We start from the raw sequence: 228,421 nt of genomic DNA on the forward strand, positions 1-228,421 counted from the left end.
GCCGTGACGCTGGACACCAACACGATCACCCGGCCGGAGTGCGCGGCCGGCACCACGGGTGGCACGACGACGGCCGGAACCACCGGCACCACGACGGCCGGCACCACGGGTGCTACGACCGCCGGCACCACGGGCACCACCACCACGGGCACCACCACCACGGGCACCACCACCACGGGCACCACCGGCGCCACGACGACCGCCGGCACCACCGGCGCCACCACCACGGGCACCACCGGCGCCACCACCACGGGCACCACCGGCGCCACCACCACGGGCACCACCGGCGCCACGACGACCGCCGGCACCACCGGCGCCACCACCACGGGCACCACCGGCGCCACCACCACGGGCACCACCGGCGCCACCACCACGGGCACCACCGGCGCCACCACCACGGGCACCACCGGCGCCACCACCACGGGCACCACCGGCGCCACCACCACGGGCACCACCGGCGCCACCACCACGGGCACCACCGGTGGAACCTCCGGCGGGAACGGCCATGGCTGCAAGCCCGGCCACGACGAGTACGGCGACGAGTACGGCGACGGGCATGGACAGGACGACAGCTACGGCTGTGATCCTGCCTAGCACGCGCAACCCACTCCGACGAGGTGAGTGCCCGGAGGCAACCCCTCTCGTGCGCGAGTAGAACGGGCGGCGTGCGGCGCGGATCGTCATCGATTCCGCCGCACGCCGCAGGCGGAAGCTCAGGAGAACCAGGTGAGAAAAGTCGGGACGGACGGACCGGATGGGGCCGTACGGGGTGGCATCGCGTCAGCAGATGCCGACGGATCGGACCGGGCGGGTGCCAGGTCGGCCGTACTGAGCGAGGGCGGGAGACCGACCGCGTTCCAAGCGTCTTCGGAGCCGCCCGTCGCTCTGAAGGCCGGAGTGCATGTCGCCGTGATCCTGTGTCTGGCAGCGGCCCTGGTACATGTGCTCCTGGTGTTCCTGCAGGTGGCACCACCCAATCCCGTTTCCCGGCAGTACAGCCGGCAGATCAACGCCTGGGTCTTCCCGTTGTTCGAGCAGAACTGGCGGCTCTTCGCCCCCGACCCGGAGTCCGTCAACCGGCAGATTTCGGCAAGGACCATGCACACCGCCCCTGACGGCACCACCCGGGTCAGCGGCTGGTTCGACCTGACCGCCGTCGACACAGCCGCAGTGGAACACGATCCCTTCCCGAGCCACACGGCACAGAACATGCTGCGCCGGGCCTGGACTTCCTACGTCGAAACACACGGCGGCGACGACCATCCGCGCTCACAACGCGCTCTGATGATCCAGCGATACCTGCGCAACATCGCAGCGGAGCGCCTCGCCGCCCATCGCCACAGCACCTTCGAGTCCATCCAGCTGCGGGTGATCACCCTGCCTGTCGCCGCCCCGCCCGCAGCGGGCGGTCCCGGTCCCGGCACGGCCGCACCGCGGCCCGCCGACACCCGTTACCTGCCTTGGTGGAAGGTGGCCCGGCATGCAGAAGGCTGAGCAGACAACGGCGGCCCCGGCAACGCCGCCGGGGCGCCCCGGACACGACACCGAGCGGACGAGCGCACACACCCAGCAGCGAATGCCGGCCCGTATCGCTACGCTCCTCACCCTCCTGCTGGAGCAGCCGATCTCCCTTTACGCCGCCGCGGTTCTGCGCATCGGGTACGGGTTCCTCTACTTCGCTTTCTTGCTGCGCGAGTTTCCTCACCGCGACGAGATCTGGGGTCCCGGTTCACCGTGGACGCCGACCCTGGCCAAGCAGCTCTTCGACCAGACCGGGTGGGCCAGCGTCCTCACCCTGTCCGACAGCCGGACTTACTTCGAGATCTGCTACGCGGCAGCCGTCGTCACCTCCACACTGTTCATGCTGGGCTGGCGGACCAGAGCGGTGTCGGTGCTCTTCGCGGTCGTAGTGACGTCGTTCCACGCCAGGGCGATCTTCATGACGGACGGAGGGGACAACCTCATCCTCCTCATGGCCCTCTACCTCGTCGTCACCTCATGCGGCCGACGCTGGTCCCTCGACGCGCGCCGGGCCCGGCTCCGCGCATCCGACGGCAAGGCAGTCCGGCTTCCGCTGGACCAGGCATCCGGCGAGCTGCGACGCCACCTCCGTGACGCGCGCCTGACCGTGATCACCGTGCTGCACAACTGCGGCATGCTCGTCATCGCCGCCCAGGTCTGCTTCCTCTACGGATCCGCGGGCCTGTACAAGGTGCAGGGCGCCTCGTGGGGCAACGGCACCGCCCTCCATTACGCCCTGAGTCTCGACCTGTTCCAGCCCTGGCCCGAGCTCTCCGCCATGGCGGACGAACACGACGTACTGATCGCCCTCACCTGCTACCTGACGGTGCTGTTGCAGGTGGCCTTCCCGTTCGTCCTGTTCGGCAGGCTCAAGTACCCCGTCCTGACGATGCTGCTGGGCATGCACGTGGGTATCGCGGTGTTCCTGGGCCTGCCGCTCTTCTCGGGCGCGATGATCGTCGCGGACGCCGTGTTCCTTCCGGACCGCTTCTACCGCTACCTGGGACAGCTGTCGCGGCGTGCTGTCCTGGGGGCTGGCATCAGGAGGGCGCGGACTCGGACCCCCGCAGATGCTGCACTGGTACCTCCGCAGTCGGGACCGGCCGTCTGATCTGATGAGGGGGGCCTGCGGCCTGCAACATCGTCCCGAGGTGGCTCCTGGGGACCTTTGTGTCCACCCCACTTGACCGCGGACCTCGAAGGTTCTCCGACCGGTCTCTCTCCACCCGGCAAGCCAACAGCGGGCACTGACAAAGGTCTGGCAGCAGCGGAGTTGCAGTACAGCAGCGGTGTACAGCAACCACCGCGCCCGCGACCGGCGGAGCTTCCCAGAGTGATCGGCAGCGCTCCTCTGTGCGCCCCTCTGGCGCCTCACGCCTTCCCCTAGCACTCCAGCTGGAGATCGCGATCTCCGTAGTGCGCGGTCGGGCGGGCCGTCTCTCGTTCCGGGTTGGTCCGACTGGTCGGATCTTCCGGTGGGTCACGCCGGGACGCTCCGGGCGGCGGCAGAGCCGCGGTTAAGAATGCGTCACCGGACCATCCACGAGCATCGACCCTCAGGAGCCACACGATGCGCCCCATCAGAGCAGCCCGCCTCGGCACGGCCACTGCGCTGGTCGCCCTTCTCGCCTGCGCCCCTGTCGCGTCCGCCGCGACGGACACCGATTCCGCCCACGCCAAGGGCGGAGACCGGGTCATCACACTCATCGGCCACCTCGTGCAGCAGACTCGCTTCCCCGTCAACTCCGACGGCAGCCCCGCCCAGGGCGACCGGACCGTCTTCCGCTCGCTCCTCTTCGACAAGGACGACAGAAACCAGGTCGGCGAAACGGACGGCACCTGCACCACCACCACGGTCGAGAACGGTGGAGCGGAGGAGTGCGTCGTGACCTACAACCTCCCGGGCGGCCAGATCTCCGTACAGGGGATGGTCTTCGGCATCCTCACCAATGGCCGCCCGACGCTCCCTCCCCCGTCGTTCGACAACGGCATCACCGGCGGCACCGGGGAATTCGACCAGGCTCGCGGCCAGGTCCACGCCGACACGATCGGTACGGGCAAGAGGCGCTTCACGATCGACCTCGACCGCTGACTGCTCTGCCCCCGCCCGACGAGAAGGCTGGGCCGTCCACCGCACGGCCCACCAGCTCGATCGGTCCCACCGGCGACGCCGCAACCACCTCAAGGATCTGAGCAGAACACGGCCACGACGCACAAGGACGAAGGAGCCGTCGACTCACCAGGCCAATGAGGGGTTCGCGAAGGTTGTCGCGGCGCGCGGCTCCTTCCATGACCCGGCGCTCGTACCTCGCCGACGAACTCGCACCGAGTGGTGCCTGGAGCTGTCCGACGCCCTTCACGGGCGGGGTGTACGACGCCGGGTACGCACGGGAGATGCCGGCGCGGCCGATCCCGTAAAGTCGCGCCCGCTCCCTGAGAAAGTCCTGTGCGGCCGTGAACTCTTCGCCAGGCAGCGGGGAACAACGGGTGACACGCTCGACCCCACCCGCTGACGGAGGACCCGTGACCGGACCACCGGCGCTCGACCCCGGCGATGAGCGCGACGACCATGTCATCGCGCAGTCCCTGGAACATCCGGAGCTGTTCGCCCGGCTCTCCGGTACGCACCCGACATCCACCGGTACGCGGCCCGGCGCCTCGGCGACCACGCGGCGGACGACGTCACGGCCGACACGTTCCTGACCGCGTTCCGGGTGCGTGCCCGCTACGACGCCTCGCGGGCCAGTGCCCGGCCCTGGCTGTACGGGATCGCCGCGCACCTCATCGGCAAGCAGCGCCGGAAGGAAGTACGCGGTCTGCGGGCGCTGGCCAGGACCGGCCAGGACCCCGTCGCGGCCGGCTGGGTCGAGGACACCGCGGACCTGGTCGCCGACCGCGCCCCGCTCGCGGACGCGCTCGCCGCGCTGTCCGCCGCCGACCGGCATGTGCTGCTGCTCGTGGCCTGGGCCGACCTGACCTACCAGGAGGTCGCCGAGGCGCTCGGCATACCCGTCGGGACCGTACGGTCCCGGCTCAACCGGGCCCGCCGCAAGGTACGGGCCGCGCTGGGTGCCGCCCCGGCGTTTCTGGGCGAAGTGGCGGAGGTGGTCCAGCCGTGAGCGTGGACGAGATGAAGGACGTACGCGCGTTCCGGGCCGGGGCGCCGAAGCCCGACCGGGCACAGCTCGCCGAGGGGCGGGACCGGCTGAGCAGCGCCGCGAGGCGCGGCCGGGGGCGCAGGCTGCGGGCCGACTGGCGGCTTGCAGCGGTCGGTGCCGCCGCCGCGCTCACCGCGGTGGCCGTGCTGGCCTCCGGCCTAGGAGGGGGCGGTCACAGTGGTGCGGAGCGCACGTTGCCGGCTGCGCCGCGGACGGTGCCGGGTTCGGTGAAGGAGGTGCTGGAGCAGGCCGCATCCACGGTGGAGCGGGCTGATCCGCCGCCCACGCCGCACGCGGGCCAGTGGGTCTACGAGAAGAAGCTCTCGGCCAGTCCCGGAGTCTGGCCCAAGAGTGCCGCCGCCCAGCCCGAGCCGGAGCCGGAGCCCCAGGAGCACTGGGCGCGGTACGCGGACCCGCGCTTCGAGAACGGCAAGGAGGGCGACGACCGCTCCATGCGCGAACGGCTCCGCTTCCTCGCCGAGCTGCCGGACGACCCGGCCGCCGTGCTGAAGAAGGTCCGCGCCTACTACCCGTCCGGGAAGGGCGACCCCGAGTCCGAGGGGGAGCACGACATGCGTGCGCTGAGTGTGCTGTTCGAGTCCCAGCCCATCCCGCCGCGGTGCAGCACGCCAGGCCCTCTGTCATGCCCCGGAGGCCGAAGCGGGAGAGTCGGTGGACCTGCGCCTGCCCTTGCCGGGGCGGCGCGGGGTCGTCCTCAGCTCGCGTCCCCCCACACGGCTTGCAGGTCCTCGCACTGGACGGTGACCGTCGCGTCGGTGAGCGCGATCTCGTGCCGGCAGCCGCCGTTCTCGGTGGGAAGGATCTCGTCGAGGAGCACGGTGTCGACGCTCATCCAGTCGATCGAGTGTTCGTAGTCGATGGAAAAGTGCGTCACGCCCGAGTAGCTGATGCGCAGACCGGCATCGTGCTTGAACCGGTTGGGCGCGAAGTCCAGGACCAGCCCGCCGCTCTTGTCGGTGGCGAGATGGACTCCGGCCAGCTCCAGGTCCTTCACGCAGCGGCCGGCGCCCGCGAGGTCGTAGTGGCCGGGGTCGGTGGCGAAGGACGCGGCGCCCGGAGGCAGGTCGGCGCGCAGACGCGGCAGCTCGGCCAGATAGGCACTCGGGTCCACGTCGAACCCGCCGTCGTCCCAGACCGCCGTGACGTACTTCATTTGCAACCTTCCGCGGCGAGAGGCGGGCGCCTCCATTTTTCCCCTGTGATGTCCTCGGTCCCCTTGGGTTGGATGCGGCCGACCTTGCGCAGCTCGTAGATCATCCGGCCCTTGATCGCGTTCTCCACGCCTGGCGGCACCGAGACTTCCGAGGCTTTGATGCCGTGCTTATTGAACCAGCCCTGGCTGTTGTACAGCCCGACCTCACGCCCGGCCTTGTCGTAGACGTGGATCTCCACGTCCCTTCCCTTGTTGCCCACGGGGAAGATGTCGCGCCGGCCCGTGTAACCCTGGCCGAAGTCCAGGGGGTTCTTCGGTCCCGAGGGCCCCTTTCCGGCGAGACCGAGCGGATCGCTCCAGCTCAGCGGGTTCGGAACGTAGGCGTGGTGGTCGGGAGCGGGGACGAGACCCAGTGGATCGGCGCTGATGTACCGCGAGGTCTCCGGGTCGTAGTACCGGTGCAGGTTGTAGTGCAGGCCCGACTCCGGGTCGGCGTACTGGCCCGGAAAACGCAGCGGACAGTCCACCGGCGACGAGGTTCCCTCCGGCGCGGGGAAGCCGGTGCCCCACAGGCTGGTACGGCGCTGCCAGACCAGTTCTCCCGTCGTGGTGACCAGTTCCGTGGGCGTGCCCACCGCGTCGGTGACGATTGCGTGGAACCGGGCCTCTCGCTCCGGGTCCGACTCCTCCGCCAACTGCGCCAGGAACGACGTATGGGCGGCGGCCGTGGACGCTCTGTGGCTCGTCTGGGCGACCGGACGGGCACCGTCCGGCGCGTAGTCCCAGGTGGTGACCCAGCCGTCGGACGTGGTCCGCTCGGCCAGGCTCAGGTCGTCCCAGGCGTAGTCCGTACGGCCGGTCACCGTGCCGTCGTCGGCCACGCGCTGCTTGGAGAGCCGTCGGCCGAGCGGATCGTACGTGTATCGCCAGTGGTCGCCGTCCGGGGCGATCACATCCGTGAGACGGTCCTCGGCGTTCCACGCGTAACTCCACACGCGCGTCTGGCCGTTCAGGAGCTTGCGGGTCCTGCGGGTCAGGCGGCCTTCCGCGTCGTACTCGTACGAGGTGCGGCCCGCCGTGCGGACGAGCGTGCCGTCGAACCGGCGTGCACCGCCCGCCTCATGGTTCGGCGAGGTGGCGTGCACGAGGTTGCCCGCCGGATCGTACGCGTAGGTCTCGCTCCAGCCGTGGGCGCGGACGCCGGTGACCCGGCCCATGCCGTCCAGGTCGAAGCGGCGGGTGCCGGACGTCAGCTCCCGGATCTCGGTCACCTGACCGTCGGCCCGGTGGGCGTACGTCCGGTGCTGCAGGAGCCTGTCCTGGGTGGCTGTCAGGCTCTGCCCGGTCAGCAGCCCCGTCGCGCTCCAGCGCTGTGCCAGTGACACCTCCGCACCGAGGCTTCGTCGGGTCTCGCGACCGGCCGCGTCGTGGGCGAAGTCCAGCGCACCCGCGGACGACCGCAGGGCCAGCGGGCGGCCTGCCGGATCGTAGGTCCACTCCGAGGCCCACCCGGACGGGGTCACCCGTCGGATGCGGCGGCCGGCGGCATCGTGGGCATAGGTGGTCCTGCGGCCGTTGACGGTCTCCGACAGGACCCTGCCGAGCGCGTCCCGCTCGTAGACGACTTCGGCGTCCGCGTTCGCCGCACGGCACAGTTCGCCGTCGGCGCCGTAGGCGAACATCGTCACGGCGCCCGCCGCCGAGCGCTGCTCCACGACCCGCCCGAGCTGGTCCCTGGTGAAGCGCAGCGCTTCCCCGGCACCGTTGGTGCGGCCGGCCAGTCGCCCCTCGGCGTCGTGCGTGTAGGCGAGCGTGCGGCCGTTGAAGTCCGTCTCGGTGGTCGGCCGGCCTGCTTCGTCGTAGGTGTACGACCAGGTCAGGCCCTGCGGGTTCGTGACGGCCGTCAGACGCAACTCGGTGTCGTGGACGAACTCGTACCGCGCTCCGTCCGGGTCCGTGCGGGTGACCGGCACGCCGAAGTGGCCCGTCGTGTGGTGGGTGGTGTTGCCTGCGGGATCCGTGTGGGTGAGCAGGCCGCCCTCGGGATCCCAGGTCCAGGACTCCCGGCTGCCGTCGGGGTGTTCGCGCCAGGCGGGCTTGCCCTCCGTCGTCCACCCCAGCCGGGTGGTGTGGCCGAGGGGGTCGGTCACCTCGACGACCCGGCCGAAGGCGTCGCGGCGGACCGTGGTCGTGTGCCCCAGTTCGTCCGTCAGGGAGAGGGGCAGACCCGTCGCGTCGTACGTCGCCGTGCGGGTGTGGCCGAGGGCGTCGGTGATCGTCGTGGGCCTGCCGGCGTCGTCGTACGCGTAGCGGTTCTCGGCGCCGAGCGGGTCGACGGTCGTCAGCAGGTTGCCTCGCTCGTCGTACGTGTGCCGCCAGAGAGCGCCGCCCGGTTCGACGACCTCGGTCGGCAGGCCGAGAGCGTTGTACGCCGCCCGTGCCTCCGACCCGTCCGGCAGGACGAGTTCGGTGACATTGCCGGTGTCGTCGTAGGCGTACCGGGTGGTGTGGCCCGTCGGACCGGTGATCGCCACGGGCTGGAAGCCGTACTCGTCCCACTCGGTGAGGGTGACGTGACCGAGCGGGTCCGACTCCTCCACCACCAGGCCCTCGGCGTTGTACCGGTGGACCGAGGTGCGGCCCTGGGAGTCGGTGTACGTCGTCGTACGTGCCGCCTCGTCGTACGTGAGCGTCCCGGAGAGGATGCCGTCGACGCCTTCGGTGCGGACGACCCGGCCGCTGTCGTCGTAGACGTAGGAGAACCAGGTGCCGTTGCGGTCCGTCCAGCGGGTGACGCGGCCCTCCGTGTCGTAGGCGAAGCGCAGCGGCTCGCCGCTGGAGTTGATGACCTCGGTGAGGTTGCCGGAAGCGTCGTAGCCGTAGCGCATCACGACGGTACCCTCGTCGGGCTCGGCGTCCGGACGGTAGCGGGAGGGCGGCTCGTCCAGGAGGCGCAGGGCCGTGACGCGCGGGCCCCGGGTGTCGACGGCGACGTAGTACCCGCCGGAGTGGCGGAGGCCGAACGGGACTCCGTCGTCGTCGCGTTCGATGTCGATGCGGTTGCCGTTGCGGTCGGTCCAGGCGTCGAGGGCCAGGTGGAACACGCCGAAGGTGGGGGACGGGACCGGGGCGGCGAAGGTGCGGACCACCCCCGTCGCCGGATCCGTGACCGTCATCGCGCTGTCCGGCTTGCCGTCCCATTCCAACGGCCACCGGGCGCCCTTCACCGGCATCGCGGGTACGCCCGGCTCCGGCACCGGGTACACCAGGCGCATGCCGTCCGCCGCGGCGAAGACGACGCCCTCCCCGTCGATCTGGAGGCACTCGTCCAGAGGAGATGTCCAGGTCGGGCCGAAGCACACGCCCCCGCGGTACGAGGAGAGGTGGGTGCGGGTGAATTCCAGGGGCAGGCTGCCCGGCAGGGACAGGTCCGTCTGGGTCATCAGCATCGCACCGGTAGCCACGTCGATCGGCTCGCCCACGCAAGGGGTGCGTTCGGCGTTGCGCGCTGCCGGGCCCAGCTCGACCAGGTCGGGGCGGAGCGTCGGCGGACGCAGCAGCAACGGGGTGGTGTTGCTGAGCCCACCCTCCATGCTCGCCTTCAGCAGGCCGCCGCCCGCTCCGAGCGCGCCGCCGAAGATCATGCCGTCCTTGGCGGCCTGGTTGACCTCGTCCAGGCTGAAGCCGTGCTGCAGGCCGGTCGCCATCTTCAGCGGCTGGGCCACGGCGAGGTCGACAGCGACCGATTCGACCCCGCCGAACGCGGCGGCGACGAGGGTGCCCGCGGCGATCTCGGCCACCGTCGTGGTGACGGCGACGCCCATGGTGGCGCCGAACTCGATCACCGCGTCCGCCGCTGCCACGGCGGCCCCGGAGGCGAGGCCCGCGGTGAAGAAGGCCAGGGTCACCCCACCGGCGATCACCGCGGCGTCGATGCCGATCTGCGTCCAGAGTCTGTTGATGGCGTCGTCGATGGCGTCGGCGAACTTGTCGAGCGCGTTGGCCATCTCCCGTGAGGACTTGGCGAGGTCGCTCAGCCAGCCGCCGTCCTGGTCCTTGGCGTAGCGGCCCCAGAACTTGTCGAACGCCTCGATCGCCTCACCGGTGTTGTGGTGGATGATCGAGGAGGCGCTGCGGTGCACGGGGGAACGGACGTCGTCCACCGAATCGGCGAAGGCGTTCCAGGCCTTCGCCGCCGCGCGCAGTTTGCCGGAGTCGGCCTCGGGCCACCACATGCCCAGCTTCAAGAGAATGTGGCGGGCTGTGTCCTCAATGCTCACCGGTACCGTCGCTCTGCTTGTCGATCTTCACTTCGGTGAACATGCCGGCGATGAGCTGGTCGTTGTCCACGGTTCCGTCCGCCATGTCGACCATGGCCTCGTGAATGCTCGTCAGCCCGAGCACCAGGATGCCCGCCGCACTCTCGATCTTCTTCTGCTGCGGTTTGTAGGCGTTGCCGAACTTGTCGCCCTGCTCGTCATGGCCCCAGGGCTCACCCAGGCCGTCCAGAGTCTGGATGAGCGTGGTCAGCGCCTTGCTCAGATCGATGGCTCCCTGATGGAAGGCCGGTGCCGCCGCCTTGATGTCCGCGGTCTTGATGTCCAGCACCTTGCCGGGGACCTTGCCGTCACCCATCGCTGTCGTCTCCCCCGTTCGCAACTGCGGCTTCCGACCCTAGGGGAGACGGATCAAGGAAAGGTCATGACGAAGACATGCGCAGGTAATGCGCCGACGCGGAGGGGGGCGCATCGATGCCGGCGCGGACCAGTGTGCCGCACAACCCTCCATGGCCTCCGGATGTCACACAGGTGAACTCGTCGGCTTGGACATCTCGAACACCTTGGAGCCCCCGTGCGCAGACGGATACGGACGTACGCCACAGCTGCCGGCGTCGTCGCCGTGGTCATCGGGGGGACGGCCCTCCCGGCCTCGGCCGCCGTTCCCGCGCCGACCGCCGGGGACTTCAACGGTGACGGGTACGCGGACCTCGCCGTCGGGGTGCCCGACGGTGCCGTCGGCGGCAGGGCGAAGGCCGGTTACGTCAACATCGTCTGGGGCGGGCCGAAGGGGATCGGCGCCCACGGCAGCATCCGTGTCAGCCAGTCCACCCCCGAGGTGCCCGGCACCCCGGAGGCGGGCGACCGCTTCGGCGCGTCCGTCGCCCTGGTGGACCTGAACGGCAACGGCAGCGCGGAGCTCCTGGTCGGCGTCCCGGGTGAGGACATCACCGGCCGCGGCAAGGACGTGGGCATGGTCCTCGCGGTGGGCGGTGGCAGGAACGCCCCGGGCTCGGGGTCCGTCGTCCTCGACGGTCCGTCGGCGTCGGCGGCGTACGGGCTGTCGGTCACCGCGGCCGATCTCACCGGTGACGGCAACAAGGAGATCGTGATCGGCGGCAAGGACAAGGTCGTCGCCCGGGTCGCCCAGGGCGAGGACAGCATGGTCACCACCGTCGTCGCCGCCCCCATGGGCGGTCACGCCCCCATACTCGCCACCGGCGACTTCACCGGGGACGGCGCAGCGGACCTCGCGGTCGGGTACTGGACGAAGACCCCGTTCACCCAGTCGCACGTACGCCTGTGGGCCTGGGACGCGGCCGAGCAGGCCATGGCGAACACCTGGAACACCGACAACGCCGGCGTCTCCGCCCTCGCCGCGGGCAACTTCGACGGCGACGGTCATGACGACCTGGCCCTCGGCGAGTGCCGGGAGATCGCCGACGAGAACATCGACGACCCGTGCGGCCCGGAGGAACTGGCCAAGGGCGGCGGCGTCCACGTCCACTACGGCGACGCCGTGCCCGGCAACTTCGGACACCGCCGGCAGACCCTCAACCAGGACACGACCGGCGTGGCGGGCATCGCCGAGACCGGTGACCACTTCGGTGCCGCCCTCGCCGTCGCCGACGTCGACCACGACGGCCGCGACGACCTGATCGCCGGCGCGCCCGGCGAGGCGATCCGCACCCGTGCGGGCGCGGGCGCCGCGACCCTCCTGTTCGGCGGCCCGACCGGCCTCCTCGACGCCTCGGGCGGGGCACGCTCCGTCGGTCTCCAGCAGGACACTCCGCACGTGCCGGGGATCGCGGAGGCCGGCGACGCCTTCGGTACGGCCCTCGCCACCGGCGACTACGACCACGACGGCAGGCCGGACCTGGCGGTCGGCTCCCCCGGTGAGAACGCCGGTTCCGGCGGCGTGTGGCTGCTGCCCCGGGCGAGCGCCGACAGCGCCTCCGCCTTCACGCCCGCCAAGCTGCGCCTGCCCTCCCCGAAGAGCGCGCTCGCGTACGGCAGACACCTCGGCGGCCGGTAACCGCCACACCGCTCGAAGGGCCCGGTGCGCACGTCGCACCGGGCCCTTCGCCGTGTCCGCGCAGGCCGGACGCCGGAACGGACTAGTCCGTTCCGGCGCGCGGGCCGCTGTTACTCACTTTCAGGTGACGCCTGCCGGAGAGGCGGAGCGGCCGACGGGTGCCGCACGCCACGCGGGCCAGTGACGGCGCGGAAACTTTCCTGACAAAAGTTCATTTTCTCTTGTTGCACTCATACATGGACGTTGCAGCGGAGAGTCACAGAAATATGTTGAACCCGTAATGGCACGCACATCTCCCCCACAAGCCGGGCGCCCGCCTTGCAGAGTGTGAGTGCGCGGCCAGCCGGCCGCCGATCGCACCACGCACCACCGCCGACCTGCGGCGTTTCTACGCCCGTGGGTTGGCAAGGGGGGTGCCATGGACTCCTGTAGGGGGATCCTCGTGACCGTTTCCGCATCCGTGCGTCGTATGACCGCTGTCGCAGCCGTGGCGGCCGCGGCCGTCGGGGCCGTGGCCCTGCCGGCATCGGCCGCCGACCACCACCCGGGCCGCCCGCACCACAGCGAGGTCTACATCAGCGGCGTGCAGTACGACGCGCCGGGACGCGACGCCCGCTTCAACCGCAACCTGAACAAGGAGTGGGTGGACATCAGCAACGGCTCGCGCCGCGCGGTCAACCTCGACGGCTGGACCCTGGCGGACGAGGACGGGCACACCTACACCTTCCACCACTACCGGCTGGCCGGCCGCTCCACCGTCCGCGTCCACACCGGCTTCGGTCGCGACAGCCGCACCGACGTGTTCCAGGACCGGCGCAAGTCCGTCTGGGACCGCTCCGACACGGCGACCCTGCGCAACGACCACGGCCGCTTCGTCGACGACGCCTCCTGGGGCCGCCACCACCGGGGTCACCACTGACCGTCCCTGTCCCCGCACCGGTGAACGCTGAGACGCGTTCCCGGTGACCGGCGGGGCGTGGCACTCTCCCGGGCGAGTGCCACGCCCCGCCGCACGCGTGTGCCGGGAGCCGCCCTCGGGGAGAGAGGCGTGCACCATGTCGGCGCATTCGGATGACGTGGGGCATGAAACGGCGAAGGACCTTGCGCCTGCAGGAATCGGACTGGCTGTGCGGAAACCGTCCCGCACCGTCCGAGGGAGCACACGACGCAGCGTCGCGTCCTGATGTACGTCTCCCCCGCCATATCCGTCGTCGTCGCCGGCACCGTGCTGGCCACCGCGTCGCCCGCCTCCGCGCAGACCACGGTGCCGTGCAGTACCACGGCCCTGGTCGCCGCCGTCGCCAATCCCGGCGCCGGTCCCGTCCTGGAGCTGACACCGGGGTGCCGGTACGTCCTGACCTCGTCGCTCCAGGTCAACCGGCCTCTGACCATCCACGGCAACACGCCCGCCAACTGCGCCCCGACGGTGGTAGCCGGCTGCCGCAACTGACTGCCTGCGCGCGTCCGTCCCACGCCGCTCCGGGCGACACGGGCCCACGGCATCCGAACCGGTCGGAACCGTGGGCCCGTTCGTCCCGGTCGCCGCGTCTCAGACGGTGGCCTCCGGCCGGGCCCCGTTCAGGTAGTGCACGGTGGTCCGGCCGGCGTGCGGGGCGAGGAGGCTCTGGAGTTCGTCCGCCGCGACCTCGAGGAGGTCGCCGTCCCGGCCGGCGTGGAGGGTTTCGAGTACGAAGGTGACGTGCGCGGAGTCCTCCGTGACGCGGGTGCGGTGGGCGTCGCGGTGGTTCCAGTGGCGGGTGAGGACGCCGGTGGTGTCGGCGTAGACGACCTCGCCGGGCTTGGGGGTCTCCACGGTGCCGGGCTCGCCGAGCGGGGTGAAGGACTCGGTCCCGTCCGCGTACCGGATCTCGACGTCACCGGTGACCCGGTCGAGGTCGAAGGCGCCGGCGGGCAGGCCGTGGCGTACGGAGACGGTGTTGTAGGAGTCGACGGCCGGGTTGATGCGCGGCATGGCGCCCTTCTTGGCGAGGCGGCGGCCGAGCGCGTCCACGCTGGGGCGGACGCGTCGGGGGTTGGTGCCGAAGGAGCGGTAGGCGGTGTGCCAGGCCTCGATGCGCGGGTCGGTCTCGTCGGCAGGCTGCCAGGAGCCGTCGGCGAGCCGCTGCTCCAGTTCGTCCAGGGCGGTGGCGGTGTGCGGCCAGGGTTCGTGTCCGCGCAGGCCGGTGGCCGTGACGAGGGCGATGAGAGCGTCGGGGAAGGCCGCCGCGACGGCGGGGGCGATGCGGAAGGCGGGCATGGGCGGGATTCCGTTTCCTGCGTCGGTACGGACGGGCGGGCGGCCGTGAAGGGGCGAGCCCAGCGCGAGTCGAGGGTCAGGGCTGCCACGGGCCCATGCGGTCCAGGCGGTTGCGCTGGTGGCGGGCCGTGGCCGGGTCCAGGCCCTCGGCCCGGGCGGTGAGCCGGTCGGCGACCGCCGTGCGGTGTTCCACGGGCTTGTGGTCGTCGTACTTGAACTTGGCCCGTACCTCGGCGACTTCCAGGCGCAGGCCGCGGATGCCGGACAGCATGCGGCCGTACGGCGGCCGGTCCACGGCGACGGGGGCGTGGCCGCCGTCCGGCTGGAAGTGGGCGAGCTGGCGGCGCAGCAACTCGGCCTTGGCCTCGGGGGCGTCGACGATGCCGGCGCGGCAGACGAACTGGACGGCCGTGTAGTAGCTGGTGGGGACGCCGTCGTGGGGCGGCGTGCCGGCCGGGGCGCGCCAGGGGCCGGGGATGAAGGCGTAGTCACCCGTCACGGTGAGGACGACGTTCGGGTCGTGCTCGATCGCGTGCCAGACGGGGTTGGGCCGGGCGAGGTGGACCAGGAGGTCGCGTCCGTCGCGCGCGAAGTGGGTGGGGACGGCGGCGGGCGGCTGTCCGGGCAGGCCGTTGACGACGAGCAGTCCGAAGTCGTGGCCTTCGGCGATCCAGCTCTGCCACTCGGCGTCGTCGAGGGCGGCATCCCAGGGGTGGATCAGCATGCCGTGCTCCTTCGTGGTGGTCAGGTCAGGGCGAGCAGGCCGACGGCGACGGCGGCGGTGCCGAGTCCGGCGAGCTGGCCGCGGTGGATGCGCTCGGCGAGCACGCCGCGGGCGAGGAGGACCGTGCCCGCCGGGTACAGGGCGGTGATCACGGCGACGACGGTGAGGTCCCCGCTGCGGGCGGCGAACAGGAACAGCAGGTTGGCGACGGAGTCCAGGACGCCGGCCGCCGCCGACATCGCGTGGGCGGGCCGCTCCGGGCCCAGCCGGCGGCGCATGAGCCCCGCCGCGGCCAGGGTGACGGCCGAGGAGACCGCCCGGCCCACGATCAGGGGCTCTGCCGGGGCCGCCGGAGCGCACGGCCTCCCTCGTGTCATGTCCCGGCTAGATCAGGACGACCAGCCGTTTACCTCTCCTTTGTCAACACATGGTGATCTGACGGACGTTGAACGCCGCATCCGCACGTCGGACGCCTCAAGGAGACGTATCCATGCCCAGACCCACCCGCCGTCACCTCACGGTCGCCACCGCCCTCGTCGCCGCGACCACGGCCGCCGTGGCCGTCACGTCCGCCGCCGGTGCGTTCGACAACGCACAGCAGGCCAAGGCCGCGATCAAGGACGGCAAGGCGAAGAACGTCATCCTGCTCATCGGTGACGGCATGGGCGACTCGGAGATCACCCTCGCCCGCGACTACACGGTCGGCGCCAACGGCCGCCTGAACATGGACAAGTTCCCGCTCACCGGCGCCTACACCACCTACGCGGTGCACGCCGACGGCACCCCGGACTACGTCACCGACTCCGCCGCCAGCGGCACCGGCTGGGCCACCGGCGTGAAGACGGTCAACGGCCGCATCTCCAAGACGCCCGGCACCGACAAGGCCGTCCCGACCCTGCTGGAGCTGGCCCAGAAGAAGGGCTACGCCACCGGCAGCGTCACCACCGCCGAACTCACCGACGCCACCCCGGCCGTGCTCGCCTCCCACGCCACCGACCGCTCCTGCCAGGGCCCGGCCGACATGGCCAAATGCCCCACCGACACGATCGCGGCCGGCGGCCCCGGCTCCATCGCCGAGCAGTCCGTCAAGCACAAGGTCGACGTCCTCATCGGCGGCGGCAAGCAGCGCTTCGACCAGAAGGTCACCGACGGCAAGTACAAGGGCCTCACGGTCACCGAGCAGGCGAAGAAGCTCGGCTACCAGGTCGTCACCGACAAGGCGGGCCTGAAGGGCGTGAAGAACGGCAAGCCGGTGCTCGGCCTGCTCGCCTCCGGCAACGTCCCGGTGGAGTGGACCGGCAAGGCCGCGGCCGTCGGCGGCACGGACCCGCAGCGGTGCGTGACCTCCAACCCGAACCGCCCCTCGACGACCCCGAGCCTCGCGGACTCCGCCACCAAGGCGATCCAGCTGCTGGAGGCCAAGCAGCAGCGGACCCACTCCAAGCAGGGCTTCTTCCTGCAGATCGAGGGTGCCTCGATCGACAAGCAGGACCACGCCGCCGACCCCTGCGGCCAGATCGGCGAGACCGCGGCCTTCGACCGCGCGGTGAAGGTCGCCCGCGCCTACGCGGCCAAGCACCCCGACACCCTGGTCGTCACCACCGCCGACCACGCCCACACCAGCCAGATCGTCCCGCTGGAGGCCACCCCGCCCGGCCTGTCCTCCACGCTCGTCACCGACGAGGGTCAGCAGCTGAAGGTCAACTACTCGACCAACACCCCGGGTCAGTCCCAGGAGCACACCGGAACCCAGGTCCGCATCGCCGCCCAGGGCCCGCAGGCGTACCGCGTCCTCGGTGTCACCAACCAGACCGACCTCTTCGCCACGATCCGCGAGGCGCTGCGCCTGCGCTGATCCCGCGAGCGGGCGGCGGGACGGCCGCCACCGTTCCCCACCCGCTCCCCTCGCACATCGCACGTCGCACGTCGCACATCGCGAAAGAGCGTGTCGCCCGGCGGCGGCACGCTCTTTCGCGCGCCCGTCCCGCCGGCGCTCTCACGGCCTGCCGCCCCTACCGCGGCCGGCCGCCCCGACCAGGGCGCAGACGACCGCGGTCGCGGCGAGACTGCCCAGCATGACCAGTCCCACGCCGATCACGTAGAGGCCGCTGGAGTCGTCCGACCAGTCGTAGTACGCGGCGCCGGTCAGTCCGGCCGTGGTGCCGAGCACGGCGCCCGCGGCGCCGTGCCGGGAAGCCGCCCAGTACACGGCCGGCAGCAGGGTCAGCAGCAGCCCGATCACCTGCCACGCCGCGTACGGGCCGCTCTCCGTGCCGTCGGGCCGTACATCGCGGTGCTGGTCCCAGCCCAGCCAGGCCGCCCACATCGCGAGCGCGGCGACGGCCGGCACGAGGAACGACAGCAGGGGGAACAGGGGGTTGCGGAGTCCTTGGGTCATGGCACCAGGCTCCCGGCGGAAGCGGTCGGCGGGCAGAGTGCGCGTACTCAGCTCGACCCGAGTACCCGCACTACGCCGGCGGTGGGGCCGTCGGGGACACCGGGCGTTCGAAGAAGGTGTCCAGGACCACGGTCGCCCGGGTCGCGCCGACACCGTCGATGGCGTAGACGCGGCGCAGGACGTCCTGGAGGTGGCCGGTGCTGGCCGCCCGCACCTTGAGCAGCACGGCCGCGCTGCCCGCGACGACGTGCGCCTCCAGGATCTCGGGGAGCGCGGCGAAGCTCTCACCGGAGTCACCCAGCCAGGCCGTCGAGTCGACCGTGACGTAGGCCAGGACCCCGGCCCCGACCGCCGCCGGGTCCACCTCGGCCGCCGTACGCCGGATCGCTCCGCGCTCCCGCAGTTTGCGCACCCGGTCGTGGGCGGCGCCGGCGGAGAGGCCGACGGCCTGTCCCAGGGCCGCGTAGGACTGGGTGGCGTCCTGCTGGAGGCGGGCCAGCAGAGCGCGGTCGATGTGATCCATCGCACCCCATTCGGCAGAATCCTGCGATAACCGTACCCAGTCTAGGGATCTAGGCTTTCACCTGTAGGTGATTCGATTCGCCTGCGCGGTTTGTGGAGTCGCTGAGTCATGGTGGAGTCATGAGCGAAGTCCCGTTGAACTTCTGGTCGATCTATCAGCACGGCTTCGCGCGCGTCGCCGCGTGCACGGGCCACACCGTCATCGCCGACCCGCACGCCAACGCCGAGGCGGTCCTGCGCCAGGCGCGCGAGTGCGCGCAGGACGGCGTCGCGGTCGCCGTCTTCCCCGAGCTGGGGCTGTGCGGCTACTCCATCGAGGACCTGCTGCTCCAGGACGCGCTGCTGGACGAGGTCGAGCAGGCGGTCCAAGCCGTGGTCGAGGGGTCGGCGGAGCTGCTGCCGGTCCTGGTCGTCGGCGCCCCGCTGCGTCACCGCAACCGGATCTACAACTGCGCGCTCGTCGTGCACCGCGGCCGGGTCCTCGGCGTCGTACCGAAGTCCTACCCGCCCAACTATCGCGAGTTCTACGAGCGTCGGCAGATCGCCGGGGGCGACGACGAGCGCGGCGGGACGATCCGGATCGCCGGCGAGGCCGTCCCGTTCGGCGTGGACCTGCTCTTCGAGGCCGCGGACGTCCCCGGTCTGGTGCTGCACGCCGAGGTCTGCGAGGACATGTGGGTCCCGGTGCCGCCGAGCGCCGAGGCCGCCCTGGCGGGGGCGACCGTCCTCGCCAACCTCTCCGGCAGCCCGATCACCGTCGGCCGGGCCGAGGACCGCAAGCTGCTGTGCCGTTCGGCGTCCTCGCGCTGCCTGGCCGCCTACGTGTACGCGGCGGCCGGGCTGGGCGAGTCGACCACCGACCTGTCGTGGGACGGGCAGACCCTGATCTACGAGAACGGGATGCTGCTGGCCGAGTCGGACCGCTTCGCGGTCGGCGACCAGTACGCGGTGGCCGACGTGGACCTCGACCTGCTGCGGCAGGAGCGGATGCGGATGGGCACCTTCGACGACAACCGCCGTACCCACGGCGCGCGGACCGGGGACTTCCGCCGGGTGTCGTTCGAACTCGCCCCGCCCTCCACCGATCTGGGCCTGCGCCGCCGCGTCGAGCGGTTCCCGTTCGTGCCCGCCGACCCCGACCGGCTCGCCCTGGACTGCTACGAGGCGTACAACATCCAGGTCGCCGGGCTCCAGCAGCGGCTGGCCGCGATCGGCGGCCCGAAGGTGGTCATCGGGGTGTCCGGCGGCCTCGACTCCACGCACGCGCTGATCGTCGCCGCCCGGGCGATGGACCGCGCGGGCCGCCCCCGCAGCGACATCCTCGCCTTCACCCTGCCCGGCTTCGCCACCAGCGACCACACCAAGGACAACGCGCACCGGCTGATGCGGGCGCTCGGTGTCACCGCGGCCGAACTGGACATCACGCCGACCGCACGGCTGATGCTGGAGGAGATGGGCCACCCGTTCGCCTCCGGCGAGCCGGTGTACGACGTCACGTTCGAGAACGTGCAGGCCGGCCTGCGCACCGACTACCTGTTCCGGCTGGCCAACCAGCGCGGCGGCATCGTGCTCGGCACCGGCGACCTGTCGGAGCTGGCGCTCGGCTGGTCGACGTACGGCGTCGGCGACCAGATGAGCCACTACAACGTCAACTCCGGTGTGCCGAAGACGCTCATCCAGCACCTGATCCGCTGGGTCATCAGCAGCGGCCAGTTCGACGAGGAGACCGGCGCGGTCCTCGCCGCGATCCTGGACACGGAGATCAGCCCCGAGCTGGTGCCCGGCGAGGAGATGCAGTCCACCGAGTCGAAGATCGGCCCCTACGCGCTGCACGACTTCACCCTCTTCCAGGTGCTCCGCTACGGCTTCCGGCCCTCGAAGATCGCCTTCCTGGCCTGGCACGCCTGGCACGACCCGGCGAGCGGCGCCTGGCCGCCCGGCTTCCCCGAGGCCAAGCGCGTCGCGTACGACCTGGCGGACATCCGGCACTGGCTGGAGGTCTTCTGCCGCCGCTTCTTCGCGTTCGCCCAGTTCAAGCGCTCGGCCATGCCGAACGGGCCGAAGGTCTCGGCGGGCGGTTCCCTCTCGCCGCGCGGCGACTGGCGGGCCCCGTCCGACGGCAACGCCCGGGCCTGGCTGCGCGAACTCGAACGCTTCGACTTCGAGAGCGCGGCAGCGGGACGCTAGCCGGGTGGCCGGGCCCGCGCACTCCGGGCGGGCCCGGCCACCCGAAGCGCGGCCGTCGCGGGCTCAGTTGTTCCAGGTCTCGTCGTACGGGTCGGGCGGCACCGGGACCGGTTTCGCCGACGTGACCTTCAGATACGGGACGGGACCGTTGTTGACGGGGTCCCGGGCCAGCCGGGGGGTGTAGGTGCCCGTGACCTCCAGCCAGGCGTCCGGGCGGAGCACCGGTGGCAGGGCGCCGGTCAGGGCGATCTTCACCGGCTGGGCGTCCGCCGCACAGCAGTTCAGGGCCATGCGGACCAGATAGGGCGCGCCCGAGTGGTCCAGGGCGAGGAAGCCGGTGACCCGGACCGGACGGCCGTGCAGGGAACGGCCGTGGTCGTAGGCCGCCCGGGAGGCGTAGTCGACCACGGAGAGCGGGGCCGGGTCGGCGGCGGGCAGCCGGCCGTAGGCGTACGGCTTCTGCAGCGCCGTACCGGAGCGCAGGGCGCTGTAGGAGCCGAGGGCCGGCGGGGCGACCAGGATCAGCGCGAGCAGGGGCAGCAACAGCAGCCAGGAGACACGCGGTTCGGGGTGGGCGTGCGCGGCGGACGGCCGCGCACCGGCCGGCCTGCCGCGTCTGCGCTCGTACAGGGCCGTCGCCAGCGCCGCCGCGATCAGGACGGCGCCCGAGGCCAGCAGCATCGGGCGCAGACCGGCCTTCACGTAGCGCAGGTACAGGTCGGTGGTGCCGGCGTGCAGCAGCGCGGCGCCGAGCAGGAACAGTACGGCCGCCTGGGACTGACGGTTCACAGCAGCACCGCCCCGGTCACCACGGCACCCACGACGGCCAGCGCGAACGTGGCGGGGGCGAAGCGCAGCGCGAAACCCCGGCCGAAGGTGCCGGCCTGCATCGCGAACAGCTTCAGGTCGATCATCGGGCCCACCACCAGGAACACCAGCTTGGCCGTCGGGGAGAACTGGGTGAGGGAGGCGGCGACGAACGCGTCCGCCTCCGAGCAGATGGAGAGCAGTACGGCCAGGACGGCCAGGGCCAGTACGGAGACCAGTGGATCGCCGGCCGCCGTCCGCAGCCAGGTCGCCGGGACCACCGCCTTCAGCGTGGCGGCGGCCATCGCGCCCAGCACCAGGAATCCGCCGGCGTGCATGATGTCGTGCCGGACCGAGTTCCAGAACGTCTCCCCCCTGGTCGCGCCCTCGTGCGCGCCGTGGGCCGGCGTACGCAGCCAGTCCGTGCGGCCCAGCCGTTGCCACAACCAGCCCATCGCGCACGCCACCAGCAGGCTCGCCAGGAACCGTGCGAGCACCATCTCCGGGTTCCGGGGGAAGGCGACGGCCGTGGCGGTCAGCACGATCGGGTTGATCGCGGGCGCCGAGAGCAGGAAGGCGAGGGCGGCGGCGGGGGTCACGCCCCGGCGCACCAGGGCGCCCGCCACCGGCACGGACGCGCACTCGCAGCCCGGCAGCACCGCCCCGGCGACCCCGGCCACCGGGACCGCCAGGGCGGGCCGGCGCGGGAGGGCACGCGCGAAGAAGGACGGGGGGACGAACACCGCGATCGCCGCCGAGAGCAGGACGCCGAGGACCAGGAAGGGCAGCGCCTGGACGGTGACCGCCACGAACACCGTCATCCAGCTCTGCATCAGCGGAGTGCCGAGGAAGCCGCGGATCGGGGACTGCGCGAGCACCGCGAGGACCAGCGTCAGGGTCAGCACCAACGGCGAGTTGAGCCGCCGCCCCTCGGCCGGCCGGTCGCCGGAAGGGTGCGCCGGGTGCCGTGTGTCGGCGCCGGGCGGGGCGTCTTCGGTGATGGCCATGGGCAAAAACCTCCGGCTGGTGCTCTCCCTCCCCCTCGGTACGCGGGCTCCGCCACGGGTGTTCAGACCGTTGCTGGAACCACGCTTCTCCTTGGGGCACTCTTTTCCGTTGTGGCGAGCGTTCCGTATCAAGGGGGGCCGGGGGCCCCGCCGGCGCACATGGTGGTGTGCGGCGACGACGGGCTCGCGCACCGGCTGGCGGCCGAGTTGCGCGGAGTCTACGGCGAGCAGGTCACCCTCGTGGTCCCACCGAACGAGCGGACGGTCAGACCCCCCGTCGTCGGCCGGGCCCGGGCCGCTTCCGCGACGCTGCTCGACCGGATGGTCAGCGCGGCGGTCGGCTCCGTCGGCCGCGGCGGCATCGGGAACACCGCGGCCGCGGGCGGCCCTTCGGGCGGGCGCCCGGACGGCGACCGGGTCCTGGAGGCGTTCGAGGCCGACGAGGCGGTGCTCGCCGAGGCCGGAGTGGAACGCGCGGCCGCCCTGGCCCTCGTGTACGACGACGACGAGACCAACATCCGGGCGGCGCTGACCGCCCGCCGGCTCAATCCCCGGCTCCGGCTGGTCCTGCGGCTGTACAACCGGCGGCTCGGCCAGCACATCGAGGAACTCCTCGACCAGGCCGCCACGTTGGCCTGCGACGGCGACCCGGAGGCGAGCGCGGACGCCGCCACGACCGTGCTGTCCGACGCCGACACCGCCGCGCCCGCGCTGGCCGCCACCGCCCTCGTCGGCACCAGCAAGGTCGTGCAGACCGAGGGGCTGCTGCTGCGGGCCGTGGAACGGCCGCCGCCCGACGGCGCGACGGTCGCCGGTGCCGGGCTGTGCACCCTCGCGCTGCTCTCCACGCCCGGCACGGACCCGGCCGCGGACGGCTCCGCGGGCAGCGGCCCCCGGGGGAACGGCGAACAGGAGCCGAGGCTGCTGCCCGACGACGAGGAGGTACGGCGGGCCGCCGGGCGGGCCGCCGTGGTGCTGGAGCAACTGTCCTCCGCGGGTGGACAGGAGGCGGCCGCACCCGGCCGCGGTGCGGGCGGCGTACTCCCGCTCGCCTCGTTGTTCTCCCGCCGGCTGCGCTGGTCACTGGCCGGGATGGTGGCGTGCGTGGTGGCGCTCGCCGTCGGCCTCTCCCTGGTGACGGGGATCCACCCGCTGCGGGCGTTCTACCTGACGCTGCTCGACATGTTCGCGATCGACGACCCGGCCATCGGGCAGTCCCTCGGTCGGCAGATCCTCCAACTCCTCTCCGGACTGGTCGGTTTGCTGATGCTGCCGGTGCTGCTGGCGGCCGTCCTGGAGGCGCTGGGCACCTTCCGCACCGCCTCCGCGCTGCGTCGCCCTCCCCGCGGCCTGGGCGGGCACGTGGTGCTGCTCGGGCTGGGGAAGATCGGCACCCGGGTGCTGACCCGGCTGCGCGAACTCGGCGTCCCCGTGGTCTGCGTGGAGGCCGACCCAGACGCGCGCGGCCTCGCCACCGCCCGCCGGCTGCGGGTGCCGGTGGTCCTCGGGGACGTCACCCAGGAGGGGGTCCTGGAGGCCGCGAAGATCCACCGGGCGCACGCCCTGCTCGCGGTGACCAGCGCCGACACCACCAACCTGGAGGCCGTCCTCGCCGCCCGGACCGTCCGGCCCGACCTGCGGGTGGTGCTGCGGCTGTACGACGACGACTTCGCCACCGCCGTGTACCGGACCCTGCGCGCCGCCTATCCGCAGGCGCTGACCCGGAGCCGGAGCGTCACCCATCTCGCCGCGCCCGCGTTCGCCGGTGCGATGCTCGGGCGGCAGGTGCTGGGGGCGATCCCCGTCGAGCGGCGGGTGCTGCTGTTCGCCGCCGTCGACGTGGACGGGCACCCACGGCTGGAGGGGCGTACCGTGCGGGACGCCTTCCACGCCGGGTCCTGGCGGGTGCTCGCCCTGTCGGGCCGCACCGACACGGCGCCCGATCACGTGCTGGTGAAGGGCGACCGGGTGGTCGTCGCCGCCACGCGCCGCGGGCTGGCGGAACTGCGGTGACCGTCCGGGGGGCGCCCCCGGACCACCGGCCCCCGCCCGCCCCGCAGCCCCGCGGCCGACGGCCGGAAAGGCGCTCTACGCCGGCAGGTGTCTCGCCGCGTACTCCATCTCCAGTCTCACCTGCTTGATCCGTTCCTCCACCACCAGCGAGCCGTGCCCCGCGTCGTAGCGGTACACCTCGTGCGGGGCGCCGCGCGACTCCAGGCGCTTGACGTAGTTGTCGATCTGGCGGATCGGGCAGCGGGGGTCGTTGACCCCGGCCGAGATGTAGACCGGAGCCTTGACCTGGTCGACGTAGGTCAGCGGGGACGAGGCCGCGAACCGCCCGGGGACCTCCTCCGGAGTACCGCCCAGCAGGGTGCGGTCCATGGCCTTCAGGGACTCCATCTCGTCGTGGTACGCCGTGACGTAGTCCGCGACCGGAACGACCGCGATGCCCACCGACCACGCCTCCGGCTGGGTGCCGAGGCCGAGCAGGGTGAGGTAGCCGCCCCAGGAGGCGCCGGTGAGGACGAGGCGCTCGGGATCGGCGAGTCCGGAGGAGACCGCCCACTCGCGCACCGCGGCCACGTCCTCCAGCTCGATCAGGCCCACCCGGTGCTTGAGGGCGTCCGTCCAGGCGCGGCCGTAGCCCGTGGAACCGCGGTAGTTGATGCGGACCACCGCGTAGCCCTGGTCGACCCAGGCGGCCGGGCCCGCGGCGAAGGAGTCGCTGTCGTGCCAGGTGGGGCCGCCGTGCAGGTCGAACACCGTGGGCAGCGGGCCGGTGGCACCGGCCGGCTTCTGCACCAGGGCGTGGATACGGCCGCCCGGACCCTCCACCCACGCGTCCTCCACCGGCACCGACGGCGGGCAGGTCATGCCGGGCGGGTCCAGCACGACACGGCCGGTCGTCGAGCGCACCGCCGGCGGCTCGGCTGCCGACGACCACAGGTACTCCACGCTGCCGTCGGGGCGGGCCGTCGCACCGGAGACCGTGCCGGGCGGGGTGGGGACACGGGTGAGCTCTCCGGCCGCGAGGTCGTACCGGAACAGCTCGCTGCGCGCCTCGAAGCTGTGCGCGATGAGAAGGGCGGAGCCGTCCGGGAACCATTCGGCGCTCACGTCACCGGGCAGGTCCAGAGCGAGGTCCGTCTCCAGACCGGTCGCCACGTCCCACACCAGCGGCTCCCAGCGGCCCCGGCGCTGATGGCCGATGAGCAGCCGGGTGTCGCCGTCCACGGGGGCGAAGCCCAGCACCTCCAGGCCCAGCTCCTCGGTGCCGCCCTCGGTGTCGTCGAGCTCGGCGACCGCCGAGCCGTCCGGGCGCAGTACGCGCAGCGCCGCGTGCATGGCGTCGCCGTGCTCGGTGTGCTCGATGGCGATCAGGGAGCCGTCGTGGGAGAGGTCGCCGACGCCCGCGGACTCCCGGTGCCGGTAGATCTCGACCGTGTCCTCGCCCTCCCGGGCGAGGTGGACGGTCGTCCCCTCCTCGTCCGTGGAGCGGCCGACGACCGCCGTGCGGCCGTCGCGGGCCAGGGCCAGACCGGCCGGGTAGGAGGCGTCGAGGCCGGGGACGCCGGGCTCGTCCGGGCCGCCGGCGAAGGGCTGGCGGCGCCAGACACCGAACTCGTCGCCGTCCTTGTCGTCGAACCACCAGATCCAGGCGCCGTCCGGGGAGAGCACGCCGTCCGTCGTGCCGTTCGGCCGGTCCGTCGCCTGCCGTTGCTCGCCCGTGGCGCGGTCCCAGGCGTACAGCTCGTACGTCCCCGTCGCGTTCGACACGAACAGGGAGCGGTCGGGCGCGTCCTCCGCCCAGTCGGGCAGCGAGACCCGCGGCGCGCGGAAGCGCCTCTCCCAGTCCGGCATGCCCGGTGCGTCCGGCGTCCTGCTCTCACTCATGGCCCCAGTCATGCGCCCATAGTGCCTGGTTGCGCCGACAATTGGGTGGTGGGTGTGCGCAGCCTGTGGATAACTTTCCGACCATGAGCGCACAGACCGCCTCCGCGTCCCTCCCCGAGGGCTGGCGCGAGGACAACCGGGCCATGTGGGACGAGCGGGTGCCCGTCCACGTCGCCGGGAAGTACTACGACCTCGCCGGCTTCCGGGCCCGCCCGGACGTGCTGCGGGACTTCGAGACCGCCGAGGTCGGGGACGTCACCGGAAAGACCCTCCTGCACCTGCAGTGCCACATCGGCACCGACACCCTCTCCTGGGCGCACCGCGGCGCCGCCCGCGTCGTCGGCCTCGACTTCTCCGTCCCGGCCGTCGAGGCGGCCCGCGCCCTCGCCGCCGGCCTCGGCCACGGCCCGGAGCGCGCCGCCTTCGTCACCGGCGACGTGTACGAGGCCGCCGCCGCGGTCCCCGAGCCGTCGTACGACATCGTCTACACGGGGCTCGGCGCGCTGTGCTGGCTGCCCGACCTGAGGCGCTGGGCCGAGACCGCGGCCGCGCTCGTGGCACCCGGCGGCTTCCTCTACCTCGCCGAGTTCCACCCGGTCACCGAGATGCTGGACGACACGACCGGCACCCGGATCGTGCGCGACTACTTCTCCCGGGACGCCCAGGTGTACGACCTGCCCGGCACCTACGCCGACCCGGACGCCGTCACCGTCCACAACCGCAGCGTCGAGTGGCAGCACACCCTCGGCGACGTCGTCTCCGCGCTCGCCGCGACCGGCCTGCGCATCGAGTTCCTCCACGAGCACGACGTCTCGCTCTTCCCGCGCTTCGAGAACTTCGAGATCCGCGACGGCTACCACCGCTTCCCGGCGGACCACCCGCGCGTCCCGCTCATCTATTCGCTGAAGGCCACCAAGGGCTGACCCGCGGGCGGGGCACCGGCGCGGGCGCCGTACCGTGGAGGGCGTGTACCGGTTTCTGCTGACACCCCGCTGGTGGGGCATCAACGTCTTCGTGCTGCTCGCCATCCCGTTCTGCGTGTTCATGGGGTCCTGGCAGCTGAGCCGGTTCGAGGGGCGGGTGCAGGACCACCGCACGGCGACCGAGCAGGCCACCGCCGGCCGGCACACGGCCGCACGGCCGCTGACGCGGCTGCTGCCCGTCGACCAGAGCACCTCGGGGCAGCGGGTCACCGCGAGCGGCCGGTACGGCAAGCAGCTCCTCGTGCCCGGACGGGAGCTGGACGGCAAGCGCGGCTTCTACGTCCTCACCCTGCTGCGCACCGACTCGGGCAAGGCGCTGCCGGTGGTGCGGGGCTGGCTGCCCGGCACGGCGGACGCGGCGAAGGCCCCCGCCCCGCCCACGGGCGAGGTCACGGTCACCGGGTCGCTGCAGGCCTCCGAGACCCCGGGGGACAACGGGGTCAGCGCCGAGGGCGGGCTGCCCGCCGGGCAGACGGCGGCGATCAGCTCCGCGTCACTGGTGAACCTGGTGCCCTACCGGCTGTACGACGCCTGGGTCACGCTGGAGCGGGGCGACTCGGGGATGAAGGCCGTGCCCGCGAGCGCGCCCGCCGGGACCGGGCTGGACCTGAAGGCGTTCCAGAACCTCGGTTACACCGGGGAGTGGTTCGTCTTCGCCGGCTTCGTGGTGTTCATGTGGTTCCGGCTGCTGCGGCGGGAGATCGAGTTCCAGCGGGACGCCGCGCTGGGCCTGGTACCGGAGGAGCCGGAGCGGGCGGCCGTCGTCGGCGGCTGAGCGGTGCCCGCCCGCGGCCGGGGATCCACCGCCGTCCCGGCGGAGCCCTACGCCCCTGCCAGCACCCCCGTGTAGATCACCGTGCCGGCACACGCGTTGGGGATGACCGTGGAGGCCGCGGGGGAGCCGCCCTGGGCCGTGTGCGTGAGCAGGATGCTGCCGTCGGCCGTGCCGCCGTCCTCGGTGAACAGCTGGGTGGTCGTACCGGACGACGTGCTGCCGGTGTCCGTGCCGCCGGAGGCGCTCGTCTCGCCGGTGGGCGTCGGGTCGGGCGAGGGGCCGCCGCTGTCCGAGCCGCCGGTGCTGCCGCCGGTGGTGGGGCAGGTCTCCGACGGCACGAAGGCGAACTTCTCCTCGTACGCCGAACCCGGCTGGAGCACCAGTGCCGGGACCTCCAGCGAGGGGTCGGGCAGGCTGGTCGCCGCGTCCCCGGCCACATGCCGGGCCGCGCTGATCTTGGCCGGGTCCGCGGCGTTCTGGGCCGACGGGGTGATGCTGCCCGCGCCGCCGACGGTGCAGGCCGTGGCGGAGACGTTGGTGACCCGGAAGGTGCCGTAGACGATGCCCGCGGAGTCCGGCGCGTCGGCCGTCCCGGTGGCGGAGCCCAGCTGGGACGCCGTGCACAGCGGCGTGCCCGTGGCGAGGGTCGCGGAGGGGTTGACGTCGCCGGTGGAACCGCCGGGAGCGCCGCCCTTGTCGTCCTTCCTGCCGGGCTTGCCGCTCGCCTCGGGCTTGACGCTGGCGCTGCCCTCGTCGTGCTTCCCGGGCGTGTGACCGCCCTTGGTCCTGCCCTGCCCGGTGCCGCCCTGGGCCTGGGAGCTCTGCCCGGCCATGGCCGTGTTGGGGTCGGAGCCACCGGAGTGGGAGACGTGCACGAGCGCGGGGATCGCGGTGCCGAAGAACAGGGCGGCCGCGGCCATGCCGACGGCGGCCTGCCGCTTGCGGGCACGCCGCGCCGGCACCGCCCGGCGCAGATGCTCCAGGGTGCCGTTGCCCGGCTCGATGTCACCGACCGCGGAGTGCAGCATCCGGCGCAGGGCCAACTCGTCCTGATCGAGCCCGTCGAGATCCGGGTCGAGCCCGTCGAGGTCCGGTCCGGGCCCCTCGGGGCCCTTCGCGTCGGGGCCGTGGTTCACAGTTCCGTTCCCAGCGTGCGATTGCTTGTGCCCGTACCCATGCTGTTCCGCCGGCTCGTGCCGGGCGCGGGGCTCATGACGTTCGTGCGGGTGATGGGCCTCGGCATCGCCCCGTGGGCGCCCCCGCTCATGCCGGTGTCTCCATGGCCACCCGCAGCGCGGCGATGCCCCGCGACCCGTACGCCTTCACCGACCCCAGCGAGATGCCGAGGCTCTCGGCGACCTGGGCCTCGGTCATGTCCGCGAAGTAGCGCAGCACGAGGACCTCGCGCTGGCGGCGCTGGAGCCCCTTCATCGCCTTGATGAGGTCCCGCCGCTCCAGCTGGTCGTAGGCCCCCTCCTCGGCGCTCGCCATGTCGGGCATCGGCTTGGAGAGGAGCTTGAGGCCGAGTATGCGGCGGCGCAGCGTCGACCGGGAGAGGTTGACGACCGTCTGCCGCAGGTAGGCGAGGGTCTTCTCGGGGTCACGGACGCGCTTGCGCGCCGAGTGCACCCGGATGAAGGCCTCCTGGACGACGTCCTCGCAGGAGGCGGTGTCGTCGAGGAGGAGCGCGGCGAGGCCCAGCAGCGAGCGGTAGTGGGCCCGGTACGTCTCCGTGAGATGGTCGACGGTCGTGCCGGCGGCCTCGGCCGCCTCGGTCGCCGGGGAGTCCTCGACGCCGTCACGCTGACTGGGTATGCGGGCGGGCCGCGCTGCGGGCATGGGCGCGATCACCGGCATGCCGCCGGGCGTACGGGGCCGGAGCGCCGCACGGGGCGGCCGCAGTGCCGTGCCGCGGGCCGCTGGAAGTTCGAGTACCTCTGCCACGCCAGTTGGACACGTTTCCCCCCGCAAGGGTTGTACGTGCCGGACGTCACATGTGCGACAACCGGCGATGCCTCAAGTGCCGTCATGCGTCCCGCTCTCCCGCTGTGTCCATGTTGAACGGGCGTCCCCACGCCCCGATCGCAGCGTCCCCACGCCTGGATCGTCACCGTCCTCAGGTCCCGCAAGGGTGACCGGAAAGACGCTCCCCGCCCTGCACGCGGTTGCGTGGGGCGGGGAGGAAATCCTCTGTCGTCGCACGGCCCGGTTCAAGTGGTCCGGACCATACTCCTCAACACACCTCTTACGGAGATCCTATAAATGGACCCGCTCCCAGCCGACTTCTTTACGGCCCCGGGCGCGTTCTGCGGGCACCACGGCGTTCTCAGGAGAGCTCCGACGCCACCAGCTCCGCGATCTGCGCGGTGTTCAGGGCGGCGCCCTTGCGCAGGTTGTCGCCGCACACGAAGAGTTCGAGCGCGGTCGGGTCGTCGAGCGCCCGCCGCACCCGTCCCACCCAGGTGGGGTCGGTGCCCACCACGTCGGCGGGCGTGGGGAACTCGCCGGCGGCGGGGTCGTCGCACAGCACCACCCCGGGCGCCGTGGCGATGATCTCGCGGGCGCCGTCGACCGTGACCTCGCCCTGGAAGCGGGCGTGCACGGTCAGGGAGTGCGTGGTGATCACCGGCACCCGTACACAGGTCACCGCGACCGGCAGCTTCGGCAGCCCGAGGATCTTGCGGGTCTCGTCCCGCACCTTCATCTCCTCCGACGACCAGCCGTCCTCCCTCAGCGACCCGGCCCACGGGACGACGTTCAGCACGACCGGCTCCGGGAACGGCCCGGTGTCGTCCCCGACGGCCCGCCGCACGTCCCCGGGCTTGGTGCCCAGCTCGGTGCCGGCCACCAGGGACAGCTGGGACCTGAGCGTCTCCACGCCGGCCCGCCCGGCCCCGCTCACCGCCTGGTACGACGACACCACCAGCTCGCGCAGCCCGAACTCGGCGTGCAGCGCGCCCAGGGCGACGATCATCGTCAGGGTCGTGCAGTTGGGGTTCGCGACGATCCCGCGGGGGCGGGTCCGCACCGCGTGCGGGTTGACCTCGGGCACCACCAGGGGCACGTCGGGGTCCATCCGGAACGCGGCCGAGTTGTCGACCACGACCGCACCGCGCGCGGCGGCGACCGGCGCCCACTCGGCGGCGACCTCGTCGGGGACGTCGAACAGGGCGATGTCGACCCCGGCGAAGGCGTCCTCCGTGAGGGCCACCACCTCGACCTCCTCGCCGCGCACGGCCAGCTTGCGGCCGGCCGAGCGCGGGGAGGCGATCAGACGGATCTCGCCCCAGATGTCCGCCCGCTGGGACAGGATCTGGAGCATGACCGCGCCGACCGCCCCGGTCGCTCCCACGACCGCGAGCGTCGGCTTCCCGGTCGGCGCCATCAGCGGCCCGTGCCTCCGTAGACGACGGCCTCGTCGGTGTCGGAGTCGAGACCGAAGGCGCTGTGCACGGCGCGCACGGCCTCCGGCACGTCGTCGGCACGCGTGACGACCGAGATGCGGATCTCGGAGGTGGAGATCAGCTCGATGTTGACCCCGGCGTCGCTGAGCGCCTCGAAGAACGCGGCCGTGACGCCCGGGTTGGTCTTCATACCGGCGCCGACCAGCGAGATCTTGCCGATCTGGTCGTCGTAGCGCAGCGAGTCGAAGCCGATGCCGGACCGGTTCTTCTCCAGCGCGTCGATGGCCTTGCGGCCCTCGGTCTTGGGCAGCGTGAAGGAGATGTCCGTCAGACCGGTGGACGCGGCCGACACGTTCTGCACGACCATGTCGATGTTGATCTCGGCATCGGCGATGGTGCGGAAGATCGCGGCCGCCTCACCCGGCTTGTCCGGCACGCCGACGACCGTGATCTTGGCCTCGGAGGTGTCGTGCGCGACACCGGAGATGATGGCCTGCTCCACCTTCTGGTCCCCAATCGGCTCACTGCTGACCCACGTGCCCTGAAGTCCGCTGAAGCTGGACCGGACGTGGATCGGGATGTTGTAGCGGCGGGCGTACTCCACACAGCGGTGGAGCAGCACCTTGGAGCCGGAGGCCGCGAGCTCCAGCATGTCCTCGAAGGAGATCCAGTCGATCTTCTTCGCCTTCTTCACCACACGCGGGTCGGCGGTGAACACGCCGTCGACGTCGGTGTAGATCTCGCAGACCTCGGCGTCGAGGGCGGCGGCGAGCGCCACGGCCGTGGTGTCGGAACCACCGCGCCCCAGCGTGGTGATGTCCTTCTTGTCCTGGCTGACGCCCTGGAACCCGGCGACGATCGCGATGTTGCCCCGGTCCAGGGACTCGCGGATCCGGCCCGGCGTGACGTCGATGATCCGGGCCTTGTTGTGGACCGAGTCGGTGATGACGCCGGCCTGGCTGCCGGTGAAGGACTGGGCCTCGTGGCCCAGGTTTTTGATCGCCATGGCCAGCAGGGCCATGGAGATACGCTCTCCGGCGGTCAGCAGCATGTCGAATTCACGCCCGGCAGGCATCGGAGAAACCTGCTCGGCGAGATCGATCAACTCGTCCGTCGTGTCGCCCATCGCGGAAACGACGACGACAACCTGGTTGCCGTTCTTCTTCGCTTCCACGATCCGCTTGGCGACGCGCTTGATGCCCTCGGCATCGGCTACGGAGGAGCCTCCGTACTTCTGCACGACAAGGCCCACGTGCGCTCCTCGCTCGGTTCGTTTGTGTCGGCTCAGTCTATCGAGCGTCCGAATTCCACCACCCTGCTCCCGCATGGTGAGACATCGGTGAAGCGCCGCGTTGTGCGACGCCCGCTCGATTGCGGAACCTGCCCAGCCCGGGCCGCTCCACGCGGAACGTGCCCCGGCTCACAGTGACCGGTGCGGGCGCTACTTCCCGGGCCGGATCCCCAGGGGGGCGCCGATCTCCTCCGCCATGACCCGGCCCGCCTCGAACTCCAGGGTCTCGTCGCCGAGGCTCGCCTGGTCGGTGTCGAGGCCGTCGAGCTCTTCCAGCGGCTGGTTGAGGCGGACGTGGATGAGGACCGACTGCAGGGCGCGCAGCATCGCGGAGGCCGTGGGACCCCAGTTGGAGAAGTAGGAGAACTGCCACCACCACAGGGCCTCCGTGGTGCGGCCCGCACGGTAGTGGGCCATGCCGTGGCGGAGGTCGGTGATGATGTCGGCGAGGTCGTCGGAGAGCCGGGCCGGCACCGGCGCCTTGCGGGGCTCGTAGGGGTCGAAGACCTCGGAGTAGACGTCGATCGGGTCCAGCAGGCGCGCGAAGTTCTCGCGGAGTTCGTCGACGTCGGGCTCCGGGCCCATGTCGGGCTCGTAGCGCTCGTCCGGGACGATGTCCTCGTGCGCGCCGAGGCGGCCGCCGGCCAGCAGGAGCTGGGAGACCTCCAGGAGCAGGAAGGGGACGGCCGATTCGGGCTCGTCGCCCTTCGACACCTCCCTGACGGCCACCAGGAAGCTCTCCACCTGGTCCGCGATCTGGACCACGAAGTCGTCCGGGTTCTGCGTCGTGTCGTGCAGCGTGGCGTCAGACATCTAGGAGTCGTCTCCCCTCGAAGGCGCGGCCGAGGGTGACCTCGTCCGCGTATTCCAGGTCGCCACCCACCGGGAGGCCGCTGGCCAGGCGGGTGACCTTCAGGCCCATGGGCTTGATCATGCGGGCGAGGTACGTCGCCGTCGCCTCGCCCTCGAGGTTGGGGTCCGTGGCCAGGATCAGCTCCGTGACCGTCCCGTCGGCCAGCCTCGCGAGGAGTTCCCTTATCCGCAGGTCGTCGGGGCCGACGCCCTCGATCGGGCTGATCGCGCCCCCGAGGACGTGGTAGCGGCCGCGGAACTCGCGGGTGCGCTCGATGGCGACGACGTCCTTGGGCTCCTCGACCACGCAGATGACCGAGTGGTCGCGCCGGGCGTCACGGCAGATGTTGCACAGCTCCTCCTGTGCCACGTTGCCGCAGGTCGCGCAGAAGCGGACCTTCGCCTTCACCTCCAGGAGGGCCTGCGCGAGCCGCTTCACGTCCGTCGGCTCGGCCTGCAGGATGTGGAAGGCGATCCGCTGCGCGCTCTTGGGACCGACGCCGGGCAGCCGCCCCAGCTCGTCGATGAGGTCCTGAACCACGCCTTCGTACAACGGACTGCCCTTCCTGAAGACCTTTCGGTACGTACGGTAGTTGGCTGCCGCCTGTCCTTGGAAGGCGGTGGGGGTGTCGCACCGGTGGCGAACACCAGAACGATCGACGCGTCGGGACTCAGAAGGGCAGGCCGGGGATGCCGCTGCCGCCGCCGAGGCCCTGGGCGAGCGGGCCCAGCTTCTGCTGCTGGAGGGCCTGCGCGTTCTCGTTGGCCGCCTGGACGGCCGCCACGACCAGGTCGGCGAGGGTCTCGGTGTCCTCCGGGTCCACCGCCTTCGGGTCGATCGCCAGCGCGCGCAGCTCACCGGCGCCGGTCACGGTGGCCCTCACCAGGCCGCCGCCCGCCTGACCCTCGACCTCCGTGTTCGCCAGTTCCTCCTGCGCCCGCTGCAGGTCCTCCTGCATCTTCTGGGCCTGCTGGAGCAATTGCTGCATGTTGGGCTGGCCGCCACCGGGGATCACGATCGGCTCCTCGCTGTCTTCGCTGTCTCACCGTTGCTTCTCCGCTTTCCACGAGCCTACGTGGTCCACGCGACCATCGCCCCGCCACTCTTTCGAGTGAGAAAGTCGGGCGCCCTATACCTGATCAAGGCCCTCTTCCGAGCGGAAAAGCCGGGAAAGCTCCCTCTTCGCCACCCATTGGGCGGTAGGAAGGGTGCCGCGCGTCGTCATGAAATGTCACGCAAAGTGACTGGTCGGGATCAATAGGGAGTGCCGGGTGGGTCAGCCGGAGATGCAGCCCGAGGGACCGCCTCAGGACGGGCGGGGCGAGGGCGCGGCCGAGCTGCGGCCGGGCGACCTGACCGGGCGGGCCTTCCCGCTCGGGGACTGGGGGGAGCCCGCCGAACGGCTGGACGAGCTGTACCGGTGGGTGGAGCGCGGGGCACTGCGGACGACGGACTGGTATCTGCGGGACCGGGTGTGGAAGCGGCGCGGCGCGCGAGTGCTGCGGGCCGGTGCCGCGGCGGGCGCGGTGGCGGGCGCGGCGCTGCCTCTGCTGAACCTCACGGGCGTGGCCGGCGGAGTGGCCCCCTGGGGCTGTCTGGCGCTGCTGCTCGGGGTCGCCTGTGTCGGCATCGACCGGTTCTTCGGCGTCACGTCCGGGTGGATGCGGGACGTGGCCACCGCGCAGGCGGTGCAGCGCAGGCTCCAGGCGCTGCAGTTCGACTGGGCCTCGGAGAGCGTGCGGGAGGTGCTGGGCCCGGCGGAGGGCACGGCGAGCGAGGCGGCCGAGCGGTGCCTGGGCGTCCTGCGGCGGTTCTCGGAGGACGTCACAGAGCTGGTGCGCACCGAGACGACCGACTGGATGGTGGAGTTCCGGACCGGGTCGGCGCCGCTGGGCATCCAGACGGCGGTGGCGTCCGTGCCCCGGCAGGACCACGGGGTGCCCGGGGGCCGGTTCCCGCTGCCCCCGGCGAACGGCTCCCGCCCGAACATGCCCCGGCAGCGGCCGCCGGAGCCGCGCTAGCCGCCGGGGCGCGGCCGCTCCCGCTCACTGCCGGGTGTAGGTCAGGCTCTCCCCGCCGCTCCGCTTCGTCCGCTTCAGTTTTCCGTCCGGCAGCAGGGTGACCTCGGTGGCCTCGCCCGGGGAGCAGGAGGAGGCCGGTTCGCCGGTGGTGACGGTGGACGGCCCGATCTCCAACGGCCCGCCGCTGCCGGGCGCTTCGGACAGCGAGGCCTCGAAGACGCAGTGGTAGGTGCCGCCGCCCTCGGAAGGGCCGTCCGCGACCAGCGTCAGCACGGTGTCGCCGACCTCGCCCTGCCGGATGGTCAGCTCGCGGGTGTTGGTGCCGTTGGCGTTGTCGATCGTGGTCTCCCAGCTGCCCAGGTACCCGGCCGGGATCGTGCCGTCGGCGGACGCGGAGTCGGAGGGCGTAGGGCCGGTCGGACCGGGGGTCCCGGAGCTCCCGCCGGTCGTCGCCGGCGCGGAGCTGCCGGTCGGCGCGGGGCTGACCGTGTCGCCGCCCTTGTCGTCGGTGCCGTTGCCGCTGCGCATCAGCGCGTACACCGTGCCGCCCGCGCCGAGCGCCACGACCAGGGCGATCACGACGAGCAGGGCGGTGGAGCGCCGGCCCGGCCGCTCCGGCTCCTGCGTCGGTCCCACGGGCGGCGGGCCGTACGGCGGGGTGGCACCGAGCCCGCCGGCGTAGGGGTTGTACTGCGGCTGCGCGCCGCCCCAGGCCCCGGGACCGGGCTGCTGCTGCGGGTAGCCGTAGGGCGTGGCGGGCTGCGGGTGCTGCTGCGGATAGCCGTAGGCCCCGGGCGCCGCCCCGAACCCGGGTGCCGCCGGCGGCGCGACGGGCGGCGGGGTCTGCCGGGCGACGACGGTCGGAAGGTGGTTCACGGCGCCGGCGGGCGGGGCGGGCGGCACGGCACCCCCGTCGGAGACGGCGGCGTGCTCGCCCCCTCCCGCGGCCGCGGGCGAAGCCCCGGAGGCCCCACCGGCACCGGCTGCGCCGGAAGGAGCGGCCCCCGGAGCGCCGCTCCCCGCTCCCGCGGACGCCGGCGGCGCCTGCCCCTCACCGGGACCCGGCCGCACGGGCGGTACGGCCGGTACGGGCGGGAGCGCGGACCCGGCCGCACCCGGCGGCGCGCCCGCGACGGCGCCGGCACCGGCCTCCTCGCCCGGCCCGGTCCCGTCCCCCTCGGGGTCCTCGGCCTCCAGCAGCCGCACCGCGTGCCGTCCCAGCTGGGCCACCAGCGACCCCGGCAGCCAGGGGTCACGGGACCGACCGCCGGCGACCGTGTCCTCCGCGCCCGTCCTCTCCAGGATCGCGTCCAGCGTGGGCCGGGCCCCGGGGTCCTTGCGCAGGCAGTCCCGCACCAGGTCGGCGATCCCCTCCGGCACACCGTCGAGGTCCGGCTCCTCCTGGGCGATCCGGAACATCAGCGCGTGCACACTGCTGTTGGCGGCTCCGAAGGGCAGCGTCCCGGTCGCCGCGTAGGCGAGCACGGATCCGAGGCAGAACACGTCGCACGCCGGGGTGATCCGCTCCCCCCGCACCTGCTCGGGCGCCATGAACCCGGGCGACCCGACCAGGGAGCCGGTCCGGGTCAGTCCTTCCCCGCCGACCGTGGTCGTCTCCAGCGCCCGCGCGATGCCGAAGTCGATCACGCGCGGTCCGTCGATGGTGACCAGCACGTTGGACGGCTTGAGGTCGCGGTGCACGATCCCCGCCGCGTGGATGTCCTTGAGCGCGTGCGCGAGTCCGGCGGCGAGGATCCGTACCGACCGCTCGGGCAGCGCCCCGTGGTCGTGCCCCACCACCTGCTGCAGGCTGGGCCCGGCGACGTAGCCCGTCGCCACCCACGGCACGGCCGCCTCGGTGTCCGCGTCCAGCACGGGGGCGGTCCAGTACCCGCCGACCCGCCGGGCGGCCTGCACCTCCTGCCGGAACCGCGCGCGGAACTCCTCCTGCTCGGCCAGCTCCTGCCGGACCAGCTTCACCGCGACGGTGCGTCCCCGGTCCGAGCGGGCCAGGTACACGTTCCCCATGCCGCCCGCGCCCAGCCGCGCCAGCAGCCGGTAGGCCCCGATGCGCTGCGGATCCCCCGGTCCGAGCTTCTCCATGGCTGCCCCGCCTTCCCCCCGTGCACACGGCCCCTGCGTGTGCAACAGACCGAGGATAGTGCGGTCGCCCAGGGCGGGGCGCGGGCCTGCGTCTACGGTTCCGTAACAGCGCGCGCGTCGACAACCTGTCGCGGAAATCGCCCGCGCAGGGAACAGGACGCCGATGTCGCTTCCGCATCGCGGACATTTACGCTCGCGGGCATGACCCCTCAGCCCAACCCCTCCGCCGGCGCCGCAGTGAAGGCCGCGGACCGCGCGCACGTCTTCCACTCCTGGTCCGCCCAGGACCTCATCGACCCGCTCGCCGTCGCAGGCGCCGAGGGGTCCTACTTCTGGGACTACGACGGCAAGCGGTACCTGGACTTCACCAGCGGGCTCGTCTACACCAACATCGGCTACCAGCACCCCAAGGTCGTCGCGGCCATCCAGGAGCAGGCCGCGAAGATGACGACCTTCGCACCCGCCTTCGCCGTCGAGGCCCGCTCGGAGGCGGCCCGGCTGATCGCCGAGCGGACCCCCGGCGACCTGGACAAGATCTTCTTCACCAACGGCGGCGCGGACGCCGTCGAGCACGCGGTGCGCATGGCCCGGCTGCACACGGGCCGCCCGAAGGTGCTCTCGGCGTACCGCTCGTACCACGGCGGCACCCAGCAGGCCGTGAACCTCACCGGCGACCCGCGCCGCTGGGCCTCCGACAGCGGCAGCGCCGGTGTCGTCCACTTCTGGGCGCCGTTCCTCTACCGCTCGCGCTTCTACGCCGAGACCGAGGAGCAGGAGACCGCGCGGGCGCTGGAGCACCTGGAGACGACGATCGCCTTCGAGGGCCCGGGGACGATAGCCGCGATCATCCTGGAGACCATCCCCGGCACCGCCGGGATCATGGTCCCGCCGCCCGGCTACCTGGCCGGGGTGCGCGAGCTGTGCGACCGGCACGGCATCGTCTTCGTCCTGGACGAGGTCATGGCCGGGTTCGGCCGGACCGGCGAGTGGTTCGCGGCCGACCTGTCCGGCGTGGTGCCCGACCTGATGACCTTCGCCAAGGGCGTGAACTCCGGCTACGTGCCCCTCGGCGGTGTCGCCATCTCGCAGGAGATCGCGGAGACCTTCGGCAAGCGCCCGTACCCCGGCGGTCTCACCTACTCCGGTCACCCGCTGGCCTGCGCCGCCGCCGTCGCCACGATCGAGGTGATGGCGCAGGAGGGTGTGGTCGAGAACGCCAAGCGGCTCGGCGACACGGTCGTCGGACCCGCCCTCGCCGAACTGGCCGAGCGGCACCCGAGCGTCGGCGAGGTGCGTGGCGTCGGCATGTTCTGGGCGCTGGACCTGGTGAAGGACCGCGAGACCCGCGAGCCGCTGGTGCCGTACAACGCGGCCGGCGAGGCGAACGCGCCGATGGCCGCCTTCGCCGCCGCCGCCAAGCAGCACGGTCTGTGGCCCTTCGTGAACATGAACCGCACGCACGTCGTCCCGCCGTGCAACGTCTCCGAGGCCGAGCTGAAGGAGGGTCTGGCCGCGCTCGACGCCGCACTGACCGTGGCCGACGAGTACACGGTGTAACCACCGGGACACGGTCGCACGAGTCGCCGGCCGTGACCGGGCCGGGGCTGCCGCCGGGCCGATCCGAACGCGTAAGGTGACGTGCTCGTAAGAACCGGATGAGTACGTCACCCACGCGTGAGGAGAGGCCCGGACCATGCCCGGCAACGGCGCCGTGACGCGCAGCACCCTGCGCCAGCAGATCGCGGACGCGCTGCGTGACGAGGTGCTGGCCGGGCGGCTGCGACCGGGCCGGGCGTTCACCGTCAAGGAGATCGCCGACCAGTACGGCGTCTCGGCCACCCCCGTCCGCGAGGCGCTGGTCGACCTGTCCGCGCAGGGCATCCTGGAGGCCGACCAGCATCGCGGTTTCCGCGTGCCCGAGTACTCCCTGACCGACTACCGGAACATGATCGAGGCCCGCAGCCTGGTCACCGACGGCATGTTCCAGGCCCTCGTCTCGGGGCACCCCGCCTTCCGGACCCCGCCGGACGATCCGCGCACGGCCGCCGCGCTGGCCACCGTGCGCCGCCGCGGCGAGGAGGCGCAGCGCGCCGCCGCGGCCGGCGACCTGACCATCCTCATCGGCTACGACCTGCGCTTCTGGCGCGAGTTGAGCACCCTTTTCGGCAATCCCTATCTGGCCGACTTCCTGGACAGGCTGCGCGTGCAGTCCTGGGTCTGCGCCGTGCAGCACCTGCTGCGGCTGCCCGATCTGCGGGGCCGCCTGTGGTCCGGGCACACGGAACTGGTCGACGCGCTGGCCCGCCGCGAGGCCGACGCCGCCCGGGCGGTCGTCGCCGCCGCGAACGCGCACTCGCTGGCGCTGCTGGAACACCTGGCCAACGGGTAAGTGACCGGTACGGCCCGCACGGGGGAGCCGCTCCGTGGCCGCAGCGACTACCCTTCCCTGACCAAGTGGCGCCGTGCGGGACCGGGCGCCTGCCGATGCGAGGAGCCCTCTTTGGCCTGTGACCTGTGGCTGGTACCGCTCGTCGACGTGTTGTGCCACACCCCGGACAACCCGTTCGCCGAGGAACTCGCGCAATACAACAAGGCGTTGGCCGAGGCCGGGCTGCCGGCGGTGCCGGTGTACCAGTACATGCCGGGCCTGTCGGGTGACGTGGCCCCGGTGGCCGGCTTCGACTACGACGCCCTGCACTTCCTGCGCCGGGCCTATCTGCTCCAGGTCTGCGGTCTGCCGGTGACCCCGGTCGACGAACTGGGCGGCGACTACGAGCAGTTGCTGGAGATGTTCGAGTCCACGGCCCAGCAGTCCCACCTGGTCTGGCATTACGACCACGCGGGCGCGTACGTCCCCGTCGAGTTCCCGCATCCGCTGTCGAACGAGGAACTCCTCGCGGGCGGCGGCCCCTTGGGATCCGCCCAGACCCTCCTGCGGGAACTGCAGTACGTCGCCCCGACGATCGGCATCGACCCGGCCAACCCCCCATCCGCGCCCGAGCCCCCCGCCGCCCCGACGGAGCTGGAGGAACCGGCCGTCCCGGCGCCGTACGACCCCAGCCCCTTCGCCCGCGAACGCCACGTGTGGCTGGGCCTGCACGCGGCGGCCACCCGCTCCCTGGCCCAGGGCTCCATGATCGTCTTCAGCTGACCGCGTGGCCGCGGCCCGCGGGCTTTTTGGACCCTAGGGACGCAGGCCCGGTGCGCGGGCGATGAGGTGGATCTGCGGGGGCCAGAGGATGCCGGAGGCCAGCAGGAGGGACGGCCCCAGGTGCACCGGGCAGACCGGCAGGGGCGGGCGGTTGTGCCGGGCGACCTCGAAGACGGCGGGGTCGGAGCAGTCCGTGCCGTCCGCCTGGTGGCCCTCACCGCCGTACGGTCCCCGGCATCGTGCGCTCCGGTGGACGCCCATACCCCGATTGTGCAGCGCACACGGAACGGGAGCACCCGCCGGGCCGCCCGGGGGCGGAACGGCGGGTGCTCCCGCGAGGTGCCTACAGGAACGAGTTGATCTCGATCGTCTCGTCCCGGCCCGGGCCCACGCCGATCGCGGAGATCGGGGCGCCGGACATCTCCTCCAGCGCCTTGACGTAGTTCTGGGCGTTCTTCGGCAGGTCGGAGAAGGACTTCGCCTTGGTGATGTCCTCCGACCAGCCCGGCAGCGTCTCGTAGACCGGCTTCGCGTGGTGGAAGTCCGTCTGCGAGTACGGCAGCTCCTCGACCCGCTTGCCGTCGATCTCGTACGCCACGCAGACCGGGATCTCCTCCCAGCCGGTCAGCACGTCCAGCTTGGTGAGGAAGAAGTCGGTCAGGCCGTTCACGCGGGTCGCGTACCGGGCGATGACCGCGTCGAACCAGCCGCAGCGGCGGTCGCGGCCGGTGGTCACGCCCCGCTCGCCGCCGATCCGCCGCAGCGCCTCGCCGTCCGCGTCGAACAGCTCCGTCGGGAACGGGCCGGCGCCGACACGGGTCGTGTAGGCCTTGAGGATGCCGATGACGCGGCTGATCTTCGTCGGGCCCACGCCGGCGCCGGTGCAGGCACCGCCGGCGGTCGGGTTCGAGGAGGTGACGAAGGGATACGTGCCGTGGTCGATGTCGAGCAGGGTGCCCTGCCCGCCCTCGAACAGGACGACCTTGTCGTTCTCCAGGGCCTGGTTGAGGATCAGCACGGTGTCGGCGACGTACGGCTTGATCTGCTCGGCGTAGCCCAGCAGCTCCTCGACCACCTGGTCGGCGGTGATGGCCCGCCGGTTGTAGAGCTTGGTGAGGACCTGGTTCTTGACGTCGAGGGCCGCCTCCACCTTCTGGTGCAGGATCGACTCGTCGTACAGGTCCTGGACCCGGATGCCGACGCGGTTGATCTTGTCCGCGTAGGTCGGGCCGATGCCGCGGCCGGTCGTACCGATCTTGCGCTTGCCGAGGAAGCGTTCCGTCACCTTGTCGACGGTCACGTTGTACGGCGTGATGATGTGCGCGTTACCGCTGATCAGGAGCTTGGACGTGTCGACGCCACGCTCGTTCAGACCGCTCAGCTCGGAGAGCAGGACCGACGGGTCGACGACGACTCCGTTGCCGATGACCGGCGTACAACCGGGCGAGAGGATTCCGGAAGGGAGCAGGTGGAGTGCATACTTCTGGTCGCCCACGACGACCGTGTGGCCGGCGTTGTTGCCGCCCTGGTATCGCACTACATAGTCCACCGAGCCACCGAGCAGGTCGGTCGCCTTTCCCTTGCCTTCGTCACCCCACTGAGCACCGAGCAGCACAAGTGCGGGCACGCGCGTACACCCCTTCCGGGCGGGGCATGTCCAAGGTCGGGGGCGTGGGCGTAAGGTTCACCGCCGCGTGCCACAGCGACCGCCGTTGGTCGCACAACCGTCGGACCGGATGCCCCGGAATAGACGAAGCCCCTGGCGCAATAGCGCAAGGGGCTCTTGCACAAAGATGCTACCCGAGGAAGCGAGGCAGGACCGAGGTGGCGACCTTCGCGACGTCCGATCAGCTGCTGGTGATCATCGATCCGGCGGCACGGCAGGCGGACGGGGAGTCCGTACGGATCGCGAAAGACGTGCTCAGCGCGGGTGCGACGGCCAAGGTGTGCCTGCCGGAGGGGCCCGAGGAATTCGCCCGCGCACTCGGCCGCAGGGGGGCCCGGCGGCCGGTCGTGGTGGGCGACGACCGCGCCCTGGTGCGTGCGGTGACCCTGTTGCACCGCCGGCGGGAGCTGGCCGGATGCGCGCTGGCGATGGTCCCGGTGGGTGACACCACCCTCGCGGAGTCCCTCGGGGTGCCCGGCGGGACCGTGGCGGCGGCGCGGGCCGTGCTGGACGGGTCCGAGCGGCGCCTGGACCTGCTGGTCGACGACAGCGACGGGGTGGTGCTGGGCGCGCTGGGCATTCCGCCCACGCCGGTGCGGGGGGCCGCCGCCGAGCCGATGGCCGTCCCCGTGGGCCGCCCCTGGCTGCGGACGACGTACCGCTCCCTGGTCCGCACCCTGGCCCCCCGCCCCACCCGGCTGTCGGCCGTGCCCTCGCCCGGGCCGGCCCGGCTGCGGGTCGAGGTCGACGGTGAGACGGTCGTGGACCTGGACCAGCCGGTCGAGGCGGTGTCGGTGACGCCGCGCACGGGCGGGGTGGCCTCGGTGGAGGTACGCCCCCTGTCGCTGGGCGCGGCGGCGCCCCCCCTACTGGCCTCCGGGCGCACGGTGACGGTCGTGGGCGCCGACTTCCGCTACCGGGCGGACGCGGCGGTCTCCGGCCCCGTACGACGCCGGACCTGGACCGTACGGGAGGCCGCCTGGTCGCTCACCCTGCCCGCCGGCCGCTGAGCAGCCGAGGGGGCAGTCAGCCCACCTCCACGTGCAGTCCCTCCAGCCCCCGGATCACGAAGTTCGGCTTGCGTCGGGGCTCCGCGGCCAGGGTCAGGGTCGGGGCCCGCTCCAGGAGGGCCGTCATCGACGCGGCCAGTTCGATGCGGGCCAGGGGGGCGCCGATGCAGTAGTGGATGCCCGCGCTGAAGGAGATGTGCGGGTTGTCCGCGCGGGCGAGGTCCAGGCGGCCGGGGTCGGCGAAGACGGCCGGGTCGTGGTTGGCGGAGCCGAAGAGCATGGCGATCTCCGTGCCGCGGGGGATCACCGTGCCGTCGATCTCGATGTCGTCCAGCACCCAGCGCTCGAAGAGCTGGAGCGGGGTGTCGTAGCGCATCAGCTCCTCGATCGCGGACGGGACCAGGGAGTGGTCGGCGCGCAGGGCCGCGAGCTGGCCGGGGTTGCGGAACAGCGCCCACCAGCCGTTCACCGTGGCGTTGACCGTCGCCTCGTGGCCGGCGTTCAGGAGCAGCACCGCCGTGGAGATCATTTCCTGCTCGGTGAGGCGGTCGCCGTCGTCGTGCGCCGCGATCAGGCCCGAGATCAGGTCCTCCCCCGGCTCCTCGCGCCGGGCCGCGATCAGCTCCCGCAGGTAGTCCGAGAACTCCACCGACGCCCGCACCGCCCGCGCCGCGGTGTCCTCCGGCGGGTTCAGCTCGTACATCCCGCAGATGGCCGCCGACCAGGGGCGCAGCTGCGCCCGGTCCGCCTCCGGGATCCCCAGCATCTCGGCGATCACGGCCACCGGCAGCGGCTCCGCCACGTCCGTCAGCAGGTCACCGCCGCCGTCCTCGACGAGGGCGGCGACCAGGTCGTGCGCCAGCCCGTGCACGTAGGGCCGCAGCCGCTCCACCGTGCGCGGGGTGAACGCCTTCGACACCAGGCGCCGGATCCGGGTGTGGTCCGGCGGCTCCAGGTCGAGCATCCCGTGGTCGTTGAGGGTGTGGAACGGCTCGTGCGCCGGCGGGGGCGCGGTCCGGCCGAAGTCCTCGTGCGAGAAGCGGTGCTGGTACGTCCGCCCGAGCCGGCGGTCCCGCAACAGGGCCGAGACGTCCGCGTGGTGCGGGACCAGCCACTGGTCCGTCGGCTCGTAGCGGACCACCCGGCCGTGCGCCCGCAGCTCGGCGTAGGCCGGGTACGGGTCGGCGAGGAACGCGGGGTCCCAGGGGTCGAAAGCGAGGTCGAGGGGGCCTGCCATGCGGGGACGCTAACGCGTGCACCCGCGTCTGACCAGGGGTGCCCTCGGCCGCCTTCGGTCCGCACACGGCGGGACCGGCCGCGGCGGTGCCGTCAGCCCGGTGTCACCAGGCGGGCCTCGTAGGCGAAGACCGCCGCCTGGGTGCGGTCGCGGAGGCCGAGCTTGACCAGGATGCGGCTGACATGGGTCTTGATCGTCGACTCCGCCACCACCAGCCGCTCGGCGATCTCCGCGTTGGACAGGCCCTGGGCGATCAGCACCAGCACCTCCGTCTCGCGATCGGTCAGTTCGCCGTAGGCCGCCTGCGCCCCCGCCGGAAGCAGGCGCGGCGCCTCGGACAGCCGCGAGAACTCGGAGATCAGCCGTTTGGTGACCGAGGGCGCGAGGAGGGCCTCCCCCGACGCCACCACCCGCACCCCGTCGGCGAGCTGCCGGGCGGAGGCGTCCTTCAGCAGGAAGCCGGAGGCGCCCGCCCGCAGCGCCTGGTACACGTACTCGTCCAGGTCGAACGTGGTCAGCACGAGCACCTTCGCCGCCGCGTCCGCCGCGACGATCTCCCGGGTCGCCTCGATGCCGTTCAGCTCGGGCATGCGGATGTCCATCAGGACCACGTCCGGGGCCAGTTCACGGACCCGGTCCACCGCCTCCCGGCCGTTGACGGCCTCGCCGACGACCTCGATGTCCGGCATCGCGTTCAGCAGGACCGAGAATCCCTCGCGGACCATCATCTGGTCGTCCGCGATCAGTACACGGATCGTCATGCCTCGTCCTCGATCGCGGTGGCCGCCACCGGCAGGAACACCGTCACCTCGTAGCCTCCGTCGGCGGTCGGACCCGCCGTCATCTCCCCGTTCAGCATCGTCACACGCTCCCGCATGCCCGTGATGCCGTGCCCGGCCCCCGGCGAGGGCTTGAGCAGGGCCGACGCGGGCGGCGGACCGTTGACCACCCGCAGCCCCAGACCGCCGAGCACGTATCCGATCTCCACCCGGGCGCCCGCGCCGGGAGCGTGGCGCAGGGTGTTGCTCAGCGCCTCCTGCACGATCCGGTACGCCGACAGCTCCACGCCCTGCGGCAGCTCGCGCACCGCGCCGGTCACCGCCTTCTCCGCCGCCAGCCCGGCCTCCCGCACGTTGGCGATCAGTCCGTCGAGGTCGGCCAGGGTGGGCTGGGGTGCGTCCGGGGCCTCGTAGTCCTCCGCACGGACGACTCCGAGGACCCGCCGCAGCTCGGCGAGGGCCGCCACCGCGTTCTCCCGGATGGTCGCGAACGCCTTCTCCAGCTCCGGCGGCGGGTTCTCCACCCGGTAGGGCGCGGCCTCCGCCTGGATGGCGACCACCGACATGTGGTGGGCGACGACGTCGTGCAGCTCGCGGGCGATCGTGGTGCGCTCCTCCAGCAGCGTGCGGCGCGAACGCTCCGCCGCGGTCACCGTCTGCTGCGCGCTGACCTCCTGCTGGGCCTCCCGGCGGATGTGCCGGACGGTGACGGCCAGCAGGATCATCGCGGAGAGGATCAGCATCGGGCCGACGTCGGTGTCGAAGTGGCCCCAGCCGAAGCCGGTCTCGGCGACGAAGCCGTAGACCGCGGTCAGCACCCACATCCAGGCCGCCGTGCGCGGCCGGGTGCGTATCGCCACGACCGTCAGGACCACCAGGTGCGAGACGAAGCTGCCCGGCGACCACGGCCAGTCGAAGCCGGTCGCCCCGCTCATGACGGAGGTGACCATGGTCGCGGCCAGCGAGAACCAGAACGCGCCCACGGGACGCGCCAGGGTCAGCAGCACCGGGCCCAGCGCCAGCAGCCCGCACAGCAGGGACGGCAGCCCGGAGTCGCTCACGGCCGCCAGCGCCACCAGCATCGCCAGCGCGCCGAGACCGGTCACGAGCACGTGCGGTGTCCAGGCCGCGTACTCCCGGACGCGGCCGGAACGGCGGGCGAGTCCGCCGCGGGCCTGGACCCGGGGCAGCGGGCGGTAGGCGAACGCGTCGTGGAACAGGTCCTGCCGCAGGCCGCGCAGGGCGTCCGCGGCGAGCCGGAACTCGGGGCTGCGCGGTCGCTCGGCCCCGCCCGCCGGTGTCGTCTGCGTGTGCGTCGTGTCGGTCACGGAGGAAACGGTAGGCCGAGCGCGGGCCGCGGTCGTCACCTCGCAGACGGGTCCTCGGGCGTCCCCCTCAAGTACTACGGGCGGGTACCGAGGCCGGGTGCCGGGGTCCGGGACGGCACTCCCGCGCCTGCGGACGTCAGTATCCGGACGGCCGCACCAGCCCCGACTCGTACGCGAAGACCGCCGCCTGGGTACGGTCCCGCAGCCCGAGTTTCACCAGGATCCGGCCCACGTGCGTCTTCACGGTCTGCTCGGCGACGACCAGCCGTCCGGCTATCTCCGCGTTCGACAGGCCCTGCGCGATCAGCGCCAGCACCTCCGTCTCGCGTTCCGTCAGGTCACCGACGCGCTGCTTGAGCGGGGCGCGCGGGGTGCCGTCCAGCCGGGAGAACTCGGCGATGAGCCGGCGGGTGATGCCGGGGGCGAGGAGCGCGTCGCCGGCCGCCACGACCCGGACCGCCTCGGCGAGCTGGTCGGCGGAGGCGTCCTTCAGCAGGAACCCGGCGGCTCCGGCCCGCAGTGCCTCGTAGACGTACTCGTCGAGGTCGAAGGTGGTCAGCACCAGCACCCGGACGCCCGGGTGGTCGAGGGTGATGCGGCGGGTCGCCTCGATGCCGCCCAGCTCGGGCATCCGGATGTCCATCAGCACCACGTCCGGAACCAGTTCGCCGACCTTGGTGATCGCGTCCCGGCCGTCCACGGCCTGGCCGATCACGTCGATGTCCGGCTTGGTGTTGAGCAGCACGGTGAAGCCCTGCCGGACCATCTGCTGGTCGTCGGCGATGAGTACGCGGATGGTGCCGCTCGTCATGGGGTCGGTTCTCCTGTCGGGGCCGGGTCGGGCGGGAGCGCGGGCGGGGTGCCGTCGCGGGGGAGGAAGGCCGAGACGGTGAAGCCGCCGGCCGGGGTACGGGCCGCGGTGACGGTGCCGCCGAGCATCGCCGCGCGTTCCCGCATGCCGAGCAGGCCGTGTCCGGCGCCCGCGGACGGCGGGACGGGGCGGTCGGGGCGGGAGTTGGTGACCGCCAGGCGGAGCCCGGCCGGCAGGTGTGCGACCTCGACGCGCACCTCGGAACCCGGCGCGTGCCGCAGCGCGTTGCTCAGCGCCTCCTGCACGATCCGGTACGCCGACAGTTCCACGCCCGGCGGGTAGGGGCGCGCCCGGCCCTTGACGCCGGCGGTCACGTCCAGGCCCGCCGCCCGGGTGTTCTCGATCAGCGCGTCCAGCCGGTCGAGGGTGGGCTGCGGGGCGTCCGGTGCCGCTCCGGTGCCGGGGTTCCCGAGGCCGTAGGGGTCCTCGGGGTTCTCCGAGCGCAGCACGCCGAGGACCCGGCGCAGCTCGGTCAGCGCCTCCAGCGCGTTGTGCCGGATGCCCTCCAGGTTCTCGACCAGCTCCGGCGACGGCCGCTCGACGAGGTGCGGGGCCACCTGGGCCTGGATGGAGATGACCGACATGTGGTGCGCGACGACGTCGTGCAGTTCCCGGGCGATACGGCTGCGCTCCTCCAGCAGGGTGCGGCGGGCCCGCTCCTCGGCCGTCAGGGTGGTCTGCTCGACGAGCTCGGCGCGGGCCTCCCGGCGGCCGCGCAGCGCGGTGCCGAGGACCACGACGACCGTGGAGAGGATGACCGTGAGCACCCCGGTGGGCGTGTAGTCCCACGCGCCCCACAGCCCCTGGACGGCGTAGGTGAGCAGCGCGGTCAGGGCCAGGGCCTCGGCGGACACCCGGGTGCGCACCCGCAGGGCGAGCAGCAGCAGTACGGCCAGGAGACCGACGATCCCGGCCGACGACCAGGGCCAGGTGAAGGCGTGGGCGCCGCCCGCCAGCAGCTGGCGCCGTACCTCCACGGCCCCCACCAGCATGGCCGCCATGGACAGCCACCACGCCGGGACCGGCCGCCACAGCGCGAGCAGCACGGCACCGCCCTGCGCGAGTCCGATCAGCAGGGAGAGCTGTGCGCCCACGCCGCCGTCGGAGCCGAGCTGCGCGACCGCGCCGAAGGACACCCCGAACGCCACCAGGCACAGCAGGCCGTGCGGGAACCAGCGCAGCCACAGCGAGGGGGGCAGGGGGTCCGCGCGGAGGGTCCACAGGTCCGCGCGCAGCACCCGCAGCCAGCGCCGGACCAGGTACGCGATCGGCGCGAACACCCGGCGGCCCCCCGTTTCCGTCACACGGACCACCCTAGACAACACGGCGGACCCCCTGCCCGGCCTCCGGGCCCGCGGTGTGGTGCACCCGGACCACCCGGGACCGTCCCCCGCCGGAGCCGGGGTCGCGGCGACGCGTCCCCTGTTCGCGGAGGCGGAACGCCGTCCAGCACACGGCGAGGACCAGGGCGAACACCGGGAGCCAGACGAGCCGGGCCGCGACCCAGCCGAGGCCGTCGGGAAGCGTGTGCAGACCGGGGAGCCGGCCGGCCGGGAGGGCGGCGGCCGTCGTCACCATCAGCGCCGTCTGGTGCCACAGGAAGATCGTCATCGCGGAGAGGTTGACCAGTACCACGGCCGCCCAGGCGAGGGGGCGGCGCATCGCCGCGCGCAGCCGGTCGCGCAGCAGGAGGGCCAGACCGCACTGGGCCAGGCCGAAGGTCACCGCCGCCAGGGTCGGCGGGTTGAGGTTGGAGATCGCGGCGCCCGGGACGCCGACCATGGAGGCGGGGTAGCCCGCCCACAGCACGAGCACGACCGTGGACGCCGTCCCGCCGTAGAAGAGCGTCCGTGCCGCGCGGCGGGTGTGGAGCTCTCCGCGGGCCCAGGCCGCGCCCAGGGTGTACGGCACCAGCCAGCCGGCCGGCAGGTTCACCCAGCCCAGCCAGTCGGGGCCGGTGTGCAGGCCCAAGCGGAGGACGTCCACGTGCAGGACGACGGCCAGCGGCCAGAGCGGGTTGAGGCGGGCGACGAGCGGGGTGGCCGCCGTCAGCGCGGCGAAGACCAGCAGGAACCACAGCGGGGACAGGGCCAGTTTCAGCAGCGTGTGCAGGGTGTCCAGGGGTGTGCCGGTCAGCAGCAGGGCCGTCGCCGCCACCGTCCACAGGGCGAGGAGGGCGCCGACCGGGCGGAGCAGCCGGTCCAGCCGGCCGCGCAGCCACGCGCGGTACGGCACCCCGCGCGCCACGGCCGAGGCGTGACCGCGGGCCGCCACCTGGCCGCCGACCAGGAAGAACACGGCGAGGGTCTGCAAGACCCAGGAGATCGGGGCGAGCCACGGCAGATGCTGCAAGGGGCTCGCCGTGCGCAGCGTGCCGTCCGCCGCCACCAGGGCGGTGACCAGCCAGTGGCCGAGGACGACCCCGAGGATGGCGAGGGCGCGCAGGGCGTCGACGGCCCGGTCCCGGGACGCGGGGGTGAGGGTGTCCAGGTGCCGGGCGCGCCGGCGCAGGGCGGTCTCGGTCCGCTCAGACACGGGTGACCTCCGAGGTCGCGCCGAGGGTGATCCGGGCCAGGTTGGCGAGCGAGGCCGAGCCCGGGGTGAAGTAGCCGCTGTGCCCGGCGCGGGCCGCGTCGAAGACCCGGGCGCCGAAGGCGCCGGAGACCGGGTCGGTGCCGAAGCCGACGGTGGTGCCGAAGAGTTGGGCACGGACGTGCGGGACGTTCCCGACCCAGTCCTCGCTGCCGCGGGCCGCCCAGATCCGGGCGCGGGCGTGCAGGTCCGCGGCCGAGTCGGCGCCGGTGCCGGGGCTGCCGACCAGGGCGATGTCGGCCACGTCGAGGCCGGGGGCGGCCCGGCCGCAGACGACCGAACCGTAGGAGTGGCAGAGGAGCGAGATCCACGCCCCGGCCGAGGTGAGAGCGTGCAACTGCCGCACGAGGGCGCGCAGTCGGGGGGCCGCGTGACCGGCGCGGGCCGGGGTGGCCACGGTGGCGCTGACCGTCGCCGGGGTCGCGTAGCCGAGCCAGGCGACCACGGCGACGTGGTGGCCGGCGGGGGCGCGGCGCAGGAGCTCCGCGTGCAGGGCGGCCGCGGCCCGGTGGAAGCGGGCGTAGGTGTCCAGCGTGGTGTCGGAGCCGGGGACGAGCACCGCCACGTGGTCGGCACGGGGCAGGTCGCCGAGGACCTCGGTGGCCAGGCCGGTGCCTCGGCCGTCGAAGGAGAGGAGGTGCCGGGCGGGGGCGGCCAGAGCGCGGTCCGCGGCGGCGCGGTGTGCGTCGCCGTGGCCGGCGGCCATGCGGGCCGCCTCGGCGGCGTCGGCCCGGTTGGCGCCGTAGGCGGTGCGCAGGGCCGCGGGGGTGAGGGGGGCGGCCAGGGCGGCGGGGGGCGGCGCGGGGATGCCGGGGCGGGCGGCGCCCGCGAGGGGGGCGACGATGGCGGCGGTGAGGAGGGCGGCGAGCACCGCCCGGAGCCAGGAGGTCCGTCGTCCCCACCGCGTCACCGGCCCGGCTTCCGGCGCCGGCGGGCGGCGCTCGGCGAGCGGCTCCGCCGTCGGCGGGCGGGGGTTCCTGGCGGGCGGTGCGGCGTACCCCATGGTGCGCTTCCCTTCGGAGTGCCCGGCCATCGGGCTTGTCCACCAGGGAAGTTAGGGATCGGCACCGGTCGTCGGCGTCCCGCCGGAGAGCTGTCCCGCGGGGTAGCTCTCAGGTACTACGGGTATCACCGGGGTCCGGGACCGCAGGCGCGGCCGGGCTCCGGTTTGTCCGGAATCCGGTTGTCACCAGGCCAGTTGAGCGATCTCCTCCGCCGCGACCGCGCACGCGTCCGCGGCCGGGTCGATCAGCGGGAAGTGGCCCACGCCCTCCAGTAGGGTCAGGCCCACCATCTCGCCGGCCTTCGCCGCGGCGTCCGCGTAGGCCTCGGCCACCGCCTGCGGTACGTCCAGGTCGGCACGGCCCTGCACCACGGTCGTCGCGATGCCCGTCGGCAGGAGGAGGGCGGGGTCCGCGTACGGCCGCCGCTCCTCGAAGTGGTCCGGCCCGCCGAGGAGTTGGAGGGACGCGTTGCCGCAGACGTCCAGCTTCCCGGCCACCTCGAAGTCCGCGATCGGGGCGAGGGCGACGACACCGCGGAGAAGGGCGGGGCGCTCGGTGCGCCACGGGGCGTCCGGGGGCAGCACATGGCGGGCCGCCGCCCACAGCGCCAGGTGGCCGCCCGCCGAGTGCCCGGTGAGGACCGTGCGGCGGGCGTCGGCCTGCGGAAGCGACGCGCGGACCAGCGCGGGCAGCGCGTCCAGGGCGGCCGCGACGTCGTCGAAGGTGTCGGGCCAGCGGCCGGCGAGGGGGGCCGCGGAACCGGTCCCGGCGTTCTGCGCGGGGATCTGGGGCTCACCGCCCCGTCGGTACTCGACGTTGGCCACGGCGAAGCCCCTGCGGGCCAGGAAGCCGGCGAAGGGGGTGATGTGGCGGCGGTCGTAGGGGGCGCGCCAGGCGCCGCCGTGCAGGACGACGACCAGCGGGGCGAAGGAGGCGCCGGCGTCGGCCCGGGGGGCGTAGAAGTCGATCACCTGGTCGGGGTGGTCGCCGTAGGCGGCGGTCGCGTCGGGGTCGACCGGGGGGTGCGAGAAGGCCGACTCCTCCTCGGCGGCGGCGCGGGCTGCTGCGGAGTCGTCCGGCATGCTCCAACCTCTCGGCGAGGGAACGGGTGCGTGATGTGACGGACCAGGTGGGGATCGTTCGCCGGCCGTTGGACGGGGACGGTATCAGGCGGGTGACGTGCGGGGACACGGGGATGTGACGCAGGGTGAGGGGCGGAACGGTTCCGAGGGGGCGGAGCCGCCGGACGCGGGACTCCGCCCCCGGCGGACTACGCCAGAACCTCCCCCAGCACCCGGGCCGCCCGCTCCACGTCGCCGAAGCTCACGTACAGCGGGGTGAAGCCGAAGCGCAGGACGTCGGGATGCCGGAAGTCGCCCACCACGCCCCGGGCGATCAGCCTCTTCATCACCTCACCGGCGTCCGGACACCGCAGGGCGATCTGGCTGCCCCGCTCCTCGTGCCGCTCCGGCGTCACCGGTTCGACCCGGCCCGGCTCGGTGTAGGCGGCGACGCACTTCAGGAAGAAGTCCGTCAGGGCCAGGGACTTGGCGCGGACCGCGGTGACCGATACGTCGTCCCAGACCTCCAGGGCCGCCTCCAGCGCCAGCATGGAGAGGATGTCCGGCGTGCCCACCCGGCCCCGCAGGGCGCCCGGCGCCGGGGCGTAGGACGGGCTCATGCCGAACGGGTCGGCGTGCGAGTTCCAGCCGGGCAGCGGGGAGTCGAAGCGGGGCTGCAGCTCCCGGCGGACGTACAGGTACGCCGGGGAACCCGGGCCGCCGTTCAGGTACTTGTAGGTGCAGCCGACCGCCAGGTCGACCCCGTGCTCGTCCAGGCCGACCGGCAGCGCGCCCGCGCTGTGGCACAGGTCCCAGACCGCGAGGGCGCCGGCCGCGTGGACCGCCGCCGTCAGCGCGGGCAGGTCGTGCAGGCGGCCGGTGCGGTAGTCGACGTGGTTGAGGAGGACCGCGGCGGTACGGCCGGACAGTGCCGAGGGCACCTCCCCCGGGGTCACCGCGCGCAGGGTGCGGCCGGTCAGGCGGGCGGCCGACTCGGCGATGTACCCGTCCGTGGGGAACGTGCTCGCGTCCACCAGGACCTCGTCACGCCCCTCACCGGCCATGCGGACCGCCGCCACCAGCGCCTTGAAGACGTTGACGCTCGTGGAGTCGCCCACGACGATCTGGCCCGGCGCCGCGCCGACCAGCGGGGCGATGCGGTCGCCGATCCGCTCGGGCGCGGTCCACCAGCCGCTCTCCTCCCAGGAGCGGATGCGCAGCTCGCCCCACTGGCGGCGGACCACGTCCGCCATCCGGTCGGGGACGACGGCCGCCAGCGCGCCGAGGGAGTTTCCGTCCAGGTACACGACGTCGTCCAGGACGAACCGGGAGCGCACCGGTGCCAGTTCGTCCGCCGCGTCGGCCTTCTCCGCCAGCAGTGCGAGCTCAGACATGGGACCTCGCCGTCCACAGCTCGGGGAAAACGTTCTTGCGGGCGCGCTTCTCCAGCCAGGCCACACCGGCGGAGCCGCCCGTACCGGCCTTCGCGCCCATCGCGCGGCGGGTGGCGACCAGGTGGTCGTTGCGCCAGCGCCACACCAGTTCGGCGACGTCGGTCAGCGCCTCGCCGAGTCGGGCGAGCTCGGCGTCCTGGTCACCGGAGTAGATCGCCGCCCAGGCCCGCTCGACCTCGTCGGAGGGCTCGTAGCGCCGGGAGACGTCCCGCTGGAGGACCGCCTCGGGGATCGCGTGGCCGCGGCGGGCCAGCAGCCGCAGCACCTCGTCGTACACGCTCGGCTCGTGCAGCGCCTTCTCCAGTTCCGCGTGGGCGCGGGGGGCGCCGCGGTGCGGTACGAGCATGGACGCGGACTTCTCGCCGAGCAGGAACTCCAGGCGCCGGTACATCGCCGACTGGAAACCGGAGCCCTCGCCGAGGGCGCTGCGGTAGGAGTTGAACTGCGCCGGGGTCAGCTGGCCGAGCGGCGTCCAGGAGGCGTTCAGCGCCTCCAGCTCGCGCACCGAGCGCTTCAGCGCGGCGACGGCGGTCGGGACGTCGTCCGAGCGGAGCGCCCGCGCGGCGGTCTCCCACTCGTGCACGATCACCGTGAACCACAGCTCCATGACCTGGGTGGTCACCAGGAAGACCATCTCGCCGGGGTCGTCGGAAAGGGTGTGCTGGAGGTGGGTGAGCACGTCCGCCTTGACGTAGTCCTCGTACGGCGTCGTGCCCGCGAAGTCGAGATGCGGGGTCTCGGGCTCAGCGGCCTCGGAAGGGGGGTGAGCCTTTTGGGACATCGCTGTCTCCTGTTGTCGATCCGGGTAGCGGTCCGCCCCTGCCGATGCCGGCACGGGGGCCCCGGTCCCCAAGCGGAATCCTCCGCAATCCCCCCGGATACGGCAAGGCCCGTCCGCTGCCAGACGGGCCACACCGGTATCTCCCGTCCAGGTCAGCCCAGGGTCTGGGCCGCCGTCGCGGAGGAGTCCTTCAGGAACTGCGAGCAGCGCTCGTACTCCTCCTGCTCGCCGATGGACTGGGCGGCGCGGGCCAGCCCGTGCAGGGCGCGCAGGAAGCCGCGGTTCGGCTCGTGCTCCCACGGGACGGGGCCGTGGCCCTTCCAGCCGTTGCGGCGCAGGGCGTCCAGGCCGCGGTGGTAGCCCGTACGGGCGTAGGCGTACGACTCCACGACCGAGCCGCGCTCGAACGCCTCGTCGGCCAGCTGGGCCCAGGCGAGGGAGGAGGTCGGGTACTTGGCGGCGACGTCCGCGGGGGCGGTGCCCTGGGCGAGGAGCTCACGGGGCTCCGGGTCGTCGGGGAGGTGGGTCGGGGGCGGGCCGCCGAGGAGGTTCTCGTGAATCGTCATGGGTCCAGTTTCCCGCACCCGGGGCCGCGGGGCGCGAGTGCCCGGGGCAACCGGTGAACCGGCGGCGGCCAGAAGCGGCGCGGCACGGGAAATCGCGCGACGGACCGCGACACACCCGCACACGAGAACGCCCCCCTGGCCCACCCGCGCGTACCGCCCCCGGGGCCTGCGGCCGGCTCACCAGCGGCGCACGCCGCACCCGCACCTGCCCGGCCGGCGACGAAGCCGCCACCCCGCCCCGCGTACCGCACCGGGCCGCCAACGGCCCCAAGCGACGCCGGGCCACGACACACCCCCACACCCGTCCCCAACCGGCCGGCCCCTCCCCCTCCCGCGACGAAGCCGCCACCCCGCCCCGCGTACCGCACCGGGCCGCCAACGGCCCCAAGCGACGCCGGGCCACGACACACCCCCACGCACGTCCCTAGCCGGGTGGCCGCTCCCCCTCCAGCGGTGGCGCGGTCAGGTTGCCGTGTGTACGGCACTCGGGCCGGCGGCAGCCCGGGGCGGGCCGGCGCACCAGGGTGAAGGCCAGTGCCGCACCGGCGACGAGAACGGCGGAGCAGATCGGCATCGCCCGGTCGAACGCCGCGTCGAACGCCGGGGCCGACCGGTAGGCCTCCGGTCCCATCCCGGCGAGCAGCGGCAGCGCGGCCACCGCCAGCAGGCCCGCCGCCCGGGCCGCCGCGTTGTTGATGCCGCTGGCCAGACCCGCCCGGGAGGTGTCGACGGAGGCGAGTACGGTGGCCGTCAGCGGGGCGACCAGGGTGACCATGCCGGCGCCCATCACCAGGACAGCGGGCAGGACGTCGGTGAGGTAGTCCGCGTGTTCGCCCACCCGCAGCATCAGCAGCATCGCCACCGCGCACAGCAGCGGGCCGACGGTGAGCGGCAGCCGGGGTCCCGTGCGGTCCGCCAGCGCGCCCGAACGGGACGAGAACAGCAGCATCAGGACGGTGGTCGGCAGCAGGGCCGTACCGGCCGCGAGCGGCGAGTAGCCCGCCACCACCTGCAACTGCAGGGCGGTCAGGAAGAAGAACCCGCCGAAGGCCGCGTACACGCACAGGGTGACCAGGTTGACCGCCGTGAACTGGCGGGAGGCGAAGATGCCCGGCGGGAGCATCGGCTCGGGGCGGTGCCTCTCGACGTACACGAAGGCCACCGCCGCCACGACGCCCAGCACCGCGGTGGCCGCCACCGCCACCGAGCCGCCCCGCGCCTCGATCAGCGCGTAGGTCAGGAGGGCGAGGGCCAGGGCGCCCAGCACCGCGCCGAGGACGTCGAAGCGGCCGTGGGCCTTCTCGTCGGACGACTCGGGAACGTGGCGCAGGGCGACGGGGACGCACAGCAGCGCCAGCGGCACGTTGAGCAGGAACACCCAGCGCCAGCCGGGCCCGGTCACCAGCCAGCCGCCCAGGAACGGGCCGATCGCGGCACCGATCCCGCCGAAGCCGGACCACACACCGACCGCCCGGCTGCGGTCGTCGGGGTGGAAGGACGCCTGGATGAGGGCGAGCGAGCCCGGGGTGAGCAGGGCGCCGCCGACGCCCTGCAGCGCCCGCGCGGCGATCAGCACGACCGGGCTCGGGGCGAAGCCGCACAGCAGGGAGGCGGCGGCGAACCACACCACCCCCACCACGAACACCTTCCGGCGGCCGTAGCGGTCGCCCAGCGAACCGCCGAGCAGGATCAGGCCCGCCAGCGTCACCATGTACGCGTTGACCGTCCACTGCAGGGCGGCGAGGCTCGCGTCCAGGTCACGGCCGATGCTCGGCAGCGCCACGTTGACGACGGTGGAGTCCAGCATGGCCATGCTGGAGCCGAGGACCGTGGTCAGCAGGATCCACTTGCCCTGGGGGGAGGCCAGCCGGACATCGGGCATGCCCCCAGGTATACAGCGGGCCCGGCGGCACAGACAGCCGCCGGGCCCACCGAGGAGCACCGCTTACTTGATCTTGTTGCCCGCCGAGCGCAGGTTCTGCGTGGCCTCGACGACACGCGCGGCCATGGACTTCTCGGCCAGCTTGCCCCAGGTGCGCGGGTCGTAGGTCTTCTTGTCGCCGACCTCGCCGTCGACCTTCAGGACGCCGTCGTAGTTCTTGAACATGTGGTCGGCGACCGGCCGGGTGAAGGCGTACTGGGTGTCCGTGTCGAGGTTCATCTTCACGACACCGTTCTCCAGCGCGGTCAGGATCTCCTGCTCGGTGGAGCCGGAGCCGCCGTGGAAGACGAAGTCGAACGGGGCGGCCTTGCCGAACTTGGCGGAGACGCCGTCGGCCAGCTCCTTCAGCAGGTCGGGGCGGAGCACGACGTTGCCCGGCTTGTACACGCCGTGCACGTTGCCGAAGGAGGCGGCCAGCAGGTAGCGGCCCTTCTCACCGAGACCCAGGGCCTCGGCGGTGCGGATCGCGTCCTCGACCGTGGTGTAGAGGGAGTCGTTGATCTCGTGCGAGACACCGTCCTCCTCGCCGCCGGTCGGGGTGATCTCGACCTCGAGGATGATCTTCGCGGCGCGGGCCTGCTCCAGCAGCTCCTGCGCGATCTCCAGGTTGTCGGCGAGGGTCTCGGCGGAGCCGTCCCACATGTGGGACTGGAACAGCGGGTTGAGACCGGCCTCGACGCGCTTCTTGGAGAGCGCGAGCAGCGGACGCACGTACCCGTCGAGCTTGTCCTTCGGGCAGTGGTCGGTGTGCAGCGCGATGTTGACCGGGTACTTCTCGGCGACGATGTGCGCGAACTCGGCGAGTGCGACCGCGCCGGTCACCATGTCCTTGCTGTACTGGCCGCCGAGGAACTCGGCGCCACCGGTCGAGATCTGGACGATGCCGTCGCTCTCCGCCTCCGCGAAACCGCGCAGGGCCGCGTTCAGGGTCTGGCTCGAGGTGACGTTGATGGCCGGGTAGGCGAACTTGCCTGCCTTCGCCCGGTCGAGCATCTCGTTGTAGACCTCGGGGGTTGCGATGGGCATGTGTCCGCTCCTTGAGTGTGCGGGTTGACGTGCTGCGTTACGGCCCTGACCTAGACCTTGGGGGTGACGTCATCGTCGCCCCCATCTTTCCAGACACGGGGCGCTGGTCCATGCCCCCGCCAAGTCCAGGTCAAAGGGGCGTGTCAGTCCAGACCCAGTTCATCCTTCGAGAAGGCGAACACGTACGGCACTCCGGCCTGCTCGGCGATCGCCTCGGCCGCGCCCGTGTTCCGGTCCACGATCGTGGCGACGGCGACTACGTCGGCGCCGGCCTCGCGCAGCGCCTCCACGGCCGTCAGCACGGATCCGCCGGTGGTGGAGGTGTCCTCGACCGCCAGCACCCGGCGGCCCTTGACCTCGGCGCCCTCGATCCGGCGCTGCAGGCCGTGCGCCTTGCCTGCCTTGCGCACCACGAAGGCGTCCAGCGTCTTCCCGCGCGCGTGGGAGGCGTGCAGCATGGCCGTGGCCACCGGGTCGGCACCGAGAGTGAGGCCACCGACGGCCTCGAAGTCCAGCTCGGCGGTGAGGTCGAGCATGACCTCACCCACCAGCGGCGCGGCCTCGCCGTCCAGCGTGATCCGACGAAGGTCGATGTAGTAGTCGGCTTCCTTGCCCGACGACAGGGTCACCTTGCCGTGCACCACGGCCTTGTCCTTGATCTGCTGCAGCAGAGCGCCACGTACGTCCGTCATGCCGAACAGCTTAGAGCCGACGCCAGCTCCAGGTCGTCGTCGCCTCCAGCGGCTCCAGGGGTGTGACCAGCCGCGGGTGGGTGTTGAGGCCGTTGGGCGGTCCGGTCTGCGGTTCGACGCACACGGCCTCGGCCTGCTCGTCGTAGACCACCACCCATTCCTCCCGGCTGGTCACCTTCAGCTCCAGCTGCCCGGGCCAGGTGAGGGTGACGTCGACGCCGCCGGGCATGCCGAAGCAGTCGTCCCAGGGGCCGGGCTCGACGTCGATGCGGTTGCCGGTGGGCAGGTGGTCGGCGCCGCGCTCCTCCTGCCAGGCGGGCGCGAAGTCCAGCCGGACGTCGTCGCCGCCGAGGCTGCGGTGGAACCACGGGTGCCAGCCGATCTGGGCCGGGAAGGAGTCGTCGTACGTCTCCACGGACATCGTCAGCGTCAGGCTGTCCTCGGCGAGCGCGACGATCTGGGTGACGCGGCCGGGGTGCGGCCAGGGGTCGACCAGCTCGTACGTGATCACCGCCTCGTCCTGCGACACGCGCGCGGTGCGCCAGGCACCGTCACGGGCGGTGCCGTGGATGGCGTGCGGCGGGGAGTTGAGCGGCAGCTGGCGGACGGTGGCGCCGTCCAGGAAGCGGCCCTCGCGGATCCGGCCGCACCACGGCACCATCGGGAAGCAACCGAAGCGCTCGCCCTGCCGCAGCAGTTCCGTGCCGCCGATCCGCAGCCCACCGATGCGGCCGCCGTTTCCCGGCAGCACGCTCACCTCCGCGTCGCCCGCGGTCAGCGTGATGTCGTCGTTGCTCACGTCCCGACCCTACTGGGGAGATCAAGAGGACGTCCGCCGGACGCGGGCGGCGCGCGAGCGGCAGGGTGGGGGCATGAAGTATCTGGTGCTGATGTACGCCGACCCCGGTGCCACGGCGGCGATGACCGCCGAGCAGCGTGCCGAGGTGTTCCGCCGGCACGACGCCCTCCACGCCGAACTGGCAGGCACCGGCGAGATGCTGAACGGCGCGGGACTCGGCTACCCGGCCGACACGGCCACCCTGCGGTGGCAGCCGGACGGGCCGGTCGCGGTGGCCGACGGGCCGCTCGTCCCCGCGGAACTGCACCTCACCGCCTACTACGTCGTCGAGTGCGCGAGCGGGGAGCGGGCCCGCGAGATCGCCGAACGTGTCCTGGACTTCCATGTCGTGGCCGTCGAGGTGCGGCCGGTGCACGACTCGTTCGGGATGGGTTAGGCCCTACCGACGCCGGCGCAGGGCGCGTCCGACGACGATCGCCGAGGCCAGTGCCACGGCGGCGGCCGGTGCCGCCCAGCGCAGCACCGTGCTCCCGCCGACGGTCTGGGGGGCCGGCACGGGGGCGTAGCGCCCGCGCGGCGGCGCGTGGTCGACCTCCTCGGCGCTGCGGCCGATCATCGTCCGGCGCGCGTGCGCGGCCTCGGCGGGCGGCTCGCCCGTGTCGGCGAAGTCCTCGGCGAGACGGTCGGCCGCGTCCTCGCCCTCCGTGGCTTCGGGATCGAGGGAGGGCGGGGGCACTTCGATGTCGAAGACGGACGGGGCGGGCGGCTCCTGCGCGGACGGCGACCGAGGTTCCGGCTCCGCCTCCCCCTCCGGGGCCTGCGGCAGGTCCGCGTCGGCGAGGGCTTCGACGAAGCGGTTCAGCAGCCGGGTCACCGCCGAACCCACCGCGTCCGCGGGCAGTTCGGCGATGCGCCCGTCGGCGTCGGCCGTGCCCTCGACGGTGACGGTGGTGCCGCCGTCGGTGTCCGCGAGGCGCAGGGTGAGGGCGAGTTTCACGGTGCCGGCACCGCGGGCCTCGGTGGCCTCGCCCTCGGCGGCGTACGTGCCGTCCGCGCGGCGGCTGACGCGCACCGCGCCGCGGTAGGTGACGGAGTGTCCGCCGACCCGCACCTTCAGTCGTCCGGCGACGGGTTCGGCCCCGGCGTCCTGCTGGAGCCCGGGAACCGCCCGTGCCACCCGCACGGGGTCGGCGAGGGCCGCTCTGAGCCGGTCGGCCGGTACCGGGACGAAGACCTGGTGCTCCATGTCGGCTGAGCCTACCCAGGTGTGGCCGGAACGTACCCTCCCGCGTACCGGGCGCACCGTCCTCATCGCGGTGCGCCGATCGGCGGCAGCCGGGGGCCGACGGGTCCGGGCGGCACACGGCGGGGGCATGCATGGGGTCGGAGGTGGTGCGGCCATGCTCAGCGACGACATGCTCATGCGCCTTGACGAGGGCGGGCGGGTGCTCGAGTGGCGGCGCGCGGCCGAGGAGATGTTCGGCTGGTCGGCCGAGGAGACCGTCGGCCAGTCCGTCGCGGCGCTGGTGCGGGGGGCCGCGACGGGCGGACCGGTGGGCCGCAGCCGGCTCGACGAGACGCACGCCGTGCTGGTCAGGCCACTGTTCACGGACGAGCGGCTGGTGTGGGACGTGCGCAGGGCGGCGGACGCCGCCTCCGGCGAGGACGTGGCGATCCTGCGGGCGATGTTCACCCAGTCCCCGGTGGGCCTGCACGTGCTCGACGAACACCTGCGCATCGTCCGCATGAACACGGCCACGCGCGCACTGCGCGGCACCGCCGTGGGCCGGCTGCGGGGCAGGCTCTTCACCGAGGCGTACGGCATCACCGCCCCCGAGGCCGAGGAGGCGGCGGCGCGCCGGGTGCTCGACAGCGGACGGCCCGAGCTGAACCGGCTCGTACGGGGGACGCGCGCGACGCCGGGCCGGGGACGCGGCATCTACTCCGTCTCCTACGTGCGCCTGGAGAACGTCCGCGGGGACACCCTCGGCCTGGTCGTCACCGCGGTGGACGTGACCGAGCGCGAACGCGCGCTGCAGCGGCTGTCGGTGCTGGGCGAGGTCCGCCGCCGGGTGGGCGAGCGGCTGGACGTGATCGCCGCCTGCCAGGAGTTCGTGGACGCCGTGGTGCCCGCGTTCGCGGGCATCGCCGTGGTGGAGGTGGTCGACGCCGTGGTGCGCGGTGAGGCCCCGCCCCTGGTCCCGGTCGATCGCGACGTGCCGCTCCGGCGGGCCGCGTTCAGCGGGCGGATGCCGGCCTATCCGCTGGGAGACGTGCGCCACCTGCCCTACGGCACGCCCTTCTCGCGCGTGCTGAGCGACCTGCGGCCGCGGCTGGTGTCGGTGGAGGAGGACAGCCTGTGGCTCACGGCCGATCCGGCACGGGCGGACGCCATCAAGCACTCCGCCGCCCACTCGCTGATCGTCGCCCCGCTGGAGCTGCGCGGCGAGGCGTTCGGCGTGGTCAGCTTCTACCGGCACGGGGACGAGGACCCCTTCGAGCAGGACGACGTCGCCCTCGCCGCCGACCTGTGCGGGCACGCCGCCCTGTGCATCGACAACGCCCGGCGCTACGCCCGGGAGCGGACCATCGCCGCGACCGTGCAGCGCAGGCTGCTGCCCCAGCGGCCGGCCGTGCCGTCCACGGTCGAGCTGGCGCACCTGCATCTGCCCGCCCCCGAGGGCGGCGGCGTGTGGTTCGACGTGATCGGCCTGGCGGGCGCCCGGTCCGCGCTGATCGTCGGCGAGGTGGCGGGCCGGGGCATGGCCGCCGCCACCACGATGGGGCAGCTGCGGACCGTCATCCACTCGCTGGCCGCGCTGGACGTGGCGCCGGACGAGCTGATGGCCCGGCTGAACGACACGGCCACCCGGCTCGCCGACGAACGTGCCGCGCTGCCCACGGGCGACCCGCTGCACCGGGAGCCGCTGACCGCGAGCTGCCTGATCGCCGTGTACGACCCGATCGACCTCACCTGCACCTTCGTACGGGCGGGCCTGTCGGACCCGCTGGTCGTACCGCCCGACGGCGACCCGGCCACCGTGCCCGTCCCGGCGGGCCCGCTGCTCGCCGGGCCCGGCAACGCCCCGTTCCCGGCGACCACGGTCCCCCTGCCCGCCGGCAGCACCCTCGCGATCGGCACCAGCCTGCTGGCGCGGGAGGCCCTCGCGCCGTCCGCGTCGCTGCGCCCGCTGTTCGACGGCAGTGCCGGCCGGCCGCTGAGCGAACTGTGCGACGGCCTGGCCTACGCCGTCGACCACAGCCGCCGGGCCGGGGACGCGCTGCTGCTGTTCGCCCGCACGACGGCGTTCCCCGCCGAGCAGGTCTTCACCTGCCCGCTGCCGGCGGGTGCCGAGGCCGCTCCCTTCGCCCGCGCGGCGGCGCGCCGCCGGCTGCGGGAGTGGGGCATCGACCGGGAGACCTCCTCCGTCACGGAGCTGATCGTCAGCGAACTGGTGGGCAACGCGGTGCGCTACGGCGCTCCGCCCTTTCGACTGCGGCTGATCCTGAACGGCGTGCTGACCTGCGAGGTCACCGACGTCGCCTCGGCCGCTCCGCACATCAGGCACGCCCGTGCCAGCGACGAGACCGGGCGCGGGCTGTTCATCGTCGCCACGCTGGCCGATGCCTGGGGCACGCGGTACCTGCCGGTCGGCAAGACCGTCTGGGCGCAGCAGTCCCTCGGGGACGGCACCGGGAGGACGGGGGCCGCGGCCGCTCAGTAGCGCGGATGCACCAGGGTGGAAGGCGGCAGTCCGCCGGTCCGGGTGCGGGCCGCGGCGCGCGCGTCGGCCGTCAGCCCGTCCTGGGTCAGGGTCCACGGCCGCGGGCCGCGCGGGTCGAGGCGCAGCGCGGGTGCCGAGCCGCCGGGCGCCGCGAGCAGGAAGCCCCAGTCGTGGGGGACCCGGGACGCCCCCGAGGAGCGGTCGGGGCCGGCCGCGAATCCGCGGTCCTGGCCGAGGACCCGGTAGGGGCTGGTGGTGAAGCCGGCCGCGCGGAGGGTCGCGGCGACCGTCCAGAAGACCCGGGGGCGGGCGGTGACGGGCCCGGCGTGCACCACCAGGCGGCCCCGCGGGGCGAGCACACGGCGGGCCAGGCCGTAGAACTCCTGGGAGTACAGCTTGGTGCTGGCGGTGATGCCGGGATCGGGCAGATCGGCGATCACGACGTCGTACGCCCGGCCGTGGGTGCCGCGCAGCCAGCCGAGGGCGTCCGCGCCGGTCACATGGACGCGGGGGTCGGCGTAGGCGTGGCCGTTGGCGGCGGACAGACCGGGGTCGCTGCGGGCCAGCCGGATCAGGCCGGGGTCGAGTTCGACGATGTCGAGGCGGCGCACCCCGCGGTGGCGCAGCACCTCCCGGGCGGCCAGTCCGTCGCCGCCGCCGAGGACGAGTACGCGCGTCTCGGGGCCGGCGGAGAGGGCCGGGTGGACCAGGGCCTCGTGGTAGCGGCGTTCGTCGCGGCCGCCGACGCGGAGGCGGCCGTCGAGGTACAGGTCGAGGGGCCTGCCGTGGGTGCCGCCGGCCAGGACGACCTCTTGCACGCCGGTCTGGACGGCCACCCGGACGTCGTTCCCGTAGACGGCGTGCCGGGCGGCCCGTTCGAAGTCGTCGGCGAGAGCGGCGGCGGAGCCGAGGACACCGAGGACGCCGAGGCCGACGAGGAACAGGGCCCAGCGGGCCCGCCGGGTCAGGTCGCGGCGGAAGAGGCCGAGGACGAGGGCGCCACCCGCGACGACGTTGACGGCGCCGGTAAGCAGGGCGCCGGTCAGCTGGCCGAGGAAGGGCAGCAGGAGGAAGGGGAAGGCGAGGCCGCCGACGAGGGCGCCGACGTAGTCGGCGGCGAACAGGTCGGCCACCGCACCGCCCGCGTCCTGGCGGCGGATCCGCTGGATCAGCTCCATCAGCAGCGGGACCTCGGCGCCGATGAGCAGGCCGATGGCGAGGGAGAAAGCGACCAGGAGACAGCGCGGGCCCTGCGCCCACACCCCGCCCCAGCCGCCGGTCCAGGCGAACACGGCGTACAGCGCCATGGCGCTGCAACCGCCGACGAGCGCCAGGGCCGACTCGACCGCGCCGAATCCGGCGGCGGCGTGCCAGCGCAGCCGTTTGGCGCCGAGGGAGCCGATGCCCATCGCGAACACCATGACGGACAGCACGACGGACGCCTGGGTGACCGAGTCGCCCATCAAGTACGAGGCGAACGCGACGAGTTCGAGTTCGTACACCAGTCCGCAGGCCGCGCAGACGAAGACGCACACGAGGACCAGGAACCGCCCGGTGCCGGGCCGGACGGGCAGCCGTGCGGGGCCGGTCCAGGACGGCGGGGCTCCCGGGGGCGCGGGGGCGTGCGGTTCGATCACTCTGCGACGTTACGTCACACGCTCGGCACGCTTCGTCACCCACACGTGTGGAAGTGGGGGCGGTTGACGTATTCCGTGTTTATGTCGGCCGGGCACGCCCTGCGGGGCTTCGTCCGGATCAGCCCTGCTGCGGCACGGCGACCCGCGCCCCGACCCGGGTCCGCGTCGCCACCAACTGCCCGTCCTGCGGGTAGGCGTGCCAGGTGCGCCAGTGCACCTGGCCGTCGTGCCGCTGGGCCAGCATCGCCGTGAACGCGTGCGGGCTGCCGGGGAAGACGCCGGCGAGGCCGTGCGGGTGGTCGGAGACGAGGGCCAGCAACTCCTGGGCGCGGCCCGCGAACGAGCCGGGTGTGAGCACCTCGACGCGCGCGGCGAACTCGTACTCCCAGTCGCCGACCCGTTTGGCGACGCCCAGCGGGAGGGGGGTGCTGGAGCCGGGGATGCAGGCGACCGTCTCCGAGCAGGTGCCGCGCTCCTCCTCGAGGAGCACCTGGTGGGACGCGCCCAGCAGCCGCAACTGCATCTTCGCGCCCGTGAGTTCGAGGTCGAGGGTGGCCAGCGCAGGCAGCGGCTCGCGTCCCAGTGCCCAGGCGAGGTCGGCGGCACGCGTATCGGTGTAGGAGGTGTTCAGGGTCGTGAGCATGGATCGGCTCCGCTAACACGCGATGAGGGGGAGATCGGCCATGTCAGCCCAGCCGGTCCGGCCGGGAGGGGAGTCTGATGGGACGTCCGAGGGGCTGCGTTGGCGATTTAGAGGGAATCATGAAGACAGGCGACGCCACAGCGTTTTTACCCAACTTCGTGGGGTTTCCATCCCTCAGAGGGCTCCACAGCTCAACTGTTCAACAACGGCGTGCGCCGGGCGCGCCACCCGAACGGGTGAGCGCCCGCCGGACGTCCTCCTCCGGCGGGCGCTCGGTGAGCTCAGCTGCCCCGTGTCAGCTGCCTCCCCCGCATCCGCCCCCGCCGCACGACGAACCGCCGCCGCAGGACGAACCGCCCCCGCACGAGTGGCCGCCTCCGCAGGAGTGGTGACCACCGCCGTGCCCCCCGTGACCGCCGTGACTCCCCGACGACGACCCGGTGCCGGACGCGCCGCCCCAGGCCCACCAGCTGTTCCCGCTGTCGTACGACGACGATGACGACGACGAGCGGTTCCGCCTGCCCCGGCCGCTCTTGCCGAGCGAGACCCCGGCGTGCCCCTTCCGGCGGGACCGGCCCGCCACCGCCGCGACGACCAGCACCGCGACCACTGCCAGGATGATGCCGAACTCCATGGCGCCACCCTCCTTCCGTTCCCCCGAAGCGGCCCCCCGTGGGCGCCTCGCCCGCTGCCGTGTCCGCCGCGGTGACCGGGGGATGCCCGGCCGGCCGAGGGCTCAAAGCAGAGTTGAGGAACTCCAGAGCTTGGGCGGAGGATGGCCGGCATGACCTCCACCGCGCGTCCCTTCCTGAACCGCCGTCTCGCCGAGTTCGGGACGACGATCTTCGCCGAGATGTCGGCCCTCGCCGTGGCCACCGGGTCGATCAACCTGGGACAGGGCTTCCCGGACACCGACGGGCCCGAGGAGGTCCGGGAGGCCGCCGTGCGGGCGCTGCGCGACGGGCGCGGCAACCAGTACCCGCCGGGTCCCGGCATCCCCGAGCTGCGCTCCGCGATCGCCGCGCACCAGCTGCGCCGCTACGGGCTGGCGTACGACCCCGACACCGAGGTGCTGGTCACGGCGGGCGCCACGGAGGCGATCGCGGCCTCGCTGCTGGCGCTGCTCGAACCGGGCGACGAGGTCGTGGCACTGGAGCCGTACTACGACTCCTACGCGGCGAGCATCGCGATGGCGGGCGGCACGCGGGTGCCGGTCACCCTGCGGCCGCACGACGGCGGTTTCCGCCTGGACCTGGACGAGCTGCGCGCGGCGGTCACCGGCCGCACCCGGCTGCTGCTGATCAACACCCCGCACAACCCGACCGGTACGGTCCTCACCCGCGAGGAGCTGGCCGCGATCGCCGAGCTGGCGGTGGAGCGCGACCTGCTCGTGGTGACCGACGAGGTGTACGAGCACCTGGTCTTCGACGACGCCGGGCACCTGCCGCTCGCCACGTTCCCCGGGATGCGCGAGCGCACCGTGAGCATCGGCTCGGCCGGCAAGACCTTCTCCTTCACCGGCTGGAAGGTCGGCTGGGTGACGGCGGCTCCGGAGCTGGTCACGGCGGTCCGCTCGGCGAAGCAGTTCCTGACCTACGTCTCCTCGGGACCCTTCCAGTACGCGGTCGCCGAGGCCCTGGCGCTGCCCGACTCCTACTTCGAGGACTTCCGCCGGTCCATGCGGGAACGCCGGGACATCCTCGCCGAGGGGCTGACGGCGGCGGGCTTCGAGGTCTTCAGGCCGGCCGGCACCTACTTCGTCACCACCGACATCCGCCCCCTCGGCGAGAAGGACGGCTTCGCCTTCTGCCGTGCCCTGCCCGAGCGCGCCGGCGTGGTCGCGATCCCCAACGCCGTCTTCTACGACGACCGGGAGGCGGGGGCGCCGTTCGTGCGGTTCGCCTTCTGCAAGCGGGAGGAAGTGCTGCGGGAGGCGGCACGGCGACTGCGGGCCATGTGAGCGGGTCCTGTACGCGACACAGGTGAACCGGTGACGCACTCGGCCGCCCGGTGTTCGCATCCGCGGCCGGGCCCTTGCAAGGTGCGGTGGTGTGACGCACGCCAGCACCGTCCTCGCCCCGCCCGCCGCTCAGCCCGTCGTCGCACCCGCGCCTCCGCCCCCGAGGCGCGGCGGGCCGTCCTTCCGCAGGGCGGCCGCCGTCGCGGTGGGCCTGTTCCTCGGGGTGCGGCTCGTCGGCACCCTGGTGCTCGCGCTCGTCGGGCAGGCGGGCGGCAGACACCCCCTGACGCTGCTCGGCCGGTCCTGGGACTCGGTCTGGTACCTGGGGATCGCCGTGCACGGCTACGGCCGCCTGCTGCACCTGCGCGCCACGGTCGTCAGCGACCTGGCGTTCTTCCCGCTGTACCCGGCGCTGGTGCGGGCGGTGACCGCGCTGACCCCGCTCGGCGGGATCGGCGCGGGACTGCTGGTGTCGTGGACGGCGGCCGCGGTGGCCGCCGCCGGGATCTACGCCGTCGGCGCCCGGCTGTACGGCCGGGCCGTCGGCACCGTGCTGGTGCTGCTGTGGGGACTGCTGCCGCACTCGGTGGTGCTGTCGATGGCGTACACCGAGCCGGTGCTGACCGCGTTCGCGGCCTGGTCGCTGTACGCGGTGCTGGCCGGGAACTGGGTCTGGGCGGGCACGCTGGCGGCCTGCGCGGGCCTCGCCCGGCCGAACGGGTTCGCTGTCGCCGCCGCCGTGCTGGCCGCGGCCGGCGCCGCGGCGTGGCGGCGCCGCGGCCGGGTTTCCCACAGGCTGTGGACAGGCGCGGCGCTCGCCCCGCTGGGCTGGACGGCGTACGTCCTCTGGGTCGGCGGGCGCACCGGGGACCCGCTGGGCGGCTATTTCGAGGTGCAGCGGCGCTGGGGGTCGAGGTTCGACCTCGGTGAGGGCTGGCTGGACATGGTGCGCCGCTCGCTGCTGCACGCCACCAAGTTCGCCTTCCCGGTGACGCTGGTCCTCGTGGCCGTCGCGGTGGTGCTGTACGCGCTCGTGCTGCTGGAGCGGGTGCCGCTGCCCCTGTCGGTGTACAGCGGGGTGCTGCTGCTCGTCGTGATCGGCGGCTCGGGGTTCTTCGAGTCCAAGCCGCGGTTCCTGCTGCCGGCGTTCCCGCTGCTGCTGCCGCTCGCCCGGGCGCTGGTACGGACGGCGAGAGCCCGGCCCTGGCACGCGACCGTGGTGGTCGCGGCCCTGGCCGGGCTCGGCTACGTCTACGGCGCGTACCTGGTCGTGTTCGGGCGCGCGCCCCTGTGACGTCCGGCGGAGCTACTCTCCGTCGTCCTGCTGCTCTTCTGCCTCGTCGACCTCCTGCTCGATGCCGAGCTGCTCGACGAGCCACTTGTCGAACTCGATAGCGGCCCGCACCCAGCTGACCGTGGACGAGACGAAGTGGTTGATGTCGACGCCCGTGCCGATCAGCATCTGGGCCTCGCCGATCAGCCGGACCGTGCCGTCGTCGTGGGTGTGGGTGTAGACCTTGGGCCACAGGGTGCGGCGGTTCCAGTCGTCGACGGACTCCAGCAGCTGGGGCTTCTCGTCGATCTTGTGGGGGCGGTCGTAGAAGGTCCGCACCGAGAAGACCGCCTGCTCGGCCTCTCCACGGAACATGAAGTACGTGCGGAACTGCTCCCACGGAGCCGCGAGGTCACCCTCCTCGTCCACGACGTACTTCAGCTCCATCTGGTCGAGGAGCTGCTTCACGAGGTCCTGATCCGGGACGACGGGGCCCGCCGGCCCTTGGGGCTGCGGCTCTGGCTGGCCCCCGAAGTTCGGAATCGAGGACGGGTCGATGCTCACCGTGTTTTTCCCTTCATGCGGATTCCGTCATCCTCCCCCATGCGGGGAGGGGGGTGGCAAGCCCCGGCCGTCCCGTGTCAGCCCAGGGCTTACACGGGACGCACGCGCACCGGGGCGCCCCGCCTCCGCGTACCCCCGGCTACAGGGTCTTCCCGGTGTCCGGGCCGACCAGCAGGCCGCCGCCGAAGCGGTCCACGCGGACCGTGTCGCCGTCCTTGATCTCGCCGGAGAGGATCTCCTTGGCGAGCCGGTCGCCGATGGCGGTCTGGACGAGGCGGCGCAGCGGCCGGGCGCCGTACGCCGGGTCCAGGCCCTCCTCCGCGAGCCAGGCCAGCGCCTCGGGGGTGATGTCCAGGGTGAGCCGGCGCTCGGCCAGCCGCCGGCCGAGCCGGTCGAGCTGGAGGGCGGCGATGCGCTCCAGCTCGGGCTTGGTCAGCGCCGAGAAGACCACCAGGTCGTCGAGCCGGTTGAGGAACTCCGGCTTGAAGGAGGTCCGGACCACCTCCAGCACCTGCTCCTTCTTCTCGGCCTCACCGGTGAGCGGGTCGACCAGGAACTGGCTGCCCAGGTTGGAGGTGAGCACCAGGATGGTGTTCCGGAAGTCGACCGTACGGCCCTGACCGTCCGTCAGGCGGCCGTCGTCCAGCACCTGGAGCAGGACGTCGAAGACCTCGGGGTGGGCCTTCTCCACCTCGTCCAGCAGCACCACGCTGTACGGGCGGCGGCGGACGGCCTCGGTGAGCTGGCCGCCCTCCTCGTAGCCGACGTACCCGGGGGGCGCGCCGACGAGCCGGGCCACGCTGTGCTTCTCGCCGTACTCCGACATGTCGATGCGGACCATGGCCCGCTCGTCGTCGAAGAGGAAGTCCGCGAGCGCCTTGGCGAGTTCGGTCTTGCCGACACCGGTCGGGCCGAGGAAGAGGAAGGAGCCGGTGGGCCGGTCGGGGTCGGCGATGCCGGCCCGGGAGCGCCGTACGGCGTCGCTGACGGCGCGCACGGCCTCGATCTGGCCGATGAGCCGCTTGCCCAGCTCGTCCTCCATGCGCAGCAGCTTCTGCGTCTCGCCCTCCAGCAGGCGGCCGGCCGGGATGCCGGTCCAGGCGGCGACGACGTCGGCGATGTCGTCGGAGCCGACCTCGTCCTTGACCATGGTGTCCTTGGCGACCTCCTCCTCGGCCTCCGAGGCGGCCTCCAGCTCCTTCTCCAGCTCCGGGATCTCGCCGTAGAGCAGCTTGGCCGCGGTGTCGAAGTCGCCGTCGCGCTGGGCGCGTTCGGCCTGGCCGCGCAGGTCGTCCAGCCTCTCCTTCAGCTCACCGACCCGGTTGAGGGACTGCTTCTCCTTCTCCCAGCGGGCGGTCAGGCCGCGCAGCTCCTCCTCCTTGTCGGCGAGGTCGCGGCGCAGCTTCTCCAGGCGTTCGCGGGAGGCCGGGTCGGTCTCCTTGCCGATCGCCAGCTCCTCCATCTTCAACCGGTCGACGCCGCGCTGGAGTTCGTCGATCTCGACAGGGGACGAGTCGATCTCCATGCGCAGCCGGGAGGCGGACTCGTCCACCAGGTCGATCGCCTTGTCCGGCAGGAAGCGGGAGGTGATGTAGCGGTCCGAGAGGGTGGCCGCTGCGACCAGCGCGCTGTCCGCGATCTGCACCTTGTGGTGGGCCTCGTACCGGCCCTTGAGGCCGCGCAGGATCGCGATGGTGTCCTCGACGGTCGGCTCGGCGACCAGCACCTGCTGGAAGCGGCGCTCCAGCGCCGGGTCCTTCTCGATCCGCTCCCGGTACTCGTCCAGCGTGGTCGCGCCGACCATGCGCAGCTCACCGCGGGCCAGCATGGGCTTGAGCATGTTGCCCGCGTCCATGGCCGAGTCCCCGCCGGCGCCGGCGCCGACCACCGTGTGCAGCTCGTCGATGAAGGTGATGATCTGGCCGTCGGAGCCCTTGATCTCGGCGAGGACGGCCTTCAGCCGCTCCTCGAACTCGCCGCGGTACTTGGCGCCGGCCACCATCGCGCCGAGGTCCAGCGCCACCAGCCGCTTGTCCTTCAGCGACTCGGGCACGTCACCCTTCACGATCCGCTGGGCGAGCCCCTCGACGACGGCGGTCTTGCCGACACCCGGCTCACCGATGAGCACGGGGTTGTTCTTCGTGCGGCGGCTCAGCACCTGCACCACCCGGCGGATCTCCTGGTCCCGGCCGATGACCGGATCCAGCCGGCCCTCGCGCGCGGCGGCGGTGAAGTCGGTGCCGAACTTCTCCAGGGCCTTGTACTGGCCCTCGGGATCGGCGGTGGTCACGCGGCGTCCTCCCCTGGCCTTCCGGAAGGCCTCCAGCAGCTTCTTCGCATCTGCGCCCTGCCCTTCGAGCATCTCGCCGGCCGCGCCGCCCTTCGCGGCGATGCCGATCAGCAGGTGTTCCGTGGACAGGTAGTCGTCACCGAGGTCCTTCGCGCGCTCGCCGGCGTCGGCGATCACGGCCAGCAGGTCGCGGTTGGGCTGCGGCGGCGCGACCGTGGAACCGGTGACGCTGGGCAGCCCGGCCAGGATCCGCTCCGTGCCGGAGCGTACGGCGGCCTGGTCGGCGTCGACGGCGGCCAGCAGGTCGGTGATGTTCTCGTTGTCCTGCCCCTGGAGCAGAGCCAGCAGCAGGTGGGCGGGGGTGAGGTCCGGGTGTCCATCGGCCACGGCGCGGTTGCTCGCGGCGTTGATCGCGTCCCGGCTCCTGTTGGTCAGCTCGGCGTCCACGTGTCCGTACTCCTCCTCGGCCTCTCTCCACTGCTGACTACATCAGCGTACACAAAGTTGAGTCGATTCCACTCAAGGTGCGGTGGGGTTAGCTTTCGGGCATGACGACCCACTCCGTAGATCCGACTGCCCCGGACGAGCCGTACCTCGCCTTCTGGCGCGAACGGCACCTGTGCACGCTCACCACGCTCCGGCGCGACGGCAGCCCGCACGTGGTGCCGGTCGGGGTGACCTACGACCCGGGGGCGGGGGTGGCCCGGGTGATCGCCAACGGGTCGAGCGCCAAGGTCGCGCACGTGCTGGCGGCCGGGGCGGAGGGTGCCCGGGTGGCGGTGTGCCAGGTGGACGGCCGGCGCTGGGCGACGCTGGAGGGACGCGCCCACGTGCACACCGAGCGGGAGCGGGTGGCGGAGGCGGAGCGGCGGTACGCCGAACGGTACGAGCGGGTGCCGTCGCCGAACCCGGCGCGGGTCGTGATCGAGATCGCGGTGGAGAGGGCACTGGGGCACGGGTGACGGGAGTGCACGCACGTCCGGCCGCGGCAGGGCCGGCCCCAGCCGTCGTACGGCTGATTTCAGCCAGGGTGGAGACCCGCCGATAGCGTGAAATGTCCCCGCAAAACTGCAGCGGCGTCACCGTGTTCAGGTCACGGTGACGCCGCTGCGGGGGGAAGCGCCTGAGCGATCTTTTACGACGGGGGAATCGCGTCAGGCACTGCGGGGGGTGGCCGAGATGGTCCTCAGGTCGGAGTCCTCCGGCTCGGTCAGCCGGTGGTCCCGCTGGTCCAGGTTCACAAAGATCATTCCGTACCGGATCGCGCAGCGCACCGGCTGGGGCGCACCGCGCGGCTTGCGCAGGCACCGGAACGCCCGCACGTCGCCGTCCTCGTCGCGCGTGACGACGACCGGCTCACCGAAGACGGGCACCATCAGCGAGTCACCACTGTGGGGGATGGCGGTGACCAGGTCGATGAAGTGCCAGCCGGATCGGTAGGCGGTGGCCATTTCACGCCGGAAGGAGCGGTCGTCGGGTGGAGTAGTCATAGTCAGTCCCAGACGCTGTCATCCGTGCTGACCGGAGTCTCGACGCCGACAGCGACCGTCCCCGTTGTCCGAGCACCACTCGCCCCGTGACCGTCCCCCTGCACGCCGGAGAGGCCGGCCAACGTTCCGAAGGCCGCAACGGCGGAGAAGGCGGCGACAAGCACCGAGCGAAGCATTCTCTTACGCATAGTCGGCTTCGTCCTCACTTGAAGGTCCCCTCTTCCCCCGTCGAGTAAGACGATGGCTCATTCGGGCACGTCATGACCACACGATCGGTGCATCATGTTCCTGCATGTTCAGGACCCTGGGGGGTGGAGATTTGGCAACAAATGGGACTAAGGCGACACATCCCCACGCGGTTACCGACTTGTGTGAGGAAGGGAACCGCCTCTATGCGACGGCGCTGCGCACCGGACGTATCGCCCGAGCCGATGTCGAGACCGCCCCTTGCCTGATGGAGTTCGCCCTCCTTCACCCCGATCCGGACGACGCCGACTGGCTGCGCCCGGTTCCCCCGACCCTGGTCCTCGCACAGCGCCTCCACCCCCTGGAGCAGGAGATCACCGAACGGCGGCGGCTGTCCGTCGCCCTCGCCGAAGTCTTCGAGCCATTCATGGCCCTCAGCACCACCCAGGAGAGCACGCCCACCCACTCCATCACGGTCCTGGAGGGACTCGACCGGATCAACGCGGCGCTCGACCTGGCCACGGCCCACTGCCGGACCGAGATGCTCACCGTGCAGCCCAGCGGCCGGCGCCGCCCCGAACAGCGGCTCATCGAGGGGCTCGAACGCGACAAACCGCTGATCGAGCGCGGGGTGCGGATCCGGACGCTCTACCAGCACACGGCCCGGTACAGCCCCGACCGGCTGGCCTACGTCGACCACTTCGCCAACGGCAAGGTGGAGTACCGCACCATCGACGAACTCGTGGACCGGCTCATCGTCTGCGACGAGACCGTCGCGTTCATCCCCATCCAGGACGACCGCCAGGTGGCCCTCGAACTGCGCCACCCCGGCCTGGTCCGCTACCTGATCAAGGTGTTCGAGTTCATGTGGGACCGGGCGGTGCCGCTCAGCGCCGGAGCGCCCTACGAGACGGCGCCCGACGGCATCACCGACATCCAGCACTCCATCGCCAAGCTCCTCGTCGAGGGCCACGTCGACGAGGCCATCGCCCGCCGTCTCGGCATGAACGTGCGCACCTGCCGGGCCCACATCGCCAAGCTCGCCCAGGCCCTCGGCAGCGGCAGCCGCGCCCAACTCGGCTATCTCATCGCCCAGTCCGGCATGCTCGACCGGGACCACTGACGCGATGGCCGGGCCGGGGGCGAGAGGCACGGAGACGCACCACACCGAGCACGACGCCGACGACCTGTGCGCGGCGGGCACCGCGGTCTACGAACGCGCCCTGCGCGAGGGGCACGTGGGCACCGCGGAGGCCGGGCGCGCGCCCTGTCTGCTCGGCCTCGGGCTGCTGCGGCCCACGGCGGAGGATGCCCGGCGTCTGGAGCCCGTCCCGCCGGCCGTGGTGCTGCACCGGCTGCTGCGCGCGTCGGCCGACCGGATCGCCGACGAGCGCCGACGCGAGGTCCTGCTGGCCGAGGCGTTCGAACCGCTCATGCGCATCGACGGCCGGCGGACCGAGGACGCCGCGGACACCCCGACGCTCCGGGTGCTCAGCGGCACGGCCCGGATCAACGAGGCCATCACGGAGGCCATGGGCGCGGCCCACCGGGAAGTGCTGTGCGTCCAGCCCCACCACGAGCTGAACACCGCGCGCGGCCACGCCTCCCGGCGCACCGCCGTCCCGCGCGACCAGGCCCTGCTGGACCGCGGCGGCCGGATGCGCACGCTCTACCAGCACACCCTGCGCCATCTGCCGGCCGTCGCCTCCTACTACGAGCAGCTCACGGGGGACACCGAGGCGCGCAGCCTGGACGAGGTCACCGAGCGGCTGATCGTCATCGACCGCGCGGTCGCCTTCCTCCCGGCGAGCGCCGACGGCACCCTCGCCCTGGAGGCCCGGCACCCCGCGCTGATCACGTACTTCGTGACGATCTTCGACCGGCTGTGGCGGCTGGCCACCCCCATGTACCCGCAGGCCGTCCGGCGGCCGTCCGTGGGCGGTGTCACCGCTCGCCAGCGGTCCATCGCCGCGCTCCTCGTCGAGGGCCACACGGACACGGTCATCGCGGAACGGCTGGGGATGAACGTCCGTACCGCCCGCGTCCACATCGCCCGGCTCGCCGCCACCCTCGGCAGCGAGAGCCGCGCCCAGCTCGGCTACCTCATCGGACGGTCCGGGATGCTCGACCGGCAGGAGGAGACGGCCCGGTGAACCACCGCGAGCACGGCATCGAGGAGCTGTGCGCCGCCGGCGAGAAGCTCTACGAGCGTGCCCTGCGGGACGGGTACCTGCCCGCCACCGAGGCCGCCGAGGCGCCCTGCCTGACCGGCCTCGGCCTGCTGCACCCGGCCGTCGACGACCTCGCCCGGCTGGAACCCGTCGCCCCCGCCGCCGTACTGAACCGTTTCCTGCGCACCTCCCGCGCCCGGATCGCCGAGGAACGGGGCCGCGAGAACCGGCTGCTGAAGCTCTTCGAACCCCTCCTGCACACCGGCGGGCGGGGCGCGCCCGCCGACACGCCCACCCTGCGCCTGCTCAGCGGCACCGAGGCCATCAACCGCGCGATCGGCGACGCCATGGCGGAGGCCACCAGCGAGGTGTGCTGCGTGCAGCCCAACACCCACTACCACGACGAGCGCGGGCGGATCGCCCAGTCCCGGTCCCTTGAACGGGACCAGGCGCTGCTCGACCGGGGCGGCCGACTGCGCACCCTCTACCAGCACACGCAGCGCCATCTGCCGCTCATCCGCGCCCGCTACGAGTCGCTGCGCGGGCGGGCCGAGGCGCGCACGCTCGACGAGCTGCCGGACCGGCAGATCATCATCGACCGCGCGGTGGCGTTCCTGCCGGCCGACGAGGACCAGCGGCTCGCCCTGGAGGTGCGCCACCCGGCCCTGCTGGGCTTCTTCGGCACCGCCTTCGACCGGCTGTGGCACCTGGCCACCCCGATGTACCCGCAGGCCGTCCAGCCGCCCTCCCTGGGCGGCGTCACGCCCCGGCAGCGGGCCATCGCCGCACTCCTCGTGGAGGGCCACACCGACGCGGTCGTCGCGGAGCGGCTCGGCATGAACGTCCGCACCGCGCGGCTGCACATCGCCAAGCTCGCCGCCGCCCTCGGCAGCGAGAGCCGCGCCCAGCTCGGCTACCTCATCGGACGGTCGGGGATTCTCGATCAGGAGCGGTAAAGGCGCCCGCCGCCCGCCCGGGACGGTGCCCGTCCAGGCCCACCTGGGCGATCCGGACGCCGAGTTGGGTACGGCTGGCCGCGCCGAGCGTCTCCGACAGACGGGCGATGTGGGCCCGGCAGGTGCGCACGCTGATGCCGAGCCGCTCGGCGATCACCGCGTCCTGGTGCCCCTCGGCGAGCAGCGCGGCGATGGACTGCTCGCGGTGCGAGATGCCCTCGATGCCGGTGTCCGGCAGCGCCGCGGTGAGCGGGATCGCGAGGCGCCACAGCCGCTCGAAGACCGTCACCAGGTATTCCACGAGGGCGGGATGACGCAGTTCCAGGGCCATCGTGCGGTCGGTGTTGGCCGGGATGAAGGCCACGGTCCGGTCGAAGAGGATCAGCCGGTCGATGACCTCGTCCAGGGTGCGCGCCTCGACCGTGTCACCCATCAGCTCCAGGTAGTTGAGCAGTCCCTGGCCGTGCCGGGCCACATGGGTGTACAGGTCGCGCATCCGCACGCCCCGGCCGCGCAGGGCCAGCGCCCGGTGCAGCCCCTCGGTCAGCTCGGCCTCCCGCCGGATGCCGCCGGGCTGCACGGTGAGCACCTCGGTCGTGCACGCCTCGGTCGCCTCGTCCATCGCGGCCTGGATGCGGGAGAGCCCGTCCAGCACCCGGATGGCACTGCCCTCGGCCGGCGCCGCCAGCGCGTTCAGCTGCCGTCCCAGGCCCGCGTACCACTCGAAGGCGGCCACCGCCGAGCCCACCCGCCGCTGGCTGGCGCTGACCTCGTCGTAGACACCGCGCAGCAGCCTGGTCATGACCTCCTGCGGGGAGGTGGGCACCAGCCAGTCCATGTCGTCGGGATCCGGGTGCAGCAGGGCCAGTTCCAGCAGGCAGGGCACCTGTTCGGCGTCCGTGCGCCGCACCCGTCCCCGGCGTACGGCGCGCGAGTACACCCGGTCCCCGGCCCCGCACAGCCGGTCGGCACCGTGAGGATGCTCCTCCGCCCCGCGCCCGGCCATCGCCCATTCCACCCCCGGTCGCTGCCACTTCCGCAGCGCAACTATGCGCGGCGTCGACCGGGTCCGCAACACGGCTCCCCCCACGAGGGCCGCCGTAAACCGACGTTATGCCCATGTTTCGTCCAGGCTCCGCACCTCGCATTGCAACAAGATGATGGTGGTGGTCCGGCCATCACCGGTGCATCGTTGTTCCCGCTTCCCCCGGGTGCCACGGGCATCCGGAGCGGCCCCGGCCCGGGCACCCCCCGCCCCGCCGGGGCCGCCGCATCGCTCCCACGGGGGTGGTGCGATGCGGGGAGGGCCGCAGGGGCCGGTGCCCGCCCCACGGCTTCGAGCCGTACGACACGGGGTCGTACGGCTCGAGGTCGGGCGGCCGCCGGGCGGCCGGGCGTTACTTCAGGCCGATCGCCGAGCAGGCCGCCTTGTACTTGGCGGTGCAGATGTCGCCGACGCTGTAGATGCCGTCCGCGATGACGGTGTCCTTGATGTTGTCCTGGGTCAGCGCGCTCACCTGGACCAGCTTGGACGGGATGTCCTTGGCGGTGGGGCTGTCGACCTTGTCCTGGGTGAGGGCGTCGAACTGGATGTCCTTGCCCTGGACCTTGGTGACGGCCATCTGCGCGGCGGCCTCGGCCTCGTCCGGGTAGGACTTGTAGACGCTCATGTACTGCTCGCCGGCCACCACCCGCTGCACCGCGTCGAGTTCCGCGTCCTGGCCGGTGATCGGGGGCAGGTCGGTGACGCCGGCGTTCTTGAGGGCCTTGATGACACCGCCCGCCATGCCGTCGTTGGCGGCGTAGACGGCGGCGATGTTGTTCTTGCCGATCTTGGCGATCGCCTCGGCCATGCGGGCCTCGGCGATCTCCGGCTTCCACTCCTTCGTGTCGAAGGAGTCCGCGATCGTCACCTTGCCGCTCAGCTCCGACAGCGCGCCCTGCTTGAACTGCTTGGCGTTCGGGTCGGTGGGCGAGCCGTTCACCATGACGATCTTGTCGGAGGTGTCGACGCCCGACCCCAGGGCCCCCAGCAGGGTACGGGCCTGCACCTCGCCGACGAGCTCGTTGTCGAAGGAGATGTAGGCGTCGATCGGGCCCTCGGCGAGACGGTCGTAGGCGATGACCGGGATGCCCGCGTCCTTGGCCTTCTTCACACCGTCGACGACCGCGTGCGAGTCGACGGCGTCGAGCAGGATGACGTCGACCTTGTCGTCGATCATCTGCTGGAGCTGGTCGGCCTGGCGGGTGGCGCTGGCGTCGGCGTTGGCGTACTCCACCTTGCCGTGCTTCTTGGTGAGTTCGGCCACCTTGTTCTTGATGATGGGGTAGTCGAACTTGTCGTAGCGGGTGTTGGCCTTCTCCGGCAGGAGCAGACCCACGGTCACGTCGTCGCCCTTCGTGGGGCTCGCGCTGGCGCCGTCCCCCGTCGCGTCGAGTACGCCGCAGCCGGCGACCGAGAGGATCAACGTGGACGAAGCCACGGATATGGCGATACGACGCATTCGAGGGCTCACTTCAGGTGTGTTCCGGACGTGGGCGCTGCTATACGACCCAGGTGTCTGAAAAGACAACTTGGAGCCGCCCACCGACGTCAAGCGGAATCACTTAACGAGTCCGCAACACCACACTCCGCTTCTCCTGTGAAGGGTCAGCGGAATCGCCTCCAAACTCTCTTTACGGACCCTCCATCCAAGCGGAGTTCACGGGAGGGTAAAGATCCGGACAACCGGGGCCGTACGCCCGGGGCCGCGATCCGGGGCCGCGCGTACCGCTTCTCCCGATTCGAGCAGAGGACCGAACGAACTCGGCCACAGCCGCGACCACCGCCCGGCACGACGAGAGGGGCCCGGACGTCCGGGCCCCTCTCGTCGATGCGTGTCGTGCCGTGCGCGTCAGTCCGGCTGCTGCTGTCTCTTGGGCCGCCACACCACCAGCGCGCTGGTCTGCTGGACCTCCTGGTACGGGACCAGGTCGCGGCGGTAGGAGGCGTGGACGGCGGCCTCGCGCTGCCGCATCGCGGCCGCCGCGCCGTCCAGGGCCGCCTCCATCTCCGCGACGCGGGACTGGAGCGCGGCGACCTGGTTCTCCAGCTCGATGATCCGCTTGATGCCGGCCAGGTTGATGCCCTCGTCCTGCGACAACTGCTGCACCTGACGGAGCAGTTCGATGTCGCGGGCCGAGTAGCGGCGGCCCCGGCCCGCGGTGCGGTCCGGGGAGACCAGCCCCAGGCGGTCGTACTGGCGCAGCGTCTGCGGGTGGAGTCCGGAGAGCTGGGCCGCCACCGAGATGACGTAGACCGGGGTCTCCTCGGTCAGTTCATACGGATTACGCCGACGGCCGTCCATCACTCTCAAGCTCCCTTCGCGGCCTCGAACAGCTCCGCCCGCGGGTCCTCGCCCGCGGTCGCCTCGCGATACGCCTCCAGTGCGTCACGAGCCTTCCCCGACAGGTCCGGGGGAACACTCACCTCGACGGTGACCAGCAGGTCGCCGCGGGTGCCGTCCTTGCGGACCGCGCCCTTGCCCCGCGCCCGCATCGTGCGGCCGTTCGGAGTGCCGGGCGGCAGCTTCAGGGTGACGGCGGGGCCGCCGAGGGTGGGAACCCGCACCTCGCCGCCGAGAGCCGCCTCGGCGAACGTGACCGGCACGGTGACGGTGAGGTTGTCGTCCTTGCGCCCGAACACCGGGTGCTCGCCGACGTGCACGGTGACGTACAGGTCGCCCGCCGGGCCGCCCCGCTCGCCGGGCGCTCCCTTGCCGCGCAGCCGGATGCGCTGCCCGTCGGTGACGCCCGCCGGGATGCGGACCTGCATCGTGCGCGACGACTTGGCGCGCCCGCTGCCCTTGCACTCCAGGCAGGGGTGCTCGGCGATCAGGCCGCGGCCCTTGCAGTCGGGGCAGGGGTCGGTGAGCGAGAAACCACCGCCCGAGCCCCGGGCGACCTGCCCGGTGCCGACACAGGTCGGGCACACCCGCGGGGTGCCGTTCTTGTCGCCGGTGCCGGAGCAGGCCTTGCAGGGCTGCTGGGACGTCATCCGCAGCGGGACCGTCGCGCCCTCGATCGCCTCGGTGAAGCTGAGGGTGACCTCGGTGTCGATGTCCTGGCCGCGCCGCGGCTGGGTACGGGTCGTGCCCGTGCCGCCCCGGTTGAACAGGCCCCCGAAGACGTCTCCGATGCCGCCGCCGAAGCCTCCGCCGCTCTGGGCGTTGCCTCCGAAGAGGTCACCCAGGTCGAAGTTGAAGGAGCCGCCGCCGGCACCCGGCCCGGGGCGGAAGCCGCCGTTGCCGAACAGGGTGCGCGCCTCGTCGTACTCCTTGCGCTTCTTGGGGTCGCCGAGCACGTCGTTCGCCTCGGAGATCTCCTTGAAGCGCTCCTCGGCCTTGGCGTTGCCCTTGTTGGCGTCCGGGTGGAACTCGCGGGCGAGCTTCCGGTACGCCTTCTTGATCTCAGCCTCGGTGGCGTCCTTGGGGACGCCGAGGACCTTGTAGTAGTCCTTCTCGATGAAGTCCTTGGTGCTCATCCTCGACGTCCCTCCTCTCCTGCGTCGTCGGTGATTACGTCAGCCCTCCTCCGGGCCACCGTTCTCCTTGTCGTCGCCGCTCGGCGCGGTGTTCTCCTCGGCGCCCTCGGCCTTGACGGTCTGCGCGCCGGGCTGCGGTTCGGCGACGGCCACCCGCGCGGGGCGGATGGTGCGCTCGCCGATGCGGTACCCGGGCTGCAGGATCGCCACGCAGGTCGTCTCGGTGACGTCCGGCGCGTACGAGTGCATCAGGGCCTCGTGGATCGTCGGGTCGAAGGGCTCGCCCTCCTTGCCGAACTGCTGCAGCCCCAACTTCGCCGCGACGGTCTCCGTCGACTCGGCGACGGACTTGAAGCCGCCCACCAGTTCGCCGTGTTCCCGCGCGCGGCCGATGTCGTCGAGCACGGGCAGGAGCTCGGTCAGGAGGTTCGCGATGGCGATCTCCTTGACCGCGATCCGGTCGCGCTCGACCCGGCGGCGGTAGTTCTGGTACTCGGCCTGGAGGCGCTGGAGGTCCGTCGTGCGCTCGTTCAGCGCCGTGCGGACCTGGTCCAGCTGGGCGACCAGACCGGCGTCTGCGGTCGCGTCCCCGGCCGGGGCCGCCCCCTCCTCGGGGGCGGCCTTCGGCTCGGCGTCGTCAGAGGTGGCGCCGGAGGGGACGTCGGGCTTCTCCTCGAAGCCCGGGGTCTCCTCCGTCACGCGGCACCGTCCTTGCGCTCGTCGTCGACGATCTCGGCGTCGACGACGTCGTCGTCGGCCTTGGCCTCGTCGGCACCGGCGGACGCGCCGCCCGCGGCCTGCGCGCCCTGGGCGTCGGCGTACATGGCCTGGCCCAGCTTCTGGGAGACGGCGGCGACCTTCTCGGTGGCGGTGCGGATCTCGGCGGTGTCCTCGCCCTTGAGGGCTTCCTTCAGCTCGCCGACCGCGGCCTCGACCTCGGTCTTGATCTCACCGGGGACCTTGTCCTCGTTGTCCTTGAGGAACTTCTCGGTCTGGTAGACCAGCTGCTCGCCCTGGTTGCGGGTCTCGGCGGCCTCGCGGCGGGCGTGGTCCTCCTCCGCGTACTTCTCGGCCTCCTGGCGCATCCGGTCGACCTCGTCCTTCGGCAGCGAGGAGCCGCCGGTGACGGTCATCTTCTGCTCCTTGCCCGTGCCCAGGTCCTTGGCGGTCACGTGCATGATCCCGTTGGCGTCGATGTCGAAGGCGACCTCGATCTGCGGGACGCCACGCGGCGCCGGCGGCAGACCGGTCAGCTCGAACATGCCGAGCTTCTTGTTGTACGCCGCGATCTCGCGCTCGCCCTGGTAGACCTGGATCTGCACGGACGGCTGGTTGTCCTCGGCCGTCGTGAAGATCTCGGACCGCTTGGTCGGGATCGTGGTGTTGCGCTCGATCAGCTTGGTCATGATGCCGCCCTTGGTCTCGATACCGAGGGACAGCGGGGTGACGTCGAGGAGCAGGACGTCCTTGACCTCGCCCTTGAGGACACCGGCCTGGAGGGCGGCGCCGATGGCGACGACCTCGTCCGGGTTCACACCCTTGTTGGCCTCGTTGCCGCCGGTCAGCTCCTTGACGAGCTCGGCGACGGCGGGCATACGGGTGGAGCCACCCACGAGAACGACGTGGTCGATCTCGGAGAGGTTGATGCCGGCGTCCTTGATGACGTTGTGGAACGGCGTCTTGCAGCGCTCCAGCAGGTCGGCCGTCAGCTGCTGGAACTGGGCCCGGGTGAGCTTCTCGTCCAGGTGCAGCGGGCCCTCGGCGGACGCCGTGATGTAGGGCAGGTTGATCGAGGTCTCGGTGGACGAGGACAGCTCGATCTTGGCCTTCTCGGCAGCCTCGCGCAGACGCTGCAGGGCCATCTTGTCCTTGGACAGGTCCACGCCGTGGCCGGACTGGAACTGCTTGACCAGGTAGTCGACGACGCGCTGGTCCCAGTCGTCACCACCGAGGTGGTTGTCACCGTTGGTGGCCTTCACCTCGACGACGCCGTCGCCGATCTCCAGCAGCGAGACGTCGAAGGTGCCGCCGCCGAGGTCGAAGACGAGGATCGTCTGGTCGTCCTTGTCGAGGCCGTAGGCCAGGGCGGCCGCGGTGGGCTCGTTGACGATGCGCAGGACGTTCAGACCGGCGATCTCGCCGGCCTCCTTGGTTGCCTGACGCTCGGAGTCGTTGAAGTACGCCGGGACGGTGATGACCGCGTCGGTCACCTTCTCGCCCAGGTAGGACTCGGCGTCCCGCTTCAGCTTCTGCAGGATGAACGCGGAGATCTGCTGCGGGTTGAAGTCCTTGCCGTCGAGCTGGATCTTCCAGTCGGTGCCCATGTGGCGCTTCACCGAGCGGATGGTCCGGTCCACGTTCGTGACCGCCTGGCGCTTGGCGACCTCGCCGACGAGCACCTCACCGTTCTTCGCGAAGGCGACGACGGACGGCGTGGTCCTGGCACCCTCGGCGTTGGTGATGACGGTGGGCTCGCCGCCCTCCAGAACGCTGACGACGGAGTTAGTCGTGCCCAGGTCGATGCCGACCGCACGTGCCATGGTTGATTCCTCCAGCTGACTTGAGTGGAACAGGCTCAAGTGTGCACGAGAGGATTCTCTGGGTCAACAGACCTGAGCCGTACGGACTCAAGTCTTATCCGTTCCTTACACGCAACGGGCCTGTGACCTGCGTCGACGGCGCTCGCCTGGGTGGTCGGACAGGGATCCGAAGGAGTACCAGGACCGCCAGCAGCGCCCCTCCCGCCACCCACAGCGCGGCCCCGTCGCCGGTCCACCCGGTGTGCACGAGCACCCCGACGAGCACCGCCGAGAAGGAGCAGGCGCCCAGCAGCACGACACTCCCCTGCGGGGTGAGCCCGAGCCGCCGCAGCCGGTGCGCGAGGTGGTCCGGGCGCTGCCGCAGCAGCGGACGCCGGGCCACCGCCCGGGTGAGGACCACGAGCACGGCGTCCGCGGCGGCGACCGCGCCGAGGCAGCAGACCACGGCGGCGCTCGGCCCGATCGCGTACCCCGCGCGCGTGAAGACAACCGAGGACGACAGCAGGAATCCGGTGAACAGCGACCCGCAGGCCCCCATACCGACCCGCGCGGGATGCCAGTTGTGCATCAGGAATCCGGTGAGGGCGGCGGCGAACACGCTGAGCAGCACGGCGAGTCCGTCCATCACCTCGGCGGCGGCACAGGCCCCCGCGCCGAAGGCCGTGACCACCCCGACCGTCCCGGCCAGCCCGTCGGCGTGGTCGAGCCCCCGGAAGGCGAGGGAGGCGACCACGATCCAGACGACGGCCAGCATCCCGCCCGGCACCCCGGTCTCGTCGTACGGGACCACGCAGACCGCTGCCACGGCCGTACCGGCGACGAGCACCCGCGCGCGCAGCCGCCAGACGTCGGCCACCAGACCCAGCGCGGCGACCCCGGCGGCGGCGAACAACAGCCGTCCCACGCCGTCTCCGAGCGGGGCGACGCGGGTCCACTCCCCCGTCCAGGCGACGAGACAGGTGACGATCACGACGGCGAGCCCGCCGAGCACCGGAAGGGGCCGCTGCCGGCGGCGGTCGCGGACGCCCAGCCGCAGCGCGGGCGCCCGCAGCAGCGCCGCGAGCACGGCGGCGAGGAGCAGGGCGGCGGTTGCGGCGGCGATCCCGTAGAGCACGGCTCTAAGGTAGGGGCGAACGTATCAATTCGGGATGAATAACACGATCGGATTGCCTGCAGAAGGAGCAGGCAGGTCACCCTCAGCGACTCAGATCACCCCGCGCTCTGCTGCATCCCGGCGGAAGATGGGGGTAGTCTCAGACGGACTGCATAAGTTACCGCTTAGTAATGTCGCTCGGTTAAATTCGAGGCCGCTTCAGGAGCCCCCAATGCAACTCGCCGCGATCATCGTGTCGCTGGTCCTGATCGTGGTCGGCGTGGCACTGTTCGGCCGCGCCCTCCTGCAGATCTACAACTTCATGCGGCTGGGCCAGCCGGTGCCGGCAGGCACGAGGACCAACGATCCCACACAGCGCACCATCACCGTGGTCAAGGAGTTCCTCGGCCACACCCGGATGAACCGCTGGGGCATCGTCGGCGTGGCGCACTGGTTCGTGGCGGTCGGCTTCTTCACCCTGCTGCTGACGATCGTCAACGCGATCGGGCAGCTGTTCGAGGCGGACTGGATCCTGCCGATCATCGGCGAGTGGGCGCCGTACAACGTCTACGTCGAGTTCATCGGCACCATGACGATCGTCGGCATCCTCGTCCTGATCGCGATCCGCCAGCTGAGCCACCCGCGCAACCCGGGCCGCAAGTCCCGCTTCGCCGGCTCCAACTTCGGCCAGGCGTACTTCGTCGAGGCCGTCATCCTCATCGTCGGCGTCTGCATCTTCATGCTGCACGCCCTCGAAGGCGCGCAGCACCACGTGGACGGCTACGAGAGCTCGTTCTTCATCTCGTACCCGGTGGTGAACTGGCTCGAGGGCATGGACGTCTCCACGCTCCAGAACCTCACCTACTTCTTCGCCGGCCTGAAGATCGCGACCTCGTTCATCTGGATGATCACGGTCGCCCTGAAGACCGACATGGGTGTGGCCTGGCACCGCTTCCTGGCCTTCCCCAACATCTGGTTCAAGCGCAACGCCACCGGTGAGACCTCCCTGGGCGCCCTGCTGCCGATGACCTCCGGCGGCAAGCCGATCGACTTCACCGACCCCGGTGACGACGACGTCTTCGGTGTCTCCCAGGTCGAGCAGTTCTCCTGGAAGGGCCTGCTGGACTTCTCCACCTGCACCGAGTGCGGCCGCTGTCAGTCGCAGTGCCCCGCCTGGAACACCGGCAAGCCGCTGTCGCCGAAGCTGCTGATCATGTCGCTGCGCGACAACGCCCACGCCAAGGCGCCCTACCTGCTCGCGGGCGGCGGCAAGACCGTGGAGGGCGAGGAGAAGGCGTCCGAGGAGCAGCTGGCCGGCGTTCCGGCCGCCGCCCTCGCCGAGGCCGAGCGCCCGCTGATCGGCACCGCCGAGGAGAACGGCGTCATCGACCCGGACGTCCTGTGGTCCTGCACCACCTGCGGCGCCTGCGTCGAGCAGTGCCCGGTGGACATCGAGCACGTCGACCACATCGTCGACATGCGCCGCTACCAGGTGATGATCGAGTCCGCGTTCCCGTCCGAGGCGGGCACGATGCTCAAGAACCTGGAGAAGAAGGGCAACCCCTGGGGCCTGGCGAAGAAGCAGCGCCTGGAGTGGACCAAGGAGGTCGACTTCGAGGTCCCGGTCGTCGGCAAGGACATCGAGGACCTCACCGAGGTCGAGTACCTCTACTGGGTCGGCTGCGCCGGCGCCCTGGAGGACCGCGCCAAGAAGACCACCAAGGCCTTCGCCGAGCTGCTGCACATCGCGGGCGTCAAGTTCGCGATCATGGGCGGCGACGAGAAGTGCACCGGTGACTCCGCCCGCCGTCTGGGCAACGAGCCCCTGTTCCAGGAGCTCGGCATGGAGAACGTCGCCGCGCTGAACATGGCCTTCGGTGAGGACGACGAGGACGAGTCGACCAAGAAGCCGAAGGCGGCGAAGAAGATCGTCGCCACCTGCCCGCACTGCCTCAACACCCTCGGCAACGAGTATCCGCAGCTCGGCGGCGACTACGAGGTCATCCACCACACCCAGCTGCTCCAGCACCTGGTGGACGAGGGCAAGCTGATCCCGGTCACCCCGGTCGAGGGCATCATCACCTACCACGACCCGTGCTACCTGGGCCGTCACAACAAGATCTACACGCCTCCGCGCGAGATCATCGGCAAGGTCCCGGGCCTGCGCAACGAGGAGATGCACCGCCACAAGGAGCGCGGCTTCTGCTGCGGCGCCGGCGGCGCCCGGATGTGGATGGAAGAGCGCATCGGCAAGCGCATCAACAACGAGCGCGTCGACGAGGCCCTCGCCCTCAACCCGGACATCGTCTCCACCGCCTGCCCGTTCTGCCTCGTCATGCTGACCGACTCGGTCAACGGCAAGAAGAACGACGGCAAGGCCAAGGAGTCCATCCAGGTCGTGGACGTGGCCCAGCTCCTGCTGGACTCCGTCAGGACCCCGGTCACCGACGACGAGCCCCCGGCGGGCACGGCCGACTCGGAGACCGCCCCGGAACCGGAGCCGGTCAAGTAACCGCCCCCGAGACCCGACAGCGCCCCCTGACCCGCACAGGCAGGGGGCGCTGTCGTGTGCGCGAGGCGCCGGCGCGCTACGCGCCCTTCGGGCCCGCCTGCTGGACCACGTCGAAGGACCACAGCGTGGAGCCGGACGCGGCCGGCCGGGGCCGCTCGGCACCCTCGCCGCCGCCCTGGTGCGCGGTCTTCATCGGTCCCTCCATCCACGCCTGGAACGACTCCTCGTCCCGCCAGCGCGTGTACACGAGGTACTGGTCGGTGCCCTCCACGGGCCGCAGCAGCTCGAACCACTCGAAGCCGTCGGAGTTCTCCACGGCGTGGGCCCGCGAGGCGAACCGCTTCTCCAGCACCTCCCGCTGCTCGGCGGGAACGGTCAGCACGTTGATTTTTACAACACTAGGCACATGACACCTCTCTCTAAGCGGGGCCCCGGCTGGACCCCTAACCTGGACCACGTGCGCGCAGTGTCCTACATCCGACAGTCCAAGCGGCGGGAAGACGATTCCGCGTCGTCCCCCGAAGCCCAGCGAACCAAGTGCGAGGCACTGATCACCGCAAAGGGCTGGGACAACGCCGGACACTTCGCCGACGTGGGCAAGTCAGGATGGGACCCGAAAGTCGTCCGGCCCGAATTCGAGGAAATGATGGCCGCCGTTCGCGCCGGTCACGTGGACGCAGTGGTCGTGTTCTCCCTGTCTCGCCTCACCCGTCAAGGCGCCCTCGAAGCAATGCTCATCAACGAGGAACTCGCCAAACACGGCGTGCTACTCGTCAGCGTCGAAGAACCGTACCTGGACACGTCCACCCCCATGGGAGTGGCGATCTTCGGGCTCATCGCTGCTCTGGCTCAGCAGGAAAGCGACATGAAGTCGGCGTACATCACCGCAACGAAAGAAACGCTCCGCGCCGCTGGCTCGCATGTCTCGGGCATGGCCCCCTACGGCTTCCAATCGACCCGTGAGCCGCGCGGGGAACTGGTTGTAGTGAAGCTGGTTCCGGACCCGGCGGAAGCACCCCACGTACGTCAGATGGTCGAGTGGGCCTTGGCAGGGATGGCCGCCTCCGCTATCGCTCGCAAACTCAACACAGACGGGGTGCCCACCAAAGCGGCAGACATGACAGCCCGCGTAAATGCCCGACGGGCCAGGGGCATAAGCAAGCCGCTAGAGCGAACCGCCTGGGGCTCTTCAACCGTGCTGCGCATCCTGCGTGACCCCCGTCTCGCTGGCTACGCCGCTGAACGCCAGGGAACTAAGCGCGTCATCCTGCGCGACGCTTCCGGCGCCCCGCTGCTGGCACATGAGGGCATCGTCCCTGCCGAGGATTGGTGGCGTCTCCAGGACGTCCTGGGCGGCCGAGCGCCCCAGGTCGTAAAGCAGGGTGGCCGTTCGGTCCCCTCGCTGCTCGGTGGGGCAGGAATGCTGTTCTGCGGGGTCTGCGGCTCATCTATGGTCACCGACAAGCGGAACGGTACGCAGCTCTACCGGTGCAACCGTGCCCAGTCCGGCGCCGTGGCTGGACATGGCGGCCTCGCCATCAACATGGCAGCGGCTGACGACGTCGTGGCCCGCACCGTCTGGTCCCGTCTGACTGCGCTGGACCCTAGAGACCCTGAAGACCTCGAATGGCTTGCGGAGGCAGCGCGCCGCTTTGCCGCACAGGCTGACACGGGTGAGCGACAGGCCGAACTGACTGCCGCGCGAGCCGAATTGGAACACGTACGGGAAGCGCTGCGCACTTTGTATGCCGACCGGCAGGCAGGGCTCTACGCGGGGGCGACCGGAACGGCCATGTTCGCTGAATCCGTCGACCGGCTGACTGCGCATGAGGCTCGCGTGAGTGGGCGAGTATCCGAACTGGAACGGGATGAGAGCGGCGCCATTGCCATTCCCTCGGAGTGGACGGAACCGGAGGGCGACCCCATCGGACCGGACTCCACATGGGGCAGTTGGGACCTGGAGGAACGACGTAGATTCCTGGCGTTCTTCGCCGATCGCATCACCGTCGCTAAGTCCATTGGCCGTGGACGGAACGCGAACACAGAGGATCGAGTGACTGTGCATTGGGCGGGGGCACCGGCCAGCTAGGCGCCCGAGCGCCCCTCACGGCCCCGTTCCGGCATCCCTGGTGGGATTGCTGGGCGGGGCCGCTTGCTGCCCCCAGACGGGCACACAGCCAAAGATAACGCATTGATAACGCACCTAACCGTTGGCGCCACTTGGGGCGCCCATCCCCGTACGTGACGGCTCGTCAGATTTGCTATCTCGCTGGCCCCAGGTAACCGGGCCGCTAGTCCCACTGTGAACCGAGACAAGTCCACTGAGGAGAGAGGCAGACACCATGGCAGCGGAAGAGATGTTGAAGGTGATCATGTCCTGGGCATCGGAGAACTCTCACCGTGGCCGCCTCGTGCGTGCATTCCAGTCGGACATGGGCAGCGACCCCGTCCTACAGGCAAAGCGACTGGCAATGCTCGGCCTGCACGCTGAGCGCCAGGCTAAGCGAAAGGCTGGCCTAGTGCCGGCTTAACCCCAATCCCGCAAATGAGCCGTCCGGCAATGCGCTGGGCGGCCTCTTTATGCGCTCGTTTAGTGACTTTCGGATGCGGACGTTGACCCCGAAACCACTTTAGAGACTCCGCGAACGTCCTTGAAACAGGATTAGGGACAACTGGCCATGTCCCCGAATGGAACGAAACCCGATGACTAAGAGTGAACTAATCGCCCTGCTGCGCGAAGCCCAGACCGCCCTGGAGGGTGCCCTCTATGGAGAGACCGGCAATGCGCCCAGGATCCTGGACCACATAGCCGCCGCACTACGCAGCGAGACAGCCCTAGGGACCGACGGGGCTTGCGCTGTCTGCGGAGAGGCCGTTACGCAGCCTGCCACTGGGCGCCCGCGCATGTACTGCTGCGGGGCCTGCAAGAAGCGCGCGCAGCGAGCGAGGCAACGCGGTTGAGGACAGCGGAGAGGGCCACCCAACCAGCCACCCTCAGTAGCTGTTCTTTATCTATATCTGTGGTTACTAAAAATCAGATTCCTAATAGAAACCCAAAGGGATACCAAAAACTGGTAACCCCTGATCGAGATACGGAACGCCCCCAAGATGCTCGGTTTCAGTGACTCCCCCACGTGCGAGGAATGCGACACGTGGCTATCCGGCCGCCAGGCCCGCTACTGCTCGGCGCGCTGCAAGATGCGTGCCAGACGGCGCACCGGTCCGAAGCCTGCCGAGAGGCATTGCCGACTCTGTGGCGCCACGTTCCGCCCGCTGAGAGGCAAGCAGTCCTACTGCGACTTCACGAATGACGCCGACCAGACATGCGCTGAGCTACAAAACGAACTAGCCCGCGAGATGACCCGTAAGGAAAATCAGCGCTGGGACGCCGAGTGTGCGCGCGAGGGTTGCGACAGCTCGACCGGTTGGGAGGGTGCAGGCCGACCCCGCCGCTTCTGTTCCGACCGTTGCCGAGTCGCCCACTACCGCGCTGAGCGACGCGCCCAGACGGCTACCTGAACCCCGTACAGCCTCGCCCTGGGGCTTGTGCCAGGGCGTCGCCCCTCGGCCGTCAGACGGCCCTACAGCCACTCCCTGGAAGGGACTTCAGCATGCGTTCACTCACTGCCCGACTAGCCGAGCGCGACGCGCGTCTAGCCAGACTCGCGAAGCGCAACCCCAAGACTCACGACGACTACCGCAACGCGCTGGCCAAGGTGCGGTATCTGCGTGGGGAGGCCAGCGAACATGCCTGCGCCCTTTGCGCTGCCCCTGCCGCCGAATGGCAACTCACCTTTCTAGACCAGCGTGAGGGCCCGCAGTTCTTCCTGTGGAGCGATGACGTGCACGACTACTGGCCCTACTGCCCGCCGTGCTCGCTGGACGCTGAGACGCTGCGCAGAAAGGCACTCGACCGCATCTGGTATCCGAACCGCTAGTAATCTTGTGAGGCCCTTACGGCCTCCTGTGCGGATTACGTAGCACCGCGAACGGCGCCTAGCGCTGGCTACTTCCGCTCTCGAATCTGGGCCCCCTGGGTACCGGTAGAGACTCTCGTGTTTCGCGGCACTGAGTCTCCCGGTCCTAGGGGGCCTTCTTCCATTTCCGGGGCCCGAGCCGGCTGCGACCTATCCCATGGTCAGCGCGCCGCCCGCCATTCCCGCCTTTCTTTCCCTAGGAACCACCGTGACCGACATACCCACACCTGCCGACCTGGCCCCGCCGCACGTCAATCGTCCGGCCCGCGAACGGCACCTAATCTCAGATCTGTTCGAGAGGGTGGGGCGCCATCTGCTCGACGCTGAAGACCAGCCAAGCAACGACGCTGTCGGCGTTTTCGCCGACCTGGTCCAGGCGCACGCTGATCTACTCGCGGCCCGTACCGGTTCGCTGGCCAATTACTACGCGAGCCGTGGCTGATGCTGGGCGCACTCTCGCCATACCGGATGCAGGTTTTTGCAGCGCATGACGCGCCGGGCGACGCTGGCCCGTTCATCTGTACCGCGTGCCTGACACCTGTCACGCTGCGTGTCAGCGGCAATAAGCGAACGCATTTCATGCACGGCCGGAATTCGGATTATTGCCGGATGCGCCGCGATGCGGGCTCTAGCAAGGAATATCGGGCGCGTGTAGCTCTGGAAGTCAACGCCTATGCGCCTGAGGGCGCCAACTAGCACCTACCAATTTTGGTACGTGGGCCACAACACCATTAATCCCAGGAAAGGGAAACAGATTCATGCCTGAGATCACCCCTACAAGCAACTCCATGGCGCCCGTTGGCAGCGAGGAAAACCCCATTCCGGTCAACGTCAAGCCCGAAGCGCCGGACCCCGTAGTCACCGCTATTGCCGCCCTACCTGGGGCCGTTTCTCGGCACACTGCCGCCTTCAGAAACTCGGCTGATTATAGCGCTAACCTTCCCGCTGACATCCGGCAGGCTCTCAGCGCTGCGTCAAGCGCCATTGAGTCCACTATCACGACCGCCGAGCAGGCCCGCGAGCGCGCCGACGGTTTCCGCAACGACATTCGCCTTTACCCTGAGGGGCGCGAGGTGCTGGCCAGCGAGGCCATGAAGACAGCTCAGGAAGCCGCTGGCGAGTCCCTAGCAGACGCGGACGCGCGCATTACGGTGGCTGACGCTCTGCTATATGAGGCGGCCCGCCCAACACTGTCGGCTGCGGACGGTATGACTGCTCGCGCCGATCTACAGATGCTCACTCAGCGCCATGTCGGAAACTCCGGTGCACTGGCCGACGTCCTAAAGCGCGCAGCGCAACGCAACGATGCTGTAGGCGCTCTGGTGGCAAACTCGACGTACCTGACAGACTTCTTGGCCGCCAACGGCGTTGATTCGGTCACCAGTAGTGCAATCCTGACCCTGGTGCGCGCCGAAGTCACCAGGGCTGCCGCCAATTCCGGTGATCCGAAGCGTGCTGCCGCTGGCCGTACCTCGCTGGCCGTTACCGAGTTGAAGCGCGCTCGCGCTGCCGCCACCAACTACAAGCGCCACATGCTGGGAGAAAAGTAGTTCGAACCCCTGATTGGGCCGCTCACCTACCAATTTTGGTACGTGATCGGTCCCAATAAGGAGGCAAAATACGACTCTGCACGTTCGATTGGGCTATTTTTTGGCCGTAAGGGGCATCGATTTCCGAAGGGCTGCCATCAATGCACGTTGAAATGGCACCCTCGGGGTCCCCAGCGAGGCGTCTAAGTTCCGTTCATAGCCCCATAGAGGGTCGTTTGCACCATGCCCACAAGGACAACCCAATGCCCTTGAGAGCCTGCCCCAGAGCCAAGCCGCGTACGTGCCTTGCACACGTTTCTCAGATGCTGGCTGGCATACCACATTGTCGCGCTAGGTCTCCAGGGCCACACGCATTCAGCGCTGATGGCTAGCGAACGATCCGTCATCGTTGCCATTCATGCTAGCCACCACGCGAGGTATTTGCTCGCTATCTCACGCTACGTGACTCCGGGGGGTGGGGGGTGCCCCCTTGACCCCCTGGGGGAGATGAACGCGGGGGAGGGCGCCGGCCAGTGCGCCCAGTTTAAAGACTGGTTCTACACCACCAATCAGCTATACATTAACTGAAAGTGACTCGATGGAAGACTACGCAACCTACGCACAGTATTGGGATAACCTGCCTTACTGGTGCTCTCGCTGCCAGCAGGAAAAAGCAGCCAGCGAGTTCGCCTATGAGGCTCGACGTGGTGTTCAGCCCTGGTGTCGAGCATGCAAGGCAGAATACGCCCGTAAGCGTCGGAGATGCCAAACAAGGGGAAGCGCCTAGTTCGCGCTGCCGTCATCATCCAAGGCTGCCTGCGCAAGATATACGAAATCATCTAGCGAATTTTCAAACAGTACAGCGTGATCGGCGATTACTTTGCTCAGCCTCCACCGCCATCTATTGACCTGCCGCTCATCACTCATGTCGGTTCCTAGCTGCACGAACCCAATCTGACCGACTAGTTCAACGCTCATTCGGGCAATTTTCAATGCCGCCTCAGTCACCTCCTTTGGGCCAGCCAACGCTACAGCCACGGAGTTTCGCTCAACTGAGGTTGCCAACTGATGCAGTTGACTGTACGACTCGTTACTCATTTCTTCAGGGACCATTTCTGCATCACCTTGAAAGATTGATGTCTGGGCGTGCAAACTCAGCATTGAAGAAATGAACTTCTCGTAAGCACCGTGCCGTGGTTCCCTCATTTCCCGTCTGTGCTGTGAGCGGGCAACGATGCGCGCCCCTTCCCGCTGCGCCCACCCCGCCGCCATCGCTGCGCCAATCGTCGCGACCGAACCTGCAAGTGCCCCTAGCACGGCGGCTGTTCCTGCATCCATGGCGCCATGTTCGGGGCGGGCAGAGCGCGGGTCAAGGGCGTCGCCACATCCCAAAAGTTGGTAGGTGATGGGTCCCCCGGCATGCGATGGGTGACGCCCCCCGGAAGGAGCCATAGGAAAGACCGAATCAGCGTCAGACACAGCAGCGCAACCCGGTGCCTGGGCGACATCCAGCGCATGTCCGGGAGGACGTCAACAGCGAGATAGTCGGCAACGCGCTGCACCCGTAAGGAAGTACACGCGAATGGAGCCCGGCTAACCCCTGGTGTGACCGGCCACACGCTGACGAGTGCCCGTAGGCGACCACCGGCCAACCCACTGCGCGACCCTGTCACCCGAAGCCCTGAGCCCCTATCGGGCGCTCCATTCGAATGTGAAGCGTCCCAGGAAGAGTTGCAAATTCAACATTTGCAAGGCAAGGCATTTCCCGTTCAACCTAATTGGACCCTATGGCCCATACTTATAGTCGGAAGACCCATGGTGCTCGACTGGAAACTGACTAGCGTTACGTACGGCACCTAGTCAGAGCTTCAGATCCGAAATCGTTGGCTGCCTTCAGTACCAGAACAAGTTGGCGTTGCCATTACATCCTAGAGGCCATCATGAGCAGCATCTCACGTCGTAAGATTCCTCGACTTATCGGCGCTTCCTTCCTGGCTGCAACGTTCGCCGTCTCAACGGGCACGATCGTCGCTACGGCCGCGCCCCAGACATCTAGCCAGGTATCTTCTGTGATCCAGGATGACGCAGGCGGTAGCGGCGATCAGGGCGGATCAGACAACAGCAGCACACCGGACCAGTCGAGCAGTACACAGGACCAATCCGGTAATCACCTGAGCAACACACGGGACCAATCGGGTAGTTACCAGAGCAACAGTCAGTCAGACAATCAGGTTCAGGCCAACAGCACTGGCAACCAATCCGGAGGCATTTTCGATCAGGCTGGCCCTTGCGCCCTACATAAACTCTCTGAACATCCAGATAAGGCCAGCCTCGCATGTCCTGCTGAGGGACAGAAGAAGCAGCCGCACAAGAGGTGGCAAGATAAGCGCAAAGAGCACCGGAAGAGCCACCACCGTGGGCTGGTGAATCACTTGAAGGACGTGTCGAGTTAAGTGGCGCACCGATTCTCAGCTAAGTTGGTGCCCTTCTAGGCTGGTGGATGCTCAACTAGTAGTGCGGCAACCTCCGGAACGTCGGCATAGCACTGCAGCCGGCTTAGGACGACACGCACCCGTTCCGACGTCCGCTCTGACGGTATGTCAGATGATAGAGTAATAACCCGTTCCGCCACGGCTGCCGCTTCCTCAGGCTCGTTTGCATCGACCAGCGCCACGGCCAGCCAAGAGAGGTACAGGGCCATTTCGCGGGTATGAGTTGCGTCGTACTCGCTGAGCACTTGCTGAAGCAAGGGAACAGCCCGCAGAGGCCGGTGCAGCTCGGTGTAAACCCTGGACTCCATGACTCGCAGTTCGCCAGCGTCGACCCAGTACATGTAGGCCGGTGACTCGATTCCCTCGCTGTCCTCGCTGAGCGCCTGCCCCGCTTCCCCCAGGGCGCGCATTGCGGCTTGCCCATTCTCGATTCAGCCCGCTTTGGTGTAGGCCCATGCCACGCGATCGAGATACAGGGCGCGTGCCTTTGGCGGGGCCTCGCTGCCAGCCTCATGCAGCGCCGCCTGCGCCAGCGTCAGCCCCTCGGTTTCCCGCCCTGTGTTGCTCATTTGGTAGGCCAGCGATCCGGTGATATTGCCCGCTAGCGTGTGGTCTTCCGCCTGCCTCGCTGCACTTATCCCCAACCTGTAGATGCGCTCTGCCTCGCTGCGCTGACCAGCGTCGCTAGCGATCCATCCGGCGATTTGCGCCAACTCACCTATCTGACGCAGCAGTTGACGGCCAACTTCGCTTGTGTGGGTTCCCTGGCGGTACAGCCTTACGGCGGAACGCAGTTCGCGGAGCGCGGGCCGGATTAGATCGCCCCCGGCTAGGACGTCGTCGGCGAGCCGTAGACCGTGCACGCGCTGCTGTAGGTCATCTACCTGGCCCATGCCGATACGGCGCCCTGTGGCTGCGCTGAGAGGTGCTAGCGGGTCTCCCTCGGGTAGGAAGTCCGCCAGGGTCGGCAAAGGCGGCTCAGCGGGCGCCTGTGGCTCTTTCAGAGCGTCCAGGGGCAAGCCCAGGGCAGCCGCGAGGAACGGCAGCCATTCGCGAGGCGTGCGTTTCCCTGTCTCCCACCGGCTGACTTCCTGCCGTCCTACCGGATCACCGATTACCCCTGCCGCCCGGCAGACCTCACGCGCTAGTCGTGCCTGGCTCCACCCGCGCTGTTCCCGCTCTCGCCGGATGTTGGCCCCGATGCTGCTCCCCATGCCCCAATTCTGGCCGACAGCCGGCCTACACGGGGCCGCTATTCGCTGAATCAACACCCGAGAGAGCCTGAGGGTCTTGGCCGAACGCGAGGGGATGACATGGCAGCGAGTGCAGCGCCCGAAGCGGACTACGTCACGTACGCGCCTGAGGGGTCGACGTGCGCTGAGTGCGACCAGCGGATTGAACGGCTTGAGCCAGTCCGGCGCTCCACCATCGAAAGGCAGTCCGGATCACCGGTCGCTGTTTACCGGCATTTCCGGTGCCCGCGATGACGTCCCCTGCAAAGCGCGCCAGCGCCCGCGTGAGCGCCTTACCCGACCCGAAACTAGTCAGCCTCATGGATGGGCCGTACGCGGACTCTCCCGAAGGCTGGTGGACCCAGTACGGCGGGGCCCTGGACGTGCGGTCCGGAGTGATCCGCATTCCGCGCGGGAGACAACTTCCGGCATGCCGGTTTCCCTGCGCCACGTGTGAGCGGAGCGCGGATAGTGCCTAGCTTGATTCTCGATCTTCGGACGCCTCGCCCCGGCAGGGTGGACCCAGATTCCTGCGATGTGTGCGCGGCGCTGCGGGACAGCGTGAGGGAGGCCATTTCAACCGGCGCCCGGCAGGCTGCTGTGACAGTGGTCCGGGCCATGCACACGCACATGGTCCATGGGCATCCCGACGACCCCCGGAACGTGCGCTCCGCCCCCCCTAGCCCCGGCTCGCTGAGGACGGCCCTGGAAAGGCTCAGCGGGTCGGTGCGGCCCCGCCTGTGCGTCTGCCCCCGTGGCACATGGGCGGGGTCAACACGTCGTCACCGCTGGTGGGGGCTCTGCTGGACATTTGCGCAGGTCAAGCCCATGTGCCTGCCTTGACAGCCTCATTGATCTTCACTACGCTCATGCCTCCATCCTGGCCCACCCGGCCGCCGTTCTCAGAAGAGCGTCGCCGCCCACCCGCCCCTGGGGGGCAGGGGTGTCGCCCGTTCTCGAACACGTGCATCATTGCGGGGTCGTGACGGCGGGGCGGGTGAGGTGGACGGTGCGGATGCGGAGCGGCAGAGCGGGTGCGGCGGTCGCCGTCGGCTGTGTGATCGCGCTCGGCGCGTGCGGTCCGGGCGACGACAGCGGGACCGCCCGGCCCGCGGGGACGAGGATCGCCGACGCCCCCGCCCGGCTGCCCGTCCCGCACGGCAGGGGCAGCAAGGTCCGGGACGACTTCAACGGCGACGGTCACCGCGACCTCGTCCTCGACGACCTGGTCAAGGCGCAGAGCCACGCCGACGACCCCGGCATCGGGATCGTCTACGGCGGCCCGCACGGACTCGCCCCTGGGGCACGGCAGTTGCTGAGCCCCGGCAAGTACGCCGCCCCCACCGAGGGCCGGCTGCCCGCCGCCTTCGACGCCGAGGAGACCTGCGACCTCGACGGCGACGGCTTCACCGACCTCATCGTGTCGACCGACCCGCCGTACGACGGCCAGGGGCAGCCGCCGGTGCCGCTGCAGATCCTGTTCGGCTCCCCGTCCGGGCTCACCGGGCGCGGGGTGAAGCTCGCCGTCCCGGCCCGCGCCCGCTTCGGCAACGACTGGCCCGACCAGCCGGTGTGCGGCGACTTCGACGGCGACGGCGGCATGGACCTGGTGCTGCACGCTTCCGCGGGACGGCTGTCGTACCTGCGCGGGCCCTTCAGCCGCGAGGGCGCCCCGCACGCGGCCGGCGCACCCCTGCCCGCCCCCGGCGAGGTGCCGGCCGGACCCGCCGTCGACGTGGACCGGGACGGGTACGACGACCTCGTCGTCCGCACCTCGGAGGGCCCCGGCACCGCCGCCGTGGTCCTCGGCGGCCCCACCGGGCCGGCCCGCACCGGCACCGTCCTGCCCTCGGGCGTCGACGTCGCCCTCGGCCGCTTCGGACACGGCAGAGCGCTGGACGCGGCGGTCGGCGGCATGGCGGAAACGTCCCTGCGCTACGACCTCCCGCTCCCCGCCGCCCGCGCCTCGCTCCCCTCCCCGGGCTCGGTGCTCGACGCCGCCGACTTCGACGGCGACGGCCGCGACGAGCTCCTCACCAGCGGCTCCCGGCTGCGCGTCCTGCGCGCCGGTGCGGCGGGCCTGTCGGCACGGGACGCGGTCACCGTCCGGCCGGCCGCGGCCGGGACGACGCGTGTGCTCGCGGCCGGCGACTTCGACGGCGACGGGAAGGCCGACCTGGCGGTGCGGACGTACCAGGGCGAGACGAAGGACACGGTCGCCGTGTACCGGGGGTCGGCGAAGGGACTGCTCGAGACCCGGCCCGCGGTGCGCTTCTCGACCTCGGAGTTCCTCGCGCGGTAGCGGCTCGCCGCCTCCCGCCGTGGCGATCCGGAACTTCCTCGAACTCGCGTACAACCCTGACGCCCCGGCGCGGGTCTCTTGATCGCCGAACGCTCCGTGAACCGTGGGACAACCCACGACGAACCGGGAGCGTCCGCACCCCATCGACTGTGGATGCCCGCCAGGCATCCCCGCATGCCGCAGGAGACAACCCGCATGCACAAGCCTCTGCGACTCGCCCTCGCGACGGCCACCGCCGCCGCTCTGACGGGCGGTCTGCTCACTTTCTCCGCCGTCACCGCCACCGCCGCCGACTCCTTCGATGTCGCCAAGGCCGACTTCAACGGCGACGGCGTCGGCGACGTCGCCACCTCGGCGCCGACCGCCTACGTCAGCGGACTCAAGAGCGCCGGCCAGGTCGTCGTCATGTACGGCACGTCCACCGGCCTCACCGGCGCCGCGCACACCACCCTCAGCCAGAACTCCGCGGGCGTCCCCGGCACCGCCGAGGCCGGCGACGTGTTCGGCGGCGACCTGGCGTACGCCGACTTCAACGGGGACGGCTACGACGACCTCGCGGTCGGCAGCCCCGGCGAGAAGGTCGGCACCGACACCAACGGCGGCACCCTGGCCATCCTCTGGGGCTCCAAGGAGGGCCTGACCGGCAAGGGCGTCACCGTGTCCGACCCGGCCACGTCCTCCCACGACTTCTGGGGCCAGACCCTGGCCGCCGGCGACTTCGACGGCGACGGGAAGGCCGACCTGGCCGTCGGCAGCTCCAGCAGCACCCTCTACCTGTACAAGGGCGGCTTCACCACCGCCGGCGGCTACGGCAGCCGGACCACCGTCAAGCCGCCGATCGACTCGGGCAACAACGACTACCCGTACGGCCCGCTGAACCTCACCGCCGGTGACGTCAACGGCGACGGCCGCACCGACCTCGTGGTCGACGGCTACGAGACGAAGACCCAGTACGGCTGGAACACCAACTACTGGCTGCCGGGCACCTCCAGCGGCCTGAGCGGCGCCTCCGCCAAGACGCTCAGGCCCGGCATCATCACCGCCATCGGCGACGTCAACGGCGACGGCTTCGGCGACATCGTCAGCGGCGCCGACTGGGACGCGAAGACCAGCGACGGCACCTCCATCCCGTACGCCTCCGACGGCGGCAAGGTGAACGTCACCTACGGCTCCGCGTCCGGCCCGGCCGCCACCACCGCCATCACCCAGAACACCGGCGGCGTGCCCGGCACCTCCGAGAAGGGCGACGCCTTCGGCTACGAGCTGGACCTCGGCGACGTCAACGGCGACGGCTACCAGGACCTCGTCGTCAGCAGCCCCCAGGAGAACGTCGGCACCGTGGTCGACGCCGGCAGCGTCACCGTCCTGTACGGTTCCGCCTCCGGCGTGAACACCGCCTCCGGCATGCAGTCCTTCGGCCAGAGCACCGCGGGCGTCCCCGGCACCGACGAGAAGTCCGACCGGTTCGGCTCCGAGGTCAAGCTCGACGACATCACCGGCGACGGCAAGGCCGACCTGGTGATCGGCTCGTACGAGAACAGCGGCGACGGCTCGCTCACCTACCTGCCCTCCACCGGACAGAAGATCACCACGACGGGCGCGCGCTCCATCGGCCCGTCCGCCCTGGGCGTCTCGACCACCGGCACCCCGCAGTTCGGCGTCGTCATGGCGGACTGAGCCCCCACCGCCGTCCCGCGTCGACGCGGGCGGCACCCGGGAACCCCTCCCGGAAAACCCCGACGAACCCCGAGGGACCTGCGGCCGTACCGCTGACGATCCCTTAGGGGATGTCACAGGTCGGCCGCAAAGCCGGGCCCGGACACCCGGGTCCGGCACGTCGGTCTCCGGGACCAGGTACGTTCGAAGACGTGGCTGGATTCAGGATCGGACGCGGGGGCCGGGACAACCGCACCCCCCAAGGACAGCAGGCGCCGCAGGGACCGTCGTACGGACAGGGGCGGCCCGGCGGCCCGTCGCGCGGGCGGCAGGGGCCGTCGTACGGGCAGCCCGCGGGCCCCTCGTACGGCTACCCGGCGGCACCGCAGCCGCCGTACCCGCAGCAGGGGCAGTCGTACGGCTACCCGGGGCCGGCCGACGACGGCCCGGAGTACTTCGGCGACGGCGGCCACCCGGGCACGGGACCCGGCGGGCACGACCCGTACGCGGCGAACCATCCGGGCCACACCCAGGCGTTCTCGGTCGACGAGGCCGCCGGCTACACGCAGGGCTCGACCTACCACGCGGGCTCCGCCGCCCCCGCGGCACCGCTGGGCCCGCCGCTGCACTGGAAGGAACTGCTGAAGGGGATCGTCTTCTCCCCCGGCCCGACCTTCCTGCGCATGCGGGACTACACGATGTGGGCCCCCGCCCTCATCGTCACCTTCCTGTACGGCCTGCTCGCCGTCTTCGGCTTCGACGGCGCCCGCAAGGACGCGATCGACGCGACGCTGTCCAACGCGGTGCCGATCGTCCTCGTGACCGCGGTCGTGATGGTGCTGGGCCTGTTCGTCCTCGGCGTGGTCACCCACACCCTGGCCCGCCAGCTCGGCGGTGACGGCGCCTGGCAGCCGACCGTGGGCCTGTCCATGCTGATCACGGCGCTCACGGACGCGCCCCGCCTGGTCATCGCCATGTTCTTCGGCGGCGACGCGGGCTTCGTCCAGCTGCTCGGCTGGGCCACCTGGATCGGGGCGGGTGCCCTGCTGACCCTGATGGTCTCCCGCTCCCACGACCTGCCCTGGCCCAAGGCGCTGGGCGCGTCCGCGATCCAGTTGATCGCCCTGCTGTCGATCGTGAAGCTCGGCACGTTCTAGGGCGGCTCGGCGGTGGCGGTTCGGGACGAGGAGTACCGGCCGAAGAGAGCGTGACAAGGCCCCCGGCACTGCAGCCGGGGGCCTTTGCCGTGGGCCGGGCGGGATCCGGATCGGGCGTACGGGGCCCTTGTCAGATGGGCGTACGGCCCGTGTCCGCGCGGGCGGGAGATCCGCGGCGGCGCGGGCGGGGCGAGTCCGCGTCCACCGGGGCGAGGGCCGATCGGCCGACGGAACGGAGGCCGGGGCCGGACTACGTTCGGATCAGTGCACCGCCCGCCCCACCGACCGTTCCCGCCCCCGAGCCCGCCAGGAAGACCCCATGCCGTCTGCGCTCTCCCCCTACCGGCGAATCTTCGACGCCCCCGGGAGCCTGGCCTTCTCCACCGCCGGGTTCATCGCGCGCCTGCCGAAGTCCATGCAGAGCGTCGGCGTCGTCGCCATGCTGGCCGCGGCCCACGGCCACTACGCCCTCGCCGGCGCGGTGGCGGCCACCATCGCGCTGTCGACCTCGGTCATCGGACCGCAGGTGAGCCGGCTCGTGGACCGGTTCGGACAGCGCCGGGTGATGCTGACGGCGTCCGGCGTCACCGTCGTCGCGATGAGCACGCTGGTGCTCTGCGTCTACCTGGACGCCCCGGCCTGGACCCTGTTCCCGAGCGCCGCCGTCGCCGGGTGCATGCCCAGCATGAGCTCGCTGGTCCGCGCCCGCTGGGCCCACATCTACGGGGGCTCACCGATGCTGCACCCCGCCTACTCGTTCGAGTCGGTGCTGACCCAGATCAGCTTCATCGTCGGGCCGCCGCTCGCCGCGGCCCTGTCCACGACCCTCTTCCCCGAGGCCGGGCCGGCCCTGACCACGCTGCTCCTCGCCGTCGGGACCGTACTGCTCGCGGCCCAGCGCCGTACCGAGCCGCCGCTGCGCGCGCCCCGGCAGCGCAAGGAAGCCCTGGGTTCCGTGCTGCGCTGCCGCGGACTGGGGATCCTGGTCCTCACCTATGTGGGCGTGGGCGCGATCCTCGGCTCGCTCGAGGTGGTCACCGTCGCCTTCGCCGACCATCTGCACCACAAGGCGCTGTCCGGCGTGGTGCTGGGCGTGTACGCGCTCGGTTCGTGCATCGCCGGACTCGTCTTCGGCACGCTGACCCTGCGCGGCCCCCTGTCCCGGCGCTACCTCGCCGGGGTGGTGGTCATGGCGCTGAGCATGCTGCCGCTGCTGTTCGTGACGAACCTCGTGTTCCTGGCAGCGGCCCTGTTCGTCGCCGGGATGCTGCTCTCGCCGACCATGATCACCACGACGCTGCTGGTGCAGCGCATCGTCCCCGCCGCGCGGCTGACGGAGGGGATGACCTGGACCGTCACCGGACTCGCCGTCGGCGCGGCCTGCGGCTCCGCGATCGCCAGCGCGGTGGTGGAACGCTCCGGCGCCGCGGCCGGATACGGGGTGACCGTCATCGCGGCACTGCTCGCCGCGGCCACCGCCCTGAGCGGGGCCCGCAGGCTCCACCGGGCGCTCACGCAGGCGCGGACGGCACCCGCGGGCCCGGCTCAGCCGGCACCCCCGGTGCTCCGGCCGCAGGCGAACCGCGCCATGACGCCGGCGCAGTCACGTGGGTGAGCGTCGCGTGGGCCCACCCGGCCCACGGCGGATCAGGCGTCGAGCACCTGTCCGGCGCGCTTCACCACGGGAGGCAGGACACTCCACGGGAAGTTGATCCACTCATCGGTGCGCTTCCAGACGTACTCGCACTTCACGAGGGAGTGGGACTTCTCGTAGATCACCGCGGAGCGGACCTCGGCGACGGTGTCGAGGCAGAAGTCGCGCACGAGCTTGAGCGTCCTGCCGGTGTCGGCGACGTCGTCGGTGATCAGCACCTTCTTGTCGGAGAAGTCGATCACGTTGGGGACGGGCGCCAGCATGACCGGCATCTCCAGCGTGGTGCCCACACCGGTGTAGAACTCGACGTTCACGAGGTGGATGTTCTTGCAGTCCAGGGCGTACGCGAGCCCGCCCGCGACGAACACCCCGCCACGGGCGATGCTGAGCACGATGTCCGGCTCGTACCCGTCGTCGGCGATGGTCTGCGCCAGCTCGCGCACGGCGGTGCCGAACCGCTCGTACGTCAGGTTCTCCCGTACGTCACTCATGTAGTCGTCGCCCTCACACCTGGGTCCGATGGAAGTTCATGAAGGACCGCGAGGCGGTCGGCCCGCGCTGCCCCTGGTACCGCGAGCCGTACCGCTCGCTGCCGTACGGGAACTCGGCGGGCGAGGTCAGCCGGAACAGGCACAGCTGCCCGATCTTCATCCCCGGCCACAGCTTGATGGGGAGGGTGGCGAGGTTGGACAGCTCCAGCGTCACGTGCCCGCTGAAGCCCGGGTCGATGAACCCGGCGGTGGAGTGCGTGACGAGTCCCAGCCGGCCGAGCGAGCTCTTGCCCTCGAGACGCGAGGCGAGATCGTCGGGAAGCGTGATCACTTCGTACGTGGAGGCGAGCACGAACTCACCGGGGTGCAGGATGAACGGCTCGTCGCCCTCGGGCTCGACGAGCCGGGTGAGGTCCGCCTGCTCGACCGCGGGGTCGATGTGCGGGTACCGGTGGTTCTCGAACACCCGGAAGAAACGGTCCAGCCGTACATCGACGCTCGACGGCTGCACCATGGATTCGTCAAAGGGATCGATCCGCACCCGCCCGGCGTCGATCTCGGCCCGGATGTCCTTGTCTGAGAGAAGCACGTAGCGAGGATACGCAAGGCGCGCGGGGCCCCGACAATCGTGAGGACCCGCGCGCCAGGCGTTATTGCACGGTGTTGCCGCGCCACTACGGTCCGTGCGGTTACCGCTTCTCCAGGGTGACCGGCACGACGCTGCGCAGCCGGGCACACCGTGGACACCTCAGCAGCCGGCCGGGGCCGAGCCGCTCGGCCTGCTGCATCGGGAACGAAGCGGTGCTGAAGACGTGCCCGTCCGCGCAGCGGACGACGGTGCGTTCCATCAAGTCCCTTATGTCCCTTCCCCAAGACCCTCGTCGGACTTGCTCAACTGTCCGACGGCAAAAGCCACATTACGGGATCAAAGAGACGACTCTCCAGGCGGCACTCCGACCGCACCCGGACCCTCTCCCACCCGTCCACGGTACGCCCCAACTCCGGGCGCCCGCAGCCGGTTACCCCTCCCGCGGCGACTCACTCCCGCGGGGACCGGGCACCGCGGGTCCGTGATGATGTACAGTGAGCGAGCGTCCGGACATCGGGTCCCTCGGGACATGTCCGACTTACGCGGGTGTAGTTTAATGGTAGAACATCAGCTTCCCAAGCTGAGAGCGCGAGTTCGATTCTCGTCACCCGCTCCACGAAGAAGGCCCAGGTCGGAGACCGGGGCCTTTTTGCTGTGCGGGGTGGTCAGTGGCGGCGCACCGTATGTGCACACGAACGCACTGCCGTTCCGGGCAGGCCGGTGACGACGTGGCGATGTTCACCGGCTGGCCGGCGGCCGGGCACGCAGCCGGGGTTCCAGGAGATCAAGGGCCTCCTCCCGGCGGGGTACACCATGGCCGTGTCTTCGACGCCATACGGGCCCGTTGATCGCGTCCGGTTGGTGGCGTGGCTCCGCCGGGGGGCGGCGACGCCCGGCTTCGATCGCGCTCCTGCCGCATGGGGGTTCGGGATCGGCCGCTGCAGCCGCGCCTCGGCCCCGGCTGTCATCGATCACGGTCCCTGGTTTGCCCGGTATGCGCTAAGCCTTCGCACGCATGTACCACCAACATGAGCAGGCGCCTCAGTGCGAAGTTGAGACAACTCGCTCATGGCAAAGAAGCCGAACGATCACGGGACATGGGCATCATGCTGCCGGACATCGTCGACCAGGCACTCGGCCTCGTGGGCGTCGACTGGCCGAACGTGGACGAGGACGCATGCTGCCGCTCGTCGGCGTCACGGCCGTTTGACCAGAAGGGGATGAGAATCGTGCGCGTATTGAAATCGCCCGAGGCGGTGGATGTCTGGCTGTCGAATGCCGGATGGTATCCGGGACGCCGATGTGACGACCTTGCCGCTTCCGAGGTGGCGAGTGTTCTGAAGGATTTCCGTGACGACGGCGGCAGTCTCGATGTCATCACGCCCGCTCTCGCGTTCCTGCGCGAGCACATCGGTCTCGTGGCACCCCGGCACGCCTCCACCGAAGACCGGGTGGAGTTCTATCCGCGGCTCATGTACCGGGGCGCAGCAGAAGATGTTCAAGAGCTTGCCGACGGCCTGGGGAAGAAGGTCTTTCCCGTCGCGCACGACACGTACGACGGCGGGACGGTCCTCATGGACGAGGACGGGCGGTTCTTCTATCTGCACCACAGCGGTGAGTACTTCCTCGGAAATGACAAATACTCGGCGTTGATGAGTTATTCGCGGGGGTATCCGCTCGAACAGGCGGAGGACTACTATGCCTGAGAATGTTCCGATGACGGCGGCATCACGGTATCTACAGCGCCAGGAGTGTCTGCCTGACTCTGACCAGCCTGCGCGGGAGTGGGGTCGAAATCTGCCGGCGGTCGATCGGCATAGCGAAGAGTTCCCTGGATGAGGCGCTGTCGCCGATCGTTCGCGAGGTCGAAGAGGTCCTTGCGGCCAATGCCGGTGGCGCGGGCTGTGAGGTGAAGCTGACCGCAGACGTGCCCGGCGTGCATGCGGAAACCCCGGCCGGTCTGGTCAGGTTCTCAGCCCGGTTCGGGCATGTGGCCATGCAGGCCCATGAACTCGAGGTCAGCCTCCGCGTCGGAGCGGGCGCGCAGACCGGCAGCGTCCACCGACGAGTCACCGGCGCTCTGCGCGGCCTGCGGCAGATGTCCTGAGGCCTGCCGAAGCTGCGCCCGATGGCCGGGCGGGCCGGGGCAGGGTGAGGGGCCCGTCAGTCGTCCGTGCGGACCGGCATCAGGAGCGAGAAGGTGTTCTCATCGTCGGGGCGGCGGATCGTGATCGGCGTCGTGGGGGTGTCGATCTCGAGGATCAGTCGGTCCCGGGCCCCGGCGGCCAGCGCGTCCAGCAGGAACTCCCGGTTGACGGCGACACGGTTCGGGTCCGCGTCATCGTCCGTGCAAAGGGTCGCCGTACCGCCGTCCTCCACCCTGAGCACACTGAGGTCGGGCGCTCCGGCCCCTTCGGAACGGACGGGGCCGGTCTCCAGGGCCTTCCGGAAGGCCGCCACCTCGACGACGGCGCGGCGCCCCGCGACCCGGGGAAGGAGACGGCGGTAGTCGGGGAAGTCGTGGTCGAGGCACGGACCGGCCGCCTGCCTGTCCCCGCCTCCAGCGTCACGCGATCACCGTCGACGGACAGCCGCACGGGCCCCTCGCCGTCCAGCAGCGCCCGCATCGCGTCGACGAGCGGGGTGGGCACGACGACCTGCACGCGGCTCCCTTCGTGCCCGGCGATTCCGGCCCGCGCGACAGCCATGCGGTGCCGGTCGGTCGCCACGACGTGGAGTCCGTCGCCCTCGATGTCGAACAGGACCCCGGCGAGCATCGGCAGTTCGGGGGCGGTACTCGCCGCGAAACGGACCGCGTCCAGCGCGGCTGCCAGCTCGGGTGCGGCGCCGGACAGCCGGACGGTGTCGATGGGAGCGACGTCATGGCATTCTCCCGGTGATCGAGTAGAGCTCGGAGCGCGGAGAACTCGCTGCGGGCATCGGACAGTCCCTGTTCGAGACGGCACAGGTGCGCCTGGAGCAGCTTTCGGACCAGATCGGTGTCCGCGCCGGACCAGCCGGCCAGCACCAGCCTGATGTCCGGCAGCGGCATTCCGGCACGGCGCAAGCGGGCGAGCACGCGGGCCTCCTCGAGCTGCTCGGGTGCGTACCAGCGGTAGCCGCTCACGGGATCCACCCAGGCCGGGACCAGCACACCGGCACGGTCGTAGAAGCGCAGGGCGCTCACACCCAGACCGCTGTCGCGGGCCGTCTCGCCGATGCCGTGCATGTCGTTCTCCACACCCGGAACTCTGGGCCCTGTACAAGGTCGAGGGTCAACCCGGCCCGGCAGCAGGGCTCGTTGCGGCGGAGAACCCCACGCCCCATGGGATACCCCCGGGTCGGGGACCCGGGGGTGTGAGCGCCGTGCGGGCTACCGCACGTCCACGAAGTCCCCCGTCGCCTTGGCGGCCGGGGTGGTGGAGGTGCCCGCGAAGTTCCAGCGCCAGTAGCCGTCCTCGGACGCGGGGAGCGTGGTCGTCAGGGTGCCGGTGCTGGAGGGGAAGAGGGGGAACCCGCCGAGCGCGAGCGGCGGGGTGTGACTTGGGCACAGCCGTCACACAGGCCGCCCCCACACCCAGCGCACCTGTGTGCTCAGACGTCACACACGACGGCAGCCGGAAGCCGGCCGAAGGTGGCGAACGGCTGTCGTGCTGTGAAATCCGGTGGCCCGGCGTCGCCGTCCGCAACTAGCGTGCTCCGGACCGACGTTGTCCAGGCGAGGACGTGCCGTTGTACACCCTGTGAGAACCCCCGAGCGCTGATCTGTCGCGCGTCGCACCTGTGCGCCGCGCTGCTTCCTGCTGCGGACTTCTCACTGGAAACGGTGTACTTCTGTGCTCAATACCTGGGTGGTCACGCCCACCTGCCTGCCGTTCGTCCTCCGCCGCTGCCACACGTGCGCGTCGGACCGCTTCCGGGCGGACGGCAAGTTCCGTGTCAACGCGCACCACAGACTCGTCGACGTCTGGCTCCTCGTGCTCTGCTCCCTGTGCGGGGAGACCGCGAAGCTCACGGTGCTGGAGCGTACGAACGTGCGCTCCGTACGGCCCGAGCTGCTCGACCGGTTCCATGCCAACGACCCCGCCCTGGCGGCCGAACTGCTCCAGGACCCGGTGGTGCGGCGCCGCAATCGTGTCGCCCTCGACTGGGACGGCGCCTGGCGCCTCGACACCGGCGGATCGGAGCACCTGGACCGCGAGGTGATCGAGGTCTCGGTCCGCTTCGCGGCGCGGATCCCCGTCCGGCCGGTACGGCTGATCGCCGAAGGGTGCGGTCTGGCGCGGTCGGAGGTGGCGAGGCTGGCCGAGGAAGGGAAACTCGTCTCGGCCGCGCGGCTGAGCGGGCGGACCTCCGGCGACTTCGACTTCACGCTGAAGCGCTGATCCGCCTCCCACCCGACGGCGGGGCCGCGGCGTTCGATCAGGACGACGGGAGGAACGCCTGCCGGAGTGCTCATCGCCGTGGCCCGGCGTCCTCCGGGTCGCCCGGACCACCGTCGCCCGGGAGCCACTTGACCACCGCGTCGCCGCTGCCCGCCGTCCGGGTGTAGAAGGCCCTCAGTTCCTGGTGCGCGGAGGCGAAGGCACCCCATGTCTCGGACTCCGCGCTCACGCCGCCGTAGCGCGGGAGGAGTTCTCCGCGGGCGAAGTCCCACAGCGCGTCGAAGTCGGCCGTCGTCAGGAACTCGGCGACCCGGCGGGCCTGGGCCGCCGTCAGCACCCGGAGGGGAGAGCTGTGGCGGCCGGGCCGGAACACGGGGCGGCCGCCGAGCACCACCTGGGTCTGGGGCCGGTTCTCGGCGCGGTACGGGGGAGCGCCCGCGTAGATGCGCTCCTGGTCCAGGTAGCGCCGGCCCGGTGTCTCCCCGCGCGGACGGCAGGCTCGGTACCGGACCGTTCCCGCGTCTGTCTCGAAAAGCCGTTCCAGCCAGGTCGCGCTGTTGCGCAGGGCCGGAGGCGGCACCGCTCGCAGACGGAGGTACGCACTCATGCCCGTTGCAGCGCGCGGGGGCACCGAAGTATCACCCGGGCGCCGGCGGGTCAGGCCGTCGCCTCCGCCGACGCCTCCGCCGTGGTGACCGTCTCCAGCGGCTGCCGTACGACACGGCGGCGGCGGGCCGGGAGCGGGTTGGCCACGGCCCAGGCCGCGCCCTTGCAGACCAGTTCCTTGTAGAGGGCGGCCGTCCGGCCCGTGAGGGCCGCCCGGACGGCGCGGTCGTCGGCGGTGACGTACTGGATCAGGCCCTCCTTGCGGCCCAGTGAGATGCACTGGTTGAAGTAGCGCAGCGGCACGTTCGGGAGCTTTCCGCCGGTGAGGCGGGCCGCGATGGCGTCGGCGGCCTGCCATGCCATGGGCGTGCCGGACGCGCAGGACATGCGCAGCGGCTTGTCCCCGGGGCCCATCGCCAGGGCGGCGTCGCCGACGGCGTACACGTCGGGGTGCGAGACCGAGCGCATGGTCCCGTCGACCACGATCTGCCCGGCGTCGGTGACTTCCAGGGTGGTGGCCCGGGCGATCGGGTGGACGGCGAAGCCGGTGGTCCACACGGTGACCGCGGCCGGGATCGCCCCGCCCTCCGCGGTGGTGACGCGGTCCGCCTCGACGGCGGTGACGGCGGCGTGCTCGTGCGCGGTGACGCCGAGCCTGCCGAAGACCTTCCGCAGGTGCCGGCGGCCCTTGGGCGAGAGCCAGTCGCCGAGGGCGCCACGGGCGGCGAGCGCGACGTCGAGGTCCGGACGGGCCTCGGCGATCTCGGTCGCGGCCTCCAGGCCGGTGAGCCCGCCGCCGACCACGACCACGGGCTGCCCGGCGGCCAGGCCGGCCAGGCGCTCGCGCAGCCGGAGCGCTCCGGGGCGGCCGGCGATCTCGTGGGCGTGCTCGGCGGTTCCGGGGACGCCCTGGTCGTGCCAGCCGCTGCCGAGGGCGTAGACGAGGGTGTCGTACGCCAACTCCGTCCCGGCGCCGGTGCCGTGGGTGTCGTGGAGGGTGACGGTCCTGCGGTCGGCGTCGACGGCGGTCACCTTCGCGAGCCGCAGTTCGACGCCGGTGCCGGCGAACATCTCGCTCAACGGCCGGGGCCGGAGCTCCTGGCCGGTCGCGAGCTGGTGCATCCGGACGCGCTCGACGAAGTCGGGTTCGGCGTTGACGAGCGTGATGGCGACGTCCTCGCGGTGCAGCCGCTTGGCGAGGCGCCCGGCGGCGATGGCTCCGGCGTATCCGGCTCCGAGGACGACGATGCGGTGCTGCATGTCCCTGCTCCTGTCTTCAGCGGATTCCCCCCTTGAACCGGGCGGCCCGCCGATTCCTGACAGGTGCGGGGTGTGAAGCAGGTCACATGACGGTCAGAAGGCCTTGAACAGGGGCTCTCCGTGGTCGGTGGCCGCCCAGCGGCGCGTCGCGCGGGCGAGCTTGTCGGGGTTGACCTGGTTGCGGAACGCGGCGATGCCGTCGGAGGTGATCTCCAGGCACATGACGCCGACGACGCGGCCGTCGAGGACCGCCACGACGGCGGGTTCGCCGTTGGCGGTCGTGACGTGGACGTCGGGCGAGCCGCCGGTCAGGGCGCGCTTGGCCGCGCCGGGCTTGAACAGGCCCCGCATGAACTTCGCCACCGCGAGGGCGCCCTCGAACGCCTTGGTGCGGGCCGGGATCTTGCCGCCGCCGTCGCCGATCGCGACGGCGTCCTGTGTGAGCAGCCGTACGAGCGGCTCGGTCCTGCCGCTGGTGGCGGCCGCGAGGAACTCGTCGATGATCCGCCGGGCGGCGGCCTCGTCGATCTCGGTGCGGGCCTTGCCGCCCGCCACGTGCTTCTTGGCGCGGTGGAAGATCTGCTGGCTGGCCGCCTCGGTGATGTCCAGGATCTCGGCGATCTCCCGGTGCGGGTAGTCGAAGGCCTCCCGCAGCACGTACACCGCCCGCTCGTTGGGGGACAGCCGCTCCAGTACGGCCATGACGGCGTACGACACCGATTCACGCTGTTCGGCGGTGTCGGCCGGGCCGAGCATCGGGTCCCCGGCGAGCAGCGGCTCGGGGAGCCACTGGCCCACGTAGGTCTCGCGCCGCGCACGGGCCGAAGTGAGCTGGTTGAGACAGAGGTTGGTGAGCACCTTGGTCAGCCAGGCCTCGGGGACCTCGATGCGGTCGGTGTCGGCGGCCTGCCAGCGCAGGAACGTCTCCTGCGCCGCGTCCTCGGCCTCGCTCGCGGAGCCGAGGAGGCGGTAGGCGATGGCCTCCAGGCGGGGCCTGGCGGTCTCGAACCGGTCCACGTCCTTCACGGTCAGCGCCATGGCCCGGATCCTAGCCCCCGTGGCACGCGGCGGCCTCGGCCGGCGGGGGCCCGGCGGGGGAGGCGCGGGGCGCGGGGGCGGCTATCTGCCGGGCAGGTGCGGATGGCGGCCGCGGTGGGCGGTGGATGCGCGGCACAGGGCGATGACCGCCGCGTCGTCGTCCAGACGGCCGCCGACGTGGGCGAGGAGATCCCGCCGGACGCAGTGCAGCAGCTTCTCGGGACCGCTGGCGGCCCACTGGACGATGCGTTCCGCGAGCGGATAGAAGGCGCCGGCGGCGTTCCGGGCCTCGATGACGCCGTCGGTGTAGAGCAGCAGGGTGTCCCCGGGCTGGAAGGAGAACACGTCGACGGCGAACTCCGCGGGCCCTGGTCCCCTGACGCCGAGCGGCAGCGCGGGGTGCACGGGGACCGTGACGGCGCTGCCGTGGCTGAGCAGCAGCGGCGGCGGGTGCCCGCAGCTGATGACCCGCGTGACGTGGCCCGCCTCGGGGACCTCGACCAGCAGCGCGGTGGCGAACCGTTCCCCGGCTTCCTCCTCGGGCTCCAGGCCGGCGAGGTTCCGGGTCATGCTCTGTTCCAGGGCCATGGCGAGTTTCTGCAGGTCCTCGTGCTGGTGGGCGGCCTCTCGGAATGCTCCGATCAGCAGGGCGGCCTCCCCGATGGCGGTCAGGCCCTTGCCCCGCACGTCACCGATCAGGACGCGCACGCCGTTGTCGGTGGAGGTGGCGGCGTAGAGGTCGCCGCCGATCTGCGCCTCGTCCTCGGCCGCCAGGTACAGGCAGGCGATCCTCAGGGGGCCGATCTGCTCCGGCAGCGGCCACAGCAGGACGTGCTGGGTGGCCTCGGCGACGGAGCGCACACGGGCCAGCTGGTGACGGTGACGCTCGCGGATCACGCAGAAGAACACGATGAGGGCCGACAGCACCGCCAGGGCGAGGATCTGCACCAGCACGTTGCGCGTGAACAGCACGTCGAAGTGCCAGCCGATGTACGCCTGCGCCCCCACCGCCAGGAAGCCGACCAGCCCGGTCAGCCAGGGCCCGGCGAAGGAGGCGGTGATGGCGGGGGCGATCACCAGCAGCGGACCCAGGTGGATGTCCGCCGGGACGAGCTGGTCCACCACGGTGATCACGACGATGAGCACGATCGGGATCACCAGCAGCGCGTGTCTCCGCTGCCACTGCGGCTCCATACGGTCCCGTATTCGCCGAATGTCCACGTATCCCACCCTGCACCGTCTTGGACGCTGTCTCTACCGGTGCCCGGCGTACGCACCCGCCCGGCGGACACGCACGGTGGCCGACGTGATCAAGGTCATGTCCGTGTGCTGTGCATCCAGGACAACCATTTTCGGACTTCACCCGTCACCTGTGCGTACCGAATCCCCACGCCCTCCCCCGCTCGCAAGGACCCCGATGCGTCTCTCCTCCCCCGCCCTCAAGGTGCTCGCCGTCGCCACGCTCCCGCTGGCCCTGGCCGCCTGCTCCTCCGGTTCCGGCACGTCCTCCTCCGACAGCGCCCCGTCCGCGGGTCCGTCCGCGAAATCGGCCGCGCCCAAGTCCCCGGCCGCCGAGCTGCCGACGGGTACCGAACTGAAGAAGGCCCTGGCGCCCGCGTCGTACTTCCCGTCCGGTTTCGCCGTGGACGCCGGTTTCAGCCGGGACACCGGGGACGACTTCCAGCCGCAGACCACCAAGAGCGCCGCCAAGCCGCGCTGCGCCGACCTCGGCGCCACCGGCTGGATCGGGCTGACCGGCATCGACGGCGTGTCGTTCGCGCAGAACTCGTACATCAACGACGCCCGGACCACCGAACTCGACCAGGAGATCGACGCCTACCGCGACTCGGCCGCCGCGGACGTGATGAAGGGCCTGGCGAAGGTCGTCACCGCCTGCCCCGGCTACCCGGACTCCGACACCGGCGGCAAGGTGAAGGTCACCGGCGCCCCGACGGGCGGCCTCGGCGACGAGGCGTACACCATCACGCTCACCAATCCGGCCTGGGAGAACGGCACCACGCTGGTCGCCGCCCGCGTGGGCACCGCCGTCGTGAGCGTGCTCTCCACGGAGGGCGACGACAACGGCGCCGCGAGCGGGAAGAAGCTGACCGCCCACATCGTGGCGTCCCTCGAGAAGCAGGGCACGCAGCAGGGCTGACGGAACGCCGGCGGCGCGGCGGGGCCGGCGGGGCTCAGGCCGCCTGGCGCGGATCCGGCCTGAGCACGGCGAACACCGCCCCGGCCGGATCGGTCAGCCAGGCGATGCGGCCGACGTCCGGGACGGTCGCCGCCGGCATCAGCACCGTCCCGCCGTTGCCCTCCACGGCGGCCACGAGGGCGTCCACGTCGGCGACGGCGAAGTACGGCACCCAGCGCGCGTCCTCCTGGCCGGCCTGGAGCGGGGCCACGCCCCCGAAGGCGCTCTCCTGCCGGTCGCCCTCCTTGATGCTGAGCACCTGGTACGTCATCCCGGGCGCCCGCATCTCCTCGGCCCGCCAGCCGAACAGGCCGCGGTAGAAGGCGATCGCCGCCGCCGGGTCGCCCACGTGCAGCTCGACCCAGACCAGCGTGTCGTCCTCGGAGGCCTTCTCCAGGCCCTGCCGGGAGTGCAGTACGGCGAACTGCGCGCCCTGCGGGTCGGTGAACTGGGCCATGGACGCCTCGCCCATGTTCACCGGTTCGGCACGGACCGTGCCGCCGCCGGACGCCACGTCACGCGCGGTCGCCGCGGCGTCCTCGGTGCTGAAGTACGTCATCCACGCGGACCGGGCGCCCTCCTCGGTCAGCGGTCCGAGGCCGGCCACGGTCGCGCCGTCCTTCTGGAAGAAGCCGTAACCGCCGCCCTCCGGGCCGGCCGAGGCGAACCGCCAGCCGAAGACGGCGCCGTAGAAGGCGGCGGCCTCGTCCGGGTCCGGACTGCCCAGGTCGATCCAGATGGGCGAGCCGGTGCGGAATTCTGTGCCGAGCATGCGTTTCCTCCTGCCGGTCCGGTGCGGAGCCGCCCGCCACTATGCCGACCGGCGGGGCGCGGTGCGGTGCGTCGGCCCGTACGACCCGGCGGGTTCACCCGGCCGGGGAAGGCCGTGCGGGCACGGCTGACCGGACACGGGAGCCCGGAGAATCTGCGCAGGAGTGCCACACGGGCTGCACACAGACTTTCGAAAGGATCGTTAGCGTGACTGGTCGCTCGATCTCCTGACGAGCGTGACCAGGCCGTGGCCCCGGGCGGGGCCGACGGCGCAGTCCACCCAGGAAGACCGCGCATGGACTACTGCTCCTCGTGCCGCCGGCACCTCAACGGCGCCCTGGTGTGTCCCGGATGCGGCGCGTACGCCCCCGACATCGCACCGCCCCTCGCCGGTCCGGCCCGGCACACCGGCGGCTTCGAGGCCCGGTACGCCGGCCCGCCGGCCGAGGACACGGCACACCGGGACGCCTTCGGCGCAACGGTCTTCGAGCCGTCGCCGGACACCGGCGCGGCACCGGTGGCCGGTCTCGCGTCCGACGCCGGTGTCGCGGCCGAGTACGAGGCCGATGTCGAGGACGCGCCCACCGCGCCGGCCACGCCGAACGGACGGGCGGCCCGGCGCCGGCAGTTGGCCCGCTGGAAGAAAAGCAAGCGCCGGGCGGCGGTCGCGACGGCGTTCGCGATCGTCGGCGGCGGTCTGACCCTCGCCACGATGGACCGGAACTCCGGCGACCGGGCGCAGGCCGCCACCGCGCCGGACCACCGGAGCATGGGCGTGGCCGACGAACAGTCGGTCGAGCCCACCCGCCCGGCGTCCACGCCCCCCGCCCCGCACCGGCCGGACCGCGCCGCCACCCCCACCGCGCACCCGCCGGCCACCAACGCGCCGCGCGAGCAGACCCTGTCCGCCGCGCCCCGCACCGCTGTGCGGGACAGCCGGCCGCAGGCCGCCGAGGCGCCGCGGGCGGTCGTGCACGCCGCCCCGCAGCCGCGGTCCGACGCCGGTGCGGCCTCCGACGGCACGACCGCGGCACCGGCGCCGGCATCGACCCCCGCCACCTCCACCGGCGGCTCCACCGGCGGCTCCCCCGGCGGCTCCACCGGCGGCACGGACTCCGGGACGCCCGCGACGGCCCCGGCCCCGGCCTCGACCTCGCCCACGCAGCTCTGCCTCGTCCTGCTCTGCATCGGCTGACCGGCCGCGGCACCCGGCCGGGTGCCGCCGCTAGGAGGTCCGGGTCAGCGTCTTCGGCGATCCCTCGGCCTGCGCGCCCTCGGCGTCCAGGGTGAGGGTGCCGGACCCGCTCATGCCGAGGCTGTAGACGTTTCCGCGGCCGCACAGCACGCCGGACGACGGATCCGTGGGTTTGCCCGTGGCGGCCTCGAACACCATGGAGTCACGGTGGACCTCGCGCAGGAGCAGTGTCTCGGTGCAGCCGACCTCCCGGCCGGTGCCGGCCTCGCTGATCCTGCTGACCTGCCGCCCGACCAGCTCGCCCCGCTTCGCCGCGTGCAGGGTCAGGGTGACGGAGACACCGCTGGTCGGTGCGTGCAGGACGCCGTCGGCCGCGCCGCTGCCCGGCCCCCTGCCCTTCCAGGTGCCGTACCAGGAGGCGGGCAGGGCGGCGACGGAAGCGGAGACGCCGGGGCTGGATGAGGGCCGGTGCCCGCCGTTCCCGCCGGAGCCGCCGCCCGTGTGCGTGACGACGGCGGCGACGACGGCCACGACCGCTACCGCGACGACGCCGGCCACGGCGGCACGCGGCCGCGCGCGGTGGACGGGAGCGGCGCCGGGGTACGGGTGCCCGGCCGGAGCCGGCACCGGGACGGGCGGCCCGAAGCCGGCCGGCGCCGAGGGCATCCCGCCCATGGCCGCCGGCGCCCCTCCCGGGACCGGGGGACGCACGGGTGGACGCTCGAGAGTCTCCCGCAACTCCGCTTCCCGGCGCTCCAGTTCGGGCTCCAGGCCGGCCGGCGGGGCGTCCGCCCAGCGGGTGCCGCCGAGCCGGTCGAGGAGTTCCCCGGCGGTGGGCCGTTCGGCGGGCGACTTGTGCAGACAGGCGGTCAGCAGCCCGGCCAGGGCGGGCGGTACGGCGGACAGGTCGGGGCGTTCGTGCACGACCCGGTACAGCAGCCCGGCCGCCGAGGGGTCCTCACCGGGGTGCAGGAAGGGCCCCGCGCCGGTCGCCGCGTACACCAGGACCCCGCCGAGCGCGAAGACGTCACCGGGCTCGGCCGAGACGCCGCCGGTGATCTGCTCCGGCGCGAGGTAACCGGGTGAGCCGATGACTCCGCCCGTGCGGGTGTGCCGTGTGTCGTCGACCGCGCGGGCGATGCCGAAGTCGATGAGCCGCGGGTGGTGCCGGGCGAGCAGCACGTTGGACGGCTTGACGTCCCGGTGGACGAGGCCGGCCCGGTGCACCGCCCGCAACGCGTCGGCGAGTTCGGCACCGAGCGCCCGCAGCGCGGGCTCGGGCAGCGGTCCGTGGCGCCGCACCCACTCCGCGAGGGAGGGAGCAGCGACGTACTCCGTGGCCAGCCACTGGGGCCGCTGCCCGGGCGGGCTGAAGTCCACGACGGAGACGGTCCACGGCGAGCGCACGCGGTCGCTGCTGGCGATCTCCCGGGCGAAGCGCTGCTCGAAGCCCGGGTCGTCGCCGAACTCGGCACGCACCGTCTTGAGCGCCAGCGCCCGGCCGGACGGGGTGCGGGAGAGGAAGACCTGCCCCATGCCACCGGCCCCGAGCCGCGCGAGCAGCGGATACCCCCCGACAGCCGGCGGATCGCCGGGATCCGGGCTTCTCATCGTCGTCTCCGAACGGCCCCCGCTGCCGACGTTCGCATGGGCTCACCCTACCCATGGCCCCTGCACCCCGGTCGGCCCGCGGGGAGCGGGGGCGGCCGGTGCCGGGCTGATCCGTCCGTCCCGCTCGTCACCGGCCCCGCCCCGGTACCGCACCGTCGTGCCAGGGCGGGCCCGTGTCCGCTCGTCCGTGTCCGTGTCCGTGTCCGTCGCCCGGGACCGCCCGGGGGCCGGACGGGATCAGAACTCCTCGTCCTCGTCGACCGACTTCACCGGGCGGGACCGGCCCGGCTCGGGGAGGCGGGCCATCTCGTCGCGGACGACCAGCACGTCACCGATGAACAGGTCATAGACCAGGATGCCGATGACACCGCCGATCAACGGCCCGACGATCGGGATCCACCAGTAGGCGCTGAACGCGCCGGAGACACTCCCTGGGAACGCCAGGCTGTCCCAGCCCGCCGCGTAGGTGAACAGGCGCGGCCCCAAGTCACGGGCGGGATTGATGGCGTAGCCCGCGTTCGCGCCGTACGACATGCCGATCGCGGCGACGATGAAGCCCACGATGAGCGGCGCGAGGTTGGCCTTGACGGCCTGGTTACGGATGTCGAGGACGGCGGCGATCCCCATCAGCAGGAAGGCCGTACCGGCGATCTGGTCGATCAGGGGCCCCCAGACGCCGCCGTGGAAGTACGGGGCCGGGAAGGTCGCGAAGATGGAGAACGTAGCGTTCGTGTGCCCGTTCACCTTCGGTCCCTGGACGGTGGCGTCGAAGGCGTCGATCGCGTTGTGGTAGACGAGGTAGACCAGTGCCGCGCCGGTGAACGCGCCGATGACCTGCGAGAGGATGAACGGCAGGACCTTGGCCCAGGAAAAGCCGCGGCGCACGGCCATGGCGAGGGTCACCGCCGGATTGAGATGGGCGCCGCTGACGCCGCCGGCGACGTACACGCCGAGCATGACGGCCATGGCCCAGCCCCAGGTGATCAGCAGCCAGTCACCGGCCGCCAGGAAGATCGTGGTCGTGGTCGCGGCACGGCCGGAGCCGGGCAGCGCGGCGACCGCCATGGCGACCACGCCACAGCCGAAGGAGATGAGGACGAAGGTCCCGAGGAACTCCGCCAGGCACTCGCCCAGCAGCCCTCCCCGGCTTCTGAGCCGGGACGGCTTGATGAGCGAAGGGATTTCGACAGCCATTGAGGCCCCCTTGAAGAGAGCAATGCGGCCAATATGGACCATATTGGCCCACAAACTCACTCCACGCAGGATGACAGGGCTGCGTCAGCTGTCGAGGTCGTCCGCGTAGTGCCGGAACCCGTGCCGGTCCTGGTGCATGCCCCACAGGGTCTCCGCGAGCACCACGGGGTCCTTGCGGGTGTGTCCGGCCACGATCGCGCCGGGGATCACCAGCTGGGCGACGTGGATGCCCTCGCCCGCCAGCCGGTCGTGGAGCAGATGCCCGTAGGCGCTCTCCGCGGCGAAGGCGATCGAGGTGCCGGCCCGCTCGGGGTGCGGCACGGCGGCGCTGCCCCCGTTGACGAACAGGATGGTCCCGCGCCCGAGCCGGCGCATTCCGGGCAGCACCTGCTGCACGGCGGCGACGGGTCCGTACACGGAGAACTCGATCGGCCCCACGAGGTCCCGGTGTCCCGTGTCCAGCACGGGCCGCATGAAGTCGCGGTGCGGGACGGGGCTGTACTGCAGCACCTCGACGGTGCCGAGCGCGCGGTCGGCGGCGTCCAGGGCCGCGACCAGTTCCTCCGGCCTGCGCACGTCGGCCGGGAACCCGTGCGCGGTGACGCCCTCGTCCGCGAGGCCGCCGACGAGCTCGTCCAGCCGCCGCCGGTCACGGGCGACGAGGGCGACGTCGTACCCCTCCCGCCCGAACCGGCGTGCGACGGCGGCCCCCAGTCCGGGCCCGGCCCCGACGATCGCGATGCTGCTCATGTCCAGCATCCGTACCGCGCCGGACCCGGTCGCACACCCGATCGGGCCGGCGCCGCGGCAGCTAGGCCGGGGCCCGGGTGCCGACGGCCGCGGCGGACGGGACCGCCCGGGCGGCTCGGATGCGGGCCTCCTGGGAGCGGCTGACGGCGAGGACCGCGAACACGCCGGCGACGGCGGCGCCGATCACGGCCACGTCACTCGCGAGCAGCGGCCAGACCTCGGTGTAGGCGCGGGCGATGAGCTCGTCGGTGGTGTCGCGGGCCACGATGCCGACGCCGCTGACCATGCCGATCAGCCACAGCCCCCACCACACCTCGACGGAGACGGGCACCTTCCGGCCGGGCTCGCCGGCCCGGAACGCGTCGACGACGATGCCCCGCGGGAACCAGAAGCTGACGAGCGGGAAGAACCATCCGAGGACCACCCAGATCCCGAGGTAGCGGGGCGGCTGCCCCGACAGGGCGCGCGCGTTGTCCCGCAGCAGCCACAGCCAGGACACGAAGAGCAGCCCGCAGACGACGACGGCACCACCGGCGAGCGAGCTGACGGCGTGGTACGAGTTCTCCAGCGCGTTGAGCGGCCGGTGCACGCCCTCGCCCTGGTCCGGCGGTCCGGAGGCCGGCTCCCCGGCCAGGGAGAGCCGGAACTCCCACACGGCCCGCATCGCCCAGGCGGCCCCGGCGAGCAGCAGTCCCCCGACCGCCAGCCGCGCCGACGGCCGGACCGGCCGGAAGGCGGGGAGCTGAGCAGCCTGCTTGTTCACATGTTCGGTCACCGGGTCATCCTCGCCCACCCGCGGCCGGGGCCACCAGGGTGAACCTCACCACCGCCCGCCTCAGCGCAGGGCGGTCCGGCCCATGTCGACGGCACGCAGGGCGCGCTCCACCGTCTCGTCGTTCTCGCCGACGGGGGCCACGTAGTCCAGGACGTCCCGCGCGGCGTCCGTCCCGAGCGTCCGGTCGATCACCCAGGCGGCGAGGTGCTGCGACGCCAGGCAGCCGCCCGCGGTGGCGATGTTCCCCTCCGAGTGGAACGGCGCGTCCAGCACGGTGACGCCCCGGGCCTCGACGAAGGGCCGGCTCGTCCGGTCCGTGCAGGCGGGCATGCCGTTCAGCAGCCCCAGCCGGGCGAGGACGAGCGCGCCGGAGCACTGGGCGCCGATCAGCTGGCGCGACGGGTCGAGCGGCAGCCGGGAGATCAGCCGGTCGTCGGCGACGACGTCCCGGGTCCGCACCCCGCTGCCGATCAGCACCACGTCGGCCTCGGTGACGAACTCCAGCGGGCGCTGCCCGGTCACCTCGACGCCGTTCATGGAGGTGACCACCGGCGTCGGTGTGGTGACGAAGGTCTCCAGGCCGTCCCTGCGGCACCGGTTGATCAGCGCCGAGGCGATGAAGCTGTCGAGCTCTTTGGACCCGTCAGGCGCGGCCCGGGTCAGGCCATCCAGAAGAAGACCGCCGTCATGCGCTTCTCCTCCAGCGTCCGGCCGAAGTAGCCGGTCGCGCTGTGCACGAGGTTGGCGTTGTAGAGGAGCAGGCGGTTGTACCGGTGCGGGACGCGGACGTCCTCCTCGAAGGCGTCCGGGGTGACGAAGCGGGTGCCGAGCGCCTCGACGAGGTTGGTGTGGGGGGCTTGGACGACGTTGCCGCCGAGCCGTCCGCCGGGCAGATGCTGGCGGTAGAAGCTGGTGCCGCAGTCCTTGGGCACGTCCGGGTTGAGATAGAGCACGGCCGCGTACCGGCACAGCGCCCGCGAGTCGGTGTGCGGGCGGGGCTCGCTCTCGCCCTCGCCGACCACCTGCACGCAGTTGTGGTTGAGGGTCCCGCCGCCGGGCGCCCGCTGCACCCACAGCTCTTCGGCGCCGGTGGCCGACTTCACCAGCCTTTCCACCCGGGCGAGTTCGCCCGGCTCCAGGCCCGGCATGGCTCGCAGGCCCGGCCAGGTCTCGGAGGTGTACGGGTGGCCCTTCACCCAGTCGTCCTTGGCCAGGCACCGCTCCCGTACGGCGTCGACGCCGGGCAGGACGTCGTCCAGCACCCAGTAGTCGCGTCCCTTGGTGGGCTTGCGGTAGGGCAGCACGGGCAGCGCTGCCGGCATCCGGGGAGGTGGCTGCGGGGGCATGCGGCGAATCTAGGCCCGGGTCCGGCCCGGCTCTCCCGGGCAGAGGTCAACATTTCCTCAACCGTCTGCCATCTACACCAACAACTGGCAAGCCCGTTCCGCCGCGGCGGACTTCAGCAGTTTTTACCTGCGCAACAGAGAAGAATCGCGTCGGCGTCCGTACTGCTGTGTGTCCCACCCGCCCACGCCGCTGCCGTGGGCCGGATCCACGACCGGGCAGGAGGCACGGTGCGCTTTTCGCGGAATGCGACGGGAACTCTCTTCGTGGGCGGTGCGATGGCCCTCACCCTCGCGGCACTCGCCTACCCGAGCATGCTCGGTCTGAGCACGACGGCCACCGCCCAGGACCGCATCATCGCCAACACCCAGTGGGGACCGCTCACCGAGCAGGACCGGGACTTCGTGGTGAAGGTGCGGGCGGCCGGGCTGTGGGAGTACCCGCTCGGGCAGATCGGCCTGCAGAAGGGCGCCTCCAAGGGGGTCAAGACGGCCAGCGAGCACCTGGTCGACGGGCACGCGGCACTCGACGCCTCCTGCCGCAAGATCGCGCCCATGCTGAACATCACGCTGCCCAATGTGGCGAGTCCGCAGCAGGAGGGCTTCGTCACCCAGCTGAAGGGCGAGACGGGCAAGCAGTTCGACACCGACTTCGCCAACATCCTGCGCATGACGCACGGTTCGATCTTCAACGCCATCGCGAAGATCCGCTCCACGACCAAGAACTCGCTGGTCCGTGCGCTCGCCGACCAGGCGAACGACACGGTGCTGGACCACATGACGGTGATGGAGAAGACCGGTCTGGTCGACTTCGACCAGACCCTCTTCAACCAGACCACCCCGCCGAAGCTGCCCTCCTCCGACCTCACTCCGCCGGCGCCGCCCGCGGGCCAGCCGGAGATCGTGCTCACGCCGCCGCCGACCGCCACGTCCACCCCGCTGGACCTGAGCGGCGCCATCGGCGGCGGCGCGAACCCCGGCACCACCCCGGCACCCAACCCCAGCCCGACCGTGGGCTAGGGCCCCTAGGCGAGCCAGACCGTGGCGTCCGGCGGCAGGATCCCGCCTCCGGGCAGCTGCGTGCTGCTCAGCAGGACCTCGCCCGCCGGCAGCGGCACCGGGGCGGGGGTCGTATTGGTGACACAGCGCCAGGCCTCGGTGCGGGTGAAGTCCAGGACCCCGTCGGGGGCGTCGGCCGTCCAGGTCAGCGTCTCCCCCTCCAGCAGCTTGCGGCGCATGCGCAGGGCGGTGCGGTACAGCTCCAGGGTGGAGCCCTCCGTGCCGTCCTGCGCGTCGACGGCGTACGACGCGAAGGACGGCGGCTGCGGCAGCCAGGCGCCGCCGGTCCCGAAGCCGTACGACGGTCCGTCCGTCGTCCACGGCAGCGGCACCCGGCAGCCGTCGCGGCCCTTGCGGACATGGCCGGTCTGCTCCCAGATCGGGTCCCGCAGGACCTCGGTGGGCAGGTCGGCCACCTCGGGCAGGCCCAGCTCCTCACCCTGGTAGAGGTACGACGATCCGGGCAGCGCCAGCATCAGCAGCGTCGCGGCCCGGGCCCGGCGCAGACCGGACTCCGTGTCGATCGCGGGCGCGTTGCCGCCCGACAGCAGCCAGGCTCCCGGGTCGGTGCCGGGCGGCAGCATCAGCCGGGAGGCGTGGCGGACGACGTCGTGGTTGGAGAGCACCCAGGTCGCGGAGGCGCCGACGGCACGGGCCGCGGCCAGCGACTCCGTGATGACCTGCCGCAACTCCCCGGCGTCCCAGCCGGTCTCCAGGTACTCGAAGTTGAAGGCCTGGTCGAGTTCGCCGGGGCGGGCGTACAGGGCGCGGCGGCCGCCCGGTACCCAGGCCTCGGCGACGGCGGTGCGCGGCGGGCTGTACGCGTCGAGGACCGTGCGCCAGTCGCGGTAGATCTCGTGCACCTCGTCGCGGTCCCAGTACGGGTGGCTGCCCGGAGCGACGCGCAGCAGGGCCTCCTCGCCGGTGGCGCCGATGCCGCCGATGTCCCGCAGCGGTTCGGCGAGGTCCTTGGCCAGGCCGTGGGCGACGTCGACGCGGAAGCCGTCGACGCCCCGCTCGGACCAGAAGCGCAGGGTGGCCCGGAAGTCGGCGCGGACCTCCTCGTTGCCCCAGTCGAGGTCGGGCTGCTCGGGGGCGAAGAGGTGCAGGTACCACTCGCCGTCCGGGGTGCGCCGCCAGGCGCTGCCCCCGAAGACGGACTGCCAGTCGGTGGGCGGGAGCTCGCCGTGCGGGCCGCGGCCGGGACGGAAGACGTAGCGGGCCCGGGCCGGGGAGCCGGGGGCGGACCGCAGGGCCTCCTGGAACCAGGGGTGCAGATGGGAGGTGTGGTTGGGGACGAGGTCGACGACGACCTTCAGGCCGAGCCGGTGGGCCTCGCCGACCAGCGCGTCGAAGTCGTCCAGGGTGCCTAGGCGCGGGTCGACGTCCCGGTGGTCGGCGACGTCGTAGCCGCCGTCGGCCAGTTCGGAGGGGTAGAAGGGGCTCAGCCACAGCGCGTCGACGCCGAGCGTGGCGAGGTGGTTCAGGCGCCGGGCGACACCCCGGAGGTCGCCGAGGCCGTCGCCGTCGGCGTCGGCGAAGCTGCGCGGATAGACCTGGTAGACGACGGCCTGGCGCCACCAGTCGGGGTTCCTGGACGAGAGGTCTGCCATACGGGATCCCTTCGGGAAGGACGACACCAGGGAATCTGTCCTCATTGCCCGGAAAGGGAACATTGGGGTTCGGTCCGCCGGAACGGCACGCGCGGCGAACCGCGCCGGCCGGAAGCGCTAAGGGCGTTCCACCGTCTCCAGGTACAGCTTCACCCAGCGCTCCACGTCCACCTCCAACGCCACGTCCACCAGAGCCTGTTCACGGCGGCCCTCGTGGATCTCGGACTCTCCGGGGCGCGGCCGGCGGTCCACGATCGTCTGGCCGCGGGACGGGCCCGGGGCGAGGGAGACCTCGACCGGGAGCAGGCGCGTGGTGAGGCCCTGTGGGTCGGCCACCGCGCACACCGCGCCCGCGTCGCCGAGGCCGCCCGCCTCCTCCGCCTCCGGCTCCTCGCCCTGGGTGGTGGGCCGGTGCGCGAGCAGGTCGCCGGCCAGTCGGGTGCCGGGCTCGGTGCTCGCGCGCAGCCGGTGCACCTCGCCGGCGGGGACGACGACCCGCATGAAGACGTCCAGGCCGTACATCGTGATCGGTACCCCGGCGGTGAGCAGGACCGCCGCTGCCTCCGGGTCGTGCCAGACGTTGAACTCGGCGACCGGTGTGGCGTTGCCGGTGGCCACCGCACCGCCCATGAACACGATCCGCTCGATGTTGCGGGTCACCTCGGGGTGGGTGCGCAGCAGCAGGGCGATGTTGGTCAGGGGCGCGGTCGGGATCAGGGTGACGGGGCGCGGGGAGGCGAGGATCTCGCGGCGCAGCAGGGTCACGGCGTCCTCGGCGGCCGGCGCCCTGGTGGGTGCGGGCAGGCCGAGGTCGCCCATGCCGTCGCTGCCGTGCACATGGCGGGCGGAGCGGGCCGGTTCGAGCAGCGGGCGTTCGGCGCCGCGGCCCACCGGGATGTCGGGCGCGCCCGCCCGCTCCAGCACGGTCAGGGTGTTGCGGACCACCCCGTCGACGTCCGTGTTCCCGGCCACGCAGGTCACCGCCCGGAGGTCCAGGCCCGGGTGGCGTACGGCGAACAGCAGGGCCAGGGCGTCGTCGACGCCGGTGTCGCAGTCGATGATCACGGGGATGGGCTGACCGGTCACGGCGGACTCCTTCCGTCGTGCCGACCTTAAGGCAGGCCGGCGCGCCGTGACCGGTACCGCTCGGCCACCGGACGGCCGTCACTCCCACAGGGCGGTGCCGCGGGCGGCGACCCGGCCGGCGATCCGGCCGAGCAGGTCCGCCACGGGCAGCGCGCCGACGCGGCGGCCGTCCCGCAGACGCAGGGCGGCCAGGCCGCTCCCGGCCTCCCGGGAGCCGATCACCGCCTGGTACGGCACCAGGCGGGCCGCGCGGACGCGGGCGGCCAGGGTGCCGTGTCCGGGGCCGGCGAGTTCGGCGCGCAGGCCCCGCGCGACGGCCTGCCGGACCAGGGCCGCCGCCTGCTCCGCCTGCTCCTCCGCGACCGGCAGCACGACCAGCTGGACGGGCGCCAGCCAGGCCGGGAAGGCGCCGCCGTGCGCCTCGATCAGATGGGCCACCGCCCGCTCGACGCTGCCGATGACGCTGCGGTGGACCATCACCGGGCGGTGCCTGGCGCCGTCGGCGCCGGTGTAGCGCAGGTCGAAGCGGGCCGGCTGGTGGAAGTCGATCTGCACGGTGGACAGGGTGGACTCGCGGCCCGCCGGGTCCGCGATCTGCACGTCGATCTTGGGGCCGTAGAAGGCGGCCTCGCCCTCCGCCTCCTCGTACGCCACCCCGGCCTCGGCGAGGACCTCCCTCAGCAGCGCGGTCGCCCGGCTCCACAGCCCGGGGTCGGCGACGTACTTGCCGTCCCGGCCGGGCAGCGAGAGGCGGTGGCGCACGGCCTCGATGCCCAGGTCGGCGTAGGCGCGGGCGATCAGCTCCAGGGCGGCGCGGGCCTCGTCGACGACCTGGTCGGGGGTGCAGAAGACGTGCGCGTCGTTGAGCTGGATCGCGCGGACCCGGGTGAGGCCGCCCAGGACGCCGGACAGCTCGGCGCGGTACATGGTGCCCAGCTCGGCGATGCGCAGCGGCAGTTCGTGGTGGCTGTGCGGGCGGGAGCGGTAGATCAGGGCGTGGTGGGGGCAGAGGCTCGGGCGCAGGACGGCCTCCTCCGCGCCGAGCCTCATCGGCGGGAACATGTCGTCGCTGTAGTGCTCCCAGTGCCCCGAGAGTTCGTACAGCTCCCGTTTGCCGAGCGCGGGCGAGTACACGTGGCGGTAGCCGGCGGCGCGTTCCTCCTCCCGGACGTACTCCTCCAGGGTGTGCCGGACGACCGCCCCGTCGGGCAGCCAGTAGGGCAGGCCGGCGCCCATCAGCGGGTCGGTGCCGAAGAGGCCGAGTTCGCGTCCGAGGCGGCGGTGGTCGGGCAGCGGGTCGTTCATGGCGGGGCTCCTCGTCGGACGGGGGCGAGGGACCGGGCGGCGGACACGCCGAAGCCCCGGGGCGCTCGCCCCGGGGCTTCGATGCTGGTCAGGTGTCAGCGCGCCGGGACGGTCTCCGGCGTCGTCGTGCTCGACGGGCACTGCGGGGCGCGCTGCATACGGCGGACGGTAGCAGCGGCCCCGGGGCGGGGCGACGGGTTTTCTGCCGGGTGCGCCTCGGGCGCCGCGTCCGCGTGGGTCCGGCCGCCGCGGCGGCTCACCCGTACGGCCCCGGAGCGCTGGTGGGGCGGTCGGGGCGGTGGTGCCGTGAGAGCAGGCACCCCCCACCGGCATCCCGTCGGCCCCGACCGGCACCCAGCCCAGGAGACACCCGATGACCGCCGAGATACGCCCCCGTGGCCTCCTCCTCGCCCTGACCGCCGCCGGACTGCTCGCGGTCGGCGGCTGCGCGGCCCTCGGCCTGCGGCACCCGGCGGCCGCGCCGCACCCCTTCCCGACGATCGACGCGCCGGTCCAGGCGCCCAAGGCGTCCACCAAGGCCGGGGGTTCCACGCTCAGCGACCAGCAGGCGCAGGCCGCGCTCATCACCCAGTCGGACCTCGGCGCCCTCTGGACCCCGACCCGCGGCGCGGCCACCTGGCGGGACGGTCTGCTGAAGGCGACCACCAGCGCCGGCGAGTGCCAGCGGCTGCTGGACGCCCTGTACAGCGACGAACTCCTCGGCGCCCCCGCCCGCCTGGCCGTGGGCCTGGACGACGCCGACACCGACGCCCAGCTGCGCTACCAGATCGGCGCGCGCCGGCCGGCGGACGTCGACGCCACGCTCGCCTGGCTGCGGACGATGCCCGCCAAGTGTGCTGACTTCATGGCCACCTCCGAGACCGGGCTCACGGAGGAGGTGCAGGTCATGGAGGCCCCGCTGCCCGAGGTCGGGGACGCCCGCCAGGGCCTGCGCATCCTCGTCGGCGCCACGTCCCAGGACGAGGAGGAGCGGTACGTGCTCACCATCGACCTGGCCGCCGTCCGGGTCGGCGAGGACTCCTTCGCGCTCACCAACGCGGGCCTCGGCGACGTACCGAACGACGCCACCCAGGCCGCCGTCCAGATGGGTGCGCTGCGCCTGGCGGACGTCCACCGGCAGGGCCGCGTCCAGATCTGAGGCGGGTGCCCGCCGGCGCCACCGGGCGGCCCGTCCGTCTCACAGCGGTGGCTGGGCAGGTGCCGGTCCGAGGGTGGTGGTGCCGGGCGCCGTGCGGTGGCCGAGGCCGGTGCGGTAGGCGTCCAGCGCCGCCTCGACACGGCCCGTGCGGCGCAGCAGGTCGCCCAGCAGGCGGCACAGGTCGGCCAGGTCACCCGCGGCACCCGCGCGTTCGAGGAGGCTGAGGGCGCGCACGTAGTGCTCCTCGGCCGCCTCGGTGTCCCGGGTGTCCTCGGCGATGATGCCGAGGAGGCGGTGCGCGCCGGCGGCGTGCACGGCGCCGCGTTCGGAGGAGAAGTCGCCGAGGACGCCCTCCAGCAGTCCGGCGGCCTCGGCGGACTTGCCGCGGCGGTGCAGCACGTCGGCCAGTTCGACCGCGGCCTGGCTGCGGTACAGGGCCGCCCGGGTCTCCGAGAGCATGGCGAGCGCCTGGCGCAGCTCGTCCTCCGCCCGTTCCAGCTCGCCGTCCTGGGCGTAGACGTACCCGCGCATCCAGTGGCAGTTGGCCAGCTCGGTGCGCAGCTGGAGCTGGCGGTAGAGCTCGGCAGCCTTGGCGAGGGAGGCGTCGGCCTCGGCGACCCGGCCCTCGGCGAGCAGGGTGCGGGCGACCGAGCGGTGCATCCGGGCGATCAGCGCCGGGTCGGCGGCCTGCGGGGCGAGCGCGAGGGCGAACTCGGCGGCCTGGGCGGCGCGGGCGTGGGCGCCCATGTCCATGTAGGGGCCGATGACGCTGGCGTAGAGCAGGAGGAGGGCGTCGGGGTCGTGCAGCCCGCCCCGGTTCAGTTCGTCCAGGGTGGACTCCAGCAGGTAGACGGCGTACCGGAGTTCGCCCGCGAGGTAGTGGGAGACGGCCCGGCCGCGCACCGCGGGGACCCGCACCGGCAGCGATTCCCCGGCCAGACGTTCCTCGGCCCGCTCGAAGCACTCGCGGGCGCTGCCCAGCTCGCCCGTCTCCAGCGCGCACTCGCCGAGGCCGAGCAGCGCGGTGGCCTGTTCGCAGGCGAGGCCGTGCGACTCGGCCTCCGCGAGCAGGGCCGCGTACTGCGCGGCCGCGTCCTCCGCCCGGCCGTCGGCGAGCAGGCGCTGCGCCTCGGTGAGCCGCAGCCGCAGGTCGGTGGCGAGGTGGGCGGGGCGGCCCACGGACAGCTCCTCGAAGGCCACGCCGAGCCGGCCGGCGATGTGCCGCAGCGCCTCGTCGGAGGCCCGGACCCGGCCCGCCTCCAGGGTGGAGATGTAGGCCGGTGTGTACGCCGGCTCCGCCAGCTGCCGCTGTGTCAGGCCCCGTTGGGCGCGCAAGTGCTGCACGCGCCGCCCGATGACCTGCGGATCGTCCCGTTCGCGCATCCCCCGACTCCCAACTGACCTGGTCCCTCTTGCCGTTCGGCTCTCGAAGCCCCTAGGTTAAACGGCGGATTAAGCCTGCTTAATACATCGCTGTCGTGTTGCGAGGTCGCCGTGCCCGGACGTACATCCGCACCCTACGGACGCCCCACCCCCGAACTCACCCCCGCACGGCTGCGGATGAACGGCGGCACTCCCGCCGCCCGGGCGGTCGCGGCGGCCGTGATCGCCGCGGCGGCCCTCATTCTCGCGGCGAACGCCGGGCCCGCCCGCGCGACGGACACCGCCCCCGCACCGGCGCCCGCGGCCGTCCAGCACGTCCACCCCTGAGCACTCCCCGCGGCGGGCCGGCCGCCCCTAGGCTGCTGCCGTGACCACGACCGCGGCCCGCGCCGCCCTCGACCTGACGGCCGGCCTCCCGGTGGCGGACCTGGAGGGCCTCTACCGCGATCTGCACCGTCACCCCGAGCTGTCCCTGCACGAGCACCGCACCGCCGGGAAGCTGGCCGGACGGCTGCGCGGCGCCGGGTTCGAGACCGCGGAGGGCGTCGGCGGCACCGGGGTCGTGGGCCGGCTGCGCAACGGGGACGGGCCGACGGTGCTGCTACGGGCCGACATGGACGCGCTGCCGGTGCAGGAGGCCACCGGGCTGCCGTACGCCTCCACCGCGGCCGGGGTGATGCACGCCTGCGGGCACGATCTGCACGTCACCTGGCTCACCGGGGCCGCCGAGGCGCTGGCCGCCGGGCGGGACGCCTGGAACGGCACCCTGCTGGTCGTCGGCCAGCCCGCGGAGGAGACCGGGCAGGGCGCGGCCCGGATGGTCGCCGACGGGCTGTACGAGCGGTTCGGCCGCCCGGACACGCTGCTCGGCCAGCACGCGGCGCCGGGACCGGCGGGCCTGTACCCGCACGTGCCGGGGCTGATCATGTCGGCGTCCACGGACGTGGACATCGTGGTGCACGGCCGTGGCGGCCACGGCTCCCGGCCGGAGGCGACCGTGGACCCGGTGGTGACCGCCGCGCACCTGGTCACCCGGCTCCAGACGGTGGTCTCCCGGGAGATCGCCGCGGGCGAGTCCGCCGTGCTGACCGTGGGCCGCATCGAGGCGGGCAGCCGGCACAACATCATTCCCGCCGAGGCGCGCATCGCGCTGAACCTGCGCACCCAGTCCGAGCCGGTCCGGCAGCGGATGCTGGCCGCCGTCCGGCGCATCGCGCTCGGCGAGTGCCTGGCGTCGGGCTGCCCCCGCGAGCCCGAGGTGACCGTCGGCAGCACCTTCCCGATGACCGTCAACGACGCCGGCGCCGACGCCGCGGTGGCCGCCGTGCACGGCGAGGTGTTCGGCGCGGGCACGGTGTTCGACCCGGGCCCGGCGATGGGCAGTGAGGACTTCCCGCAGCTGGCGCTCGGCGCGATCCCGTACGCGTACTGGTTCGTGACGACCACCCCGGCCGAGGTGTGGGAGCAGGCGCCCGGCGAGACACTGCCGGAGAAGCTGGCGGCGGTGCCGAGCAACCACAGCCCGCACTTCGCACCCGATCTGTCCACGGTCGCCCCCGGTGTCCGGACCCTGGTGTCGGGGGCGCTCGCTTTTTTGTCAGTGGCATGACCTAGAGTTCGCGGCCTAGTCTTCACCCATCCGCCACACGGCTCACCGGGGACTCGCACAAAAGCCGTGCTCAGGCGCCCTTTCACCATTCGTTCCGGGGGGTTCGAATCAGCGTGCGTATGCGCACCCTCACCGCCGCCACCACCCTGGCGGTCCTCTTCAGCTCGGCGGCCCTGACCGCCACTCCGGCCTTCGCCGACACCAGCAGGATCCTGCCGGTCAAGTCGACCGGCGACGTCGTGGCCGACGGGACCCACAAGAAGGTCTTCGTCAGCGACCCGGACAACGGCAAGATCGTCGTCACCGACTGGACCGGCACGGTCGTCCAGCAGCTGACCTCGCTGCCGGGGGTCACCGACCTCGAACTGTCGGCCGACTCGAACACCGTGTACGCGGCCGTGCCCAAGAGCGGCGCGATCGTCGCCTTCGACACGGCCACCGGGGCCGAGACCGCCCGCTGGTCCGTGGGCCCCAACCCCGTCTCCCTGACGCTGACGGACGACAAGCTGTGGTTCGGCTACGGCACCGCCGAGTCGGGCGGCAACATCGGCTCGATCGATCTCGCCGACCCCGAGCACAAGGTGTCCCTGGCGCTGGACGCGCAGAGCCCGTGGTTCTCCGCACCGATGGTGGACGGTGCCCAGGGCGTGCTCGTCGCGGGCATGGCCGTGCAGAGCCCGGCCGAACTGGCCGTGTACGACACCTCGTCCGGCACCCTCACCCGCACCGCCCACACCGACGTGGAGGGCGGCAACATGCGGGAGCTGGCCGTCACGCCCGACGGCAAGGACGTCGTGGTGGCCAGCGGCTCGCCCTACTACCAGGCCGTCTACCGGACCTCGGACCTGACGGCCGACGGCCAGTACCCGACCAACGCCTACCCGAACGCGGTGGACATCGCCCCGGACGGCTCGGTCGCGGCGGGCATCGACGGCGCGTACGAGCCCGACGTGTACGTCTTCAAGCCGGGCTCGCACACCTCGGTGCGCGAGTACGACTTCCCGTCCACCACCACGGGCGGCAACGCCGACCTGCTCGCCGACGGCTCCCTCGCCTGGGCGCCCGACGGCTCCCGCCTGTTCGCGGTGTCGCACAACTACGAGGGCGTCCACCGCCTGCGCGTCCTCGACGCGCCCACCAAGGCGGCCACGACCGTCAAGGTCGACGCCCCCACCAGCGCCACCCGCGCCAAGAAGCTCACCGTCAAGGGCAAGGTGACCGCCAGGGCCGCCTTCCCGGCCGGGACGAAGCTGACCGTCACCCGTACCGACCTGGACTCCCCGAAGGGCAAGACGCTTCCCTCGGTCACCGCCAAGGCGGACGGCACCTTCTCCTTCACCGACACCCCGCCGGCCGGCGGCAAGGTGAAGTACACGGTGGCCTACGCGGGCGACGCCGACCACGCGGCGGGCTCCGGCTCCGACTCCGTGGACGTCTCGCGCGCCAGGACGACCCTCACGGTGAACAACGACGGCAAGGTCTACTCGTACGGCAAGGACGTCAAGTTCACGGCCCACCTCGGGAAGACCTACAAGAACCGCACGGTGGAGATCTGGGCCGACCCGTTCGGCGGCGACAAGCCGAACAAGCGGGTGAAGTCCGGCAAGGTCGACTCGCACGGCAACCTGTCGGTCACCCTGGACCTGAAGCGGGACACCAAGGTCACCGCGAAGTTCGCCGGCGACTCCCGGTACAGGTCCGCCTCGGCGACCGGCACGGTCGGCGCCAAGGTGAGCGTGTCCACCTCGGTGAGCAACCACTACAAGGCGAAGTACACGTGGAACCACACGTACTACTTCTTCCACAAGTCCAAGAACCCGCTGATCACGACGAAGATGTCGTACTACAAGGGCCGCAAGCAGAAGTTCGAGTTCGAGGTGTACTACCAGGGCAAGTGGTACCCGGGCGAGCCGGACTACTTCGCGGTGCGCGCCGACGGGGTCTCCCGGGTGCAGATCACCGGAAACCACGGCCAGGACGTCGGCTGGCGCTTCCGGGTCCGCTCGTCGTACATCAACGGCTCCTCCGGTGACACCGTGAACTCCACGACGCACGGCGCCTGGAAGTACTTCACCTTCACCGGCTGAGGCCTACTGGGCCTGGAGCTGCCGCAGCTGCCGCTGGACGTTCTCCAGCGCGCCGCTGCGGCGCCCCGGCACCCGCCGCCTCAACTCCGCGAGCGCGGGCCCGAGTTCACGGGCCCGCGCCGTTTCCCCGATACGGGTCCACTGGTGGTGCGCGCGATCGACGGCCGCCTCCACCGCGCCGCCGTCCGCGGCCTGCCCGGCGGCCAGCCGCACCTCGGCGACCCCCAGCCAGGCCCGGCAGCTGCGCGCCGCGTCCCCGGCGAACATCGCGAGGTCCGCCCGCACCTCCATCCAGTGCAGGGCGTCCTCGGAGGCCGCCCCCCGCGCCCGTACGGCCGCCTGCTCGTGGTGCGCGGCGAGCGCGTCGGCCTCGGTGTGCCGCCCGGCCTGAACAGCGGCGCTGATGGCGGCGTGCGGATCCACCGCCTGTTGGGAGGGGACACCACCGGGCACGGGAGGACGGGGGCGCTCGGGCCGGTACGGGGGTCCGGCGGCCGGCCCCCCGGAGCTCGCCAGGACCAGGTCCCGGCCCGGGCTCGACTCGGCGATCCGCGCCATCGCCCGCTCGTGCAGCTCGGGCAGCGGCGGCCGGTGCCCGCTGCGCAGCAGCGTCGCCACCGCCTTCATGTACGCCGGCTCGGCCGGACCCCGGCGGCCGGACGCCCGCGCCGGGGCGATGCGACCGTGAACGGTGGTGGTCGGACCCGAGTCCAGCCCGCGCTCGGCGACGAACCGCCAGGCCTCGGCGTCCGCGTGCAGATCGAGGACGAGCGCGGTCTGCGCCGCCGAACGCAACCGCAGCTCCTCACGGATCCAGTGCCAGGGCAGCGCGGTGTAGCGGACGGTGGCCGGGGTGGTGCGGGCGAGCGCCAGGTGCGGCAGACGCTGCCGCTTGTCCAGCTGGAGCTGGCCGGTGAGGTACACGGTGAGCGGGCCGGGGGCGGCCGCGGCGGCCCGCAGCCGGGTGAGCACGGCCTGCGGCTCCAGCGGGTCGGCGAGTTCCACCACGTTGGCGGTGTCGGTGCCGGACAGCACGGACGGGACGACGGCGGCCAGCACCGGCAGCACGGCGGCCGCGTCCACCAGTCGGCCCCGGCCCAGTGGCGAGGCCGCGAGCAGCAGCACGGTTCCGGGCATCGGCCCTCCCCCTGTAGACCTGTGATCCGCGGACCCCGTGGTTCCTCGGATGCGCTCTCCAGCCAGCACCGTAGCCGCTGCTGCTGCAAACGTGCGCCTCAGGTCGGTGAACGTCCCCGTTCGGGGGCTTCCCCCACCGGTTCCGGCAGCCGCCGCACCGCGAACACCGTGGTGTCGTCCGCCAGTCGGCCGCGGCTGTGCCGCAGCACCCCGTCGCGGACCTTGCGGACCAGGCGCCCGGGTTCGGCGCGGCGCGGGTCGGCGGTCACCGCGCGGTCGACCTCGCGGGCCAGCGGATAGAAGAGGCCGGGTTCGTCGCGGGCCTCGGTCACCCCGTCGGTGACCAGCAGCAGGGTCTCGTCGGCGGCGAGCGGCACCCGGTGCAGCGGCGGCAGACGGCCCGTGAGGTCGCCGAGGCCGAGCGGGACCCCGTCACCGCTGGGCAGCTCCCGGACCCCGCGCGGGCCGACGGCGAGCGGGGGTTCGTGGCCGAAGTTGACGACCTCGACCGCGTCCCGGACGTCGTCGTGGAAGCCGATCAGCACGGCCGTGGCGAAGCGGTCGCGGTCGCCGCGGCCGAGCGCGGCGGTGTGGGAGCGGTGCCGGACCATCCGGTTCTCCAGCCGGGCGGCGACGGCGGTGAGGTCCTGCTCGTAGTAGCCGGCCTCGCGGAAGGTGCCGAGCAGCGCGGCGGCGGTCTCCACCGCGCCGAGGCCCTTGCCCTGCACGTCACCGACGAGGACCCGGGTGCCGTGCGGGCCGGGCTGGATGTCGTAGAAGTCGCCGCCGACGCGCGCGTCGACGTCGGCGGCCAGGTAGACGCCCGCGTGCTCCAGGCCGGCCCAGCGTGACGGCAGCGGGCGCAGCACGGTGCGGCGGGTGGTCTCGGCGATGTCCTGGATGTGCAGGATCTGCTTCTCGCGGCGCACCCGCACCGCGCTGGCGAGGGTGGCCAGCAGGCCGCCGAGGGCGACCAGCAGGAAGTCGGCGAGACCGGCCTTGTACTGGTCGGGCCAGGCGTCGTCGACGCCGACGTACGTCACGACCGACACCAGGCTGAAGGCGGCCGTCGTCCACACCCCGCAGATCGCGGCGGCGATGCCGGGAACCAGGACGATCCAGGAGATGATCCGGAACTGTTCGACCGTGTTGAAGTCGAGAAGCACGATGCCGATGAGCAGCAGCAGCGGCACCACCCAGGCGATGCTCCGGCCGCGTACCCGCAGCAGCTGGCGCCGCCGCCGTCCGTACTCCATCCGCGTCACGGCGGGCAGCTCTCCATGTCCTTCAGACAAACACGGGAGACATCCGGTCGCATCCGGGCACCCGTCACCCGCCTGGCCGACTTGCCAGGCCGTGCCCCCAGGTGTGCATTGGAGACCGGGGGCGAGGAGAGAGAGGAGCGCTCTCATGGCTCATGCGGCACCCGCGCCCGGCGGGCAGGTCCCGGCCATCAGGTACCGGCCACCCGATGTGTTCAGCGAGCGGACGCACGCGATGGCGAGGTGGCTGCTGCCCGCGGTGCTCGGCCTGATCTACGGCTACTGGGCCGCGGCCAACGTCCGCTACGGCGGCCCCATCACCGGCATGAACGTGCTGTTCGGCCTCGTGACCGGCTTCGTGTTCTTCGCCGTCTTCCGGGCCCTGGAGACGTTCGCGGCGCGCATGCGGCGCGAGGTGCACGCGTTCCTGTGGGCGGCCTTCACGGGCATCGCGGTCGGCTTCCTGTACAGCCTGAGCAACCACGGCCACTCCATCCTGGGGTCCGCGGGTCTCGGCCTCGCGTTCGCCGTGCCCACGTTCGTGGTGATGTTCTACCGCTACTACACGCGCGAGGACGCGGCGGGCAACCGCATCCGCTGAACCCGACGCACGCGCGTGGGCCCCGGCCGGATTCCGGCCGGGGCCCACGCACTCCCCTGTTTCACCACCCGTCCCACCAGCACCAGGAAACACCCGTTCGGGGGAACCCTCCACCGGAGAGCGGAAGCCCCCGGGCCGGTCGCCGTACGGAACCCCGGGCGAAACCCGATGACACCCGTCCGCCGCCGAGGTCCGCCCGAATGCAGTCCTCCCGCTCGCGGGCGGACCTCCCGGGCCTTTGCCTGGACGTGTGCCCCCACGCCTCCGGAGCGCCCTGTCGACCGTACTGATCACCCTGTCCTGCCTCCTCGTGCCGTTCGGCGCGCTGGCGGCATGGGCGTCGTACGCGCTCGCCGACACGGGCCGGTACGTCACCGCGATGGCCCCGCTCGCCGCCGACCCGGACGTGCGGGAGGCAGTCGCGGACACGGTCGGGGACGGCATCCTGCGCGCGGTGGACGAGCACCTGGACGTCCGCCCGGTGCGCGGCTCGGTCCGCCCGTTCGTACGCGACGCGGTGCGCTCCTTCACCCAGACGCAGGCGTTCCGGCTCGCCTGGGACACCGGCAACCGGGTCACCCACGACGCGGTGCTGCGCGCCCTGCGCGAGGGGGACGAACGCGATGTCACCGTCGACCTCGCACCCGTCACCGCCCAGGTGAAGCAACAGCTCACCCATGACCACGTACCGCTCGCCCAGCGCATCCCGGTGGAGCACACCGCGGTCGCCGTGCTGCCCGCGGGCGAACTGTCCGCACTGCGGAAGGGGTTCCACGTGCTCGAAGTCGCCGGTTTCTGGCTGCCGGTGGCGGCCGTGGCGTTCGCCGTGTGCGGCATCGGCCTGGCCGTCCACCGCCGCCGGGCCGTCACCGCGACCGCGCTGGGCACGGCCCTGGGCGGTGGCCTGCTCGCCGCGGCCCTCGCCGTCGGCCGCAGCCTGACCCTCGCGGACCTGCCGCCCGACGTGCCGCACCCGGCCGCCGGCGCGGTCTACGACGCCCTCACCGGCACCCTGCGCACGGTCGCCTGGCTGCTGCTCGGCCTCGGCCTGGCGGCGGCCCTCACCGCCTGGCTCACCCGGTACCTCCCTCCGGCCCGCGCCGCGCGACGCCGGCCAGAGTCGCCAGCGCCCGCGTCAGCTCCGGCTCGGACGCCGACGCGAGCCCGAGTCTGACCGCGTCCGGCGTACGGCCGGGGTCGACCGAGAACGCCGTACCGGGCGTGACGGCGATCCCGTGGGCCAGCGCGGCGGCCGTGAACGTGTCCGCCCGCCACGGGGCGGGCAGCTCCCACCAGGCGAAATAGGCCGCCGGATCGGACCGGACGGCGAACCCGGCCAGCTCCCGGGCGACCAGTCGCTGCCGGCGCCGGGCGTCCTGTCGCCTGGCCGCCACCAGTCGGTCCACGGTCCCGTCCGCGATCCACCGCACGGCCGCCTCCAGCGCGAACCCGCCCGCGCTCCACCCGCCGGACCGCACGGCACGCGCCACCGCCCCGGCGCGCCCCTCGGGTACGACGACGAAGCCGACGGTCAGCCCCGGTGCGACCCGCTTGGACAGCCCGTCGACGAGATGGACGAGATCCGGCGCGAGCGAGGCGAGCGGGGTCGCGCCGCCCGGATGCAGGAAGGACCAGATCCGGTCCTCGACCACCGGTATCCCCAACCTGTGGACGGTGTCGGCCAGTTGGGCGAGCCGTCCGGGGCTCGTGGTCAGCGAGGTCGGGTTGTGCAGGGTCGGCTGGAGGTAGAGCGCGGACAGCGGGGCGCCGCGGTGGGCCGTCGCGACGGACTCGGGCAGCGGTCCCTCCGCGTCCGTGGCGAGCGGCACGAGAGTGATGCCCAGCCGCCCCGCGATGTCCTTGACCAGCGGATACGTCAGCGCCTCCACCCCCACCCGACCGCCCGGCCGCACCAGCGAGGCGAGGGTCGCGGCGATCGCCTGCCGGGCGTTGCCGGTGAACAGGATCCGCGCGGCCGCCGACCGCAGACCCGCCTGGGCGAGCAGGGAGGCCACCGCCTCGCGGGCCGCCGGGGTGCCCGCGGCGGCGGCCGGCCGCAGCGCCTGCTCCAGCGCGTCCGGCCGCAGCAGCGGCGCGAGGGCCGCGGCCAGCAGCTCCGTCCGGCCCTCGGCGCCCGGGTAGTTGAGCTCCAGGTTCACGGGCGCGGCACCGGCCGCCTCGGCCAGAGCACGTCCCGGCTGGCCGTCCGGCTCAGTGGCCCGCACGAACGTGCCGCGGCCCACCTCGCCCACCACCAGTCCCCGGCGCACGAGTTCGGCGTACACCCGCCCCGCCGTGGAGGGCGCCATCCCGTGCCGCCGGGCGAACGCGCGCTGCGGCGGCAGCCGTTGGCCGGGCCGCAGCCGTCCACCGGCGATCTCCTCGGCGATCCGGTCGGCGATGCGCCGGTAGTCGTCCACACGTCCCCCTGTCCGTACCGGTGCCGGCGATTGCACCGAGAGCAAAGATCTTATTGCACCGAGCAGTTGAGGCACCTAGGGTCGATCACATGCCTCCCTTCCTCGCGTACGAGGACAAAGACCCCGGCGTGACGAACCGGGTACCCCTCGTCCTCGTCCACGGCCACCCCTTCGACCGCACGATGTGGCACCCGCAACTCGCGGAGTTCGCCACCGGCCGCCGGGTGATCGCCCCCGACCTGCGCGGCTACGGCGCCTCCCCGGTGACCCCCGGCACGGTCCCGCTCTCCCGCCACGCCCAGGACCTCGCCGACCTCCTGGACCTGCTGCGCGTGGACACCTTCGTCCTCGCCGGGCTGTCCATGGGCGGCCAGATCGCCATGGAGTGCCACGCCCGCTTCGGCGACCGGATCCGCGGCCTGGTCCTCGCCGACACCTTCCCCGACGCGGAGACCCCCGAGGGCAGGCGGAACCGCGCGGCGACGGCCGAGCGGCTGCTGGCCGAAGGCATGCGCGGCTACGCCGACGAGGTCCTGGAGAAGATGGTCGCGCCCTACGCGCACCCCGACGTCAAGGCCCATGTGCACCGCATGATGGCGGCCACCCCGCCCGAGGGTGCGGCGGCCGCCCTGCGCGGCCGCGCCGCACGCCCGGACTACCGGGACCTGCTGACCGGGGTGCGCGTGCCCGCGCTGGTCGTGGTCGGCGCCGACGACACCTACACCCCCGTCTCCGACGCCGAGGCCATGCACGCCGCCCTGCCCGACTCCGTCCTGCACGTCGTCGAGGGCGCCGCCCACCTGCCCAATCTGGAGCGGCCCGAGGAGTTCAACCGGGTCCTCGGGGACTTCCTGGCGCGCCTGGACGGGTGATCGTAGGCTCACCGTCGTGACCCGACGCCCCGGACGCAGGCCCGGCGCCTGGTGCGCCGGACTGCTGCTGGCCGGCGTGAGCGCGGTCGTCGGCTGCCGCGTGGCCGACACGGACGGCGTCACGCCCGTGCCCCAGCTCCTCGCCTTCCTGCCCTGGCTGCTGCTGCCCACCGGCTTCGCCCTGCTCTGCGCGCTGCTCGCGCGCTGGTGGACGGGCCTGGTCTGGGGGATCGCCGTCCTCGGCCTGTTCGCCTGGTACCTGGAGCCGTACGGCCGCACCGCCGAACCCGCCGGACCGCCCCTCGCCGCGTTCCGCGTGCTCACCTCGAACGTCGAGTTCGGGCGCGGCACCCCCGCGCTCGTCCCGGTCATCCGCGACCGGCGGCCGGACGTGGTGTTCGTGCAGGAGTGCGCGTACCGGTGCCAGGCCACGCTGGAGGCCGCATTCGCGGACACCTACCCGCACCGGCGGGCGGTGCGCGCGGCCGGCTCCCACGGCTCGCTGATCCTCAGCCGCTTCCCGCTCACCCCGGCCGCCGGCGTCGAGGGCACCATGGGCATGCCCGGCGCCGTCGCCGACGTGCGCGGTCACGCCGTACGCCTCCAGCTCGCCCACCCCATGCCCCCGCTGCCGCGGCAGCTCGGCCGGTGGCGCGGCGAACTCGGCGGGCTCCGCGCCTTCGCGGCCACCGGCAAGGACATCCCCACCGTCCTCGCCGGCGACTTCAACGCCTCCCAGGACCACGCGGCCTTCCGCCGCATCCTGGACACCGGCCTGGGCGACGCGGCCCGCCTCGACGGCCACGACCGCACACCCAGCTGGCCCTCGCGCACCGCCTCCGTCATCGGCGCCCAGATCGACCACGTCCTGGTCTCCCGGGACTTCGCCGCGACCGGCGCCCGCTTCCTGCGCGTCACCGGCACCGACCACCGCGCCCTCGTCGTCGATCTCACGCTCCACCAGGGCCGATGAGCCGCGGCGCCCCGCCCACCGGGACGCGGTCGCCATAATGTGCGCATGTCCCGAGAGTTCCCGATCGGCCTCACCCCTCCCGACTGGCTGGTCCGGAACCTCCAACCCCAGCAGGCCCCCGTCAACCGCGCCGCCGTCGCCCGCGCCGCACTCGCCATGGCCCTCCCCCTGGCGGCCGGCCTCGCCGCCGGCCGCCCGGAGTACGGCGCCCTCGCCTCCATGGGCGCCCTGTCCGGCGTGATCGGCGACACCGCCGACGCCTACCGCATGCGCATCCTCAACATCGCCGTACCGCAGCTCTTCGGCGCGGTGGGCGTCACCCTGGGCACGCTGGTGTACGGGCACGGCTGGTACGCGGTGGCCGTCGTCACCGCGGTCGCCCTGGTGTCCGGCATGATCTCGACGATCGGCGCGGTCGCCTCGGTCTCCGGCCTGCTGCTCCTGCTGAACTGCGTGGTGGGCGCCGGCCTCCCGCTGCCCTCCCCCTGGTGGCTGGCCCCGGTCCTGATGACCGGCGGCGGCCTCCTGGTCCTGCTGCTCGCCCTGCTGGCCTGGCCATTGCGCTCGGGCGTGCCCGAACGGGCGGCGGTCGCCGACACCTACCGCACGACGGCGGCCCTCCTCGCCGCCTCCGGCACGGACCGCACCGAGGAGTACGACGAGGCCCGCCGCGCCGTCACCCAGTCCCTCAACCAGTCCTACGACCTGATCCTGGCCCGGCGCGCCCGCCATCACGGCCGCAGCCCCGAACTGACCCGGATGCTGGCCCAGTTGAACGCGATCACCCCGGTGATCGAGGCGGCTCCCGCGGCCCACCTGGCGGGCCGGCCCCTCCCGCCGGAGACCGCGCGGGCGCTGCACCACCTGGCCCACGCCGTCGAGACGGGCCACACCGGCCCGACAGCCCTCGCCCTCCCGGTCCCGACCACCGAGACCGGTCGGGCGGTGGACCACGCCCTGCGCCACGCGGCCGACGTCGTGGCCGTGCCCGACGTCGACCCCCGCGGCATCGACGACCGCCTCGGCCGCCCCGCTGCCCTAGGCATCCGCGCGGCCCGCGCCGCCCGCAACGTCGTCCTGTCGGCGAACTCCTGGCGCTACGGCCTGCGCCTCGCGCTGTGCATCGGCATCGCGCAGTCCCTCGTCTCCCTGGTCCCCGTCGCCCGCTCCTACTGGGTCGCCCTCACCATCACCTTCGTCCTCAAGCCGGACTTCGGCTCGGTCTTCTCCCGCGCCCTGCTGCGCGCCGTCGGCACGGTGGCCGGCCTGGTCGTCGCGGCGGTCGTCCTGGCGGCGGTGCCCGAGGGCTGGGGGGACGTCGCGGTCATGCTCGTCCTGGCGCCGCTGATCCCGGCGCTGACCCCGCGCGGTTACGGCTACCAGACGGCCGCCATCACCCCGGCGATCCTGCTGCTCTCCGACATCCTCAACCACCAGGGGACGGCCCTGCTGCTCCCTAGGCTCGCCGACTCGCTCCTCGGCTGCGCCATCGCGCTCGTCGCCGGCTACCTCCTGTGGCCGGAGAGCTGGCACACCCGCGTCGGCGACCGACTCGCGGACGCGGTCGCGGACACGGCGGCCTACGTGGAGGGGGCGTTCGGCACGGACACCGAGCCGGCCGCCCGGGCCCGGATGCGCCGCCGCCTCTACCGTGACCTGTCCGTCGTCCGCACCGAGTTCCAGCGGGCCCTGACCGAGCCCCCGCCGACCGGGCGGCGCGCCGCCGCGTGGTGGCCCCTGGTCGTCGCCGTCGAACGGATCGTGGACGCGACGACGGCGGCCCGCGTCCGCGTCCGGCACGGGGCCGCGGCGCCGTCCACGACCGAGATCGCCCAGGTCACCCTGCAACTGCGGGAGCTTTCGAAGGGCGTTCGGAACGCGGAGACACTGGTCGCCGTCCGCACGGATCTCACCGGCCCCGCCGGCAGTGTCCTGGAGCCTCTGCGGCAGGAAATCGCGGCGGCACGGTCGATCGCGTCCCCCCACTGAGCGCTTCGCTAACCTTACGTGTCCGTCCTGGCCAGCGATCGACGGTTCAACTCACGCGAAGGGTTGCGAACATGGGCATTCTCACTCTCCTGCGGAACGCATTCGGCCGCTCACGCAAGGCACGAGCCACCGAGGCGGAGGGTGCGGAGCGACTTCCCACGCAGCCCCCGGCCACGGAGAGCCCGGCCGCGGAGCACACCGAGTCCGCCGCACCCGAGGCCGAGGCGACGGCCCCGGCACCGACCCCCGGGCCCGCCGCGGCCCCCTCGGAGACCCCCGAGATCCCCGAGCCCCGCCAGGCGGCCGACGCCACGCAGCACGACCTGGTGGCAGCGGCCTTCAACAACGTCCGGGTCCCCCGCCCCGCCGACCCCACGGACCAAGCCCCGCCCCACCCGGAGAACCCGCAGCCCGATCCGAAGGCGGAAGCCACGACGCCCGCCGAGGCGAAGCCCGAGGCAGAGACGTCGGCCGCGGCGCCGACCGAGGCGGAGACCAAGGCGGAGCCCGAGGCGAAGCCCGACACCGAGACGTCGGCCGCGGCGCCGACCGAGGCGGAGACCAAGGCGGAGCCCGAGGCGAAGCCCGACACCGAGACGTCGGCCGCGGCGCCGACCGAGGCGGAGCCCGAGGCAGAGGCCACGGCCGAGCCCGAGACGGAGGCCCCGGCCGAGGCCGAGGCGAAGGTCGAGGCGGAGCTCGCCGCTGCGGCTGAGGAAACGGCTCCGAGCGACGAAGAGCCTGAGACCAAGGCCGAGGCCGCGGCGGAGCCGACGGCGGCCACCCCGGCGGCAGCCGAGACCGAGGTCGAGGCCGCGACCGAGCCGACGGCGGAAGCAGAGGCTGCGACAGAGGCAAAGGCGGAGGCTGCGGAAGCTGCCGAGGCCGAGGCGGCAGCCGAACCGAAGAGCAAGCCCGAGACCAAGGCGAAGCGCACGGTCAAGGCGAAGCCCGCGGCCACGGCGCAGGCGGCCACCCCGGCGGAGGCGAAGCCCACGGTCGAGGAAGCTGCCGAGGCCAAGGCGGTAGCCGAGCCGAAGGCGAAGCCGAAGGCGAAGCCGAAGCCCGCCGCCGAGGCGGAGCCCGAGGTCGAGGTCGCGGAGCCGGCGGCCGCCGACGGCGAGATCGCCCCACAGGAGGCACCCGCGGCCGACGACGAGAGCCGCACGGGTGGTGCGGGTGGGAACACGGACGCCGAAGGCGAAGCCGAGGCGACCCCGGCACCGGCATCAGCTCCCGCACCGCAGGTGACCGCCACCCCCCTCGCCAAGGTCAGGTCCACCGCCCCCGCCCTGGCCACCGCCTACAAGGCCGCCACCACCACCCTCAAGAAGACCGACCTCACCGGCACCCGAGCGAAGCTCTACCTCGTGCTGGACCGCTCGGCGAGCATGCGCCCGTACTACAAGGACGGCTCGGCCCAGGCCCTCGCCGACCAGACCCTCGCCCTCGCCGCCCACCTGGACCCCGCGTCCACGGTCCACGTCGTCTTCTTCTCCACGGAGGTGGACGGCACCACCGACCTCACCCTCACCCCCGGGCACGAGACGAAGATCGACGACACCCACGCCGGCCTCGGCCGCATGGGCCGTACCAGCTACCACGCCGCCGTCGAGGCCGTACTCACCCACTACGAGAAGAACGAGACCCCCGGCACCCCCGCCCTCGTCGTGTTCCAGACCGACGGCGCCCCGGACGCCAAGACCCCGGCCACCCAGTCCCTCACCGAGGCCGCGGAGAAGCACCCCACCGTGTTCTTCTCCTTCGTCGCCTTCGGTGAGCACGACAACAAGGCCTTCGACTACCTCCGCAGGCTGAAGACCGGCAACACGTCCTTCTTCCACGCCGGCCCCACCCCCCGCGAGCTCACCGACGGGGAGCTCTACGAGGGCGTACTCGCCGACTGGCGTCCGTGACGCACGGCCGCACCGGCTGACGGTCACCGGGCCGCCCCTTCCCACCCTGCAAAACGGGAAGCGGGCGGCCCACCCGTCTCGGCTACCATTTCAAGGTTCGTAAAACAACCCGACCTGGGAGCAGCCCGCGATGGCTCGACACCTCATCACCAGCGCCCTTCCGTACATCAACGGGATCAAGCACCTGGGCAACATGGTGGGGTCCATGCTCCCGGCGGACGTGTACTCCCGCTATCTGCGCCAGCGCGGCCACGACGTGCTGTACATCTGCGCCACCGACGAGCACGGCACCCCGGCCGAGCTGGCCGCCAAGGAGCGGGGCCTGCCGGTGGACGAGTTCTGCGCCCAGGCGCACGACGCGCAGAAGGCGGTCTACGACGGCTTCGCGCTGGCCTTCGACTACTTCGGCCGCAGCTCCTCCGCGGAGAACCGGGACATCACCCAGCACTTCGCCCGCCGCCTCAACGAGAACGGCTTCATCGAGGAGCGGGCGATCCGCCAGGTGTACAGCCCGGCCGACGGCCGCTTCCTGCCGGACCGCTACGTCGAGGGCACCTGCCCGCACTGCGGCTACGACAAGGCCCGTGGCGACCAGTGCGAGAACTGCACCCGCGTCCTGGACCCGACCGACCTGATCAACCCGCGCTCGGCGATCTCCGGCTCCACGGACCTGGAGGTCCGCGAGACCAAGCACCTCTTCCTGCTCCAGTCGAAGCTGCAGCACGAGGTCGAGGAGTGGGTGGCCCGGCACGAGGACGACTGGCCGCAGCTCGCCTCCTCCATCGCCCGCAAGTGGCTGAACGAGGGCCTGCACGACCGGGCGATCACCCGTGACCTGGACTGGGGCGTACCGGTCCCCGCGGACACCTGGCCGGAGCTGGCGGCCGAGGGCAAGGTCTTCTACGTCTGGTTCGACGCCCCGATCGAGTACATCGGCGCGACGAAGGAGTGGGCGGACCAGGACCCGGAGAACCGCGACTGGAAGTCGTGGTGGTACGACGTCGACACCGACGTCCGCTACACGGAGTTCATGGCCAAGGACAACGTCCCCTTCCACACCGTGATGTTCCCGGCCACCGAGCTGGGCGTGCGCGAGCCGTGGAAGAAGGTCGACTACGTCAAGGCCTTCAACTGGCTGACGTACTACGGCGGCAAGTTCTCCACCTCGCAGAAGCGGGGCGTCTTCACCGACCAGGCCCTGGACATCCTGCCCGCGGACTACTGGCGGTACTTCCTGATCGCCAACGCCCCGGAGTCGGACGACTCGTCCTTCACCTGGGAGCACTTCACCGCCACGGTGAACAAGGACCTGGCCGACACCCTCGGCAACTTCGTCAACCGGGTGCTGTCCTTCTCCCGCAAGCGCTTCGGCGACGACGTCCCGGCGGGCGGCGCACCGGGCGAGGCGGAGGCGAAGCTGGGTGAGGAGATCGCGAAGCTCCTCGCCGAGTACGAGTCGCACATGGAGTCCCTCCAGTTCCGCAAGGCCGCCGCCGCCCTGCGTGCCCTGTGGTCGGCCGGCAACTCCTACCTGGAGGAGAAGGCCCCCTGGCTGGAGATCAAGACCGACAAGGACGGCGCGGCCCTCACCCTGCGCACCGCCATGAACCTGATCCATCTCTACGCGGTGGTCTCCGAGCCGTTCATCCCGGCCACCTCGGCGGCGATGCGCGGCGCCTTCGCGCTGACGGACGACACCGCGACCTGGGTCAGCGCCGACGAGGCGAAGTCCCTGGCCGCGGTCCCGGCCGGCACCCCGTTCACGGTCCCGCCGGTGCTGTTCGCCAAGCTCACCGAGGAGGACCTGGCGACGTACAAGGAGCGCTTCGGCGGCGAGGAAGGCTGACCCCCGACGACGTGACGTGCTCGCCCGCCGGCCGACGCCGGCGCGGCGAGCACGCGCGTTCCGCGGCCGGCCCGTTCAGGCCGCGTGCCCGAGCACGAGCGCCCCGACCACCGGTGCGGCGTAGACGAGCGGGAACGGGATGTGCGCGTACCACCGCGCCCGCGCCACGGTGATCGCCGCCCCGGCGAAGTAGGCCACCAGGCAGATCCCGGCCAGGACTCCGACGACCGGGACGAACAGCCCGGCCACCAGCCCCACGGCGCCGGCGGCCTTGGCCAGCCCCAGCCAGGTCCACCACGACTTCGGCACCCGGTAGTCCTCGAGCGCCTTCACGATCCACTGGGCCCGCATCAGCAGCACGGTCCCGGAGAAACCCGCCATGAGGGCGGCTACCAGGGTCACGACGACGGCGGCGACATGCATGAGAGGCTCCTGCGGGGGTGGGGTTCCGATGTGCGAACACCCCTCTGACACCGCCGGCGGGCCCGGTGTGACAGCGAGCGGAGATTTTTTTCCGCGGCCCTCCTGCGCGGTCCGGCACGCGCGACACCGGGCGGACACCGGGCGGGATGACCTCGCGCGCCGCGCCGCGTCTGGCAGAGTACGCATGCCGTGAACCTCTCCGAACCTCATCGTCGGCTCCTCGCGGACGTCGTCACGGCGGGCGGCCCCTACGGGCTGGTGCTCGCCGGTGGCCACGCCCTCCAGGCGCACGGTCTGCTGCATCGCCCGCACGCCAACCTCGACTTCGCCACGGAGAGCTCCGAGGCCCTGGACCGGATCGCCGGTGCCGTCGGCGCGGCGCTGGAGGCCAGGGGCCGGCAGGTGCGTCCCGGTCCGGCGGGCGTGCGCACCGCCCAGCTGACCGTCACCGACCCGCCCACCGGCGAACCCTGTGCCCTCGCGCTGCACAAGGAGGCCTTCTGGCAGCCGCCGGAGCTCACCGGCTACGGCCCGGCCCTCTCCGTCGAGGACGCCGTGGGCACGAAGATCCGCGCGCTGTACGACCGGGGCGCCGCCGTCGACCTCATCGACGCCCGTGCCGCCGCCGCCCGCTTCTCCCTGCCCGGCCTGGAGGAACTGGGCCGTCGGCACGCCCACGACCCCTTCGACCTGCCCACCCTGCAGTCCCGGCTGACCGGTACGGACTTCTACGCGGACCGGGAGTTCCTGCGGTACGGCCTGGCGGAACCGGACATCGCGGACCTGCGTGCCTGGGCCCAGCACTGGTCGGACGACATCGCCGAGCGGCTGCTGGAGGACGGTGCCAGTCCGGACGAGGAGCCCGAGCCCGGCACCGACGACTGAGAGCCCGCACCCGCGTCCCTCCCGGGCTCCCCTGCTGGACCAAGAGCTGCAAAGGACTGGTAAAGTCCGCTCACTTGGCGAGGGCGGGGGCCCTCGCGGGGAGGGAATCGCACGTGGGCAGACACGCCCCGAGACGGCGCGGCATAGCCGCGGCCGTCTCCTCGTTCGCGGTCGCCGTGGCGGCCGTATCCGTCGCCGTTCTTCCGGAGAGCGGCGCCTCGGCCGATCCGGCCGCCCCGGCGGCCGGCACCACCGAGATCACGCTGACCGACCCCGCCTCCACGCAGCCGCGCAGCGACCAGCCACTGGTCGCCGGGCCGAGCGGCTTCCTGCACCGGCAGAGCGGAATCTCCGGGTTCCTGTGGACGGACTACACCGACGGCACCACCGTGACCGTCCGCACCGCCGACGGCGTGTACACACCCGCGCCCGGCGGCAGCTGCGCGACCCTGGGCTCGACCCTCTGCCCGACGGCCTGGTACGGCACCGACGGCGACCTGGTCGCCCTGCCGTCGGCCGGGTCCGTGGCCCTGTGGGACCCGGCGACCCGGACCACGTCGGAGTTCACCTCCGACCAGCCCTACCGGGGGCTCGCCGGGCGGACCGTGATCACCGAGAAGGCTCTGTACGACCGCGTGGACGGCGCCTGGCGGTCCCGGGCCGTCACCCCGGCCGGCACACGGGTCACCTCGGGCATGATCACCGCGGCGGACGCGCACGGCGTGCTGTTCCGGGTCGCCACGGACCTGTACTACCTCGATCTCGACACGGCCGTCGCCACCAAGGCGTTCTCCGGTTCGGGCTCCCGTCCGGTCACCGTGCTGGGCGACGACCGGTTCGGCTGGTACGAGCCCGGCTCCGGCGACCTGCACCTCAAGCCGCGCACCGACCCGGGCGCGGACGAGCAGGTGATCGACCTGCCGTCGCCCGGTGCCGTGCTCGACGGTGCCCCGGTCCTCGTCGGCGACCGGCTGCTGCTGCCGCGGCACACCGGCACCGGCACCAGTGAACTGACCGCCGTCTCCCTGCGCGACGGCACCTCGCAGACCCTGCTGGCCGAGGCGGGCAAGTACCTGGTCCGCGCCTCCGGCGGCTCCGCCCTCGTCACCGGCGGCACCGAGGCCGGCGACTGGTGGGTCCGGCGGGCCGCCCAGGCCGCCGACGGCACGGTCGCCCTGGAGAAGCTGACGCAGGTCCCGGCCGTGGAGAACGCCAAGACGGGTCTCGCGCTCAGCCGGGGCGGTCTGCGCATCGCCGAGGACGACCCGAAGAGCACCATGGACACCACCTCGCTGCGCACGGTCGCCACGAACGGCGGTACGCAGCTGACCGCCTCCGCGCCGCAGGCCGGGGACCGGATCGCTCCGGTCTGCCCGTACGCGGGCGCCGACTGCTCGGCGCTCTGGGGCAACACCGGCGACGGGCCGCGCGACGTCTTCCTCACCACGTTCTACGATGGCGACGACGGCGGCACCGGGCTCGGCGACGCGGACCGGCTGGTCGCGATGAACGACGGCTCGTCCGACAGCACCCTGGAGTTCCGCACCGAGGGCGGCACGATCGTCGACGTCTCCGACAACTACGCGGTCTACAACTCCGGCGGCGCCTCCCCGGCGCAGTACGTCGGCGAGTTCGGGCAGGGGCAGCAGCTGAAGCGGTCGGTGCGCGCCGCCGCGCTGAACGGCTCGACCCTGTGGAGCGCCGCCACCACCGGCAAGCTCTCCTCGTACAGCCTGACCGGGAACCGCGCCCTGGCCACGGTCACCGTGCCCGGTCTCGGCTGTGTGCCGAGCGAGCTGCAGGCGGCGGGCCGCTGGGTGTACTGGGCGTGCGGCGACGGCTCCGCCGGTGTGTACGACACCAGGGCCGCCACCTCTCGCGCCGTGACCGGCGGTGACGTGCTGCTCGGCGACGGCTTCACGGTCCGCCACGACCACGACGCCGGCACCCTGGTGCTGACGGACGCGGCCACCGGCGCCGTCCGGGTGCTCGCCGGCGAGGTCGCCGACACCGGTCTCGCCGCGGACCGCCGCTTCAAGTGGACCGTGGACGAGTACACGGGCCTGGTCGCCTGGACCGACCCGTACGAGCGGACGCACCTCGCCACCACCGGCGTCGCGCCGTCGGCCGTGACGTCCTTCGAGACCGAGACGGACAGCTACGTGCAGCCGGGTTCGACGCCGTACTGGACGCAGGTGCTGCTGTCCCGCCCGGTCACGTCCTGGTCCCTGACGTTCACCTCGGTGCAGAGCGGCCCGGCCGGCAAGGCCACCCGCACCTTCACCGGCGGGGCGACCCGGGCCCAGGTGTCGGTGAGCTGGAACGGCAAGGCGGCGGACGGCACCCCGTTCCCGAACGGCGCGTACACCTGGTCCCTCAAGGCGACCGGAATCGGCACGAGCGGACCGGCGACGGCCGCCTCGGGCACGGGCTTCCTCGGCAGCGGGTCGGCCGTGCGCCACGACTTCGGCAGCCTGGACGGTCCGGACGGCCGGGGCGATCTGCTCACCCTGAACTCCTCGGGCGGCCTCACCTTCCAGTTCGGCACCGGCACCGGGAAGTTCAGCAGCAAGATCAGCGGCAGCGGATGGGCCACGAGCGTCCGGGCGGTCCCCTTCGGCGACCTCAGCGGCGACCGCTGCAACGACGTCCTCGTCCGGCTGAGCAGCGGCGCCCTGCGCCTGTACAAGCCGGGCTGCGGCAAGGCGGTCACCCCGAAGACGTCGTACACCACCCTCGCGAGCAGCGGCTGGACCCAGTACGACCTGCTGACCTCACCCGGTGACGTGAGCGGCGACGGGCGCCCGGACCTGGTCACCCGCACCGCCTCCACCGGCACCGTCTACCTCCACAAGGGCACGAGCACCGGCAAGCTCGCGGCCCGCGTGAAGCTGTACGACGACTGGAAGGGCTACAAGAAGGTCATCGGCGCCGGCGACCTGAACGGCGACGGCATCGGCGACCTCCTCGCCCAGGACAAGGCGAACACCCTCTACCGGTACGACGGCAGGGGCAACGGCACCTTCGCGGCACGCGTGAAGCTGTTCACCGCCTGGGGCGGCTCGTACGACGCGGTCGTCGGCGTCGGCGACATCACCGACGACGGGAGGGCGGACCTGGTCTCCCGCGACACCGGCGGGAACCTGTACCGCAACAACGGCGACGGCAAGGGCTCCTTCGGCGCCCGCACGAAGATCGCGACGGGCTGGGGCGGCTACAAGTCCCTGTCCTGAGCCCGGATGCGACGGGAAGGGCCCGGAACCGATCCCGGTTCCGGGCCCTTCCCGTTCTGCTCGCCGTCCGCCGGCCCGCCGCCTACTTCGGCTGCGGCTTGCGGATGCTCAGGTGCAGCTCGCGCAGGCGGGCCTCGTCCAGCTCGGTGGGGGCACCCATCATCAGGTCCTGGGCGTTGCCGTTGAGCGGGAAGGAGATCGTCTCGCGGATGTTGGGCTCGTCCGCGAGGAGCATGACGATGCGGTCCACGCCCGGGGCGATGCCGCCGTGCGGCGGGGCGCCGAAGCGGAAGGCGCGGAGCATGCCCGCGAACTTCTCCTCGACGGTCTCGCGGTCGTAGCCCGCGATCTCGAAGGCCTTCAGCATGATGTCCGGCTCGTGGTTCCGGATCGCGCCGGAGGACAGCTCGACACCGTTGCAGACGATGTCGTACTGCCAGCCGAGGATGTCCAGCGGGTCCTGGGTCTCCAGGGCCTCCAGGCCGCCCTGCGGCATCGAGAACGGGTTGTGGGAGAAGTCGATCCCGCCGGTCTCCTCGTCCTTCTCGTACATGGGGAAGTCGACGATCCAGCAGAAGCGGAAGACGCCCTCCTCGAAGTGGCCGGCGCGCTTGGCGGCCTCCACCCGGACGGCACCCATGATCTTGGAGACCTCGTCGTACTCGCCCGCGCCGAAGAAGACGGCGTGGCCGGGGGCCAGGGAGAGGCGCTTGGTCAGCTCGGCGACGTTCGCCTCGGTGAGGAACTTCGCGATCGGGCCGGAGAGCGTGCCGTCCTCGGCCACACGCACCCAGGCCAGGCCCTTGGCGCCCTGCTCGACGGCGAACTCACCGAGCTGGTCGAAGAACTTGCGGGGCTGCGCGGAGACGTCCGGCACCGGCAGGGCGCGCACGTGCTTGCCCGCGAACGCCTTGAACTCCGAGCCCTCGAAGACATCGGTGATGTCCACCAGCTCCAGCTTGGCGCGCAGGTCCGGCTTGTCGGAGCCGTACTTCGCCATCGCCTCGCGGAACGGGATGCGCGGGAAGGGAGAGGTGACGTGGCGGCCGCCGCCGAACTCCTCGAAGAGCTCCGTCATGAGCTTCTCGATGGGCTGGAAGACGTCCTCCTGCTCGACGAAGGACATCTCCACGTCGAGCTGGTAGAACTCGCCCGGCGAGCGGTCGGCGCGGGCGTCCTCGTCGCGGAAGCAGGGCGCGATCTGGAAGTAGCGGTCGAAGCCGGAGATCATCAGCAGCTGCTTGAACTGCTGCGGGGCCTGCGGCAGCGCGTAGAACTTGCCCGGGTGCACACGGGAGGGGACCACGTAGTCGCGGGCGCCCTCGGGCGAGGTGGCGGACAGGATCGGCGTCGCCATCTCGTTGAAGCCCATGGCGACCATCTTGTGGCGGATCGCGGAGATCACGGCCGTGCGCAGCATGATGTTGCGGTGCATGCGCTCGCGGCGCAGGTCCAGGAAGCGGTACTCCAGGCGCCGCTCCTCGTTGACCCCGTCCTCGGCGTTGATCGTGAAGGGCAGCGGGGCGGCCGCGCCGAGCAGCTCGACCTCGGCGACCTCGACCTCGATCTCACCCGTGGGCAGGTCGGAGTTCACGTTCTCGGTTCCACGTGAAACAACCTGGCCGTCGACGCGGACCGTGGACTCCTTGGACATCTTGTCCAGGGCCTCGTACGCCGGGGTGCCGGGGCGGGCGACCAGCTGGGTGATGCCGTAGTGGTCGCGCAGATCGATGAAGAGGATGCCGCCCAGGTCGCGCCGATTGTGCAGCCAGCCACTCAGCCGGACGTCGGTACCGACGTCAGAGGCGCGGAGCTGGCCGCAGGTGTGGGACCTGTACCGATGCATCGTCGTTCATCGTCCTTCGTGGTGGGGTTCTCTCCTGCCGGCCTCGCGGACCGGCGGGAACGGGCACGGGGCCCGGACCCATCAAGGGTACCGGGCACCCCAAGATCGGCTCCCCACCATTACGGCCCACGGGTCCGCGGTACCGGGGCCGGTGGCGGCCCCCGGCGGCGGGCATCGGCGGCGGGCATCGGCGGCCCACGGTGGCAGCTATCGATCGGATCTTCTTAAAGTGGGTCAATGCGCACTGGCGAGCCCCTGCCGTCCGTGGGCGACGTCCTCGCCGCCCTCGCGACCGGTCTGTGGCACTGGGACACCGCCACCGGCCTGGTCAGCGTGGACGCGGAGGCGGCGCGGCTGCTCGGCCTGCCCCCCGAGTCCGCCACCCTCACCGAGGCCCAGACCCGGGCCCGGCTGCACCCGGTCGACTGGAACGAGATCACCGGCGTGGTCCAGCTCGCGGCGGCCGAGGGCACCCTCGCCGAGGTGCGCATCCGGATCATGGACCCGCGGGGGAACGTCCTGCGGGTCGTCCGCAGCCGCTCCAAGCCGTCCTTCGACCCCGAACGGCGGGCGTACGAGCTCATCGGCACCCTCCAGGAGGTGACCGAGCCGACCCCCGGCACGGCGGCGGGGCGCAGCGCGGTCACCGGGGACTGGCGGCGCTCGCGGGAGGCGTTCCTGCTGGACGCCGGCCGGGCGCTGGCGGAGGCGCGCTCCACGGCGGAGGTGCTGCGGGTGGCGGGCGCCCTGTCGATGCCGGGGTTCTCCCCGGACGGGCTCGTGGTGTTCGGGGTGGAGGGCGACCGGCTGACGATCATCGGTCACCACGGGCATCAGCCGGGCGACATCCGGCCCTTCTCCGACATGCCGCTCGCCGCGGACTACCCGGCGGCGGAGGTGGTGCGCTCCGGACGCGCGGTGTACGTGGCCTCGCCGGAGCAGTACGAGAGCCGCTACCCGGCGATCTGGCCCTACGTCGAGCGCTTCGGCCGCCACTCCTGGGCGTTCCTGCCGCTGACGGTGGCCGGACGCACGATGGGCGCCTGGATGGCGGCGTTCACCTATCCGGTGGCCTTCACCCCGGACGAGCGCGCCGTACTGACGACGGTGGCGCGGATGCTCGCGCAGGCGCTGTCCCGGGCCGGCGCCGCGGAGTCCGAGCGGGAGCTGACCGAGGGCCTGCAGCGCTCCATGCTGCCGTCGCTGGGCCCGGAGATCCCGGGGATGCGAGTGGCCGCCCGCTACATCCCGACCGGCGGCGGACTGCAGGTCGGCGGCGACTGGTACGACATGATCCCGCTGCCCTCGGGCCGTTTCGCGCTGGTCATCGGGGATGTGCAGGGGCACGACGTACGGGCGGCGGGGCTGATGGGCCAGCTGCGGATCGCCCTGCGCGCGTACGCCTCGGAGGGGCACCGTCCGGACGCCGTCCTCTCCCGCGCCTCCCGTTTCCTGCACGGCATCACGCACGACTCCCGGGACGAGAACCTGGCCGACCTCCGCTTCGCGACCTGCGTGTACGTGGAGGCCGACCCGGCGACCGGAATGCTGGAGATCGCCCGCGCCGGGCACCCGGACCCGGCGATCCGGATGGCCGACGGCACGGTGATGATGCGGCCGACGGCGGGCGGGCTGCCGCTGGGCATCGATCCGGACGCGGACTACCCGACGACCCGTTTCGCGCTGGAACCCGGCGAGACGATGATGCTCTGCACCGACGGCCTGATCGAGACCGGCGGCCACGACATGGCGAGCGGCTGGCGGCGGCTCCGAGCGGTCCTGGAGGACCACGACGGCGACGCGGAGACGCTGGCCGACGCACTCGTGCAGGCGGTGCACGGGCCGTCGTCGCACCACACCACCGGGCCGCTGGCGGACCGCCGCGAGGACGACATCGCCCTGGTGCTGCTGTGCCGGGCCGGGGAGGGTCACGACTGCGTCGACACCGGGACGGCGCGGCCCGCGGTGCGGCGCACGCTGCTGTCGGTGGCGCAGGACGAACCCGAACGGATCGCCGAGGCCCGCCAGCACCTGCGGGAGCTGCTGCACGACTGGGCCTCGGCGGAGCAGGTCGACTCGGCGGTCCTGCTGGTCTCCGAGATGGTCACGAACGTCCTCGTCCACACCGACGCCGACGCGCTGCTGCTCGCCGAGGTGGCCGGTGCGGACGGCCGGCGGCTGCGGGTGGAGGTCACCGACGCGGGGGACGACCTCCCCCACCGGCGCCGCCCCGGCGAACTGGCCTCCTCGGGCCGCGGCCTGATGCTGATCGAGCTTCTCGCCGACACCTGGGGAGTCGCCCCCCGGGGCCGGGGCAAGAGCATCTGGTTCGAGCTCTACGAATCGGCCGGGACGGGGGACGAGGGCTCCGCCGCACCGGTCGTTCCGGTCGAATCCGCGGCCCCCGCCCGGGCGGACGAGTAGGACGACGAAGCCCCGTAGGGGCCTGGCCTTGGGAACCGGCTGGACAGGCCGGGTCCGGCTAGGCTCTCGCGCCCCGCGGGAGGCGGGGTCCGACCGGTCGGACGGGCCACGCCGGTCACCGAGGTCGCGCGGGCCGGCCGCGCGGGTGGGACGACGGCGATTCCGGCCGGGCGGAAGGAGCCCGGGCGGGCCGGCCCGGAGCGGGCCGGTGCCGGAGCCGGCCACCGGGGGGCCGCCCGGGGCCGGTGGATCTAGGAGGCCGGCCGGTCCGGCGGGGTGCTCGGGGACGGACCGGTGGGCGGGGCCGACGGGGTGCCGGAGGGTTCGGCCGGACGGTCCTCGCCGGAGGCAGCCGTGCCCTGCGGGCCCCGGCCGCCGTAGCGGTCCCTCAGCTCCTGGGCGACCGAGAAGGCCGCGGCGGTCAGCGGGACCGAGAGCAGCATGCCGAGGATGCCCGCGACGGAGGCACCGGCGGTGATGGCCAGCAGCACCACCGCCGGGTGCATCTGCACGGTCCGGCTCTGGATGACCGGCTGGAGCACGTGCCCCTCCAGCGCCTGCACCGCCACCACCACCCCGAGCGCCCACAGCGCGATGACGAATCCCCGGTCGGCCAGGGCGACCAGCACGGCCACCGCGCCGGAGATGAAGGCGCCGAGGTAGGGGATGTAGGCGCCGACGAAGACGAGCGCGCCGAGCCCCACCGCGCCGGGCACCTGGAGGATCAGCAGGCCCACGGTGATGCAGACAGCGTCGATGAGGGCGATGAGCGTGGTCCCGCGCATGAACCCCTCGACCGCGCGGAAGGCCCGCCGGGCCATGGCCTCGACGGTGCCGGAGGCGCCGCCGGGCACCACGGAGCGCAGGGCGTTCAGAGCCCGGTCGGCGTCACGCAGGAAGAAGAAGACGAGCAGCAGCGCGAGCACCGCCGTGGCCATGCTCTCGCCGACCACGCTGACCCCGCTGATGACGCCGGAAGCGGCCGTCCCGCCGAACTTGCCCAGCAGCTCGCGCGAATTGGCGGCGAGATCGTCGAGCCCGGTGCCGGCGGCGCCGAAGTGCCGGGCGACCGACTTGGCGGCGAGCCGGAGCGAGACGAGGATCTGGTCGCCGCTGTCGATGAGCGCGGCGACGACGATGTACACGGCACCGCCGACGACGGCGACGACCGCGACGCACGTGAGCCCGGCCGCCAGCGACCGCTGCACCCCGGTCCGCACGAGCCGCCGGTACAGCGGCCTCAGCAGCGCGGTGCCGAGCAGCGCGAGCAGCACCGGCGTGACGGCCGTACGGAACTCGCCGCACAGCCGTACCCCCACCCAGCCCACCCCGGCGGCGAGCAGCAGCACGGCGCACCAGGCGGCGAACCGGCGAACGGGGTCGGGCAGCAGCGACACACCCCCAGCGGATCATGGTCGCCGGTGGCTGTCCTGCCGCGCGGGGCCGGGCGGGTGAGCGCTCGCGGCGCCGCACGTGCGGGTGGCCGCGCGGGTTTCCGTCAAACCCGCGCGGCCACCGTCCCCCGGGCCCGAGGGCCGCTCAGTGCCGGGCCCGGGGGGGGTGCTTCCGTCAGGCCTGCGGGCCGCTCTCCGTCATGCCGTGCACGGCGGGGACCGTGCCCAGACGGCCCTTCTGGAAGTCCTCGAAGGCTTGCATCAGCTCGTCCTTGGTGTTCATGACGAACGGGCCGTAGTGGGCCATCGGCTCGCGGATCGGCTGTCCGCCCAGCAGCACGACCTCCAGGTCCGGCGTGTGGGAGTCCTGCTTCTCGTCCGCGCGGACGGTCAGCGAGGAGCCCGCGCCGAAGACGGCGGTCTGGCCCAGGTGGATCGGCCGGCGCTCGGCGCCGACGCTGCCGCGGCCCGCCATGACGTACGCCAGGCCGTTGAAGTCCTCGCGCCAGGGCAGGGTGATCTCGGCACCCGGCGCCAGGGTCGCGTGGATCATCGTGATCGGCGTGTGCGTGACGCCCGGGCCCTCGTGGCCGTCCAGCTCGCCGGCGATGACGCGGAGCAGCGCGCCACCGTCGGGCGAGGTGAGCAGCTGGACGTTGCGGCCGCGGATGTCCTGGTAGCGCGGGGCCATCATCTTGTCCTTGGCCGGGAGGTTCACCCACAGCTGGAGGCCGTGGAAGAGGCCGCCGGACACGACGAGGGCCTCCGGCGGGGCCTCGATGTGCAGCAGGCCCGAGCCGGCGGTCATCCACTGGGTGTCGCCGTTGGTGATGGTGCCGCCACCACCCTGCGAGTCCTGGTGGTCGAAGATGCCGTCGATGATGTAGGTGACGGTCTCGAAGCCGCGGTGCGGGTGCCAGGGGGTGCCCTTGGGCTCGCCCGGCGCGTACTCCACCTCGCCCATCTGGTCCATCATGATGAACGGGTCGAGGTGGCGGTAGTTGATCCCGGCGAACGCGCGGCGCACCGGGAAGCCCTCACCCTCGAAACCGCTCGGAGCGGTCGTGACGGTGAGCACGGGGCGTGCCACGGCGTCGGCGGGAGCGGTCACGCGGGGCAGCGTCAACGGGTTCTCGACGGTCACTGCAGGCATGGTGGGTACCTCCTTGGTACGCCCACTTTAGTTGAGCGTTGAACTTCTTGTCACCCCCAACAGAACGGGCCCGGAGGGAATTCCCTCCGGGCCCGCCATGGGGGTCTTCTCGGTTCAGACACCGCCGTACATGCGGCGCATGGCGAATTCGACCATCTGCTCGACCGCCTTGGCGTCGAACACCATCCGGTGCTCGCCCTCCATGTCCAGAACGAACCCGTAGCCGGTGGGCAGCAGATCGATCACCTCGGCGCCGGTGATGACGAAGTACTTGGACTCCTTGCCCGCGTATCGCCGCAGCTCCTTGAGGGAGGTGAACATCGGGATCACCGGCTGCTGGGTGTTGTGCAGGGCCAGGAAGCCGGGGGTGTCACCGCGGGGGCAGTACACCTTCGACGTGGCGAAGATCTGCTGGAAGTCCTCGGCGGCCATCGAGCCCGTGGTGAAGGCGCGCACCGCGTCCGCGAGCGAGGGCGGGGACGGCTCGGGATAGAGCGGCGGCTGCTGGCCGTACCCCCCGACACCGCCCGGCATCTGCTGCTGCGGCGGCACGTACCCCTGCTGCGCGGCGCCACCGTCCATGGGCTGGCCGTATCCGTACATGCGCGCAAGAGTACCGAGCGCGGGCTGCGCCGGCCGCCCCCTTCCCCCCACCGAAGAAAACCGGCCGGTCACCCGCCTTCCGCCGGGATACCGGAGCGGCCGGAAGGGCTGCACATGAGGAGGGTGGAGTAGACCCTTCTCACACTTGGCAGGGCAGGGGTTGCTTCTTATTACCGACGGGTAGCATCATCGTAGCTACTTGTTGGTACGTGAACCAGATGCGAGGAGTCAGTGCCTCGCCGATCCCTCAACGGAGCAGTCGCCATGGGGCACTACAAGTCGAATCTCCGCGACATCGAGTTCAACCTCTTCGAAGTACTGGGGCGCGACAAGGTGTACGGCACCGGCCCGTTCGAGGAGATGGACGTCGAGACCGCAAAGAGCGTCCTGGAGGAGCTGACCCGCCTCTCCGAGAACGAGCTGGCCGAGTCCTTCGCCGACGCCGACCGCAACCCGCCGGTCTTCGACCCGGAGACCAACACCGCGCCGGTCCCGGCGTCCTTCAAGAAGAGCTACAAGGCCTTCATGGACTCGGAGTACTGGCGGCTCGGCCTGCCCGAGGAGATCGGCGGCACCACCTCGCCCCGCTCACTGATCTGGGCCTACGCCGAGCTGATCCTGGGCGCCAACCCGGCCGTCTGGATGTACTCCTCGGGCCCCGCGTTCGCCGGCATCCTCTTCGAGGAGGGCAACGAGGTCCAGAAGCACATCGCCAAGGTCGCCGTGGACAAGCAGTGGGGCTCCACGATGGTGCTCACCGAGCCCGACGCGGGCTCCGACGTGGGCGCCGGCCGCACCAAGGCGATCCAGCAGGAGGACGGCTCCTGGCACATCGAGGGCGTGAAGCGCTTCATCACCTCCGGTGAGCACGACATGGAGGAGAACATCCTCCACTACGTCCTCGCCCGCCCCGAGGGCGCCGGCCCCGGCACCAAGGGCCTGTCCCTCTTCCTCGTCCCGAAGTACCTCTTCGACTTCGAGACCGGCGAGCTGGGCGAGCGCAACGGCGTCTACGCCACCAACGTCGAGCACAAGATGGGCCTCAAGGCCTCCAACACGTGCGAGATGACCTTCGGCGACAAGCACCCCGCCAAGGGCTGGCTGATCGGCGACAAGCACGACGGCATCCGCCAGATGTTCCGCATCATCGAGTTCGCCCGCATGATGGTCGGCACGAAGGCGATCTCCACGCTCTCCACCGGCTACCTCAACGCGCTGGAGTACGCCAAGGAGCGCGTCCAGGGCCCGGACCTGGCCAACTTCATGGACAAGACGGCGCCCAAGGTCACCATCACGCACCACCCCGACGTGCGCCGCTCGCTGATGACGCAGAAGGCGTACGCGGAGGGCATGCGCGCCCTCGTGCTCCACACCGCCTCCGTCCAGGACGCCATCCAGCTCAAGGAGGCGAACGGCGAGGACGCCTCGGCCGAGGAGGCGCTGAACGACCTGCTCCTGCCCATCGTCAAGGGCTACGGCTCCGAGAAGGGCTACGAGCAGCTCGCCCAGTCGCTGCAGACCTTCGGCGGCTCCGGCTTCCTCCAGGAGTACCCGATCGAGCAGTACATCCGGGACTCCAAGATCGACACCCTGTACGAGGGCACCACGGCGATCCAGGGCCAGGACTTCTTCTTCCGGAAGATCGTCCGCAACCAGGGCGCCGCGCTGAACTCCCTCGCCGAGGACATCAAGAAGTTCCTGGCGCTCGGCACCGGCGGCGAGGACCTGTCCGGCGCCCGCGAGCACCTCGCCAAGGCGGCCGTGGAGCTGGAGGCGATCGTCGGCCTCATGCTGACCGACCTCGCCGCCACCGAGCAGGACACCAAGAACATCTACAAGGTGGGCCTGAACACCACCCGCCTGCTCATGGCCTCCGGTGACGTCGTCGTCGGCTACCTGCTGCTCAAGGGCGCCGCGATCGCCGCCGAGAAGCTCGCCACCGCCTCGGCGAAGGACAAGGCGTTCTACACCGGCAAGATCGCCGCGGCGAAGTTCTTCGCGGCGAACGTCCTGCCGGGCGTCACCCTCGCCCGCAAGATCGCCGCCGGTGTCGAGCTGGACCTCATGGAGCTGGACGAGGCCGCGTTCTAGACCCGGCGAGGCCGCGTCCACCGGCCGGCGAGGCCGCCTTCCGGACCGGTCGGGACCCGCTCCCGACCGGCCGGGACCGCGTTACCGACGTTCCGGACGACCCCGTCGATACCCCGCACGGGCCCGCTCCCCATTCCCGGGAGCGGGCCCGTGCACGTCGTTAAGGTGAACCCATGAGCGCACCAGCCCGCTTCGACCGCGGCCACACCGACGACCTGATGTCCTTCCTGGCGGCAAGCCCCTCGCCGTACCACGCCGTGGCGAACACCGCCGAGCGGCTGGAGAAGGCGGGCTTCCGTCAGGTCGCCGAGACGGACGCCTGGGACGGGACGAGCGGCGGCAAGTACCTGCTGCGCGGCGGCGCGATCGTGGCCTGGTTCGTGCCCGAGGGCGCCGCACCGCACACCCCCTTCCACATCATCGGCGCGCACACCGACTCCCCGAACCTGCGGATCAAGCCGCGCCCGGACAGCGGGGCGCACGGCTGGCGTCAGGTGGCCGTGGAGATCTACGGCGGCCCGCTGCTGAACTCATGGCTGGACCGGGACCTCGGCCTGGCCGGCCGGCTCACCCTGCGCGACGGCTCCACCGTCCTGGTCGACGTCGACCGGCCGCTCCTGCGGGTCCCCCAGCTCGCCATCCACCTGGACCGCACGGTCGGCACCGACGGGCTCAAGCTCGACAAGCAGCGGCATCTCCAGCCGGTCTGGGGCCTCGGCGGCGACGTCCTGGACGGCGACCTGATCGCCTTCCTGGAGCAGGAGGCCGGGCTGGAGGCGGGCTCGGTGACCGGCTGGGACCTGATGACGTACCCGGTGGAGCCGCCCGCCTACCTGGGCCGCGACCGGGAGCTGGTGGCCGGCCCGCGCATGGACAACCTGCTGTCCGTGCACGCCGGCGTCGCCGCCCTGGTGGCCGCCGCGACCTCCGGGGCCGAGCTCACCCGCATCCCCGTGCTGGCCGCCTTCGACCACGAGGAGAACGGCTCCCAGTCCGACACCGGCGCGGACGGCCCGCTGCTGGGCACGGCCCTGGAGCGCTCGGTGTTCGCGCGCGGCGGGTCGTACGAGGACCGGGCGCGCGCCTTCGCCGGCACGGTCTGCCTGTCCTCCGACACGGGGCACGCCGTCCACCCCAACTACGCCGAGCGGCACGACCCGACGCACCACCCGCGGGTCAACGGCGGCCCCATCCTCAAGGTCAACGTCAACAACCGCTATGCCACGGACGGTTCGGGCCGCGCGGTGTTCGCCGCCGCCTGCGAACGGGCCGACGTCCCGTTCCAGTCCTTCGTCTCCAACAACTCCATGCCGTGCGGCACCACCATCGGACCCATCACCGCGGCCCGGCACGGGATCCGCACGGTCGACATCGGTGTGGCGATCCTCTCCATGCACAGTGTCCGCGAACTCTGCGGCGCCGACGACCCGTTCCTCCTGGCGAACGCCCTGACCGCGTTCCTGGAGGGCTGACCGCCGGCCCGCGCCTCCGGGCCCCCTCGTACGCCTGAGTTCTCGTCACCGTCCGTCGTGGGCATGCCCCAAGCCGCGCCGGGTACCCGGTTGCCACCGGAGATTCCGGAACCGAAAAGGGGAGGCGACTTCTCATGGGGCTCGGAGGATGCATCATCCTCATCGCCGTGGGGGCCATCCTCACGTTCGCGACCGACTGGCAGATGCACGGCGTCAACCTCACCATCGTCGGAGTGATCCTGATGGCCGTCGGCCTGATCGGCGTCGCCACGTTCAGCGGAATCGCCCGGCGCCGCAGGGTGGTCGTGCCCCCGACGACGCCGGTGGTGGAGGAGGAACCCCTGCACCACCGCCGCGCCGACGGGTACACCGAGGGCTACCGCGACGGGTACGGCGTATGACTCCCGCCGCCGTCCACCCGCGGGTGACATCCCACCCGCGGGTGAGAGGCACGGTCAGGGACAACTGACACGGGTGTCACCGGAGTCGGTGGTGCAGGAGTCGAAACCCGTACCGCCGTCCGCCGTGTCGTTGCGGGCCACCCCGTCCGTGGTGATCAGACGGTCGTTGCCGGACGAGCCGGTCAGGGTGTCGTTGCCCGGACCGCCGTACAGCGTGTCGTCGCCGAGGCCGCCGTCGGCGTAGTCGTCGCCGAAGTCGCCGTGGACGGTGTCCCGGCCGCCGCCCGCGCGGACGACGTCGTTACCGCCCAGGGCACAGATCACGTCGTTGCCACCCGTGCCGGTGAGGGTGTCGGACCCGCTGGTGCCGACGATCGTGCAGCCACGGGCGTTGCCCACGCCCGTGGTCGCCGCGGCCGTGTTGTCCGCCGGTGCCGGGTCGGTCTGCGTGGCGGTCACCGTGGCGGCGTTCCTGAGCGTGCCGGTCGTCCGCGGCTCGGCGACCACCGTCACCGTGGCACTCGCGCCCGGGGCGAGCGAACCCAGCGAGCAGGTGGCACCGGTGGCCGAGGTGAGGGTGCAACCGCCCTGGCCGGTGGTGGCCGACACCACGGTCGCCTGCACTCCCGACAGCGCGTCGCCGAGTGTGACGCCGGAAGCGGACCCCGGGGACGCGGCGGAGTTGGTCACGCGCACGGTGTACGTGGCCCGGTCCCCCAGATCGACCGAGGACGGGCCCGTCGTGGTGACGGAGAGGTTCGCGCCGGCCGGAGGCGGCGGGGTGCCGGCCCCGCCCAGGAAGCGGGCCAGGGCGAAGTCGGTGTTCTGGCCGCCCTGTCCGGCGGCCACGATCCTGCCGTCGGACTGGAGCGCCACCCCGTGCGCCACGTCGCTCCCGCCGAAGCCCGTGGTCGCCCGGCCTCCGGACCCGAAGCCGCCGTCCAGGCTGCCGTCGGGGTTGTACCGCAGCACGGCGAACCCTCCGCCGGACCGGCCGCCCGCGGTGACGATCCTCCCGTCGCCCGGCTGCACGACCACGTCCTCGGCGAAGGCGCCGGTCGTGAGGACCCTGCCGTCCCCGTCGAATCCCGTGTCCAGGGTGCCGTTCGTGTTGTACCGGGCCATCGCCAGCCTGTCGTCGCTGTGGCCCGCCGCGACGATCCTGCCGTCGGGCTGGACCGCCAGACCCTCCACGGACTCGTAGGCACCGAAGTCGGTGCGTTCGATGCCGTCGCCGCCGAAACCGGTGTCGAGACTGCCGTCGGCGTTGTACCGGATCACGACGAAGTCGAAGCGGGTCGTCCCCACCTCGCCCCCGACGACGATCTTTCCGTCCGGTTGCAGTGCCAGGGCCCGTAGGTCGCCGCCCTCCTCCAGGGAGGGTGACAGAGCGGTGGTCGCCATGCCGTCGCCGTCGAAGCTCCTGTCCAGGCTGCCGTCCGGGTTGTACCGCGCCACGGCGGCACGGCCACCGACATAGCCCGCGGCGACGATCCTGCCGTCGGGCCGCACCGCGACGTCCATGGCCTCCTCGGGGCGGCCGAAATCGGTGAACACGAAGCCGTCGCCGTCGAAGCTCCTGTCCGGACTGCCGTCCGGGTTGTAGCGGGCCACCACGAACCAGCAGCAGTCCTCGTAGTCCCGCCAGGCGCTCCCGACCACGACGATCTTGCCGTCGGGTTGCACGGCCACGCCGCGCGCCTGGTCGTCCAGCCCTTCGGGACCCAGCGGGGTGGTCACCGTCCCGTCGCCGCCGAAACCGGTGTCCGGCGTGCCGTCGGGAAGGTGCCGCGTCAGCGCGAAGTCGCCGTCGTGCGAACCGACGGAGACGATCCTGCCGTCGGACTGCAACGCCACGTCGTTGGCCTGGTCGAGGCCGCCGAGATCGGTGAGGACCCTGCCGTCACCGCTGAACGAGGGGTCCAGGTCCCCCGGCGCCGCGACCGCGGTACCGGGCAGGGTGAGCAGGAGTGCCAGCACGCTGCCGGCCACGGTCGCGGACCGCGCGGTGAGAGACCGGCGGCGCTTCTCGCGGAACCGGCGCCACGCCGATCGCACATGAGGGGTGAGCATGCGAAACAGCGTTCCGGCACTCGCACACGGGTCCGGCCGCCACGAGCCGGGTTGCGCCCATCGGACGCGGAGATCCATCCCGGCGGGTGAGCCGGCCCTCGCACGGCCGGCTCCCGGACCGGGCCGCCGGGACCTGTCGTCCGGTCGCAGGGCGCTCGGGTCGGCCGACGAGGCACCGTGAGCCAGGCCGGCCTGAAACAAGCGACAGGCCGGCCCTAGCCCGCGTCCATCCCCGCCAGCACCAGGGGCAGCCGGTGCGCCGCACCCTCGGCGAGGCGGATCGGGACGCCCCAGTCCTGCTGGTGGACGTGGCACGCGGGGTGTGCGGCGGCGGAGTCGTCGTCGCAGCTCGCCGCCATGGCCGAGACGTGCAGGACGCCCTCCGCGACGGCCGGGTTCAGCTCCAGCTCGCGGGAGAGGTCCGTGTCCGCCCCCTCGCCCTTGAGCAGCAGCTCGGGCGGGGTCGAGGAGACCAGCAGCCGGGTCGAGGGACCGTGGCGGGTGTCCAGCCTCTGGCCCGCGGGCGCCTCGAAGATCACGTCGAGGCGGAGCGCGCCCGGGGCGACCTCGGTCGCGGCACGCCGCGTGCGGTGGGCGACCGCGTCGACCCCGACCGCCTCCTCGGGCAGCCGCAGCCGGGTGAGCCGGTGCCGGGCCGACTCGACCACCACGATGTCCGTGCCGACGAGGACGGCGTCGCTGGGCTCGCGCAGATCGGTGGCGAGCGTGGTGACCTCACCGGTGGCCGGGTCGTAGCGGCGCAGGGCGTGGTTGTAGGTGTCGGCGACGGCGACCGAGCCGTCCGGCAGGGCGGTGACGCCCAGCGGATGCTGCAGCAGCGCCTCGCCCGCCGGGCCGTCCCGGTGCCCGAAGTCGAACAGGCCGGTGCCGACCGCCGTACGCACGTGCCCGTCCCGGTCCACCCAGCGCAGCGCGGAGGTCTCGGAGTCGGCGACCCACAGCCGGTCGGCGGTGGCCGCGAGACCGGAGGGCTGCGCGAACCAGGCCTCGGCGCCCGGTCCGTCGACCAGGCCCTCGTTGGTGGTGCCGGCCGCCACGGCGACCGTCCCGGCCTCCGGGTCGTACGTCCACAGCTGGTGCACGCCCGCCATGGCGATCCACACCTTGCCGCCGAACACGGCCACGTCCCACGGCGACGACAGGTCCGTCCCGCGGGCCGGGCCGGAGGTCGCCGCACCCCGCCACCACTGCCGGCCGGTGCCGGCCAGGGTGGTCACGGCACCCGTGGCGAGGTCGAGCCGGCGCAGGGCGTGGTTGACGGTGTCGGCGACGACGACCGCGCCGTCGTCGAGGAGCGCGAGGCCCTGCGGCTCGTTGAAGGAGGCCTCGCCCGGACCGCCGTCGGCGAAGCCGCGCGCACCGGAGCCGATGCGCCGCACGACGGTCTCGGCGTCCTCCGCCAGCTCCACCAACTGGTGCCGTGTGCTGTCGCTGACGAGGAGGTGCCCGGACGGCAGGAGTAGCGCCTTGCCCGGGAAGCGCAGGGCCGTCGGCCCCGGCTCCGGCGGCACGTACGGGCCGTCACCGCGGCGCAGGGTGCCCTTCGCCTCGTACTCGGCCTCCAGCTCCTCGACCAGCCGCTCGATGGCGTGCACGTGCCCCTCGCCCGCGTGCTGGGCGACGACGTACCCCTCGGGATCGATCACGACGAGCGTCGGCCAGGCCCGGACCGCGTACTGCTTCCACGTGGCGAGCTCGGGATCGTCCAGCACCGGGTGCTCCACGCCGTAGCGCTCGACGGCGTCCACGACCGCCTGGTGCTCGGCCTCGTGCACGAACTTCGGCGAGTGCACCCCGACGACCACCACCGTGTCCCGGTGCCTCTCCTCCAACTCCCTGAGCTCGTCGAGGACGTGCAGGCAGTTGATGCAGCAGAAGGTCCAGAAGTCCAGGATCAATACGCGCCCCCGGAAGTCGGCGAGCCTCAAATCCTTCCCACCGGTGTTGATCCAGCCGCCCTTACCGGTCGGCTCGGGGGCACGGACACGTACGCGCTTCGCCATGCTTCACCCAACCACGGCACCGACCTGCGCTATTTCCGCCCGGCGGGTGGCCGCTCCCGGATATCTCCCCCCACTTCTTCCGGGCCCGTGACGATCACGCGCCGTCGGGGAACGGTTACCGCATGAGATTTCTCGTACGCGACCGCATCCTCGGCATCGGCGACGACTGGTGGATCGAGGACGAGCACGGCCGGAAGGTGTTCCTCGTCGACGGCAAGGCGATGCGGCTGCGGGACACCTTCGAGCTGAAGGACACCCAGGGGCGGGTCCTGATCGACATCCACCAGAAGATGTTCGCCCTGCGCGACACCATGGTGATCGAACGGGACGGCGAAGGGCTGGCCAGGATCAAGCGCAAGCGGCTGTCGCTGCTGCGCAACCACTACCGGGTCTCCCTGGTGGACGGCACCGAGCTGGACGTCAGCGGCAAGATCCTGGACCGCGAGTTCGCCGTCGAGTACGAGGGCGAACTCCTCGCGGTGATCTCCCGGCGCTGGCTCTCCCTCCGGGACACCTACGGCGTGGACGTGGTACGGGAGGACGCCGACCCGGCTCTGCTCATCGCCGTGGCGGTGTGCGTGATCCACCTGGCGGAGAAGGAGGGCGAGGAACAGGACTGAACACGACCGGGCGGGGCTGGGGACTACCCGTGGGCCCGGCCCGGGAGCCGCCCACCGGCCACGGAACGCGAGAGCGGCGCTTCTGGGCGGGCAGGGGCTGCCGTGGGCTCTGCGTCGGGAGTGGCGTGGGCTCTGCGTCGGGAGTGGCGTGGGGCCTGGAGCGCGGAAGGCCCTGAGCAGCGCAGGCCCGGCGAGCGGCACACACCGCTGCCCGCCGGAGGAGGCGGCCGGGAGAGGCCGACCCCCGCCGGAGAAGGCGGCCGGGAGAGGCCGACGCCCGGCGACGGAGGCGGCTTCGGACGCCGGTCCAAGCCGACGATCGCGGCGCGGTCAGCCCGGCGCCCGCTGACGGGGCGGCTTCGGAAACCGGTCCCCGTCGCCGGAAGCCGCAACGCACGACCGGCCCCGCCGACGAAAGCGAGGGCAATGCGGGAAGCCCGGCCCCCGCTGGCCGAGGTGACTCGGAAGGCCGACGCCCCCACTGGCCGAGGTGACTCGGAAGGCCGACGCCCGACAGGGCCGCTCGGGAAGGCCGACGCCCGCCGACGGAGGCGGCTGCGAAAGGCAGACTCCCGCCACCGCAAGCCGCTCTGCACGACCGGCCCCCACCACCGACGAGGGCGACGCGGGGAGCCAGGTCCCCGCCGACAGAAGCGGTCCGGAAAGCCGGCGTGCCCCGGCGAGGGTCACTCGGGAGAGCCGACCCCACCAGCGGAGGCGACGTCGAAAGACCGGTCCCCCGCGGCGGGGCCGGCCCCGCCGGCCTCGGCCGCTCGGGACGCCCGGTGCACGGAGTCGCGTCGGCCCGGGCCAAGGGCGGCCGCGCGGCCGTGGCTAGCCTCGGTGGTGGGGCGGTGCCAGGCCGAGGACCCGGTCCTTCAGGGCCGGAAACTGCTCACGGGTGGCCGCCACCTTCGCCGGGTCGAACTCCACCGTGAGGACCTCCTCGCCCGGTCCCGCCTCCGCGAGCACCTCGCCCCAGGGATCCACCACGATCGAGTGACCCGCCTGCGGAACTCCCGCATGCGTCCCGGCCGTTCCACAGGCGAGCACGAACGCCTGGTTCTCCACCGCCCGCGCCTGAGCCAGCAGCGTCCAGTGCGCGCGCCGCCGCTCGGGCCAGCCCGCCGGGATCACCAGCACCTCGGCGCCGGCGTCGGCCAGTCCGCGGAAGAGTTCGGGGAAACGGAGGTCGTAGCAGGTGGCCACGCCGAGCGTGGTCCCGGGCAGCCGGACCGTCACCAGGTCCCGCCCCGCACCCATCAGCACGGCCTCGCCCTTGTCGAAGCCGAAGCGGTGGATCTTGCGGTAGGCCGCGGCCAGTTCACCGGCGGGAGAGAAGACGAGGGACGTGTTGTAGAGGGGGCCCTCGGGATCCCGCTCGGGAATGGACCCGGCGTGCAGCCACACGCCCGCGTCGCTCGCCGCCTTGGCCATGACGTCGTACGTCGGTCCCTCGAGCGGCTCGGCCTCCCGGCCGAACTCCTCGTAGGCGAAGGCGCCGGTGGTCCACAGTTCGGGCAGAACCACGAGGTCGGCACCGGCCTGCTCGCGCACGAGCGCGGCGGCACGCTGCCGCCGGGCCTCGGCCGATTCGTCCTCGTCCACGGCGATCTGGATCAGCGAGGCGCGCACACTACCACCGTCCTGGCATTGGAGTCGTCCAACAGGCCTACGATCGTCACACGAAAGCACTGCCGGGGTGCCTCACAGCAGCGTAACTTGGGGTCCCCTCGGGTTCGAGCACGGCCGAGAACCCGGGGGAGTCCCAGAACACCGCCGCGAGCAGCCACCGCCCACTGGCAACGCCGCCACAACCTGCCCGTGTACCAAACGCCGAGGGGTCCCGTTTCCGTGAGCCTGCATCCCACCCTCCAGCCCTACGCCGACGCCTGGACCCACTCCATCGACGCGATATCCGAGATGGTGCAGTCGCTCCCGGACGGAGAGTGGAACCGGCGCACCCCCTGCCCCGGCTGGTCGGTGCGGGACATCGTGTCCCATGTGATCGGCATGGACTGCGAGATGCTCGGCGACCCCCGCCCCATCCACTCCCTGCCCCGTGACCTCTTCCACGTCACGACCGAGCACCAGCGCTACACGGAGATACAGGTCGACGTCCGCCGCCATCACACGGCGCCGGAGATGACGGCCGAGCTGGAGTACACGGTCATCCGCCGCAACCGCCAGCTGCGCAACGAGTCCCGGGACCCCGGCACCACGGTGCGCGGCCCGCTGGGCACGGAGGTCACCCTCGAACAGGCCTACCGCATGCGGGCCTTCGACGTGTGGGTGCACGAGCAGGACCTGCGCGCCGCCCTCGGCCGGCCCGGCGGCCTCGACTCGCCGGGCGCCCACGTCGCACGGGACATGCTGCTGGAAGCGCTGCCCAAGGTGGTCGCCAGGAACGCCGAGGCACCCCGCAGTTCGGCCGTCGTGATCGACGTGCACGGCCCGGTGGAGTTCCTGCGCACCGTCCGCGTCGACATCCAGGGCCGCGGCACCCTGGAGACCGCCCCGGCGCTCGGCCCCGCGGTCACCCTCACCCTCGACTGGGAGACGTACGTCCGCCTCGCCTGCGGCCGGATCTCCCCGGAGTCGGCCGCGGACCGGGTGAAGACGGAGGGCGACCCGGACCTGGCGGCGGCGATCCTGCGCCACTTCGCGGTGACGCCGTAGGCAGGGCGGGCGCCCGCGCCGGAACGGCGGAGCGCCGTGGTGGTTCCCGCGGTCGCACGGCGCAGCTGGCCGCAGGCGGCGGGCCCCATCGGGCTGCTCCCGCCTCCCGGCCGGCCGGAAACCGGTGGTGCGCAGTTACGAAGATCGTCTAGCGTCCCGGCATGACCGACACGCCGCCCCGTCTGGGCCGCCTCACCTTCCACAGCCCGCTGTCCGAGGCCCGCGCGGCCGGAATCGTCCAGCGGCTCGCGGCGAACCGGCCCCGGACCGTACTGGACATCGGCTGCGGCTGGGCGGAGCTGCTGCTCCGTGTGCTGGACGCCGTACCGGACGCGAAGGGCACCGGTGTCGACATCAACGGCGCCGACCTGGAGCGGGCGCGGCGGAACGCCGAGGCGCGCGGGCTCGCGGACCGGGCGGAGTTCGTCGAGGAATCCGCGCTGGGCACCCGTCGCGGGCCCGCCGACGTGGTGCTGTGCGTCGGCTCGGGCCAGGCGTTGAGCACGGCCGAGCCGGGCACGGCGGAGGCGCTGCGCGAGCTGCGCCGGCTGGTGACCGACGGCGGGCGCGTGCTGCTCGGCGAGGGGTTCTGGCAGCGCCCGCCCACCGCGACCGAGCTGTCCGGCATGTGGCCGGGAGCGCGCGCCGACGACCACCACGACCTCGCGGCCGTCCTCGACCTGGCCGTCGAGGCCGGTTTCCGGCCGGAGTGGACCGAGACGGCCGGGACCGAGGAGTGGGAGGAGTTCGAGTCGGCGTACCAGGCGGACACGGAGGTCTGGCTCGCCGCCCACCCGGACCATCCGCTGGCCGCCGAGACCCGGGAGCGCCTGGACCGCCACCGCGGACAGTGGATGCACTACCGCGGTGTCCTCGGCCTCGCCTACCTCACCCTCGTCCCGGTCGTGCGCTGACGCCCGCGCGGGGGCGTCCGGTTCAGGCGGCGGGGACGTGCACCGTCTCGATCCGGCTCGCCACCAGCCGCTCCCGTTCCCGGCGGGCCGCCCGGCCCCGCAGCCGGAGGATCTGGGTCATGCCCAGTGCCTGCAGCACGAAGACCGCGGAGAAGGCCACGGTGTAGTCGTCGCCGGTGGCGTCCAGCAGGACGCCGATCGCGAACAGCGTCGTCATGGAGGCGACGAAGCCACCCATGTTGGTGATGCCGGACGCGGTGCCCTGTCGCTCGGGAGGGTTGGCGGGCCGGGCGAAGTCGAAGCCCAGCATCGAGGCGGGCCCGCAGGCGCCGAGCACCGTGCAGAGGACCAGCAGCAGCCACATCGGCGCGTGGTCGCCGGGGTACGCCAGCGTCGCCGCCCACACCAGCGCGGTCGCCCCCACCGTGCAGAGCGCGAGCGGCAGCCGCGCCGCGTGGTGCCGGGCGACGATCTGGCCGTAGACCAGGCCGATCACCATGTTGGACAGGACGACCAGGGTGAGCAGTTCACCGGCCGTGGCCCGGCTGAGGCCCTGCGCCTGCACGAGGAACGGCAGGCCCCACAGCAGCAGGAACACCATCGCCGGGAACTGCGTGGTGAAGTGCACCCACAGACCGAGCCGGGTGCCGGGCTCGCGCCAGGACGCGGCGATCTGCCGGCGGACGTAGGCGGCGCCCTGGTGCGGGAAGGGCTCGGGCTCGTGCCCCTCCGGGTGGTCCCTGAGGAAGAGCAGGGTCAGGACCAGGACGATCACCCCGGCGAGCGCGCTGCCCGCGAACGCCGGGGTCCAGCCGATGCCGTGCAGCAGCCGGGCGAGGACCAGGGTGGAGACCAGGTTGCCCGCCATGCCGACCAGGCCGGCGAGCTGTGCGACCAGGGGCCCGCGGCGGGCCGGGAACCAGCGGGTGCCGAGCCGCAGCACGCTGATGAAGGTCATCGCGTCACCACAGCCCAGCAGCGCGCGGGAGGCGAGCGCGGTGCCGTAGGACGGGGAGAAGGCGAAGCCCAGCTGCCCGGCCGTGAACAGCACGGCGCCGATGCTCAGCACCCGCTTGGTGCCGAGGCGGTCGACCAGCAGGCCCACGGGTATCTGCATGCCGGCGTAGACCATCAGCTGGAGGATGGAGAAGGTCGACAGCGCGGAGGCGTTGACGTGGAAGCGGTCGGCGGCGTCCAGTCCCGCCACGCCCAGCGAGGTGCGGAAGATGACGGCCACGAAGTAGACGGCCACGCCTATGGACCACACGGCGACCGCCCGGCGGCCGCCCGGCGGATCACCCGGAAGGGTGGCGTTCGTCATCGGACCTCACCTCGTGCGAGGTGCGAGAACCAGCCCACGTGCCGGTGCACGACGCCGACGGCCGCCTCCGCGTCCCCGGCGCGCAGCGCCTCGAGGATCTCCTCGTGCTCGGCGAGCGTCTTGGCGATCCGGTCGGGATGCGAGTGCATGACGGCGACGCCCATCCGCAGCTGGCGGTCGCGAAGCTGGTCGTACAGCCGGGAGAGGATCTCGTTGCCACCGCTGCGCACGATCTCGGCGTGGAAGCAGCGGTCGGTGACAGCAGCGGCGGCGAAGTCACCGGCGGCCGCCTGCGTCTTCTGCTGCTCCAGCAGCTCCGTCAGTCGCTCCAGCAGGACCGGCGGGGCGGGTACGGCCTTGCGGGCCGCGTGCTCCTCCACCAGCAGCCGGGTCTCCACCACGTCGGCGATCTCCTGCGCGGAGACGGGCAGCACCAGGGCGCCCTTCTTCGGGTAGAGCCGGATCAGGCCCTCCACCTCCAGGCGCAGCAGGGCTTCCCGGACGGGGGTGCGCGAGACGCCGACGGCCTCGGCGAGCTCGCCCTCGGTGAGGAGGGTGCCGCCTTCGTAACGGCGGTCGAGGACGCCCTGCTTGACGTGGGTGTAGACGCGGTCGGCGGCGGGTGGCTGTTTGAGGGACTGGGGGGCGGTCTGTTGGACGGCCGTGTTCATGCCGACAGGATAGATACAACACGCACGCATGCGGGTGTGGCGTCCATCATGCGGACGTGCCGAAAATCCCCCGCAGCAACCGCACAACCTTCTGTGCTACTTACATGTCACACACGTGCGGCACCACTCTCGCTGCCTTCTCAACTCGGCCGCACTACAGGGGCATTCAAGACAATCGGGGTATTTCGCTTTGATTACCGGCATTAAGGGCACCCGCATCCGCAAAGCCGCTGCCGTCGCCGTCTCCTCCGGCGCGCTGCTCGCCACCGGCGCCCTCACGGCGGCACCCGCGCAGGCCGTCACCGTTCCGTCGATCGTGGCCAAGGGCGGCTACGCGATGAACAACTCGAACGGCGCGTCGCTGTACACCAAGGCGGCCGACACGCGGCTGTCCACCGGTTCCACCACCAAGATCATGACCGCCAAGGTCGTGCTCGCCCAGTCGAACCTCAACCTCGACGCCAAGGTGACGATCCAGAAGGCGTACAGCGACTACGTCGTCAAGAACAACGCCTCCCAGGCGCACCTGATCGTCGGCGACAAGGTCACCGTCCGCCAGCTGCTGTACGGCCTGATGCTGCCGTCCGGCTGCGACGCCGCCTACGCGCTCGCCGACAAGTACGGCTCCGGCTCCACCCGTACCGCGCGCGTGACCAACTTCATCGGCAAGATGAACACCGCCGCCAAGAACCTGGGTCTGAAGAACACGCACTTCGACTCCTTCGACGGCATCGGCAACGGCAACAACTACTCGACGCCGCGTGACCTGACGAAGATCGCCAGCAGCGCGATGAAGAGCTCCACGTTCCGCACGGTCGTCAAAACGAAGCACTACACCGCCAAGACGATCACCAAGACCGGTAGCACCCGCACCATGAAGACGTGGGACAACACCAACGGTCTGCTCAGCAGCTACAGCGGCACCATCGGTGTGAAGACGGGCTCCGGCCCCGAGGCCAAGTACTGCCTGGTCTTCGCCGCCACCCGCAACGGCAAGACGGTCATCGGCACGGTCCTCGCCTCCTCCTCCATCCCGCAGCGCGAGGCGGACGCGAAGAAGCTCCTCACCTACGGCTTCGCCAAGCTGGGCTGATCCCGCTCTCGGCACACGGGCCCGTCGCGCAATGCGGCGGGCCCTTCCGCTGCACGCGCCTCCGCAGGGCCCGCTCAGGGCCTCGCCGCCAGCCGGTCGTAGGTCCGGAAGGTGTAGGAGGCGTCGTAGGACATCAGGTTCCCCTCGGCCGCCGGCAGGCCGAGGCGTCGGTTCAGGGCACCGGTCAGCGGTCCGCAGTGCTCGGCCGCGGGGGCGGAGAAGGTGTCGTCGTACGCCGAGAACTCGATCACCGGCGGGTCCTGGGAGACCCACTTGGAGGGGCCCGAGCGTTTCAGCCGGAAGTCGACCGGCTCGCCCGCCCCCACGGTGCAGCTCTTCGCCAAGAGCGGACTCAGGAGCCTGAGACGCAGGCTGAACTCCCCCGTGTAGAAGTCGGACCGGCCTCCGTACTCCGGACGTATCGCCAGGCCCCGGACACCCGGTACCGCGGTCGGCGCGCCGTGCATCGCGCCCCACACCTGCCCGTTGCCGCCGTCCGGCAGGGGGCCCTCGGCGTGGGTCATGGTGATCGGCGCGAGCGTCACCGTGACCTTGCCCATCGTCAGGCGGGGCGCGGCGGTGTGTACTTCGCACTTCCAGCGGGCCGGGTCGACACCGTCGGGCAGCGCCGGACAGTCGCTGAAGTCGGTCGCGGGCGTCGCGGCGGCAGCGGGCGCGGAGTGGGCGACGCCCGTCGTGCCCACCGTTACGGCCGCCAAGGCGGCGACGCCGGCGGCGGTGGCGGCGGCGCGTCGCAGGAGCGGGGAACCGGGGCGAGTCGCAGTGGTCTTCGGCATGTGCCCAGAGTGCCGCGAGCGGCATGCCGGTCACCATCGGTGATCACCCTGGTACGCCCCCCACTCGACCCTGATGGCACGTCAGGGATACGTATTCGCAGCTCTGTTGGTGTGGAAAGATCGCAAACTTCACCCTGAATCGTGAATGTCGCGCTTGCGACTGGCATATTCCCGTTTCTCCGCTCTACGTTCCGCGGCGGAGGTGGTTCACATGCACGAACCCAGCAAGCGATCCCGTCCCGCCGATCGGCACGAGGCGATCGACATCAGTGACTTCGTGTACGCGGCGACCGGAGCCCGTGTCCGCCGGCTGACCATGCCGGACGGAAGGCACTGGTTCCCGGCGGTGGATGTCTGCAAGAGACTCGGACACAGCAACACGCAGAAGGCGCTCTCCGACCATGTGCCCGACGGCCATCGAGAGACGCTCGAGACCCTAACCAGAGGTTACGGTCTCAGCATTCCCGCAGGTAGGGAGTGGCGCCGAGACCTGAACATCATCTCTCTGCAAGGTCTCGTCCTGCTCGTCAACGCCTGCACCAAGGCCGCCTGCGCCCCGTTCAAGCAGTGGGTCGCCGAGGTGATCGAGACCGTTCAGCGGGAGGGCTCGTACACCCTGGAGGAGGCCGAGGTGCAGCCCACCGAGCCGGGTGCCCCCATCGCCTACGCCATGCCGGAACAGGTCGCCGAGGCCATCGTCCGGCTCGAGTCCCACAACCTCCAGGTGGACGAGGAGCTTGCGATCGCACAGCGCGAAGCCCTCGCCGTGCAGAAGGAGATGCTCGCCGCCCAACACGCGGCGCTGGCCGCCCAGCAGGCCGCGCTCGCCGTTCAGGAGGCCATGGCCCGGGCGATGGAGCGGATCGCCGACCGGCTCGACACCCTGGTTCCCGGCGGTCTGCCGGGCGACCGTCCCGGGACCCACCCCACCACGGAGTCCGTGCTGGCCGACTGGCGGCAGCGGCTGTCCGTGACGGAGGACGTGTGGACGGTCGCCGTGGTGATCGCGCCGGTGCTCGTCGAGAAGGGGGAGCTCCGGGAGCCCCTGGAGTCCATCGCGGCCCGTACGGGCCTTTCGGTAGGGCGCGTGAACGAGTGCCTGCGCCTGCTGCGCCGGCACGCCTGCATCCGCTCGCAGGGCGCGGCGGAGAACGGAGCGCCGGTGTACGTGCTGGACCGGCGCTGACAGGTGTCCGGCACAGACGAAGGGGGCGGCCGCAAGACAAAGTTGCGGCCGCCCCCTTCGGGGTCGGACTCTACCCGGCCAGTGCCGTCACGCCCAGGTGATCAGCCGCTTCGGCTGCTCCAGGATCGCCGCCACGTCCGCCAGGACCTTCGAACCCAGCTCGCCGTCGACCAGGCGGTGGTCGAAGCTCAGGGCCAGGGTGGTGACCTGACGGGGCTTGACCTTGCCCTTGTGGACCCACGGCTGCAGCTTGATCGCGCCGATCGCGAGGATCGCCGATTCGCCGGGGTTGAGGATCGGTGTGCCGGTGTCGACGCCGAAGACGCCGACGTTGGTGATGGTCACCGTGCCGCCCTGCATCGCGGCCGGGGACGTCTTGCCCTCGCGGGCGGTCGACACCAGCTCGCCCAGCGCCTCTGCGAGCTGCGGGAGGGTCTTGTCGTGGGCGTCCTTGATGTTCGGCACGATCAGACCGCGCGGGGTGGCCGCGGCGATGCCCAGGTTGACGTAGTGCTTGAGCACGATCTCCTGGTTCGCCTCGTCCCAGGACGCGTTGACGTCCGGGTTGCGCTTGATGGCGACCAGCAGGGCCTTGGCGATCAGGAGCAGCGGGTTGACCCGCAGGCCCTGCATCTCCTTGTCCTGCTTGAGCTCCTCGACCAGTTTCATGGTCCGGGTCACGTCCACCGTCACGAACTCGGTGACGTGCGGCGCGGTGAACGCGGAGCCGACCATAGCCGCCGCCGTCGCCTTGCGGACGCCCTTGACCGGCACACGCGTCTCGCGCGCGCCGTCGTAGGCCGCCACGGGGGCGGGAGCCGGGCGGGCGGCCGCGGGGGCCTGCGCCACCGTCTCGGGGGCGGCCACGGCCGTGGCCGCCGCGTGGACGTCCTCGCGCGTGATGACCCCGTCCGGCCCGGACGGGGTGATCGCGGCGAGGTCGACGCCGAGGTCCTTGGCCAGCTTGCGCACCGGCGGCTTGGCCAGCGGGCGGGGCCGGTCCACGGCCGGGGCGTGGCCGTTCAGCTCCGCCTGGATCGCCTGGGCCGGCGCCGGGACGGCGACCTCGGGCCCCTTGCGGGGACGGCGCTTGGTGGAGGAGGTGGACACGCCGTAGCCGACGAGAACCGGCTGACGGCCCTCCGGCTTCGGCTCCTCGGCCGGCTCGGCGGGAGCCTGCGTCTGCGGCTGCGCGGCGGGTGCCTGGGGTTGCTCGGCGGGCGCCTGGGCGCCGCCCCCCACCTCCACCGCGATGATGGACGTGCCCACGTCCACCGTGGTGCCCTCGGGGAACCGCAGCTCGCGGACCACCCCGTCGTAGGGGATGGGCAGTTCGACGGCCGCCTTCGCGGTCTCGACCTCGCACACCACCTGTCCGTCGGTGACCGTGTCACCGGGCTGCACGTACCACTTGAGGATCTCGGCCTCGGTGAGTCCCTCGCCGACGTCCGGCATCTTGAACTCGCGTACGGACGCTTCCGTCATCGTCGTCACGACCCTCTCCTCAGTACGCCAGCGAGCGGTCGACGGCGTCGAGCACGCGGTCCAGGTCCGGGAGGTACTCCTCCTCCAGACGGGCCGGCGGGTACGGCGCGTGGTAACCGCCGACGCGGAGCACCGGGGCTTCCAGGTGGTAGAAGCAGCGCTCGGAGATCCGGGCGGCGATCTCCGCGCCGGAGCCGAAGAACACCGGCGCCTCGTGGACCACGACCAGACGGCGGGTCTTCTCCACCGAGGCCTGGACGGCGTCGAAGTCGAGGGGGCTGACCGAGCGCAGGTCGAGGACCTCCAGGGACTTGCCCTCCTCGGCCGCGGCGGCCGCCGCCTCCTGGCAGAGCTTCACCATCGGGCCGTAGGCGGCCAGGGTGAGGTCGGCGCCCTCGCGGACGACCTGGGCCTTGTGCAGCGGGGCGGGGATGGCCTCGAAGTCGACCTCGCCCTTGTCCCAGTAGCGCCGCTTGGGCTCGAAGTAGATCACCGGGTCGTCGCTCTGGATGGCCTGCTGCATCATCCAGTACGCGTCGGAGGAGTTGGACGGGCTGACCACCTTCAGGCCCGCCACGTGCGCGAACAGCGCCTCGGGGGACTCGGAGTGGTGCTCGACCGCGCCGATGCCGCCGCCGTAGGGAATGCGGATCACGACCGGCATCTTCACCTTGCCCAGCGAGCGGGCGTGCATCTTCGCCAGCTGGGTGACGATCTGGTCGTAGGCGGGGAAGACGAAGCCGTCGAACTGGATCTCCACCACCGGTCGGTAGCCGCGCAGGGCCAGGCCGATGGCGGTGCCGACGATGCCGGACTCCGCGAGGGGGGTGTCGATGACCCGGCTCTCGCCGAAGTCCTTCTGCAGACCGTCCGTCACACGGAAGACACCGCCGAGCTTGCCGACGTCCTCACCCATGACGAGGACCTTGGGGTCGGCGTCCAGGGCACGGCGCAGCGACTCGTTGATGGCCTTGGCCATCGCCATCTTCTCGGCCATGTCAGTGACCCCCTTCATCCGCGAACGACGCCTGGTAGGCGGCGAACTGGGCTCGCTCCTCGTCGACGAGCGCGTGCCCGTCCGCGTACGCGTTCTCGAAGATGGCGAACCGGTCCGGGTCGGGCATGGCGCGGACCGCTTCGCGCACCCGCTTGCCCAACGTCTCGGACTCCGTCTCGAGTTCCGCGAAGAACGTGTCGTCCGCGTGCCCGGCGGTCTCCAGGAACCGGCGCAGGCGCAGGATCGGGTCCTTCGCCTCCCAGGCGAGCCGCTCCTCGTCGCCCCGGTAGCGGGTGGGGTCGTCGGAGGTGGTGTGGGCGCCCATGCGGTAGGTGAACGCCTCGATCAGGGTCGGGCCCTCACCGCTGCGGGCGCGCTCCAGCGCCCACTTGGTGACCGCGAGGCAGGCCAGCACGTCGTTGCCGTCGACGCGGACGCCCGGGAAGCCGAAGCCCTGGGCGCGCTGGTAGAGCGGCACGCGGCTCTGCTTCTCGGTCGGCTCGGAGATCGCCCACTGGTTGTTCTGGCAGAAGAACACCACGGGGGCGTTGTAGACCGCGGAGAAGGTGAACGCCTCGGCCACGTCGCCCTGGCTGGAGGCGCCGTCGCCGAAGTAGGCGATGACCGCCGAGTCCGCGCCGTCCTTGGCGATGCCCATGGCGTAGCCGGTGGCGTGCAGCGTCTGGGAGCCGATGACGATCGTGTAGAGGTGGAAGTTGTTGCTGTTCGGGTCCCAGCCGCCGTTGTTCACGCCGCGGAACATCCCGAGCAGGTTGGTCGGGTCGACCCCGCGGCACCAGGCGACGCCGTGCTCGCGGTAGGTCGGGAAGACGTAGTCGTCCTCACGGGTGGCCCGGCCGGAGCCGATCTGGGCGGCCTCCTGGCCCAGCAGCGAGGCCCACAGGCCCAGCTCGCCCTGGCGCTGCAGGGCGGTGGCCTCGGCGTCGAAGCGGCGGGTGAGCACCATGTCGCGGTACAGGCCGCGGAGCTCGTCCGGGGTGATGCCGGCGACGTAGGCGTCGTACTCGGCGTTCTTGACCCGCTTGCCCTCCGGAGTCAGAAGCTGCACGAGCTCGGGCTCGGCGCTCTTCTTCGCGGTGCTGCGGGTGGTGCGCTTGGTGCCGGTGGCTCCGGTCGCGTCACCGGCCGTGCCGGTCCCGCTGCCGGTGGTGCCGGCCTTGCCTGCGGCGCTGCGTCGCGGCTTGCGCGCGGCACTGCTCTCCACGCTCACGTGTGCTCCTCCGTCGTTCCGGCCCCCGGGGTTGCCGGTAGGCCAGTGCGGCTCACCTGTTTCGACCACCGGGGCACGGGGTGGGTGCCACTCGGCCGGGAACAGGCGTGACAGGTGCCCCGGCGAGCGCCCTGCAACCATCACGTTACCCAGTGCTTCACATTTCTGGGAAACCTCACCTGACCTGCGATTTTGCTTGGATTTCCAAGTAAATCGAGGTGGTGCGAAAGCATGCTGGTCACAGCCTTGCCTCAGGCCGGAGCTACCGCACGTTATCCCGCCCACCCAGGTCACGGGAAGACTTGCATGTGAGACCGGACTCGTGCATGAAGCCGCAAAAGTCAGAGTATTTCCACGCGCCGATCACGGAAGTGTGGGCAGGGATCACGGAAGGCGTTCGGACTTCCGTGAATTCTTCGCGGCCCCCGAATTCGCCGCGTCGCCGAATCGGCCGAATGGATCATGGAGCGGCACTCCGGGGTCCGGCCCGGTGCAGCCTGTGACCGAAAGCGATCGACGGCGACTGTCTGTGACAAGCCCCAGCTCACGGCCGCTTTTCGTGCCCTAGCATCTGGCGCGTGTCGTGCTCTTGTGTACCACCCCCAGTGCCCCAAGCGCCCCCTCTGGGCACCTTGTTACGCCTCTACGCCGCCGGTAGCGCCCTCACGTGCGAGCCGGTCGACCAGGGCCTGCTCAACCGCGGCTACCGCGTGCGCACGACACGGGGGCGCTACTTCCTCAAGCACCACTTCGACCCGGACACGGCGGACCCGGCCGCGATCGAACGCCGGCACCGGGCCACCCAGCGTCTCGCCGACCTCGGCGTCCCGGTCGCCCAGCCGCTCGCGCACCGCGAGGGCCGCACGGTCGCCGTCGTCGGCGGCCACGCGTACGCCCTGCACCCCTGGATCGACGGCAGGCACCGCCACGGCGGTCAGCTCACCCGCGGCGAGAGCGCCCGCCTGGGGGCGCTCCTGGGGGCCGTACACGCCTGTCTGGAGCGGGTGATGCCCCCCAAGGCCCGCACCCGCCCGGCGACCAGCCCTCATCCCGTGGAGAGCGCCGACCCCGTCGACACCTTCGCGCTGATCGACGATCTGCTCGCCCACGTCCGCCGGCACCGCCCCGCCGACGCCTTCGACGAACTGGCCCGGCACCGGCTCCTGGAACGCCGTGCGCTCCTTGAGCAGCACGCCGGGCGGCGCCCCCCGCCCGGCGGTCCGGTGGGCTGGGTGCACGGCGACTTCCACCCGTTCAACCTGCTCTACAAGGGCGACGCCCCGGCGGCCATCGTCGACTGGGACCGGCTCGGTGTGCAGCCCCGCGCCGAGGAGGCGGTCCGGGCGGCGGCGATCTTCTTCGTACGGCCCGTGGGGGCGCTGGACCTGCCGAAGGTGAGGGCGTACGCGCGCGCGTACCGGCGGGCGGCCGGGGCGACGCCCTCGGAGCTCGCGGCGGCCGTGCACCGGGTGTGGTGGGAGCGGCTGAACGACTTCTGGATGCTGCGCTGGCACTACGAGCGTGGCGACACGCGCGCGGACTGCCAGTTCCCGGCCGCCTCGGCGCTCGCGGTGTGGTGGACGCGCGAGTACGAGGCGGTGTGCGACGCGTTCGTGCGCTGAGACGGCACGCGCCGTCGCCGGCGGCGCGGGATCAGGGCGTCAGGGGGACGCCGTCCCGGCCGCCGGGGGTGTGCTTCAACCGCCGGTGACGCCCGTGCCGCCGTCCGCCGTGGTGCCGGCGGTGGCGCCCGCGTCGGTGCCGCCCGCGTCCGTGCCGCCGTCCGCGGTACCGGCGTCGGTGCCGCCGTCCGCGGTGCCCGCGTCCGTGCCGCCGTCCGCTGGGTCCGAGGGCTGCGACTGCGAGGTCTGCGGCTCGGACGGCTCGTCGCTGGGTTCGGTGGGGGCCGACTTCGAGGGCGTGTACGACGGCGTGTACGACGGCGGCCAGTCGGAGCCGGTGCCGCCGGTGCCGGTACCGGTGTCGGTGGAGGGGGCCGAGGGCTGGTCGGTGTTGTCGTCGGACGGGGTCGCGGAGTCCCGGTCGTCCTTCGTGCTCTTGGAGTGCGTCTTCGTCGGCTTCAGGTCCGTGCCGCCTCCGCCGCCGCCACCGGCGCCCTTCAGCGCCAGCGCGACGCCCGCCGTGATCGCGATGACCGCGAGGACGGCGAGGATCCACAGCTTGCCGCGGCCGCTGCCCTTGTTGCCGTGCCCCTCGAAGCCGCCGTCGTCACCGTTGCCGTAGCCGCCCGGCAGGATCGGCTGCGGGATCTGCGCGGTGCCCGCGCCGAAGTCGCCGGGGTGCTGCATGGCGGTCGTGCCCGCGAAGCCGCCCGCCGGGGTGTGCCGGCCGTCGTGCGCCGCCACCGGGCCGGTGTTCCAGGTACCGGTGTGGCCGCCGGCCTCGTACAGCATCTGCAGGCCGTACTGGACCAGGCCGCGCATCTCCTCGGCGGTCTGGAACCGGTCGTCGGGCTCCTTGGCGAGGGACCGCATGACCAGGCCGTCCAGCTCCGGCGGGCAGCCGTCGGAGGTCTCCGAGGGCGGGACCGGGATGTCCTGGACGTGCTGGTAGACCACCGACAGCGGGGTCTCGCCGGTGAACGGCGGACGCAGCGCGAGGAGTTCGTAGAGCAGGCAGCCGACCGCGTACAGGTCGGAGCGGTGGTCGACGGCCTTGCCGAGCGCCTGCTCCGGCGAGAGGTACTGCGGGGTGCCCATGACCATGCCGGTCTGCGTCATCGTGGTGGACGCGCCGTGCAGGGCCCGGGCGATGCCGAAGTCCATCACCTTGACCGCGCCGGTGTGGGTGATGATGACGTTCGCCGGCTTGATGTCGCGGTGCACGATGCCGTGCTGGTGCGAGTAGGCGAGCGCCTCCAGGACCCCGGAGACGATGATCAGGGCCTGCTCGGGACCGGGCGCCTCGGCGTTCAGCAGCAGGTCGCGGATGGTGCGGCCCTCGACCAGCTCCATGACGATGTACGGCACGGACTGACCGCCGACGAAGTCCTCGCCGGAGTCGTACACGGCGACGATCGCGTGGTGGTTCAGACCGGCGACCGACTGGGCCTCGCGGGTGAAGCGGGCCTTCGAGGTCGGGTCCTCGGCCAGGTCGGCGCGGAGCAGCTTGACGGCGACCGTACGGCCGAGACGCACGTCCTCGGCCGCGAACACCTCGGCCATGCCGCCGCGGCCGAGCCGGTGCGTGAGCCGGTACCGGCCGTCGCCGACGAGCCCTCCGTTGCCCCACATCTCCGGCGTCTCTGACATGCCGCCGCCAGACGCCTCGGGGTCGGACGGGCCCTGGGCGCTGTGCGTCTGTGCCATCGGTCCTCGCCGTCGTTTCTGCCCGCGGTGCGCGCGGTGTTGTCACGGTCTCCGTCGGCCACGCTACAGCCTTCGTGGTGGCCGCCGGTTCGGATCCGGTACCGGGACCGGCCCCGAGACGGACCGGTCATGAAACCTCTAGCACGCGCTCTCGTGCAAATTGTGTGTACCGCCCGTACGCCCGGCGTAACGCTTCCGCGACGCTTCTTTCGCGTACGGTCACGGAACGGGCACCGAGCTTGACGTGTCGGTGCCCTGGGGCAGACTTGGCCGGGAATGACACATTCGATCAAGGCCTGTTCGCCGGGCGACGGCGCCGGACGGCCACTGGGGGACGCGGAGAGATGAGCCAGGACGGCGGCGCACACGGCCGGTACGCGGGGCAGGCGCTCGCCGGAGGCCGCTACCAGCTGCGCGACTTGCTCGGCGAGGGCGGCATGGCCTCGGTGCATCTGGCGTACGACGCCGTACTCGACCGCCAGGTCGCAATCAAGACGCTCCACAGCGAGCTGGGCCGGGAGCAGGCCTTCCGCGAGCGCTTCCGCCGCGAGGCCCAGGCCGTGGCCAAGCTCACGCACACCAACATCGTCTCCGTCTTCGACACGGGCGAGGACGACCTCGCCGGCATGGCGACGCCCTACATCGTCATGGAGTACGTCGAGGGCCGTCCGCTCGGCTCGGTCCTGGACGAGGACATCCGCCAGTACGGCGCGATGCCCGCCGACAAGGCGCTGAAGATCACCGCGGACGTGCTGGCGGCGCTGGAGATCAGCCACGAGATGGGGCTGGTCCACCGCGACATCAAGCCGGGCAACGTGATGATGACCAAGCGCGCCGTCGTGAAGGTCATGGACTTCGGCATCGCCCGCGCCATGCAGTCCGGTGTCACCTCGATGACCCAGACCGGCATGGTCGTCGGCACCCCGCAGTACCTCTCGCCCGAGCAGGCCCTCGGCCGGGGCGTGGACGCCCGGTCCGATCTGTACTCGGTCGGGATCATGCTGTTCCAGCTGGTCACCGGGCGGCTGCCGTTCGACGCCGACTCCCCGCTGGCGATCGCCTACGCGCATGTGCAGGAGGAGCCGGTGGCCCCCTCCTCCATCAACCGCACGCTGCCGCCCGCGGTGGACGCGCTGATCGCCCGCGCGCTGAAGAAGAACCCGAACGAGCGTTTCCCGACCGCGGAGGCCATGCGCACCGAGTGCCTGCGCGTCGCCGCCTCCCTCCAGCCGGCCGCGCCCAGCATCGTGCCGGGCGCCGGGCCGGCGCAGAGCGGCGCGGGCGTCGGCTCCGCGGTGTTCCCGCCGGTCGGACCGGCGACCCCGGCGCCCACCGGCCCGGTGCAGACGCCGTACCAGCCGAACCCGTACGGCGGCCCGGCTACGCCCGCGCCCACCCCGGGCCCGACGCCGGCGTACGGCTACCCGCAGCAGGGCGGCTACCAGACTCCACCGGTGGGCTACGGCCTGCAGGGCGCCTCGACCCCGCCGCCGTACACGATCGCACCGCAGGGGAGCGGGCAGCCCGGGCGCGGCGGCAAGGGCAACAAGTCGGTGGTCATCGGCTCGGTCGCGGTGGCGGTCGTCGTGCTCGTCGGGCTGATCGTGGCGGTGACGCTGCACAACGGCAACAGTGACGACGAGGGCGGCAAGGATCGGACGACCACCTCGGCGCCGGCCCGTCAGGAAGCGGGCTACCGCGGCCCCGACCGCACCCGGCGGATCGAGAAGGAGAAGTGCACGGAGCCGGAGGAGTCGTACGACGACCCGGACAAGATCCAGCTGCCGGACTTCCGCTACAAGGACATCAACTCCGTCAAGCAGTGCCTCCAGGCCGCGGGCTGGGACTGGACGATCAAGCACGTGGACGAGAACACCTGGGGCAAGGACACCGTCATCGACCAGTTCCCCTCCGAGGGCACGGACGTGGTGTCCAAGGAGCTCGGCAAGAACGAGAAGATCGAGCTGAGCGTCTCCACGGGCAATCCGCAGTAGCGTCCGCCGATTCCACGAGCAAGGGCCCGGCGGTCGTCCGCCGGGCCCTTGCTCGGGTAGTGGTTCAGTCGGGTCGATGGCTCACGGGCGCTGTTCCGCTCAGAGGTACGGGCCGCCCGAGCGGCCGCCGGTACGCGGGTCGTCGCCGCCCTCGTGTCCGCCCACGCCCGGCGGGAGCGCGCGCCGCATCTGCTCCAACTGGGCCCGCGCGGCCATCTGCTGGGCGAACAGCGTGGTCTGGATCCCGTGGAAGAGACCTTCCAGCCAGCCCACCAACTGAGCCTGGGCGATCCGCAGTTCCGCGTCGCTCGGCGTCGCCTCGTCGGTGAACGGCAGGGACAGCCGCTCCAGCTCCTCGACCAGCTCCGGGGCGAGGCCGTCCTCCAGCTCCTTCACCGAGCTGGCGTGGATCTCCTTCAGCCGTACCCGGCTGGCCTCGTCGAGGGGAGCGACCCGCACCTCCTCCAGGAGCTGCTTGATCATGCTGCCGATCCGCATGACCTTGGCCGGCTGCTCCACCTGCTCCGTCACCGGAATCTCGCGGGAGTCATCGTCGCCACCGCCGAGTGCCATCCCGTCCTGACCCACGACGAGGATCTGGGGATTCTCCGGCGACCGTTCGTTCCTCGGCATCTCCATGCAGCCATTCTCTCGCACCCGTACTTCACATCACCGTGGTGCCCCCTCGTGAGGTTGATCCACCGTTTAGACCCGATGGCCTAACCCGAAATGCTCTTGTAAGCGACGAATGTGAGGCTTGTCTGCGTCGGTTATCCATCGGTCACGGCACCTGGGTTCCGGGAGGTCACCGACGTGACTCCATGGTTGCGCCTCATGCTTCGCCGCGTACGGCTGCTGCTCGTCATAACGGCCGCCCTGCCGCTCTTCGGCACGGCCACCGCCTACGCGGCCGCGCTCGCGCAGACAACGGGAACCGCTCCCGCCCACGGACGCCCGGACGACTCAGACCGGGACGGCGCGTACGGCCCGGGCCGCGGCGGCCTGGACCACCCCGGCCACCCGCAGCCGGACGGTGCGGGTCACGGCCTGCCCGCGCGCGGCTCCCCTGCCGCCGGCCCGTGGGCACCGGCCACCCCCTCCGGCCCGGACTCCTCCTCCGCTCCGGACGCCGCCCCGGTCTCCCGCTTCTCTCCGTCGTCCCGCGCCGCCGAGCCCTCGCGGGCCGGAAGCCGGGCCGGCGAGGGACGGATGCGGCCGGGCCGGCCGGACGGGCCCGCGGCCGAGGTGGAGGGCGACGACACCGTGCCCTCCCGGGCCGCGGAGACCGCCGACCAGCCCGAGGAGCCGGAGACCGCCGATGTGCCGGGCGTGACACCCGGTGCCTCCCCGCCTCCTGAGGAGGCCGGTCTCCAGCCCGCACAGCCTCCGCAGCAGCCCGCCGGCCGGCAGGCCGCCTCGGAGGGCGAGGGCACGACCGAACCGGTCCTGCAGATCCTTCCGCTGGGCAGCGGACTGGTCCTCATCGGCCTGGGGCTGGGCCTGGCGCTCCTGGGACTCAGGCTCCGCAGGCCCTGACCGCGCCACGCAGCCGCTACTGCGTGACCAGCAGCACCTTGCCGATGTGGCCGCTCGCCTCCAGCACCCGGTGCGCCTCGGCCGCCTGCGCCATCGGCAGTTCGCGGTCCACCACCGGACGGACGTGCCCGGCGGCCAGCAGCGGCCAGACGTGCTCGCGTACGGCCGCCACGATGGCCGCTTTCTCTTCCAGCGGCCGGGCCCGCAGGGAGGTGGCGGTGATCGCGGCCCGCTTGCTGAGCAGCGTGCCGATGTTCAACTCGCCCTTGATGCCGCCCTGCATACCGATGATCGCCAGTCGTCCGTTGACCGCGAGGGCCCGGACGTTGCGGTCGAGGTATTTCGCGCCCATGTTGTCGAGGATGACGTCGGCGCCCTTGCCGTCGGTGGCTCCCAGGATCTCGGCGACGAAGTCCTGCTCGCGGTAGTTGATCAGCACGTCCGCACCCAGCTCGGCGCACTGGTCGAGCTTCTCCTTGGTCCCGGCCGTCACCGCGACCTTGGCGCCGACGGCCTTGGCCAGCTGGATCGCCATCGTGCCGATGCCGCTGGAGCCGCCGTGCGCCAGCAGCGTCTCGCCCGGCCGCAGGTGGGCGATCATGAACACGTTGGACCAGACGGTGCTCACCACCTCGGGGAGCGCGGCCGCCCGCTTCAGGTCGACGCCCTCGGGCACGGGCAGCAGCTGTCCGGCCGGTACGGCGACCTTCTCGGCGTAACCGCCGCCCGAGAGCAGCGCGCACACCTCGTCGCCCACGGCCCAGCCGGAGACTCCCGGGCCGAGCGCGGCGATCCTGCCGGAGCACTCCAGGCCCGGGTAGGGGGAGGCGCCGGGCGGCGGGTTGTAGAAGCCCTGCCGCTGCAGGACGTCGGCGCGGTTGACGGCGCTGGCCACCACCTCGACCAGCACCTCGCCCTCGCCGGGCACCGGGTCGGGGGCCTCCGCCCAGACCAGCGCCTCGGGACCACCAGGTTCGGGAATCGTGATCGCATGCATGACCGCGACGCTACTCCCCGGAGGTGGCGTCACCAGGGCAGCCCCGCCCGCTCCCTGATGTCGCGGCCGGTCCCGTCAGTCGCGGGGCATGCGCCAGGTGCCCGGGGCGACGTGGGCACCGGGGGAGACGCGGGCGATGGTGATCAGCCGGTCCGTCAGCTGGAGGGTGCCGACGGACGGGTCGTCGTAGCCGAGCACCCGGTGTCCGCGCAGGACGCTGACGACGAGATCGTCCGTCTCGCGGGGCTTCTTGCCCACCTCGGCGCGCACGACCGGGCGTTCGACGATGTCCAGACCGCTGCCCTGCTGGATCAGGTCCTCCATGACCATGCCCGCGGCCGGGCTGAGGACGGAGAGACCGAGGAGCCGGCCGGCCGCGCCGGAGCTGGTGATCACGGCGTCGGCGCCGGACTGCTTGAGCAGCGGGGCGTTCTCCTCCTCCCGCACGGCGGCCACGATCTTCGCCGCCCGGTTGAGCTGCCGGGCGGTCAGGGTGACGAGGACGGCGGTGTCGTCGCGCTGCGGGGCGACGATGATCTGCCGGGCCTTGTGCACCTCGGCCCGCTTGAGCACCTCGCTGCGGGTGGCGTCGCCTATGACGCCCGCGAAGCCCTCGGCGGTCGCCGCGTCGACCACCTTGGAGCTGGGGTCCACGACGACCACCTGCTCCTTCTTCAGCCCGGTCGCGCAGACGGTCTGGATGGCCGACCGTCCCTTGGTGCCGAAGCCGATGACGACGGTGTGGTCGCGCAAGGTGGCCCTCCAGCGGTTCAGGCGCCATTCCTCCCGGGTGCGTTCGGTGAGGACCTCCAGCGTGGTGCCGACCAGGATGATCAGGAACAGCACGCGCAGGGGGGTGATGACGAAGATGTTCATGAGCCGGGCACTGTCGCTGACCGGGGTGATGTCGCCGTATCCGGTCGTGGAGAGCGTGACGGTCGCGTAGTAGAACGCGTCGAGGAAGTCGACCGACCCGTCGGAGTTGTCGTTGTAGCCGTCGCGGTCGGCGTAGACGATCAGTGCGGTGGCGACCAGCACGCCGAGGGCCATCAACAGCCGTTTGGAGACCTGGCGGATCGGGCGCTCCACCAATTTTCTCGGGAGTTTCACCCGATGGGTCACCAGATGCTCGTCCGCCTGGCGGGCGATGGCGTCGTGGCCCGGAAGTTTCACGTGAAACACACCCCGATTCCCGCGGCCGCCCAGGGCAGGTCCAGCAGCTCCGTCTCCTCGCCCTGTCCGGCGCCGCCCGGCGGTACGACGGCCAGCGCGTCGGCGGCGGCGATGCCGCGGAGCATGGCCGGACCGTTGTAGTGCAGCGGGACGGCGCGGTCCCCGCGCAGCACGACGGGGATGAGCCGGGTGTCGTGCGGGTGGCCCTGCACCGCGTCCCTGAGCGGCAGCGTGTACGGCTCCGGCGCGGGACGGGCGGCGAGGGTCCGCAGCAGGGGCTCGGCGAGCGTGAGCAGGCCGGAGACGGCCGCGAGCGGGTTGCCGGGCAGACCGACGAGGTGCCGGCCCTCGTCCAGGCGGGCGAGCAGCATGGGGTGGCCGGGGCGGACCTTGACGCCGTCGACGAGGAGCTCCGCGCCGATGCGCTCCAGGGTGGGGTGGACATGATCGACGGGTCCGGCCGCGGTGCCGCCCGTGGTGACGACCAGGTCGGCGGTGGAGCCTGTGACGGCCCTGCGCAGGGCGCGGGCGTCGTCGCCGATCCGGCGTACCGCGACCACGTCGGCGCCCAGTGCGCGCAGCCAGGGCGGCAGCATGGGGCCGAGCGCGTCCCGGATCAGTCCGTCGTGCGGAAGACCCTCGCCGAGCAACTCGTCGCCGAGTACCAGCACTTCGATGCGAGGCCGGGGCACGGCGGTGACGGTGTCGTATCCGGCCGCCGCGGCGAGCCCCAGGACGGCGGGCGTCACCAGGGTGCCGACGGGCAGCAACTGGTCGCCGCTGCGGCACTCCTGGCCGCGCGGCCGGATGTCCTGGCCGTGCGCGACCTCCCGCGTGGCGTGGAGCCGGCCCTGGGCGTCCGTACGGCCGTGCTCACTGCGCAGGACGGCGGTGGTGTCGGCGGGGATGCGGGCACCGGTGGCGATGCGGACCGCTTCGCCGTCGGTGAGCGGATCGGGCTGGGCGTGCCCGGCGAGCACTCCGGCGTCGCGCACCTCCCAGGGTCCGGGTCCGGCGACCGCCCAGCCGTCCATCGCCGAGGTGTCGAAGGAGGGCAGGTCGGTGAGCGCGTCCAGGGGAGCGGCCAGCACAAGGCCGAGCGCGTCGCCGAGCGGCACCGAGACGGTGTCGCGGCGTGCGCCGGACCGCGCGGTGCGGGCGGCGATCTCACGGGCCCTCCCCCAGGGGGTCGCCCGGTGCCGTTCATGCCTGCCGGTGTCCGCCGCGCCCGCCGGTGGTTCGCGGCGGGGATCGGGGGCGGAACTGTCGTCCTTGGGCTCCCTCACCAGGGCCAGAGCCTCCTCGACATCGAGGTCGTCGGTGTCCTCGGCGGGCGCCGGCGCTCCGACTCGGGTTCCGGGGGCGGTCACCCGGCGTCCGGGGCGCTCGTGCCCCCGCCCTTTCCCTGGTCCCCGGCGGACCCCTCGGCACCCTTGTGCTCCGCCGCCCACCGCAGGGCCAGTGCGGCGGCCTTCCGGGAGGCCTCGGCGACGGCCTCGGGGCCGCCCTTGCCCAGGGCCGCGGCGTAGCCGACGAGGAAGGTGGTCAGCGGGGCGGCGGGCCGGGCCACGCCGTGTGCGGCGTCCCTGGCCAGGTCGAGGAGGACGCCGGTGTCGACGTCCAGGTCAATGCCCAGCTCGTCCTTGACTGCGGAGATCCATTCATCCAACACGTGCCCATGCTCCCTGATGCGTGCTCTGGCGTCGGCGATGTCGTCCCAGGTGTCGCAGTCGAAGGACGCGAGCGGGTCCGGCACACGGGTGAGGTGAAGTGCACCGGTCAGCCGGCGCAGGGGCAGCCCGGTCAGGCCGCCGTGCTCGGCAGCGAGGGCGGCCAGCTCCCGGCGCAGCGGGGCGGTGCGGTAGGCGGCCACGAGGGGCTGGTCACGGCCCTCCGCGTCGGTGAGCAGCGCACCGTCGGCGCCGGTGTCGCGCAGGGCGGCCAACAGGCGCCGCACCGCGCTCTGTTCGAGGAAGGGGAGGTCGGCGGAGAGGACGACGGCGAACTCGGCCGTCGTGAGCCGCAGTCCCGCCTCCAGAGCGGCGACCGGCCCGCCACCGAAGGGCTCCTCGCGCGCCCAGCGCACCGGCCGGGCGGTGGGCCGGGGCGCGGCGACCACGATCGTCGTCCGGGCGCCCGCGCAGGCCGCGAGCACCCGGTCCAGCAGCGCGCGGCCGCCGACCCGGACGCCGGGCTTGTCGGCGCCGCCCAGCCGTCGCGCGGCACCGCCGGCCAGCACGACGGCGTCGTACGGCGCGGCGGTCCCGGTGGTCGCAGTGGTCACGGGGGCGTTGTCGCTCACCCCCCGAGTATGTCCTGCCGCTCCCTTCTCGCGGCTCCTTGTCCTACAGCGTGCGCAGGAGCACCGCCGGCTGTTCCACGCAGTCGGCCACATACCTGAGGAAACCGCCCGCCGTGCCGCCGTCGCAGACCCGGTGGTCGAAGGTGAGCGAGAGCTGGACGACCTGGCGGACCGCCAGTTCACCCTCGTGCACCCACGGTTTGGCGATGATGCGGCCGACGCCGAGCATGGCGGCCTCGGGGTGGTTGATGATCGGGGTCGAGCCGTCGACGCCGAAGACGCCGTAGTTGTTCAACGTGAAGGTGCCGCCGGTGAGTTCGCCGGGAGTGAGCGTCCCCGTGCGGGCGGCCTCGGTGAGCCGGGCGAACTCGCCGGTCAGCGACTCGGCGTCGCGTGCGTGGGCGTCCCGGACGACCGGCACGACCAGTCCGCGCTCGGTCTGCGCCGCGAACCCGAGGTGGACGTGGCCGAGCCGGACGACCTCGCGGGCCTCGGTGTCGACGTAGGAGTTCAGCTCGGGGAACCGGGCGAGGGCGGCCGTGCAGACGCGGGCCAGCAGCGCGAGGAGGGAGATCTTGGATCCCCCGGCCGCGTTCATGGCGGCCCGCGCGCGCATCAGTTCGGTAGCGTCGGCGTCGACCCAGCAGGTCGCGTCCGGGATCTCCCGCCGGCTGCGGGAGAGCTTGTCGGCGACGGCACCGCGAATGCCCTTGAGGGGGATGCGGACCTCGCCGGCCGCGGCGGCTGTGGCGGCGGGGGGCCGTCCGAGGGGTTCCGCGACCGGGGCGGTCCGCTCGACCGGTTCCGCGGTGGAGGCGGCCCGCGCGGAGTCGGCCCGCAGCACGTCCTCGACGTCGGCCCGCAGGATGAGGCCCTCGGGTCCGGAGCCGGCGAGCTGCCGCAGGTCCACGCCGTTGTCGCGGGCGAGCCTGCGCACCAGCGGGGAGATCACGGGAACGGGGCCGTCGGTGACGGCGGGTGCCGGGGCGGCCACCCGCGTGCGGGGCGCCGAGGCGTCTTCGGGCCGGGCCGTTCCGTTGCGGGCCGCCGTGGCCGGAGCCCCGGCGCGCACCCGGCGCCGGCGGGCCGCCGGGGCCTGCGTGCCGTATCCGACCAGGACGTTGCCGGAGCCCTCCGGCTCCTGCGCCGACGGTTCGCCCACCGCCACCGTCAGCAGGGGGGCGCCGACGGGCAGTTCGGCGCCCTCCTCGCCGAAGCGGGCGGTGACCACTCCGCCGTAGGGGCAGGGCACCTCGACCATCGCCTTGGCCGTCTCGACCTCGACGACCGGCTGGTCGATGGTGACGACATCGCCGACCTGCACCAGCCAGCGCACGATCTCCGCCTCGGTGAGTCCTTCGCCGAGGTCGGGGAGCTTGAACTCCAGCACCTGTGCCATCAGTCCTCGGCCTCCCACTGCAGCCGCGCCACGGCGTCCAGGATCCGGTCGACGCCCGGCAGGTGGTGCCGCTCCAGCATGGGCGGCGGGTAGGGGAGGTCGAAGCCGGCCACGCGCAGCACCGGGGCCTCCAGGTGGTGGAAGCACCGCTCGGTGACGCGGGCGGCGATCTCGCCGCCGGGGCCGCCGAATCCGGTGGACTCGTGCACGACAATGGCTCGTCCGGTGCGCCGGACGGCCGCGCAGACCGTCTCGTCGTCGAACGGCACCAGGGAGCGCAGGTCGACGACCTCCAGGTCCCAGCCCTCCGCCTGCGCGGCCTCGGCGGCCTCCAGACAGACCGGCAGGGACGGGCCGTAGGTGATGAGCGTGGCGCTGCGGCCGGGGCGCCGGACGACGGCGCGGCCGATCGGCTCGACCTCGGTCGGCTGCTCCGGGTTCCAGGAGTCCTTCGACCAGTACAGGCGCTTGGGCTCGAGGAAGACGACCGGGTCGTCGGAGGCGATGGACCGGCGCAGCAGCCCGTAGGCGTCCTCGACGGTCGCCGGGGTGACGACGTGCAGGCCCGGGGTGGCCATGTAGTAGGCCTCGGAGGAGTCGCTGTGGTGCTCCACTCCGCCGATGCCGCCGCCGTAGGGGATGCGGACGGTGATCGGCAGCGGCATCCTGCCGCGCGTCCGGTTGCGCATCCGGGAGACATGGCTGATCAGCTGCTCGAACGCCGGGTACGCGAAGGCGTCGAACTGCATCTCCACCACCGGGCGCAGGCCGTACATGGCCATGCCGACGGCGGTGCCGAGGATGCCGGCCTCGGCGAGCGGGGTGTCCGTGCAGCGGTCCTCGCCGAACTCCTTGGCGAGACCGTCGGTGACCCGGAAGACACCGCCGAGGGTGCCTACGTCCTCGCCCAGGACGTGCACGGTGGGGTCGGCGGCCATCGCGTCGCGCATCGCGCGCGTGAGGGCCTGCGCCATGGTGGCGGGCTTGACGGCGACGGTGGTCATCGGGCGCCGCCTTCCTGCTCACCGTGCTGCTCCTGCTCGGCCTCCAGCTCGGCGCGCAGCAGGGCGCGCTGCTCGCGCAGCTGGGAGGTGCTCTCGGCGTACACGTGGTCGAAGAGGTCCATGGGGTTCAGTTCGGGATCCCGGTTCATGCGTTCCCGCAGGTCCGCGGCCATCACCTCGGCGTCCTGACGGACGGTCTCGATGCCGGCCTCGTCGATCAGTCCGCGCGTTGTGAGCTCCTGCTCCAGCAGCCGGACCGGGTCGTGCGCGCGCCAGGCCTCGACCTCGGCGTCGCCCCGGTAGCGGGTGGCGTCGTCGGCGTTGGTGTGGGCGTCGATGCGGTAGGTCACCGCCTCGATCAGGGTGGGGCCGCCGCCCGAGCGCGCGTGCCGTACGGCGTCGCTGAGCACCTCGTGCATGGCCGCCGCGTCGTTGCCGTCGACCAGCCGGCCCGGCATGCCGTACCCGACGGCCTTGTGGGCCAGGGAGGGCGCGGCGGTCTGCTTGGCGAGCGGGACGGAGATGGCGAAGCCGTTGTTCTGCACGAGGAAGACGACCGGGGCCTGCCAGACGGCGGCGAAGTTCATGGCCTCGTGGAAGTCGCCCTCGCTGGTGCCGCCGTCGCCGATCATGGCGAGCGCGACCACGTCGTCGCCCTTGAGGCGGGCAGCGTGGGCGAGTCCGACGGCGTGCGGGAGCTGCGTGGCCAGCGGGGTGCTGAGGGGGGCCACGCGGTGGTCGTAGGGGTCGTAGCCGGTGTGCCAGTCGCCACGCAGCAGGGTGAGGGCCTCGACAGGGTCGACGCCCCGGGCGACCACGGCGAGGGTGTCGCGGTAGCTGGGGAAGAGCCAGTCGCGCTCTTCGAGGGCCAGCGCGGCGGCGACCTCGCAGGCCTCCTGGCCGGTGCTGGAGGGGTAGACGGCGAGACGGCCCTGCTTGGTGAGCGCGGTGGCCTGCGTGTTGTAGCGGCGGCCGCGCACCAGCTGGGCGTAGAGCCGGCGCAGCAGGTCGGGGTCGGCCTTGGCGGCCGCCTCGGTGCCGAGGACGCGGTACGGCTCGGCGTCGGGCAGCAGCGGCGCGGGGTCCATACGGGGCTGCCAGGCGGGCGGCGGCGAAGGCCGGTACGCGCCCCGCTGCTCCAGAACCGTCATGACGGCACCTCCTCGTGGGAGCGGCTACGGGAGACGTGTCGGCTGTGACCCGCCTCACCTACCGATTGTTCGGTCGTCGGCACATTTTGGCTACAGCCCCCTCCAGGCTGTGGACAAACGGTTCTGCGCGACCTGGAATGAATGCAGGACGTCCACGGAGACAGAGCGGGGGGACATGGCAGCTGAACAAATGGCCGACGGACCGCAGGCCGGCACAGCTTCGCCGCCGCGTCCGCTGGACGCCATCGATCAGGACATCCTCAAGATCCTCCAGGCCGACGGCCGTGCCTCGATACGCTCCGTGGCCGAGCGGGTGCACGTCTCGCGCGCCAACGCCTACGCCCGCATCAACCGGCTCGTCGAGGACGGGGTGATCCGCGGGTTCAGCGCACGCGTGGACCACGAGCGTGCGGGGCACGGCACCTCGGCGTACATCACGCTGAAGATCGTGCAGAACACCTGGCGCACCGTCCGCGAGCATCTGCGCCGGCTGCCCGGCGCCTCCCACATCGCGCTCGTCGGCGGTGACTTCGACGTGCTGCTGCTGGTCCACACCCCGGACAACCGGGCACTGCGCGAACTGGTGCTGACCCGGCTTCAGGCGATCCCCGAGGTGCTCAGCACCCGCACGCTGCTCGTCTTCGAGGAGGAGGACGTGGAGCCCGACAGCTGAGGCCCGCCGAAGGGGCGCAGCACCCCGGGGCCCGAAGGGGGTTCAGGCCTCGCGGAGCCCGGCGAAGACCAGCCTGGCCACCGCGTCGGCCACTTCGGGGCCACTGGCGCCGCGCGTCTCCGGCCGGTACCACTCCACGATGGAGTTGATCATCCCGAAGACCAGCCTGGTGGCCAGCCGGACCTCCACGTCCCCGCGCACGTCCCCGTCGGCCGCGGCGGCCTTCAGCAGTTCGGCGACCCGGTGGTCGAAGTCGCGGCGCCGCTCCAGCGCCCACCGCTCGGTGGCGGTGTTGCCGCGCACCCGCAGCAGCAGCGTCACGTACGGCAGCTCGGCTATGAGCACCTCGACCATGCGCCGCACGACGTGTTCCAGCCGGTCCACGGCCCGCCCCGCGCACGCGCCCTCCTCGTCCAGGATGGCGAACAGGCCGTCCAGGGCGCGGCTGACGGCCCGCCGCAGCAGCTCCTCCTTGCCACTGACGTGGTGGTAGATCGACGACTTGGAGATACCGGCCGCCTTGGACAGGTGCTCCATGGAGGTGCCGTCGTAACCGCGGTCGTTGAAGACCTGCACGGCCACGGAGAGCAGCGTCTCCGGGGTGTACGTGTCGCGCTTGGCGGTGGTCATGCGGTGCCCTCCCGCTGGTCGGTGGCGAACGAGTGCCGGTAGAGCGCGAGGGAGGGCGCGTACCGGCCGGAGGGGTCCCGGTCGTGCAGTTCCTCCAGCAGGTCGTAGGCCCAGCCGCGGGGGAGCCTGCGGCACCACTCGAAGGGACCGAGCGGGTAGTTGACCCCGAGGCGCATCGCGGTGTCGATGTCCTCCTCGGTGGCCACGCCCTTGGCCACGGCGTCGTGGGCGAGGTCGATGATCCGGGCGACCGTCCGCGCGACGATCATGCCGGGGACGTCGCCGATGACGCTGACGTCCTTGCCGAGCGCCTGGAAGAGGCCGACGGCCTCGGCGAGGGTCCGCGGCGCGGTGTCCTTCGACGCCGACACGGCGACGCGGGTGGCCTTCCGGTAGTCGAGGGCCAGGTCGAAGTAGACGACGTCGCTGAACTCCACCGAGGTCTGGCCGTCGGCCAGGGCCAGCTGGCCGCCGCTGGGCAGTACCAGGCGCGTGCCCTCGTTCTCGTCCTCCGCGCGGACCTCGATGCCCGCCTCGCGGATCAGGGTGAGCAGCTCGGCGGCGGGTCCCAGATCGCCCTCGACGACGACATGGGCGGGCGGCCGCTCCTGGTCGGCGGTGTGCGGCTCGGGGCGCTCGGCGTCGTCGGCGTGGTCGTACCAGCCGCGCCCCGTCTTGCGGCCCAGCCGCCCGGACTCGACCAGCCGCCGCTGGGCGAGGGAGGGCGTGAACCGCACGTCCTGGAAGAAGGACTGCCACACCGAGTGGGTGACGGACTCGTTGACGTCCTGGCCGATCAGGTCGGTCAGTTCGAAGGCGCCCATCCTGAAGCCGCCCGACTCCCGCAGCACCGCGTCGACGGTGGCCGGTTCGGCGGCCTGCGCCTCGTACACGGCGAACGCCTCGGCGTAGAAGGGCCGGGCGATGCGGTTGACGATGAAGCCGGGGGTGTCCGCGCAGGCCACGGGCGTCTTGCCCCAGGCTCGGGCGGTCTCGTACGCGCGCGTGGCCGACGTGAAGTCGGTGGCGAACCCGGAGACGACCTCGACCAGCGGCAGCAGCGGGGCCGGATTGAAGAAATGCAGGCCCACGAAGCGGCCGGGGTGGCGCAGGGCGCCGCCGATGGCCGTCACCGACAGCGAGGAGGTGTTGGTGGCGAGCAGGCAGTCCTCGGCGACGATCTCCTCCAGCTCGCCGAAGAGCTGCTGCTTGACGTCCAGCCGCTCCAGGACGGCCTCGACGACCAGCCCGCAGTCGGCGAGAGCGGCGAGACTGTCGGCGGGCGTGAGCCGGGCCCGGGCCGCGTCCCGGTCGGCGGCGCCGAGCCGGCCCTTGGTCACCAGCCGGTCCAGGCGGCCGCCGATCGCCGCGGCCGCCTCCTGGGCACGCCCGGGTACGGCGTCGTACAGCCGCACCGGGTGGCCGGCGACCAGCGCGACCTGGGCGATGCCCTGGCCCATGGTGCCGGTGCCGACGACGGCGACGGGGCTGCTGAGGTCGAGTCCTGTCATGTGCGCGATCCTCCCGCACGGGGTTTTCCACAGATGCGGCAGGCCCCCTTGTCCCGACCGATCGTTCGGTTACTCTAGCTCTGTCCGTCTGTTCCTGCCTCTGTTTCCGCCCAGGTCATGAACTCGGCCGACGAGTTCTTGAGACGAGGAGTTGGTCCCGCATGGCCGCCGAACTGACCACGCACGACCTGATCGCCAGGCACCGGCCCACGCTCGACCAGGCCCTGGAAGCGATCCGCACGCGTGCGTACTGGTCCCCGCACCCCGAGCACCCCAAGGCCTACGGCGAGCACGGCAGCCTGGACGCGGCGGCGGGCAAGGCCGCCTTCGACGCCCTGCTGGGCACCCGCCTCGACCTCGGCCAGCCCGGCACCGACGGCTGGGTCGACGGCGAGGTCTCGCCGTACGGCATCGAGCTGGGCGTGAGCTACCCGCACGCGGACGTCGACGTGCTGCTGCCGGCGATGAAGGCGGGCCAGCGGGCCTGGCGCGACGCGGGCGCCGAGACCCGTGCCGTGGTCTGCCTGGAGATCCTCAAGCGGATCAGCGACCGGACGCACGAGTTCGCCCACGCGGTCATGCACACCAGTGGCCAGGCCTTCATGATGGCGCTCCAGGCCGGCGGCCCGCACGCGCAGGACCGCGGCCTGGAGGCGGTGGCCTACGCGTACGTGGAGCAGGTCCGCACGCCCGACACGGCGGAGTGGACCAAGCCGCAGGGCAAGCGGGACCCCCTCGCCCTCACCAAGCAGTTCACGCCGGTCCCCCGCGGCATCGGCCTGGTCATCGGCTGCAACACCTTCCCGACGTGGAACGGCTACCCGGGCCTGTTCGCCTCCCTGGCCACCGGCAACGCGGTCCTGGTCAAGCCGCACCCGCGCGCCGTGCTGCCGCTCGCGCTGACCGTGCGGATCGCCAGGGACGTGCTCGCCGAGGCGGGCTACGACCCGAACCTGGTCGCGCTGGCCGCCGAGCGCCCCGGCGAGGGCGTCGCCAAGACCCTCGCCACCCGCCCGGAGATCCGCATCATCGACTACACCGGGTCGACGTCCTTCGGCGACTGGCTCGAGGCCAACGCCCGCCAGGCGCAGGTGTACACCGAGAAGGCCGGCGTCAACACGGTGATCGTGGAGTCGACCGACGACTACAAGGGCATGCTGTCCAACCTGGCGTTCTCGCTGTCCCTGTACAGCGGCCAGATGTGCACCACGCCGCAGAACCTGCTCATCCCCCGCGAGGGCATCCGCACCGACGAGGGCCCCAAGACCTTCGACGAGGTCACCGCCGACCTCGCCCGCGCGGTCGACGGCCTCCTCGGCGACGACGCGCGCGCGAACGCCCTGCTCGGCGCCATCGTCAACCCGGACGTGAAGGCCCGCCTGGAGGCCGCCGCCGGACTCGGCGAAGTCGCCCTCGCCTCCCGTGAGATCAGCAACCCGGAGTTCCCGGGCGCGGTCGTGCGCACCCCCGTCATGGTCAAGCTGGACGGTGCCAAGCCGGACGACGAGGCTGCCTACATGAGCGAGTGCTTCGGCCCCGTCTCCTTCGCCGTCGCGGTCGACTCCGTGGCCGACGCGCTGGAGCTCCTGCGCCGCACGGTCCGCGAGAAGGGCGCGATGACGGTCGGCGCCTACACCTCCGACGCCGAGGTGGAGCGGGCCGTCGAGGAGGTCTGCCTGGAGGAGGCGGCCCAGCTGTCGCTCAACCTGACCGGCGGGGTGTACGTGAACCAGACGGCCGCCTTCTCCGACTTCCACGGCTCCGGCGGCAACCCGGCGGCGAACGCCGCCCTGACCGACGGCGCGTTCGTCGCCAACCGCTTCCGCGTGGTGGAGGTGCGCCGGCAGGCGTGACGTTCGGCCGGCAGGCACCCGTCGGGGTAGCGCCCCCGCCTCACCGGGCGGGAGGCGCTCCCTGACCCGCGCTCCAGTGGTAGAGGGTCATCGCCACGCTGGTGGCGAGGTTGTAGCTGGAGACCTGGGGGCGCATCGGCAGCCTCAGCAGGTGGTCGGCTCGTGCGCGCAGCCCGGGCGACAGCCCGGTGCGCTCCGAGCCGAAGGCGAGGACGGCGTCGTCGGGCAGCTTCGTGCCCCGGATGTCCTCGCCCTCCGGGTCGAGGGCGAACAGCGGGCCGGCGGGCAGCTCGTCGACGCCGAGGCGCTCCACGGCCGTCGCGAAGTGCAGTCCGGCGCCGCCGCGCACCACCGTCGGATGCCAGGGGTCGAGCGTCCCCGTGGTGACCACCCCGGCCACCCCGAAGCCCGCGGCCAGCCGGATCACGGCCCCGGCATTGCCCAGGTTCCGCGGGTTGTCGAGGACCACGACCGGAGCGGTGCGAGGGGTGCCGCCCAGTGCCCGCAGGTTGGCCTCGCGGGACGGCCGTACGGCGAGCGCGGCCACCCCCGTCGGGTGGGGCCGCGGGACGAGCGAGGCGTACACCGCCCCCGGCACCTCCGTCAGCAGGGCGTCCAGCACGTCCCGTACATCACCGGCCAGCTCCTCGGCGAGGGCGAGCGCGGCCCGCCGGTCGGTGGTGACCGCCACCGGCACCTCGGCACCGAACCGCAGCGCGTGCTTGAGGGCGTGGAAGCCGTCGAGCAGGACGGCGGCACCGGCGAGATCGCGCCAGCGGGTCAGCGGGTCGGTCATGCGGTGCACCCTACGCGGCCCCCACCCGGCCCGGAGTGCTCTCCTCCGCCGCGCGCGGAGCGGGCACCGCGGGGCCCTCGCGCCGGACGAACCGTCCCCGCGCACGAGCCGCCGCACCGCCCACCCGCCGCAGGAAGGAGGTCGGCAGGAACACCGCGTCCGCGGCGATCATCGCCAGCGAGAAGAACGGCAGGCCGAGGACGACCGCGATCACCGCGTGCTCGGTCATCATCAGCACCAGCAGGACGTTCTTGACCCGCCTGTTGAACAGGGTGAACGGGAAGGCGACCTGCACCATGACCGTCCCGTACGTCACGAGCATCATGATCGTGCCGCTGGCGGACAGCAGATCCCCGAGTCCGGGCCAGGGCGAGAAGTACTGCAGGTGCAGCGGGTAGTAGACGGCGGTACCGTCCTGCCAGCGCGAGCCCTGGATCTTGTACCAGCCGGCCGTCGCGTAGATCAGGCACGCCTCCGCCATGATCACGAACAGGGCGCCGTTGTGCAGGACGTTGGCGACCACGTCCAGCAGGACCCGCGGCTCGGACGCGGCCGCCCGGCGCTCGACCAGCCCCCACAGGCCGAGTACCGTCCACACCGTCCACAGCAGCGCGGGGATCAGCCAGCCGTTGTCGAAGCGGCCGGTCAGCGTCACCGTGGCGAGGCCGAGACCGAGGACCGCCCACAGCACCGGGCCCACCCGGTCGGCCGGGACCAGCTCCCCCCGCGCGCGCGCCGCCTCGTTCCGCGCCGCCCGCCGCGCGTCGAGGGACCACACCTGACCGCAGCGCGTGAACAGCAGGTAGAAGGACATCAGGTGCAGGACGTTGTCGCCGCCGTCTCCCATGAAGACGCTGCGGTTCTGCAGCGACAGCACACCCACCATGAACAGCACGGACGCGGTGCGGGTGCGCCAGCCGGCCAGCAGTGCCGCGCCGGCCAGCATCGCCAGCACGTAGAAGCCCTCGAACCAGGCACGCCCGTCCGACCACAGCAGCGCGCTGAAGGCGTGGTTGTCGGCGGTCAGCTGCTTGGCGAGCTGCCAGCCCCAGGGGCCCGAGGGGCCGTACAGCTCCCGGCGGTGGGGGTACTCACGGAGCAGGAAGAGCAGCCAGGTCGCGGCGAAACCGATACGGATCACGGCGCTCTGGTACGGGCCGAGTGCCGCACCGGTGACGCGGGCGATGCCGCGCGAGAGGGTCAGCGAGAGCGGGTTCACCGGACGCCTCCAGCGGCCTCGTCGGCAGTCACGGACCACCAGGGGAGCTGGCGGTACACGGGTTTGTCGGACACCCGCTCACGGCTCCACTCGGGTGGCTGCACATTGGTGGTGGCCGAGCGGACCTGCACGCGCTGGATGACGCCCCCTTCGGCGGCCGGGGTGTCCCGGTACAGCCGCATCACGACGATCCGGCGCAGATACTGCTCGGACAGGGCGCCGCGCAGCGCCACGGGACGGTTGTCACCGGTGTGCGTGGCGACGAAGAAGTCCCAGGCCCGGCGCAGCTCGTTCTGCTGGGTGTGGCTGGGCACCGGATTGCCCTTGATGGCGGCGCCGTCCTGGGCGGACAGGTCGGTCCAGCCGGTGGTGCGCACCCCGCCGTCGTTCGTCCGCAGTTCGGCGCGCACCTGGACGCCGACGTTCTGCTGGAGCGGGTTCGGGGCGAACAGCTTCCAGTTCTGCTCGAACTCGGGGTACACCCAGTCCTCGACCGCCTTGCCGTGCTGCTTCGTCACGGTGTTCGCCGGCGCGAGGCTGAGGAACACCATCAGCAGGTGCACACAGGCGGCGACGGCGACCACGGCGAGCGCCACGGCGGCGCCCACCTGGTAGCGGGGAGAGAGGGCGGCGACGCCGACACGGGGGGCGGCGAGCGCTCCGCCGCCGTCGGACGCGTCGGCCTCGTCCGGCCCGTCCGTCGCGCCGGGTTCGGGCAGCACGTGCGCCCCGCTCGACCCGGCCCGCTCCGGAGCGTACGGCCGCTCGCCCGGCCGGGACTGCTCGGACGCCCCGGGCTGCCGGGGCAACTGGGGCGGCTCGGGCAGCCGGGGCTTCTCGGACGGCCGGGAATGCTCGGGCGGCCGGGGCTGCTCAGGGGGCTTCGAGGGCTCGAAGGCACCCGTGCCCCGCCGGGCCCCCGAGTCCTCGTCGTTCACGTCCATTGCGCCCCGTCCCCCGTTTCGGCTCATTCGTTCCGCTGGTCGCCGCGGCTGAGTGCGTCAGCCCGATGCGCGGCCACCGCCACAGGCGCCGCGCGGATTCACGAGCGCCACAGCGGCGCCCGCACGGAACGGTACTCAGCCGGAGCCACCGGGCGCAGCCCCGGGTGCGGGCCCATGACCGTGGTCCTCGCCACGTGCCGGGCCCGCCACCGGTGAGGCAGGGGGCGAACCGGACACCGACCGCCACGCACCGTTCCCTTCTTCTAGAACCTGTTCTATCTTGACGGCCCGTCAGGCGAGCTGTCGGACCAACCGTCATGGAAACCCATCCGCCGGGAGGACAGGCCGTGGACTTCACCTTCACCGAGGAGCAGCTGGCGGCGGCCGAGGCGGCGCGCGGAGTGTTCTCCGGCGTCGCACCGGACGCGGTCCCCAGCCCGGCGCTGACCACCGGAGCCGTGGCCGAGGGCCTCGACCGGGAGCTGTGGTCCCGGCTCGCCGCCGCCGACCTGCTGAGCCTGCTCCTCGACGAGGCGCACGGCGGGGCCGGCCTCGACGCGATCGCGCTGTGCCTGGTGCTCCGCGAGTCCGCCGGCGTGCTCGCGCGGGTTCCGCTGCTGGAGCACAGCGCCGCCGCCGCGGCCGTGCAGACCCATGGCGGTACGGAGCTCGCCGGGCGCCTGCTCGGGCGGGCGGGCCGCGGCGAACTGGTACTGACCGTGGCGGCGAACGGACGTACCGGCCACGACCCGGCCGAGTCGGCCGTCACCGCCCGGCGGGAGGGCCCGGTGTGGGTGCTGGACGGGGTGCAGACGGCGGTGCCGTGGGCGTACGACGCGGACCTCGTCGTCGTGCCGGCGCACGTGGAGGGCACGGCCGCCGACCGGACGGTGCTCGCGCTCGTACCGCGTGACCGGGACGGCGTGGACCTGGCCGAGCAGGTGTCGACCAGCGGGGAGCGGCTGGCGGAGCTGCGGCTGGCGTCCGCACGGATCGACGCCGTGGACGTCATCGAGGCAGAGGGGGCGTGGGAGTGGCTGCACGCACTGCTCACGACCGGCGTCTGCGCGCTCGCGCTGGGACTCGGCGAGCGGGTGCTGCGGATGACCAGCGAGTACACCGGCAAGCGCGAGCAGTTCGGGTATCCGATCGCGACCTTCCAGGCGGTGGCCGTGCAGACCGCCGACCGCTACATCGACCTGCGTGCCATGGAGGCCACCCTGTGGCAGGCCGCGTGGCGGATCTCCTCGGGGGCGCCGGGGGCGCTGCCTCTGGCCGGGGACGTCGCGGTGGCGAAGATCTGGGCGGCGGAGGGGGTGCGCCGGGTGGTGCAGACGGCGCAGCATCTGCACGGCGGCTTCGGTGCCGACACCGACTACTCACTGCACCGGTACCACGCCTGGGCCAAGCACCTGGAGCTGGCGCTCGGCCCGGCGGCGGCGTACGAGGAGCGGCTCGGGGACCTGCTGGCGGCCCATCCGCTGGGCTGACCGCCCCCGCGTTCGCGCCGCCCCGCCCCCGGGCGCGGGGAACTACAGAACGAAGCCCGGCTTGCCGTCGTCCGTGATCACCGGCCGGCCCGCGGCCTGCCAGACCTGCATGCCGCCGTCGACGTTCACGGCGTCGATGCCCTGCTGGGCCAGGTACATGGTGACCTGGGCCGAGCGGCCGCCGGAGCGGCAGATGACGTGGACGCGGCCGTCCTGCGGGGCGGCCTCGGTCAGCTCGCCGTAGCGGGCCACGAACTCGCTGATGGGGATGTGCAGTGCTCCCGCGGCGTGGCCCGCCTGCCACTCGTCGTCCTCGCGGACGTCCAGCAGGAAGTCGCCGTCCTTGAGGTCCGAGACCTCGACCGTGGGCACACCAGCTCCGAAATTCATGTCCCCGACGCTACCCGAAGCGGACCGGGCTCAGTCCTGCTCCCGCAGGCCCGCCAGCTCCGTCTCCCGCTCGGCGATGTCGGCGCGCAGCCGTGCGCCGATCTCGTCGAGCAGGCCGTCGGGGTCGTCCGGCGCGAGGCGGAGCATGCCGGCGATGGCGCCGTCCTCCAGCTCGCGGGCGACGAGCGTGAGCAGCTCCTTGCGCTGGGAGAGCCATTCGAGGCGGGCGTACAGCTCCTCGGCGGGGCTCGGCAGGCGCTCGGGCGGTACCGGGCCCGCCGCCCACTCCTCGGCGAGCTCCTTCAGCAGCGTCTCGTCGCCACGGGCGTAGGCGGCGTTCACGCGGGTGATGAACTCCTCACGCCGCTGCCGTTCCTCTTCCTCCTGGGCCAGGTCGGGGTGGGCCTTGCGGGCCAGCTCGCGATAGAGCTTGCGGGCCTCCTCGCCGGGCCGGACGCGCTGCGGGGGCCGCACCGCCTGGTCGGTGAGCATGGCGGCGGCCTCCGGGAACAGCCCGCCGCCGTCCATCCAGCCGTGCATCAGTTCTTCGACGCCCGGGATCGGCAGCACCCGGCCGCGGGCCTCCTCGGCCAGACGGATGTCCTCGGGATCGCCGGTGCGGGCGGCCTTCGCCTCGGCGATCTCGGCGTCCAGTTCCTCGATGCGGAGGTAGAGCGGGCCGAGGCGCTGCTCGTGCAGCCGGGAGAAGTTCTCCACCTCGACGCGGAAGGTCTCCACCGCGATCTCGTACTCGATCAAGGCCTGCTCGGCGGCCCGGACGGCCCGCTCGAGCCGTTCCTCGGGACGTGGTGCCTGGGGCTCATCGGCTTCCGGGGTCGTCACCCGCCCAGCGTAGCGCTGCGCCCGTCCGGGACCGGGATCCACGGTTCCGGTCGGCTTGGGGCCGGCACCCGGCGCACCGTCCCCGCGACCGCTCACGGCGGACCTGGCTCCTGCCGCGGTGCCCCTCCGGACCGGCCGCACAAGTCCTCGCGCCCCCGGCGCACCGCACGGCACCCACCCTCCGCACCCCGGTCCGGCCACGGTCCGCCCCGCCCGGACGCGCCCGGCACGACCACCCTCGGTTGCCCGGTGCCGCGACCACCGGCGGAGCCCCGTCACACCCCCAGCTCGGCCTCGATCCGTCCCGCCCGCACGCCCTCGACCAGCTGGGCGTGGTCCGCCTCGGTGCGGTCGGCGTAGGCGACCGCGAAGTCGGCCACCGCCTCGTCCAGCTCCTCGTTCTTGCCGCAGTACCCGGCGATCAGCCGCGGGTCGGCGCTGTGGGAGTGGGCGCGGGCCAGGAGCGCGCCGGTCATACGGCCGTAGTCGTCGAACTGGTCGGCGGCGAGCGCGGCGGGGTCGACGCTGCCCTTGCGGTTGCGGAACTGGCGCACCTGGTAGGGGCGCCCCTCGACGGTGGTCCAGCCCAGGAGGATGTCGCTGACCACCTGCATCCGCTTCTGCCCGAGGACGACTCGCCGGCCCTCGTGGCCGGCCTGCGGTGCGTCGAAGCCGGCGGTGACCAGATGCGGCAGGAGTGCGGAGGGCCGCGCCTCCTTCACCTGGAGGACCAGCGGCTGCTCACGGTGGTCGAGGAGCAGCACGACGTAGGAACGGGTGCCGACGCTGCCGGTGCCGACGACCCGGAAGGCCACGTCGTGCACCGCGTGCCGGGCGAGCAGCGGGTGCCGGTCCTCGCTGAGGGTGTCCACGTACGACTCCAGGGACGCGGCGACCGCGGCGGCGTCCGCGTCCGGTATCCGGCGCAGCACCGGCGGTGCGTCCACGAAGCGGCGGCCGCCGTCCTCCGCCGTCTCGGTCGACTTGGCCGCGAACCGGCCGCTGGTGTTGGCCCGGGCCTTCTCCGAGACGCGCTGGAGGGTGCCGAGCAGGTCGTGGGCGTCCGCGTGGGAGACCAGTTCCTCGTCGGCGATCGCGTTCCAGGCGTCCAGGACGGGCAGCTTGGCCAGCAGCCGCATGGTGCGGCGGTAGGCACCGGCCGCGTCCTGGGCGGCAGCCCGGCAGGTGTCCTCGTCGGCGCCGGCCTCCCGCCCGGCGAGCACCAGCGAGGCCGCCAGCCGCTTGAGGTCCCACTCCCAGGGGCCGTGCACGGTCTCGTCGAAGTCGTTGAGGTCGATGACCAGGTCACCGCGGGCGTCGCCGTACAGCCCGAAGTTGGCCGCGTGCGCGTCGCCGCAGATCTGCGTGCCGATCCTGGTCGTCGGGGTGCGGGCCAGGTCGTACGCCATGAGCCCGGCGGAGCCGCGCAGGAAGGCGAAGGGGGTGGCCGCCATCCGGCCCACCCGTATCGGCGTCAGTTCGGGGATGCGGCCGGCGTTGGACTGCGCGACCGCGCTCACCGCGTCGGGGCGGCCGGCGTCCAGGTCGAGGAGGCGGTGCGCACCGCGCGGCACGCTCTGCCTGAGTGCCTTGCCCTCCTGCTTGGGGGTGCCCCTCGGGGGCCAGGCGGCGAAGCCGCGCATCCGGGGCAGCCGGGGCGGGGCCGCCGGCTCCGTCCCGTCCGCTTCCACTCCCACAACGGCTCCGGTCATCGCGACCGCCTCCCCCGACACGTGCTTCTCCGCAGATCAGCTCAGCCATCAGCTCGGACATCAACTCGTGCAGACCGTACCGCCGGTGGCCGAAACGCGTCAGACCCCTGTGGACAACTCGGCGCCTGTGGACGGCTGATGGCGCGAAGTGCCGTCATCCCTACGGCGTTCCGGCGCCGAGCGCGAGCCGTGAGATAGCTCACCGGCGGCGACGGGCCGGCCCGGGTGAGTGGCTGTGCGATCCCTCACAGGCGTCGCCACAACGCGAAACGGGCCCCTGCCGGTGACTTCCGTCACCGGCAGAGACCCGTTCCGTCTCTGTGCGCGAGGGGGGAGTTGAACCCCCACGCCCTTGCGGGCACTGGAACCTGAATCCAGCGCGTCTGCCTATTCCGCCACCCGCGCATTGGGTGTGTCTTCCGGCTTCGCCCCTTTCGGGCCGGCCCCTTCCGACACCCAGAACATTAGCACGTCGTACGGGGTGGGTTCACATCCCTTGGGGCCCGCCCCGGGCCCCCGACGAGCCCGGCCGCCCCCGCGTATCAGGGAGAGCCTGTTCACGTATCAACCTCGTACCGGTCCCCGTCATCTGTACAGGAGACGGACCGGACGCACAGCCGGGTGCGGGACACTGGTCTTCGACCCCCTCTACGATCCATGCCGGAAGACAGGTCCCAGCAGGAGTCCCGGAACGAGTTCCGGGGAGGAGTTGAAGGGGAGCCGCTGGGGGAACCGGCTGATTGCCGGGCGCGTAGATACGATCAGTGAGCAGTACCCGGCAAAGCAGCGTCAGACAGCAGGGCAAGGCAACGGCAGGGACGGAGGAGGTGCCCCATGGGAGTCCTGAAGAAGTTCGAGCAGCGTCTCGAAGGTCTGGTGAACGGCACCTTCGCCAAGGTTTTCAAGTCCGAGGTCCAGCCCGTGGAGATCGCCGGCGCGCTCCAGCGGGAGTGCGACAACAACGCGACCATCTGGAACCGTGACCGCACGGTCGTACCCAACGACTTCATCGTGGAGCTGAGCGCACCGGACTTCGAGCGCCTGAGCCCCTACTCCGGGCAGCTCGGCGACGAGCTGGCCGGCATGGTGCGCGACTACGCCAAGCAGCAGCGCTACACCTTCATGGGCCCGATCAAGGTCAACCTGGAGAAGGCCGAGGACCTCGACACCGGGCTGTACCGGGTGCGCTCGCGCACCCTGGCCTCGTCCAGCAGCCAGCAGGCACCGCAGGCCCCCGCGGGCCCGTCCGCCGGCCGCCCCGGACAGAACGCCCCCGGCGGCTACGGCTACCCGCCGGCCGCCCCGGCGGGCGCGCCCCCGATGCCGTCCGCGCCGCCACCCGGCACCCGGCCCGGCGGCTACGGCTACCCGCAGCCCGCCACCCAGCGCCCCGCCGCCGCCCCGATGAGCGGCGGGCGCACCCGCTACTGGATCGAGATCAACGGCACCCGTCACCAGATCTCCCGCGCGACGCTCGTGCTGGGCCGCAGCACCGAGGCCGACGTACGGATCGACGACCCCGGCGTCTCCCGCCGGCACTGCGAGATCCGGACCGGTACGCCCTCGACGATCCAGGATCTCGGCTCCACCAACGGCATCGTGGTGGACGGGCAGCACACCACCCGCGCTACGCTCCGCGACGGCTCGCGGATCGTCGTGGGCAGCACAACCATCATTTACCGGCAAGCCGAAGGGTGAAGCGGGGGCAATGTCAGAGCTGACCCTCACGGTCATGCGGCTGGGTTTCCTGGCCGTACTGTGGCTGTTCGTGATCGTGGCCGTGCAGGTCATCCGGAGCGACCTGTTCGGTACGCGCGTCACCCAGCGCGGATCGCGTAGGGAGGCCGGGCGCCAGCAGCAGCCGGGCAGGCAGCAGGCGCCGCGGCAGCAGGCCGCGCCCCCGCAGCAGCGGGGCCAGCAGGGCGGCCGCCAGCGGCGCAACGCCCCCTCCAAACTCGTGGTGACCGAAGGCACACTGACCGGCACGACGGTCGCGCTCCAGGGCCAGACGGTCACGCTGGGCCGGGCGCACGACTCCACGATCGTGCTGGACGACGACTACGCCTCCAGCCGCCATGCCAGGATCTATCCCGACCGCGACGGCCAGTGGATCGTCGAGGATCTCGGCTCCACCAACGGCACGTACCTGGACCGGTCCCGGCTGACGACTCCGACGCCGATCCCGCTGGGCGCGCCGATCCGCATCGGCAAGACCGTCATCGAGCTGCGGAAGTAGTACGACAATGAGCGAGCGGAGCGAGCACGCAGCGGCAGGCCGCCACCCGGTCTCCGGCGCGCTCCCGACCGGAGGGTGGGCAGTGTGGCTCGACACGACCGGCTGTACCCGGAGCCGACGGGCGAGGTGCGCATGAGTCTGTCACTGCGCTTTGCCGCCGGATCGCACAAGGGCATGATCCGCGAGGGCAACGAGGACTCCGGTTACGCCGGTCCCCGTCTGCTCGCGATCGCCGACGGCATGGGCGGCCAGGCGGCCGGCGAGGTCGCCTCCTCCGAGGTGATCTCCACCCTGGTCACGCTCGACGACGACGTGCCCGGCTCCGACATCCTCACCTCGCTCGGCGCCGCCGTGCAGCGCGCCAACGACCAGCTCCGCTCGATGGTCGACGAGGACCCCCAGCTCGAGGGCATGGGCACGACGCTCACCGCCCTGCTGTGGACCGGGCAGCGGCTCGGGCTCGTGCACGTCGGCGACTCGCGCGCCTACCTGCTCCGTGACGGCGTCCTCACGCAGATCACCCAGGACCACACCTGGGTGCAGCGGCTCGTCGACGAGGGCCGGATCACCGAGGAAGAGGCCACCACCCACCCGCAGCGCTCCCTGCTGATGCGCGCCCTCGGCAGCGGCGACCACGTCGAGCCCGACCTCTCCATCCGCGAGGTCCGCGCCGGCGACCGCTATCTGATCTGCTCCGACGGACTGTCCGGCGTCGTCTCCCACCAGACCATGGAGGAGACGCTCGCCAGCTACCAGGGCCCGCAGGAGACCGTGCAGGAGCTGATCCAGCTCGCGCTGCGCGGTGGCGGCCCGGACAACATCACCGTCATCGTCGCCGACGTCCTCGACCTGGACACCGGTGACACCCTCGCCGGCCAGCTGTCGGACCAGCCGGTGGTGGTCGGCGCCGTCGCCGAGAACCAGCACCACCTGCACGACAACGGCATCATGCAGACCCCGGCCGGCCGCGCCTCCCACCTGGGCCGCCAGGGCCACGGGGGCGGCGAGTTCGGCCCGCCCGGCTCCGGCGACACCACCGGCTACGTCCCGGCCGCCGGCAGCTTCGGCGACTACACCGACGAGGACTTCGCCAAGCCGCGCAAGCGGCGGTGGGTGAAGAGATCCCTGTACGGCGCCCTCGCCCTCGCCGTCATCGGCGGCGGTCTGTACGGCGGCTACCGCTGGACGCAGACCCAGTACTACGTCGGCGCCAAGGGCGAGCACGTGGCGCTGTACCGCGGGATCAGCCAGGACCTGGCGTGGGTCTCGCTGTCGAAGGTGGAGAAGGACCACCCCGAGATCGAACTCAAGTACCTGCCGCCCTATCAGCAGAAGCAGATCAAGAACACGATCGCGGCGGGTGGTCTCCAGCAGGCCGAGACGAAGATCGAGGCACTGACCGTGCAGGCCTCCGCGTGCCGCAAGCAGGCGGAGCGCACGGCCGCCGAGAGCGAGAAGAACGCCAAGACGGGCCAGGGCGAGGCGGGAGGAACCACGGGAACCACCCGTACCTCCTTCACGTCCAAGGCATCGCCGACGCCGAACCCGTCGAAGTCGGGAACGACGACGCCGAACTCGCCCTCCAAGTCCCCGAAACCGTCCACGAGCGCCACTCCCAACCCCGGCCCGAGCCTCTCCGAGGATGAGCAGAAGGTCGTCGATCAGTGCGGCAAGCAGTAGAGCCGTGAGAGGCACCGTCACACGATGAGCAGTACGAACAACGCAGCGACGCACCACACGTCCACGATCGGCGCGATCGGCGCACCGAGCCGCCGCAACACCGAACTGGCCCTGCTGATCTTCGCGGTGGCCATCCCGGTGTTCGCCTACGCCAACGTCGGCCTGGCCATCAGCGACGAGGTGCCCGCGGGCCTGCTGAGCTACGGCCTCGGCCTCGGCCTGCTGGCCGGGGTGGCGCACCTCGGTGTGCGGAAGTTCGCCCCGTACGCCGATCCCCTGCTGCTGCCGCTGGCCACCCTGCTGAACGGGCTGGGCCTGGTGTGCATCTGGCGGCTCGACCAGTCGAAGCTGCTCCAGTCACTGCCGAACTTCGTCACGGCCGCGCCCCGCCAGCTGCTGTACACGGCGCTGGGCATCGCCCTGTTCGTGGTGGTGCTGATCTTCCTGAAGGACCACCGGGTCCTGCAGCGCTACACCTACATCTCCATGTTCGGCGCGCTGATCCTGCTCATCCTGCCGCTGGTGCCCGGCCTCGGCGCCAACATCTACGGCGCCAAGATCTGGATCCGCGTCCCCGGTCTGGGCTCGCTCCAGCCCGGTGAGTTCGCGAAGATCGTCCTCGCCATCTTCTTCGCCGGCTACCTCATGGTGAAGCGCGACGCCCTGGCCCTCGCCAGCCGCCGTTTCATGGGCCTGTACCTGCCGCGCGGCCGCGACCTCGGACCGATCCTGGTCGTCTGGGCGATCTCGATCCTCATCCTGGTCTTCGAGACCGACCTCGGTACGTCGCTGCTGTTCTTCGGAATGTTCGTCATCATGCTGTACGTCGCCACCGAGCGGACCAGCTGGATCGTCTTCGGTCTGCTGATGTCCGCGGCCGGCGCCGTCGGCGTGGCGAGCTTCGAGCCGCACATCCAGACCCGTGTGCAGGCCTGGCTGGACCCGATGCGCGAATACCAGCTCAGCCGCAGCGGGGCCAGCGACGGCATCCTCCACTCCGAGCAGGCCATGCAGGCCCTGTGGGCGTTCGGCTCCGGCGGCACCCTCGGCACCGGCTGGGGCCAGGGCCACTCGGACCTGATCCGCTTCGCCGCCAACTCCGACTTCATCCTCGCCACCTTCGGCGAGGAGCTGGGACTGGCCGGGATCATGGCGATCCTGCTGATCTACGGCCTGATCGTGGAGCGCGGCGTGCGCACCGCCCTCGCCGCCCGCGACCCGTTCGGCAAGCTGCTCGCCGTCGGCCTGTCCGGCGCCTTCGCCCTCCAGGTGTTCGTGGTGGCCGGCGGTGTGATGGGTCTCATCCCGCTGACCGGTATGACCATGCCGTTCATGGCCTACGGCGGTTCCTCCGTGCTGGCGAACTGGGCGCTGATCGGCATCCTGATCCGGATCAGCGACACGGCCCGCCGCCCGGCGCCCACGCCCGCGGGCAACCCGGACGCCGAGATGACGCAGGTGGTCCGCCCCGGCGGCAGCGGTCCCGCGGACCAGTAATCCTCCTCACGGACGGCTTCCGGACCCGGCCCCCGCCGGAACCGGAAGCCGTCCGGCGGTTTCCGGAACCCGTCGTGCCGCCCGCGCGTCTAATGATCAGCCGTTGTGACGGCCCCGCCCGGGGAACACAGCCGCTGCCTCTAGACTGTGGGCGGCCAAGGATGAGCGCCAGCACCATCGGCACCGAGAGATTGAAGCAACAGGCGCCCCTGTTAGCTTGTGGAAAGGCCGGACGTGAACAAGCCCCTGCGCCGAATCGCGATCTTCTGCGGACTACTCGTCCTGGCGCTGTTGATCCGTGACAACTGGCTTCAGTACCTCCAGGCCGACAAGCTGCGGACCGATCCGGACAACCGCCGCGTGACCATCGAGCGGTACGCCAACCCGCGGGGCGACATCATCGTCGACGGCGACCCGATAACCGGGTCGGTCGAGAGCAAGCACGGCGACTTCAAGTACAAGCGCACGTACAAGAACGGGCCCATGTGGGCCCCGGTCACCGGCTACTCCTCCCAGGCGTTCGACGGCAGCTTCCTGGAGAAGATCGAGGACGGCATCCTCACCGGCAACGACGACCGGCTGTTCTTCCGCAAGACCCTGGACATGATCACCGGCAAGGAGCAGCAGGGCGGGAACGTCGTCACCACGCTCAACGCCCGCGCGCAGAGGGCCGCGTACGAGGGGCTGAAGGCCCGGGGCGGCAAGGGCGCCGTCGTCGCCCTGGAGCCGTCCACCGGCAAGATCCTGGCCCTGGCCTCGTACCCGTCGTACGACCCCTCGTCGTTCGCCGGCAACTCCACCGACGTCGACTCCAAGAACTGGACCAAGCTCCAGAAGAAGAACAACCCCGCCGACCCGATGCTGAACCGGGCGCTGCGCGAGACCTACCCGCCGGGCTCCACGTTCAAGGTGGTCACCGCGGCGGCCGCGCTGGAGAACGGCAAGTACACCTCGGCCGACGAGAAGACCGAGTCGCCGCTGCCGTGGGTCATGCCGGGCACCACCACGCAGCTGAAGAACGAGGGCAACATCCCCTGCAAGAACGCGACGATGCGGGTCGCCCTCCAGTACTCCTGCAACACCGTGTTCGGCAAGATCGGCGCCGACCTGGGCAACGACAAGATGCTGGCCGAGGCGAAGAAGTTCGGGTTCGACTCCGAGCAGTTCACCCCGACCCGCTCCAACGCGTCCGTCTTCTCCGACGACATGAACCCCTCGCAGACGGCCCTGTCCTCCATCGGCCAGTTCAACACCGCGGCCACCCCGCTGCAGATGGCGATGGTCGCCTCCGCGGTCGCCAACGACGGCAAGCTCATGAAGCCGTACATGGTCGACGAGCTGCAGTCCTCCAACGTCGACCCGGTCTCCAAGACCGAGCCGGAGGAGATGAGCCGGCCGCTGTCGCCGAAGAACGCGCAGATCCTCCAGTCGATGATGGAGACGGTCGTCAAGGAGGGCACCGGCAAGAACGCCCAGATCCCCGGTGTGATCGTCGGCGGCAAGACCGGTACCGCCCAGCACGGTGTGGCGAACAGCGCAAACCCCTACGCATGGTTCATTTCGTATGCCAGGCTCGGTGACGGCAGCTCGCCGGTCGCCGTGGCCGCGGTGATCGAGGACGAGAACGCCAACCGCGACGACATCTCCGGCGGCGGCCTGGCCGCGCCGATCGCGAGGAGTGTCATGGAGGCGGTCGTCAAGTCCAAGAAGTGAGACCCCTCACATCCCCTTCACATCGATGCACGTTGCGGTACCGGTCCTGTATCGGGTTACGGGCTTGGCCAGGTCACACAAAGCGAGCCGGGTACGGTAGGCCCGGACGGCAGCCTCGGGCGCTCACGGACGTGACGGCCGAGACCGACGGAGAGGGCTGGTAGGTAGCTATGGAAGAGCCGCGTCGCCTCGGCGGCCGGTACGAGCTGGGTCACGTGCTCGGCCGTGGTGGCATGGCGGAGGTCTACCTCGCGCATGACACCCGCCTCGGCCGCACCGTGGCGGTGAAGACGCTGCGCGCGGACCTCGCGCGTGATCCGTCCTTCCAGGCCCGGTTCCGCCGGGAGGCCCAGTCGGCCGCCTCGCTCAACCATCCCGCCATCGTCGCGGTCTACGACACGGGCGAGGACTACATCGACGGGGTCTCCATCCCGTACATCGTGATGGAGTACGTCGACGGTTCCACGCTGCGTGAGCTGCTGCACTCCGGCCGCAAGCTGCTGCCCGAGCGCGCGATGGAGATGACCATCGGCATCCTCCAGGGCCTGGAGTACGCGCACCGCAACGGCATCGTCCACCGCGACATCAAGCCAGCCAACGTCATGCTGACCCGCAACGGTCAGGTCAAGGTCATGGACTTCGGCATCGCCCGCGCCATGGGCGACTCCGGCATGACCATGACGCAGACGGCGGCGGTCATCGGCACGGCCCAGTACCTCTCGCCCGAGCAGGCGAAGGGCGAGCAGGTCGACGCCCGGTCGGACCTTTATTCGGCCGGTTGCCTCCTCTACGAGCTGCTGACGGTGCGCCCGCCGTTCGTGGGCGACTCCCCGGTGGCCGTGGCGTACCAGCACGTCCGCGAGGAGCCGCAGGCCCCCTCGGTCTTCGACCCCGAGATCACGCCGGAGATGGACGCCATCGTCCTGAAGGCGCTGGTCAAGGACCCGAACTACCGCTACCAGTCGGCCGACGAGATGCGCGCCGACATCGAGGCCTGCCTCGACGGCCAGCCCGTCGCGGCCACCGCCGCGCTGGGCGCGGTGGGCTACGGCGGCTACCCCGACGACCAGCCGACGACCGCGCTGCGTCAGGAGGCCGGCGGGGCGACCACCATGCTCCCGCCCATGAACCCCGACGACGGCGGCTACGGCTACGACGACCGCCCGGACCGCCGGCGCCAGCAGAAGAAGTCCAACACCTCCACGATCCTCCTGGTGGTCGCGGGTCTCCTCGTGCTGGTCGGCGCCATCCTGATCGGCAAGTGGGCGTTCAGCGGCGGCAACACGGACGACACCTTCAAGGCGCCGAACTTCGTCGGTCACACGTACACCGACGCCAAGAAGATGGCGGTCAACTCGGACCTGAAGCTGGCTCCGCCCACGCGGAAGGCCTGCGAGGACCAGCCGAAGAACAGCGTCTGCGACCAGGACCCCGAGGCGGGCACGGACGTCAAGAAGGGCGACACGATCACCCTGACGGTGTCCACGGGCGCCCCCAAGGTCCCCGTGCCGGACGTCCGCGGCATCCAGTTCGACCAGGCCGAGTCGCAGCTGGAGGAGAAGGGCTTCAAGGTCGAGAAGAAGACCGAGGTGTCCACCCAGACCCCGGGCGTCGTCACCAAGCAGGACCCGCAGGGCGGTGTCTCGAAGCAGAAGGGCACCACCATCACCCTCACCGTCGCCAAGGCGGAGGAGAAGGTGTCGGTGGAGGACGTCACCGGGCTGTCCTGTGACGAGGCGACCGCCAAGCTGAAGGCCCAGGGCCTGGTGCCCCAGGCCTGCACGGACACGCCGACCGACAACCCCGACGACGACGGCAAGGTCCTGTCGACCGACCCGAAGGCGGGCGCCGCGGTCTCCAAGAACACGCCGGTCACGATCAACGTCGGCAAGGTCCAGCAACCGACGCAGACGGACGTGCCGAACGTCCAGGGCCAGACGCTGAAGAAGGCCCGGGAGATCCTCCAGGCCAAGGGCTTCACGCAGATCCAGGTCAACGGCGCGAGCGACGACAACGCCCGGGTCATCCAGCAGAACCCGCCGCAGGGCACCCAGGGTGATCCGAGCACCACGCAGATCGTCCTGACCACTGTGGACTTCGGCGGCGGCAACAACGGGAACAACGACAACGGCGGCCAGCTGTTCGGCGGCGTCAACGGCTGACGTCCCCCGCGCACACGAGTGGGCCCCTGCCGGGAAGCACCGGCAGGGGCCCACTCGCAGGTTCAGCGCAGTTCCGCCGGCGGGGTCCGCTTGCTGTCGACCTTCTGCACCCGGACGAGCTCGCCCCAGACGACGTAGCGGTAGCGGCTCGTGTAGACCGGCGTGCAGGTCGTCAGCGTGATGAAGTGGCCGGCCTTCTTCCGGCCGGACTCCTCGGGGACCTGCGAGAGCACGTCCACGTTGTACTTGGACGTCTCGGGCAGGAGCGAGAAGACCTTGTAGACGTACCAGTCGTCCTTGGTCTCGAAGACGATCGGGTCGCCCTCGCTCAGCTTGTCGATGTTGTGGAACTTCGCCCCGTGGCCGTCGCGGTGGGCGGCGAGGGTGAAGTTGCCCTTCTTGCCGGAGGTCGGGAGCGTGGCCTTGACCGGCTCCGTGTAGTAGCCGGCCACGCCGTCGTTGAGGACGTCCGGATCGGTGCCCTTCTCGACGAGGACCTCGCCGTTGTCCATGGCGGGCACGTGCAGGAAGCCGATGCCGTCCTTGGTGTCCAGTGCGCCGGGGCCCGAGTCCGCGGCCTGCGCCCACCCGTCACGCACCTTGTCGGCCTCCCGGCCGGCCTTGCGGTCCGCTATCACGTTCGTCCACCACAGCGAGTACACGACGAAGAGGGCGAGCAACGCCCCCACCGTGATGAGGAGTTCACCGAAGACACTGACCGCCAGGGCGATCCGGCCGGGACGCCGGCGCGGGCCGGGCTCCGGGTCGGACGCGTCCGTGTGTTCTTCGGTCTCGTCGGCCGTCGCTGCCACAGTTCCTCTGCCCCTACTCGATGAGCCCTACTCGATGAGCGCGTCCGGCTTTCCCTTGCTGCGCGGGCGTTCCTCGACCATCTTGCCCCAGACGATCAGCCGGTACTTGCTGGTGAACTCCGGCGTACAGGTGGTGAGGGTGATGTAGCGGCCGGGCTCGGTGAAGCCCGAGCCCTTGGGGACGGGGTCCAGCACGCTCGTGTTGGACGGCGGGGTCACCGGAAGCATCGAGGCCACCTTGTAGACGAAGTACTCGTCCTGCGTCTCGACCACGACCTCGTCGCCGGACTGGAGCCGGTTGATGTACCGGAACGGTTCGCCGTGGGTGTTGCGGTGCGCCGCTAGGCCGAAGTTGCCGGTTCGCGCGTCGGGCATCGCGGTCTTCAGCGCGCCCTCGCCGTAGTGCCCGACCATGCCCTTGTCGAGCACCGCCTTGTTGCTGACGCCCTCCGCGATCGGCGCGACCACGTCCAGCTTGGGGATGTGCAGGATGGCGAAGCCCTGGCCCGGGGCGAACACACCCGGGTTCCGCTTGCCGTTCGCCCAGTCGTCCTGCAACTGGTGCGTCTCACTGCCCGCCTGGGCGTGCGCCCGGACGTTGGTCCACCACAGCTGGTAGGTGACGAACAGCAGCATCAGCACGCCGGTGGTGATGAACACCTCGCCGATCGCCCGGCTCGCGATCACGGACGGGCTCGGTTTCCGCGCTCGTGCCTGCCGCCGGGCCTCCACCCGGGACAGCGGCCGGCCCGACGCCGGGGCCGACGCGGGCGCCGCCTCCCGGGCCCCGCCGTGGCGGCCACCGCGGCGCTTGGCGGCCTTCCTGCGCTCCGCACGGCCGCCGGGCGTGATTCCAGTGGCCGAAGGGGCGGAAGGGGCTCCAGAGGCCCGTAGGGGCCCGTTGTCGGGGTCCGGGCCCGACGGGCCGGGGATCCGCAGTGCCATCGTCTCGTCGTCCGCGGGGGGCCTGTGGGCGCCGGACGGCCGGGGGACGTGGGGGACCGAGGGGTCGACGGCGGCCATCGGAGCCGTCATCTCCTCGGAGAAGGGCCGCGCCGGTGTACCCGGGGCCCCCGTTCGGTCGGTGATCGCCGGCATCGCCGCCGTGGGCGGATCCGCTCGGCGACCGGCATGACGGCCGCCGCGGCGACCGGCGTCAGGCGCACCGCCGTAGGACTCGTACGGGCTCTCCCCGTACAAGTCCTCGCGCTCGGGGCGCAGCGCGGTCACGCCGTGGCCCTGCCCACCACCGGGGCGAGCCCCGCCGACCTCGCCACGGCACCCTGGTCGCCGCACTCCGCCAGCCAGTTGGCCAGCATCCGGTGCCCGTGCTCGGTCAGGACCGACTCGGGGTGGAACTGCACTCCTTCGACCGGTAGTTCACGGTGGCGCAGCCCCATGATGATGCCGTCGTGGGTGCGGGCGGTCACCTCCAGCTCGGCCGGTACCGTGGCCGGCTCGGCGGCCAGGGAGTGGTAACGGGTCGCCGTGAAGGGGGAGGGCAGGCCCGCGAAGACGCCCTTGCCCGCGTGCTCGACCGGTGAGGTCTTGCCGTGCAGCAGCTCGGGCGCCCGGTCGACCACACCGCCGTAGGCCACCTGCATCGACTGCATGCCGAGGCACACCCCGAAGACCGGCACCCCGGTCGCGGCACAGTGGCGGACCATGTCCACGCACACGCCGGCCTGCTCCGGTGTCCCCGGTCCGGGTGAGAGCAGGACGCCGTCGAAGCCGTCCTGGGCGTGCGCCGTCGACACCTCGTCGTTGCGCAGCACCTCGCACTCGGCGCCCAGCTGGTACAGGTACTGGACCAGGTTGAAGACGAAGCTGTCGTAGTTGTCGACGACGAGAATCCGCGCACTCACTGGTTGTCCACCGTCACATCGTTGAAGGGCAGCAGCGGTTCGGCCCAGGGGAAGACGTACTGGAACAGGACGTAGACCACGGCCAGGACCAGTACGAACGAGATGAGTGCCTTCAGCAACGCGTTTCCCGGCAGATGCCGCCAGATCCAGCCGTACATGCCGTCCCTTGCCGTCCCTTCCGTGTCCCTACGGCACCAGACCCACGCCGTACGCCACCAGACTAACGGCGCAGAGCCCTCGGTTCGCCTGCCTTCACAGGCTGTGTGGAGTCCAGATGCGCCCAGACGATCAGCCGGTGGCTGTGCCCCCATTCCGGATCGCACGTGGTCAGCGTCAGGTACCGGCCCGGACCCGTGTACCCGGACTTACGTGGCACAGGGTCGATCACCTCAACGTCCGTCGGAACCGTTTTGTAGGGCCCTTTGTCGATCCGATACGTGAACCAGGTCGAGCCGTCCGTGAGCACCACCGCGTTCCCCGGCCGCAGCCGCGGGAAGTCCTTGAACGGGTCGCCGTAGGTGCGCCGGTGCCCGGCCACCGCGAAGTTGCCCCGCCCGCCGAGCCGGGCGGTCCCCGCGTAGTGGGCGAGGCCCTTGGCCAGCACGTCCCGGCCGGTGCCCTGCAGCACGGGCTTGTTCCACGTGAAACCGAGCCGCGGTATGTACATGATCGCGAAGGCCCTGCCGTAGCGGTACGGCCGCGGCCTGCCCTGCCGCTCCGACGCGGACGTCTGCTCGCCGCGGGGGGTTCCCGGCCGGACGGGGCCCGAGGCCCACTGCCGTTGCAGCCGGTCGATCTGGTCGCTCATGGCGCTGTCGGCACGGACGCCCGTCCAGAAGAGCACGTACACGACGAAGAGCACGATCAGGGCGCCGACGGTGATGCACAGCTCGCTGACGGTCCGGCCGATCACGCGCACCGGCGGCTCCTGACAGGGGACCTGGCTACTCCACTGGCTTCGCGTAGTGCAGATCCACTGTGCCCGAGTAGCCGGGAAGAGTCACCGTCCCGTCCTCGGTGACTTTCCAGCCGAGGCCGTAGACGTTGACGTACACCATGTAGGTCTGGATCGCCTTGCTCGCCGCGAGCGCCTGCTGCAGCTTGCCGGGGTCCCCGATCGCCGTGATCTTGTACGGCGGTGAGTAGACGCGGCCCTGGAGGATCAGCGTGTTGCCGACGCAGCGCACCGCGCTGGTGGAGATCAGCCGCTGGTCCATGACCTTGATGCCTTTGGCGCCGCCCTCCCACAGGGCGTTCACCACGGCCTGGAGGTCCTGCTGGTGGATGACCAGGTAGTCGGGCTGCGGCTCGGGATAGCCGGGAAGCTTGGCGGTCGCGTTCGGCGGGGCGTCGTTCAGCGTGACGGTGAGCGCCTTGCCGGTCAGCCGCTGGGTGCCCGCGCTCCTCTCCAGCCCGCTGATCTTCTCGTCCTGGGCCTTCGTGCTGCCGTCGTCGCTCTCGGCCAGCGAATCCACGGTGCCGCGCAGCGTGGCGTTGGACTCGTCCAGCTCCTTGTTCTTGCGGCTGCGCTGCTGGATCAGGTCGGACAGCTTCAGCAGGGAGCCGTCCTGCCGGATGTCGGTGCCCTTGGCCGTGTTGAAGCTGGTGAAGAAGATGAGCCCGGCGAGGGCGAAGACGGCGGCCGTGAGCACCCGCACCGGTCGGACACGCGGACGACGGCCGGGGCCGGAACCCATTGCTCCCGTCCCCTGGGAGTCGGCAGAATTGCTCAACGTACCCTTATCTCCTTCGGCGCCGCGGAAGCACTACGCTAACGGACGCCCGGGGGAGCACACAGAGTCGTCATGTTGGCCCCTTGTACGCTGCCCGAGCCCGACCCAGTTACCTGCGCGGCCACGCAGCGCATCGACAGGAGAGACCCTCGTGCCGAAGTCACGTATCCGCAAGAAGGCCGACTACACGCCGCCGCCGGCCAAGCAGGCGCAGGCGATCAAGCTGAACAGCCGCGCCTGGGTCGCTCCGGTCATGCTGGCCATGTTCCTCATCGGCCTGGCCTGGATCGTCGTCTTCTACGTGACGGACGGTTCCCTGCCGATCGACGCGCTGGACAACTGGAACATCGTGGTCGGCTTCGGCTTCATCGCCGCCGGCTTCGGCGTCTCCACCCAGTGGAAGTAGCCCTCACCAGCATCGACGTGGCAGCTCTACCCAGGGCTGTTCACTGAGTTATCCACAGGTCCGCGTGGCTATCCACATGGCCCTGGGGAAAAGACTACGATCTGTGGATAACTCATCGAGGGTTGACGCCGGTGTGACTGCCCTACCGGGCCTCGTACACCCTTTCGCCCCCTGCCTGACCTGTGGAAACACATTCGAGCGGCAGGGGGCACGCTTGTGCCCGCACCGTATGCACAAGATCCGGCACTCGCTGTGGACAAAGAGCGGCCGTCAGGTGAGCTGAGCGGTTCTGACCAGGGCGAGGGCCACCGAGACGAGCAGAACCAGTGCGCAGGTGCCGTACTGGATCAGCGCCCGGCGCTCGCGCGGCGCGTGCACCATGGCGTATCCGGTGACGACACCGGCGACCAGCCCGCCGATGTGAGCCTGCCACGCGATGTTGCTGAACCCGAAAGTGAAGATCAGGTTGATCACCAGCAGCGCGATGACCGGCCGCATGTCGTAGTTCAGGCGCCGCATCAGCACCGCGGTGGCCCCGAAGAGGCCGAAGATCGCCCCGGAGGCGCCGAGCGAGGGCTGCGCCGGGGAGGCGAGCAGATAGGTCAGCGCGCCGCCGGCCAGCCCCGAGACGAAGTAGACCGCCAGGTAGCGGGCCCGGCCGAGGGCCGCTTCGAGGGGACCGCCGATCCACCACAGGCTCAGCATGTTGAAGCCGATGTGCCAGTACTCCTGGTGCGCGAACATCGACGTCACGAAGCGGTACCACTCGCCTCCGGCGACACCGGAGGTCGGCGCGAACGGCTTCGGCGGCCAGGAGCCGTAGAGGACCACCTGCTCCAGCAGGGACTTGTCGGCCTGGATGGCGATGAACACCGCGATGTTGATCCCGATGAGGATCTTGGTGACCAGCCGGGGATCCGAGGCCACCGTGCCGCCGGCGACCGTACGCGGACGGTTCGCGGCCGGGGCGTGGCCGGTGCCGGAGCCGCCGCGGACGCAGTCGGGGCACTGGAAACCCACCGAGGCGCTGACCATGCACTCGGGGCAGATGGGGCGTTCGCAGCGGGTGCAGCGCACGCCGGTCTCACGGTCCGGGTGCCGGTAGCACACGGGCACGCTCCGGGCGCTCCGCGCGCTGTCTGCGGCCTGGTCCTCCATCGGTTCCCCTTGTTTCGTCGTGGGACTACCCCGGCAAATACCCCGCCCCGCCCATCCTTACGGACGAGCGGGGCGATTGGTTCCCTGCGGACGGTTCGCCGGGCGGCGGACTCAGCCTTCGCGCTTCTCGACCACGACCGACTCGATCACGACGTCCTCGGCGGGACGGTCGTTGCGGCCGGTGGGCAGGCCGGCGATGGCGTCGACGACCTTCTGGCTGGCCGGGTCGCCGACCTCGCCGAAGATGGTGTGCTTGCGGTTCAGCCACGTGGTCGGGGCGACCGTGATGAAGAACTGCGAGCCGTTGGTGCCCGGGCCAGCATTGGCCATGGCCAGCAGGTACGGCTTGTTGAAGGACAGGTCGGGGTGGAACTCGTCCTCGAACTTGTAGCCCGGACCGCCGATGCCGCTGCCCAGCGGATCGCCGCCCTGGATCATGAAGCCACTGATGACGCGGTGGAAGGTCGTCCCGTCGTAGAGCGGCTTCGTGGTCTTCTCACCCGTGCCCGGGTGCGTCCACTCCCGCTCCCCCTGGGCCAGCTCGACGAAGTTCCGGACCGTGACAGGCGTGTGGTTCGGGAACAGCCGGACCACGATGTCGCCGTGGTTGGTCTTCAAGGTGGCGTAAAGCTGCTCGGCCACGATCTGCCTTCCGTTGTCTTCGTGTGACTCCTCGATCCTCGCACGGAAGGGTCCGGGCGAGGATCCGGCGGCCATGAGTTGCGCGCTGGAGGCAGCGCTCGGCCGCGATTCGTGGCAGGGTCGAGCAGGAAGCTCCTGTTGCCCGGATTCGAGCCCAAGAGAGCGATCAGCACCCATATGCCCGCCCTCGCATGCCGCGAGGACCATTGACAGGCATGATCCTTAAAAGGGTGGAAAGTCGAATTACCGTACGCCACCGAGGAGGAGGAACCCGTGACCCGCATCGACAGCGTGCGCGCCGCGACCGGCTCGGCGAAGGACAGCGTGCTGCACGCCGCGGAAGTGGTGGCGCCCTACGCCGACACGGCCAAGGAGCGTGCCGCGTACTACGCGCAGGAGGCACGCGTACGGCTGGCACCCGTGGTGTCGCAGGCCGCCGAACAGGCCCGCGAACAGTACGACGCCCGGCTCGCCCCTCGCCTGGAGCAGGCACGTGCGCATGTACCGCCGAAGGTCGACCTCGCCGCCCAGGAGGCCGCCCTGCGCACTCGTAAGGCTGCCCTACAGGCCGCCGAGTACTCCCGACCGAAGATCGAACAGGCCGTGGCCGCGGCCGCGCCGGTGGCCGACGAGGTCGCCGCACGCGGTGCCGCCGCACTGGCCGCCCTGCGCGGCAACGTCTCGGCGAAGGAGATCCAGAAGATCGCGAGGAAGAACGAGCGGCGCTCCCGGTCCGGCCGCGCCGTGAAGCTGCTGGCGCTGCTGACCCTCGTGGCCGGTGGTGCCGTCGTGGCCTGGAAGTGGTGGGACAAGCAGGCCAACCCCGACTGGCTGGTCGAGCCGCCCGCCGCGACCGAGGTGCCCGAGTCCGGGCGCCTGAGCTCCGTGGACGGCACCGGCCCCTCGGTGCTGGACCCCGAGGTACAGGCCAAGCAGGCGGAGGACGACGCAGGGGACCGCGACGACCAAGGCTGAGCCGGTCGGCTGCACACCGCATGGAACGGGCCGTGGGCCCGGCGAGTACCAACTCGCCGGGCCCACGGCCCGTTTCACGTGAAACCGTGCCCGCGCGACCATGTGAAAAATGCCCTCCAGCACCCGCTTTCGCAGGTCGGAGGGCATTCACCGGGTGGAGCCTAGGGGAGTCGAACCCCTGACATCCGCCATGCAAAGACGGCGCTCTACCAACTGAGCTAAGGCCCCGGGAAGCAGCGACCGGCCGGAGGAATCCCGGTCCGGCGGTTGCCGGAGACCAGAGTACCGGGTCACCCCCCGTATCCCGCAAAAAGATTGGGGGTCCCCGTGGATGACCACTCTCCGTAAGATGCTCGACGTGGTTCGCTACAGCGAACCGCGGTTTTTCAGGGGAAGCGATGGGGAGACGCAATGGACGCCGCACAGCAGGAAGCCACCGCGAGAGCGCGGGAGCTGCAGCGGAACTGGTACGGGGAGCCGCTGGGGGCGCTCTTCCGTAAGCTCATCGAGGATCTCGGGCTCAACCAGGCCCGGCTCGCGGCGGTCCTAGGCCTGTCCGCTCCGATGCTCTCGCAGCTGATGAGCGGCCAGCGCGCGAAGATCGGCAACCCTGCCGTGGTCCAGCGGGTGCAACTGTTGCAGGAACTGGCGGCCCAGGCCGCGGACGGCAGCGTCAGCGCCGCCGAGGCGACCGAGCGCATGGACGAGATCAAGAAGTCCCAGGGGGGCTCCGTGCTCAGCAACACCACGCAGACCACCAGCGGCTCGGGGGCGCCCACGGTCAAGCGGGTGGTCCGCGAGATCCAGTCACTCCTGCGCTCGGTGTCCGCCGCGGGCGACATAATCGACGCCGCCGACGCGCTCTCCCCCTCGCACCCCGAGCTGGCGGAGTTCCTCCGGGTCTACGGTGCCGGCCGCACCTCCGACGCGGTCGCGCACTACCAGTCCCACCAGAACTGACCCCGGGGCCCGGCTTCCCGGAGGGGGTCCGGGGCCGGGCCGAGGGCGAGGTTCGACGGGGGAACGGGCGCGGGGCGGGTCACTCATCCCGGCGCGAGGCGCATCGCAGGGGAACGACGGGCCAGGGGGAGGAGCGGCGGACTGTCATGGGTGAGGTCTTCGCCGGCCGGTACGAGCTGGCCGATCCGATCGGACGCGGTGGCGTGGGCGCCGTATGGCGTGCCTGGGACCACCGGCGACGGCGCTATGTGGCCGCCAAGGTGCTCCAACAGCGCGACGCGCACTCCCTGCTGCGCTTCGTCCGGGAGCAGGCCCTGCGGATCGACCATCCCCATGTCCTCGCTCCGGCCAGCTGGGCCGCGGACGACGACCAGGTCCTGTTCACCATGGACCTGGTGGCCGGCGGCTCCCTGGTCCACCTCGTCGGCGACTACGGCCCCCTCCCTCCCGCGTTCGTGTGCACCCTGACCGACCAGCTCCTGTCCGGTCTCGCCGCCGTCCACGCGGAAGGCGTCGTCCACCGGGACATCAAGCCCGCCAACCTGCTGCTGGAAGCCACCGGCACGGGCCGGCCGCGGCTGCGGCTGTCCGACTTCGGCATCGCCATGCGGCTCGGCGAGCCCCGGCTGACCGAGACCAACCTCGTCGTCGGCACGCCCGGCTATCTCGCTCCCGAGCAGCTTCTCGGCTCCGAACCCGACTTCCCCGCCGACCTGTTCGCGGTGGGCCTGGTCGCGCTGTATCTCCTCGAAGGCGCGAAGCCCGACGCGAAGGCGCTCATCCAGTACTTCGTGGAGCACGGCACGCCCGGTGCGCCCAAGGGCATGCCCGAGCCGTTGTGGCAGGTGGTCGCCACGCTACTCCAGCCCGACCCGGAAGCCCGGTTCCGCACGGCCACGGGTGCGCGCAAGGCGCTCGCCGCCGCCGCGGAACTCCTGCCGGAACCCGGGCCCGACGACGAGCTGATCGAGATCTTCGACCAACTCGGCCCGCTGCCGCCGGGATTCGGCCCCGAAGGTCCCTTCAAGCGGGCCTCGGGTGTGCGGACCGGACCGGCTCCGGCTGCCGGAACGACCGAGGACGCGGGGAGTCGGGCGAACACCGAGGGCCCGCACTCCGGTCTCGGGGGCCCCGGCGAGGGCGCGCGCGAAGACGGAAGCGTGTCTGCCGCCGGCTCCATGACGGCGGACCCCGGCTCCTCTCCCGGCACGCACACCGGCTCCATGTCGGAGACGGGCAGCTTCCGGCTCCCCCCGCCGCAGGACCCGTCGCCCCCCGGCCTCTTGCCCCGCCCCGCACCCGAGCAGGCCGAGGACCATGGCGAGCGCGGTCCGGAGCACCAGCCCCGGATCCCGCAGCACTCGCCCCCGGTCCCGCGGCACTCGCTCCAGGTCCCCCGGCGACCCGCCCATGATCCGACGCCCCCGACGCATCCCCTCACCCCCTCCCCGCAGTCGTACGCCCAGCCCTACGAGCAGCCCTCCGCATGGCACGCCGCACCGCACGGGCCGGCCGCGCCGGAGCACCGTGTCGATACCGCCACCGCCTCGTACACCGCTCGAAGCCCGCAGGTTCCCACCCCCGAGGCGCCGATCTCCGGGCCGCCGCATCCCGCTCCGCCCGTGCGGGGCCGTCGCGCACGCAGGGCGCACGGCCGCCGAACCGGTCCCCCGGCCGGTGTAGCGATCCCGATGCTGCTGCTGGCGCTGGCCTGCTACGCGGTCGGCTTCTGGGCGCTGACCCGCGTATGAGCCCGCCGGCCCGCCAGCGTCCATCCGCCGAGCACCAGCAGCAGCGCGGTGCCCAGGCCGATACCGCCGGCCGCGACCAGTCTCATCGCCGGGCCGCCCCCGCCCCCGGGGCTCCCGGCCAGGGCCTGCTCCCGGTCCTGTGCCGTGACGGTGAAGACGTCCTCCGGCACGGGTTCGCCCGCGTAGCCCGGCCCGGCGTGCGCCCGGCCGTCCACCCGCACCCGCAGCGTCACGTCGAACGGCCCGCCCCCGTAGAGCCCGGTCATCTGCTCGCTGAGGTGCAGGGCCAGGTAGTAGTCACCGGCGAAGCGGACGGAGGTGACCCCGGCGGGGACGGCGTAACGGTTGGCGTACTCGACCGGCGGGACGGGGGCCAGGGCGACGGATTTCCGGGTGCCGGTGTAGCCGAGGGAGGCGTCGTCGACGGAGCCGCGCGCCGGGTTGTACAGGGAGAGGTCCAGCGCGCCGCCGACATAGCCGTGCCCGGGTGAGTCGCTCAGTTCGGCGGAGGCGTGCAGCCGGCGGCCCCAGTCGAGCGGCACCTTGTAGAACAGGGTCTCGCCGGGCACGAGCGTGGTGTGCCAGACCCCCTGCCCCACCGGCGCGGCGGTCGCGAATCCGGCGCCCCCCGACCGGTCCCGGGCCTCGCCGCCGAGCGGTTCGGGGGTGGCGGAGTCCCAGGTCCGCGGCGCGGTGGTGGAACCCGCCCGCTTCGCTCCGGGCTCCGTGACGGGCGCGATCTCCAGGTCCCAGCGCTGGGCCGAGGCCGTCGCGCCGGGCCCGTCGGCGTCGACGCGTTCGACGAGCAGGTAGTACGTCCCCGCGCCCCGGCACAGCCCTTTGCCGGTCTCCCGCTGCACCAGCGCGGTGACCGGGCGCGGGCTGAGCCCGGCGCCGAAGTGCGCGGAGGCGTAGGAGCAGGGCACGCCGTCGGCGTCGCGCACGGACACACGGATGCCGTCGGTGGCGGCGACGGTGGTGTGTGCGGGCGGTACGGCGGTGACGGGGACGTACGCCGTGCCGGTGGCGGTGAGACGGAGGCGGTAGTAGAACTTGCCGTTCCGCGGGAGGGAGCTCCGGTAGGTACGGCCGGGTTCCAGCGCCTCGGCATCAGCGGTGCCCGTGGCGCCCGCGACGGTTCGGGCACCGGGGGAGAAGGCGTACCCGCCCGGCCCCGCTGCCGTGGCGGCGGGCACGCCCGGCACGATGACCAGGCCGTACACCCCCAGCAGGACGACGACCGTGCGCGGAATCGCCGGCCGGCCGCGCCGCCACCACGCCGTACGTCCTCGCCGCCGTCGCACGTGCCGCCCCCTGTCGCTCACCACCGCGTTGCCGGACCGCTCCACACGGCCGGACCGAGCCTGACTTGATCGGACCGGATCGGACAGGACCGGGTTGGACCGGAATGGAACGCATCGGACCGGCCCGGACGACCGGCCGAAGCCCATCCTGCCCCTGGCACCCCTGCGCCATCCGGGCAATGCGTTCGGCCGTCCGAAAAACCCGGCCCGCACGGCGATGTCCGCCCGGGCCCCGGGACGGCGTCCCGCAACGCGTACCCCACCCGTCGCGGGACCGCAACACGAGACGTCGGGCACGAGGCAACGCAAAACCCCGACCGCGAAGGCGGCCGGGGTCTGGTTCAGATGGGGGTGTCGGGACTCACGAACCCGTGGGCACGGAGTCAGTCGCCTCCGTCCACAGGTCCTGCTCGGCGCGATCCGCCTGGATCTGGCGGTACACGAGGAGCCCGCCGATGGCGGCCAGTGCGACCAGGAGCAGCTTCTTCACCGCGCGACCTCGTCTTTCCTTGACGTAGGGGACCTCTGGCGCCCGACTATACACACCGACCGATATCGATCGGTGACCTGCGCCGGGCCTCAACTCCCGCTCACGGCAGCGCTGTAGCCGGGCCCCGGGCCGATCGGATCGGAGGGTGATCAGACCCGCACACTCCGTGACTTTGGTCCCTCTTCAGTCGCTATCGATGCCATTTCTGACTCTTTGAGCCCTCTTACGTCCATCCGAGTGGTGTTCATCGGAACATCGCCGCGCCACGGGCGGAGGTCCACCACTTCGCGGTCCACATACACATCATGAGGAAAGTACGCAAATCGCCCGACCCGAAAGTGAGGGGCCATGACCCAGAACAAGGTCATGAAGCTGTGGACCGTCATCGTCACCGCCTTCGTCGCGCTGTTCACGGCGCTCGGACTCGTCGCCCCGGCCGCTGCCGCGACGACCGCCCCCAAGACGGAGAGCCCCCGCACCGGCGCGACGCACCGCACGGCCCCCACGATTCCGGCCACGTACCAATGGGTCTGGTCCCATGCCAGCGCCCTGCCCCCCACGATGAAGCAGCGGATCGGGGCCGAGGCCCACGGAAAGTCCCCGAGCTGCCGGCACCGGCCCGGCACCGACGAGATGCAGACGGAGAACCCGACCGAGCAGGACCCGGCAGCCCTCGACTGCTGATCCCCCCGGATCCGCCGCTCCACCGGACAGCTCGGAAGAACGCCCAGCAGGCGAAGCACACGCAGCACCCGCACCCCGCGGCCCACGCGAAGCACGCGAAGCGCGGCGCGCAGCCGCGGCGAGCCCGGAGAACACGGCAGGAACGGCACACAGAACCGCAACGTCTCGACATGAAGGCGACTTGCGTACGCAGCAGTCGATACGGATGGACCCCCGGCCGGGCTAGGCCGGGGGTCTTGCGCTGTTTCCCGTGCGTCATCCTCGTACGGCAACACCCCACGCCCCAACGAGAGGTGGTGAGTGCTGCCGTGAGCCGGCGCGTCACCGTTGTCACCGCTGTCCACGGTCCGTCCGCCCGGTTCCTGCCGGAGGCCTACGCCTCACTGCGCGACCAGTGGCTCCCCGACGGCTGGGAGTGGGCGTGGGTGATCCAGGAGGACGGCAGGACGGACGAGGTGCGCCCCTACGTCCCGGACGACGAGCGGGTGACCTTCCGCCAGGGCCGTCCCGGTGGTCCCGGTGTCGCCCGCACGATCGCCCTGGCGCACGCGGAAGGCCCGTACGTGAAGGTCCTCGACGCGGACGACCGGCTCTCCCCGGGTGCGCTGGCCCGCGACCTGGCCGTGCTGGAGGCGCACGGCACCGTCGGCTGGACGACCTCCCGCGTGCTCGACCTGCTGCCCGACGGCACCACGGCCGGCTTCCCCGGTGACCCCGACGAGGGCCCGGTCGAACGCGGTGCCGTGCTCGACCACTGGAAGCGCAACGACTTCCGGGCACCGGTCCACCCGGCGACGCTCTGCGTCCGGCGGGAACTGCTCCTGGCGCTCGGCGGCTGGATGGCCCTGCCGGCCTCGGAGGACACGGGGCTGCTGCTGGCGCTGAACGCGGTCAGCCGGGGCTGGTTCTCGGACCGAGTGGGCCTGCTGTACCGCAAGTGGGAGGGTCAGGCCACGGG

The 228,421-nt window shown here is 71.9% G+C and carries 195 protein-coding genes, 3 tRNA genes and 5 pseudogenes (2 of these 203 only partly in view); 82 read left to right on the forward strand and 121 right to left on the reverse strand.

Annotation, left to right across the window (positions count from 1 at the left end):
* From BLW57_RS18925 to BLW57_RS18945, 5 genes and pseudogenes are all read left to right on the forward strand, one after another.
* A protein-coding gene (locus tag BLW57_RS18925) for an ice-binding family protein (RefSeq protein WP_093475995.1) crosses the window boundary here: on the forward strand, positions 1 to 594 show its end. It extends 696 nt beyond the left edge of the window; 594 of the gene's 1,290 nt are visible here — the last part of the coding sequence; the start codon falls outside the window, past its left edge; it ends in the stop codon at positions 592 to 594.
* Between the two features lie 303 nt (positions 595 to 897).
* On the forward strand, positions 898 to 1,494 hold the full coding sequence (locus BLW57_RS18930; protein ID WP_306822936.1) for a DUF5819 family protein: 597 nt from the start codon (positions 898 to 900) through the stop codon (positions 1,492 to 1,494).
* Positions 1,481 to 2,632 (forward strand): HTTM domain-containing protein, encoded by a 1,152-nt coding sequence (locus tag BLW57_RS18935; RefSeq protein ID WP_107450023.1) that lies wholly within the window; start codon positions 1,481 to 1,483, stop codon positions 2,630 to 2,632. Before BLW57_RS18930 ends, BLW57_RS18935 begins: the two co-directional genes overlap by 14 nt.
* Before the next feature lie 459 nt (positions 2,633 to 3,091).
* Entirely contained in the window at positions 3,092 to 3,613 is a 522-nt protein-coding gene (locus BLW57_RS18940; protein WP_093476000.1) for an allene oxide cyclase barrel-like domain-containing protein, read from the forward strand.
* Between the two features lie 431 nt (positions 3,614 to 4,044).
* A pseudogene (locus BLW57_RS18945) lies at positions 4,045 to 4,640 on the forward strand (RNA polymerase sigma factor).
* Between the two features lie 754 nt (positions 4,641 to 5,394).
* On the opposite strand, the gene BLW57_RS18950 reads toward BLW57_RS18945, so the two are convergent.
* From BLW57_RS18950 to BLW57_RS18960, 3 genes are read right to left on the reverse strand one after another with little or no spacing between them, the layout of a single operon-like run.
* A complete protein-coding gene (locus BLW57_RS18950) occupies positions 5,395 to 5,853 on the reverse strand; it encodes a hypothetical protein (protein ID WP_093476001.1) in 459 nt (152 codons plus the stop codon).
* Complete coding sequence (locus BLW57_RS18955) at positions 5,850 to 10,088, reverse strand: DUF6531 domain-containing protein (protein WP_093476003.1); 4,239 nt, start codon at positions 10,086 to 10,088, stop codon at positions 5,850 to 5,852. The genes BLW57_RS18950 and BLW57_RS18955 overlap by 4 nt, the downstream gene beginning before the upstream one ends.
* 34 nt (positions 10,089 to 10,122) lie before the next feature.
* Positions 10,123 to 10,488 carry a hypothetical protein gene (locus BLW57_RS18960; protein WP_073887779.1) on the reverse strand — a complete coding sequence of 122 codons (366 nt, stop codon included), beginning with the start codon at positions 10,486 to 10,488 and terminating at the stop codon, positions 10,123 to 10,125.
* 216 nt (positions 10,489 to 10,704) lie between these two features.
* On the opposite strand from BLW57_RS18960, the gene BLW57_RS18965 reads away from it, so the two are divergent.
* The 3 genes from BLW57_RS18965 (at position 10,705) to BLW57_RS18975 (ending at position 13,615) form a co-directional block, all read left to right on the forward strand.
* Positions 10,705 to 12,165: an FG-GAP-like repeat-containing protein gene (locus BLW57_RS18965; protein ID WP_093476004.1), complete on the forward strand. Its 1,461-nt coding sequence runs from the start codon at positions 10,705 to 10,707 to the stop codon at positions 12,163 to 12,165.
* A 469-nt stretch (positions 12,166 to 12,634) separates the two neighbouring features.
* Positions 12,635 to 13,084, forward strand: a complete 450-nt coding sequence (locus BLW57_RS18970) for a lamin tail domain-containing protein (RefSeq protein ID WP_256339524.1) — start codon at positions 12,635 to 12,637, stop codon at positions 13,082 to 13,084.
* A gap of 264 nt (positions 13,085 to 13,348) precedes the next feature.
* Positions 13,349 to 13,615 carry a hypothetical protein gene (locus BLW57_RS18975; protein WP_093476007.1) on the forward strand — a complete coding sequence of 89 codons (267 nt, stop codon included), beginning with the start codon at positions 13,349 to 13,351 and terminating at the stop codon, positions 13,613 to 13,615.
* A 99-nt stretch (positions 13,616 to 13,714) separates the two neighbouring features.
* Here the strand turns inward: BLW57_RS18975 and BLW57_RS18980 are convergent, their stop codons facing one another.
* The 3 genes and pseudogenes from BLW57_RS18980 to BLW57_RS18990 all read right to left on the reverse strand — a co-directional run.
* A complete protein-coding gene (locus BLW57_RS18980) occupies positions 13,715 to 14,422 on the reverse strand; it encodes a B3/B4 domain-containing protein (RefSeq protein ID WP_093476009.1) in 708 nt (235 codons plus the stop codon).
* Positions 14,423 to 14,498: 76 nt separating this feature from the next.
* Complete coding sequence (locus BLW57_RS18985) at positions 14,499 to 15,146, reverse strand: FMN-binding negative transcriptional regulator (protein WP_093476010.1); 648 nt, start codon at positions 15,144 to 15,146, stop codon at positions 14,499 to 14,501.
* A gap of 20 nt (positions 15,147 to 15,166) precedes the next feature.
* Positions 15,167 to 15,481: pseudogene (locus BLW57_RS18990) on the reverse strand (EamA family transporter); the annotation flags it as partial.
* A 155-nt stretch (positions 15,482 to 15,636) separates the two neighbouring features.
* On the opposite strand from BLW57_RS18990, the gene BLW57_RS18995 reads away from it, so the two are divergent.
* Entirely contained in the window at positions 15,637 to 17,001 is a 1,365-nt protein-coding gene (locus BLW57_RS18995) for an alkaline phosphatase (protein WP_093476012.1), read from the forward strand.
* Between the two features lie 141 nt (positions 17,002 to 17,142).
* Here BLW57_RS18995 and BLW57_RS19000 read toward each other — a convergent pair whose 3' ends face one another.
* Entirely contained in the window at positions 17,143 to 17,544 is a 402-nt protein-coding gene (locus BLW57_RS19000; RefSeq protein WP_093476013.1) for a hypothetical protein, read from the reverse strand.
* Positions 17,545 to 17,614: 70 nt separating this feature from the next.
* A complete protein-coding gene (locus BLW57_RS19005; RefSeq protein ID WP_093476015.1) occupies positions 17,615 to 18,067 on the reverse strand; it encodes an Lrp/AsnC family transcriptional regulator in 453 nt (150 codons plus the stop codon).
* Positions 18,068 to 18,186: 119 nt separating this feature from the next.
* On the opposite strand from BLW57_RS19005, the gene BLW57_RS19010 reads away from it, so the two are divergent.
* A complete protein-coding gene (locus BLW57_RS19010) occupies positions 18,187 to 20,253 on the forward strand; it encodes an NAD(+) synthase (protein WP_176985646.1) in 2,067 nt (688 codons plus the stop codon).
* A gap of 63 nt (positions 20,254 to 20,316) precedes the next feature.
* Here BLW57_RS19010 and BLW57_RS19015 read toward each other — a convergent pair whose 3' ends face one another.
* Both BLW57_RS19015 and BLW57_RS19020 read right to left on the reverse strand, forming a co-directional pair.
* On the reverse strand, positions 20,317 to 21,042 hold the full coding sequence (locus BLW57_RS19015; protein WP_093476018.1) for a TIGR03943 family putative permease subunit: 726 nt from the start codon (positions 21,040 to 21,042) through the stop codon (positions 20,317 to 20,319).
* Positions 21,039 to 22,067, reverse strand: a complete 1,029-nt coding sequence (locus tag BLW57_RS19020) for a permease (RefSeq protein WP_093476020.1) — start codon at positions 22,065 to 22,067, stop codon at positions 21,039 to 21,041. Before BLW57_RS19020 ends, BLW57_RS19015 begins: the two co-directional genes overlap by 4 nt.
* 159 nt (positions 22,068 to 22,226) lie before the next feature.
* On the opposite strand from BLW57_RS19020, the gene BLW57_RS19025 reads away from it, so the two are divergent.
* A complete protein-coding gene (locus tag BLW57_RS19025) occupies positions 22,227 to 24,080 on the forward strand; it encodes an NAD-binding protein (protein WP_093476021.1) in 1,854 nt (617 codons plus the stop codon).
* A gap of 75 nt (positions 24,081 to 24,155) precedes the next feature.
* On the opposite strand, the gene BLW57_RS19030 is transcribed toward BLW57_RS19025, so the two are convergent.
* Positions 24,156 to 25,961: a S9 family peptidase gene (locus BLW57_RS19030; protein WP_093476023.1), complete on the reverse strand. Its 1,806-nt coding sequence runs from the start codon at positions 25,959 to 25,961 to the stop codon at positions 24,156 to 24,158.
* A gap of 83 nt (positions 25,962 to 26,044) precedes the next feature.
* On the opposite strand from BLW57_RS19030, the gene BLW57_RS19035 reads away from it, so the two are divergent.
* Entirely contained in the window at positions 26,045 to 26,884 is an 840-nt protein-coding gene (locus BLW57_RS19035; RefSeq protein WP_256339525.1) for a class I SAM-dependent methyltransferase, read from the forward strand.
* A 43-nt stretch (positions 26,885 to 26,927) separates the two neighbouring features.
* On the forward strand, positions 26,928 to 27,719 hold the full coding sequence (locus BLW57_RS19040; RefSeq protein WP_176985647.1) for an SURF1 family protein: 792 nt from the start codon (positions 26,928 to 26,930) through the stop codon (positions 27,717 to 27,719).
* Positions 27,720 to 27,766: 47 nt separating this feature from the next.
* Here BLW57_RS19040 and BLW57_RS19045 read toward each other — a convergent pair whose 3' ends face one another.
* From BLW57_RS19045 to BLW57_RS19075, 7 genes are all read right to left on the reverse strand, one after another.
* Positions 27,767 to 28,855 (reverse strand): hypothetical protein, encoded by a 1,089-nt coding sequence (locus tag BLW57_RS19045; protein WP_093476026.1) that lies wholly within the window; start codon positions 28,853 to 28,855, stop codon positions 27,767 to 27,769.
* A gap of 127 nt (positions 28,856 to 28,982) precedes the next feature.
* On the reverse strand, positions 28,983 to 29,663 hold the full coding sequence (locus BLW57_RS19050) for a SigE family RNA polymerase sigma factor (RefSeq protein ID WP_093476027.1): 681 nt from the start codon (positions 29,661 to 29,663) through the stop codon (positions 28,983 to 28,985).
* Between the two features lie 382 nt (positions 29,664 to 30,045).
* Positions 30,046 to 31,104: an aspartate-semialdehyde dehydrogenase gene (locus BLW57_RS19055; protein ID WP_093476029.1), complete on the reverse strand. Its 1,059-nt coding sequence runs from the start codon at positions 31,102 to 31,104 to the stop codon at positions 30,046 to 30,048.
* Positions 31,104 to 32,375: an aspartate kinase gene (locus BLW57_RS19060; protein WP_073887725.1), complete on the reverse strand. Its 1,272-nt coding sequence runs from the start codon at positions 32,373 to 32,375 to the stop codon at positions 31,104 to 31,106. Before BLW57_RS19060 ends, BLW57_RS19055 begins: the two co-directional genes overlap by 1 nt.
* Positions 32,376 to 32,564: 189 nt before the next feature.
* Positions 32,565 to 33,227, reverse strand: coding sequence for a DUF5063 domain-containing protein (locus BLW57_RS19065; protein WP_093476030.1), 663 nt, complete (start codon positions 33,225 to 33,227; stop codon positions 32,565 to 32,567).
* Positions 33,220 to 33,819, reverse strand: a complete 600-nt coding sequence (gene recR / locus BLW57_RS19070) for a recombination mediator RecR (RefSeq protein WP_093476032.1) — start codon at positions 33,817 to 33,819, stop codon at positions 33,220 to 33,222. The genes BLW57_RS19065 and recR overlap by 8 nt, the downstream gene beginning before the upstream one ends.
* A 118-nt stretch (positions 33,820 to 33,937) precedes the next feature.
* Entirely contained in the window at positions 33,938 to 34,282 is a 345-nt protein-coding gene (locus tag BLW57_RS19075) for a YbaB/EbfC family nucleoid-associated protein (protein ID WP_093476033.1), read from the reverse strand.
* Between the two features lie 256 nt (positions 34,283 to 34,538).
* Between BLW57_RS19075 and BLW57_RS19080 the strand changes: the two genes are divergently transcribed.
* Positions 34,539 to 35,288 carry an SLATT domain-containing protein gene (locus BLW57_RS19080; protein WP_093476035.1) on the forward strand — a complete coding sequence of 250 codons (750 nt, stop codon included), beginning with the start codon at positions 34,539 to 34,541 and terminating at the stop codon, positions 35,286 to 35,288.
* Between the two features lie 24 nt (positions 35,289 to 35,312).
* Here the strand turns inward: BLW57_RS19080 and BLW57_RS19085 are convergent, their stop codons facing one another.
* On the reverse strand, positions 35,313 to 37,391 hold the full coding sequence (locus BLW57_RS19085) for a serine/threonine-protein kinase (protein ID WP_093476036.1): 2,079 nt from the start codon (positions 37,389 to 37,391) through the stop codon (positions 35,313 to 35,315).
* A 201-nt stretch (positions 37,392 to 37,592) separates the two neighbouring features.
* Between BLW57_RS19085 and BLW57_RS19090 the strand changes: the two genes are divergently transcribed.
* From BLW57_RS19090 to BLW57_RS19100, 3 genes are all read left to right on the forward strand, one after another.
* A complete protein-coding gene (locus BLW57_RS19090) occupies positions 37,593 to 38,948 on the forward strand; it encodes an aspartate aminotransferase family protein (RefSeq protein WP_093476038.1) in 1,356 nt (451 codons plus the stop codon).
* Between the two features lie 136 nt (positions 38,949 to 39,084).
* The gene (locus tag BLW57_RS19095; RefSeq protein WP_093476039.1) at positions 39,085 to 39,780 is read left to right on the forward strand and encodes a GntR family transcriptional regulator; all 696 of its coding nucleotides are present in this window, start codon (positions 39,085 to 39,087) and stop codon (positions 39,778 to 39,780) included.
* Positions 39,781 to 39,891: 111 nt separating this feature from the next.
* A complete protein-coding gene (locus BLW57_RS19100) occupies positions 39,892 to 40,542 on the forward strand; it encodes a phospholipase D-like domain-containing protein (protein ID WP_093476041.1) in 651 nt (216 codons plus the stop codon).
* A 33-nt stretch (positions 40,543 to 40,575) separates the two neighbouring features.
* Here the strand turns inward: BLW57_RS19100 and BLW57_RS19105 are convergent, their stop codons facing one another.
* Complete coding sequence (locus BLW57_RS19105) at positions 40,576 to 40,803, reverse strand: hypothetical protein (RefSeq protein ID WP_093476042.1); 228 nt, start codon at positions 40,801 to 40,803, stop codon at positions 40,576 to 40,578.
* Between the two features lie 82 nt (positions 40,804 to 40,885).
* A complete protein-coding gene (locus BLW57_RS19110; protein ID WP_093476044.1) occupies positions 40,886 to 42,169 on the reverse strand; it encodes an adenylosuccinate synthase in 1,284 nt (427 codons plus the stop codon).
* A 197-nt stretch (positions 42,170 to 42,366) separates the two neighbouring features.
* Here BLW57_RS19110 and BLW57_RS19115 point away from each other — a divergent pair, with 197 nt between their 5' ends.
* On the forward strand, positions 42,367 to 43,218 hold the full coding sequence (locus BLW57_RS19115; RefSeq protein WP_093476045.1) for a diacylglycerol kinase family protein: 852 nt from the start codon (positions 42,367 to 42,369) through the stop codon (positions 43,216 to 43,218).
* Between the two features lie 16 nt (positions 43,219 to 43,234).
* On the opposite strand, the gene BLW57_RS19120 is transcribed toward BLW57_RS19115, so the two are convergent.
* The 15 genes from BLW57_RS19120 to BLW57_RS19190 all read right to left on the reverse strand — a co-directional run bounded on the left by BLW57_RS19120 (position 43,235) and on the right by BLW57_RS19190 (position 59,350).
* Positions 43,235 to 44,455 (reverse strand): cytochrome P450, encoded by a 1,221-nt coding sequence (locus BLW57_RS19120; RefSeq protein ID WP_093476047.1) that lies wholly within the window; start codon positions 44,453 to 44,455, stop codon positions 43,235 to 43,237.
* A 92-nt stretch (positions 44,456 to 44,547) separates the two neighbouring features.
* Positions 44,548 to 45,216 carry a response regulator gene (locus BLW57_RS19125; protein ID WP_093476048.1) on the reverse strand — a complete coding sequence of 223 codons (669 nt, stop codon included), beginning with the start codon at positions 45,214 to 45,216 and terminating at the stop codon, positions 44,548 to 44,550.
* Complete coding sequence (locus tag BLW57_RS19130; RefSeq protein WP_093476050.1) at positions 45,213 to 46,562, reverse strand: sensor histidine kinase; 1,350 nt, start codon at positions 46,560 to 46,562, stop codon at positions 45,213 to 45,215. Before BLW57_RS19130 ends, BLW57_RS19125 begins: the two co-directional genes overlap by 4 nt.
* A gap of 136 nt (positions 46,563 to 46,698) precedes the next feature.
* Entirely contained in the window at positions 46,699 to 47,373 is a 675-nt protein-coding gene (locus BLW57_RS19135) for a response regulator (RefSeq protein ID WP_093476051.1), read from the reverse strand.
* Entirely contained in the window at positions 47,370 to 48,737 is a 1,368-nt protein-coding gene (locus BLW57_RS19140) for a sensor histidine kinase (protein ID WP_256339526.1), read from the reverse strand. Before BLW57_RS19140 ends, BLW57_RS19135 begins: the two co-directional genes overlap by 4 nt.
* A gap of 10 nt (positions 48,738 to 48,747) precedes the next feature.
* Complete coding sequence (locus BLW57_RS19145; RefSeq protein ID WP_256339527.1) at positions 48,748 to 49,968, reverse strand: acyltransferase family protein; 1,221 nt, start codon at positions 49,966 to 49,968, stop codon at positions 48,748 to 48,750.
* Positions 49,961 to 51,028, reverse strand: coding sequence for an alpha/beta hydrolase (locus BLW57_RS19150; RefSeq protein WP_093476053.1), 1,068 nt, complete (start codon positions 51,026 to 51,028; stop codon positions 49,961 to 49,963). The genes BLW57_RS19145 and BLW57_RS19150 overlap by 8 nt, the downstream gene beginning before the upstream one ends.
* A 183-nt stretch (positions 51,029 to 51,211) precedes the next feature.
* Positions 51,212 to 52,111, reverse strand: a complete 900-nt coding sequence (locus tag BLW57_RS19155) for an alpha/beta hydrolase (protein ID WP_093476054.1) — start codon at positions 52,109 to 52,111, stop codon at positions 51,212 to 51,214.
* 188 nt (positions 52,112 to 52,299) lie between these two features.
* Entirely contained in the window at positions 52,300 to 53,484 is a 1,185-nt protein-coding gene (kynU, locus tag BLW57_RS19160) for a kynureninase (protein WP_093476056.1), read from the reverse strand.
* On the reverse strand, positions 53,477 to 54,325 hold the full coding sequence (locus BLW57_RS19165; protein WP_093476057.1) for a tryptophan 2,3-dioxygenase family protein: 849 nt from the start codon (positions 54,323 to 54,325) through the stop codon (positions 53,477 to 53,479). Before BLW57_RS19165 ends, kynU begins: the two co-directional genes overlap by 8 nt.
* Before the next feature lie 152 nt (positions 54,326 to 54,477).
* Positions 54,478 to 54,891, reverse strand: coding sequence for a DUF3151 domain-containing protein (locus BLW57_RS19170; RefSeq protein WP_093476059.1), 414 nt, complete (start codon positions 54,889 to 54,891; stop codon positions 54,478 to 54,480).
* Between the two features lie 424 nt (positions 54,892 to 55,315).
* On the reverse strand, positions 55,316 to 56,773 hold the full coding sequence (locus BLW57_RS19175) for an MFS transporter (RefSeq protein ID WP_093476060.1): 1,458 nt from the start codon (positions 56,771 to 56,773) through the stop codon (positions 55,316 to 55,318).
* 63 nt (positions 56,774 to 56,836) lie between these two features.
* The gene (gene fbaA / locus BLW57_RS19180; protein WP_093476061.1) at positions 56,837 to 57,859 is read right to left on the reverse strand and encodes a class II fructose-bisphosphate aldolase; all 1,023 of its coding nucleotides are present in this window, start codon (positions 57,857 to 57,859) and stop codon (positions 56,837 to 56,839) included.
* Positions 57,860 to 58,002: 143 nt separating this feature from the next.
* Positions 58,003 to 58,551: an orotate phosphoribosyltransferase gene (gene pyrE / locus BLW57_RS19185; protein WP_093476063.1), complete on the reverse strand. Its 549-nt coding sequence runs from the start codon at positions 58,549 to 58,551 to the stop codon at positions 58,003 to 58,005.
* A 10-nt stretch (positions 58,552 to 58,561) separates the two neighbouring features.
* Positions 58,562 to 59,350, reverse strand: a complete 789-nt coding sequence (locus BLW57_RS19190) for an aldose epimerase family protein (RefSeq protein WP_093476064.1) — start codon at positions 59,348 to 59,350, stop codon at positions 58,562 to 58,564.
* A gap of 73 nt (positions 59,351 to 59,423) precedes the next feature.
* Here BLW57_RS19190 and BLW57_RS19195 point away from each other — a divergent pair, with 73 nt between their 5' ends.
* Entirely contained in the window at positions 59,424 to 59,786 is a 363-nt protein-coding gene (locus tag BLW57_RS19195) for a YciI family protein (protein ID WP_176985648.1), read from the forward strand.
* 3 nt (positions 59,787 to 59,789) lie between these two features.
* Here BLW57_RS19195 and BLW57_RS19200 read toward each other — a convergent pair whose 3' ends face one another.
* Positions 59,790 to 60,596 carry an SRPBCC domain-containing protein gene (locus BLW57_RS19200; protein ID WP_093476067.1) on the reverse strand — a complete coding sequence of 269 codons (807 nt, stop codon included), beginning with the start codon at positions 60,594 to 60,596 and terminating at the stop codon, positions 59,790 to 59,792.
* Positions 60,597 to 60,750: 154 nt separating this feature from the next.
* On the opposite strand from BLW57_RS19200, the gene BLW57_RS19205 reads away from it, so the two are divergent.
* The gene (locus tag BLW57_RS19205) at positions 60,751 to 63,075 is read left to right on the forward strand and encodes a SpoIIE family protein phosphatase (RefSeq protein WP_176985649.1); all 2,325 of its coding nucleotides are present in this window, start codon (positions 60,751 to 60,753) and stop codon (positions 63,073 to 63,075) included.
* Here BLW57_RS19205 and BLW57_RS19210 read toward each other — a convergent pair.
* The 3 genes from BLW57_RS19210 to BLW57_RS41450 all read right to left on the reverse strand — a co-directional run bounded on the left by BLW57_RS19210 (position 63,069) and on the right by BLW57_RS41450 (position 65,989).
* Positions 63,069 to 64,712 (reverse strand): polyamine aminopropyltransferase, encoded by a 1,644-nt coding sequence (locus tag BLW57_RS19210; protein ID WP_093476070.1) that lies wholly within the window; start codon positions 64,710 to 64,712, stop codon positions 63,069 to 63,071. The two genes, BLW57_RS19205 and BLW57_RS19210, sit on opposite strands and share 7 nt — an antisense overlap.
* Before the next feature lie 118 nt (positions 64,713 to 64,830).
* Positions 64,831 to 65,355: a DUF2617 family protein gene (locus tag BLW57_RS19215; RefSeq protein ID WP_093476072.1), complete on the reverse strand. Its 525-nt coding sequence runs from the start codon at positions 65,353 to 65,355 to the stop codon at positions 64,831 to 64,833.
* A gap of 295 nt (positions 65,356 to 65,650) precedes the next feature.
* A complete protein-coding gene (locus BLW57_RS41450; protein ID WP_176985650.1) occupies positions 65,651 to 65,989 on the reverse strand; it encodes a hypothetical protein in 339 nt (112 codons plus the stop codon).
* A gap of 141 nt (positions 65,990 to 66,130) precedes the next feature.
* Between BLW57_RS41450 and BLW57_RS19225 the strand changes: the two genes are divergently transcribed.
* The gene (locus BLW57_RS19225) at positions 66,131 to 67,315 is read left to right on the forward strand and encodes a pyridoxal phosphate-dependent aminotransferase (protein WP_093476075.1); all 1,185 of its coding nucleotides are present in this window, start codon (positions 66,131 to 66,133) and stop codon (positions 67,313 to 67,315) included.
* Positions 67,316 to 67,406: 91 nt separating this feature from the next.
* A complete protein-coding gene (locus BLW57_RS19230; RefSeq protein WP_371127797.1) occupies positions 67,407 to 68,609 on the forward strand; it encodes a hypothetical protein in 1,203 nt (400 codons plus the stop codon).
* A gap of 12 nt (positions 68,610 to 68,621) precedes the next feature.
* On the opposite strand, the gene BLW57_RS19235 is transcribed toward BLW57_RS19230, so the two are convergent.
* The gene (locus tag BLW57_RS19235) at positions 68,622 to 69,152 is read right to left on the reverse strand and encodes a type III secretion system chaperone family protein (protein ID WP_093476076.1); all 531 of its coding nucleotides are present in this window, start codon (positions 69,150 to 69,152) and stop codon (positions 68,622 to 68,624) included.
* Positions 69,153 to 69,291: 139 nt separating this feature from the next.
* Positions 69,292 to 71,889: an ATP-dependent chaperone ClpB gene (gene clpB, locus BLW57_RS19240; protein ID WP_093476078.1), complete on the reverse strand. Its 2,598-nt coding sequence runs from the start codon at positions 71,887 to 71,889 to the stop codon at positions 69,292 to 69,294.
* A 101-nt stretch (positions 71,890 to 71,990) separates the two neighbouring features.
* On the opposite strand from clpB, the gene BLW57_RS19245 reads away from it, so the two are divergent.
* Positions 71,991 to 72,404 carry a pyridoxamine 5'-phosphate oxidase family protein gene (locus tag BLW57_RS19245; protein WP_093476080.1) on the forward strand — a complete coding sequence of 138 codons (414 nt, stop codon included), beginning with the start codon at positions 71,991 to 71,993 and terminating at the stop codon, positions 72,402 to 72,404.
* Positions 72,405 to 72,596: 192 nt separating this feature from the next.
* On the opposite strand, the gene BLW57_RS19250 is transcribed toward BLW57_RS19245, so the two are convergent.
* Complete coding sequence (locus tag BLW57_RS19250) at positions 72,597 to 72,932, reverse strand: Rieske (2Fe-2S) protein (RefSeq protein WP_073887645.1); 336 nt, start codon at positions 72,930 to 72,932, stop codon at positions 72,597 to 72,599.
* A gap of 292 nt (positions 72,933 to 73,224) precedes the next feature.
* Between BLW57_RS19250 and BLW57_RS19255 the strand changes: the two genes are divergently transcribed.
* Genes BLW57_RS19255 through BLW57_RS19265 form a run of 3 tightly spaced genes read left to right on the forward strand, consistent with a single transcriptional unit; the run spans position 73,225 to position 76,245 of the window.
* The gene (locus BLW57_RS19255; RefSeq protein ID WP_256339528.1) at positions 73,225 to 74,241 is read left to right on the forward strand and encodes a helix-turn-helix domain-containing protein; all 1,017 of its coding nucleotides are present in this window, start codon (positions 73,225 to 73,227) and stop codon (positions 74,239 to 74,241) included.
* Between the two features lie 4 nt (positions 74,242 to 74,245).
* The gene (locus BLW57_RS19260) at positions 74,246 to 75,271 is read left to right on the forward strand and encodes a helix-turn-helix transcriptional regulator (protein WP_093476083.1); all 1,026 of its coding nucleotides are present in this window, start codon (positions 74,246 to 74,248) and stop codon (positions 75,269 to 75,271) included.
* A complete protein-coding gene (locus BLW57_RS19265; protein WP_093476084.1) occupies positions 75,268 to 76,245 on the forward strand; it encodes a helix-turn-helix transcriptional regulator in 978 nt (325 codons plus the stop codon). The genes BLW57_RS19260 and BLW57_RS19265 overlap by 4 nt, the downstream gene beginning before the upstream one ends.
* Here the strand turns inward: BLW57_RS19265 and BLW57_RS19270 are convergent.
* From BLW57_RS19270 to BLW57_RS19300, 7 genes are all read right to left on the reverse strand, one after another.
* Complete coding sequence (locus tag BLW57_RS19270; RefSeq protein ID WP_093476086.1) at positions 76,208 to 77,251, reverse strand: helix-turn-helix transcriptional regulator; 1,044 nt, start codon at positions 77,249 to 77,251, stop codon at positions 76,208 to 76,210. The two genes, BLW57_RS19265 and BLW57_RS19270, sit on opposite strands and share 38 nt — an antisense overlap.
* A 391-nt stretch (positions 77,252 to 77,642) precedes the next feature.
* The gene (locus BLW57_RS19275; RefSeq protein ID WP_093476087.1) at positions 77,643 to 78,749 is read right to left on the reverse strand and encodes a sugar ABC transporter substrate-binding protein; all 1,107 of its coding nucleotides are present in this window, start codon (positions 78,747 to 78,749) and stop codon (positions 77,643 to 77,645) included.
* Positions 78,750 to 79,139: 390 nt separating this feature from the next.
* Positions 79,140 to 79,592, reverse strand: a complete 453-nt coding sequence (locus BLW57_RS19280) for a heat shock protein transcriptional repressor HspR (protein ID WP_093480775.1) — start codon at positions 79,590 to 79,592, stop codon at positions 79,140 to 79,142.
* 5 nt (positions 79,593 to 79,597) lie between these two features.
* On the reverse strand, positions 79,598 to 80,767 hold the full coding sequence (gene dnaJ, locus BLW57_RS19285; protein WP_093476089.1) for a molecular chaperone DnaJ: 1,170 nt from the start codon (positions 80,765 to 80,767) through the stop codon (positions 79,598 to 79,600).
* Between the two features lie 39 nt (positions 80,768 to 80,806).
* The gene (gene grpE / locus BLW57_RS19290) at positions 80,807 to 81,466 is read right to left on the reverse strand and encodes a nucleotide exchange factor GrpE (protein WP_093476090.1); all 660 of its coding nucleotides are present in this window, start codon (positions 81,464 to 81,466) and stop codon (positions 80,807 to 80,809) included.
* Positions 81,463 to 83,307: a molecular chaperone DnaK gene (gene dnaK / locus BLW57_RS19295; protein ID WP_073887634.1), complete on the reverse strand. Its 1,845-nt coding sequence runs from the start codon at positions 83,305 to 83,307 to the stop codon at positions 81,463 to 81,465. The genes grpE and dnaK overlap by 4 nt, the downstream gene beginning before the upstream one ends.
* Before the next feature lie 94 nt (positions 83,308 to 83,401).
* Positions 83,402 to 84,421 carry an MraY family glycosyltransferase gene (locus BLW57_RS19300; RefSeq protein ID WP_093476092.1) on the reverse strand — a complete coding sequence of 340 codons (1,020 nt, stop codon included), beginning with the start codon at positions 84,419 to 84,421 and terminating at the stop codon, positions 83,402 to 83,404.
* A gap of 211 nt (positions 84,422 to 84,632) precedes the next feature.
* Between BLW57_RS19300 and BLW57_RS19305 the strand changes: the two genes are divergently transcribed.
* Positions 84,633 to 86,912: a (Fe-S)-binding protein gene (locus BLW57_RS19305; RefSeq protein WP_093476093.1), complete on the forward strand. Its 2,280-nt coding sequence runs from the start codon at positions 84,633 to 84,635 to the stop codon at positions 86,910 to 86,912.
* A gap of 76 nt (positions 86,913 to 86,988) precedes the next feature.
* Here the strand turns inward: BLW57_RS19305 and BLW57_RS19310 are convergent, their stop codons facing one another.
* On the reverse strand, positions 86,989 to 87,318 hold the full coding sequence (locus BLW57_RS19310) for an antibiotic biosynthesis monooxygenase family protein (RefSeq protein ID WP_093476095.1): 330 nt from the start codon (positions 87,316 to 87,318) through the stop codon (positions 86,989 to 86,991).
* 51 nt (positions 87,319 to 87,369) lie between these two features.
* On the opposite strand from BLW57_RS19310, the gene BLW57_RS19315 reads away from it, so the two are divergent.
* The 5 genes from BLW57_RS19315 to BLW57_RS19330 all read left to right on the forward strand — a co-directional run bounded on the left by BLW57_RS19315 (position 87,370) and on the right by BLW57_RS19330 (position 92,439).
* Positions 87,370 to 89,001: a recombinase family protein gene (locus tag BLW57_RS19315; protein ID WP_176985651.1), complete on the forward strand. Its 1,632-nt coding sequence runs from the start codon at positions 87,370 to 87,372 to the stop codon at positions 88,999 to 89,001.
* Positions 89,002 to 90,523: 1,522 nt separating this feature from the next.
* A complete protein-coding gene (locus BLW57_RS40925; RefSeq protein WP_143050220.1) occupies positions 90,524 to 90,850 on the forward strand; it encodes a hypothetical protein in 327 nt (108 codons plus the stop codon).
* A gap of 247 nt (positions 90,851 to 91,097) precedes the next feature.
* Positions 91,098 to 91,331 (forward strand): hypothetical protein, encoded by a 234-nt coding sequence (locus BLW57_RS40930; protein WP_143050219.1) that lies wholly within the window; start codon positions 91,098 to 91,100, stop codon positions 91,329 to 91,331.
* Positions 91,331 to 91,585 (forward strand): DUF7830 domain-containing protein, encoded by a 255-nt coding sequence (locus BLW57_RS40935; RefSeq protein WP_143050218.1) that lies wholly within the window; start codon positions 91,331 to 91,333, stop codon positions 91,583 to 91,585. Before BLW57_RS40930 ends, BLW57_RS40935 begins: the two co-directional genes overlap by 1 nt.
* Positions 91,586 to 91,647: 62 nt before the next feature.
* Positions 91,648 to 92,439: a hypothetical protein gene (locus tag BLW57_RS19330; RefSeq protein WP_093476101.1), complete on the forward strand. Its 792-nt coding sequence runs from the start codon at positions 91,648 to 91,650 to the stop codon at positions 92,437 to 92,439.
* 762 nt (positions 92,440 to 93,201) lie between these two features.
* On the opposite strand, the gene BLW57_RS40940 is transcribed toward BLW57_RS19330, so the two are convergent.
* The 4 genes and pseudogenes from BLW57_RS40940 to BLW57_RS42380 form a co-directional block, all read right to left on the reverse strand.
* Positions 93,202 to 93,756 (reverse strand): hypothetical protein, encoded by a 555-nt coding sequence (locus tag BLW57_RS40940; protein ID WP_143051612.1) that lies wholly within the window; start codon positions 93,754 to 93,756, stop codon positions 93,202 to 93,204.
* Positions 93,757 to 94,906: 1,150 nt separating this feature from the next.
* Positions 94,907 to 95,320 (reverse strand): NsdA family TPR-like regulatory protein, encoded by a 414-nt coding sequence (locus BLW57_RS42370; RefSeq protein WP_256339529.1) that lies wholly within the window; start codon positions 95,318 to 95,320, stop codon positions 94,907 to 94,909.
* A 21-nt stretch (positions 95,321 to 95,341) separates the two neighbouring features.
* A complete protein-coding gene (locus BLW57_RS42375; protein WP_256339881.1) occupies positions 95,342 to 95,803 on the reverse strand; it encodes an NsdA family TPR-like regulatory protein in 462 nt (153 codons plus the stop codon).
* A 171-nt stretch (positions 95,804 to 95,974) separates the two neighbouring features.
* Positions 95,975 to 96,124: pseudogene (locus BLW57_RS42380) on the reverse strand (helix-turn-helix transcriptional regulator); the annotation flags it as partial.
* A 1,033-nt stretch (positions 96,125 to 97,157) separates the two neighbouring features.
* Here BLW57_RS42380 and BLW57_RS19340 point away from each other — a divergent pair.
* The 4 genes from BLW57_RS19340 to BLW57_RS19355 all read left to right on the forward strand — a co-directional run bounded on the left by BLW57_RS19340 (position 97,158) and on the right by BLW57_RS19355 (position 102,872).
* Entirely contained in the window at positions 97,158 to 98,444 is a 1,287-nt protein-coding gene (locus BLW57_RS19340) for an FG-GAP repeat domain-containing protein (RefSeq protein ID WP_093476102.1), read from the forward strand.
* Positions 98,445 to 98,639: 195 nt separating this feature from the next.
* Positions 98,640 to 100,121 carry a VCBS repeat-containing protein gene (locus BLW57_RS19345; RefSeq protein ID WP_093476104.1) on the forward strand — a complete coding sequence of 494 codons (1,482 nt, stop codon included), beginning with the start codon at positions 98,640 to 98,642 and terminating at the stop codon, positions 100,119 to 100,121.
* A gap of 110 nt (positions 100,122 to 100,231) precedes the next feature.
* Positions 100,232 to 101,257, forward strand: coding sequence for a Yip1 family protein (locus tag BLW57_RS19350; protein ID WP_176985652.1), 1,026 nt, complete (start codon positions 100,232 to 100,234; stop codon positions 101,255 to 101,257).
* Positions 101,258 to 101,576: 319 nt separating this feature from the next.
* Positions 101,577 to 102,872 carry an MFS transporter gene (locus tag BLW57_RS19355; RefSeq protein WP_093476107.1) on the forward strand — a complete coding sequence of 432 codons (1,296 nt, stop codon included), beginning with the start codon at positions 101,577 to 101,579 and terminating at the stop codon, positions 102,870 to 102,872.
* A 32-nt stretch (positions 102,873 to 102,904) separates the two neighbouring features.
* Here BLW57_RS19355 and BLW57_RS19360 read toward each other — a convergent pair whose 3' ends face one another.
* The 3 genes from BLW57_RS19360 to BLW57_RS41455 form a co-directional block, all read right to left on the reverse strand.
* Positions 102,905 to 103,402, reverse strand: a complete 498-nt coding sequence (locus tag BLW57_RS19360; protein ID WP_093476108.1) for a phosphoribosyltransferase — start codon at positions 103,400 to 103,402, stop codon at positions 102,905 to 102,907.
* A 13-nt stretch (positions 103,403 to 103,415) separates the two neighbouring features.
* Complete coding sequence (dcd, locus tag BLW57_RS19365) at positions 103,416 to 103,991, reverse strand: dCTP deaminase (RefSeq protein ID WP_093476110.1); 576 nt, start codon at positions 103,989 to 103,991, stop codon at positions 103,416 to 103,418.
* 100 nt (positions 103,992 to 104,091) lie between these two features.
* A complete protein-coding gene (locus BLW57_RS41455; RefSeq protein WP_167549290.1) occupies positions 104,092 to 104,250 on the reverse strand; it encodes a hypothetical protein in 159 nt (52 codons plus the stop codon).
* Positions 104,251 to 104,533: 283 nt separating this feature from the next.
* Between BLW57_RS41455 and BLW57_RS19370 the strand changes: the two genes are divergently transcribed.
* Together BLW57_RS19370 and BLW57_RS19375 are read left to right on the forward strand one after the other, a co-directional pair.
* Positions 104,534 to 104,607: transfer RNA gene (locus tag BLW57_RS19370), tRNA-Gly, on the forward strand.
* Positions 104,608 to 105,088: 481 nt separating this feature from the next.
* Positions 105,089 to 105,697: an SUKH-3 domain-containing protein gene (locus tag BLW57_RS19375; protein ID WP_256339530.1), complete on the forward strand. Its 609-nt coding sequence runs from the start codon at positions 105,089 to 105,091 to the stop codon at positions 105,695 to 105,697.
* A 457-nt stretch (positions 105,698 to 106,154) separates the two neighbouring features.
* Here the strand turns inward: BLW57_RS19375 and BLW57_RS19385 are convergent.
* Both BLW57_RS19385 and BLW57_RS42385 read right to left on the reverse strand, forming a co-directional pair.
* Positions 106,155 to 107,220, reverse strand: a pseudogene (locus BLW57_RS19385) (MerR family transcriptional regulator).
* Positions 107,221 to 107,364: 144 nt separating this feature from the next.
* A pseudogene (locus BLW57_RS42385) lies at positions 107,365 to 107,490 on the reverse strand (calcium-binding protein); the annotation flags it as partial.
* A gap of 337 nt (positions 107,491 to 107,827) precedes the next feature.
* Between BLW57_RS42385 and BLW57_RS19390 the strand changes: the two are divergent.
* Positions 107,828 to 108,376, forward strand: a complete 549-nt coding sequence (locus BLW57_RS19390) for a DUF1062 domain-containing protein (protein WP_093476113.1) — start codon at positions 107,828 to 107,830, stop codon at positions 108,374 to 108,376.
* A 70-nt stretch (positions 108,377 to 108,446) separates the two neighbouring features.
* On the opposite strand, the gene BLW57_RS19395 is transcribed toward BLW57_RS19390, so the two are convergent.
* From BLW57_RS19395 to BLW57_RS19410, 4 genes are all read right to left on the reverse strand, one after another.
* Positions 108,447 to 108,983, reverse strand: coding sequence for a DUF1877 family protein (locus tag BLW57_RS19395; RefSeq protein WP_093476114.1), 537 nt, complete (start codon positions 108,981 to 108,983; stop codon positions 108,447 to 108,449).
* Positions 108,984 to 109,033: 50 nt separating this feature from the next.
* Positions 109,034 to 110,242 carry an NAD(P)/FAD-dependent oxidoreductase gene (locus tag BLW57_RS19400; protein WP_093476116.1) on the reverse strand — a complete coding sequence of 403 codons (1,209 nt, stop codon included), beginning with the start codon at positions 110,240 to 110,242 and terminating at the stop codon, positions 109,034 to 109,036.
* A 93-nt stretch (positions 110,243 to 110,335) separates the two neighbouring features.
* Entirely contained in the window at positions 110,336 to 111,280 is a 945-nt protein-coding gene (gene sigJ, locus BLW57_RS19405) for an RNA polymerase sigma factor SigJ (RefSeq protein ID WP_093476117.1), read from the reverse strand.
* Positions 111,281 to 111,361: 81 nt separating this feature from the next.
* The gene (locus BLW57_RS19410; RefSeq protein WP_371127798.1) at positions 111,362 to 112,501 is read right to left on the reverse strand and encodes a PP2C family protein-serine/threonine phosphatase; all 1,140 of its coding nucleotides are present in this window, start codon (positions 112,499 to 112,501) and stop codon (positions 111,362 to 111,364) included.
* A gap of 196 nt (positions 112,502 to 112,697) precedes the next feature.
* Between BLW57_RS19410 and BLW57_RS19415 the strand changes: the two genes are divergently transcribed.
* Positions 112,698 to 113,438, forward strand: a complete 741-nt coding sequence (locus BLW57_RS19415) for a hypothetical protein (protein WP_093476120.1) — start codon at positions 112,698 to 112,700, stop codon at positions 113,436 to 113,438.
* A 34-nt stretch (positions 113,439 to 113,472) separates the two neighbouring features.
* Here the strand turns inward: BLW57_RS19415 and BLW57_RS19420 are convergent, their stop codons facing one another.
* The gene (locus tag BLW57_RS19420) at positions 113,473 to 114,249 is read right to left on the reverse strand and encodes a VOC family protein (RefSeq protein ID WP_093476122.1); all 777 of its coding nucleotides are present in this window, start codon (positions 114,247 to 114,249) and stop codon (positions 113,473 to 113,475) included.
* Between the two features lie 294 nt (positions 114,250 to 114,543).
* Between BLW57_RS19420 and BLW57_RS19425 the strand changes: the two genes are divergently transcribed.
* Complete coding sequence (locus BLW57_RS19425) at positions 114,544 to 115,443, forward strand: SCO2400 family protein (protein ID WP_093476123.1); 900 nt, start codon at positions 114,544 to 114,546, stop codon at positions 115,441 to 115,443.
* Between the two features lie 30 nt (positions 115,444 to 115,473).
* On the opposite strand, the gene BLW57_RS19430 is transcribed toward BLW57_RS19425, so the two are convergent.
* The 6 genes from BLW57_RS19430 to BLW57_RS19455 all read right to left on the reverse strand — a co-directional run bounded on the left by BLW57_RS19430 (position 115,474) and on the right by BLW57_RS19455 (position 121,119).
* Positions 115,474 to 117,054 carry a serine/threonine-protein kinase gene (locus BLW57_RS19430; RefSeq protein WP_093476125.1) on the reverse strand — a complete coding sequence of 527 codons (1,581 nt, stop codon included), beginning with the start codon at positions 117,052 to 117,054 and terminating at the stop codon, positions 115,474 to 115,476.
* 237 nt (positions 117,055 to 117,291) lie between these two features.
* A complete protein-coding gene (locus BLW57_RS19435; RefSeq protein ID WP_093476126.1) occupies positions 117,292 to 118,248 on the reverse strand; it encodes an MIP/aquaporin family protein in 957 nt (318 codons plus the stop codon).
* 84 nt (positions 118,249 to 118,332) lie between these two features.
* On the reverse strand, positions 118,333 to 118,998 hold the full coding sequence (locus BLW57_RS19440) for an SDR family NAD(P)-dependent oxidoreductase (RefSeq protein ID WP_176985653.1): 666 nt from the start codon (positions 118,996 to 118,998) through the stop codon (positions 118,333 to 118,335).
* A gap of 61 nt (positions 118,999 to 119,059) precedes the next feature.
* A complete protein-coding gene (locus BLW57_RS19445; RefSeq protein ID WP_256339531.1) occupies positions 119,060 to 119,773 on the reverse strand; it encodes a DUF4328 domain-containing protein in 714 nt (237 codons plus the stop codon).
* Positions 119,774 to 119,833: 60 nt separating this feature from the next.
* The gene (locus tag BLW57_RS19450; RefSeq protein ID WP_256339532.1) at positions 119,834 to 120,322 is read right to left on the reverse strand and encodes a type 1 glutamine amidotransferase family protein; all 489 of its coding nucleotides are present in this window, start codon (positions 120,320 to 120,322) and stop codon (positions 119,834 to 119,836) included.
* A gap of 110 nt (positions 120,323 to 120,432) precedes the next feature.
* On the reverse strand, positions 120,433 to 121,119 hold the full coding sequence (locus tag BLW57_RS19455) for a DUF6445 family protein (protein WP_093476129.1): 687 nt from the start codon (positions 121,117 to 121,119) through the stop codon (positions 120,433 to 120,435).
* A gap of 276 nt (positions 121,120 to 121,395) precedes the next feature.
* On the opposite strand from BLW57_RS19455, the gene BLW57_RS19460 reads away from it, so the two are divergent.
* Complete coding sequence (locus BLW57_RS19460) at positions 121,396 to 122,136, forward strand: DUF4142 domain-containing protein (RefSeq protein WP_371127861.1); 741 nt, start codon at positions 121,396 to 121,398, stop codon at positions 122,134 to 122,136.
* Between the two features lie 5 nt (positions 122,137 to 122,141).
* On the opposite strand, the gene BLW57_RS19465 is transcribed toward BLW57_RS19460, so the two are convergent.
* From BLW57_RS19465 to thrS, 3 genes are all read right to left on the reverse strand, one after another.
* Positions 122,142 to 123,788, reverse strand: coding sequence for a glycoside hydrolase family 13 protein (locus tag BLW57_RS19465; RefSeq protein ID WP_093476132.1), 1,647 nt, complete (start codon positions 123,786 to 123,788; stop codon positions 122,142 to 122,144).
* Between the two features lie 117 nt (positions 123,789 to 123,905).
* Complete coding sequence (locus tag BLW57_RS19470) at positions 123,906 to 124,874, reverse strand: nucleoside hydrolase (protein ID WP_093476134.1); 969 nt, start codon at positions 124,872 to 124,874, stop codon at positions 123,906 to 123,908.
* A gap of 78 nt (positions 124,875 to 124,952) precedes the next feature.
* A complete protein-coding gene (gene thrS / locus BLW57_RS19475) occupies positions 124,953 to 126,179 on the reverse strand; it encodes a threonine--tRNA ligase (RefSeq protein ID WP_093476135.1) in 1,227 nt (408 codons plus the stop codon).
* Between the two features lie 373 nt (positions 126,180 to 126,552).
* Between thrS and BLW57_RS19480 the strand changes: the two genes are divergently transcribed.
* On the forward strand, positions 126,553 to 127,338 hold the full coding sequence (locus tag BLW57_RS19480) for a hypothetical protein (RefSeq protein ID WP_093476137.1): 786 nt from the start codon (positions 126,553 to 126,555) through the stop codon (positions 127,336 to 127,338).
* A 39-nt stretch (positions 127,339 to 127,377) separates the two neighbouring features.
* Here BLW57_RS19480 and BLW57_RS19485 read toward each other — a convergent pair whose 3' ends face one another.
* The gene (locus BLW57_RS19485) at positions 127,378 to 128,721 is read right to left on the reverse strand and encodes a helix-turn-helix domain-containing protein (protein WP_093476138.1); all 1,344 of its coding nucleotides are present in this window, start codon (positions 128,719 to 128,721) and stop codon (positions 127,378 to 127,380) included.
* Positions 128,722 to 128,832: 111 nt separating this feature from the next.
* On the opposite strand from BLW57_RS19485, the gene BLW57_RS40945 reads away from it, so the two are divergent.
* The 3 genes from BLW57_RS40945 (at position 128,833) to BLW57_RS19495 (ending at position 132,417) form a co-directional block, all read left to right on the forward strand.
* The gene (locus tag BLW57_RS40945) at positions 128,833 to 129,048 is read left to right on the forward strand and encodes a hypothetical protein (protein WP_143050215.1); all 216 of its coding nucleotides are present in this window, start codon (positions 128,833 to 128,835) and stop codon (positions 129,046 to 129,048) included.
* 40 nt (positions 129,049 to 129,088) lie between these two features.
* Positions 129,089 to 130,330, forward strand: coding sequence for an amidohydrolase (locus BLW57_RS19490; protein ID WP_093476140.1), 1,242 nt, complete (start codon positions 129,089 to 129,091; stop codon positions 130,328 to 130,330).
* Positions 130,331 to 130,449: 119 nt separating this feature from the next.
* On the forward strand, positions 130,450 to 132,417 hold the full coding sequence (locus BLW57_RS19495) for an Ig-like domain repeat protein (RefSeq protein WP_371127799.1): 1,968 nt from the start codon (positions 130,450 to 130,452) through the stop codon (positions 132,415 to 132,417).
* Positions 132,418 to 132,420: 3 nt separating this feature from the next.
* Here the strand turns inward: BLW57_RS19495 and BLW57_RS19500 are convergent, their stop codons facing one another.
* Both BLW57_RS19500 and BLW57_RS19505 read right to left on the reverse strand, forming a co-directional pair.
* Positions 132,421 to 133,554, reverse strand: a complete 1,134-nt coding sequence (locus BLW57_RS19500) for a hypothetical protein (RefSeq protein ID WP_093476143.1) — start codon at positions 133,552 to 133,554, stop codon at positions 132,421 to 132,423.
* Between the two features lie 98 nt (positions 133,555 to 133,652).
* On the reverse strand, positions 133,653 to 134,810 hold the full coding sequence (locus tag BLW57_RS19505; RefSeq protein WP_176985948.1) for a PP2C family protein-serine/threonine phosphatase: 1,158 nt from the start codon (positions 134,808 to 134,810) through the stop codon (positions 133,653 to 133,655).
* A 154-nt stretch (positions 134,811 to 134,964) separates the two neighbouring features.
* Here BLW57_RS19505 and BLW57_RS19510 point away from each other — a divergent pair, with 154 nt between their 5' ends.
* Both BLW57_RS19510 and BLW57_RS19515 read left to right on the forward strand, forming a co-directional pair.
* The gene (locus tag BLW57_RS19510; RefSeq protein ID WP_093476146.1) at positions 134,965 to 135,417 is read left to right on the forward strand and encodes a hypothetical protein; all 453 of its coding nucleotides are present in this window, start codon (positions 134,965 to 134,967) and stop codon (positions 135,415 to 135,417) included.
* Between the two features lie 250 nt (positions 135,418 to 135,667).
* Positions 135,668 to 136,591: a hypothetical protein gene (locus BLW57_RS19515; RefSeq protein ID WP_093476147.1), complete on the forward strand. Its 924-nt coding sequence runs from the start codon at positions 135,668 to 135,670 to the stop codon at positions 136,589 to 136,591.
* On the opposite strand, the gene BLW57_RS19520 is transcribed toward BLW57_RS19515, so the two are convergent.
* Entirely contained in the window at positions 136,491 to 137,837 is a 1,347-nt protein-coding gene (locus BLW57_RS19520; RefSeq protein ID WP_093476149.1) for an aminotransferase-like domain-containing protein, read from the reverse strand. The two genes, BLW57_RS19515 and BLW57_RS19520, sit on opposite strands and share 101 nt — an antisense overlap.
* An 89-nt stretch (positions 137,838 to 137,926) precedes the next feature.
* Here BLW57_RS19520 and BLW57_RS19525 point away from each other — a divergent pair, with 89 nt between their 5' ends.
* The 5 genes from BLW57_RS19525 (at position 137,927) to metG (ending at position 145,433) form a co-directional block, all read left to right on the forward strand.
* Positions 137,927 to 138,709 (forward strand): alpha/beta fold hydrolase, encoded by a 783-nt coding sequence (locus BLW57_RS19525; protein ID WP_093476150.1) that lies wholly within the window; start codon positions 137,927 to 137,929, stop codon positions 138,707 to 138,709.
* A gap of 16 nt (positions 138,710 to 138,725) precedes the next feature.
* The gene (locus BLW57_RS19530) at positions 138,726 to 139,682 is read left to right on the forward strand and encodes an endonuclease/exonuclease/phosphatase family protein (RefSeq protein WP_093476152.1); all 957 of its coding nucleotides are present in this window, start codon (positions 138,726 to 138,728) and stop codon (positions 139,680 to 139,682) included.
* A 45-nt stretch (positions 139,683 to 139,727) separates the two neighbouring features.
* The gene (locus BLW57_RS19535; protein ID WP_093476153.1) at positions 139,728 to 141,671 is read left to right on the forward strand and encodes an FUSC family protein; all 1,944 of its coding nucleotides are present in this window, start codon (positions 139,728 to 139,730) and stop codon (positions 141,669 to 141,671) included.
* A 71-nt stretch (positions 141,672 to 141,742) separates the two neighbouring features.
* Positions 141,743 to 143,587 carry a VWA domain-containing protein gene (locus BLW57_RS19540; protein WP_093476155.1) on the forward strand — a complete coding sequence of 615 codons (1,845 nt, stop codon included), beginning with the start codon at positions 141,743 to 141,745 and terminating at the stop codon, positions 143,585 to 143,587.
* Positions 143,588 to 143,717: 130 nt separating this feature from the next.
* Positions 143,718 to 145,433 carry a methionine--tRNA ligase gene (metG, locus tag BLW57_RS19545; RefSeq protein ID WP_093476157.1) on the forward strand — a complete coding sequence of 572 codons (1,716 nt, stop codon included), beginning with the start codon at positions 143,718 to 143,720 and terminating at the stop codon, positions 145,431 to 145,433.
* A gap of 75 nt (positions 145,434 to 145,508) precedes the next feature.
* On the opposite strand, the gene BLW57_RS19550 is transcribed toward metG, so the two are convergent.
* Complete coding sequence (locus BLW57_RS19550) at positions 145,509 to 145,856, reverse strand: DoxX family protein (RefSeq protein ID WP_093476158.1); 348 nt, start codon at positions 145,854 to 145,856, stop codon at positions 145,509 to 145,511.
* A 189-nt stretch (positions 145,857 to 146,045) separates the two neighbouring features.
* Between BLW57_RS19550 and BLW57_RS19555 the strand changes: the two genes are divergently transcribed.
* Positions 146,046 to 146,741, forward strand: coding sequence for a nucleotidyl transferase AbiEii/AbiGii toxin family protein (locus BLW57_RS19555; protein WP_093476160.1), 696 nt, complete (start codon positions 146,046 to 146,048; stop codon positions 146,739 to 146,741).
* Between the two features lie 113 nt (positions 146,742 to 146,854).
* The gene (locus BLW57_RS19560) at positions 146,855 to 149,974 is read left to right on the forward strand and encodes an FG-GAP repeat domain-containing protein (protein WP_093476161.1); all 3,120 of its coding nucleotides are present in this window, start codon (positions 146,855 to 146,857) and stop codon (positions 149,972 to 149,974) included.
* An 82-nt stretch (positions 149,975 to 150,056) separates the two neighbouring features.
* Here BLW57_RS19560 and aspS read toward each other — a convergent pair whose 3' ends face one another.
* Entirely contained in the window at positions 150,057 to 151,820 is a 1,764-nt protein-coding gene (aspS, locus tag BLW57_RS19565; RefSeq protein ID WP_093476163.1) for an aspartate--tRNA ligase, read from the reverse strand.
* A gap of 237 nt (positions 151,821 to 152,057) precedes the next feature.
* Here aspS and BLW57_RS19570 point away from each other — a divergent pair, with 237 nt between their 5' ends.
* Positions 152,058 to 154,244 (forward strand): SpoIIE family protein phosphatase, encoded by a 2,187-nt coding sequence (locus tag BLW57_RS19570; RefSeq protein ID WP_093476164.1) that lies wholly within the window; start codon positions 152,058 to 152,060, stop codon positions 154,242 to 154,244.
* A gap of 251 nt (positions 154,245 to 154,495) precedes the next feature.
* Here the strand turns inward: BLW57_RS19570 and BLW57_RS19575 are convergent, their stop codons facing one another.
* The 3 genes from BLW57_RS19575 to BLW57_RS19585 form a co-directional block, all read right to left on the reverse strand.
* Positions 154,496 to 155,641, reverse strand: a complete 1,146-nt coding sequence (locus BLW57_RS19575; protein WP_093476166.1) for an AI-2E family transporter — start codon at positions 155,639 to 155,641, stop codon at positions 154,496 to 154,498.
* Between the two features lie 172 nt (positions 155,642 to 155,813).
* Positions 155,814 to 156,791: a pirin family protein gene (locus tag BLW57_RS19580; RefSeq protein ID WP_093476167.1), complete on the reverse strand. Its 978-nt coding sequence runs from the start codon at positions 156,789 to 156,791 to the stop codon at positions 155,814 to 155,816.
* A 114-nt stretch (positions 156,792 to 156,905) separates the two neighbouring features.
* The gene (locus BLW57_RS19585) at positions 156,906 to 157,394 is read right to left on the reverse strand and encodes an SseB family protein (protein ID WP_073887538.1); all 489 of its coding nucleotides are present in this window, start codon (positions 157,392 to 157,394) and stop codon (positions 156,906 to 156,908) included.
* 264 nt (positions 157,395 to 157,658) lie between these two features.
* On the opposite strand from BLW57_RS19585, the gene BLW57_RS19590 reads away from it, so the two are divergent.
* The 3 genes from BLW57_RS19590 to BLW57_RS19600 all read left to right on the forward strand — a co-directional run bounded on the left by BLW57_RS19590 (position 157,659) and on the right by BLW57_RS19600 (position 161,358).
* Positions 157,659 to 159,485, forward strand: a complete 1,827-nt coding sequence (locus tag BLW57_RS19590; RefSeq protein ID WP_093476169.1) for an acyl-CoA dehydrogenase — start codon at positions 157,659 to 157,661, stop codon at positions 159,483 to 159,485.
* A gap of 173 nt (positions 159,486 to 159,658) precedes the next feature.
* Positions 159,659 to 160,957 carry a M18 family aminopeptidase gene (locus BLW57_RS19595; protein WP_093476170.1) on the forward strand — a complete coding sequence of 433 codons (1,299 nt, stop codon included), beginning with the start codon at positions 159,659 to 159,661 and terminating at the stop codon, positions 160,955 to 160,957.
* 134 nt (positions 160,958 to 161,091) lie between these two features.
* Positions 161,092 to 161,358, forward strand: a complete 267-nt coding sequence (locus BLW57_RS19600; protein ID WP_073887509.1) for a DUF6458 family protein — start codon at positions 161,092 to 161,094, stop codon at positions 161,356 to 161,358.
* Positions 161,359 to 161,412: 54 nt separating this feature from the next.
* Here the strand turns inward: BLW57_RS19600 and BLW57_RS19605 are convergent, their stop codons facing one another.
* Positions 161,413 to 163,431, reverse strand: coding sequence for a DUF11 domain-containing protein (locus BLW57_RS19605; RefSeq protein WP_093476172.1), 2,019 nt, complete (start codon positions 163,429 to 163,431; stop codon positions 161,413 to 161,415).
* 215 nt (positions 163,432 to 163,646) lie between these two features.
* Positions 163,647 to 165,455, reverse strand: a complete 1,809-nt coding sequence (locus BLW57_RS19610; protein ID WP_093476173.1) for an NHL domain-containing thioredoxin family protein — start codon at positions 165,453 to 165,455, stop codon at positions 163,647 to 163,649.
* Positions 165,456 to 165,577: 122 nt separating this feature from the next.
* On the opposite strand from BLW57_RS19610, the gene BLW57_RS19615 reads away from it, so the two are divergent.
* Positions 165,578 to 166,075, forward strand: a complete 498-nt coding sequence (locus BLW57_RS19615; RefSeq protein WP_093476175.1) for an LURP-one-related/scramblase family protein — start codon at positions 165,578 to 165,580, stop codon at positions 166,073 to 166,075.
* A gap of 834 nt (positions 166,076 to 166,909) precedes the next feature.
* Here BLW57_RS19615 and BLW57_RS19620 read toward each other — a convergent pair.
* Positions 166,910 to 167,710, reverse strand: a complete 801-nt coding sequence (locus BLW57_RS19620; RefSeq protein WP_093476176.1) for a carbon-nitrogen family hydrolase — start codon at positions 167,708 to 167,710, stop codon at positions 166,910 to 166,912.
* Between the two features lie 219 nt (positions 167,711 to 167,929).
* Between BLW57_RS19620 and BLW57_RS19625 the strand changes: the two genes are divergently transcribed.
* Positions 167,930 to 168,754, forward strand: coding sequence for a maleylpyruvate isomerase family mycothiol-dependent enzyme (locus BLW57_RS19625; protein ID WP_093476178.1), 825 nt, complete (start codon positions 167,930 to 167,932; stop codon positions 168,752 to 168,754).
* Between the two features lie 161 nt (positions 168,755 to 168,915).
* Positions 168,916 to 169,668, forward strand: a complete 753-nt coding sequence (locus BLW57_RS19630) for an SAM-dependent methyltransferase (protein ID WP_093476179.1) — start codon at positions 168,916 to 168,918, stop codon at positions 169,666 to 169,668.
* Between the two features lie 22 nt (positions 169,669 to 169,690).
* On the opposite strand, the gene BLW57_RS19635 is transcribed toward BLW57_RS19630, so the two are convergent.
* Positions 169,691 to 170,989 carry an MFS transporter gene (locus BLW57_RS19635; RefSeq protein ID WP_093476181.1) on the reverse strand — a complete coding sequence of 433 codons (1,299 nt, stop codon included), beginning with the start codon at positions 170,987 to 170,989 and terminating at the stop codon, positions 169,691 to 169,693.
* On the reverse strand, positions 170,986 to 171,660 hold the full coding sequence (locus BLW57_RS19640; protein WP_093476182.1) for a GntR family transcriptional regulator: 675 nt from the start codon (positions 171,658 to 171,660) through the stop codon (positions 170,986 to 170,988). The genes BLW57_RS19635 and BLW57_RS19640 overlap by 4 nt, the downstream gene beginning before the upstream one ends.
* Before the next feature lie 190 nt (positions 171,661 to 171,850).
* Here BLW57_RS19640 and BLW57_RS19645 point away from each other — a divergent pair, with 190 nt between their 5' ends.
* Positions 171,851 to 172,753: a D-alanyl-D-alanine carboxypeptidase family protein gene (locus tag BLW57_RS19645; protein WP_093476184.1), complete on the forward strand. Its 903-nt coding sequence runs from the start codon at positions 171,851 to 171,853 to the stop codon at positions 172,751 to 172,753.
* A 74-nt stretch (positions 172,754 to 172,827) separates the two neighbouring features.
* Here the strand turns inward: BLW57_RS19645 and BLW57_RS19650 are convergent, their stop codons facing one another.
* Complete coding sequence (locus BLW57_RS19650; protein ID WP_093476185.1) at positions 172,828 to 173,550, reverse strand: hypothetical protein; 723 nt, start codon at positions 173,548 to 173,550, stop codon at positions 172,828 to 172,830.
* Between the two features lie 211 nt (positions 173,551 to 173,761).
* On the opposite strand from BLW57_RS19650, the gene BLW57_RS19655 reads away from it, so the two are divergent.
* Entirely contained in the window at positions 173,762 to 174,736 is a 975-nt protein-coding gene (locus BLW57_RS19655) for a BRO-N domain-containing protein (protein ID WP_093476187.1), read from the forward strand.
* 87 nt (positions 174,737 to 174,823) lie between these two features.
* On the opposite strand, the gene BLW57_RS19660 is transcribed toward BLW57_RS19655, so the two are convergent.
* The 3 genes from BLW57_RS19660 to pdhA (BLW57_RS19670) are packed head-to-tail and all read right to left on the reverse strand — an operon-like array spanning position 174,824 to position 178,449.
* Positions 174,824 to 176,230, reverse strand: coding sequence for a dihydrolipoamide acetyltransferase family protein (locus tag BLW57_RS19660; RefSeq protein ID WP_093476188.1), 1,407 nt, complete (start codon positions 176,228 to 176,230; stop codon positions 174,824 to 174,826).
* A gap of 10 nt (positions 176,231 to 176,240) precedes the next feature.
* Complete coding sequence (locus BLW57_RS19665; RefSeq protein WP_093476190.1) at positions 176,241 to 177,218, reverse strand: alpha-ketoacid dehydrogenase subunit beta; 978 nt, start codon at positions 177,216 to 177,218, stop codon at positions 176,241 to 176,243.
* A gap of 1 nt (position 177,219) precedes the next feature.
* Entirely contained in the window at positions 177,220 to 178,449 is a 1,230-nt protein-coding gene (gene pdhA / locus BLW57_RS19670; protein WP_093476191.1) for a pyruvate dehydrogenase (acetyl-transferring) E1 component subunit alpha, read from the reverse strand.
* Between the two features lie 623 nt (positions 178,450 to 179,072).
* Between pdhA (BLW57_RS19670) and BLW57_RS19675 the strand changes: the two genes are divergently transcribed.
* Entirely contained in the window at positions 179,073 to 180,071 is a 999-nt protein-coding gene (locus BLW57_RS19675; RefSeq protein WP_093480779.1) for a phosphotransferase, read from the forward strand.
* Positions 180,072 to 180,146: 75 nt separating this feature from the next.
* On the opposite strand, the gene BLW57_RS19680 is transcribed toward BLW57_RS19675, so the two are convergent.
* Positions 180,147 to 181,778 (reverse strand): protein kinase domain-containing protein, encoded by a 1,632-nt coding sequence (locus BLW57_RS19680; RefSeq protein ID WP_176985655.1) that lies wholly within the window; start codon positions 181,776 to 181,778, stop codon positions 180,147 to 180,149.
* A gap of 344 nt (positions 181,779 to 182,122) precedes the next feature.
* On the opposite strand from BLW57_RS19680, the gene BLW57_RS19685 reads away from it, so the two are divergent.
* A complete protein-coding gene (locus tag BLW57_RS19685) occupies positions 182,123 to 183,772 on the forward strand; it encodes a Stk1 family PASTA domain-containing Ser/Thr kinase (protein WP_093476194.1) in 1,650 nt (549 codons plus the stop codon).
* Positions 183,773 to 183,871: 99 nt separating this feature from the next.
* Here the strand turns inward: BLW57_RS19685 and BLW57_RS19690 are convergent, their stop codons facing one another.
* Complete coding sequence (locus tag BLW57_RS19690; RefSeq protein WP_093476196.1) at positions 183,872 to 184,411, reverse strand: bacterial proteasome activator family protein; 540 nt, start codon at positions 184,409 to 184,411, stop codon at positions 183,872 to 183,874.
* A gap of 195 nt (positions 184,412 to 184,606) precedes the next feature.
* Between BLW57_RS19690 and BLW57_RS19695 the strand changes: the two genes are divergently transcribed.
* On the forward strand, positions 184,607 to 185,308 hold the full coding sequence (locus tag BLW57_RS19695; RefSeq protein WP_256339533.1) for a hypothetical protein: 702 nt from the start codon (positions 184,607 to 184,609) through the stop codon (positions 185,306 to 185,308).
* A 16-nt stretch (positions 185,309 to 185,324) separates the two neighbouring features.
* On the opposite strand, the gene BLW57_RS19700 is transcribed toward BLW57_RS19695, so the two are convergent.
* The 7 genes from BLW57_RS19700 to pdhA (BLW57_RS19730) all read right to left on the reverse strand — a co-directional run bounded on the left by BLW57_RS19700 (position 185,325) and on the right by pdhA (BLW57_RS19730) (position 193,334).
* Entirely contained in the window at positions 185,325 to 186,305 is a 981-nt protein-coding gene (locus tag BLW57_RS19700) for an NAD(P)H-quinone oxidoreductase (RefSeq protein WP_093476199.1), read from the reverse strand.
* A 75-nt stretch (positions 186,306 to 186,380) separates the two neighbouring features.
* Positions 186,381 to 187,478, reverse strand: a complete 1,098-nt coding sequence (locus BLW57_RS19705; protein WP_093476200.1) for a potassium channel family protein — start codon at positions 187,476 to 187,478, stop codon at positions 186,381 to 186,383.
* Positions 187,475 to 188,848 carry a molybdopterin molybdotransferase MoeA gene (locus tag BLW57_RS19710; RefSeq protein ID WP_093476202.1) on the reverse strand — a complete coding sequence of 458 codons (1,374 nt, stop codon included), beginning with the start codon at positions 188,846 to 188,848 and terminating at the stop codon, positions 187,475 to 187,477. Before BLW57_RS19710 ends, BLW57_RS19705 begins: the two co-directional genes overlap by 4 nt.
* Positions 188,845 to 189,780, reverse strand: a complete 936-nt coding sequence (locus BLW57_RS19715) for a molybdenum cofactor guanylyltransferase (RefSeq protein ID WP_256339534.1) — start codon at positions 189,778 to 189,780, stop codon at positions 188,845 to 188,847. The genes BLW57_RS19710 and BLW57_RS19715 overlap by 4 nt, the downstream gene beginning before the upstream one ends.
* A 43-nt stretch (positions 189,781 to 189,823) precedes the next feature.
* Positions 189,824 to 191,179 (reverse strand): dihydrolipoamide acetyltransferase family protein, encoded by a 1,356-nt coding sequence (locus BLW57_RS19720; protein WP_093476205.1) that lies wholly within the window; start codon positions 191,177 to 191,179, stop codon positions 189,824 to 189,826.
* Positions 191,179 to 192,183, reverse strand: a complete 1,005-nt coding sequence (locus BLW57_RS19725; RefSeq protein WP_093476206.1) for an alpha-ketoacid dehydrogenase subunit beta — start codon at positions 192,181 to 192,183, stop codon at positions 191,179 to 191,181. Before BLW57_RS19725 ends, BLW57_RS19720 begins: the two co-directional genes overlap by 1 nt.
* The gene (gene pdhA / locus BLW57_RS19730) at positions 192,180 to 193,334 is read right to left on the reverse strand and encodes a pyruvate dehydrogenase (acetyl-transferring) E1 component subunit alpha (protein WP_093476208.1); all 1,155 of its coding nucleotides are present in this window, start codon (positions 193,332 to 193,334) and stop codon (positions 192,180 to 192,182) included. The genes BLW57_RS19725 and pdhA (BLW57_RS19730) overlap by 4 nt, the downstream gene beginning before the upstream one ends.
* Positions 193,335 to 193,509: 175 nt before the next feature.
* Here pdhA (BLW57_RS19730) and BLW57_RS19735 point away from each other — a divergent pair, with 175 nt between their 5' ends.
* Complete coding sequence (locus BLW57_RS19735; protein ID WP_256339535.1) at positions 193,510 to 194,007, forward strand: Lrp/AsnC family transcriptional regulator; 498 nt, start codon at positions 193,510 to 193,512, stop codon at positions 194,005 to 194,007.
* 42 nt (positions 194,008 to 194,049) lie between these two features.
* Here BLW57_RS19735 and BLW57_RS19740 read toward each other — a convergent pair whose 3' ends face one another.
* Positions 194,050 to 194,637 carry a TetR/AcrR family transcriptional regulator gene (locus tag BLW57_RS19740; RefSeq protein ID WP_093476211.1) on the reverse strand — a complete coding sequence of 196 codons (588 nt, stop codon included), beginning with the start codon at positions 194,635 to 194,637 and terminating at the stop codon, positions 194,050 to 194,052.
* Positions 194,634 to 196,148 carry a 3-hydroxyacyl-CoA dehydrogenase gene (locus BLW57_RS19745; protein ID WP_093476212.1) on the reverse strand — a complete coding sequence of 505 codons (1,515 nt, stop codon included), beginning with the start codon at positions 196,146 to 196,148 and terminating at the stop codon, positions 194,634 to 194,636. Before BLW57_RS19745 ends, BLW57_RS19740 begins: the two co-directional genes overlap by 4 nt.
* Positions 196,149 to 196,309: 161 nt before the next feature.
* On the opposite strand from BLW57_RS19745, the gene paaN reads away from it, so the two are divergent.
* A complete protein-coding gene (paaN, locus tag BLW57_RS19750; RefSeq protein WP_093476214.1) occupies positions 196,310 to 198,001 on the forward strand; it encodes a phenylacetic acid degradation protein PaaN in 1,692 nt (563 codons plus the stop codon).
* 40 nt (positions 198,002 to 198,041) lie between these two features.
* On the opposite strand, the gene BLW57_RS19755 is transcribed toward paaN, so the two are convergent.
* Genes BLW57_RS19755 through BLW57_RS19765 form a run of 3 tightly spaced genes read right to left on the reverse strand, consistent with a single transcriptional unit; the run spans position 198,042 to position 200,960 of the window.
* Positions 198,042 to 198,797, reverse strand: coding sequence for a TrmH family RNA methyltransferase (locus tag BLW57_RS19755; RefSeq protein ID WP_093480780.1), 756 nt, complete (start codon positions 198,795 to 198,797; stop codon positions 198,042 to 198,044).
* Between the two features lie 10 nt (positions 198,798 to 198,807).
* Positions 198,808 to 200,016 (reverse strand): HTTM domain-containing protein, encoded by a 1,209-nt coding sequence (locus BLW57_RS19760; protein ID WP_093476215.1) that lies wholly within the window; start codon positions 200,014 to 200,016, stop codon positions 198,808 to 198,810.
* Positions 200,013 to 200,960 (reverse strand): DUF5819 family protein, encoded by a 948-nt coding sequence (locus BLW57_RS19765; RefSeq protein WP_093476217.1) that lies wholly within the window; start codon positions 200,958 to 200,960, stop codon positions 200,013 to 200,015. The genes BLW57_RS19760 and BLW57_RS19765 overlap by 4 nt, the downstream gene beginning before the upstream one ends.
* A gap of 347 nt (positions 200,961 to 201,307) precedes the next feature.
* Between BLW57_RS19765 and BLW57_RS19770 the strand changes: the two genes are divergently transcribed.
* The gene (locus BLW57_RS19770) at positions 201,308 to 202,450 is read left to right on the forward strand and encodes an acyl-CoA dehydrogenase family protein (protein ID WP_093476218.1); all 1,143 of its coding nucleotides are present in this window, start codon (positions 201,308 to 201,310) and stop codon (positions 202,448 to 202,450) included.
* 42 nt (positions 202,451 to 202,492) lie between these two features.
* Here BLW57_RS19770 and BLW57_RS19775 read toward each other — a convergent pair whose 3' ends face one another.
* From BLW57_RS19775 to BLW57_RS19790, 4 genes are all read right to left on the reverse strand, one after another.
* Entirely contained in the window at positions 202,493 to 202,822 is a 330-nt protein-coding gene (locus tag BLW57_RS19775; RefSeq protein ID WP_093476220.1) for a rhodanese-like domain-containing protein, read from the reverse strand.
* Between the two features lie 48 nt (positions 202,823 to 202,870).
* Positions 202,871 to 203,683: a hypothetical protein gene (locus tag BLW57_RS19780; RefSeq protein ID WP_073890257.1), complete on the reverse strand. Its 813-nt coding sequence runs from the start codon at positions 203,681 to 203,683 to the stop codon at positions 202,871 to 202,873.
* 275 nt (positions 203,684 to 203,958) lie between these two features.
* On the reverse strand, positions 203,959 to 205,395 hold the full coding sequence (locus BLW57_RS19785) for a DUF2252 domain-containing protein (protein WP_093480781.1): 1,437 nt from the start codon (positions 205,393 to 205,395) through the stop codon (positions 203,959 to 203,961).
* 321 nt (positions 205,396 to 205,716) lie between these two features.
* Positions 205,717 to 205,800, reverse strand: a tRNA-Leu gene (locus BLW57_RS19790).
* A 429-nt stretch (positions 205,801 to 206,229) separates the two neighbouring features.
* Between BLW57_RS19790 and BLW57_RS19795 the strand changes: the two genes are divergently transcribed.
* The 6 genes from BLW57_RS19795 to pknB all read left to right on the forward strand — a co-directional run bounded on the left by BLW57_RS19795 (position 206,230) and on the right by pknB (position 214,683).
* A complete protein-coding gene (locus BLW57_RS19795) occupies positions 206,230 to 207,093 on the forward strand; it encodes an FhaA domain-containing protein (protein ID WP_093476221.1) in 864 nt (287 codons plus the stop codon).
* A 10-nt stretch (positions 207,094 to 207,103) separates the two neighbouring features.
* Positions 207,104 to 207,631 (forward strand): FHA domain-containing protein FhaB/FipA, encoded by a 528-nt coding sequence (locus BLW57_RS19800; protein WP_073887412.1) that lies wholly within the window; start codon positions 207,104 to 207,106, stop codon positions 207,629 to 207,631.
* Positions 207,632 to 207,763: 132 nt separating this feature from the next.
* A complete protein-coding gene (locus BLW57_RS19805; RefSeq protein ID WP_176985949.1) occupies positions 207,764 to 209,311 on the forward strand; it encodes a Stp1/IreP family PP2C-type Ser/Thr phosphatase in 1,548 nt (515 codons plus the stop codon).
* Between the two features lie 24 nt (positions 209,312 to 209,335).
* Positions 209,336 to 210,808: an FtsW/RodA/SpoVE family cell cycle protein gene (locus BLW57_RS19810; protein WP_093476223.1), complete on the forward strand. Its 1,473-nt coding sequence runs from the start codon at positions 209,336 to 209,338 to the stop codon at positions 210,806 to 210,808.
* A 234-nt stretch (positions 210,809 to 211,042) separates the two neighbouring features.
* Positions 211,043 to 212,521 carry a peptidoglycan D,D-transpeptidase FtsI family protein gene (locus BLW57_RS19815; RefSeq protein WP_093476224.1) on the forward strand — a complete coding sequence of 493 codons (1,479 nt, stop codon included), beginning with the start codon at positions 211,043 to 211,045 and terminating at the stop codon, positions 212,519 to 212,521.
* A 170-nt stretch (positions 212,522 to 212,691) separates the two neighbouring features.
* On the forward strand, positions 212,692 to 214,683 hold the full coding sequence (pknB, locus tag BLW57_RS19825; protein WP_093476226.1) for a Stk1 family PASTA domain-containing Ser/Thr kinase: 1,992 nt from the start codon (positions 212,692 to 212,694) through the stop codon (positions 214,681 to 214,683).
* Between the two features lie 62 nt (positions 214,684 to 214,745).
* Here the strand turns inward: pknB and BLW57_RS19830 are convergent, their stop codons facing one another.
* From BLW57_RS19830 to BLW57_RS19855, 6 genes are all read right to left on the reverse strand, one after another.
* The gene (locus BLW57_RS19830; RefSeq protein ID WP_093476227.1) at positions 214,746 to 215,495 is read right to left on the reverse strand and encodes a class E sortase; all 750 of its coding nucleotides are present in this window, start codon (positions 215,493 to 215,495) and stop codon (positions 214,746 to 214,748) included.
* A 27-nt stretch (positions 215,496 to 215,522) separates the two neighbouring features.
* A complete protein-coding gene (locus tag BLW57_RS19835) occupies positions 215,523 to 216,725 on the reverse strand; it encodes a class E sortase (protein WP_176985656.1) in 1,203 nt (400 codons plus the stop codon).
* The gene (locus BLW57_RS19840) at positions 216,722 to 217,360 is read right to left on the reverse strand and encodes an aminodeoxychorismate/anthranilate synthase component II (RefSeq protein WP_093476230.1); all 639 of its coding nucleotides are present in this window, start codon (positions 217,358 to 217,360) and stop codon (positions 216,722 to 216,724) included. The genes BLW57_RS19835 and BLW57_RS19840 overlap by 4 nt, the downstream gene beginning before the upstream one ends.
* Complete coding sequence (locus tag BLW57_RS19845) at positions 217,357 to 217,518, reverse strand: hypothetical protein (RefSeq protein ID WP_093476232.1); 162 nt, start codon at positions 217,516 to 217,518, stop codon at positions 217,357 to 217,359. The genes BLW57_RS19840 and BLW57_RS19845 overlap by 4 nt, the downstream gene beginning before the upstream one ends.
* A 62-nt stretch (positions 217,519 to 217,580) precedes the next feature.
* Positions 217,581 to 218,279: a class E sortase gene (locus BLW57_RS19850; RefSeq protein ID WP_093476233.1), complete on the reverse strand. Its 699-nt coding sequence runs from the start codon at positions 218,277 to 218,279 to the stop codon at positions 217,581 to 217,583.
* 25 nt (positions 218,280 to 218,304) lie between these two features.
* Positions 218,305 to 219,093 (reverse strand): DUF881 domain-containing protein, encoded by a 789-nt coding sequence (locus BLW57_RS19855; RefSeq protein ID WP_093476235.1) that lies wholly within the window; start codon positions 219,091 to 219,093, stop codon positions 218,305 to 218,307.
* Between the two features lie 151 nt (positions 219,094 to 219,244).
* Here BLW57_RS19855 and crgA point away from each other — a divergent pair, with 151 nt between their 5' ends.
* Positions 219,245 to 219,499, forward strand: coding sequence for a cell division protein CrgA (gene crgA / locus BLW57_RS19860; RefSeq protein ID WP_073887398.1), 255 nt, complete (start codon positions 219,245 to 219,247; stop codon positions 219,497 to 219,499).
* Between the two features lie 270 nt (positions 219,500 to 219,769).
* Here the strand turns inward: crgA and BLW57_RS19865 are convergent, their stop codons facing one another.
* Both BLW57_RS19865 and BLW57_RS19870 read right to left on the reverse strand, forming a co-directional pair.
* On the reverse strand, positions 219,770 to 220,657 hold the full coding sequence (locus BLW57_RS19865) for a rhomboid family intramembrane serine protease (RefSeq protein WP_093476236.1): 888 nt from the start codon (positions 220,655 to 220,657) through the stop codon (positions 219,770 to 219,772).
* 111 nt (positions 220,658 to 220,768) lie between these two features.
* Complete coding sequence (locus BLW57_RS19870) at positions 220,769 to 221,299, reverse strand: peptidylprolyl isomerase (protein WP_093480783.1); 531 nt, start codon at positions 221,297 to 221,299, stop codon at positions 220,769 to 220,771.
* 273 nt (positions 221,300 to 221,572) lie between these two features.
* Here BLW57_RS19870 and BLW57_RS19875 point away from each other — a divergent pair, with 273 nt between their 5' ends.
* Positions 221,573 to 222,274 carry a DUF5324 family protein gene (locus tag BLW57_RS19875; RefSeq protein ID WP_093476238.1) on the forward strand — a complete coding sequence of 234 codons (702 nt, stop codon included), beginning with the start codon at positions 221,573 to 221,575 and terminating at the stop codon, positions 222,272 to 222,274.
* Between the two features lie 155 nt (positions 222,275 to 222,429).
* Here BLW57_RS19875 and BLW57_RS19880 read toward each other — a convergent pair.
* A tRNA-Ala gene (locus tag BLW57_RS19880) sits at positions 222,430 to 222,502 on the reverse strand.
* Positions 222,503 to 222,685: 183 nt separating this feature from the next.
* On the opposite strand from BLW57_RS19880, the gene BLW57_RS19885 reads away from it, so the two are divergent.
* Both BLW57_RS19885 and BLW57_RS19890 read left to right on the forward strand, forming a co-directional pair.
* Positions 222,686 to 223,234 (forward strand): helix-turn-helix domain-containing protein, encoded by a 549-nt coding sequence (locus tag BLW57_RS19885; RefSeq protein ID WP_093476239.1) that lies wholly within the window; start codon positions 222,686 to 222,688, stop codon positions 223,232 to 223,234.
* Between the two features lie 146 nt (positions 223,235 to 223,380).
* On the forward strand, positions 223,381 to 224,985 hold the full coding sequence (locus BLW57_RS19890) for a protein kinase domain-containing protein (RefSeq protein WP_093476241.1): 1,605 nt from the start codon (positions 223,381 to 223,383) through the stop codon (positions 224,983 to 224,985).
* On the opposite strand, the gene BLW57_RS19895 is transcribed toward BLW57_RS19890, so the two are convergent.
* Entirely contained in the window at positions 224,949 to 226,289 is a 1,341-nt protein-coding gene (locus BLW57_RS19895; protein ID WP_256339536.1) for a hypothetical protein, read from the reverse strand. The genes BLW57_RS19890 and BLW57_RS19895 overlap by 37 nt on opposite strands.
* A gap of 361 nt (positions 226,290 to 226,650) precedes the next feature.
* Positions 226,651 to 226,779 (reverse strand): DLW-39 family protein, encoded by a 129-nt coding sequence (locus tag BLW57_RS41815; protein WP_003999697.1) that lies wholly within the window; start codon positions 226,777 to 226,779, stop codon positions 226,651 to 226,653.
* A gap of 348 nt (positions 226,780 to 227,127) precedes the next feature.
* Here BLW57_RS41815 and BLW57_RS19905 point away from each other — a divergent pair, with 348 nt between their 5' ends.
* Positions 227,128 to 227,463 (forward strand): DUF6344 domain-containing protein, encoded by a 336-nt coding sequence (locus BLW57_RS19905; protein WP_256339537.1) that lies wholly within the window; start codon positions 227,128 to 227,130, stop codon positions 227,461 to 227,463.
* A 296-nt stretch (positions 227,464 to 227,759) separates the two neighbouring features.
* Positions 227,760 to 228,421, forward strand: the 5' portion of a protein-coding gene (locus BLW57_RS19910) for a glycosyltransferase family 2 protein (RefSeq protein ID WP_256339538.1). The gene runs 118 nt beyond the window's last position; the window shows 662 of its 780 coding nt (coding positions 1–662); the start codon lies at positions 227,760 to 227,762; its stop codon lies off the right edge, out of view.

It is taken from the genome of Streptomyces sp. 1222.5 (genome assembly GCF_900105245.1).
Classification (GTDB): domain Bacteria; phylum Actinomycetota; class Actinomycetes; order Streptomycetales; family Streptomycetaceae; genus Streptomyces; species Streptomyces albidocamelliae.

What these genes read in the sequence shown, in the direction of transcription:
- BLW57_RS42375 (WP_256339881.1), bottom strand. Translation starts at nt 95,803, where the DNA reads ATGGGCCAGGTAGATGACCTACAGCAGCGCGTGCACGGTCTACGGCTC.
- BLW57_RS19685 (WP_093476194.1), top strand. Translation starts at nt 182,123, where the DNA reads ATGAGCCAGGACGGCGGCGCACACGGCCGGTACGCGGGGCAGGCGCTC.
- BLW57_RS19655 (WP_093476187.1), top strand. Translation starts at nt 173,762, where the DNA reads ATGCACGAACCCAGCAAGCGATCCCGTCCCGCCGATCGGCACGAGGCG.
- BLW57_RS40935 (WP_143050218.1), top strand. Translation starts at nt 91,331, where the DNA reads ATGCTGGGCGCACTCTCGCCATACCGGATGCAGGTTTTTGCAGCGCAT.
- BLW57_RS18940 (WP_093476000.1), top strand. Translation starts at nt 3,092, where the DNA reads ATGCGCCCCATCAGAGCAGCCCGCCTCGGCACGGCCACTGCGCTGGTC.
- BLW57_RS19785 (WP_093480781.1), bottom strand. Translation starts at nt 205,395, where the DNA reads ATGACCGGAGCCGTTGTGGGAGTGGAAGCGGACGGGACGGAGCCGGCG.
- BLW57_RS19455 (WP_093476129.1), bottom strand. Translation starts at nt 121,119, where the DNA reads ATGCCCCCGCAGCCACCTCCCCGGATGCCGGCAGCGCTGCCCGTGCTG.
- BLW57_RS19720 (WP_093476205.1), bottom strand. Translation starts at nt 191,179, where the DNA reads ATGGCACAGGTGCTGGAGTTCAAGCTCCCCGACCTCGGCGAAGGACTC.
- BLW57_RS19525 (WP_093476150.1), top strand. Translation starts at nt 137,927, where the DNA reads ATGCCTCCCTTCCTCGCGTACGAGGACAAAGACCCCGGCGTGACGAAC.
- BLW57_RS19360 (WP_093476108.1), bottom strand. Translation starts at nt 103,402, where the DNA reads ATGAGTGACGTACGGGAGAACCTGACGTACGAGCGGTTCGGCACCGCC.
- BLW57_RS19170 (WP_093476059.1), bottom strand. Translation starts at nt 54,891, where the DNA reads ATGACGATTCACGAGAACCTCCTCGGCGGCCCGCCCCCGACCCACCTC.
- BLW57_RS19605 (WP_093476172.1), bottom strand. Translation starts at nt 163,431, where the DNA reads ATGCTCACCCCTCATGTGCGATCGGCGTGGCGCCGGTTCCGCGAGAAG.
- BLW57_RS19280 (WP_093480775.1), bottom strand. Translation starts at nt 79,592, where the DNA reads ATGGACGGCCGTCGGCGTAATCCGTATGAACTGACCGAGGAGACCCCG.
- BLW57_RS19135 (WP_093476051.1), bottom strand. Translation starts at nt 47,373, where the DNA reads ATGACGAGCGGCACCATCCGCGTACTCATCGCCGACGACCAGCAGATG.
- BLW57_RS19610 (WP_093476173.1), bottom strand. Translation starts at nt 165,455, where the DNA reads ATGGCGAAGCGCGTACGTGTCCGTGCCCCCGAGCCGACCGGTAAGGGC.
- sigJ (WP_093476117.1), bottom strand. Translation starts at nt 111,280, where the DNA reads ATGGCGCTGACCGTGAAGGACGTGGACCGGTTCGAGACCGCCAGGCCC.
- BLW57_RS19600 (WP_073887509.1), top strand. Translation starts at nt 161,092, where the DNA reads ATGGGGCTCGGAGGATGCATCATCCTCATCGCCGTGGGGGCCATCCTC.
- BLW57_RS19195 (WP_176985648.1), top strand. Translation starts at nt 59,424, where the DNA reads ATGAAGTATCTGGTGCTGATGTACGCCGACCCCGGTGCCACGGCGGCG.
- thrS (WP_093476135.1), bottom strand. Translation starts at nt 126,179, where the DNA reads ATGAACGACCCGCTGCCCGACCACCGCCGCCTCGGACGCGAACTCGGC.
- BLW57_RS19055 (WP_093476029.1), bottom strand. Translation starts at nt 31,104, where the DNA reads ATGGCGCCGACCGGGAAGCCGACGCTCGCGGTCGTGGGAGCGACCGGG.
- BLW57_RS19905 (WP_256339537.1), top strand. Translation starts at nt 227,128, where the DNA reads ATGACCCAGAACAAGGTCATGAAGCTGTGGACCGTCATCGTCACCGCC.
- BLW57_RS19615 (WP_093476175.1), top strand. Translation starts at nt 165,578, where the DNA reads ATGAGATTTCTCGTACGCGACCGCATCCTCGGCATCGGCGACGACTGG.
- BLW57_RS19205 (WP_176985649.1), top strand. Translation starts at nt 60,751, where the DNA reads ATGCTCAGCGACGACATGCTCATGCGCCTTGACGAGGGCGGGCGGGTG.
- BLW57_RS19105 (WP_093476042.1), bottom strand. Translation starts at nt 40,803, where the DNA reads ATGGGCGTCCACCGGAGCGCACGATGCCGGGGACCGTACGGCGGTGAG.
- BLW57_RS19665 (WP_093476190.1), bottom strand. Translation starts at nt 177,218, where the DNA reads ATGGCCGAGAAGATGGCGATGGCCAAGGCCATCAACGAGTCGCTGCGC.
- BLW57_RS19430 (WP_093476125.1), bottom strand. Translation starts at nt 117,054, where the DNA reads ATGAGAAGCCCGGATCCCGGCGATCCGCCGGCTGTCGGGGGGTATCCG.
- BLW57_RS18955 (WP_093476003.1), bottom strand. Translation starts at nt 10,088, where the DNA reads ATGTGGTGGCCCGAGGCCGACTCCGGCAAACTGCGCGCGGCGGCGAAG.
- BLW57_RS19540 (WP_093476155.1), top strand. Translation starts at nt 141,743, where the DNA reads ATGGGCATTCTCACTCTCCTGCGGAACGCATTCGGCCGCTCACGCAAG.
- pyrE (WP_093476063.1), bottom strand. Translation starts at nt 58,551, where the DNA reads ATGACGGACGTACGTGGCGCTCTGCTGCAGCAGATCAAGGACAAGGCC.
- BLW57_RS41450 (WP_176985650.1), bottom strand. Translation starts at nt 65,989, where the DNA reads ATGGAGTTCGGCATCATCCTGGCAGTGGTCGCGGTGCTGGTCGTCGCG.
- BLW57_RS19090 (WP_093476038.1), top strand. Translation starts at nt 37,593, where the DNA reads ATGACCCCTCAGCCCAACCCCTCCGCCGGCGCCGCAGTGAAGGCCGCG.
- BLW57_RS19005 (WP_093476015.1), bottom strand. Translation starts at nt 18,067, where the DNA reads ATGGATCACATCGACCGCGCTCTGCTGGCCCGCCTCCAGCAGGACGCC.
- BLW57_RS19020 (WP_093476020.1), bottom strand. Translation starts at nt 22,067, where the DNA reads ATGGCCATCACCGAAGACGCCCCGCCCGGCGCCGACACACGGCACCCG.
- BLW57_RS19735 (WP_256339535.1), top strand. Translation starts at nt 193,510, where the DNA reads ATGGCAGCTGAACAAATGGCCGACGGACCGCAGGCCGGCACAGCTTCG.
- dnaK (WP_073887634.1), bottom strand. Translation starts at nt 83,307, where the DNA reads ATGGCACGTGCGGTCGGCATCGACCTGGGCACGACTAACTCCGTCGTC.
- BLW57_RS19890 (WP_093476241.1), top strand. Translation starts at nt 223,381, where the DNA reads ATGGGTGAGGTCTTCGCCGGCCGGTACGAGCTGGCCGATCCGATCGGA.
- BLW57_RS19885 (WP_093476239.1), top strand. Translation starts at nt 222,686, where the DNA reads ATGGACGCCGCACAGCAGGAAGCCACCGCGAGAGCGCGGGAGCTGCAG.
- BLW57_RS18960 (WP_073887779.1), bottom strand. Translation starts at nt 10,488, where the DNA reads ATGGGTGACGGCAAGGTCCCCGGCAAGGTGCTGGACATCAAGACCGCG.
- BLW57_RS19255 (WP_256339528.1), top strand. Translation starts at nt 73,225, where the DNA reads ATGTTCAGGACCCTGGGGGGTGGAGATTTGGCAACAAATGGGACTAAG.
- BLW57_RS19650 (WP_093476185.1), bottom strand. Translation starts at nt 173,550, where the DNA reads ATGCCGAAGACCACTGCGACTCGCCCCGGTTCCCCGCTCCTGCGACGC.
- BLW57_RS19030 (WP_093476023.1), bottom strand. Translation starts at nt 25,961, where the DNA reads ATGAGTGAGAGCAGGACGCCGGACGCACCGGGCATGCCGGACTGGGAG.
- BLW57_RS19690 (WP_093476196.1), bottom strand. Translation starts at nt 184,411, where the DNA reads ATGGAGATGCCGAGGAACGAACGGTCGCCGGAGAATCCCCAGATCCTC.
- BLW57_RS19765 (WP_093476217.1), bottom strand. Translation starts at nt 200,960, where the DNA reads ATGGACGTGAACGACGAGGACTCGGGGGCCCGGCGGGGCACGGGTGCC.
- BLW57_RS19270 (WP_093476086.1), bottom strand. Translation starts at nt 77,251, where the DNA reads ATGGCCGGGCGCGGGGCGGAGGAGCATCCTCACGGTGCCGACCGGCTG.
- BLW57_RS19440 (WP_176985653.1), bottom strand. Translation starts at nt 118,998, where the DNA reads ATGAGCAGCATCGCGATCGTCGGGGCCGGGCCCGGACTGGGGGCCGCC.
- BLW57_RS19745 (WP_093476212.1), bottom strand. Translation starts at nt 196,148, where the DNA reads ATGACAGGACTCGACCTCAGCAGCCCCGTCGCCGTCGTCGGCACCGGC.
- BLW57_RS40925 (WP_143050220.1), top strand. Translation starts at nt 90,524, where the DNA reads ATGCGTTCACTCACTGCCCGACTAGCCGAGCGCGACGCGCGTCTAGCC.
- BLW57_RS19120 (WP_093476047.1), bottom strand. Translation starts at nt 44,455, where the DNA reads ATGGCAGGCCCCCTCGACCTCGCTTTCGACCCCTGGGACCCCGCGTTC.
- BLW57_RS19260 (WP_093476083.1), top strand. Translation starts at nt 74,246, where the DNA reads ATGGCCGGGCCGGGGGCGAGAGGCACGGAGACGCACCACACCGAGCAC.
- BLW57_RS19805 (WP_176985949.1), top strand. Translation starts at nt 207,764, where the DNA reads ATGAGTCTGTCACTGCGCTTTGCCGCCGGATCGCACAAGGGCATGATC.
- pdhA (WP_093476208.1), bottom strand. Translation starts at nt 193,334, where the DNA reads ATGACGGTTCTGGAGCAGCGGGGCGCGTACCGGCCTTCGCCGCCGCCC.
- BLW57_RS19570 (WP_093476164.1), top strand. Translation starts at nt 152,058, where the DNA reads ATGCGCACTGGCGAGCCCCTGCCGTCCGTGGGCGACGTCCTCGCCGCC.
- BLW57_RS19460 (WP_371127861.1), top strand. Translation starts at nt 121,396, where the DNA reads ATGGCCCTCACCCTCGCGGCACTCGCCTACCCGAGCATGCTCGGTCTG.
- BLW57_RS40940 (WP_143051612.1), bottom strand. Translation starts at nt 93,756, where the DNA reads ATGGATGCAGGAACAGCCGCCGTGCTAGGGGCACTTGCAGGTTCGGTC.
- BLW57_RS41455 (WP_167549290.1), bottom strand. Translation starts at nt 104,250, where the DNA reads ATGGAACGCACCGTCGTCCGCTGCGCGGACGGGCACGTCTTCAGCACC.
- BLW57_RS19505 (WP_176985948.1), bottom strand. Translation starts at nt 134,810, where the DNA reads ATGGAGTACGGACGGCGGCGGCGCCAGCTGCTGCGGGTACGCGGCCGG.
- BLW57_RS19065 (WP_093476030.1), bottom strand. Translation starts at nt 33,227, where the DNA reads ATGTCTGACGCCACGCTGCACGACACGACGCAGAACCCGGACGACTTC.
- BLW57_RS19035 (WP_256339525.1), top strand. Translation starts at nt 26,045, where the DNA reads ATGAGCGCACAGACCGCCTCCGCGTCCCTCCCCGAGGGCTGGCGCGAG.
- BLW57_RS19165 (WP_093476057.1), bottom strand. Translation starts at nt 54,325, where the DNA reads ATGTCCCAAAAGGCTCACCCCCCTTCCGAGGCCGCTGAGCCCGAGACC.
- BLW57_RS19755 (WP_093480780.1), bottom strand. Translation starts at nt 198,797, where the DNA reads ATGACCGACCCGCTGACCCGCTGGCGCGATCTCGCCGGTGCCGCCGTC.
- BLW57_RS19175 (WP_093476060.1), bottom strand. Translation starts at nt 56,773, where the DNA reads ATGCCCGATGTCCGGCTGGCCTCCCCCCAGGGCAAGTGGATCCTGCTG.
- BLW57_RS19595 (WP_093476170.1), top strand. Translation starts at nt 159,659, where the DNA reads ATGAGCGCACCAGCCCGCTTCGACCGCGGCCACACCGACGACCTGATG.
- BLW57_RS18975 (WP_093476007.1), top strand. Translation starts at nt 13,349, where the DNA reads ATGTACGTCTCCCCCGCCATATCCGTCGTCGTCGCCGGCACCGTGCTG.
- BLW57_RS19725 (WP_093476206.1), bottom strand. Translation starts at nt 192,183, where the DNA reads ATGACCACCGTCGCCGTCAAGCCCGCCACCATGGCGCAGGCCCTCACG.
- BLW57_RS19700 (WP_093476199.1), bottom strand. Translation starts at nt 186,305, where the DNA reads ATGCATGCGATCACGATTCCCGAACCTGGTGGTCCCGAGGCGCTGGTC.
- BLW57_RS19425 (WP_093476123.1), top strand. Translation starts at nt 114,544, where the DNA reads ATGGACTACTGCTCCTCGTGCCGCCGGCACCTCAACGGCGCCCTGGTG.
- BLW57_RS19580 (WP_093476167.1), bottom strand. Translation starts at nt 156,791, where the DNA reads ATGCCTGCAGTGACCGTCGAGAACCCGTTGACGCTGCCCCGCGTGACC.
- BLW57_RS19800 (WP_073887412.1), top strand. Translation starts at nt 207,104, where the DNA reads ATGTCAGAGCTGACCCTCACGGTCATGCGGCTGGGTTTCCTGGCCGTA.
- BLW57_RS19550 (WP_093476158.1), bottom strand. Translation starts at nt 145,856, where the DNA reads ATGCATGTCGCCGCCGTCGTCGTGACCCTGGTAGCCGCCCTCATGGCG.
- BLW57_RS19095 (WP_093476039.1), top strand. Translation starts at nt 39,085, where the DNA reads ATGCCCGGCAACGGCGCCGTGACGCGCAGCACCCTGCGCCAGCAGATC.
- BLW57_RS19330 (WP_093476101.1), top strand. Translation starts at nt 91,648, where the DNA reads ATGCCTGAGATCACCCCTACAAGCAACTCCATGGCGCCCGTTGGCAGC.
- BLW57_RS19845 (WP_093476232.1), bottom strand. Translation starts at nt 217,518, where the DNA reads ATGTACGGCTGGATCTGGCGGCATCTGCCGGGAAACGCGTTGCTGAAG.
- BLW57_RS19480 (WP_093476137.1), top strand. Translation starts at nt 126,553, where the DNA reads ATGACCGCCGAGATACGCCCCCGTGGCCTCCTCCTCGCCCTGACCGCC.
- pknB (WP_093476226.1), top strand. Translation starts at nt 212,692, where the DNA reads ATGGAAGAGCCGCGTCGCCTCGGCGGCCGGTACGAGCTGGGTCACGTG.
- BLW57_RS19355 (WP_093476107.1), top strand. Translation starts at nt 101,577, where the DNA reads ATGCCGTCTGCGCTCTCCCCCTACCGGCGAATCTTCGACGCCCCCGGG.
- dnaJ (WP_093476089.1), bottom strand. Translation starts at nt 80,767, where the DNA reads ATGAGCACCAAGGACTTCATCGAGAAGGACTACTACAAGGTCCTCGGC.
- BLW57_RS19740 (WP_093476211.1), bottom strand. Translation starts at nt 194,637, where the DNA reads ATGACCACCGCCAAGCGCGACACGTACACCCCGGAGACGCTGCTCTCC.
- kynU (WP_093476056.1), bottom strand. Translation starts at nt 53,484, where the DNA reads ATGTCTGAGCTCGCACTGCTGGCGGAGAAGGCCGACGCGGCGGACGAA.
- BLW57_RS19635 (WP_093476181.1), bottom strand. Translation starts at nt 170,989, where the DNA reads ATGACGAACGCCACCCTTCCGGGTGATCCGCCGGGCGGCCGCCGGGCG.
- BLW57_RS19435 (WP_093476126.1), bottom strand. Translation starts at nt 118,248, where the DNA reads ATGGCTGTCGAAATCCCTTCGCTCATCAAGCCGTCCCGGCTCAGAAGC.
- BLW57_RS19350 (WP_176985652.1), top strand. Translation starts at nt 100,232, where the DNA reads ATGTCACAGGTCGGCCGCAAAGCCGGGCCCGGACACCCGGGTCCGGCA.
- BLW57_RS19420 (WP_093476122.1), bottom strand. Translation starts at nt 114,249, where the DNA reads ATGCTCGGCACAGAATTCCGCACCGGCTCGCCCATCTGGATCGACCTG.
- BLW57_RS18935 (WP_107450023.1), top strand. Translation starts at nt 1,481, where the DNA reads ATGCAGAAGGCTGAGCAGACAACGGCGGCCCCGGCAACGCCGCCGGGG.
- BLW57_RS19465 (WP_093476132.1), bottom strand. Translation starts at nt 123,788, where the DNA reads ATGGCAGACCTCTCGTCCAGGAACCCCGACTGGTGGCGCCAGGCCGTC.
- BLW57_RS42370 (WP_256339529.1), bottom strand. Translation starts at nt 95,320, where the DNA reads ATGCGCGCCCTGGGGGAAGCGGGGCAGGCGCTCAGCGAGGACAGCGAG.
- BLW57_RS19200 (WP_093476067.1), bottom strand. Translation starts at nt 60,596, where the DNA reads ATGGAGCACCAGGTCTTCGTCCCGGTACCGGCCGACCGGCTCAGAGCG.
- BLW57_RS19085 (WP_093476036.1), bottom strand. Translation starts at nt 37,391, where the DNA reads ATGGAGAAGCTCGGACCGGGGGATCCGCAGCGCATCGGGGCCTACCGG.
- BLW57_RS19225 (WP_093476075.1), top strand. Translation starts at nt 66,131, where the DNA reads ATGGCCGGCATGACCTCCACCGCGCGTCCCTTCCTGAACCGCCGTCTC.
- BLW57_RS19695 (WP_256339533.1), top strand. Translation starts at nt 184,607, where the DNA reads ATGCTTCGCCGCGTACGGCTGCTGCTCGTCATAACGGCCGCCCTGCCG.
- BLW57_RS19215 (WP_093476072.1), bottom strand. Translation starts at nt 65,355, where the DNA reads ATGCTCACGACCCTGAACACCTCCTACACCGATACGCGTGCCGCCGAC.
- BLW57_RS19250 (WP_073887645.1), bottom strand. Translation starts at nt 72,932, where the DNA reads ATGACTACTCCACCCGACGACCGCTCCTTCCGGCGTGAAATGGCCACC.
- BLW57_RS19680 (WP_176985655.1), bottom strand. Translation starts at nt 181,778, where the DNA reads ATGGCACAGACGCACAGCGCCCAGGGCCCGTCCGACCCCGAGGCGTCT.
- BLW57_RS18970 (WP_256339524.1), top strand. Translation starts at nt 12,635, where the DNA reads ATGACCGCTGTCGCAGCCGTGGCGGCCGCGGCCGTCGGGGCCGTGGCC.
- BLW57_RS19125 (WP_093476048.1), bottom strand. Translation starts at nt 45,216, where the DNA reads ATGACGATCCGTGTACTGATCGCGGACGACCAGATGATGGTCCGCGAG.
- BLW57_RS19865 (WP_093476236.1), bottom strand. Translation starts at nt 220,657, where the DNA reads ATGGAGGACCAGGCCGCAGACAGCGCGCGGAGCGCCCGGAGCGTGCCC.
- BLW57_RS19415 (WP_093476120.1), top strand. Translation starts at nt 112,698, where the DNA reads ATGCGTCTCTCCTCCCCCGCCCTCAAGGTGCTCGCCGTCGCCACGCTC.
- BLW57_RS19500 (WP_093476143.1), bottom strand. Translation starts at nt 133,554, where the DNA reads ATGCCCGGAACCGTGCTGCTGCTCGCGGCCTCGCCACTGGGCCGGGGC.
- BLW57_RS18980 (WP_093476009.1), bottom strand. Translation starts at nt 14,422, where the DNA reads ATGCCCGCCTTCCGCATCGCCCCCGCCGTCGCGGCGGCCTTCCCCGAC.
- BLW57_RS19155 (WP_093476054.1), bottom strand. Translation starts at nt 52,111, where the DNA reads ATGCCGGACGACTCCGCAGCAGCCCGCGCCGCCGCCGAGGAGGAGTCG.
- BLW57_RS18995 (WP_093476012.1), top strand. Translation starts at nt 15,637, where the DNA reads ATGCCCAGACCCACCCGCCGTCACCTCACGGTCGCCACCGCCCTCGTC.
- BLW57_RS19810 (WP_093476223.1), top strand. Translation starts at nt 209,336, where the DNA reads ATGAGCAGTACGAACAACGCAGCGACGCACCACACGTCCACGATCGGC.
- BLW57_RS19305 (WP_093476093.1), top strand. Translation starts at nt 84,633, where the DNA reads ATGCAACTCGCCGCGATCATCGTGTCGCTGGTCCTGATCGTGGTCGGC.
- BLW57_RS18985 (WP_093476010.1), bottom strand. Translation starts at nt 15,146, where the DNA reads ATGCTGATCCACCCCTGGGATGCCGCCCTCGACGACGCCGAGTGGCAG.
- BLW57_RS19640 (WP_093476182.1), bottom strand. Translation starts at nt 171,660, where the DNA reads ATGAACACGGCCGTCCAACAGACCGCCCCCCAGTCCCTCAAACAGCCA.
- BLW57_RS19535 (WP_093476153.1), top strand. Translation starts at nt 139,728, where the DNA reads ATGTCCCGAGAGTTCCCGATCGGCCTCACCCCTCCCGACTGGCTGGTC.
- BLW57_RS19150 (WP_093476053.1), bottom strand. Translation starts at nt 51,028, where the DNA reads ATGGGGTACGCCGCACCGCCCGCCAGGAACCCCCGCCCGCCGACGGCG.
- BLW57_RS19275 (WP_093476087.1), bottom strand. Translation starts at nt 78,749, where the DNA reads ATGCGTCGTATCGCCATATCCGTGGCTTCGTCCACGTTGATCCTCTCG.
- BLW57_RS19395 (WP_093476114.1), bottom strand. Translation starts at nt 108,983, where the DNA reads ATGAGTGCGTACCTCCGTCTGCGAGCGGTGCCGCCTCCGGCCCTGCGC.
- BLW57_RS18950 (WP_093476001.1), bottom strand. Translation starts at nt 5,853, where the DNA reads ATGAAGTACGTCACGGCGGTCTGGGACGACGGCGGGTTCGACGTGGAC.
- BLW57_RS19795 (WP_093476221.1), top strand. Translation starts at nt 206,230, where the DNA reads ATGGGAGTCCTGAAGAAGTTCGAGCAGCGTCTCGAAGGTCTGGTGAAC.
- BLW57_RS19510 (WP_093476146.1), top strand. Translation starts at nt 134,965, where the DNA reads ATGGCTCATGCGGCACCCGCGCCCGGCGGGCAGGTCCCGGCCATCAGG.
- paaN (WP_093476214.1), top strand. Translation starts at nt 196,310, where the DNA reads ATGGCCGCCGAACTGACCACGCACGACCTGATCGCCAGGCACCGGCCC.
- BLW57_RS19000 (WP_093476013.1), bottom strand. Translation starts at nt 17,544, where the DNA reads ATGACCCAAGGACTCCGCAACCCCCTGTTCCCCCTGCTGTCGTTCCTC.
- BLW57_RS19495 (WP_371127799.1), top strand. Translation starts at nt 130,450, where the DNA reads ATGCGCACCCTCACCGCCGCCACCACCCTGGCGGTCCTCTTCAGCTCG.
- BLW57_RS19585 (WP_073887538.1), bottom strand. Translation starts at nt 157,394, where the DNA reads ATGTACGGATACGGCCAGCCCATGGACGGTGGCGCCGCGCAGCAGGGG.
- metG (WP_093476157.1), top strand. Translation starts at nt 143,718, where the DNA reads ATGGCTCGACACCTCATCACCAGCGCCCTTCCGTACATCAACGGGATC.
- fbaA (WP_093476061.1), bottom strand. Translation starts at nt 57,859, where the DNA reads ATGCCCATCGCAACCCCCGAGGTCTACAACGAGATGCTCGACCGGGCG.
- BLW57_RS19590 (WP_093476169.1), top strand. Translation starts at nt 157,659, where the DNA reads ATGGGGCACTACAAGTCGAATCTCCGCGACATCGAGTTCAACCTCTTC.
- BLW57_RS19245 (WP_093476080.1), top strand. Translation starts at nt 71,991, where the DNA reads ATGACGACCCACTCCGTAGATCCGACTGCCCCGGACGAGCCGTACCTC.
- BLW57_RS19485 (WP_093476138.1), bottom strand. Translation starts at nt 128,721, where the DNA reads ATGCGCGAACGGGACGATCCGCAGGTCATCGGGCGGCGCGTGCAGCAC.
- BLW57_RS19375 (WP_256339530.1), top strand. Translation starts at nt 105,089, where the DNA reads ATGGGCATCATGCTGCCGGACATCGTCGACCAGGCACTCGGCCTCGTG.
- BLW57_RS19025 (WP_093476021.1), top strand. Translation starts at nt 22,227, where the DNA reads ATGGTGGTGTGCGGCGACGACGGGCTCGCGCACCGGCTGGCGGCCGAG.
- aspS (WP_093476163.1), bottom strand. Translation starts at nt 151,820, where the DNA reads ATGCATCGGTACAGGTCCCACACCTGCGGCCAGCTCCGCGCCTCTGAC.
- BLW57_RS19345 (WP_093476104.1), top strand. Translation starts at nt 98,640, where the DNA reads ATGCACAAGCCTCTGCGACTCGCCCTCGCGACGGCCACCGCCGCCGCT.
- BLW57_RS19010 (WP_176985646.1), top strand. Translation starts at nt 18,187, where the DNA reads ATGAGCGAAGTCCCGTTGAACTTCTGGTCGATCTATCAGCACGGCTTC.
- BLW57_RS19630 (WP_093476179.1), top strand. Translation starts at nt 168,916, where the DNA reads ATGACCGACACGCCGCCCCGTCTGGGCCGCCTCACCTTCCACAGCCCG.
- BLW57_RS19340 (WP_093476102.1), top strand. Translation starts at nt 97,158, where the DNA reads ATGCGGAGCGGCAGAGCGGGTGCGGCGGTCGCCGTCGGCTGTGTGATC.
- BLW57_RS19400 (WP_093476116.1), bottom strand. Translation starts at nt 110,242, where the DNA reads ATGCAGCACCGCATCGTCGTCCTCGGAGCCGGATACGCCGGAGCCATC.